General features: G+C 43.8%; 214 protein-coding genes, 2 tRNA genes and 2 riboswitches (1 of these 218 cut by a window edge). Of the genes, 177 read left to right on the forward strand and 39 right to left on the reverse strand.

All coding sequences use genetic code 11. The features are described from left to right. From D6855_RS00005 to D6855_RS00185, 36 genes are all read left to right on the forward strand, one after another. A partial coding sequence (locus D6855_RS00005) for a GNAT family N-acetyltransferase (RefSeq protein ID WP_147368105.1) occupies positions 1–404 on the forward strand: 404 nt, incomplete at its 5' end. A 551-nt stretch (positions 405–955) separates the two neighbouring features. Further along, on the forward strand, positions 956–1,417 hold the full coding sequence (locus D6855_RS00010; RefSeq protein WP_120736751.1) for a MarR family winged helix-turn-helix transcriptional regulator: 462 nt from the start codon (positions 956–958) through the stop codon (positions 1,415–1,417). Positions 1,418–1,502: 85 nt separating this feature from the next. After that, a complete protein-coding gene (locus D6855_RS00015) occupies positions 1,503–2,438 on the forward strand; it encodes an SDR family NAD(P)-dependent oxidoreductase (RefSeq protein WP_120736752.1) in 936 nt (311 codons plus the stop codon). Between the two features lie 34 nt (positions 2,439–2,472). Beyond that, a complete protein-coding gene (locus D6855_RS00020) occupies positions 2,473–3,108 on the forward strand; it encodes a nitroreductase family protein (protein ID WP_243111746.1) in 636 nt (211 codons plus the stop codon). A gap of 5 nt (positions 3,109–3,113) precedes the next feature. Next, positions 3,114–3,815, forward strand: coding sequence for an SIR2 family NAD-dependent protein deacylase (locus D6855_RS00025; protein WP_120736754.1), 702 nt, complete (start codon positions 3,114–3,116; stop codon positions 3,813–3,815). A 12-nt stretch (positions 3,816–3,827) separates the two neighbouring features. Beyond that, positions 3,828–4,331: an O-acetyl-ADP-ribose deacetylase gene (locus D6855_RS00030; protein ID WP_120736755.1), complete on the forward strand. Its 504-nt coding sequence runs from the start codon at positions 3,828–3,830 to the stop codon at positions 4,329–4,331. A 573-nt stretch (positions 4,332–4,904) separates the two neighbouring features. Continuing rightward, positions 4,905–6,389 carry a hypothetical protein gene (locus D6855_RS00035; RefSeq protein WP_120736756.1) on the forward strand — a complete coding sequence of 495 codons (1,485 nt, stop codon included), beginning with the start codon at positions 4,905–4,907 and terminating at the stop codon, positions 6,387–6,389. Between the two features lie 99 nt (positions 6,390–6,488). Next, entirely contained in the window at positions 6,489–6,836 is a 348-nt protein-coding gene (locus D6855_RS00040) for a hypothetical protein (protein WP_147368106.1), read from the forward strand. Positions 6,837–6,859: 23 nt separating this feature from the next. After that, positions 6,860–7,591, forward strand: a complete 732-nt coding sequence (locus D6855_RS00045) for a CPBP family intramembrane glutamic endopeptidase (RefSeq protein WP_120736760.1) — start codon at positions 6,860–6,862, stop codon at positions 7,589–7,591. After that, on the forward strand, positions 7,575–8,111 hold the full coding sequence (locus tag D6855_RS00050) for a hypothetical protein (protein WP_120736762.1): 537 nt from the start codon (positions 7,575–7,577) through the stop codon (positions 8,109–8,111). Before D6855_RS00045 ends, D6855_RS00050 begins: the two co-directional genes overlap by 17 nt. 12 nt (positions 8,112–8,123) lie before the next feature. After that, on the forward strand, positions 8,124–8,984 hold the full coding sequence (locus D6855_RS00055) for a GNAT family N-acetyltransferase (protein ID WP_120736764.1): 861 nt from the start codon (positions 8,124–8,126) through the stop codon (positions 8,982–8,984). 94 nt (positions 8,985–9,078) lie between these two features. Continuing rightward, positions 9,079–9,534, forward strand: coding sequence for a SufBD protein (locus D6855_RS00060; RefSeq protein WP_120736766.1), 456 nt, complete (start codon positions 9,079–9,081; stop codon positions 9,532–9,534). A gap of 12 nt (positions 9,535–9,546) precedes the next feature. Beyond that, on the forward strand, positions 9,547–10,308 hold the full coding sequence (locus tag D6855_RS00065) for a DUF5131 family protein (protein ID WP_120736768.1): 762 nt from the start codon (positions 9,547–9,549) through the stop codon (positions 10,306–10,308). A 53-nt stretch (positions 10,309–10,361) separates the two neighbouring features. After that, entirely contained in the window at positions 10,362–10,697 is a 336-nt protein-coding gene (locus tag D6855_RS00070) for a DUF3784 domain-containing protein (RefSeq protein WP_120736770.1), read from the forward strand. A gap of 67 nt (positions 10,698–10,764) precedes the next feature. Then, a complete protein-coding gene (locus D6855_RS00075) occupies positions 10,765–11,679 on the forward strand; it encodes a GNAT family N-acetyltransferase (RefSeq protein ID WP_158589424.1) in 915 nt (304 codons plus the stop codon). 133 nt (positions 11,680–11,812) lie between these two features. Next, positions 11,813–12,313 carry a phosphotransferase-like protein gene (locus D6855_RS00080; protein ID WP_120736774.1) on the forward strand — a complete coding sequence of 167 codons (501 nt, stop codon included), beginning with the start codon at positions 11,813–11,815 and terminating at the stop codon, positions 12,311–12,313. Positions 12,314–12,813: 500 nt separating this feature from the next. Then, on the forward strand, positions 12,814–13,236 hold the full coding sequence (locus D6855_RS00085) for a YjdF family protein (protein WP_120738103.1): 423 nt from the start codon (positions 12,814–12,816) through the stop codon (positions 13,234–13,236). Positions 13,237–13,268: 32 nt separating this feature from the next. Next, positions 13,269–14,177, forward strand: coding sequence for an alpha/beta fold hydrolase (locus tag D6855_RS00090; RefSeq protein WP_158589425.1), 909 nt, complete (start codon positions 13,269–13,271; stop codon positions 14,175–14,177). A 151-nt stretch (positions 14,178–14,328) separates the two neighbouring features. Continuing rightward, positions 14,329–14,526 carry a hypothetical protein gene (locus D6855_RS00095; RefSeq protein WP_120736778.1) on the forward strand — a complete coding sequence of 66 codons (198 nt, stop codon included), beginning with the start codon at positions 14,329–14,331 and terminating at the stop codon, positions 14,524–14,526. Beyond that, positions 14,507–14,911 (forward strand): hypothetical protein, encoded by a 405-nt coding sequence (locus D6855_RS00100; protein ID WP_120736780.1) that lies wholly within the window; start codon positions 14,507–14,509, stop codon positions 14,909–14,911. The genes D6855_RS00095 and D6855_RS00100 overlap by 20 nt, the downstream gene beginning before the upstream one ends. Positions 14,912–15,018: 107 nt before the next feature. Then, positions 15,019–15,675, forward strand: coding sequence for a GyrI-like domain-containing protein (locus D6855_RS00105; protein WP_120736782.1), 657 nt, complete (start codon positions 15,019–15,021; stop codon positions 15,673–15,675). Between the two features lie 25 nt (positions 15,676–15,700). Beyond that, positions 15,701–16,321: a CatA-like O-acetyltransferase, family 2 gene (locus D6855_RS00110; RefSeq protein ID WP_120736784.1), complete on the forward strand. Its 621-nt coding sequence runs from the start codon at positions 15,701–15,703 to the stop codon at positions 16,319–16,321. A 95-nt stretch (positions 16,322–16,416) separates the two neighbouring features. After that, positions 16,417–17,001 (forward strand): TetR/AcrR family transcriptional regulator, encoded by a 585-nt coding sequence (locus D6855_RS00115; RefSeq protein ID WP_035796506.1) that lies wholly within the window; start codon positions 16,417–16,419, stop codon positions 16,999–17,001. After that, positions 16,998–17,453, forward strand: coding sequence for a GNAT family N-acetyltransferase (locus D6855_RS00120; protein WP_120736788.1), 456 nt, complete (start codon positions 16,998–17,000; stop codon positions 17,451–17,453). The genes D6855_RS00115 and D6855_RS00120 overlap by 4 nt, the downstream gene beginning before the upstream one ends. Then, a complete protein-coding gene (locus tag D6855_RS00125; protein WP_120736790.1) occupies positions 17,450–18,463 on the forward strand; it encodes a GNAT family N-acetyltransferase in 1,014 nt (337 codons plus the stop codon). Before D6855_RS00120 ends, D6855_RS00125 begins: the two co-directional genes overlap by 4 nt. Before the next feature lie 4 nt (positions 18,464–18,467). Next, on the forward strand, positions 18,468–18,917 hold the full coding sequence (locus D6855_RS00130) for a GNAT family N-acetyltransferase (protein WP_026664413.1): 450 nt from the start codon (positions 18,468–18,470) through the stop codon (positions 18,915–18,917). A gap of 16 nt (positions 18,918–18,933) precedes the next feature. Continuing rightward, complete coding sequence (locus D6855_RS00135; protein WP_120736792.1) at positions 18,934–19,353, forward strand: ASCH domain-containing protein; 420 nt, start codon at positions 18,934–18,936, stop codon at positions 19,351–19,353. A gap of 54 nt (positions 19,354–19,407) precedes the next feature. Further along, positions 19,408–19,758: a hypothetical protein gene (locus D6855_RS00140; RefSeq protein ID WP_120736794.1), complete on the forward strand. Its 351-nt coding sequence runs from the start codon at positions 19,408–19,410 to the stop codon at positions 19,756–19,758. 148 nt (positions 19,759–19,906) lie between these two features. Next, positions 19,907–20,419, forward strand: coding sequence for a GNAT family N-acetyltransferase (locus tag D6855_RS00145; RefSeq protein WP_120736796.1), 513 nt, complete (start codon positions 19,907–19,909; stop codon positions 20,417–20,419). 330 nt (positions 20,420–20,749) lie between these two features. Further along, on the forward strand, positions 20,750–21,181 hold the full coding sequence (locus D6855_RS00155) for a GNAT family N-acetyltransferase (protein ID WP_120736800.1): 432 nt from the start codon (positions 20,750–20,752) through the stop codon (positions 21,179–21,181). Between the two features lie 32 nt (positions 21,182–21,213). Further along, entirely contained in the window at positions 21,214–22,161 is a 948-nt protein-coding gene (locus D6855_RS00160; protein WP_120736802.1) for a GNAT family N-acetyltransferase, read from the forward strand. A gap of 105 nt (positions 22,162–22,266) precedes the next feature. Then, positions 22,267–24,516: an ATP-binding cassette domain-containing protein gene (locus tag D6855_RS00165; protein ID WP_120736804.1), complete on the forward strand. Its 2,250-nt coding sequence runs from the start codon at positions 22,267–22,269 to the stop codon at positions 24,514–24,516. 97 nt (positions 24,517–24,613) lie between these two features. Then, positions 24,614–25,333 carry an ABC transporter ATP-binding protein gene (locus D6855_RS00170; protein ID WP_120736806.1) on the forward strand — a complete coding sequence of 240 codons (720 nt, stop codon included), beginning with the start codon at positions 24,614–24,616 and terminating at the stop codon, positions 25,331–25,333. Continuing rightward, a complete protein-coding gene (locus D6855_RS00175; protein ID WP_120736808.1) occupies positions 25,333–26,067 on the forward strand; it encodes an ABC transporter permease in 735 nt (244 codons plus the stop codon). Before D6855_RS00170 ends, D6855_RS00175 begins: the two co-directional genes overlap by 1 nt. A gap of 5 nt (positions 26,068–26,072) precedes the next feature. Then, complete coding sequence (locus D6855_RS00180) at positions 26,073–26,921, forward strand: MerR family transcriptional regulator (RefSeq protein WP_120736810.1); 849 nt, start codon at positions 26,073–26,075, stop codon at positions 26,919–26,921. A 101-nt stretch (positions 26,922–27,022) separates the two neighbouring features. Continuing rightward, positions 27,023–27,568, forward strand: coding sequence for a GNAT family N-acetyltransferase (locus D6855_RS00185; protein WP_120736812.1), 546 nt, complete (start codon positions 27,023–27,025; stop codon positions 27,566–27,568). Between the two features lie 88 nt (positions 27,569–27,656). Here the strand turns inward: D6855_RS00185 and D6855_RS00190 are convergent, their stop codons facing one another. After that, the gene (locus D6855_RS00190; protein ID WP_120736814.1) at positions 27,657–28,559 is read right to left on the reverse strand and encodes an AraC family transcriptional regulator; all 903 of its coding nucleotides are present in this window, start codon (positions 28,557–28,559) and stop codon (positions 27,657–27,659) included. Between the two features lie 121 nt (positions 28,560–28,680). On the opposite strand from D6855_RS00190, the gene D6855_RS00195 reads away from it, so the two are divergent. The 10 genes from D6855_RS00195 (at position 28,681) to D6855_RS00240 (ending at position 37,790) form a co-directional block, all read left to right on the forward strand. Beyond that, a complete protein-coding gene (locus D6855_RS00195) occupies positions 28,681–29,844 on the forward strand; it encodes an MFS transporter (protein ID WP_120736816.1) in 1,164 nt (387 codons plus the stop codon). A gap of 9 nt (positions 29,845–29,853) precedes the next feature. Beyond that, positions 29,854–30,384 carry a GNAT family N-acetyltransferase gene (locus tag D6855_RS00200; protein WP_256372297.1) on the forward strand — a complete coding sequence of 177 codons (531 nt, stop codon included), beginning with the start codon at positions 29,854–29,856 and terminating at the stop codon, positions 30,382–30,384. A gap of 91 nt (positions 30,385–30,475) precedes the next feature. Further along, complete coding sequence (locus D6855_RS16640) at positions 30,476–30,649, forward strand: hypothetical protein (protein ID WP_158589426.1); 174 nt, start codon at positions 30,476–30,478, stop codon at positions 30,647–30,649. A 120-nt stretch (positions 30,650–30,769) separates the two neighbouring features. After that, positions 30,770–31,654, forward strand: a complete 885-nt coding sequence (locus D6855_RS00210; protein WP_158589427.1) for an NAD-dependent epimerase/dehydratase family protein — start codon at positions 30,770–30,772, stop codon at positions 31,652–31,654. A gap of 701 nt (positions 31,655–32,355) precedes the next feature. Continuing rightward, entirely contained in the window at positions 32,356–34,284 is a 1,929-nt protein-coding gene (locus D6855_RS00215) for an endonuclease MutS2 (protein WP_120736823.1), read from the forward strand. A gap of 180 nt (positions 34,285–34,464) precedes the next feature. After that, complete coding sequence (locus tag D6855_RS00220) at positions 34,465–34,959, forward strand: AAA family ATPase (protein WP_120736825.1); 495 nt, start codon at positions 34,465–34,467, stop codon at positions 34,957–34,959. A gap of 34 nt (positions 34,960–34,993) precedes the next feature. Further along, a complete protein-coding gene (locus D6855_RS00225) occupies positions 34,994–35,584 on the forward strand; it encodes a GNAT family N-acetyltransferase (RefSeq protein WP_120736827.1) in 591 nt (196 codons plus the stop codon). Between the two features lie 48 nt (positions 35,585–35,632). Beyond that, on the forward strand, positions 35,633–36,304 hold the full coding sequence (locus D6855_RS00230; protein ID WP_120736829.1) for a DUF5680 domain-containing protein: 672 nt from the start codon (positions 35,633–35,635) through the stop codon (positions 36,302–36,304). A 162-nt stretch (positions 36,305–36,466) separates the two neighbouring features. Next, positions 36,467–36,940 (forward strand): DUF2798 domain-containing protein, encoded by a 474-nt coding sequence (locus D6855_RS00235; protein ID WP_120736833.1) that lies wholly within the window; start codon positions 36,467–36,469, stop codon positions 36,938–36,940. An 88-nt stretch (positions 36,941–37,028) separates the two neighbouring features. Continuing rightward, positions 37,029–37,790 (forward strand): GNAT family N-acetyltransferase, encoded by a 762-nt coding sequence (locus tag D6855_RS00240; protein ID WP_158589428.1) that lies wholly within the window; start codon positions 37,029–37,031, stop codon positions 37,788–37,790. Between the two features lie 92 nt (positions 37,791–37,882). Here D6855_RS00240 and D6855_RS00245 read toward each other — a convergent pair whose 3' ends face one another. After that, positions 37,883–38,404 (reverse strand): DinB family protein, encoded by a 522-nt coding sequence (locus tag D6855_RS00245; protein ID WP_120736840.1) that lies wholly within the window; start codon positions 38,402–38,404, stop codon positions 37,883–37,885. A 117-nt stretch (positions 38,405–38,521) separates the two neighbouring features. Between D6855_RS00245 and D6855_RS00250 the strand changes: the two genes are divergently transcribed. From D6855_RS00250 to D6855_RS00295, 10 genes are all read left to right on the forward strand, one after another. Beyond that, the gene (locus D6855_RS00250; RefSeq protein WP_120736842.1) at positions 38,522–39,394 is read left to right on the forward strand and encodes a LysR family transcriptional regulator; all 873 of its coding nucleotides are present in this window, start codon (positions 38,522–38,524) and stop codon (positions 39,392–39,394) included. 17 nt (positions 39,395–39,411) lie between these two features. Then, the gene (locus D6855_RS00255) at positions 39,412–40,038 is read left to right on the forward strand and encodes a methylated-DNA--[protein]-cysteine S-methyltransferase (RefSeq protein WP_120736844.1); all 627 of its coding nucleotides are present in this window, start codon (positions 39,412–39,414) and stop codon (positions 40,036–40,038) included. A gap of 135 nt (positions 40,039–40,173) precedes the next feature. After that, positions 40,174–41,133, forward strand: coding sequence for a helix-turn-helix transcriptional regulator (locus D6855_RS00260; RefSeq protein ID WP_120736846.1), 960 nt, complete (start codon positions 40,174–40,176; stop codon positions 41,131–41,133). Continuing rightward, complete coding sequence (locus tag D6855_RS00265) at positions 41,093–41,587, forward strand: cysteine hydrolase family protein (protein WP_120736848.1); 495 nt, start codon at positions 41,093–41,095, stop codon at positions 41,585–41,587. Before D6855_RS00260 ends, D6855_RS00265 begins: the two co-directional genes overlap by 41 nt. Positions 41,588–41,605: 18 nt before the next feature. Further along, the gene (locus D6855_RS00270; protein WP_120736850.1) at positions 41,606–42,025 is read left to right on the forward strand and encodes a VOC family protein; all 420 of its coding nucleotides are present in this window, start codon (positions 41,606–41,608) and stop codon (positions 42,023–42,025) included. Positions 42,026–42,129: 104 nt separating this feature from the next. Next, positions 42,130–42,813 (forward strand): flavodoxin family protein, encoded by a 684-nt coding sequence (locus D6855_RS00275; RefSeq protein ID WP_120736852.1) that lies wholly within the window; start codon positions 42,130–42,132, stop codon positions 42,811–42,813. A 17-nt stretch (positions 42,814–42,830) separates the two neighbouring features. Continuing rightward, complete coding sequence (locus D6855_RS00280; RefSeq protein WP_120736854.1) at positions 42,831–43,580, forward strand: N-acetyltransferase; 750 nt, start codon at positions 42,831–42,833, stop codon at positions 43,578–43,580. Positions 43,581–43,727: 147 nt separating this feature from the next. After that, on the forward strand, positions 43,728–44,210 hold the full coding sequence (locus tag D6855_RS00285; RefSeq protein ID WP_120736856.1) for a DUF6323 family protein: 483 nt from the start codon (positions 43,728–43,730) through the stop codon (positions 44,208–44,210). Beyond that, a complete protein-coding gene (locus D6855_RS00290; protein WP_120736858.1) occupies positions 44,200–44,763 on the forward strand; it encodes a DUF6179 domain-containing protein in 564 nt (187 codons plus the stop codon). Before D6855_RS00285 ends, D6855_RS00290 begins: the two co-directional genes overlap by 11 nt. A gap of 76 nt (positions 44,764–44,839) precedes the next feature. Then, positions 44,840–46,195, forward strand: coding sequence for a GGDEF domain-containing protein (locus D6855_RS00295; protein ID WP_120736861.1), 1,356 nt, complete (start codon positions 44,840–44,842; stop codon positions 46,193–46,195). Positions 46,196–46,231: 36 nt separating this feature from the next. Here the strand turns inward: D6855_RS00295 and D6855_RS00300 are convergent, their stop codons facing one another. Further along, complete coding sequence (locus D6855_RS00300; protein ID WP_120736862.1) at positions 46,232–46,738, reverse strand: QueT transporter family protein; 507 nt, start codon at positions 46,736–46,738, stop codon at positions 46,232–46,234. Between the two features lie 117 nt (positions 46,739–46,855). Here D6855_RS00300 and D6855_RS00305 point away from each other — a divergent pair, with 117 nt between their 5' ends. The 8 genes from D6855_RS00305 to D6855_RS00340 all read left to right on the forward strand — a co-directional run bounded on the left by D6855_RS00305 (position 46,856) and on the right by D6855_RS00340 (position 57,227). Continuing rightward, positions 46,856–48,679 (forward strand): cache domain-containing sensor histidine kinase, encoded by a 1,824-nt coding sequence (locus tag D6855_RS00305; protein WP_120736865.1) that lies wholly within the window; start codon positions 46,856–46,858, stop codon positions 48,677–48,679. Next, positions 48,648–50,237, forward strand: a complete 1,590-nt coding sequence (locus D6855_RS00310) for a response regulator transcription factor (RefSeq protein ID WP_120736867.1) — start codon at positions 48,648–48,650, stop codon at positions 50,235–50,237. Before D6855_RS00305 ends, D6855_RS00310 begins: the two co-directional genes overlap by 32 nt. Positions 50,238–50,387: 150 nt before the next feature. Further along, positions 50,388–50,855 carry a hypothetical protein gene (locus tag D6855_RS00315; RefSeq protein WP_120736869.1) on the forward strand — a complete coding sequence of 156 codons (468 nt, stop codon included), beginning with the start codon at positions 50,388–50,390 and terminating at the stop codon, positions 50,853–50,855. An 83-nt stretch (positions 50,856–50,938) separates the two neighbouring features. Next, positions 50,939–52,105 carry a sugar ABC transporter substrate-binding protein gene (locus D6855_RS00320; protein WP_199712385.1) on the forward strand — a complete coding sequence of 389 codons (1,167 nt, stop codon included), beginning with the start codon at positions 50,939–50,941 and terminating at the stop codon, positions 52,103–52,105. Between the two features lie 90 nt (positions 52,106–52,195). Further along, complete coding sequence (locus D6855_RS00325; RefSeq protein ID WP_120736871.1) at positions 52,196–53,143, forward strand: ABC transporter permease; 948 nt, start codon at positions 52,196–52,198, stop codon at positions 53,141–53,143. Positions 53,144–53,155: 12 nt separating this feature from the next. Continuing rightward, entirely contained in the window at positions 53,156–54,652 is a 1,497-nt protein-coding gene (locus D6855_RS00330; RefSeq protein WP_120736873.1) for a sugar ABC transporter ATP-binding protein, read from the forward strand. A 16-nt stretch (positions 54,653–54,668) separates the two neighbouring features. Beyond that, a complete protein-coding gene (locus tag D6855_RS00335; RefSeq protein WP_120736875.1) occupies positions 54,669–55,592 on the forward strand; it encodes an ABC transporter permease in 924 nt (307 codons plus the stop codon). 144 nt (positions 55,593–55,736) lie between these two features. Further along, positions 55,737–57,227, forward strand: coding sequence for a sodium/proline symporter (locus D6855_RS00340; protein ID WP_120736877.1), 1,491 nt, complete (start codon positions 55,737–55,739; stop codon positions 57,225–57,227). 44 nt (positions 57,228–57,271) lie between these two features. Here D6855_RS00340 and D6855_RS00345 read toward each other — a convergent pair whose 3' ends face one another. Then, complete coding sequence (locus D6855_RS00345; protein ID WP_120736879.1) at positions 57,272–58,903, reverse strand: GGDEF domain-containing protein; 1,632 nt, start codon at positions 58,901–58,903, stop codon at positions 57,272–57,274. Between the two features lie 116 nt (positions 58,904–59,019). On the opposite strand from D6855_RS00345, the gene D6855_RS00350 reads away from it, so the two are divergent. From D6855_RS00350 to D6855_RS00360, 3 genes are read left to right on the forward strand one after another with little or no spacing between them, the layout of a single operon-like run. Continuing rightward, a complete protein-coding gene (locus tag D6855_RS00350; RefSeq protein WP_120736881.1) occupies positions 59,020–59,898 on the forward strand; it encodes an SMP-30/gluconolactonase/LRE family protein in 879 nt (292 codons plus the stop codon). A 48-nt stretch (positions 59,899–59,946) separates the two neighbouring features. Continuing rightward, positions 59,947–60,312, forward strand: a complete 366-nt coding sequence (locus D6855_RS00355; protein WP_120736883.1) for a DUF1622 domain-containing protein — start codon at positions 59,947–59,949, stop codon at positions 60,310–60,312. Beyond that, the gene (locus D6855_RS00360) at positions 60,309–61,109 is read left to right on the forward strand and encodes an alpha/beta fold hydrolase (RefSeq protein ID WP_120736885.1); all 801 of its coding nucleotides are present in this window, start codon (positions 60,309–60,311) and stop codon (positions 61,107–61,109) included. Before D6855_RS00355 ends, D6855_RS00360 begins: the two co-directional genes overlap by 4 nt. Positions 61,110–61,160: 51 nt before the next feature. On the opposite strand, the gene nudC is transcribed toward D6855_RS00360, so the two are convergent. Both nudC and D6855_RS00370 read right to left on the reverse strand, forming a co-directional pair. Next, on the reverse strand, positions 61,161–62,048 hold the full coding sequence (gene nudC / locus D6855_RS00365) for an NAD(+) diphosphatase (protein WP_120736887.1): 888 nt from the start codon (positions 62,046–62,048) through the stop codon (positions 61,161–61,163). Next, positions 62,045–62,917: a helix-turn-helix transcriptional regulator gene (locus D6855_RS00370; protein ID WP_120736889.1), complete on the reverse strand. Its 873-nt coding sequence runs from the start codon at positions 62,915–62,917 to the stop codon at positions 62,045–62,047. The genes nudC and D6855_RS00370 overlap by 4 nt, the downstream gene beginning before the upstream one ends. A 157-nt stretch (positions 62,918–63,074) precedes the next feature. Here D6855_RS00370 and D6855_RS00375 point away from each other — a divergent pair, with 157 nt between their 5' ends. Further along, on the forward strand, positions 63,075–64,487 hold the full coding sequence (locus D6855_RS00375; protein ID WP_120736892.1) for an MATE family efflux transporter: 1,413 nt from the start codon (positions 63,075–63,077) through the stop codon (positions 64,485–64,487). Here the strand turns inward: D6855_RS00375 and D6855_RS00380 are convergent. Then, the gene (locus D6855_RS00380) at positions 64,420–65,313 is read right to left on the reverse strand and encodes an AraC family transcriptional regulator (RefSeq protein ID WP_120736893.1); all 894 of its coding nucleotides are present in this window, start codon (positions 65,311–65,313) and stop codon (positions 64,420–64,422) included. The genes D6855_RS00375 and D6855_RS00380 overlap by 68 nt on opposite strands. 120 nt (positions 65,314–65,433) lie before the next feature. Between D6855_RS00380 and uxuA the strand changes: the two genes are divergently transcribed. The 23 genes from uxuA to D6855_RS00495 all read left to right on the forward strand — a co-directional run bounded on the left by uxuA (position 65,434) and on the right by D6855_RS00495 (position 89,200). After that, positions 65,434–66,510, forward strand: a complete 1,077-nt coding sequence (gene uxuA / locus D6855_RS00385; protein ID WP_120736895.1) for a mannonate dehydratase — start codon at positions 65,434–65,436, stop codon at positions 66,508–66,510. Between the two features lie 3 nt (positions 66,511–66,513). Continuing rightward, positions 66,514–68,130 carry a mannitol dehydrogenase family protein gene (locus D6855_RS00390; protein WP_120736897.1) on the forward strand — a complete coding sequence of 539 codons (1,617 nt, stop codon included), beginning with the start codon at positions 66,514–66,516 and terminating at the stop codon, positions 68,128–68,130. A gap of 119 nt (positions 68,131–68,249) precedes the next feature. Next, positions 68,250–68,954: a zinc-ribbon domain-containing protein gene (locus D6855_RS00395; RefSeq protein WP_120736899.1), complete on the forward strand. Its 705-nt coding sequence runs from the start codon at positions 68,250–68,252 to the stop codon at positions 68,952–68,954. Positions 68,955–70,024: 1,070 nt separating this feature from the next. Next, on the forward strand, positions 70,025–70,819 hold the full coding sequence (locus D6855_RS00400; protein WP_120736902.1) for a hypothetical protein: 795 nt from the start codon (positions 70,025–70,027) through the stop codon (positions 70,817–70,819). Between the two features lie 35 nt (positions 70,820–70,854). Continuing rightward, a complete protein-coding gene (locus D6855_RS00405; RefSeq protein ID WP_243111747.1) occupies positions 70,855–71,616 on the forward strand; it encodes a hypothetical protein in 762 nt (253 codons plus the stop codon). A gap of 91 nt (positions 71,617–71,707) precedes the next feature. Next, a complete protein-coding gene (locus tag D6855_RS00410) occupies positions 71,708–72,895 on the forward strand; it encodes a hypothetical protein (protein WP_120736903.1) in 1,188 nt (395 codons plus the stop codon). A gap of 20 nt (positions 72,896–72,915) precedes the next feature. Next, entirely contained in the window at positions 72,916–73,248 is a 333-nt protein-coding gene (locus D6855_RS00415; protein ID WP_147368108.1) for a hypothetical protein, read from the forward strand. A 126-nt stretch (positions 73,249–73,374) separates the two neighbouring features. Continuing rightward, positions 73,375–74,838 (forward strand): methyl-accepting chemotaxis protein, encoded by a 1,464-nt coding sequence (locus tag D6855_RS00420; protein ID WP_120736907.1) that lies wholly within the window; start codon positions 73,375–73,377, stop codon positions 74,836–74,838. Between the two features lie 249 nt (positions 74,839–75,087). Further along, positions 75,088–75,798: a sugar transferase gene (locus D6855_RS00425; protein WP_120736909.1), complete on the forward strand. Its 711-nt coding sequence runs from the start codon at positions 75,088–75,090 to the stop codon at positions 75,796–75,798. A gap of 169 nt (positions 75,799–75,967) precedes the next feature. Next, a complete protein-coding gene (locus D6855_RS00430) occupies positions 75,968–77,089 on the forward strand; it encodes a glycosyltransferase family 4 protein (RefSeq protein ID WP_120736911.1) in 1,122 nt (373 codons plus the stop codon). 9 nt (positions 77,090–77,098) lie between these two features. Further along, entirely contained in the window at positions 77,099–78,196 is a 1,098-nt protein-coding gene (locus D6855_RS00435) for a glycosyltransferase (RefSeq protein WP_120736913.1), read from the forward strand. Between the two features lie 16 nt (positions 78,197–78,212). After that, positions 78,213–79,205: a glycosyltransferase family 2 protein gene (locus D6855_RS00440; protein ID WP_158589429.1), complete on the forward strand. Its 993-nt coding sequence runs from the start codon at positions 78,213–78,215 to the stop codon at positions 79,203–79,205. Then, positions 79,202–80,464: an O-antigen ligase family protein gene (locus tag D6855_RS00445; protein WP_120736917.1), complete on the forward strand. Its 1,263-nt coding sequence runs from the start codon at positions 79,202–79,204 to the stop codon at positions 80,462–80,464. Before D6855_RS00440 ends, D6855_RS00445 begins: the two co-directional genes overlap by 4 nt. A gap of 5 nt (positions 80,465–80,469) precedes the next feature. After that, positions 80,470–81,429 carry a glycosyltransferase gene (locus D6855_RS00450; protein WP_158589430.1) on the forward strand — a complete coding sequence of 320 codons (960 nt, stop codon included), beginning with the start codon at positions 80,470–80,472 and terminating at the stop codon, positions 81,427–81,429. After that, positions 81,416–82,849 (forward strand): flippase, encoded by a 1,434-nt coding sequence (locus tag D6855_RS00455; RefSeq protein WP_120736921.1) that lies wholly within the window; start codon positions 81,416–81,418, stop codon positions 82,847–82,849. Before D6855_RS00450 ends, D6855_RS00455 begins: the two co-directional genes overlap by 14 nt. Positions 82,850–82,862: 13 nt before the next feature. Further along, positions 82,863–83,789, forward strand: coding sequence for a hypothetical protein (locus D6855_RS00460; protein WP_120736923.1), 927 nt, complete (start codon positions 82,863–82,865; stop codon positions 83,787–83,789). Positions 83,790–83,867: 78 nt separating this feature from the next. Beyond that, the gene (locus D6855_RS00465) at positions 83,868–84,293 is read left to right on the forward strand and encodes an HIT family protein (protein WP_120736925.1); all 426 of its coding nucleotides are present in this window, start codon (positions 83,868–83,870) and stop codon (positions 84,291–84,293) included. Between the two features lie 5 nt (positions 84,294–84,298). Beyond that, positions 84,299–84,784: an NUDIX hydrolase gene (locus D6855_RS00470; protein ID WP_120736927.1), complete on the forward strand. Its 486-nt coding sequence runs from the start codon at positions 84,299–84,301 to the stop codon at positions 84,782–84,784. Beyond that, positions 84,781–85,590 (forward strand): hypothetical protein, encoded by an 810-nt coding sequence (locus tag D6855_RS00475; protein ID WP_120736929.1) that lies wholly within the window; start codon positions 84,781–84,783, stop codon positions 85,588–85,590. Before D6855_RS00470 ends, D6855_RS00475 begins: the two co-directional genes overlap by 4 nt. 14 nt (positions 85,591–85,604) lie before the next feature. After that, positions 85,605–86,114 carry a type 1 glutamine amidotransferase domain-containing protein gene (locus D6855_RS00480; RefSeq protein WP_120736931.1) on the forward strand — a complete coding sequence of 170 codons (510 nt, stop codon included), beginning with the start codon at positions 85,605–85,607 and terminating at the stop codon, positions 86,112–86,114. Next, on the forward strand, positions 86,111–86,767 hold the full coding sequence (gene sfsA, locus D6855_RS00485; RefSeq protein ID WP_120736933.1) for a DNA/RNA nuclease SfsA: 657 nt from the start codon (positions 86,111–86,113) through the stop codon (positions 86,765–86,767). Before D6855_RS00480 ends, sfsA begins: the two co-directional genes overlap by 4 nt. Positions 86,768–86,796: 29 nt before the next feature. Continuing rightward, a complete protein-coding gene (locus D6855_RS00490; protein ID WP_243111748.1) occupies positions 86,797–87,747 on the forward strand; it encodes a DMT family transporter in 951 nt (316 codons plus the stop codon). Between the two features lie 13 nt (positions 87,748–87,760). Next, positions 87,761–89,200 carry an MATE family efflux transporter gene (locus D6855_RS00495; RefSeq protein ID WP_120736935.1) on the forward strand — a complete coding sequence of 480 codons (1,440 nt, stop codon included), beginning with the start codon at positions 87,761–87,763 and terminating at the stop codon, positions 89,198–89,200. Between the two features lie 78 nt (positions 89,201–89,278). Here the strand turns inward: D6855_RS00495 and D6855_RS00500 are convergent, their stop codons facing one another. Next, a complete protein-coding gene (locus D6855_RS00500; protein ID WP_120736937.1) occupies positions 89,279–89,710 on the reverse strand; it encodes a hypothetical protein in 432 nt (143 codons plus the stop codon). A 124-nt stretch (positions 89,711–89,834) separates the two neighbouring features. On the opposite strand from D6855_RS00500, the gene D6855_RS00505 reads away from it, so the two are divergent. The 11 genes from D6855_RS00505 (at position 89,835) to glmS (ending at position 101,632) form a co-directional block, all read left to right on the forward strand. After that, complete coding sequence (locus tag D6855_RS00505) at positions 89,835–90,704, forward strand: ComEC/Rec2 family competence protein (RefSeq protein WP_158589431.1); 870 nt, start codon at positions 89,835–89,837, stop codon at positions 90,702–90,704. Between the two features lie 21 nt (positions 90,705–90,725). Further along, complete coding sequence (locus tag D6855_RS00510) at positions 90,726–92,057, forward strand: replication-associated recombination protein A (RefSeq protein ID WP_120736941.1); 1,332 nt, start codon at positions 90,726–90,728, stop codon at positions 92,055–92,057. Beyond that, positions 92,050–93,867, forward strand: a complete 1,818-nt coding sequence (locus D6855_RS00515; RefSeq protein ID WP_120736943.1) for a DUF5722 domain-containing protein — start codon at positions 92,050–92,052, stop codon at positions 93,865–93,867. Before D6855_RS00510 ends, D6855_RS00515 begins: the two co-directional genes overlap by 8 nt. Positions 93,868–93,884: 17 nt before the next feature. Then, the gene (locus D6855_RS00520; protein ID WP_120736949.1) at positions 93,885–95,039 is read left to right on the forward strand and encodes an NAD(P)-dependent malic enzyme; all 1,155 of its coding nucleotides are present in this window, start codon (positions 93,885–93,887) and stop codon (positions 95,037–95,039) included. A 43-nt stretch (positions 95,040–95,082) separates the two neighbouring features. Next, entirely contained in the window at positions 95,083–95,574 is a 492-nt protein-coding gene (locus D6855_RS00525; RefSeq protein ID WP_256372298.1) for a DUF4364 family protein, read from the forward strand. A 113-nt stretch (positions 95,575–95,687) separates the two neighbouring features. Next, entirely contained in the window at positions 95,688–96,599 is a 912-nt protein-coding gene (locus tag D6855_RS00530) for an SGNH/GDSL hydrolase family protein (RefSeq protein WP_158589432.1), read from the forward strand. 102 nt (positions 96,600–96,701) lie between these two features. Then, a tRNA-Thr gene (locus D6855_RS00535) sits at positions 96,702–96,774 on the forward strand. Positions 96,775–96,938: 164 nt separating this feature from the next. Beyond that, entirely contained in the window at positions 96,939–97,742 is an 804-nt protein-coding gene (gene nagB, locus D6855_RS00540) for a glucosamine-6-phosphate deaminase (protein WP_120736955.1), read from the forward strand. A 1-nt stretch (position 97,743) separates the two neighbouring features. Continuing rightward, positions 97,744–98,406 carry an acyltransferase gene (locus D6855_RS00545; RefSeq protein WP_120736957.1) on the forward strand — a complete coding sequence of 221 codons (663 nt, stop codon included), beginning with the start codon at positions 97,744–97,746 and terminating at the stop codon, positions 98,404–98,406. Between the two features lies 1 nt (position 98,407). Beyond that, positions 98,408–99,757 carry a phosphoglucosamine mutase gene (gene glmM / locus D6855_RS00550; RefSeq protein ID WP_120736959.1) on the forward strand — a complete coding sequence of 450 codons (1,350 nt, stop codon included), beginning with the start codon at positions 98,408–98,410 and terminating at the stop codon, positions 99,755–99,757. 3 nt (positions 99,758–99,760) lie between these two features. Then, positions 99,761–101,632, forward strand: coding sequence for a glutamine--fructose-6-phosphate transaminase (isomerizing) (gene glmS / locus D6855_RS00555; protein ID WP_120736961.1), 1,872 nt, complete (start codon positions 99,761–99,763; stop codon positions 101,630–101,632). Positions 101,633–101,878: 246 nt separating this feature from the next. On the opposite strand, the gene D6855_RS00560 is transcribed toward glmS, so the two are convergent. Next, positions 101,879–103,414 carry an alpha-amylase family glycosyl hydrolase gene (locus D6855_RS00560; RefSeq protein ID WP_120736963.1) on the reverse strand — a complete coding sequence of 512 codons (1,536 nt, stop codon included), beginning with the start codon at positions 103,412–103,414 and terminating at the stop codon, positions 101,879–101,881. A 143-nt stretch (positions 103,415–103,557) separates the two neighbouring features. Continuing rightward, a riboswitch (ZMP/ZTP riboswitch) is annotated at positions 103,558–103,642 on the forward strand. Positions 103,643–103,693: 51 nt separating this feature from the next. Between D6855_RS00560 and D6855_RS00565 the strand changes: the two genes are divergently transcribed. Continuing rightward, positions 103,694–104,401, forward strand: coding sequence for an IMP cyclohydrolase (locus D6855_RS00565; RefSeq protein ID WP_120736965.1), 708 nt, complete (start codon positions 103,694–103,696; stop codon positions 104,399–104,401). A gap of 15 nt (positions 104,402–104,416) precedes the next feature. Continuing rightward, entirely contained in the window at positions 104,417–105,595 is a 1,179-nt protein-coding gene (locus tag D6855_RS00570) for a phosphoribosylaminoimidazolecarboxamide formyltransferase (RefSeq protein ID WP_120736967.1), read from the forward strand. A 182-nt stretch (positions 105,596–105,777) separates the two neighbouring features. On the opposite strand, the gene D6855_RS00575 is transcribed toward D6855_RS00570, so the two are convergent. Then, positions 105,778–106,341 carry a TIGR01440 family protein gene (locus D6855_RS00575; RefSeq protein WP_120736969.1) on the reverse strand — a complete coding sequence of 188 codons (564 nt, stop codon included), beginning with the start codon at positions 106,339–106,341 and terminating at the stop codon, positions 105,778–105,780. A 19-nt stretch (positions 106,342–106,360) separates the two neighbouring features. Then, positions 106,361–106,912: an ECF transporter S component gene (locus D6855_RS00580; RefSeq protein ID WP_120736971.1), complete on the reverse strand. Its 552-nt coding sequence runs from the start codon at positions 106,910–106,912 to the stop codon at positions 106,361–106,363. A 112-nt stretch (positions 106,913–107,024) separates the two neighbouring features. On the opposite strand from D6855_RS00580, the gene pdxR reads away from it, so the two are divergent. The 4 genes from pdxR to addA all read left to right on the forward strand — a co-directional run bounded on the left by pdxR (position 107,025) and on the right by addA (position 117,733). Further along, positions 107,025–108,110, forward strand: a complete 1,086-nt coding sequence (gene pdxR, locus D6855_RS00585) for a MocR-like pyridoxine biosynthesis transcription factor PdxR (protein WP_120736973.1) — start codon at positions 107,025–107,027, stop codon at positions 108,108–108,110. A gap of 122 nt (positions 108,111–108,232) precedes the next feature. Continuing rightward, positions 108,233–110,359, forward strand: a complete 2,127-nt coding sequence (locus D6855_RS00590; protein ID WP_120736975.1) for a GGDEF domain-containing phosphodiesterase — start codon at positions 108,233–108,235, stop codon at positions 110,357–110,359. A gap of 10 nt (positions 110,360–110,369) precedes the next feature. Beyond that, entirely contained in the window at positions 110,370–113,915 is a 3,546-nt protein-coding gene (locus tag D6855_RS00595; protein WP_120736977.1) for a PD-(D/E)XK nuclease family protein, read from the forward strand. A 26-nt stretch (positions 113,916–113,941) separates the two neighbouring features. Next, a complete protein-coding gene (addA, locus tag D6855_RS00600) occupies positions 113,942–117,733 on the forward strand; it encodes a helicase-exonuclease AddAB subunit AddA (RefSeq protein WP_120736979.1) in 3,792 nt (1,263 codons plus the stop codon). On the opposite strand, the gene D6855_RS00605 is transcribed toward addA, so the two are convergent. Then, entirely contained in the window at positions 117,728–118,207 is a 480-nt protein-coding gene (locus D6855_RS00605; protein ID WP_120736981.1) for a CPBP family intramembrane glutamic endopeptidase, read from the reverse strand. The genes addA and D6855_RS00605 overlap by 6 nt on opposite strands. 65 nt (positions 118,208–118,272) lie before the next feature. Further along, positions 118,273–118,375: riboswitch (TPP riboswitch) on the forward strand. A 100-nt stretch (positions 118,376–118,475) separates the two neighbouring features. On the opposite strand from D6855_RS00605, the gene thiT reads away from it, so the two are divergent. Then, complete coding sequence (gene thiT / locus D6855_RS00610) at positions 118,476–119,177, forward strand: energy-coupled thiamine transporter ThiT (RefSeq protein WP_120736983.1); 702 nt, start codon at positions 118,476–118,478, stop codon at positions 119,175–119,177. Positions 119,178–119,259: 82 nt separating this feature from the next. On the opposite strand, the gene asnA is transcribed toward thiT, so the two are convergent. After that, a complete protein-coding gene (gene asnA, locus D6855_RS00615; RefSeq protein WP_120736985.1) occupies positions 119,260–120,270 on the reverse strand; it encodes an aspartate--ammonia ligase in 1,011 nt (336 codons plus the stop codon). 217 nt (positions 120,271–120,487) lie between these two features. Here asnA and D6855_RS00620 point away from each other — a divergent pair, with 217 nt between their 5' ends. The 13 genes from D6855_RS00620 to D6855_RS00675 all read left to right on the forward strand — a co-directional run bounded on the left by D6855_RS00620 (position 120,488) and on the right by D6855_RS00675 (position 136,097). Further along, the gene (locus D6855_RS00620) at positions 120,488–120,721 is read left to right on the forward strand and encodes an HPr family phosphocarrier protein (protein WP_120736987.1); all 234 of its coding nucleotides are present in this window, start codon (positions 120,488–120,490) and stop codon (positions 120,719–120,721) included. 244 nt (positions 120,722–120,965) lie between these two features. Next, on the forward strand, positions 120,966–123,410 hold the full coding sequence (locus D6855_RS00625) for an ATP-dependent DNA helicase (RefSeq protein WP_330546779.1): 2,445 nt from the start codon (positions 120,966–120,968) through the stop codon (positions 123,408–123,410). Between the two features lie 516 nt (positions 123,411–123,926). After that, positions 123,927–125,564 (forward strand): GGDEF domain-containing protein, encoded by a 1,638-nt coding sequence (locus D6855_RS00630; protein WP_147368109.1) that lies wholly within the window; start codon positions 123,927–123,929, stop codon positions 125,562–125,564. A gap of 45 nt (positions 125,565–125,609) precedes the next feature. Next, complete coding sequence (locus tag D6855_RS00635; RefSeq protein WP_120736993.1) at positions 125,610–128,282, forward strand: valine--tRNA ligase; 2,673 nt, start codon at positions 125,610–125,612, stop codon at positions 128,280–128,282. 2 nt (positions 128,283–128,284) lie between these two features. Beyond that, positions 128,285–129,664, forward strand: coding sequence for a bifunctional folylpolyglutamate synthase/dihydrofolate synthase (locus D6855_RS00640; RefSeq protein WP_120736995.1), 1,380 nt, complete (start codon positions 128,285–128,287; stop codon positions 129,662–129,664). A gap of 26 nt (positions 129,665–129,690) precedes the next feature. Beyond that, complete coding sequence (locus tag D6855_RS16760; RefSeq protein ID WP_199712387.1) at positions 129,691–129,855, forward strand: hypothetical protein; 165 nt, start codon at positions 129,691–129,693, stop codon at positions 129,853–129,855. 2 nt (positions 129,856–129,857) lie between these two features. Further along, positions 129,858–131,213: a tetratricopeptide repeat protein gene (locus tag D6855_RS00645; RefSeq protein WP_120736997.1), complete on the forward strand. Its 1,356-nt coding sequence runs from the start codon at positions 129,858–129,860 to the stop codon at positions 131,211–131,213. A gap of 133 nt (positions 131,214–131,346) precedes the next feature. Further along, positions 131,347–132,570, forward strand: a complete 1,224-nt coding sequence (locus tag D6855_RS00650; protein WP_243111751.1) for an MBOAT family O-acyltransferase — start codon at positions 131,347–131,349, stop codon at positions 132,568–132,570. A 42-nt stretch (positions 132,571–132,612) separates the two neighbouring features. Beyond that, positions 132,613–133,626 (forward strand): GDSL-type esterase/lipase family protein, encoded by a 1,014-nt coding sequence (locus D6855_RS00655; RefSeq protein ID WP_120737001.1) that lies wholly within the window; start codon positions 132,613–132,615, stop codon positions 133,624–133,626. A 4-nt stretch (positions 133,627–133,630) separates the two neighbouring features. Then, positions 133,631–133,870, forward strand: coding sequence for a hypothetical protein (locus D6855_RS00660; protein WP_120737003.1), 240 nt, complete (start codon positions 133,631–133,633; stop codon positions 133,868–133,870). A 3-nt stretch (positions 133,871–133,873) separates the two neighbouring features. Beyond that, entirely contained in the window at positions 133,874–134,248 is a 375-nt protein-coding gene (locus tag D6855_RS00665) for a RidA family protein (RefSeq protein ID WP_120737005.1), read from the forward strand. 11 nt (positions 134,249–134,259) lie between these two features. Further along, entirely contained in the window at positions 134,260–135,312 is a 1,053-nt protein-coding gene (locus D6855_RS00670) for a tetratricopeptide repeat protein (protein ID WP_120737007.1), read from the forward strand. Between the two features lie 29 nt (positions 135,313–135,341). Next, entirely contained in the window at positions 135,342–136,097 is a 756-nt protein-coding gene (locus tag D6855_RS00675) for an SDR family NAD(P)-dependent oxidoreductase (protein WP_120737009.1), read from the forward strand. Between the two features lie 70 nt (positions 136,098–136,167). On the opposite strand, the gene D6855_RS00680 is transcribed toward D6855_RS00675, so the two are convergent. Further along, a complete protein-coding gene (locus D6855_RS00680) occupies positions 136,168–136,767 on the reverse strand; it encodes a TetR/AcrR family transcriptional regulator (protein WP_120738111.1) in 600 nt (199 codons plus the stop codon). Positions 136,768–137,005: 238 nt separating this feature from the next. On the opposite strand from D6855_RS00680, the gene D6855_RS00685 reads away from it, so the two are divergent. From D6855_RS00685 to D6855_RS00745, 13 genes are all read left to right on the forward strand, one after another. Next, positions 137,006–139,120 carry an efflux RND transporter permease subunit gene (locus D6855_RS00685; RefSeq protein ID WP_120737011.1) on the forward strand — a complete coding sequence of 705 codons (2,115 nt, stop codon included), beginning with the start codon at positions 137,006–137,008 and terminating at the stop codon, positions 139,118–139,120. 18 nt (positions 139,121–139,138) lie between these two features. After that, positions 139,139–141,877: a hypothetical protein gene (locus D6855_RS00690; protein WP_120737013.1), complete on the forward strand. Its 2,739-nt coding sequence runs from the start codon at positions 139,139–139,141 to the stop codon at positions 141,875–141,877. A gap of 158 nt (positions 141,878–142,035) precedes the next feature. Next, a complete protein-coding gene (locus D6855_RS00695; protein WP_158589433.1) occupies positions 142,036–144,480 on the forward strand; it encodes a methyl-accepting chemotaxis protein in 2,445 nt (814 codons plus the stop codon). Positions 144,481–144,630: 150 nt separating this feature from the next. Further along, complete coding sequence (locus D6855_RS00700) at positions 144,631–146,361, forward strand: alpha-amylase family glycosyl hydrolase (RefSeq protein ID WP_243111752.1); 1,731 nt, start codon at positions 144,631–144,633, stop codon at positions 146,359–146,361. Positions 146,362–146,371: 10 nt separating this feature from the next. Beyond that, positions 146,372–147,208: an HAD family hydrolase gene (locus D6855_RS00705; RefSeq protein WP_120737017.1), complete on the forward strand. Its 837-nt coding sequence runs from the start codon at positions 146,372–146,374 to the stop codon at positions 147,206–147,208. A 105-nt stretch (positions 147,209–147,313) separates the two neighbouring features. Next, positions 147,314–147,781: a VanZ family protein gene (locus tag D6855_RS00710; protein WP_334295388.1), complete on the forward strand. Its 468-nt coding sequence runs from the start codon at positions 147,314–147,316 to the stop codon at positions 147,779–147,781. Positions 147,782–147,903: 122 nt separating this feature from the next. Beyond that, on the forward strand, positions 147,904–148,899 hold the full coding sequence (locus D6855_RS00715; protein WP_120737021.1) for a helix-turn-helix domain-containing protein: 996 nt from the start codon (positions 147,904–147,906) through the stop codon (positions 148,897–148,899). Between the two features lie 207 nt (positions 148,900–149,106). Next, positions 149,107–149,616 carry a translation initiation factor IF-3 gene (gene infC / locus D6855_RS00720; protein WP_243111792.1) on the forward strand — a complete coding sequence of 170 codons (510 nt, stop codon included), beginning with the start codon at positions 149,107–149,109 and terminating at the stop codon, positions 149,614–149,616. 38 nt (positions 149,617–149,654) lie between these two features. Then, positions 149,655–149,855 carry a 50S ribosomal protein L35 gene (gene rpmI, locus D6855_RS00725; protein ID WP_120737023.1) on the forward strand — a complete coding sequence of 67 codons (201 nt, stop codon included), beginning with the start codon at positions 149,655–149,657 and terminating at the stop codon, positions 149,853–149,855. A 56-nt stretch (positions 149,856–149,911) separates the two neighbouring features. Next, the gene (gene rplT, locus D6855_RS00730; protein ID WP_120737025.1) at positions 149,912–150,268 is read left to right on the forward strand and encodes a 50S ribosomal protein L20; all 357 of its coding nucleotides are present in this window, start codon (positions 149,912–149,914) and stop codon (positions 150,266–150,268) included. A gap of 131 nt (positions 150,269–150,399) precedes the next feature. Continuing rightward, entirely contained in the window at positions 150,400–151,836 is a 1,437-nt protein-coding gene (locus D6855_RS00735) for an aminoacyl-histidine dipeptidase (protein ID WP_120737027.1), read from the forward strand. A 20-nt stretch (positions 151,837–151,856) separates the two neighbouring features. Beyond that, entirely contained in the window at positions 151,857–152,417 is a 561-nt protein-coding gene (locus D6855_RS00740; RefSeq protein WP_120737029.1) for a TetR/AcrR family transcriptional regulator, read from the forward strand. Between the two features lie 20 nt (positions 152,418–152,437). Then, positions 152,438–154,831 (forward strand): alpha-galactosidase, encoded by a 2,394-nt coding sequence (locus D6855_RS00745; protein ID WP_120737031.1) that lies wholly within the window; start codon positions 152,438–152,440, stop codon positions 154,829–154,831. 59 nt (positions 154,832–154,890) lie between these two features. On the opposite strand, the gene D6855_RS00750 is transcribed toward D6855_RS00745, so the two are convergent. Continuing rightward, complete coding sequence (locus tag D6855_RS00750) at positions 154,891–156,012, reverse strand: cation diffusion facilitator family transporter (protein ID WP_120737033.1); 1,122 nt, start codon at positions 156,010–156,012, stop codon at positions 154,891–154,893. Between the two features lie 143 nt (positions 156,013–156,155). On the opposite strand from D6855_RS00750, the gene D6855_RS00755 reads away from it, so the two are divergent. The 5 genes from D6855_RS00755 to D6855_RS00775 all read left to right on the forward strand — a co-directional run bounded on the left by D6855_RS00755 (position 156,156) and on the right by D6855_RS00775 (position 162,802). Further along, entirely contained in the window at positions 156,156–157,520 is a 1,365-nt protein-coding gene (locus D6855_RS00755; RefSeq protein WP_120737035.1) for a diguanylate cyclase domain-containing protein, read from the forward strand. A gap of 24 nt (positions 157,521–157,544) precedes the next feature. Then, on the forward strand, positions 157,545–159,200 hold the full coding sequence (locus D6855_RS00760; protein WP_120737037.1) for a sensor domain-containing phosphodiesterase: 1,656 nt from the start codon (positions 157,545–157,547) through the stop codon (positions 159,198–159,200). Between the two features lie 19 nt (positions 159,201–159,219). Beyond that, positions 159,220–159,963, forward strand: a complete 744-nt coding sequence (locus D6855_RS00765; protein WP_120737039.1) for a hypothetical protein — start codon at positions 159,220–159,222, stop codon at positions 159,961–159,963. Between the two features lie 198 nt (positions 159,964–160,161). Further along, positions 160,162–160,410, forward strand: coding sequence for a hypothetical protein (locus D6855_RS00770; RefSeq protein ID WP_120737041.1), 249 nt, complete (start codon positions 160,162–160,164; stop codon positions 160,408–160,410). Between the two features lie 118 nt (positions 160,411–160,528). Continuing rightward, positions 160,529–162,802, forward strand: a complete 2,274-nt coding sequence (locus tag D6855_RS00775; RefSeq protein ID WP_120737043.1) for a glycoside hydrolase family 3 C-terminal domain-containing protein — start codon at positions 160,529–160,531, stop codon at positions 162,800–162,802. Between the two features lie 57 nt (positions 162,803–162,859). Here D6855_RS00775 and D6855_RS00780 read toward each other — a convergent pair whose 3' ends face one another. After that, positions 162,860–164,155, reverse strand: a complete 1,296-nt coding sequence (locus D6855_RS00780) for an adenylosuccinate synthase (protein ID WP_120737045.1) — start codon at positions 164,153–164,155, stop codon at positions 162,860–162,862. Between the two features lie 230 nt (positions 164,156–164,385). Here D6855_RS00780 and D6855_RS00785 point away from each other — a divergent pair, with 230 nt between their 5' ends. The 3 genes from D6855_RS00785 to D6855_RS00795 all read left to right on the forward strand — a co-directional run bounded on the left by D6855_RS00785 (position 164,386) and on the right by D6855_RS00795 (position 167,607). Next, positions 164,386–166,098 (forward strand): methyl-accepting chemotaxis protein, encoded by a 1,713-nt coding sequence (locus D6855_RS00785; protein ID WP_158589434.1) that lies wholly within the window; start codon positions 164,386–164,388, stop codon positions 166,096–166,098. Positions 166,099–166,282: 184 nt separating this feature from the next. After that, positions 166,283–167,179: an HAD family hydrolase gene (locus D6855_RS00790; RefSeq protein WP_120737048.1), complete on the forward strand. Its 897-nt coding sequence runs from the start codon at positions 166,283–166,285 to the stop codon at positions 167,177–167,179. Then, positions 167,179–167,607, forward strand: coding sequence for a zinc-ribbon domain-containing protein (locus tag D6855_RS00795; RefSeq protein WP_120737051.1), 429 nt, complete (start codon positions 167,179–167,181; stop codon positions 167,605–167,607). The genes D6855_RS00790 and D6855_RS00795 overlap by 1 nt, the downstream gene beginning before the upstream one ends. Here D6855_RS00795 and D6855_RS00800 read toward each other — a convergent pair. Next, a complete protein-coding gene (locus tag D6855_RS00800; RefSeq protein ID WP_120737052.1) occupies positions 167,566–168,462 on the reverse strand; it encodes a LysR family transcriptional regulator in 897 nt (298 codons plus the stop codon). The two genes, D6855_RS00795 and D6855_RS00800, sit on opposite strands and share 42 nt — an antisense overlap. A gap of 176 nt (positions 168,463–168,638) precedes the next feature. Between D6855_RS00800 and D6855_RS00805 the strand changes: the two genes are divergently transcribed. The 9 genes from D6855_RS00805 to D6855_RS00845 all read left to right on the forward strand — a co-directional run bounded on the left by D6855_RS00805 (position 168,639) and on the right by D6855_RS00845 (position 180,881). Then, positions 168,639–169,124: a hypothetical protein gene (locus D6855_RS00805; RefSeq protein ID WP_120737054.1), complete on the forward strand. Its 486-nt coding sequence runs from the start codon at positions 168,639–168,641 to the stop codon at positions 169,122–169,124. A gap of 19 nt (positions 169,125–169,143) precedes the next feature. Then, a complete protein-coding gene (locus tag D6855_RS00810) occupies positions 169,144–169,740 on the forward strand; it encodes a TetR/AcrR family transcriptional regulator (protein ID WP_120737056.1) in 597 nt (198 codons plus the stop codon). A gap of 64 nt (positions 169,741–169,804) precedes the next feature. Next, positions 169,805–173,611: a phosphoribosylformylglycinamidine synthase gene (locus tag D6855_RS00815; RefSeq protein ID WP_120737058.1), complete on the forward strand. Its 3,807-nt coding sequence runs from the start codon at positions 169,805–169,807 to the stop codon at positions 173,609–173,611. 25 nt (positions 173,612–173,636) lie between these two features. Continuing rightward, a complete protein-coding gene (locus tag D6855_RS00820; protein WP_120737060.1) occupies positions 173,637–174,785 on the forward strand; it encodes a carbamoyl phosphate synthase small subunit in 1,149 nt (382 codons plus the stop codon). Next, positions 174,785–178,051 carry a carbamoyl-phosphate synthase large subunit gene (gene carB, locus D6855_RS00825; protein ID WP_120737062.1) on the forward strand — a complete coding sequence of 1,089 codons (3,267 nt, stop codon included), beginning with the start codon at positions 174,785–174,787 and terminating at the stop codon, positions 178,049–178,051. The genes D6855_RS00820 and carB overlap by 1 nt, the downstream gene beginning before the upstream one ends. A 19-nt stretch (positions 178,052–178,070) precedes the next feature. Then, positions 178,071–178,733, forward strand: a complete 663-nt coding sequence (locus tag D6855_RS00830) for a DUF1961 family protein (RefSeq protein WP_120737064.1) — start codon at positions 178,071–178,073, stop codon at positions 178,731–178,733. Positions 178,734–178,746: 13 nt separating this feature from the next. Beyond that, positions 178,747–179,181, forward strand: coding sequence for a type II 3-dehydroquinate dehydratase (aroQ, locus tag D6855_RS00835; RefSeq protein ID WP_120737066.1), 435 nt, complete (start codon positions 178,747–178,749; stop codon positions 179,179–179,181). 67 nt (positions 179,182–179,248) lie between these two features. After that, complete coding sequence (efp, locus tag D6855_RS00840; protein WP_120737068.1) at positions 179,249–179,806, forward strand: elongation factor P; 558 nt, start codon at positions 179,249–179,251, stop codon at positions 179,804–179,806. Between the two features lie 166 nt (positions 179,807–179,972). Further along, the gene (locus tag D6855_RS00845) at positions 179,973–180,881 is read left to right on the forward strand and encodes a DUF5688 family protein (RefSeq protein ID WP_120737070.1); all 909 of its coding nucleotides are present in this window, start codon (positions 179,973–179,975) and stop codon (positions 180,879–180,881) included. Positions 180,882–180,911: 30 nt separating this feature from the next. On the opposite strand, the gene D6855_RS00850 is transcribed toward D6855_RS00845, so the two are convergent. Further along, complete coding sequence (locus D6855_RS00850) at positions 180,912–181,217, reverse strand: hypothetical protein (RefSeq protein WP_120737072.1); 306 nt, start codon at positions 181,215–181,217, stop codon at positions 180,912–180,914. A 125-nt stretch (positions 181,218–181,342) separates the two neighbouring features. On the opposite strand from D6855_RS00850, the gene D6855_RS16990 reads away from it, so the two are divergent. Continuing rightward, entirely contained in the window at positions 181,343–181,468 is a 126-nt protein-coding gene (locus D6855_RS16990) for a hypothetical protein (protein WP_256372295.1), read from the forward strand. A 5-nt stretch (positions 181,469–181,473) separates the two neighbouring features. Here D6855_RS16990 and D6855_RS00855 read toward each other — a convergent pair. Continuing rightward, positions 181,474–181,545: transfer RNA gene (locus D6855_RS00855), tRNA-Arg, on the reverse strand. A gap of 164 nt (positions 181,546–181,709) precedes the next feature. Between D6855_RS00855 and D6855_RS00860 the strand changes: the two genes are divergently transcribed. The 9 genes from D6855_RS00860 (at position 181,710) to D6855_RS00900 (ending at position 193,382) form a co-directional block, all read left to right on the forward strand. Then, entirely contained in the window at positions 181,710–183,083 is a 1,374-nt protein-coding gene (locus tag D6855_RS00860) for an SH3 domain-containing protein (protein ID WP_120737074.1), read from the forward strand. Positions 183,084–183,109: 26 nt separating this feature from the next. Further along, positions 183,110–184,177, forward strand: coding sequence for a Gfo/Idh/MocA family protein (locus tag D6855_RS00865; RefSeq protein WP_120737076.1), 1,068 nt, complete (start codon positions 183,110–183,112; stop codon positions 184,175–184,177). A 23-nt stretch (positions 184,178–184,200) separates the two neighbouring features. Beyond that, the gene (locus D6855_RS00870; protein ID WP_120737078.1) at positions 184,201–185,640 is read left to right on the forward strand and encodes a cell wall hydrolase; all 1,440 of its coding nucleotides are present in this window, start codon (positions 184,201–184,203) and stop codon (positions 185,638–185,640) included. Between the two features lie 127 nt (positions 185,641–185,767). Continuing rightward, entirely contained in the window at positions 185,768–187,225 is a 1,458-nt protein-coding gene (locus D6855_RS00875; RefSeq protein WP_120737080.1) for a family 43 glycosylhydrolase, read from the forward strand. A gap of 17 nt (positions 187,226–187,242) precedes the next feature. After that, complete coding sequence (locus D6855_RS00880) at positions 187,243–188,172, forward strand: ArsR/SmtB family transcription factor (protein WP_120737082.1); 930 nt, start codon at positions 187,243–187,245, stop codon at positions 188,170–188,172. 309 nt (positions 188,173–188,481) lie between these two features. After that, a complete protein-coding gene (locus D6855_RS00885) occupies positions 188,482–189,774 on the forward strand; it encodes an extracellular solute-binding protein (RefSeq protein WP_120737084.1) in 1,293 nt (430 codons plus the stop codon). A 73-nt stretch (positions 189,775–189,847) separates the two neighbouring features. After that, the gene (locus tag D6855_RS00890; protein WP_120737086.1) at positions 189,848–190,744 is read left to right on the forward strand and encodes a carbohydrate ABC transporter permease; all 897 of its coding nucleotides are present in this window, start codon (positions 189,848–189,850) and stop codon (positions 190,742–190,744) included. Positions 190,745–190,748: 4 nt separating this feature from the next. Next, positions 190,749–191,591 (forward strand): carbohydrate ABC transporter permease, encoded by an 843-nt coding sequence (locus D6855_RS00895; RefSeq protein ID WP_120737088.1) that lies wholly within the window; start codon positions 190,749–190,751, stop codon positions 191,589–191,591. Between the two features lie 27 nt (positions 191,592–191,618). Continuing rightward, on the forward strand, positions 191,619–193,382 hold the full coding sequence (locus tag D6855_RS00900) for a glycoside hydrolase family 2 protein (RefSeq protein ID WP_120737090.1): 1,764 nt from the start codon (positions 191,619–191,621) through the stop codon (positions 193,380–193,382). Positions 193,383–193,472: 90 nt separating this feature from the next. Here the strand turns inward: D6855_RS00900 and gdhA are convergent, their stop codons facing one another. The 10 genes from gdhA to D6855_RS00945 form a co-directional block, all read right to left on the reverse strand. Continuing rightward, positions 193,473–194,807: an NADP-specific glutamate dehydrogenase gene (gdhA, locus tag D6855_RS00905; protein WP_120737092.1), complete on the reverse strand. Its 1,335-nt coding sequence runs from the start codon at positions 194,805–194,807 to the stop codon at positions 193,473–193,475. A 573-nt stretch (positions 194,808–195,380) separates the two neighbouring features. Beyond that, positions 195,381–195,539, reverse strand: coding sequence for a hypothetical protein (locus D6855_RS16645; protein ID WP_158589435.1), 159 nt, complete (start codon positions 195,537–195,539; stop codon positions 195,381–195,383). Between the two features lie 155 nt (positions 195,540–195,694). Beyond that, the gene (locus D6855_RS00910; RefSeq protein ID WP_120737093.1) at positions 195,695–197,800 is read right to left on the reverse strand and encodes a CotH kinase family protein; all 2,106 of its coding nucleotides are present in this window, start codon (positions 197,798–197,800) and stop codon (positions 195,695–195,697) included. A gap of 6 nt (positions 197,801–197,806) precedes the next feature. Further along, positions 197,807–198,478, reverse strand: coding sequence for a DUF4956 domain-containing protein (locus tag D6855_RS00915; RefSeq protein WP_120737095.1), 672 nt, complete (start codon positions 198,476–198,478; stop codon positions 197,807–197,809). 19 nt (positions 198,479–198,497) lie between these two features. Beyond that, complete coding sequence (locus tag D6855_RS00920; protein WP_120737097.1) at positions 198,498–199,172, reverse strand: polyphosphate polymerase domain-containing protein; 675 nt, start codon at positions 199,170–199,172, stop codon at positions 198,498–198,500. A gap of 154 nt (positions 199,173–199,326) precedes the next feature. Then, positions 199,327–201,033, reverse strand: a complete 1,707-nt coding sequence (ptsP, locus tag D6855_RS00925) for a phosphoenolpyruvate--protein phosphotransferase (protein ID WP_120737099.1) — start codon at positions 201,031–201,033, stop codon at positions 199,327–199,329. Between the two features lie 40 nt (positions 201,034–201,073). Then, on the reverse strand, positions 201,074–201,337 hold the full coding sequence (locus D6855_RS00930) for an HPr family phosphocarrier protein (protein WP_120737101.1): 264 nt from the start codon (positions 201,335–201,337) through the stop codon (positions 201,074–201,076). Positions 201,338–201,363: 26 nt separating this feature from the next. After that, positions 201,364–203,301 carry a PTS fructose transporter subunit IIABC gene (locus tag D6855_RS00935; RefSeq protein ID WP_120737103.1) on the reverse strand — a complete coding sequence of 646 codons (1,938 nt, stop codon included), beginning with the start codon at positions 203,299–203,301 and terminating at the stop codon, positions 201,364–201,366. 63 nt (positions 203,302–203,364) lie between these two features. Then, on the reverse strand, positions 203,365–204,270 hold the full coding sequence (gene pfkB, locus D6855_RS00940) for a 1-phosphofructokinase (RefSeq protein ID WP_120737105.1): 906 nt from the start codon (positions 204,268–204,270) through the stop codon (positions 203,365–203,367). Between the two features lie 13 nt (positions 204,271–204,283). Then, positions 204,284–205,030 carry a DeoR/GlpR family DNA-binding transcription regulator gene (locus D6855_RS00945; RefSeq protein WP_120737107.1) on the reverse strand — a complete coding sequence of 249 codons (747 nt, stop codon included), beginning with the start codon at positions 205,028–205,030 and terminating at the stop codon, positions 204,284–204,286. A 275-nt stretch (positions 205,031–205,305) separates the two neighbouring features. On the opposite strand from D6855_RS00945, the gene fliY reads away from it, so the two are divergent. The 5 genes from fliY to D6855_RS00970 all read left to right on the forward strand — a co-directional run bounded on the left by fliY (position 205,306) and on the right by D6855_RS00970 (position 212,503). Next, the gene (fliY, locus tag D6855_RS00950; RefSeq protein ID WP_120737109.1) at positions 205,306–205,911 is read left to right on the forward strand and encodes a flagellar motor switch phosphatase FliY; all 606 of its coding nucleotides are present in this window, start codon (positions 205,306–205,308) and stop codon (positions 205,909–205,911) included. An 8-nt stretch (positions 205,912–205,919) separates the two neighbouring features. Continuing rightward, positions 205,920–207,056, forward strand: a complete 1,137-nt coding sequence (locus D6855_RS00955) for a DUF4317 domain-containing protein (RefSeq protein ID WP_120737111.1) — start codon at positions 205,920–205,922, stop codon at positions 207,054–207,056. Positions 207,057–207,183: 127 nt separating this feature from the next. Then, entirely contained in the window at positions 207,184–208,935 is a 1,752-nt protein-coding gene (locus D6855_RS00960; RefSeq protein WP_120737113.1) for an ABC transporter ATP-binding protein, read from the forward strand. 14 nt (positions 208,936–208,949) lie between these two features. Beyond that, positions 208,950–210,884 (forward strand): ABC transporter ATP-binding protein, encoded by a 1,935-nt coding sequence (locus D6855_RS00965; protein WP_120737115.1) that lies wholly within the window; start codon positions 208,950–208,952, stop codon positions 210,882–210,884. Between the two features lie 14 nt (positions 210,885–210,898). Beyond that, positions 210,899–212,503 carry an Mbeg1-like protein gene (locus tag D6855_RS00970; RefSeq protein WP_120737117.1) on the forward strand — a complete coding sequence of 535 codons (1,605 nt, stop codon included), beginning with the start codon at positions 210,899–210,901 and terminating at the stop codon, positions 212,501–212,503. A 117-nt stretch (positions 212,504–212,620) separates the two neighbouring features. On the opposite strand, the gene D6855_RS00975 is transcribed toward D6855_RS00970, so the two are convergent. The 9 genes from D6855_RS00975 to D6855_RS01015 form a co-directional block, all read right to left on the reverse strand. Continuing rightward, positions 212,621–212,983 (reverse strand): response regulator, encoded by a 363-nt coding sequence (locus D6855_RS00975; RefSeq protein ID WP_022764589.1) that lies wholly within the window; start codon positions 212,981–212,983, stop codon positions 212,621–212,623. A 176-nt stretch (positions 212,984–213,159) separates the two neighbouring features. Then, positions 213,160–213,564 (reverse strand): hypothetical protein, encoded by a 405-nt coding sequence (locus tag D6855_RS00980; RefSeq protein WP_120737119.1) that lies wholly within the window; start codon positions 213,562–213,564, stop codon positions 213,160–213,162. A 3-nt stretch (positions 213,565–213,567) separates the two neighbouring features. Beyond that, the gene (locus D6855_RS00985) at positions 213,568–214,113 is read right to left on the reverse strand and encodes a hypothetical protein (protein ID WP_120737121.1); all 546 of its coding nucleotides are present in this window, start codon (positions 214,111–214,113) and stop codon (positions 213,568–213,570) included. Between the two features lies 1 nt (position 214,114). Continuing rightward, complete coding sequence (locus D6855_RS00990) at positions 214,115–214,609, reverse strand: DUF4860 domain-containing protein (RefSeq protein ID WP_120737123.1); 495 nt, start codon at positions 214,607–214,609, stop codon at positions 214,115–214,117. 5 nt (positions 214,610–214,614) lie between these two features. Next, positions 214,615–214,950: a hypothetical protein gene (locus tag D6855_RS00995; RefSeq protein WP_120737124.1), complete on the reverse strand. Its 336-nt coding sequence runs from the start codon at positions 214,948–214,950 to the stop codon at positions 214,615–214,617. 12 nt (positions 214,951–214,962) lie between these two features. Next, the gene (locus D6855_RS01000) at positions 214,963–216,018 is read right to left on the reverse strand and encodes a type II secretion system F family protein (RefSeq protein WP_120737127.1); all 1,056 of its coding nucleotides are present in this window, start codon (positions 216,016–216,018) and stop codon (positions 214,963–214,965) included. 23 nt (positions 216,019–216,041) lie between these two features. Continuing rightward, positions 216,042–217,043: a transglutaminase domain-containing protein gene (locus tag D6855_RS01005; protein ID WP_120737129.1), complete on the reverse strand. Its 1,002-nt coding sequence runs from the start codon at positions 217,041–217,043 to the stop codon at positions 216,042–216,044. A 3-nt stretch (positions 217,044–217,046) separates the two neighbouring features. After that, a complete protein-coding gene (locus tag D6855_RS01010; RefSeq protein ID WP_120737131.1) occupies positions 217,047–217,787 on the reverse strand; it encodes a GGDEF domain-containing protein in 741 nt (246 codons plus the stop codon). A gap of 72 nt (positions 217,788–217,859) precedes the next feature. After that, entirely contained in the window at positions 217,860–218,684 is an 825-nt protein-coding gene (locus tag D6855_RS01015; protein ID WP_158589436.1) for a histidinol-phosphatase HisJ family protein, read from the reverse strand. A 177-nt stretch (positions 218,685–218,861) separates the two neighbouring features. On the opposite strand from D6855_RS01015, the gene gap reads away from it, so the two are divergent. From gap to D6855_RS01065, 10 genes are all read left to right on the forward strand, one after another. Continuing rightward, a complete protein-coding gene (gap, locus tag D6855_RS01020) occupies positions 218,862–219,893 on the forward strand; it encodes a type I glyceraldehyde-3-phosphate dehydrogenase (protein ID WP_034446477.1) in 1,032 nt (343 codons plus the stop codon). Between the two features lie 95 nt (positions 219,894–219,988). After that, the gene (locus tag D6855_RS01025; protein ID WP_120737135.1) at positions 219,989–221,230 is read left to right on the forward strand and encodes a phosphoglycerate kinase; all 1,242 of its coding nucleotides are present in this window, start codon (positions 219,989–219,991) and stop codon (positions 221,228–221,230) included. Positions 221,231–221,266: 36 nt separating this feature from the next. After that, complete coding sequence (gene tpiA / locus D6855_RS01030; protein WP_120737137.1) at positions 221,267–222,013, forward strand: triose-phosphate isomerase; 747 nt, start codon at positions 221,267–221,269, stop codon at positions 222,011–222,013. Between the two features lie 126 nt (positions 222,014–222,139). Further along, positions 222,140–223,153 (forward strand): histidine kinase N-terminal 7TM domain-containing protein, encoded by a 1,014-nt coding sequence (locus tag D6855_RS01035; protein WP_120737138.1) that lies wholly within the window; start codon positions 222,140–222,142, stop codon positions 223,151–223,153. A 23-nt stretch (positions 223,154–223,176) separates the two neighbouring features. Continuing rightward, entirely contained in the window at positions 223,177–224,604 is a 1,428-nt protein-coding gene (locus tag D6855_RS01040) for a glycosyltransferase (protein WP_120737140.1), read from the forward strand. Continuing rightward, positions 224,588–226,231, forward strand: coding sequence for a glycoside hydrolase family 13 protein (locus tag D6855_RS01045; RefSeq protein ID WP_120737143.1), 1,644 nt, complete (start codon positions 224,588–224,590; stop codon positions 226,229–226,231). Before D6855_RS01040 ends, D6855_RS01045 begins: the two co-directional genes overlap by 17 nt. Before the next feature lie 274 nt (positions 226,232–226,505). Next, positions 226,506–226,784 carry a helix-turn-helix transcriptional regulator gene (locus tag D6855_RS01050; RefSeq protein WP_120737145.1) on the forward strand — a complete coding sequence of 93 codons (279 nt, stop codon included), beginning with the start codon at positions 226,506–226,508 and terminating at the stop codon, positions 226,782–226,784. A gap of 118 nt (positions 226,785–226,902) precedes the next feature. Continuing rightward, positions 226,903–228,252 (forward strand): VirD4-like conjugal transfer protein, CD1115 family, encoded by a 1,350-nt coding sequence (locus tag D6855_RS01055; protein WP_120737147.1) that lies wholly within the window; start codon positions 226,903–226,905, stop codon positions 228,250–228,252. Next, positions 228,224–228,817, forward strand: coding sequence for a ClpP family protease (locus tag D6855_RS01060; protein ID WP_120737149.1), 594 nt, complete (start codon positions 228,224–228,226; stop codon positions 228,815–228,817). The genes D6855_RS01055 and D6855_RS01060 overlap by 29 nt, the downstream gene beginning before the upstream one ends. An 83-nt stretch (positions 228,818–228,900) precedes the next feature. After that, a complete protein-coding gene (locus D6855_RS01065) occupies positions 228,901–230,070 on the forward strand; it encodes a Card1-like endonuclease domain-containing protein (protein WP_120737151.1) in 1,170 nt (389 codons plus the stop codon). 81 nt (positions 230,071–230,151) lie between these two features. Here D6855_RS01065 and D6855_RS01070 read toward each other — a convergent pair whose 3' ends face one another. Beyond that, positions 230,152–230,686 carry the 3' portion of a hypothetical protein gene (locus D6855_RS01070; protein ID WP_120737153.1) on the reverse strand. Its footprint extends 2 nt past the window's final position, so the window shows 535 of its 537 coding nt (coding positions 3–537); the start codon is cut by the window's right edge — 1 of its three bases falls inside, at position 230,686; its stop codon occupies positions 230,152–230,154.

Genomic DNA, 230,686 nt, shown 5'->3' on the forward strand with positions numbered 1-230,686 from the left:
TGCAACAGTGTGGAGTGATATATGCTAAGGCGTTTCCTATAGAATATTGGGGGATTGATTGGAACCCTGATAATGCAAAAGAATATTTATTGGATTATTACGAGCAGAAAAGATTTGTGGGATATGTGTATGAAGAAGATGACGTGGTAATTGGATGTATATTTGCATTAAGTAAGATATCAGGAAGTAAAAAAGAAATATATATTTACGAAATGGCAGTTTTACCTGAAAGACAGGGCCAAGGTATTGGCAGGCAATTACTGAAGACGCTATTAGATTATAGTAAGGAATCAGGATATGCTGGAGTTGTCCTTTATACCAGTGAATATGCACCGGCTTCCAAATTCTATGAAAATAATGGTTTTAAACTGTCACAAGGAACTATCTGTATGTATTATGCGTAAGTACCAGTTTGTCTAGGGGGAGTTTTTGTGATTCAAGTTGCCACCAGTTGTGTACAGTAGTCCTGAGCTTTCTACCGTACACAACAGGTAAACAGCAACTAGATGAAGAAATGCCTCAAATACGGCATTTTCACTTTATTAATCGTTCTCAAAGAGATGATCAATCTGCTATTGCAGATTTCAGAAGACTCGGTACATTGTACCGAGTCTTTTTGTGTGCTAAAAGTGGACTAGGGACAGGGGTTCTAGCTCATTTTGGAATGTACAAAGGCTTGAATATTGGAGAGTATAGAGGAAATACTTATACTATAAATTATTGATTATAGCGTAAGGCTTATATATGCAAATCGGAGTTTATGGAGATGTGAGTCGGCTTTCAGGCCAAAGGTATCGGTTTTCAGGAACCGGCGCGTTTTTAGGAAAAGAAGGTTCATTCGAGTGTCTTCGTGTGAAGTCGGGTATGAAGCTGATTTTTTGCAAAAAGGTATTGACAGTAAACATTTTACACTATATACTATTAGCCATAGCAGCAATGGATAGGAGAAAGGCAAATGGCAATAATAAAAATACCGATAGACGAATCTCTTCCGGCCTATGTCAATGAGTCCATAGTGACGCTTGAGGAACTTGTGCGAAGCGACCATTTCAGTGCGTTTGAGAAACTGGCAAGGCTTTCCAAGGGCGAAATACTGGTGCTTAAGATCCTCCTCCTTCAAGGGGGCATGGCAACACCGACCGAGATCAGTGAGGCTATGAACAGTACCAAAGGCCGTGTATCCGCCGTCCTGAATGCGTTGGAAAAAAAAGGTGAGGTTACACGAGAGATCGATAAGGACAATCGCAGAAATATTATCGTGACACTCACAGATTCCGGAAGAGAGCATGTCATGAATGAGCTTCAGTCAGGTTACAGAACCATGACACATATCTTTGAAGAACTGGGGGAACAGGATTCCGGGGAGTTCATCAGGATGCTGACGAGAGTATTTAAGCTGATGAATGAAGCAGACTAAACCATTGCAGGCAGTGACTTGCCTGCAAAAAAATGAAATAAAGTATACACTGTAAAAAATTAACAATGAAAAAGGAGAAAACAAGATGGAAAAGAGAACAGTGATCGTAACAGGCGGCAACTCAGGACTTGGTTACCAGTGTGCAAAAAATATAGCAATGAAGGACAAGGATTATACGCTGGTGCTTGCCTGCAGGAACCCGGAGAAAGCGGCTAAGGCGATACAGGATATGAAGACTGAAACAGGAAACGAAAATATCTATTCCGTGGCACTTGACCTTGCGTCGCTGGATTCGGTACGCACTTTTAAGGAGCTTTACAAAAAGGAAAACTTTCCGCCGCTTTATTCCATCGTGTGCAATGCTGGACTCAATCGCACTCCGCTGGAATATACAAAAGATGGATTTGAGATGACCTTTGGGGTATGCCATTTAGGACATTTCCTTCTTGTGAATGAGATGCTTGATATGGTGGCTGAAGACGGCAGGATTGTTTTTGTGGCCAGCGATATGCACAGGCCTCCGATCATGATGTCGCTTACGGCACCAGCATTTACTGATGCATACAAGCTGGCATATCTTGGGAAAAATGAGAAGCCGTCCGGCAAGGATATGAATCTCAGATATTCCATGGCAAAGCTGTCCAATATCCTTTGTGTCTATGAAATGGCTGACAGACTGAATGCTGCCGGAAAGAAGATCACGGTCAACGCCTTCAATCCGGGGCTTATGGCGGATACGAATTTCATGCCGACGGGCAGCAAGGTAAAGAAAGCCCTGATTAGTGCGGGATCAACAATGGTGGCCAAGCTTACGAACCGCTACGGGAGTGGACTGACTTCCGGGAAGGAGCTTGCGAAAATGATAACAGAAGAGAGTTTTGCAGGTGTAACCGGGAAGTATAATGACCGGGGTACGATCACGAAAACTTCGGAACCAAGTTATGATAAGAAGGCTGCGAAAAAACTGTGGGAACAGAGCGCGGAGCTACTGAAGATGAATCAGGACGAAATGATCCTGTAGACGGGAGGCACTTATTATGGATATGAAAGAGGCAATGAAAGCCAGACATATGGTTCGAAAATATACAGGCAGAACGATTCCTGCAGATATTGTAGATAGGCTGAACAAACGTGTCAGAATCAATAATGAGCAGCATGGCTTGTCCATCAGGCTTATGATAAACGATAAAACTGCGGTTCCGGGCGTAATCAGGTTGATCCTTGCAAAAGGAGTGAATAACTTTTTTATCATGGCGGGTCCTGATGGCGCGGATGAACTGTGCGGTTACTGCGGTGCTGATCTGATGCTTTATGCACAGACGCTTGGTTTGAATACATGGTGGGTAGGCGGTACCTATAACCGGAAAGGAGCACAGGAGAAATCCGAAGGTGCAAAGCCCGTAGGAATCATCGCTGTCGGCTACGGTCAGACGCAGGGTGTTCCTCATAAGACAAAGACGGCAGAACAGGTCAGTTCATACGATGGAGAAGCACCACAGTGGTTTAAGGACGGCATTGAAGCAGCACTCTTAGCGCCTACCGCACTGGCAAAGCAGGCATTCACCATCAGAGGTAAAGGAAATAAGGTTTCAATTTCCTGTGATAACGGCATCTTTACCGGTGTGGATACAGGTCTTGTGAAATATCACTTTGAACTGGGAGCCGGAAAAGATAACTTCGAGTGGGAGTAGCAAATATGGATCAGCAGGTACAAACACTTCAAAGATTGATTGATGAAAGTAATTTCACACTGGTAATTACGGGCGCAGGGATATCTGTTGCCGCCGGCATTCCGAGCATGCATGGACTCAATCTGGCAGAGACTCTGCAATTTGCTTCCAATACCGTGCTGAAGGCAACGCCGGAGCATTATTACAGAGTCGCCAGGCATTCTTTTCTCGACGCCATGTTTCAAAATGGTCCGAGTCTCTCGCATAAGAAACTGGCTGAATTGGAACAGAAGGGAAAGATCCAGGGGATCATAACGACCAATCTCGATCATCTTCACAGTCTTGCCGGCTCGAAAAATGTGGCTGAGATTCAGGGAAGCTTTGCCGTGAATACCTGTCTTAAATGTGGAAAGCGAAACTACGATGTGAATATCTGGAATAAAGGGAAAGCACCAAGATGTGAGTGCGGAGGATTATATTCCTGCTGGCCTGTTTATGCGCATGTGGGGCTCTATAATGAGGATGTGCTAAAAGCTCAGGAATGGGCGCGAAAGGCTGAACTCGTCATTATTGTAGGCGCTATCGGGAACTATGGAAGCGTATATTGGAATCACATAAAACCGTCTGCAAAGATCGTACAGATCAATCCGAAACAGACAGGGTTTGATTCTTCGGCCTTTCTGAATATCCACAGTACCTGCGATGAGGTTTTTGCCGGGTTGTCATAGGAGGATGCATTGATGATACGGTGTATTAAGGGTGATATAACAAAAGTTCATGGTGTGGATGCCATTGTCAATGCCGCGAATCGCACCCTGCTCGGAGGAGGCGGAGTGGATGGTGCGATCCACAGTGCTGCAGGACCGGGACTTCGGGCTGAATGCTTTAAATTGCATGGCTGTAAAACGGGAGAGGCAAAGATCACAAAGGCATATAATCTCCCGTGCAGGTATGTGATTCACACAGTCGGTCCGGTATGGCATGGCGGAAAAAAGAATGAGGATAAGCTGTTGGAATTGTGTTATCGAAACTCGCTGCAGGTTGCCAAAGAACAGGGGATACGCAGCATAGCATTCCCCTCCATTTCTACAGGTGTGTTTCATTATCCGGTTGAGCAGGCTGCGAAGATTGCAGTTAAGACCGTTCAGAAATATATGGATGAGAATCCGGATGCATTTGATTTGGTGATGTGGGTGCTGTTTGATGACGACACATATGGAATATATTCTGAAATGATTCAATGAGAGATTGCCTGCAGGTTTATTTTTTATCTCTTTTGTTGCCCAAAGGGCAGGCGGTAAGAAGCTGTATGTAAAAGTGGTCACAAGAGAGGAATTTGAAACAGCGTCGCTGAAGATGAGATTTCACTGCTAGGCAGGATGCCGGGCACAAACTATCAGGATTATGCGCTTGCAGGGAACAACGGAGAAGAGGCTCTGTCTCCGGAAGAGCTGGAAAAGGTTCTTGGACGTGAAATCACGCCGCTGGCGGATGCGTTGAAGGAATTGATATAGGAGCATCTGCATTGATGGGGATATAGACGACGAGCTTACGAAAATATAATTAAAGAATGAATGAAGGATATACCGGAAGTTAATCGCACAAATTCAAATTTGTCTGTATGAAGGCATAGCCTTTTATCTCGGAATATATATCGGAAGATAGAGGATGCAATGAGACAGTTTCTAAACAATTTATAAACATTGAAAAATTTAGAAAATCTTTTAACTATAATTTAGGTTTCTTATTCATAATCCATTCCAACAACAAACACATTTTCCCTGATAAATGTTCAGGAATTACAAAGGAGTCTAATTATGAAAAGAAACGAGTTAAAAAAGATCTTATCTTTAGCAATAGTAACAATCATGTGCGTAGCTGTCACAGCATGCGGACAGACAGCCACATCAACCGAAGGAACTGACACTGTAGTTACACAGGAAAGTACAGTTGAAGAAAGCAGCAACCCTTCTGATGCACCTGAAAAGCCAGACGGCGAGGCGCCTGATGGAGCGCCTGGTGATAAACCAGATGGAGAAGCACCTGGAAATCCTCCCGAAGGTGGCGGCGGTTTTGGAGGTGGAAGCAGCAGTGCTGATATCGATTATCAGGGAGCGATAGAAGTAACTGGCTCAGATACTCAGGATGGGAAGACCTATGCCAGCACAACAGCAGATGAGAGCGCACTTCTGATCAGCACAAGCGACGACGTAACCATCACCAATGCAACTGTTACCAAGACCGGCGATTCAGATGGTGGAGACAACTGTAACTTCTATGGCCTTAATGCAGCTGTCCTTGTAAAAGACGGATCTACAACCACTATTACCGGAGCAAACATCACTTCTGATGCTGACGGAGCCAATGGCGTATTCTCATATGGTGGAAATGGCGGAAAGAATGGCGCTGAGGGTGATGGTACAACAGTCATAATTTCAGACAGTACTATCACAACAACAGGTGATGGCTCAGGTGGCATCATGACAACCGGTGGCGGTGTGACAAAGGCATCAAACCTTACAGTTGAGACTAGCGGAAGATCTTCAGCAGCCATCAGAACTGACAGGGGTGGCGGCACAGTTACTGTAGATGGTGGAACATATACAACAAACGGTCTTGGCTCTCCTGCTATCTATTCAACTGCAGACATCACAGTTTCTAATGCAACTCTTGTTTCCAACCTTTCAGAGGGAGTCTGCATTGAGGGTGTTAATTCAATTACCCTTAATGACTGCGATATGACCGCAAATAATACTGATACCAACGGAAATGCAACATTCTATGACACAATCATGATCTACCAGTCCATGTCAGGAGATGCAGACAGTGGTACATCGGTATTTACAATGAATGGTGGAACACTTACCAGCAAGAATGGCCATGTTTTTCACGTAACAAATACAACTGCTGTTATTAACCTGGATAATGTAAAGATTGTTAATAAGGATTCAGAGAATATCCTGCTTTCAGTATGTGCTGATGGCTGGAATGGTGACACAAACACAGCTACACTTAATGCAACTAACCAGACCCTTGAGGGAACGATCCTTGTTGGAAGTGATTCACAGCTTACACTTAACCTTACTGATGGATCCAGCTTCACAGGCACAATAGGCGGAAACATCACTAATGCCAAGGGCGAAACAGTTTCAACAGAAGTAGGAACAGTAGCTGTTTCTATAGATAAGAGCAGCACCTGGACACTTACAGCAGATACCTATATCTCATCATTTGATGGAGATACTTCCAGTGTAGATACTAATGGATATACACTTTACGTTAATGGAGTTGCCCTGAACTAATACAACAACAGGTAAACAGCAAATGATATAATTAAGTGAAATTCGGGTCGTTATCTGTGTAGATGACGACCTTTTTTGTATTGTGTGATAGGCTTGTTTATGCGGATTATAGATGTGCTTGCGATGATAATGATTATCCTGCCCATATATCCCAATAGGATTGACGGTGCCTATTATGCGGTGAGTCTTCCTGATTATGTTCAGGCGGGAAGCCTAAAGTGCACACTTTATTGGGCTGTGTTCATTTTGCTGGTGATCATCGGAGCGGTGAAGATTCTTTTGACCAGATTGAAGCAGGAAAAAGCAGGGAAAATCGTAACGGTCATATCGATGATCGTAGGAATTATTGCAGTGCTTCTTCTTGCAATGGGAAGGGAAACTTACGGAGTATCAATAATGTTTATGATGATTGTGGCAAAGGGAATTTTGATCTACAAAATGAGATAAATCATGTGTTTCAGGAGGGGATTATGTCAAAGCATTTAGTAAGGAATACGGTTTTTGCAACAGTTACGGTCCTTTTGTTCTACTTTGCCCAGGGAGCTGCGGTGGTCATGGGACAGCTTGAGGGACTTAAGGCTATTGCAGCACAGGCAACTATTATATGGAGCTGTGCATTAGTTGCAATTGTATTTTTTCTTATCAAGGATCACAGCCTTAAAGGACTGGGGTTCCGGAAGCCTGTAAGCGGTATGGCTGTAAAATTTCTATATTACATTCCGCTTATAGTTGTAGCTCTGGCTGCTTTTGCCGGTGGGATCATGTTTGATAACAGCGGACTGTTCATTCCGAACCTTATATTTACACTTGGAATAGGACTGACAGAGGAACTATACTTCAGAGGCATTATTTGCAATATGTGGAAGGATAATGAGACGAAGGCCATTATTATTTCATCAGTTCTTTTTGGTCTGAGTCATCTATTGAATGTAATGGGTGGAGCTGGACTTGCAGAAACACTTTTGCAGATGGCGTTTGCATTTACCTACGGAGTTGTAATGGCTTTTGTGATTCTCAGGACACAGAGTATCTGGCCATGTATTTTGCTACATGCATTTCATGATTTCTGTGGTTTTATCACGATTGAAGGTGATATGAAAATGAGTATAATTGTTGGAACCATACAGTTTGTAGTGCTTCTGGGGTACTGCATATATCTGATAGTTAAGTTAAGGAGAGAAAACAATGACAGGTCATTGTGAAGAATGTAGCGTTAATGGAGTCAGCTATGAGATTAAGAAACTCCTTGGCAAAGGTAAGGGAGGATATTCATACCTGGCAGTAAAGGATGGCCAGGAGTATGTCTTAAAACAGATCCACCACGAGCCATGCGCATATTATCAGTTTGGTGACAAGATCCAGTCTGAAATAAATGATTACAAAAGACTGACTTCGATTGGAATCCGAATGCCTAAAATGATTGATGTTGATATTGATAAAGAACGCATTGTGAAGGAATACATAGACGGTGAGACCATTTATGAGCTTGTCGCCAGAGATCAGATGGATCCTGATTATATAAGACAGGTAAAAGCAATGTGTGAACTACTATATCCTGCGAAAACCAATATTGATTATTTCCCGACGAATTTTGTTGTTCATGATGGAGAGCTTTACTATATTGATTATGAGTGCAATGAATATATGGAAGAGTGGGATTTCGAGAACTGGGGAATAAAATACTGGTCTAAAACCCCAGAGTTCATGGAATACTGTTTATAGGGAGCAGAAATAATGTATTTCAAGAAATATACAGATCATGATTATGAGGCAGTATGTAATTTCCTTATTGAACTAAATGATTGGGATACGAGCCATATTAATTGGAACTGGGCAAGATTTGAGTGGATGTATGAACATCCGGAATTTAATAAGGATTTAATAGAGTCCATTGGACTTTGGCTGGATGACGGTAAAGTGGTTGGTGCAGCAATCTATGATATGTATTTCGGTGAAGGCTTTTGTGGAGTCTTACCGGAGTATAAGAAGTTGTATTCTGAAATACTGGATTATGCCTGCACTAATCTTAAGGATGATTCGGGATTTTCCCTTGCTGTCTGCGATGAAAACACAGATGAAATAGACATGGTCCGAAACAAGGGATTTATCAAGAATGAGCAGACAGAAAATATCATGGAACTGGACCTGGAAAGGGATTTTGTTGTTGCATTGCCGGAAGGGTATAAGTTTGTAAATCCTGATCCGGTGAAGGACATTTATGAGCTTTCATGGCTCTTCTGGCAAGGGTTTGATCACGGCGAAGATAAGACAGAGTTTGAAAAAGAAGGAATCGATACTCCAAGGGCGCGTAAGCACTTTAACAGGGATCTCTGTGTGGCTGCATGCAATGATGAGGGCGAACTGGTTTCCATATGTGGACTTTGGTATAACCCCAAAACGGACTATGTGTATGTAGAGCCTGTCTGCACCATCCCAAGTCATAGGGGAAGAGGTGTAGCCAAGGCTGTAATTTATGAAGCTTTGGGAAGAGCAAAAAGGTTAGGGGCTAAGAAAGCGTTTGTAATATCAGACATGGATTTCTATACCGGACTTGGATTCAGAAACAAATACCACTACAGTTTTTACCAAAAATGAGAAATAAAGCTTTTATCGATGCCGAAATCTATAGTATGTTAAATTTTAATATAACTGACTAAGACTATAATCGGGATTTGGGAGGAGCATTGGGATGAAAGAAAACATCGTACAGAAGCTTACATCAAAAGATGATAAATATGCCTGTGCCTTTACTGATAGAATTGTTGCAGAAAGCCATGATACAGATGAATGGTATAAATACTTTGAGGATGTTGCTTCGTTGCTCGACCATCCAAAGTCATTGGTAAGAAATCGAGCTTTGTATATTCTTGCGGCAAACGCACAGTGGGATGAAGAAAACCGGTTTGATCTCATCCTTCCGGATTATCTGAAACACATCACCGATGAAAAGCCCATTACCGCCCGACAATGCGTGAAGGCACTTGCTCAAGTGGGACTGGCAAGGCCGCAGTATATCCCGCAAATTCTGTCTGCTCTGCGTAGCGCTGATTTGTCCAAATACAAAGACAGTATGCGTCCGCTGATTGAAAGGGACATGGAAGAAACGGAAAAGATACTGATGAATTCCGGTTTGACGATTAGATGAGAAGAGGGAAAAATGAGTGAACAGAAATATGCAAGTTGGAATCCTTGGCACGGCTGTACGAAATACTCGGAAGGATGCCGTTTCTGTTATGTTTATCGGCAGGATGAAGCGTACGGCAGTTCGTTTTCGTCGGAACAATGCCGCAAAACACAAAACTTTAATCTGCCGATAAAAAAGAAGCGGGACGGAACGTCGAAGATCGAGCCTGGTTCTATCATTATGACTTGCTTTACGTCGGATTTTTTACTGAAAGATGCAGATGAATGGCGTGCTGAATGCTGGGAAATGATAAAGCGTCGCAACGATTGTATGTTTTACTTTTTCACGAAACGCATTGAACGCTTTTCGGAATGTGTGCCGTTTGACTGGGGAGACGGCTATGATAATGTCATAGTAGGTTGCACTTGTGAAAATCAGGATCGGGCGGATTATAGGCTGCCAATATTTGCGGATTTGCCTATCAAGCACAAAACGGTTATCCTCGGTCCCATGCTTGGTCCTGTCAATCTTGAAAAGTATCTTGACGGCAGTATCTGCGAGGTGGCCTGCTCAGGCGAGTCGGGCATAAACGTGCGGCCGCTCGACTATGAATGGGTGCTGGATGTTCGTCGCCAGTGTATGAATAAAGGCGTCCCATTTCAGTTTCATCAAACGGGAGCCTATTTTATCAAAAACGGCAGAATGTACCATATACCCCGTCGTTTTCAAATATCGCAGGCTCGAAAAGCGGGGATTGATTATAAAATTGTGGATGGATTTATACCGGATTATTAGACTCGAAATGTTCTTTAATAACACTACGAATCGGTATTTGGAGGTAAAGCATTATGACCACAGCAGAATGGATCACAACTTCATTGGTATTTATAATTGCGGCTATTCTTGCAGTTGTCAGTATCAGGAGCTTTCAAAATAAAGGATTCTTATTCAATAATGCATATATTTATGCCTCAAAGGAAGAAAGGGGAAAGATGGATAAGAAGCCTTATTATAGGCAGTCAGCGATTGTCTTCTGTATTTTGTGTGCAGTTTTTCTTGTCATTGGCCTATCTCTTTTGCTTCATAAAGACAAGTTGTTTCTGCTTGAGATACCCCTGATAGTTGGCGTTATCATTTATGCAATTGTATCGACGGTGCAGGTCAACAAGAAGACAAAGAGATAGACAGATTCCAGTTTGACGAAAAGATTTAAAACTATATTGTTGATTGATGAATGGGGTAAAAATCGTCATGATTGAAAAATTGTATGAAAAATATCTGATAGAATGTTCAAATAACTCAATACTAGAAGCTGTAGCATTTGAATTATTTAAAGAAAAGATATGTGATAAATTATCTTATATGAACAGCATTGCTATTGATAATGGAGTAGATGAACAAGGTGTTCTATACTATTCTTTATGGAGTAATGATGGAATTCAAACTTGCAATGTGCCCGTGTATGGGTATTATGCTTCATCAGAAAAGACCCTGTCAAAATTATTCTGTAAACTATCAGACACAGTAATAAGTAATGGTGATACAAAATTTCAAATAAATCTGTATGCTCATGATTATGAAGCATTAGCATTGTTTTCAATGATGCAATTTGGCTATATTTACGAACAAGGCAGACTTGAAATTACAGATTATCCTTACCAATTTAACGATACATATACAATTAAGACTTTGGAGAAAGATGAAATTGAAAAACGCTGGGATGAAATATGGACACTGACAGATGCAATAATAAAACATTTAAAACAGGCACCTGTTTTTTATCCAGGTCATGAATTTACAGAGCAGGTATACAAAGAATTTTTTATGGATTCAGAGACGAATCTTCATATTGCTCTTTCAAAGGATGATGAAATAATTGGAATGATAGAAAGTAATAGTGAATCAGATGTGTTTGCTTTTCATAGCACCAAATCGGTAAATGTAGGGGAAATATATGTGATGCCGAAATATAGAGGAAGTTCTCTTTCTAAAGATTTGCTTCAATTTGTCATTGAACATGAAAAACAAAAGGATGCCAGATATCTATGGGTTGGACACGGAACGGCTAATCCGAATGCACGAGGATTCTGGAATAAATATTTTAAGACATATCAATATGAACTTGTAAGAACAATCAAAAATATTAAGTTTACAAATTCAGTTTGACAAATTCCAGTAAAACGCTCCACCTTCTAGGGCGTTAGAGCAGAAAATTTGAAAATATTTTTCAGGATAAAAGGATAGGTAAACCTGATGAAAGGTATATTTATGGATTGGATGAAGTGGAGATTAACGGAGTATGAAAGAGCAGGTTATTTTACTTAACGGCCCGTCCAGCAGTGGAAAATCTACTTTGGCAAAAGCACTGCAAAATCTGATAAATACTGAGGCTCACAAAAGATGTATAGTGGTTTCCATAGACGATTTTATGAAGCTTTCTCAGACAGAAACCATCTATGAGGATGATGTTTTTGAGATATCAGGCGATATGTGCGCAAAAGCATTAGAATTGCTTGAGGCAGGCTTCGACATAATCATTGACCACGTGATAACAAGTGAACGGATTTTTAACCAATTGGTCGGGAGCCTATCTTCTTTTTCCTTGAGGAAGGTGCGGATTACCTGCCCGTTGGATATTTTAAAACGCAGAGAATTGAAGCGCGGGGACAGGTGCGTCGGATCTGCGGAAGCCTCTGCAGAGTACTTGTTTCCGAAGGAGGGATATGACCTGGTCGTTGATACTGGGGGACAATCTCCGGAAGAGAATGCACGGCTGATTTTTACAAGCTTTTTTGATTAACAAATCGGCAGTTTGTCGAGCTGTTAATGGAATCGTGAGGTGCTTATGGGGCTTCGGGTTGTGAATTGTCTGCTCTATATGGATAAAATGTTAAAGAGGGCAGACAGAAAATGCCCATAATGTCTGCTGTAAACAAGCAAACTACGGGAATAGGCAGACAGAAATCGCTGGTATAGTCTGCTGCAATTGAGAAAAATGCAGTTATAGGCAGACATAAAACGCTGGAATAGTCTGTCGAAATTGAGAAAAGGTGGATTTAGGCAGTCCATAGGTCCCAAAAAGATCTGCCTAAATTGAAGAAAATGTGGATTTAGGCAGATCGACAACACTAAAACGACCTGCCCAAATTGCTATTATTCGGATTTGGGCAGATTTTTAGTGCAGAAGATTATCTCATCAAATTCAAGTTGCCATAAGGAATCATAACACAAAGAAGTGAAAAACAGACTTATTTCCGTGTAAGGAGAGGTCTGTTTTTTTATTGTGGTATTTTTATTATGATGGGTACTGAACAAATGATTGTTGCTTTAACTGTATATTTTGATGATCCTTTTTGGATAGGAGTTTTTGAACGCATAGAAAATGGAAAATTGTCTGTGTCAAAAGTAACTTTTGGTGCAGAACCAAAGGATTATGAAATTCAGGACTATATTTTCAGGAACTATTATAAACTGAAATTTAGTCCTGCGGTAGATGTTGTGGTCAAGGAAGGGAAAATGAATCCAAAGAGATTACAACGTGATGCGAAGAAAACGGTTCTGGAAAAAGGTGTCGGTACAAAGTCTCAGCAGGCGCTAAAACTGCAGCAGGAGCAGAACAAGCTTGAACACAAGATTAAAAGCCGGGAACAGAAAGAAGCAGAGGCATTAAGACTTTTTGAACTAAAGCAGCTGAAAAAGAAAGAAAAACACAAGGGACATTAGGACTACAAATAAAAATTATGGAAATCAGTAAAATGAAAAAGTTTTTAACATTAGATAGCAAAGCGATAGAAGGTCAAAATATATCCTATAGCATATTTGGCGAGGGAGATATTGATTTAGTGATTGAAATGGGACTTGGTGCAGTTGCTGGCGAATGGTGGCATATTGCAGCGCAACTGTCAAAACAATTTACTGTTCTTTTGTATGAGCGCGGAAGAAATATTTCCAAGGCGCGCTCGCCCCGAAATATAGCCGAAGAATTGCATGCTTTGTTAATGAAATTACCGTGTAAAAGTAAGGTTACATTTTTGGCTCATTCGCAGGGAGGCCTGTATGCCCAGCAATTTGCTAGAATGTATCCGAATATGGTTCGAGGAATTGTGTTTGTAGATCCCTTATCTGCAAATGATAATACATACAAATCAGTGTTTTTGACAGCGCAGGAGCAGAAAAAGAGCGGATTTAATAAATCAGAAAATCTTGTAATAATGAGAAAATTGGCTTCTTGCCATTTGGGATTTGTAATAAAACTGATTATGAGAAAAGCACCGCCGTTCTATTACTATAATCAATTTTCACCAGAAGCAAAGAAATATATTTTAGATGAATTAACAAAGGTAGAGCTTCACGATGCGGCATTAGAGGAATACCGTATTGCACATGAGGAGAAAGAAATCTGTCAATTAAAAGAAAAAGGGAATTTTCCACAGATTCCTATCGTGCTTATAACACATGGAAGTGAATTTGAAATAAAAGAAATCATGGAATTTTGCCAAACTACAAAAGAGTTTGCAGAAAAGGTTGAAGAGCTGTGGCAGTCGTTGATGCAGGGATATCTTACATTTTCTGAACAGTCAGTTTTGTTAAGAGCAAGTAATAGCGGACACTATATCCACTTGACGGATTTTGAAGTAATTAAGCTGGCATTGCTGCGCATATGAGTATAGATTATTGAATTTCCTCAGAAATTCAATGATTGTATTGGACTAGGCCCTCGCAGAGCGAGGGGCGTATCCTGCGGAATGCGGATTCTTGAACGCATTTTTCTTTTTGCGTTCAAGAAGTCATAATGAGTTAGATTGTGATTGAAAAATGAAAGAGATAAATACACAGCGTCTTATTCTAAGGGCATTCAGAGAAACTGACTATGATGATCTGTTTGAAAATCTGTCACAGCTTGAAGATGATGAATTTGAATTCAGGAAAATAGATCTTTGGACAAAAGAAATAGAGAAGAACTTCAGGGTTATAAGAGCGGAGAAATATGAGGATGTTATCAAACGGATTTAGAGCTGATGATGATATTCGGGCGGCATTAAATAAAAAATCATTCGAACTGAATTATAATGGCGGGACTATATGGTGTGAGCATCTCGATGGAATGGGAAACCATGAGCAGGAAGTGATTGAAAAGCTTAAAGGAGATTTGCCCAAGTTGATGAGACCTTCGGTTTCATCCTGTATGATTATTAACTTGGATGAAACGAAGATAACAGAAGATATAGCGAATGCGATTGTGGATGGTTTGGTTGGTGGTAACAAGAAGCTTAGAAAGATTGCCTTTGTAGGTGTGGGTAAAAGATACTATGCAGTATTCAATGAAATTCATAATCGAAGTGGAACAATTGTAAGATTCATAGCTGATTATGAAAAAGCAAAAGAGTGGGTATTGTAACAAAGAACTATATGACAACTGAGTTCTATTTTATAGGAAAACGGATGAAGAAATATATATAGTGTGCACAACAGAGGGATTTACAAATTCCAATTTGTGGAGGGATTATGGCTTTTGATTTTAAGAAAGAATACAAAGAGTTTTATATGCCAAAAAATAAACCTGAGATTGTAAATGTTCCAAAAGCAAATTACATCGCAGTCAGGGGGAAAGGTAATCCAAATGAAGAAGACGGGGCATATCAGCAGGCAATAAGCGTGCTATATGCTGTTGCCTACACTTTGAAGATGAGTTATAAGACGGATTACAAAATAAAAGGTTTTTTCGAATACGTTGTTCCGCCACTTGAAGGATTCTGGTGGCAGGAAAATGTAGAGGGTGTTGATTATACAAATAAATCCGAGTTCAACTGGATTGCAGTTATTCGCTTACCTGACTTCATTACACAAAAAGATTTTGATTGGGCGGTGGAAACAGCGACAATGAAGAAGAAGTTGGATTGTTCAACAGCAGAGTTCTTAACGATTGATGAGGGACTGTGTGTTCAAATCATGCATCTCGGTTCTTTTGATGATGAACCGGCCACAGTTGCTTTAATGGACGATTATCTGGAGCAAAACGGATATGTAAATGATCTGACGGAGATGCGATTGCATCATGAAATCTATATGTCCGATGCAAGGAAGGTTCCTCCTGAAAAGTGGAAGACGGTTATCAGGCATCCAATAAAAAAGAAATACGCAAATTCCGGTTTGTTGAGATAATTAGGTGTAAAGGACTATAAGAGAGATGGTAAAAGAAATAAAACCTGAGGAAACCAGCAGAGAGTCGGCATTTTATCTGTGGATGAAAGCGCCGAATCCAATGGTGACGCTGTTTAAGAAAATCAATGTTACGAATCTTGTGAAAGTCAGTAAAAAAAGACGTCTGAAGTTTAATATGCTGATGGATTATTGCATTGGTAAAGCTGCTTCAGAAATTAAAGAATTTTACATACTTCCGGTTGGCGATAAGTTGATTCAATATGATGACATTGCTGTGAACACTATCGTAAAGAACAAGAATGGTGAAGTTAATTCTTGTGATCTATTGTTTTCAGAAGATATCGAAGAGTTCAATAAAGAATACCTGAAAAATACTACGGAAACAGCAGGAAAATGCATGGATAGGGATTTATCAGCAGATCATATGATAATAGGAACTTCAACAATTGTAGAGACTGAAATCGAAGGGGCTGTGAATATCTACAGTGGATTCAACAATCCGTTCATTGTATGGGGACGTTATTCCAAAACGCTATTTAGCTATCATATGATGTTGTCCTTCCAATTTCATCATACGCAGATGGATGGAGCACATGCAGGAAGATTCCTGCAGAATCTGCAGAATGAGATTGATTCTTTGAAGTGAAAAGATAATTTATATTGCACTTTATACTTGAAATAACTAACATTGTTAGTATAATATTAACTAACAATGTTAGTTATTTTTGATTGGGAGATGTTATGCCAAGAACAGGATTATCAAAAGAAGAAATAGTAGAAAAAGCTGCAGAACTGGCCAACGAAAAGGGGCTGTCTTACTTGTCGGTTACTACACTGTCAGAATATTTAGGAATCAGGAAGCCTTCATTGTACAACCATATGAAGACCATAGAAGATATGCACAGAAGTCTTATGATATATGGTTGGCAAACTGTATCGGAAGACGTTGTCAGAGGAATTGATTCTTCAGATGAAAAAGCAAATCTATTTGATTACGGAAAAAAATTCTATAAGTTTGCAATAGAGAATCCTGGCGTATTTGAAGCTATGCTCTGGTATAACAAATACTCAGATGATGCGCTGCTTTCTGCCACAGAAGGATTATATTCTTTTTTCTTCAAGCAGACAGATGGCTTAGGGATAGATCGTGAGATCGCTAATCACTTGCTTCGAACATACAGATCTTTCCTGGAAGGTTTTATTATGCTTCAGATTCATAATTCCTTTGGAAATCCAATATCATTGGAAGAGAGCTTTGAGATATCACTTAATGTGATGATATCCGGGATGGATGGGTATAGAAATAAGAGGGGTAATAAAAAATGATTGAGTTCAGGAATGCTGAGGTGGCTGATGCAGAGTTGGTTGTAGATATATATAACGCTGCGTTTTTTGATGATTATGTAAAGTATGGTGAATGTCCGGCGTATGGTAGAACAAAAAAAGAGATGGAGCAGTCAATAATTGATTATCCTAAATTCATAATTCTTAATGAAAGTAAACCGGTTGGCGTCATTTCATGCAGGGAGCTGGAAGCTGGTAATTATGAAGTCGGATGTTTATGTGTAATTCCTGAGTTTCAGGGAAGAGGAATAGGAACGACTGCAATGCGATTTGCAAAAACACATTATTCTGATTGGAATACATTTACATTGGTAACACCTGTGGACAAAAGTCAAAATGTAAAATTCTATACAGAAAGATGCGGCTTTGATATCCAGTCTGAAGAAATGGATGGAAGTGTTAAAGTATACAGATTTATATTGAGGCGGATATGATGATAAAAGAAATATTTGGAAAAGTAAAAATATATAGGCTCCATTCGCGTGTTGATAACCGTGGATCTCTGGAATATGTTTTTGATGAAAATACTGCCTGTTTCAATGCTCGGGAGACAAGAATCTATAGCATGCCCAAAGAAGGAACTTTTTTTGGAATTCACTACAGAGAAGAGAGTAGCCCAATGACGAAGTTTGTGACAGTCATAAAAGGCAGAGGTATGGATTACGTTATTGATTTGAGAAAAGACTCCTCAACCTATCTTCAATGGGAGTCATTTGAACTGTCAGAAGAAAATGCACTGGCAGTACTGATTCCTGCAGGTTTTGGGCATGCTTTTATTTCATTGAAAAATGATACGATACAGCTTTATGCTGTGGACAGAAGTGGCAACAATGCTTATTCAAAACATATTAATTACATGGATTCCAAAATCGGTCTTAAACTGCCCGTACCCATTTCCGAAATCTCGGATTATGATTTAAGCGCTCCTTTTGTTTCAGAAAACAGCGAAGAAATTAGTGAAGAGGGTAAGAGGAAAAAGGATATACATATTCAACTTGCAGATATGAAATATCTTGATAGCTGCATAGACATTTTGCAAAATTCTGATTTAGGAAGAGCGTATTTCAGCGATCATGAAAAGGCAACTAATATGCTTACATATGCAGTGGGACAAAAAAACGTATATGTAGCACTGGATGAAAATGAGAAATGTTTAGGATTTATTTACTACATGACAAATGGTGTTTTTGGAAGCTATCCATATCTTCATATTGTTGCAGTAAAGGAGGGATACAGGAGTTATGGTATCGGTAAACAGCTGATGAAGTATTTTGAAGATAATGCTTCTGATGCTCCTACAGCAAAATATTTTTTAACTGTAGATGATTTTAACCCGAGAGCGAAGAAATTATATGAAAATCTGGGATATAAGTGTGTTGGAGAACTAACTGATTTTTATAAAAATGGGATTAACTGCTATCTGATGATGAAAAGAAGAGGGTAAAGATATGAGCCTACAATTTGTAAAAGCAAGCACTTCTGATGCTTTGACACTTAATGGAATATCTAAAAGAGCCTTTGATAGCGATGTTCAGGTTGGAGCACCTTCAGCTGGTGGGCCACCTGGATATATGTCTGTTTCTTATCACACAAAGATGGCCAGAACAAATCACTTGTATAAGCTCACGGACAATGGACTAATTGTTGGCGGTGCGATTCTATTTTTGGAAAAAGACAAGTTGAACATCGGAAGGATCTTTGTAAGCCCAGAGCATTATCGCAAAGGCTATGGAGTCTACATGATGCAGGAAATTGAGACAATGTTTTCAGATGTAAAGGAATTTGTTTTAGATACGCCCATTTGGAATGTCAGAACAAACGCCTTTTATACCAAGCTGGGATATGTGGAAGTGAGTCGGGATAATGAATTCATTTATTATATTAAGAAATGTGAGTGATGAAGGAGGAATTATCATGACAGCTGAAAAGATGTGGCGGATGTCGGGACTTGAGGGCGAATATAAAGCATGGGCATTTGGAGGCGATGCAGACGAGCTTGCTCAATTAGTTAAAGATGGCAAAAAAACAGCGACTTGTTCTGCTCTTGTTTTTTATAAGCTTGAAAACGAAGAATTGCCGCAAGTGGGTGAATTTAATATCATATTGGATTCCGAGGAAAACGCTGTCTGTATTACCAGAACTACTAAAGTATATGTGACAACATTTGATGCTGTCTCGGAGGAGCATGCTTTTAAGGAGGGTGAAGGCGACCGTTCCTTGGAATATTGGAGAAAGGTACACGAAAAATTCTTTGTTGATGAATTAAAGACAATAAACCAGCATTTTAATGAAAGAATAGAGCTGGTATGCGAGGAATTCGAGGTTGTCGGCTAAACAAATTCATGATTGGATCAGGAATGCTGATGATGAAAACGGAGGTAAATAACGATGATGTTTAAGGGAATCGGCAGGACTTTTTCCACGGAAAACGATCAACAGTACGAAACGATCGGAGCTTTCTGGGACGAGTTGGCAGCAAAGTATGGACGAGCGAATCTACAGGGGCTCGGTTATGGCTGGACGAATCGATCCATTGAGTATGTCATTGGATTGATCGACGGAGAGATCGACGGAGCGGACCGGACTGTGGAATTGCCAGATACGGGTTGGGTTACGGTTCGGGGAAAAACAGCGGACCTTGGGAAAATCTATGAAAAGATTTATCAGGAAGGCAGATTGAGCAATGAGATCGAGCGTTTCACCGACAGTGGTGACTGCGAGATCATGTATCGCCGATAAACCATCCTGGGCAAGTCTCCAATGATTCCAGAAGAGCAGTATGCAAGGATTGTCAATCAATGAGTTCAGATGGAAAGCTTTTGCAATTCTGTATGCAGTTGGCATACTTAACGAAATAAGGTAGGCATAATGGAAGGAATAATATTATATGGAAATTTTGCTTGTTGACAAACATAACTTCACGCGCGATTCACTGAAAGACTTTCAGCGATATCAGGAAGTGAAGAATGTGTATCGTCTGCATGATGGGAAAATGATATTGGTTTACAACCCTTTCACCGAGGATTGGGATGCTACACGCCGCCTGCAAAAAGCTGAGGATATTCTCAGTGGGAAATATGTGACATACTGTGCGTTTGAGGGAAACTGTGTGGTTGGCGAGATTATGCTGATCCCCCAGCTAAATAAAGGGCGACTCATCATAGATAGCTTTCATGTGTCCACGGATTACCGCCGTCGTGGAATTGGCAGATTCCTGCTTGAAGCTGCCAGACAGGAAGCCCTGAAGAGAGGAGCGCATGCCTTGTATGCATCCTGTTGTTCATCTGAGGAAACGATAAACTTCTACTCCGCTATGGGTTTCCGTCTCAGTTCTGACCCAATTTCATCTTATGTGGAAGATGAGCCATATGATCTTCAGATGGAATGTATTATTAAGTAAGAGCATAAAGTCATGAGAATAGTGGGTGATTTAATTGAAATATATGTATATCATAATACCTTTAATACTGATCACTATCATATGTGTCTTAATTCCTCCAAGTACCGGGCAACTGCCTAAGGGCCATGCGATAAGTGAGAAGACAAAATCAGACATAAATGGCACCAATATAGGGACGATCATCTTATCTGATAATGTTGACAACCCTGCTGTAGTAAATGAAACAATAAAGATTTTTATTGAGAACCTGAAATAAACAAATTCCCATTTTTCGGGATGAGGCGATAGTGAGTTAACTCGCAATTTTGTGAAGCACACGAGGTGATTTTTATGATAAGAAAAATGAAAGAAGAAGATATGCAACAGTGTGGAGTGATATATGCTAAGGCGTTTCCTATAGAATATTGGGGGATTGATTGGAACCCTGATAATGCAAAAGAATATTTATTGGATTATTACGAGCAGAAAAAATTTGTAGGATATGTGTATGAAGAAGATGACGTGGTAATTGGATGTATATTTGCATTAAGTAAGATATCAGGAAGTAAAAAAGAAATATATATTAACGAAATGGCAGTTTTACCTGAAAGACAGGGCCAAGGTATTGGCAGGCTATTATTGAAGACACTATTAGATTATAGTAAGGAATCAGGATCTGCCGGGGTTGTCCTTTATACCAGTGAATATGCACCTGCTTCCAAATTCTATGAAAATAATGGTTTTAAACTGTCACAAGGAACCATTTGTATGTATTGCGAGTAAATTCCAATTTCGGGATTTGCAGAAAGGGAAAAATGATCATTCGAGACTTTGAACCGAGACATATGGAGGAAGCAGCGGAAATTGCCCTTGGCGCATATAATTATGAGAGAGCATATACACAGGAACTTCCGGAAATATCAAGCATTCCAATACTGAAACATTTATCCGGAAATGGCTTCGGTGTTGCAGCATTTGAAGGCGGAAAAATGGTCGGATTTCTTTGCAGTGTGGAACCATTTGAGAATGCTTTTCGTTCCACTGATGTGAGAGGCGTTTTTTCGCCCATGGGTGCGAATGGCGCGGTTATGGAGAATCACGGCTGGATTTATGCGGCATTGTATCAGGCGGCTGCAAAAAAGTGGGTAAAAGCCGGAGCGGTGTCACATGCAATTTGTTTATATGAACATGATGAGGAAGCAAAACGGCAGCTCTTTCGGTATGGATTTGGCATGAGGTGCGTAGATGCCATTCGTCAGATGGAAACAATCGATTGCGTTGTATGCAGCGGATATGAGTTTTTGGAATTGCCCAAGGAAGATTATGCAGATGTTTATCCGCTTCATTTGGCACTGAATGAGCATTACTGCTCCAGCCCTTTTTTTATGAACAGAAAACCAGATACACTAGAAGAGTTTTTGGATTTTTCGGAAAGGAATAAGGAACGTTACTTTGCAGCGAAGATAGGCGGAGAATTATGCGCTTATTTGGAAGTGTCAGAGCAGGGTGAAACCTTCATTGCATCAGGGAATCTTTATCGCCATATCATGGGGGCATATTGTATGCCGGAACACAGGGGCAGGGGAGTATATCAGAACCTGTTGAATTTTGTGGTAAATACTTTGAAAACGGAAGGATATACCAGACTTGGCGTAGATTTTGAAAGCATCAATCCGTCAGGCAGCGGGTTTTGGCTTAAGTTTTTTCATGCCTATACCAACGGCGTTGTGCGCAGGATAGATGAGCGGATCATGCAGGTTTAATCTGTGCAAAACCGTTTGAAATCAGTGTAATTTATACGGCCTTTTTTATGTGTGATACTGTAGGGATGAAAAAAAGAACAGAGCGTAAAGAAGGAGAGTAAAGCGATGGAACCTATAAGGATACGAGGACTGAAACAGAATAATCTTAAGAACATTTCGCTTGATATACCAAAGAATAAGATCGTGGTTTTTACGGGTGTATCAGGTTCAGGTAAGTCAAGCATTGTCTTTGATACCGTAGCCGCTGAGAGCCAGCGGCAGATGAATGAAACATATACAGCATGGGTAAGGGGAAGGCTTCCCAAGTATGAAAAGCCCCACGTAGAATCAATAGATAATCTTAACCCTTCGGTTGTTGTCGATCAGAGCAGGCTGGGAGGTAACGCGAGATCGACAGTCGGAACCATAAGTGATATGTATTCGGTGCTAAGACTTCTCTTTTCAAGGATAGGAACTCCGTCTATAGGTCCCGCTTCTTATTTTTCATTTAATAATCCAAACGGAATGTGCAGGACCTGCGCCGGTATCGGTAAGATCATGGATCTGGATATGTATAACCTCATAGATGAGGATAAGAGCTATGACGAGGGATGCTTTAAGCTTCCGGCCTTCGGGGCAGGGAAGTATTATTGGAAGGTTTACAGGCATCCGGAATATTTCAGGACTGATGTGCCATGGAAGGATCTGAGTGAAAAAGAGCATAATATCCTGCTGTACGGATCATACACCAAAGGCGGCAAAAGGATCGATAAGAAGATCGAGGGTGTATACAATCAATTCAAGAGACTGGTACTGATGAAGGGTGTAGAAGAGCAGACGGATTACACTCTTAAGAAGATCAGTCAGTTCATATATGAGTGTGAGTGCCCTGACTGTAAGGGAAAGAGGCTTAACGAGCAGACCCTCTCGTGCAGGATCGGCAGATATAACATAGCGGATATGTGCGATATGGAATTCAGCACTTTGCGGGGTGAACTAAAAAAGATCGATGATGAGAGGGCAGTAACCCTTGTTAAGCAGCTTACGGATTCTCTTGACAGAATGATAGATATAGGTCTTCCATATCTTTCGATGAACAGGGAAAGTTCCAGCCTTTCGGGAGGAGAGGCCCAGAGGCTTAAGCTGGTAAGATATATGGGAAGCTCTCTGTGCGGAATGATATATATTTTTGATGAGCCAAGTACCGGCATGCATCCGAGGGATGTCCACAGAATGACCAGGCTTCTTAAAAGCTTACGGGATAAAGGTAATACGGTATTGGTGGTCGAACATGATAAAGATATAATCAGCATAGCGGATGAAGTTATAGATATAGGGCCGCTTGCAGGTAAGAACGGCGGACAGGTGCTTTTCCAGGGAACATATGAAGATCTGCTTATAAGTAATACCAGGACGGGCAATGCCTTAAAATCGGAGGTTAAGGTTAAGGAAAAAGTCAGACAGCCGAAAGGATTTCTGCAGGTAAGGGGAGCTAACATCCACAACTTAAAGAATGTGGATATTGATATCCCTACAGGTATACTTACCGTGGTAACGGGAGTTGCGGGAAGCGGAAAATCATCTCTTATAAGGGATGTCTTTGCAAAACAGTATTCCGATATGGCCGTGCTTATCGATCAGAGTGCAATAACGGCTACCGGTAGATCTACGGTATGCACTTTTCTTGGCTTCTTTGATGAGATCAGGAAGGTGTTTGCCAAAGAGAATGAAGTAGACGCCGGATTGTTCACATTCAATGGCAAGGGTGCATGTCCGCACTGCAAGGGCCGTGGATTTATAACCACGGAACTTGTGTTTATGGATCCTGTCACAACTGTATGTGAGTATTGTAACGGTTCAAGATACAGTGAAGAAGCGCTCGGTTACAAATATAAGGGTTTGACGATAGAAGAAGTTCTTTCGTTGAGCGTAGAAGATGCTCTTGACTTTTTCAAAGACAACAGGAAGATAACAAAGAATCTGAAGGCTCTTATGGAGGTGGGACTTCCTTACATCTCATTGGGTCAACCCTTATCAAGCTTTTCGGGAGGAGAACGCCAGAGGGTCAAGCTTGCGCAGAACATCGGCAGGAGGGGAAACATATATATACTTGATGAGCCCACAACAGGACTTCATGCAGCAGATATAGAAAAAATAGTCGGTATACTTGAAACAATAGTCGATAAGGGTAATACTGTAATAGTAATAGAGCATAATACAGATGTCATGAAACTTGCAGACTATATAATTGATGTCGGACCTGACGGAGGCACAAACGGAGGCAGGATAGTGTTTACCGGGACACCCGAAGAAATGATCAGGAACGGGGAAACGATAACTGCAAAATATCTTCGGAAAAGAAAGGAGCAAGATTAAGGACATATATAGATGAAAAAGTAAAACTTACTATTGACTCTCCCCTATAGGGGAGGGGTTAGAATCCTCCTTGGAAAACAGAAAGGAGGATTTTTTTATGTATGAAAACGCTATAGTTGTAGAGAATCTGGAAAAAGCTTTCGGAAAAAGGAAGGTGGTTGATAACCTGTCTTTCAAAGTCAGGAAAGGCGAAGTATTTGGTCTGCTCGGCCATAATGGCGCCGGAAAAAGTACCACTATCGATCTGATTCTGGGACTTAAGAAAGCGGATGAGGGAAGATCGGTCATTCTGGGGATGAATGCGGCTGTAAACAGAAAGGCTGTATTTGAAAGAGTCGGGGTACAGCTTCAGCAGACTAAATATCAGAGCAGCATCACTGTGGAAGAGGCTTGTATCGAATACGGGTCTTTATACGAGAAAGCTGCGGATCATGAAGAACTTCTTCGTCAGTTTGGACTGACAGAATTGCAAAAGAGCATGGTCTCAAAACTGTCGGGTGGGGAGAGACAGAAGCTTTCCATAGTCCTGGCGCTTATCGGTAATCCTGAGATAGTATTTTTAGACGAGCTGACAACCGGTCTTGATGTTGAGGCCAGAAGAGAGGTGTGGCGAACACTTAAACAACTTAAGGACAAAGGACTGACTATTTTCCTGACCACGCATTACATGGAAGAGGCAGAAGCTTTATGCGACCATGTCTGCATAATAAAGTCCGGCAAAAAAGTTGTTGAGGGAACAGTCGCTGATATTGTAAATAATTCGAAGCAAAAAAATCTGGAAGATGCATATCTGTTTTATATGGAGGAGGAACTGTAATGAGATTCTTTAAGATGTATAAAGTTGAACAGAAACTTTTTATGAGATCACCTGATGTGATTCTCTTTAATCTGGGAATGCCGCTTATTGTTCTGATCCTGATCTCGCTAATAGCAGGGAATAAGGAAGCCGGAAACTCAGGGCTTACATTTCTTTCAGGATCATACGTTGCCCTTTCAACAGTCGGTATATGCTGTAGTGCATTTATGAGCATACCAATCTCTCTGGTCGAATACCGTTCACAGGGAGTACTCAGAAGGATGTATTGCAGCCCGTGCTCTCCTGTAAGGCTGCTTGCCTGTGATACAATAGCCAGTGGAGTGATGGCGGTTATTTCTACAATGATTCTCTCAGTAACGGCAGTATTCTTTTTTGGATACAGAATGGAAGGAAATGTGCTGCTCTATATCTTTGCCTGGTTACTTACCATGATCTCCATGTTTTCGATAGGACTGATGATCGCAAGCCTTTGCAGAACGGTAAAATCAATGAATGTAGTTACGAGCCTTGTGTATTTTCCGATGCTTTTCTTCTCGGGGGCTACGGTTCCCGCAGAGATCTTTCCTGAAAAGCTTCGGGTCTTCTCAGACATTCTTCCTCTGGGGGTAGGCATAAACCTGTTAAAGGATATATCATTGGGTATATATGACCGGATGCTCATACCGGTTGTTATCCTGATGATAATAACCGTGATATGTTCTTTTGTTTCAGTTAAAACTTTTAGATGGGAGTAGAGTATATGGAATTAAAAGAAAAGCATGAAGCCTGTGTGCCGGCAGAAGATGAAATATTATATAAAATTGGAATGTTTGCCGCGATGAACCATGTTACCGTAAAGACTCTGAGGTTTTATGAGGAGCAGGGATTATTGATCCCTGCCCGAATAAATGATGAGAACGGATACAGATATTATACAATGAACCAGATGGCGGTCATTCATCAGATCACCGCCCTTAAGGAAGCGGGATTTACCCTGGATGATATAAGAAGAATCAATGCGGGCTCCGATGAGGAAGCTGTGATACATAAGAAAAAATCAGAATTGTTGTCGAAGATTGCGGAACTGACAAGACAGGTTAGTATCCTTGACGGGTATCTTGCAAGGAACAAGGGAATGCTTTCGGCACCTGTGCTGGTGAAAACAATACCGGAATCAACAGTGGCTTATTTAACAGAGAGAATAGAATCGTATGACTGTCTTTTTGAGATGATGCCGAGACTGGGTGAATTGATGGAAGAAGCCGGGTGTGAATGTGCCTTACCGGAATACTGCTTTACCTCATATCCGGAGCCGGGATATAAGGAAGATGAGATAGCGGTGGAAATATGTCAGACAGTCACCCGGAAAAAGGAAGATACGAAAGAATTACATTTTAAATGTCTTCCCGAGATTAATGCAGCATGCATATTTCACAAAGGCTCATATGCTGATTTTCCGGAAAGTTATGAGATCATTCTTAAGTTTATTGAAGAGAACGGATTTAAGATCGCAGGACCGATACGTGAAAAATATATCGATGGTGTATGGAATAGGGAGGACGAAAGCGAATGGCTTTCTGAAATTCAGATCCCGATCAGGCAGGTTTAATCTGTGCAGAACCGGTTAAAATCAGTGTGATTTTGGCCGGCTCTGTATTTTTTACTATATATTAAAGTCAGAAAAAAAGAGCTGCAATGGAGAAAAGGAACATGAAAAATCAGACGAATCTCAAAAAAAATTTTGTAAAAGCATCTGCCTCGGATTTTGAAAAAATAAAGTCGGCATACATCGACATAATCAACCGCACGCCGAGTATGAAGGAATACGCCCGCTGGGAATACGGAAAGCATCCAACCGACGAAATGATTCAAATGTACATCGACGGTGGAAACATGTACCAGTTTATGGAGGATGGGAATCTTGCGGGAGTGATCGCAATCACGTTCTCTCAGGGAGAAGATTATCATCCTGTAAAATGGCAGGTTGAGGCAAATGATGACGAGGTGATGGTACTTCATATTCTTGGAATCATGCCGGATTTTCAGGGAAAAGGAATCGGAAAGAAAATGATTCAGTCTGCGCTGGAACTTGGACGGACTAAAAAAATGAAAGCCTGCCGCTTTGACGCACTTTCTTCAAATCTTCCTGCTCAGAAACTGTACGAAAGTCTTGGTTTTGTATTTTGCGGGAAGCAGCATTGGTTTGCCAACAACACCGGCTGGACTGATTTCTATCTTTATGAGAGGAAAATGTAAAATAAGGAAAAGATAGAGAAAATATCGTAGGCAATATCCTGATCCCGCAATTTGCTTATTTCGATTTTAATCATTTTTTATATTTTCATTATTTGCTATCACAATGCTCACTCCTAAATGTTGATGGAGTGCAGCCGTATTTCTTCAGAAAGCATCGGTTAAAATAACTGATATCATTAAACCCGCATGAATAAGCTATTTCAGATATTGATGAGTCAGGGTATAACAATAGTTCTTCCCGAATCTGTTCCAGACGATACTGAAGAACATACTGAATCGGCGTGGTATGAAGAATGTCGTGATATAGCCTTAACAAAGTACTTACACTTATGCCTGCAGATGCAGCAATAATATCAATCGTGATCTGCTCTCGATAATGTGTTTCAATATAATAAAGAGTTTTCTTAATCCGAAGTTCATCCCTTTGCGTTTTAGACGTGAAGGGATGTTCTGTTTCTGTATCGATATTATGGATGATAAGAGAAGAAATCTGACTTAATGCGAAACGGACTGTAAGAGCATAATCCGTTTTCTCGTTGGCCCCGGCAAGCCAGGCTTTCTCCGACAGGAAAAGGACCTCCTTTTGCCAGGGGATTTCCGGTGACAATTTGATAAAGGGAAGATTATCTTTGGAAAGGATCGGTAACACATAGTTATTCCATATGATATCATCCGGTGTTGCTATCACGCGGGGATTAAAGACCATGCAATGCTGCCATCCGGTTTTTGAATGAAGCTCAGATGAATGAAGAATCCCGCTGTTAGCAAAGTAGCCTTCTCCGGCTTTAAGATTAAACTCACATCCGGCGATAAATACACTCACTTCACCTGAAAGGATCACTAATAGCTCCAGTTCATTATGCCAGTGCCAGGGGACCTTGACTTTAGTGAGATCATCGTCAAAAAAAGCAATTGGGAAATCAGGTGTTCCATACGTGAGCAATTCTTTTCCGGTTTCATCGGTTTTGTCAGTAGAGTATGAAAGTCCCATGAAAACTCCTTTGAAGATTTTGTCCTATAATTTGCCTTATTATATGCGATTTTATTCTATATGTAAACATAGATTGAGTGATATACTCTCATAAAAGACGTGATCAGCGGAGGTTAACGCTATGTATTCTCTATTACTGGCTGTAATATATCTGATATTTATGAGTCTGGGATTGCCGGACTCACTTCTCGGCTCCGGGTGGCCAACGATGCAAGTGGCTTTCGGAGTACCTTCTTCATATGCAGGGTATGTTTCGATGGCAATATCGTTTATGACGATAATATCGGCGCTGATAAGTCCGCGAATGATAAGGAGGTTTCATACAAAGTGGATCGTGATCGTTTCCATCCTGCTGACTGTGTTTGGCCTTTTTGGTTTTTCGTTCTCGACATCTTATGCGATGCTGTTTCTGTTCGTGATACCTTATGGCCTCGGTGCCGGTGCAATTGATGCATCCGTAAACCACTACGTGGCTAACAATTACTCAGGTTCTGTTATGAATTTCCTTCATTGCTTTTATGGAGTAGGTGCTGTTATCAGCCCGAACATCATGGCTTTGGCATTAAGTAAAGCAAGGTGGAATGAGGGATACAGATGGACGGCGTATCTTCAAATGGGGATACTGCTTATATGCATCCTGTCTCTACCGCTTTGGAAAAGGAATGAGAGTAATGCGGAGGCTGAGGATGAAGCGGGAGCCGGCATCAGAGAAGCACTGAAGGTTCCCGGAGTGATACTGACACTGATCGCATTCTATGCATACTGTGCGGGAGAATGTACCTGTTTCCTATGGACATCGAGTTATTTTGCAGGAACTAAGGAAGGACTTTCCGACGGACTGATAGCTTCGTTCGGATCACTGATATTCGGCGGACTGATGCTTGGCAGGCTAATCTCGGGATTTATATCAAATAAGCTTGGGGACAGGCTGCTCATCAGGATAGGAATCACTGTGGAGCTGATCGGTATTATTATGGTTATGCTTCCAATCAGTCATTATCTGCCTGCGGCGATCGGTTTTGTGATCATAGGAACCGGTATGGGCCCCGTATATCCTGCCATACAGCATATGGCTCCGACCAACTTCGGAAAAAAGTACAGTGCGGCTGTAATCGGACTGCAGATGGCTTCTGCCTATGTTGGAAGTACCTTTATGCCGATGTTTTTTGGGATTCTGCAGCAGAATATCGGGATCGGAATCATGCCGTTGTATCTTTTGATCTTTGCGGTTCTCAATATCGGATTGTTGGAGAGAACTTATGTTGTTCTGAGGAAAGAGTTATAGGTGAGCGACGTGGTAATAGAGACTGATAGATTGATAATTAGAGATGTAACAATGCCGGACGGAGAGGCGTTCATTCATATGGCTTCCGATGGGAGCTTGAATGATGTAGGCTTTGACAAAGATTGTAGCTCGTGGATGCATGACTGGATTATAGAAGCACAAAATCTGGTGCGAGAGGACAATCCTCGAAAAAATTATCTTGCTTATGTGATTGAAGATAAGAGAACAGGTTCGCCTGTCGGCGCTGTCGGATGTTCATATTATGAGGATTTTGGGAAAGTGGGTATTACTTATTTTATCGGAGCAGATTTTCGAAATAATGGATACGCTTCAGAAGCAGTAAAGGCGTATGTTTGTTATTTCTTTGAGCATTATGATGAAAACGAGATGATTGCCACTATCCGTGAGGATAATCTCCCATCATGGAAAGTGATAGAAAGAGTAGGTTTTTTATTTAAAGAGAAAAAAATGTACAGAGATGTCAATGATGCAAACGAAGAACTATATCGATTTTATTTGGCGCAAAGATGCGATGGTTGAGATCCCTGAAAAAAGAAAGCGTAAGATTCAAAACCTGGCGAATAAGGGCTGTGAGGTCAAAGAACTTAAGGATTATACAGGAGGGAAAAAGATGAAGAATTTTTTTGATAAAACGAATAGGAAGAGAATAATTAACTGTTACAGCAAGGCAGAAATGGAAAGGCTTCACGATAGTTATATTGAAAGGGGCGTTATGGCTGAGGAACTAATATGTGTTATACCTTGCAGCACGGTAAATTTATATAAGCTTATTGTTGAAGAATGATAAATAGAGGGAGAGAGTTTGCCATGATTGAAAATGAGCGTATCAGAATATATCCTGCAGAGAAGGATTATATTCCAGTATTATGCACAATTGTAAATTGGGATTGAATGGGGGATGATTATGAAAATACTTGTTGTTGGTGGAACGAGATATTTTGGGATACCTATGGTTAATACCTTGCTCAAAAAAGGGCATGAAATCACAATCGCAACAAGAGGCAAATCAAAGCCGGTATTTGATGGCACTGTAGAATATGTTGTCATGGATAGGATGGATTCTGCAAGTGTTAAAGAGGCTTTGAGCGGAAAGCATTTTGACTTGATAATTGATAAGATTGCCTACAGTTCCAATGATGTTAAGGCACTTTTGGAAAACGTAAGCTGTGACAGATATATACAGATGTCTACATGTTCTGTTTATCCTAAAGAACATGCTGATATTACGGAAGATGAATTTAAACCTGAAGAATATGAGCTTCACTGGATAGACAGAATCAAGAACTACGAAGAAACTAAGAGGCAGGCGGAAAGAGCAGTATTTGAGTTCATGGATCCTGCCAATATTTCTTTTGTCAGATATCCAATAGTCATGGGTGAAAATGATTATACAGGCAGACTGGATTTCTATATTGAGCATATAAGAGATCAGAAACCTATGAATATCGATGATATGGATACGAAGATGGCATTCATATACGAGAAAGATGCTGGTGATTTTATTGCATATCTTGCTGAACACTTTGTTCCGGGACCGATAAATGGATGTTCAAAAGAAGCGGTTAAGATATCAGATATAATTGAGCACATAGAAAAACGTCTTGGGAAGAAAGCTGTGATTAGTCAGACGGGTGATAATGCCCCATATAATGGAATTGAAGATACACTCAGTTTTAGCACTGAAAAGGCTGAATCAATTGGTTACAGATTCCGTGAACTTAAAGAATGGCTGTACCCGTTGATTGACTTCAAGACGGCAACATCAAATTTGTTTTATATTGCAGTTTAATGGAGCCTTCGTAAATGACCAGGTATAGTATATTGAAGAAACGGAACTTTATGGTGATTCCATAGTACTATACTATAAAGACGATATAAATCTTGCAAAACCGCGTGTAGGTGTGGGAACCTGGATCAGGTCTTATGTATTATTTGGCATTGCTTTTGTACTTATATCTACAAGATTGATATTCATCTATAGGTCTTATCACAGCGTTCATTACGTTGAACGTGTTGCTGTAGGCGAGTAGGTTCAAAATCTTGACGTCATACAATACAGGTGCTAGTATCAAGACAGACAAACAATTAACAACAGAGGATAATTTATGTTAAGCGTGGTGGGTAAATAACCCATATCATTAGTTGAATAAGATGATATGTAAAGCTGCAAGTTCGTGCAGTGCAGCTTTAGTGGTACGAATTCAGTTAACTAGAGTGATCGTGTTAGCTTTATTTCATTACGCTTAATACATAGATTGGTTGAGACCTCGTTGAATATCCAGAGAATATGGTACTTTGGACGGTATGTTCAATAACATATAACCTAGAACTACAGCGTGGGTTTGAAATAGTTCTTTTTGCATATAACCATGATATCTTAAGCGTAAGGTATCATGGTTTTTTTGATGCACTTTTGATGAACAATGTTTTATGGAACCTTGAAGGATAGGTTCAAGAATGTAAATGTAGTCGAAAGGGCGCTTAACAGAGATGATAGAGAATCAAATTGAATTTAATAGAGTAAAAGAAATATGGTCAGGCCTTGCAATAACTAGTAAGGCGAAACAGCAGATAGAACTGAAGTGGATTATTCTGGATGAGACCACGCTTAGAAGAGAGATAAAAGATACTACGGATGCAAAAGAGCTGATTAAAAAGCTGGGGAATCCGCCGCTGCAGGATGTGTCGGAGATATTGGAAATACTGGAAATAGCCCAGAAGGGAGATTGCCTTTCACCTTATCAGTTAGAGCGAGTAGAAGGAATTCTTACTGTTTTAGACAGATTGTCATCTTATCTTAAGAGAGGACATCAATATCAGAATGACCTTAGCTTTTATGATGAATCTCTTTATACACAGGAGGAACTTAGGGAAGAGATTGCAACACAGATCAGAGGGGAAAGAGTTGACGACCACGCTTCAAAACTGCTTTTGGAGATCAGAATCAAGATTCAGCAGCTTGAAGATGAGATGAAGAAAAAAGCAGAATCAGTTATTTATAACAATCGCGACTACATGGCGGATAATTTCTATACCACCAGAAATGGCAGGATTTGTGTGCCTGTAAAGAAGGAATACAAATACAGAATTCCAGGGAGTCTTGTGGACAAATCCAGTACAGGAAGCACGCTATTTGTGGAGCCTGAGGGCGTAATAAAGATTGGCGAAGAAGTGCAGAGCCTTCGCATAGATGAGGAAAATGAGGTCTATCGCATTCTGTATACTTTGACAGCAATGGTGGCAGACTGCGCAGAAGCCCTGACAGAGAGCATACGCATTATCGAGAAGCTGGATTACGTTTTCTCAAAAGGAAAGCTCAGTATAGAACTTGACGCTAATGAGCCTCAGATAAACCTTGATAGAAGGATCGTTCTGGATGAGGCAAGACATCCTTTAATGGATCCACAGATCTGTGTTCCCCTGAACTTTGAGCTTGGTACAAATAACAGAGGTGTCGTGATAACTGGCCCCAACACAGGCGGCAAGACAGTTTCAATCAAGACCGTAATGCTCAATGCCGTCATGGCTCAGTGCGGCCTTCATGTTTGCTGCAAGAGTGCAGATCTCTGCATGAATTCAGGATATTTTTGCGATATAGGAGATGGTCAGGACCTTACTGATAACCTTTCCACCTTCTCCTCCCACATAAAAAATGTCTTGAATATCCTCGCGGAAATCGACAAAGACGGCTTTGTTATCATGGATGAGCTGGGCTCCGGAACAGATCCACAGGAGGGCATGGGAATTGCAATCGCCATACTGGAAAAGCTTCGTGAAACCGGAGCTAACTTCCTGGTTACCACTCATTATCCTGAGGTAAAAGAGTATGCGGCTAAGAGCGATGGTATTGTAAATGCCAGAATGGCCTTTGACAGGCAGACACTAAAGCCTACCTACCAAATGATCATAGGCGAAGCTGGGGAAAGCTGCGCATTTTATATTGCCGACAGGCTTGGTATGTCGAAAGAGATGCTGAAAATCGCGGTGGCAGCAGCTTATGGAGAGGACGCCGTTAGCTCTTTTGACTTCCAAAATGAGGAGCGGAAAAAAGCTACTTCAGGCCCCAAGATAAGCAGAAAAAAGGCTAAACCTAAGACCACTAATGTGACTGACAAGTTCCAGATTGGGGACAGTGTTATGGTGCTTCCGGATAAAAAGATTGGCATTGTTTGCGAGGAAGTAAATGAAAAAGGCGTTCTCAGAGTTCAAGTGGCAAAGCGCAAAATTTGGATCAACCACAAGCGGGTTAAATTGCATGTAAAGGCCCAGGAACTGTATCCAGAGGATTATGATATGTCCATAGTCTTTGATACCGTGGAAAACCGCAAGAAACGCCACGATATGGGACGAAAGTACACCACAGAAGTAATTGAGTACAAGGAGAATGATCTGTCGGGTACGGAGGATTATTTGGGATGAGTAACCTTGAGGATAAGATACTTTCCTATGTGAAACGGAATGGATATATAATGTAAGCGGTTGATACCTGTCGATTTTGACTTACGAGGAGAATAAGGGGGATTTATGCCTGAATATAACAGTAGTAAGTTATCTTGGAATATAAATGGTTAAGCAAATCGAGATTTGTGAGGAACAGATATGAAGACAATATATCTGATCGGCGGTACAATGGGCGTCGGTAAAACGACGGTAAGTCAGCAGCTGAAAAAGGAGTTGCCGAACAGTGTTTTTCTTGACGGCGATTGGTGTTGGGATGCCGATCCGTTTCAGGTAACAGAAGAAACAAAAGCCATGGTCATGCGCAACATCTGCTTCTTGCTGAATAGTTTTCTCCACTGTACGGCCTATAAAAATATTATTTTCTGCTGGGTAATGCATGAACAATCCATTATTGACGAAATAATCAATAGTCTGAACACAGGAGATGCGAGAGTCATAAAGATTTCGCTTATGATCGATGAAACCAATTTGCGTAAAAGACTCTCTGCTGACATCGCCAGGGGGATCCGCAGTAACGATGTAATCGACAGAAGTGTTGCAAGAATCAACATGTATCAAATACTTGACACCATAAAAGTGGATACAGTCAATAAGAACATTTGTGAAATCGTGAGTGAAATACTGACGCTTTGATATCAACAAATTCCGGTTTATAGAGGTGAAAAAGATGGTAACACATATAGGAACACAGAAAATTGAAACTGAACGTTTGATTCTTCGCCGGTTTGATTACGCAGATATTGATTCTATGCTTCGAAATTGGATTGCGGATGAGAAGACCCAATGGGATTATGGTGAACCATATTATTCAACTCCTGAAGCTGTAAGAGAATTATTTGATACCAAGTATATCGCTTCTTATTCAAGGGATGATTATTATCGATGGGCGGTGATTGAAAAGGAATCACAAGAATGTATCGGGCAGATCGCGTATTTTAAAGTGGATACCGATAACCAGCATGGTGAGATTGAGTATGTTATCGGACCGTCATTCCAAGGCAAGGGATATGCCACAGAGATGACAAGAGCTGTCATTGCATATGGATTTGAAAAAATAAATTTCAATAGAGTAGAGATTGACTGTCGTACTGAAAATGAAGCATCACGAAGAGTCATTGAGAAGTGCGGGCTTACTTGTGAAGGGGTATTTCGTGATTTTTTCTGGCGAAAAGACCACTTTGAGGGGAGAAGAGTATTCTCTATTTTAAAACAGGAGTTCATGTATAACAAAAGTAGCAAAATAGCAACCAATGACTGATGTATCTTTGCGGCGATGAATCGTACACTAGTCTTGGAGGTGATGAATATGATCTTTTCAGAAAAACTACAGTTAATCCGCAAAAATAAAGGATTAACCCAGGAGGAACTTGCTGAGAAGCTTGATGTATCAAGACAGGCAGTTGCGAAATGGGAATCAGGCCAGGCTTATCCGGATATCAGCAATCTTATACAGATCAGTAATCTATTCAATGTTACAGTTGATTATTTGGTTCGCGATCAGGAATGTATGGTCAATTGTGCAGTGGATGTAGAAAATGATATTAGCAAGCTGATTGACTTTAGATTAGAAGCAAATGTAAATACATATGCTGCATATATGAATGAAACCACTGCAACAAGGCTGGATTCCCATGATTTCACATACAGCAGCGGACCGTATACCTATCATGACACATATGTGGGCGGCGAGAAGTTTGCCGGAGAAGAGGCAATATGGCTTGATGGTAAGATTCAGTACGCCATGAATTATCTGGGACGAGTACTGGATCAGCAGTTCAGCGGAGATTTCTTAAAAGAAGCTCTTAGAAAAGCTGATAAGAATATGCCTTACAGAGGACCTGAGTATTTTCAGTCCGGTGAATATACTTATAAGTGCAGTGTTACTGGGGATTTCACCTGGTTTCAGGGATGCGAGGAGATTTATTGCAATAATACCAGAGTTTATGAATGCTATTTCCATGGGGGAATAATGAAGTAGTCAGAAGGAAAAAAAGACTTACACGAAAACAAAATATCTGCTATAATCTGCAATTGCTGATAAAAAATGAAGATTTCGAGGTATTATTGGAAACGCACATCCTGGCCGGGTGATAACGAACAACACGGAGGTCTTCCCTATTTAAGAAAGAGAGGAACCCCTATGTTACCACAGAGCAAATTACAGGATGTGTTTTTTACTGCCTTTATGGCATTTGTCATGGTTTATGCCATGATATGCTACAACATTTCACTGAATGTTGGCGGAATGCAGAACTTTATCTTCCTTGCAGCATTCAAGGAAATGCTTATCATGTGGCCGATAGCCATGGCGCTTGAACTTTTATTTGTAGGAAAACTGGCTCAGAAGCTGGCTTTCAGATTCGTCACTCCGGGAAAAGACCCTATGATAATGATCATACTTGCCATCTCATCAATGTCTGTGTGCCTCATGTGCCCGCTTATGAGCATGGCAGCGACAATCCTTTTTAAGGATGCAGGCAGTGAATTCGTGGCTGTATGGATTCAGACGACAGCGTTGAACTTTCCTATGGCTCTTTTCTGGCAGATCTTCTTCGCAGGACCGCTGGTAAGAAATGTCTTCGGATTTGCTATGAAAAGAATAAAGCAGAAATAAGAATTGGCGAAAAACAGACCAAAATCCGTATACGGAGCTGGTCTGTTTTTTATTTTACGTTAATATATAATTACAGGAGAGGATGACCATGAAAAAACTTACAGACTACAAGAAGATCAGGCATTTGACCGATCAGTTCAGCGTTGAAAAAGTATACCCGCTCTCAATATTAGAGGGGATTCAAAGTGGCGAGATATATGTTGATGATACTGATTTTCCGAATGCCGCACTAATCTGGCACTACTGCGGATTTGCCAATATCCTGGGGAATTATAATGAGAAATTCATTGAAGAAACCATGACAATGATGCTAAATCCGCCGGAGGGTCACTCTGGACGCATGGCGCTGCAAGCAGAAAACGATCCCCGGTTGCAGGAAATGATACTGAAGACTCCGGGAGTTTCTAAATATGATAGGTATATCTTCGATTTCGCTGGGAAAAGAGATATCATCTCACCCACCATGGAATCAAAGCTGGAAGAAATAATCCCCGATAACTACGATCTGATGAGCGGAAAGATAATACCTACATTTTCCTGGGAGGATAAGTGCACTTTTTTAGAAAAGGGATTCGGATACTGCCTGATCGAAGACGGACATATGGCAGCCTGCGCGTTTTCCTCGGGAGTCTCCAAGGATTATGTGGATATCGGAGTAGAAACAGCAGAAGAGTGCCGCGGAAAAGGATATGGCAAGATCGTTGCTTACGCAATGGTAAAAGAAATTCTTCGAAGGGGAAAACTCCCCGTGTGGGACTGTGATACAAGAAATGAAGCATCCATGCGACTTGCCTGTTCCGTTGGATTTGAAATAACCGGAACGCATCCGTGGTACAAATATGAAGGGTAGATAGTGAGCTTATGAGCAAGAAATATATACCACAGCAAATGATATCGCAAAGCCGGTTCATAGACCTGTATAACGATTGGAGATCTTAAATATCATACAATATGCTTTTTCCTGTATCTTCCAAATAGTATTCCGTCGTCGACCACCTGACTTTCTTCGGAAACCCATACTGGGAACTTACCTGTGGCAAGGGCTGTCTGGGCGTTTAGCATTCCGGTGTGGAAGGATAGATGTCTGTACTGACGAAGAACAAGTTCCATCCTTGTATATGGGCAATCCTTAGGCTTTTCATAGAGCATTTCGTCAGTAAGGCTGTCCAGATAGTCCAGTGTCTTCTTTTCTACTTTATCCAGATATTCCAGCAGCATCTTGTCGCACAGTACCACATTTGTTGGATTATCAGGATTATCCATACCATCTTCATGGAAATCCGGTTCATCATAATCGTAAGGGTTGATAAACCACTTGTCGGCTGAGTGCAGTGCGTGATATGCCCATCGCCAGCAGGGAGCTCCGCAGCAGATGGCGTTTCTGTCATAGGTCAGAAGTGAAGTTCTGATGTTGATGAAGTTAGGTTTTACTGTTTCTTTGATGATCTTAACTAATTCGTTCATTTTTCATATCCTCCTGTTTTCCGGGTTGTTTTTGCTTTTCTTATCTCGTATAATATCAGCAAAAGAGCTATCGGAAAAATTGAAATAAATAATGTTAATGATAGAGGAAATTGATAAATGACAATTACGCAGCTTGAAACATTCCAAAAGATAGCAGAGACCAGGAATTTTACAATGGCCGCCAATTCCCTTGGTTATGCCCAGTCTACAGTAACTACCCAGATCAAGCAGCTTGAGGAGGAACTGGGGTGTTTGCTCTTTGAGCGCCTTGGCAAGACAATAGTGATGACTCCGGAGGGGAATCGTCTTCTTCTTTATTCCGGCAAAATGCTCCAGCTGGAGAGGGAAGTGTTCATGGAAGTTCCGGGGAATTCAGACCCATCAGGTGTTATTAAGCTTGGTGTTTCCGAGTCGCTTTGCTATGACAGGCTGCCGGCTCTTTTGATAAAATACAAAGAGAAATATCCCAAGGTGGACTTAAGGATCCAGTTCGTGATGCACGATACATTTCCCGACCAGCTAAGGAAGGGAGAACTGGACTTTGTCTACACGTTAAATCCCCTGATAGAGGATGACAGCCTGAATCTATTGTATAAAAAAGAAGAGACATTGGGATTCTATGTATCGCCTTCACATCCACTAGTCAAAAAGAAAAAGGTGGATGAACAGGCGCTGCAGGATGAAGTTCTTTTGCTGACGGGGCATAATTGCAGCTTCAAGCATATGCTCCTTAAGGATCTTGAGCAGAAGGGGGTTACATCCAAGATTGCCATTGAGACCAGCGCCAAGGAGGTTTTAAAACAGTTTGCGGCAAACGGTTTGGGAGTGGCATTCATGCCAGATATGGCAGCGAAAAGAGAGATTGAGGAAAAGAGTCTTGTGAAGCTCAACTGGACTGGCGAGAAATTTCCAATCTATTCACAGCTCTTTATACACAAAGATAAAAGAGTAAACAGTGCGATCAAGGGCTTTATGGACCTGATCATGTAAAAAAGGATTGTCAAAATATGAAAACACGGCAAGAAGCCCTAAGCTACGGGCTGTCATTTCCAGACACATACCAGGAGGCGCCATTTCATGACCCCAACTGGCAGCTTGTCAGGGTAAAAAAGTCTAAGAAGGCTTTTTTGTGGACCTATGAAAAAGATGGCTATATCAACCTTAATGTAAAGGTTGATACAGAGTGGCGTGACCTTTGGAGAAAGACATATGACGCAGTACTTCCTGCATATCATCAGAACAAGGAGCACTGGAATACCATAGTGCTGGACGGTTCAATTCCTGATGATGTGGTAAAGAGGATGATCGCTGAGAGCTATGACCTTGTTACTGACTCTCCAACAAGAAGGATCTATGAGGCAGTTAAAAAGATCCCCAAAGGTCAGGTTGCTACATACGCAGATGTTGCAGAAATGGCTGGCGACAGGAAGATGGCAAGGGCTGTTGGCAATGCACTTCACAAGAACCCTGACCCAACTACGATTCCCTGCCACCGGGTTGTGAATTCCAAGGGAGAGCTTGCCGGCGAATATGCCTTTGGCGGAGCCTGGAAGCAGGCAGAAATACTGAAGAGCGAAGGCGTTGAGATCGTTGAAGGCAAGGTGAAGCTGGAGAAATACAGAATAAAATTCTAGAGGCAAGACTTAATTCCAGGGGCGGGAATTTCCCGCCTCTTTTTAAATGCCTTTCAACAAAAAATAATGTATAATCTAAACATGACATACTGATGACATGTTTACCGTCGTAAGATACATACAGAAGGTGATCAAATGAAGATTGACAGACTGATCGGAATACTTTCAATTCTTTTGCAAAAAGAGATAACCACAGCTCCAGAGCTGGCTGAGCACTTTGAGGTGTCAAGGCGAACCATCAACAGGGATATCGAAACTCTGTGCCAGGCGGGAATACCTATCCAGACAACCCAGGGTGTTGGAGGCGGTATCAGCATCATGGATGGCTACCGGATGGATAAGACTCTTTTGACCTCCAGAGACATGCAGATGATACTGGCAGGCCTTCGAAGCCTTGATAGTGTCAGCGGAAGCGGATACTACGGACAGCTCATGGAAAAGATCCAGGCAGGGTCCTCGGAGTTCATTAGCGGAAGAGATTCGATCCTCATCGATTTATCCTCCTGGTATCGGGACACGCTGGCACCAAAGATTGCCCTTATCCAGGATGCCATTGAGCTCCAGAAGCGGATCAGATTCGACTACTATTCTCCAGGCGGAGACAGCAAAAGAGAGATCGAGCCCTACTACCTTATCTTTAAGTGGTCCAGCTGGTACATCTACGGATACTGCCTGCTGCGTAAGGATTTTAGGCTCTTTAAGCTAAACAGGATGGATGGAATAAGGCATGGAAAGGGCTTTGAGAGAAAGAGCGAGATCCCTATGCCAGACCTTTCCAATGACAAGGTTTTTCCACCAAGTGGAAGAGTCAAGGCGGTCTTTGACCCCTCCATGAAGTGGCAGCTTGTTGAGGAGTACGGCGTTAGCTCTTTTACCGAGCAGAAGGATGGAACCCTGCTCTTCGAAATTGATTATCCGGATGACGAGGGACTGATAGCGTGGATCCTGTCCTGCAGGGATAAAGTGACGGTTCTTGAGCCGGAGTCTGTCAGGGAAAAGATACTTAAGATCACCAGTGACATTGAGGCTAAATATAGAAAGACGGAGAAAAAACATGGAAAACAAAGCACTGGTAGTAATCGACATTCAAAATGACATAACAAAAAACTACAGAACGATCATTGATAAGCTCAATCAGGCAGTGGACTGGGCAGTGAGTAAGGACATGCACGTGGTCTACATCAGGCACTACAACCTGTCCCCAGGAACCAGAACCTTTAAGCCCGGGACAAAGGGGGCAGAACTTGCCCCTGAGCTTAAGAAGGTTTCAGATAATGTCTTTGAAAAATCCAAGTCCAATTCCCTCACAAGCGAGGGCTTTGCGAAATTCATAGAAGACAACGGCATCAGAGAGTTCTACATCACAGGGGCGGATGCCACTGGCTGTGTAAAATCTACCTGCTTTAACATGACCAAGGCAGGCTACACAGTCCACGTAATATCTGACTGTGTAACAAGCTATGATCTTAAAAAGCTTGATGAGATGTACGCCTACTACGCAGCTAAGGGCTGTGAAGTAAAAGAGCTTAATGATTATATAAATGCATAACATATGGAGGACAGGATTATGAGATTAGATGGTTTTGGATTACTTGTTGAAGACATGGGGAAGATGGTCCGCTTTTACAGGGACGTGCTTGGCTTTGAGATCAAGGAAGCAGAAGATACTACAAACGTGTACCTGGTGAAGGATGGGACTCTTTTCCTTCTGTATGGAAGACAAGATTTTGAGAAGATGACAAGCCGCAAGTACGAGTATTTAAAAGGCCTTAATGGACACTTTGAGATCGCTCTTTATGTGGATACCTTCGATGAAGTTGACGCGGCATTTAAGAAGGCCGTAGCCGGCGGCGCGACACCAGTTCTTGAGCCTGAGCTTGAGCCCTGGGGCCAGAGGACCTGCTATATCGCAGATCCTGAAGGCAACCTTGTCGAGATCGGTTCCTGGAACAAGCCCTACGAGGCAAAAGACATCTCAGAGGAATGAAGATCTCTGAACTCTACTTTCCGTAGGTGGAAGCTCTTTTCCCGAAGGCATACAATTTGGATTCAGGGAAAAGAAATATCGAATACGGAAGGAGATTTGACACCATGAAAATATTAGTGCTTAACGGAAGCCCCAAGGAAAAGAGCGATACGATCCGCATGACAAAAGCGTTTCTCGAAGGACTTAATAGGAGCGGTAACCATGAAGTAAACATTGTAAATGTCATCGACAAGAAGATTGTTCCCTGTAGAGGCTGTTTTGGTTGCTGGCAAAAGGGTGATGGACACTGCATTATAGAGGATGACCAGAATGAAATTCTTGATATGTACGTAGGCGCAGACATAGTCATTTGGAGCTTTCCGTTATATTGCTATTCAATGCCTTCGCACCTTAAGGCGGTCCTGGACAGGACTATTCCGCTGGTGCAGATGAGAATGGTGGAGGAAGCAGATGGCAGTGTTCACCACATGCCACTGGTGGACTTTTCAAAGATACACACCATTGTCATCAGTGGATGCGGGTTCCCAAACTGGGAGGGTAACTTCGACGCATTGAGAATCATGTGCGATCAGTGCTTTCATGGACCGGATATGGTGTGCGTTCCGGAGGCACCTCTTTTGAACATCCCTGAAGCGGCCCCTGTTGCCGATACCCTTCTTGATGAATTTAGAAAGGCCGGAGAGGAGTATGGAAAAGAGCTAAAGCTTTCCCCCGAGACAATCGCAAGACTAGAAACACCAATGATCCCCAAGGAGGACTACATCAAAGGGGTAAATGGTGAAGCATAAAAAAGAAAGGACTTATCATGGAATATATAAAGCTAACAAAAGACAACCTGGAAAAGGAGCACATCTGCTGCGCCATATCAAACAACAAGGATGTGCAGGTGGCGTCCAAGAAGGCGTGGCTATCTGACAGACTGGAGGAAGGGCTGGTGTTCTTAAAGAGTGCAGAGAGAGGTAAGTGCTTCATCGAGTACATTCCTGCGGAGTATGCATGGAATCCCATAGACGCGGAAGGGTACATGTACATCGACTGCCTGTGGGTGTCAGGATCCATGAAGGGTCATGGATACTCCAGCGAGCTCCTCTCCGAATGCATTAGAGACAGCAAGGAGAAGGGGAAGAAGGGACTGTGCGTTCTGGCAGCTGCTAAGAAGAAGCCATTCCTGTCGGACCCTAAGTTCCTTGCCTTCAAGGGATTTGAAGTTGCTGATGAAGCTGACAACGGAATCCAGTTGTGGTACCTGCCTTTTGACAAAAACGCTAAGGCGCCGGCGTTTAAGGAGTGTGCGAAGCACCCGCATATAGATGAAATGGGATTTGTTTTGTACTACACCAACCAGTGCCCTTTCAACGCCAAGTATGTTCCTGTCCTTGAAGAGACTGCCAAAGCCAACAAAATACCATTTAAGGCAGTTAAGATCGACACCAGGGAGGCGGCTCAGAGCGCTCCCACACCAATAACAACCTATGCATTATTCCATGACGGAGAGTACATAACCAATGAGCAGATGAACGACAAGAAGTTCCTTAAGCTCAGCGAATCCATATAATACGAAAATCAGTGCAAAGCGGTCTCAAATGAGTGTATCTGGAGCCGCTTTGTTTTGTTTTGTGGTAAATAATATAGTGGGCAGTAATAGATTTTACGCTGAAAACTAAGAGCTCGTTAAATTCGAAATTACAAGGGGAAAAGAGCTATGGACAACAATTACCTTCAGAAATTAACCGACCAGTATCAGATAAACCAGATCCTAAAGACCAACGACGACAGCAGGGAGCATGGCCTTACTCTCACAGAAGCGGACGCTGCAGCTCTTGCCGTAGCCCGCAGGGATACATTGCAGAGCGAGCGCCGTGTGGAGTTTGGTGAGGGCATAATGCCAAAGCTTATCCGCACTTTCTGCGACTCCACATTTATCGATCAGGATGATTATCAGGAGACACTTTCAAGGCTCCAGGATATCTTTTACCTGTACAAGAACGAGTCAATGGATATGGTCACGGACGACGAGCTTCTTGCCATGATGAAAAGAGCTTTCGAAGAGGAGTCAGGGGGAGACCTTGAATACCTTGAAGGAACGGCCCTTGAGGATTTTGCAAGAAGGGTAAGAGCTGGAGAAAACTGGGCTGACAGATATAAAAGAGATAAACTTAACCTGGAGGATAGCGATGAATTTTGAGCCGGAAGAGCTGATACCAATAGTTGCAGAACTTACAGATATGTATACAAAGGGCGAGAGCACCTCAGTTACCTACGAGGCGGCCCAGCACCTGATGGAGGCGGTACTTTACTGCGTTCATGAGGCCGAGACCCTTGGAGGACTGGTCACAGAAAAACCAGATGCCAGAACCCTCTACGAAGCTGGCTATCAGGAAGTGCTAAGCAAGCTTGAGCGCACAAAAGAGAAATACAAAGCCCTGATATCTAACTTTTCTTCCTACGGAAATCGCAACTTAAATGACACAGTTCTTAAGGCTATTCCGGGGTTTTTTAAGCTCTACAATCCCCGGTTTTCGCCTCAGGACACAATAATAACCATGGATTATCCCACAGTGGTGCCGATCCAGGATAAAACAGGAATCGACGCCATCGAAGAATACGTTGATAAGATTGCTGCCGAGCAGCATTTTCTATCTTCCTTTGCGCCGGGATATGTGGAAGAAGTGCTTAAATCCTACACTCCCGACTATAAGGATCAGTTTTTTAACCTGTCAGATATTATACTTTCTTAAGAATTTGCCGGTCTAAGTTATGATAAAATTTGAATATATAAACGTTAATTCGATTATAAGTATTTGGGTTTTGTGAATGAAGAAACTTGACCAGGCAACTAAATATACCGTAATCATCTGCATAGGAATCGCATTATTTAACCTGATCTTTGGCTACAGCCTGACCCGGATCTCAGCTAATGCCATGAGAACGCTGATCGATGGGCGTATGCTTGATGTTTCCAACACTGCTGCGGCAATGTTAAATGGAGATGACCTTGAAGCGCTCAACAAGGATGATTATGATTCCCCTGAGTATAAGAGAGTTATGCAGACTCTGACGTACTTTCAGGACAACATCGAACTGGAATACATATACTGTATTAAGCAGGTTGGAGAAAGAGAGTTTGTATTCAGTGTGGATCCAACGGTTGAGGATCCCGGTGAATTTGGCACTCCTATCGTATATACAGATGCGCTGTATAACGCCAGTAAGGGACAGGCTGATGTTGACGACGACCCGTATCATGACAGTTGGGGCTCTTTTTACAGTTCCTATTCCCCTGTGTTTGACTCAAAGGGCGAAGTGGCTGGAATTGTGGCTGCGGATTTCAGTGTGGACTGGTACCAGAATAAGATAAGACTTATGTCACTTATTGTTGGTGCATTTGTGGCAACTGCCTTTGCTTTTAGTATTCTGATCGCCATCCTCATCGCGACCCAGTATAAAAAATACTTCCTGAAGCTTACAGATAAGATGAATGAGCTGTCAAATGGTATAGACACTCTGATCAATGAGGCGCTTCCGGGAGTTGATACCAGAGAAGACTCCCAGATAACAAAAACGGATAAAAACGTCAACATGAGTGATGCCATGGAGGTCCTTGGAGAAAAGATCGGTGTCATGCAGATGCGTCTTTCAAGGCAGATAGAGAACATCCGATCCAACGCTTATGTTGATGCTCTTACAGGGCTAAACAACAGAAATTCCTATATAGAATATCTGCAGATTCTGGAAAAGAAGATCGCTGAGGATGCTAACTACATCTTTTCAGTTGTAGTATTTGATATCAATCAGCTAAAGGTCATTAACGATGACTATGGCCATGATACTGGAGACAGACTGATAGAATCCATAGCGGGAGATATCAAGGTGGCTTTTGCTGGAGGCAGGATATACCGCGTTGGCGGTGATGAGTTTGTGGCCATCTTAGAAGAAGCGGATCTTTCAGACAGGATAGCAACTCTTCGGGAAATAGTAGCAAGAAAGAACAAAGAAGCCCCGATAACGCACAACCCTGACCTGGATATAGGCGTATCCCTTGGCTGTGCAACCTATGACCCCAAGATGGACAGAACCTATTCAGAGGTATTTAACAGGGCTGACGATGCCATGTATGCTGATAAGCGGGAATTCTACAAGACCCATGAGGACAGAAGAAAAAAGAGATAAAAAAACCAGGTGCCTAAAAGCTCCTGGTTTTTTTGATTACATTTTAAACAGAGAACTGCTGATGGGTTCAAGGGCGATCAAAAGAAGGATTCCAAGGATATAGCAGGAAATGATCTCTCCAAGTCCCACGGTTGCAGTAAAGAACAGTAGTGATCCAGGTATCTGATAAACCCTCATAAGAAGCTGAGGTACGATGATCATGTTTGCCACGATGGGTGGAATCGGGCACAGCCACTTAGCAAGAGGCTTTTTAACCTTTCCGCCGATGATGTAGGTGCCAACTGCTCCGATAAGAGTGGCCAAAGACCCAAAGATAACATCAAGGGTCATACATCCTGTCAGAAGATTACTTAAGATACATCCCACAAAGAGTCCGGGGATGGCAGCAGGTGTGAAGTATGGAAGTATTGTCAGCGCCTCGGAAAATCTTACCTGTACTGCGTAGTTTGCAAGGCCCATGGCATTTGCCACAAGGGTCAGGACTACGTAAAGAGCTGCTATGGCAGCAGCGTGTGTTATAAATACTACGTTTTTGTTTCTCATAAAAATCTCCAGTCTAATTTGTGCTACTGAATTGAGCAAAAATATGCTATTACCATTCTGTCCCATTATGATATCATTTTTCCGAAGGTAAGAGTATATCTGATTGGGGAATTGGGTATGAATAAAGGAAAGTGGACTATGCGCCAGGCCGTTCTCGGGCTGGTTATCGGTTGTACGCTATTTGCCATCGTCACGCAGACGGTGGTTTTTGAAGTGATCTCAAGGCAGCAGATAAGGCGGGAGTCGCTGCTAAATAACGACGAGACCCTGGAGAGGATTGAGTCTGAGATCAATTCCTATATTCACAGCAACATTGTCAAAATGCAGGCCATCTACAACGAAGAGGACCTGGTTTATGCCATGCGTCATTCTGACAAGAATAGAGAAAGACTCCTTGATTACTACTTTACAGCATGGCACATGTCGGAGCGCCGCTTTGATTCATCGGATCAGCTCCTTGCCATGTACATCTACGACAAGAATGATCATCTTGTAAGTTCTCACAGAAAACAACCCTATAATTATCCCCATGACCTGTACGAAACAGACCAGTACGTGAATGCATCTCACCTTCAGAGTTACCTCGAATCAGATGACTACGCAGTACTTCTGTCTGGCTACCATAATGAGGTGGCAGACCAGGATGTAATGAGACTTGTCCTTAAGCTCCACACCTACGGAGATGACAGGTCCCAGTTTGGCTACATGGTCTGTGATTTCTCTACCTTCAATATTTCAGAGATCATGAGTAAGTACATCTCATCAAGAGACGTGTATGTATGGCTTCAGCCCCAGGGGGATGCCCCAATCGCCCAGGTTGGCAATACAACCAAGGAGGAGAGTAAGCTCTTTTCCCAGCTTACAAAGCTCGTTGCCACATCTTCAGAGGAGTTCCCACAGCTGCGGGACGAATCAGGCTCTTTTTACTTAAACAGCAGACCCTTTTCAGATTACAACCTTCACATCATCATGCTCACTCCCCAATCGCTGATGATGCACACTCAGAGCGCCCTGGCCAGAACTCTTGCCGTTATCGCAGTATTTATCATCCTGGTGACGCTCCTTGTGGGAATAATCTTTTCAGGATTCATCTACAGGCCTGTGGAAGAGCTCAGCAACACCATCATCAAGATCAAGAACGGAGACACGGAGCTTCGTGCCAAGACCGATGGCTGGAGTCAGGAGCTGAAGGTCATGGGCGATGAGTTCAACGAGATGCTGGATCAGATCGGGCAGATGGTTCAGGAGGAGTACGAGGCCAAGGTACTGATGGAGAGGACTCAGTACAAGGTTCTGCAGGCCCAGATCAATCCGCATTTCCTGTTCAACACACTGGACACCATGAGCGGAATCGCAGCATCCCAGAACTGCAACCTGGTAAGCGGCCTTTGCCAGTCCCTGTCTGCAATCTTCAGGTACAGCCTGGATATTTCAGACACCCAGTCAACGCTCCAGCAGGAGATGGCCCACGTCCGCAACTTCCTCTATGTTATGGACGTTCGAAATGGCAACACAGTTAAGTACAACTATCAGATCGATTCAGACACTTTGGATGACAACATTCCACGTATCACCCTCCAACCAATCGTTGAGAATGCGCTGCAGCATGGCCTTCGCAACACCAGGAGGAAGGATAAAGAGCTGACAATAACCGCAAAACATGAAGGCGGGGAGCTTGTCATCACCATAGAAGACAACGGCGCAGGAATGGACGCCGCAGCAATGAACGAGCAGCTTGAAAAAGCTGACATTGGAAGAATAGAGATGGGCCGCAGCATCGGGGTTATGAACGTAAACGCCAGAGTAAAGAGCGTTTACGGAAGCGGCTATGGAATACATTACGAAAGTAGTATTGACGAGGGGACCAAGGCAGTCATAAGGCTGCCCATAGTAAAACAGGAGGTAAAAGATGGGGGCGAAGTACAAGGTTTTGTCAGCTGACGACGAGTTGTGGAGCCGTGAAAACATAAAGAGAATGCTGTCCTGGGAAGACTATTCCATTGATTTTCTTGAGCCTGCCTGTGACGGAGAAGAGGTCCTTGAGAGGATCCCCAAGGAACAGCCAGACATCGTCATAACAGATATCAACATGCCGTTTTTAAGCGGCCTTGAGCTCATAGACAAGATCCATGAGGACTACCCTGACATCATCACCATGGCAGTCAGCGGCTACGATGATTTCCAAAAGGTAAAGGGCGTGTTCATGGCAGGAGGTATCGACTATCTGCTTAAGCCCGTTGGCCGCGAGCAGCTGGTGGATTCACTTAGTAAGGCCTTAAAGACCTTAGAGGAGAGGGAAAAAGAAAAGGCTGCCATGCTGGACAGTAAGCTCAGGGAGAACTATGTCTCCTCCTTTTTAGAGGACGATGAATTCTCATCGCTCTTAAATGGCAAGCTCTTCAGACCCGGGCAGGAATCCCATGTCCCAAGCACGAAGGTCTTTTCCGAGATGTCCACAATCCTTGTTAAGTTCCACGATGTGGAGGTCTTAAAGCAGAGCTACAACAAGGATGTCCTTCGAATGTCCTACAGCATGAAGGAGCGCCTAAGGGAACTTATCGACGTTGAGAAGTCCATTGTCTTTAACTATACGGACAAGGTCAACGAATTCATCATAGAGCTTAACGCCACACCAGGAAGGCTGCGTCTTATCGCAGACAGGATCCTCACCGCATTTCCTCTGGAAAAGCAGGGCCCGGTAACAATCGTTATCCACGATCAGGCAAGCTCTCTTGACGACATCGCAACAGTTTACAGGGAGATGATCGCAGACCTTGTGACAAGACCTTTTGACTGCAAACACAGCGTCATCACCTGCTCCAATGATAAGGGATACTCTAAGGTTACTGTGCGCTTTAATGACAGGATCGAGACCCAGGTCATTGACAGCTTTACTGCTGGGGACATCAAGCGTGCCCGCAGTATCATCATGGATAAGGCAGGACTTTCAAAGTGCGACACTGCAGGCTGGAGCCTCTTTGAAGTGACCCAGTTTACTTCAAAGGTCATCAACAACCTGGCAGCCATAGGTGATGGGAACGATGCAAGGACCTACGAGGAAGTCCAGGATGCCCTAAACTACGGCCTCCGCTCCCTCGATAAGCAGACCATAATAGACAACATCGACCTTGCCCTTGAGATCGCAACAGGCGGGGACACCAAGGAGAACGCCTCCATTAACAGTCAGGTTGAGAACATCCAGCAGTACATCGGCGAGCACTACATGGAGCACCTATCCCTTGCTGGCCTTGCGGAGCAGTTCTTCGTTGAGCCAAGTTATCTTTCAAGAAAGTTCTCCCAGAAGTTTGGTGAGACCATTACTTCCTACATAACAAGGTGCAGGATGGACAAGGCAAAAGAGCTGATGGCTGATGAAGAGAATAAGCTTGAGGTCATCTCTTTTGAAGTGGGCTACGATGACTATAACTATTTTAGCCGCGTATTCAGGCGCTTTGAGGGCACGAGCCCCAGCGAGTACCGAAAAAATATCCTTGCATGATTTTTACAAACTAGTCAAAAAAGTGATAATCAGTTTTTAAAATTCGTGCTAATAGTTCCATAAACCAAATTGATAGAATAAGCTTCGAAGACAGGAAAAGATTTAGGGGGCCTGCTTCGGAGCTTATTTCTTTTTGCGGAGGAGTGATCGGTGTTGATTCCACATAGAAACATTTATGCATCATTTTTTACTGCCCTGGCTTTTGTGGCGGTGATCGCCCTGATACTTTTTACCACAGGGTGCGGAGCTACTAAGCAGCAACAGATAGACACAGAGGATGGCATAACCAATATCCTCGATTATGTAACCGTCGATTTTAGCGGCAATGACGGAGAGGGTACAGCTTATGTTAATGTCGACTACAACGGTCTTGAGACTGAGATGGTTGGCGGCAAGGAAAAGATCAAGGAGCTTGACGAGATAAGTGATCTCTCAGTCCTTTCCAAATACATTAACGTGGTGTCCTCAATCTCTTTTGACATCGACAAGAATGCAGGACTTAAAAACGGGGACCAGGTCATCGTGTCAGTGTCCTATGACAGCAGCGCAGCGGGGGCTGCAGGCGTCAACTTTGGAGAGCAGAAGAGCAGGACCTACGTGGTAAAGGGACTTAAGTAAGTGAGGTTACAAATTCGCGTCGGGGATGGCCCTGCGCGATCATCATAATTTTTCTTTTAACTAAGAAGGAGGGTTACAAATCTATGAAAAAGAGTATTAAGAGAATTGGTGCGCTGCTACTAGCTGGGGTTATGTCAGCAGCACTGATCACAGGCTGCGGACAGGCAGCAGGATCAGCTTCATCAGGTTCAAAGGGGACACCTGATAAGATCAAGATTGGCGTATCAATCTGGAGTTCCACAGACGTTCTTGGAAGCCAGTGTAAGAAGATCGTTGACAAGGCAGCTAAGGCCAACGGCGTAGAAGTTCAGTACGTTGACCAGGCTCACGTTTCAGAGCAGGTTACAGCATCAGTTGAGCAGCTTTGCGCAGCTGGATGCCAGGGTATCATCATCTGTAATTCAGCTGATTCCGAGATGACATCAGCGATCAATACATGTACAGAGCACGGCGTTTATATCGCTCAGTTCTTCCGTATCATTTCACAGGAGAACAGTCCTGAGGTTTACAAGACAGCTTGCAACTCCAAGTACTATATTGGTGCGGTTCACGAAGATGAGGTAACAAACGGATATACACTTGTTAATCTTCTTCTTGAGAACGGCGACAGAACAATCGGCCTTGAGGCTTGGACAGTTGGTGATGCTACATTCCAGCTCAGATGGAAGGGCTACCTTCAGGCAATCGACGAGTGGAACGCTGCACATCCAGACGATCCAGCAACTATCACAGAGCCTGTTTATGCTAACACATCTTCAGAAGAAGGCGCTGCAGCAGCTATGTCACTGTACAACTCAAATCCTGGAATGGACGCTCTCATTGTAGCAGGCGGCGGTGGAGATCCACTTGTTGGTTCAATCGGTGCTTATGCAAATGAAGGCCTCACAGGCAAGATCGACGTTGTATCTACAGACTTCCTTGATGACCTTGCGGATCAGCTTAAGTCAGGCGGAATGTTTGCTGAGTCAGGCGGACACTTCTGTGATCCTCTCTTTGCTTTCTACCTTGTTCTCAACGCAGTTAAGGGCAACTATGCAAAAGAGGAAGGTTCCTTCGGTTACGAGATTCTCTTCCCATATCTGTACGTATCATCTCCTGATGACTACGCTAACTACGAGAAGTATTTCGTAAACGACGATCCTTACACAGACGAAGAGCTTGCAACAATGGCTGGCTACAGCTTCGACGAGCTCAACAAGGCAGCATCAAATCTTTCAATCGACGACGTTATCTCTCGTCACAGCAAGTGATAACAAACAGCTTATAAGGGAAAAGAGTTTTTGCCGTATTCCCTGCCATCCAGGGAGTACGGCATATAATCTTGTTTTTGGGAGGAGTTTATGAGTAAACTTCAAAAATTCAGGCAGAGCCACTGGTACGGATTAGTGCTCCTTGCGCTGATAGCTTTTTTATTCTGGGCCATATTCAAAGCACTGGCTCCACAGACCTTCGGGGATTTCGACAAATTACAGACTTATCTTAAGACAGCTCTCTATTATGCAGTGGGCGGCTGCGGCCTCTACTTCATCTGCGTAATGGGACCATTTGATATGAGTGTAGGCGCAAACATCGTGCTCTCATCGGTGCTTGCTGTAAATATGAGCGAACGTTTCGGATATGCAGGGCTCCTCATAGCGCCCATGATCAGTGGCGTTTTGGTGGGACTGCTTAACGGACTTGTATATATTAAACTTAGGATCTCATCCCTCATCGTAACCGCGGGACTTTCCCTGGTTTATGAGGCTCTTTCAATCTTTGCCACCAATGGAAAAGAGGCTATCCTGGCTCCAGAGTACCGCGCCTTTGGCGACTATCCCGGAAACCTGGTGCTGGCTCTTTTGGCATTCTTACTGTGTGCATTCATCCTTAAATACACCAAGATCGGAACATACACCTATGCCATTGGCTCAAACGAAGTGGTGGCCAAGAACATGGGCGTTAATGTAGATAAATACAAGGTTGTAGCATTTGTGCTGTGCGGCTTCTTTGTAGGTGTTGAGGCAATCCTTACAATTTCCTACGGAACATCCATGACAAGTGCATCAAACCTTGCTTCCATGGCAAGAAACTTCCCGCCTCTTATGGGAACTTTCTTTGGCCTTGCGTTTAAGAAGTACGGACATCCGGTCATCGCCATAGTTGTTGGAGAGTTCATCATCCAGCTCCTGTTCCAGGGATTCGTTGCCCTTGGCGCACCAACTACAGTGCAGAACATCGTAACCGGTATCGTTCTTCTTGCAATCGTCACACTTACCATCAAGCCAGTTAAGGGCGCAGTTGTTAAATAAGGAGGAGAAGACATGAGCGAAGTATTACTTCATGCCGAAGAGATCGACAAGAACTTCGGTGTCACACATGCCATAGATCGTGTCACTCTCGACTTCTTTAAGGGCGAAGTGCATGCGCTTATTGGCGAAAACGGATCAGGCAAATCCACATTTACATCATGCCTTACAGGAATCTACCACAAGGACTCCGGAACCTTTACGCTTTTGGGAAAAGAGATAAATGCCCACGATCAGGTTGATGGCAACTATCAGGGCGTAGCCATCATCGTTCAGGAGATTGGAACTCTGTCAGGCCTTACAGTCGCTGAGAATATCTTTCTTGGAAAAGAGGATGAGTTCACCAAGTTCCATGTTAAGAACACCAAGGCAATGAACAAAAAAGCCCAGGAGCTTCTTGATTCCTACGGCTTTAACTACATCAAGGCAACAGACATCATTGATAAATATAACTTCGAGGACAGAAAGCTCATTGAGATCGTAAAGGCAACACACTTTAAGCCCCAGGTCCTGGTGGTTGACGAGACCACCACAGCCCTTGGTGAGAAGGGCAGAAAAGAGCTGTTCAAGGTAATGAAGGATACCAAAGAGGATGGAAGATGTGTCATTTTCATATCCCATGACCTTGATGAAGTTCTTGAGCAGTCAGACAACATCAGCGTCCTTCGAGACGGCGTTTTGGTTGACACAGTAAAGAGCAGCGAGGTTACAACAGACGATCTTAAAAAGCTTATGGTTGGCCGAGAGATCACAAGAAGCTACTACAGATCAGACTACGGCGAGCAGGTGTCAGATGAGGTTGTTCTTAGGGGCGAGAACTTAACTGTCCCGGGAGAGATCGAGGACTTTTCAATTGAGCTTCACAAGGGAGAGATCATCGGTATCGGCGGACTTTCGGAGTGCGGTATGCACGAGGTGGGAAAAGCTCTTTTCGGCGCTTCCTATGACAGAAAGGGCAGCGTAACCCTTGCGGATGGCACAAAGATAAACGACATCAAGACAGCCATTGACCACAGCATTGCTTATGCATCCAAGGACAGAGACAATGAGTCCCTTGTCATCAACGATACAATTCAGGACAACATCTGCCTTCCGTCTCTGGAAGATATAAAGAGAAATCATGTCCTCCATGCCAGGGACGAGAAGGCCTTCGCCGAAAAGTACGCTATGCAGATGTCCACCAAGATGCAGGGAGTGCACCAGTTTATGTCGGCGCTGTCTGGTGGTAACAAGCAAAAGGTTGTACTGGCAAGGTGGGTCGGCAAGAATTCAGACATCATCATCCTTGATTCACCTACCCGTGGTATCGACGTCAAGGTTAAGGCTGACATCTATCATATGATGGACGAGATGAGAAAAAGCGGTAAGTCCATAATAATGATCTCAGAAGAGATCTCTGAGCTTCTTGGTATGGCTGACAGGATCCTCATCATGAAGGATGGTAAGCTAAGCGGCGAGTTTGCAAGATCAGAAGGTCTGAAGGACACAGACCTCATTGCGAAGATGGTATAAGGGGGCTTAGGGAGAAATGAAAAAAACGATAATAGCTAGAAACATTATGCCCTTCGCGGGATTCATCTTTATTGTAGTTTTGTTTGCAGTGCTGACCGGGGGACAGCTCTTTACCGCAGGAAACTTAAAGCTTCTGTTGTCACAGTCCTACGTTTTGCTGATAGCCTGTGTTGGCGTGTTCATGGTAATGACCATGGGAGGCCTGGACTTTTCACAGGGATCCATGCTTGGTGTGTGCTCTGTAGTTATCTGCTTTTTATCTAACTACAACATGCTTCTTGCCATCATCTGCGGAGTGCTGACAGGCGGTCTTATTGGAATAGTAAACGGATTCTTTAATGTTAAGCGCAAGATCACATCCTTTATCGTTACTATCTGTAACATGTATCTGCTTCGTGGAATGGTTGCCTACGCTACCACAAAAAGCCCTGTTTACGGCGTTTCCAATATCACCAACTACAACACCATGGGCTTTAACCTGACATTCACACTGATAATCCTGGTGGTTGCCTTTGTGGTATTTCAGTACACCGGCCTTGGAAACAGACTTAAAGCGATAGGCGCCGGCGAGACTGCAGCAAGGTTTGCGGGAGTAAGAGTTGAGAAGACCAAGATGCTGGTCTATATGGCAGCAGGCATGATAACTGGTCTTGCAGCCTTCATCAACAGTATCAAGGTTGGATCAGTTACTTCAACAGCTGGCAATCAGCTCGAGACACAGATCATGATCGCACTGGTTCTTGGCGGAATGCCTGTAAATGGCGGAGCCAAGGTTAAGTTCTTTAATATCGTACTTGGAGCACTTACTTATAAGATCCTCACAGCAGGACTTGTAATGCTGGGAATAGAGCCAAAGACCCAGCAGCTCATCATGGGTATCGTATTCCTTGTGATGGTTGCTGTGTTTGCGGACAGGGAGACAGGTATGATCGTAAAATAAACCCGCTTTGGGGCCCTCTGGGTGGAAGCAGAGGGCCAGGTGAAAAAGAGGTCCTCCCGGCCTCTTTTTTTCTTGATTTTATTGCTTTACTGTGATAACGTATTAAAAACACACATTATAATATATAAATGAGCGGAGGAAAGTATGGGAACACAGATTATTTTGGGCATAGTTATTGTTTTGTACCTTGCCATGATGATCCTCATCGGAGTTATCTTTTCCAAAGGCAACGACGATGCAGGTGATTTCTATCTTGGCGGAAGAAAGCTGGGACCACTTGTTGCAGCCATGAGTGCTGAGGCATCTGATATGAGTAGCTGGCTGCTCCTTGGTATTCCAGGTGTCGCTTACCTTTCAGGTCTTGCTGATGCTACATGGACTATCATTGGTCTTGCCATCGGAACATATCTCAACTGGCTGTTTGTTGCAGCCAAGCTTCGTAAGAGCACAGAGAAGCTTGGAGCTATCACAATTCCAGAGTATTTCGCAAAAAGATATGGGGATGATAAAAAGGTAATTACCCTTATTTCTGCGATCATCATAGTTATCTTCTTTATTCCATATGTTGCATCAGGTTTTGCTGCCTGCGGTAAACTCTTTAACACACTGTTTGGTGTTGATTACCTCTTTGCAATGATCGTAAGTGCCATCATCATAGCTTTATACTGCTCCCTTGGCGGATTTAAGGCTGTGTGTATGACAGACCTTGTTCAGAGTATTGCAATGACTATATCTCTTGTTGTAGTTATCTTCTTTGGAATCTCTCAGGCAGGCGGATGGGACGCTGTAGTAGCAAATGCCAAGTCACTTCCAGGATACTTCAGTATCACACAGATCCATGACCCTGTAGCTAAGGCAGCTAATCCTTACGGACTTCTTACAATCTGTTCTACTATGGCATGGGGACTTGGCTATTTTGGAATGCCTCACATCCTGGTTCGTTTCATGGCCATCGAGGATGAGAATAAGATCAAGATATCAAGAAGAGTAGCAAGCGTATGGGTTGTTATCGCCATGTTTGTAGCTCTTGCCATCGGTGTTATCGGACTTGCAATGACAGCAGTTGGCAAGGTTCCTGTTCTTGAGGGATCAGGTAATGCAGAGAGAGTTATCATCTACATCACAAACCTTATGAGCACCTACGGAATCATTCCTGCCATCATCGCCGGCGTTATCCTGTCTGGTATCCTTGCAGCAACAATGTCCACAGCAGATTCACAGCTTCTTGCATCAGCATCAGCTATTTCATCAGACCTGATCCAGGCTGTAGGTAAAAAGAAACTTGACGATGAGACACAGGTTAAGGTAGCCAAGATCACTGTTATTCTCATTTCAATACTTGCTATCTTTATCGCAAGAGATCCTGATTCATCTGTATTCCAGATCGTATCCTTTGCATGGGCTGGATTTGGTGCAGCTTTCGGACCTGTAGTTCTTCTTTCACTGTTCTGGAAGAAGTCAAACCTCTACGGCGCACTTACAGGAATGATCTTTGGCGGAGCATTCGTATTCATCTGGAAGTATGGAATTGCCAAGCTTGGTGGCGCATTTGCAATTTACGAGCTTCTTCCTGCATTCCTTATCGCACTGGTAGTGAATGTAGTAGTAAGCCTTGTAACAGCTAAAAAGAACTAAAAACTACACAAATCTCTTCATAAAAAGAAAGCCCACAGCCTTTATCAGGTTGTGGGTTTTTCTTTGAGCTTTTTCTTGTTATCGTACATCTCTTTATCCGCCCGCTTAAATACGGAGCAGGCAGGTTCATTTCCGTCATATTTTGCCATTCCGCAGGCTATTACGATTCCGTGCTCTTTCTGGGCCTGGCTGTTATGTTCATGCATCTTTTCCATGAGCTCATCCAGTGCGAAATAATCTTCACCCTGAACTATTACTGCAAACTCATCGCCGCCTATGCGGAAAACAGGACTTCGTTTAAAGGTGTCGCAGATGATCTTGCAGGCATCGCAGATGTATTTATCACCAGCCTGATGACCTTTAGTGTCGTTGATGATCTTAAGGTCATTGACATCCAGGATCACAATTCCGTAGGAGTTGATATGTCCCGCCTCTATCATCTCATCTATTCGCTGCTCGTGATCAAGATAGGAGTACTTGTTCTTTACGCCGGTAAGGCCGTCTACACTGGCCATGGTCTGGGCCTTTGCAAGGAGCTTAGCGTAAGCCTCCTCCTGCTTTACAAAGGAGTGAATGTCGTGGACGCCCACAATGAGTTTGTCTCCATCTTCCTCCTCTACCATTGCGGCTTTGATCTGAACAAAGTGCGGTTCGTCATCTATTATGAGGCGGTAGGTCATGGCAAAGAGACCTTCGTTTCTGATCTCTTCCAGGATATTATCTTTGGTGAATACTGCTAGGAAGCGGTCCAGGTCATCTCTGCTGATTATGTTCCTTATAAGCTCCCTTGAAACCTCAAAGAATTCCATTCCCTCAGGGGGAATATTAAACCTTTTAAAGACTTCAGTGGAACTGATCTCACGGTACATTCCGGTTTCAGGAACAACAACGTATACACAAAAGAAATTTCCCACCAGGGAGTTTATTCGCTTATAGGCTATGTGTTCCTGCTCTACACGCTGAGAGGCCTGCTGTTTTTCGTATTCGATGACTCTTTTGCGGTATTCTTCCTTTTCATTACCGATTACCAGGGAATGTAAAAGACATGTTCCCAGCATATATGCGATTGAGTAAAGTGGAAGATATGGGAGCCAGAGCTGTGATATGAGGAAAATCGCCATTATGAGACCAAACAGGGCTACTGCCAGGTATTTGCCGTTTGTTTCCTTCTCTTTTCCAATGTGACGTATGGCTCTGAAGGCATAGACAGAGATAATAAGAAGGACCAGGATCTGGATTACCAGAACAACATATCTGACTGGAAGAGCCTGATATATGCCATTTGCGTCAATTACGAAAAGGACAGGAAGAAAGATATTGATGATTGAGATCAGGATGATGGTTGTGGCGATGGTGTGTCCTATGGAGATGAGAACCTGACCAAAGGAGTTCCTGTCGTCCATGTATACGATTACATAGTGGGACCAGAAAATGATTCCCACAGCCATGGCAATGAAATAGATAGTGGTTACGGCAAACAGAAGGGGCGGATTATCAAGCTGATTGACGATTCCCCAGAGGGCGTCGATACAGTAATACCCCATTACAGACAATAGGAATTGCCTGTAGATCATCCAGGGACGGGTCTTGAAGGCGCCAGCCTTGTCGTATAGAATATCCTGATTTTCAATTAAAAGTACTAACAGTGCAAGTATACCGATTACAGAGTAGAACATATATTATTCTCCAATTAATAGAGATTTTTAGTCGTGATTACAATAATTATAACATGGGTTCGCTGGTGTGTTATTATTAAAAAAAGATGAATTAACGTCTTTTTTAGGAGAATTACATGATCACATATAAAGCTGAAGTGTTTGATAACGCAAAATACGCCCTGGGAGAGGGACCATACTACGATCCGCGCTATGGGAGATTGTCCTGGGTAGATATACTGGACAACTGTCTCTGGACCTTGTCTGCAGACGGGGAGAAAAGAAATTTCGACCTGGGCCAGCCTATTGGCGCAGCGATCCCAAGAAAGCACAGCGAAGGATTTTTGCTGGCTGCTGCTGATGGCCTGTATTCCTATGAAAACGGAAAGGCAAGACTTGCCAAGGACCTTCGAAAAGTCTACAAGCCTTACTGGAGATCAAACGATGCCAAGGCAGACCCCAGGGGCAGGATCTTTTTTGGAGCCTCAGTAAGGGATGACAAATATGAGGCAGAGGGTGCTTTATACAGCTACGACGCATCTCTTCGTATCGGAGATGTGGACAGCCTTGTGACCTGCATGCAGCCTGATACCAAGATAGCCAACGGAATGGCCTGGAGCGCAGATCAGAAGAAGTTCTATTTTTCAGATTCTTTGGAGCACGCAGTATTTGTCTACGACTACGACGTGGAGACTGGTAATATCTCTGACAGGAAGGTGCTTTTTACTGTGGAGAATGGTGTTCCTGACGGAATGTGCATAGACAGTGAGGATAATCTTTATCTGGCAGTATGGGGCGGAAGCCGTGTGGAAAAGAGAAGTGGACAGACGGGAGAGCTTCTGGCTGTGATCGAGACTATGGCTGAGCACACAACCTCCTGCTGTTTTGGCGGAGAGCAGATGAAGACTCTTTTCATAACATCCTCAGGAGATGGCCTAAATGGAGAGTTTGATGGCTGCATATTTAAATGTGAGCTGGACGTAAAAGGAGTTGCACCAGACTACGCAAAAATATAGTAAAATATAATGGTAAAGCGATAACTTTTTCGGAGAGGAGACTAGCCTATGGAAGCTGCTTATCAGAGCGCCGAGTATATTTTGAGATATTTTGTTGAGTTTTCAACACTGGTACTTGAGATGTTTGGCATTTGCATCCTGGTTTTTACTGCCGTTAAGAGCTTTATCTTTTGGATCAAGAAGGACGATTCCATCAGGCTTGAGCTTGCGCAGGGAATTGCTCTGGCTCTGGAATTTAAGCTGGGCGGAGAGGTTCTTAGGACCGTTGTGGTAAGAGACTGGGCTGAGCTAGGAATTCTTGGAGCTATCATAGCCCTCAGGGCAACTCTTACATTCCTTATCCACTGGGAGATCAAGAACGAGCAGAAGGCTCTCGAACCAAAACTCAAGGAATCCGAGGAGAATAAGTTATGAGCATAAATATTGAGACCATTAAGACCGGAAACGTGGAGATGGACTACTTCAGATTTGGAAAAGAGGGCGGAGCGCCTCTGTGTATCATTCCAGGTCTTAGCGTAAAGAGTGTTATGGAGTCTGCGGCAGCAGTGGCAGGGCTCTATAAGTCTTTTGTCGATGTGTTTGACATATATGTCTTTGATAAGAGAAAGAATCTTCCTGACGAGTATCCACTGGAAGAACTGGCTGATGATACAGCAGAAGTGATGAAGGCTCTTGGGCTTTCAAAGGTCAATCTCTTTGGAACATCCCAGGGAGGTATTGCAGTTCAGCTTATTGCCATAAGGCATCCTGAGCTTGTTAACAGCATTGTTCTTGCATCTACAACTCCAAGGGCTACAAAGGAGTCTGAAGCTGTTGTAAGGAAGTGGATAGACCTTGCAAAGATGGATACATGCAAGGAGCTGATGCTTGAGTTTGCAGACAGGGTGTACACCGCTGAATTTGTGAATAAGTACAGAGATGCATTTATCACATTGGCGGGTCTTGTGACAGAAGAGGAACTTAGAAGATTTAAGATACTGGCATCAAACCTCTTTGGATTTGACAATACAGATAAGATAGGTCAGATCAAGTGTCCCGCACTTGTCATCGGCGCAAGAGAGGACCAGGTGTTTAACTATACCCTCTCAGAAGAGCTTGCCAGGGGCATAGGGTGCGATGTATTTATCTACGATGGATACAACCACGCAGTATACGACGAAGCCCCGGATTACGTTGATAAGCTCCACGATTTCTATTTCGCACAGATTTGAATATGAAAAAAATAAACCCTCTGGATTATGTTCCAGAGGGTATTTTCATCTTTATAGGGTTCCGTCGTAGCCCTTTTCTTTGAACAACGTCATCATCTCGTTGGTGAGGCTGTAATTTATTGGCTGCAAAGCGATATCTTCGGGAGCCACCCACTCTGCGTACTTGAGCTCAGATTCGTCCATCTGTATCTCTTTTTCCCCATCAACATCACAAAAGAATCCTGCAAGGATGTCGCTTGCAATGCCCCAGGGCTGAGACTTGTAGTAGCGGACGTTCTTGACCTTAAGGCCAACTTCCTCCATAACTTCACGCTCGACGGTCTCTTCCAGGGTTTCACCTATCTCGGTAAAGCCTGCAACCAGAGCGTTGTGACCAAAACCTGTGCGGTACTTGGTCAGGATCAGGCGATTAGTATCCTTATCTGTAACGCCGATAATAACAGCCGGGTTGATCCTTGGGTATATGATGTTCCCGCACTTTGGGCAGATACGGGCCCGCTCTGTTTTATGGTATTCGTTTTTGCTTCCGCACTTTCCGCAGAAGTATGTGGCTGCGTACCATTCAGACAGCTGATATGCAGTGTAGGCAGCAAAGGCGTATCTCTTTGGCTCGTAGTAGTCGCTCCTGAATTCGAAGATGCCGTGGAAGGTGAAGTTCTCTGGAAGGCCCTGTTCTGCAGTGGGTTCGGGCTCTTCGCTGTCTGCTTTTGCCGGCAGTAAAAAGAACTTGTCGTCGCCGATACTGAACAGGTAGATGAGATCTGTTTTGGCGATGCCTTTAAAATCTGAAAGCTTTGGAAGTGTCAGAGTTTTGGCATCACGGTCGAGATTTATCAGAAGCTCTTTTCCCTTAAACACAAATAGCAGGCTCTCCGAGGTGGCTGTGGCCTCTGGTTCATAGTGATTGTTTAGTTTATATGGTGCGATATCCTGGATCATTTCTTTTTCCTTCCGGCGTTCTGTTTTCTAAACTGAAGTGGCGTCATGGCGAACTCTTTTTTGAAGCAGGCTGTCATGTTACCAGGGTATGAAAAGCCGCATTCCAGGGAGATGTCTGTAACTGACATATCCGTGGTAAGTAGCAGGTTCTGCACGTGCTTGAGCCTTGTGATGCACAGATATTCTGAGAACGGGCGGCCAAGCTGGGAAGTGAAGAGCCTTGAAAAATAGGACACGGAGTAACCGGATACTGATGCCACGTCCTCGATCTTGATGGGCTTTCTGTAGTTCTTTTCCATGTAGTAGACAGCTTCCATGATGGGCTCAGAAAGGGCCGCGGTGTGGACCACGGACTTCTCGGTATCGTCTATTCCCCTGTCGGAGATGAAGCTCAAAATGGTGTACAGAAGGTTCTTGTATTTGAAAAGAACTGCCGGATCCTCCGGAAGGCCTGTTGCTTCATGGGCGTCGTACATCTCAAGAAGGATCGCAGCAAGGTCAAATATCTTTTTCTCGTCCTCTTCTGAAAAGTGCTTGGGCGGGTGCTTGAAGATAGCTTCAAGGACCTTGGAGCCATAGGCATTTGTAAAGTCAGCAGCCATTTCCGGAGAGAACTTGATGAGGTAGCTCTCGTAGTAGTCGGTTGATGCAGGAATCGTCCTGTGGTAGAGAAATGGTGCCACAGTGTTGACGTAGCCCTTGTGGAGCACGTAGCTTATGGTGGGAGTTATGACCTTTCTGTCCCCGTGGATGATAAAGCCGATGGAGTAGTGGTCAGAGGCCACTTCCATGGAAGGCATCTCAAAATCTCCGGACAGCTTCCTGTGGGTGATTATGAAGTTTTTTCCCTGGGGCAGTGGAAGCGCCATGGGGTGCTCCTTTCAGATGATATGACAAAATAAAACTCTTCGATTAGTTTCCTATAATGACATCATATCATAATTTTGAAACAAAAATGTCTATATTAACATGAGATAATTATGAAATTTGGTACGAAAATAGTAATGGATTACGAAGGGAACATGAATGGCACAGGTTAAAGAAAAACGCAAAAAGATAGATATGACCAAGGGCAGCATCATCAGAAACGTGCTGCTGTTTGCGATACCCATCGTAATAGGTAATATCCTGCAGCAGATGTACACCACAGTTGATACGCTGGTGGTGAGCTACTACTGCGGAGATAAGGCTCTTGCAGCTGTTGGAACCAGTTCACAGCCTGTAGAGGTGCTTCTTTGTGTGTTTCTTGGAATAGGTACCGGAGTATCCATTCTGGTGTCCCAGAAGATCGGGGCCGGAGATGAGAAAAAGGTCGCAGAGCTGTCCGCTACTGCAACCTCATTTGTTTATCTTAGCGGCATACCAATTGCCATCATTGGTTTTATTGCTACGCCTTACATTTTGAAATTCATGGGCGTTCCAGCAGACGTCTGGAACAATGCCCTTATCTATACAAGAGTAGTCTTTATAGGAGCTCTTGGAAACATCGGCTATAATATGAACGCCGGAATTCTAAGGGGACTTGGCGACAGTGTTGCCTCCCTTTGGTTTTTAGTGGTCTCTTGCGTGACCAATATAATTCTGGACCTTTTGTTTGTTGCGGGACTTGGTATGGATGTGAGAGGGGCTGCAATAGCTACCAGCACATCCATGTTCCTGTCCTGGATCGTAAGTATCTTTTACATTCAAAAGAAATTTCCAGAGCTTAAGTTTACGATATTACCCAAAACACTTGATATGGGAGACATGAAGAGCATCCTTGCGCTGGGTCTTCCCATTGGTCTAAATAACTCACTGTTCTCATTTGGGCACATGGCAATGCAGACTCTTGTCAACGCCCAGGGTTATCAGTTCATGGCTGGAGCTTCAGTGGCAGGCAGGATCACAGGAATAACAAATGTTGCGATAACAGCTGTTTCTGCTGCAGCGTCCACATTCTCCGGTCAAAACTATGGTGCACGTAATTACGACAGATTAAGACAGGGCTATATCATGATCCCGGCTATCAACGGAATTGCGACCCTTGCTCTTGGCATGATATTTATCAGTTTCAGAATGCCCATCCTGAAGTTCTTTTCACAGGATGAAATGGTTCTCGTCTATGCCAGCAGATACGTGGTGGCTGTGCTGATATCCCAGTGGTGTTTTGCAGTGTTTAACTCTATTTCTAACATGGTCAATGGTGTTGGATTCGTCAGGTACACAACTGTCATCAATCTGATGATGCTGTGGGCCGTGAGGATCCCTTGCGCTTACCTTATAGACAGGTTCTTTGACGGAACCTATATTATGTTCTGCTTCCCGGTTTCCTTCGTTTTTGGAATGACCTGCATGATCGGGTACTATATCTTTTCCCCTGACTGGAAGAAGATCATTTCGAAGGGCCGTGGCCGTAGAGGCTCTGGTATTCCTTTGGGGACATTCCGTATTCCTTCCTAAAAGCTTTGAAAAAACTTGAATAATCCCTGAAGCCAAACCTCTCGTAGGCACCGGTGATGCTTTCGCCATTGGTAATAGCGTTTCGACACTCGTCGAGGCGCTTTTTTATTATATACTGGTGAAGGGAGATTCCAAGGGTGTCCTTGAAAAGGTGAGCAACGTAGTACTTGCTCACAAAGAACTGTCCTGCGATATCATCAAGAGACAGAACGTCCTCAAGGTTGTTCTCAACGTAGGAGAGGATGTTCTGGAAAAGAGACAGCTCATCCGTTCCGATCTCCTTGTGCTCCTCATCGTAGATGACGCGGTTGATGGTAAGGATTAGGTCGCAGAGGCACAGATGCCTTGCAGCTCCAGAACCGTAGCGCTCGCTGGAGATCTCCTCTAAGAGGCGCAAAAACCTTGACTCTACCTGGTGGAACTGGGCAGGAGGAAGGTGATAGATATACTTGTGGAACGCCTCGGCCTTCTGGATAAGGTACATGTAGTCTATGGATTCCTGGGTTAAGCTGTTACAGCAGTCCTTACTGATCCAGAACACGAACCGGCGGTAGCTCTTGCTGGGATCATCCATGATGGCGTGGTGCATGATACCTGGAGGTACCAGCATCAGGTCTCCCGGAGCCATCTTGTGCTTTTCGCGTTTTTCGCCACCAGAGAATATCTCCATGGTGATATCGCCCTCGATAAACAGGTAACACTCATAGTAATCGTGGGCGTGGGGGCTCAGGGTCTTGAAGTTCTTGTCTGAGTAATAGAAAACCTCAAAGTCCGATGAGACCATGTACTGTCTGGAATTGAAGGATGATCGTAGTTTATTTTTCATAAGTTGAATTCTACAACAATTTTTGCAATGTCTGCAACAATAAATTCTATTCAAATCTCTTTTCCCAAAACGTAAAGTGAATATAACAATAAACAGCACTAATTTCGGAGGTATTTATTTATGGAGATGACACTTCGCTGGTACGGAAAAGAGTTTGACACTGTTAAGCTTTGGCAGATCAGACAGATTCCAGGCGTTCACGGGGTTATTACAACACTTTACAACAAGCAGGCTGGCGAGCTCTGGGAGCAGAGCGAGATTCAGGCTCTTAAAAAGGACGTTGAGTCTGAAGGCCTTAAGATAGCAGGTATTGAGTCAGTTAACGTATCTGATGCCATCAAGGCTGCAACAGCAGAGCGCGATGAGCACATCGACAACTACATCAAGACTCTTGAGAATCTTGGTAAGGAAGACATCCACATGGTCTGCTACAACTTCATGCCTGTCTTCGACTGGACAAGATCAGAGCTTGCAAGAAAGAGAGAGGACGGCTCAACTGTCCTTGCTTACACACAGGAAGCCATCGATGCAATCGATCCTGAGAAGATGTTTGAGTCAATCTCCGGCGAGATGAACGGCACTGTAATGCCAGGCTGGGAGCCAGAGAGAATGGCCAAGGTAAAAGAGCTCTTCCAGATCTACAAGGATGTTGACGAAGACAAGCTCTTTGAGAACATCGTATATTTCCTGAAGGCTATCATGCCAGTATGTAACAAGTACGACATCAAGATGGCTATCCATCCAGACGATCCAGCATGGTCAGTATTCGGACTTCCAAGGATCATCAACAACGAAAAGAACATCCTAAAGCTCATGAAGGCAGTAGACGACGTACACAACGGCGTTACATTCTGCTCAGGTTCTTACGGAACAAGCCTTGAGAACGACCTTCCACACATGATCAGAGCTCTTGAGGGCAGGATCCACTTCGCTCACGTAAGAAACCTTAAGTTCATTTCTCCTACAAACTTCGAGGAGGCTGCTCATCTTTCAGCAGACGGCACCTTCGATATGTACGAGATTGTTAAGGCTCTTTATGAGACAGGCTTTGAGGGACCTATCCGTCCTGACCACGGCCGCATGATCTGGGGCGAGGTTGCTATGCCAGGCTACGGTCTCTACGACAGAGCCCTTGGCGCAACATACATCAACGGTCTTTGGGAAGCAATCGAGAAATCACATCAGAGAGGTGTTTAAATCATGAAACTTAATGCACAGAGTGTTTATAGCGATAATTCCTGGAAGGACAAGGGTTTCTATGTTCCTTCCTTTGACAGAGAAGCGATGATAAAAGAGACTGTGGCTAATCCTGAGTGGGTTCACTTCGGAGCAGGCAACATCTTCAGGGCTTTCCAGGCTAATCTGTCCCAGAAGATGATCGAGCAGGGACTTGATTCTAAGGGCCTTACAGTTGTTGAGGGATTTGACTACGAGATCATCGAAAAGATGTATCGTCCTCACGACAACCTTTCAATCCTGGTTACACTTAAGGCTGACGGATCAGTTGAGAAGTCAGTTATCTCAAGCATCGCTGAGTCCTGCATCCTTGATTCTGCAAGGCCAGATGAGTTTGGCAGGTTAAAAGAGATTTTTGAGGCCGACAGTCTTCAGCTTGCAACCTTCACTATCACAGAGAAGGGATACAGCCTTGTAAATGCAGCAGGAGAGACACTTCCAGCTGTTAAGGAAGATTTTGAGAATGGACCTGAGGCTCCAAAGAGCTACATTGGTAAGGTAGCAGCTCTTTTGTACGCAAGATACCTTGTTGGCGAAAAGAAGATCGCCATGGTAAGCACAGACAACTGCTCACACAACGGAGACAAGCTTTATGCAGCTGTTAGCTCTTTTGCCAAGGCATGGACAGAAAACGGCAAGGCAGAAAAAGGATTCCTCGCATATATTGAGGATGAGAACAAGGTAAGCTTCCCATGGTCAATGATCGACAAGATCACACCAAGACCAGACGATTCCGTTAATGAGATCCTTAAAAAGGACGGAGTTGAGGAGCTTGAGCCAGTTGTTACATCAATGAAGACATGGGTTGCTCCTTTCGTAAACGCAGAGGAGAGCGAGTACCTTGTTATCGAGGACAAGTTCCCTAACGGCAGACCAGCTCTTGAGAAGGTTGGCGTTATCTTCACAGAAAAGGAGACTGTTGATAAGGTTGAGCGCATGAAGGTCTGCACCTGCCTTAACCCTCTCCACACAGCCCTTGCAGTATATGGCTGCATCCTTGGATTTACCAAGATCTCAGACGAGATGAAGGATGAGAACCTTGTAAATCTCGTTAAGAAGATCGGTTATGATGAAGGACTTAAGGTTGTTACAGATCCTGGCGTAATTAAGCCCCAGGAGTTTATCGATACAGTTGTAAACGTTCGTATTCCTAACGTATTCATGCCAGATACACCACAGCGTATTGCAACTGACACTTCACAGAAGCTTGCAATCAGATTTGGCGAGACCATCAAAGCATACGAGGCCGCTTCCTCCCTGGATGTCAAAAACCTCAAGTATATCCCACTTGTTCATGCTGGATGGCTGCGCTATCTGATGGGCATAGATGACAAGGGCCAGAGCTTCGAGCCTAGCCCGGATCCACTTCTTGACAAGGCTAAGAGCTTTGTTTCTGGTATTAGTCTCGGTGAGACTGACAGCGCCAAGGTTAAGGAGGCAGTGCTTCCACTACTCAAAGACGCGTCCATCTTTGGGGTAGACCTTGAAGCTGTAGGCTTGTCTGAGCTTGTGATCTCCTACTTTATGGAGCTTATAGCCGGAGAAGGTGCGATCAGGAAAACACTCCAGAAATACTGCTGATTTCTGGTCAGGGATGTGAGCCTTTAGTAGGGTTCACATCCCTTTTTCTTGAAAATAAAACTCAGTGAATGTACAATTAGTAAATGTATTGAAAAAATGTATTTTAGGAGGAAACGGATATGAAAATTTGCGCTAATTGTGGAACTTCAGTTCCTGATGATGCTGCTTTTTGCAATAATTGCGGAAGCGCTATGACAGAAACTCCTGCAGCAGAGACTACTACAACTGCTTCAGCTGCTCCAAGTGGGGATACAAACGCAGCTAATGCAGGTGCACAGGGCCAGGCAGCAGGTCAGCCAGCAGGCCAGCCAGTTAATCAGGGCCAGCCAGCAGGTCAGCCAGTTAATCAGGGCCAGCCAGTAGGTCAGCAGCCAGGTGCTCAGCAGGCTCCAGTTGTTGCTCCAGTACCAGCAGCTAATTATCAGCAGCCTTATGGCCAGGCTCCTTATCAGCAGCCTCAGTACCAGCAGCCATACGTTGCTTTTGATCCTAAGGACCACACCAGTGAGTTCGATCCACAGGACATCGCTGACAACAAGCTCTTTGCAATCCTTCCTTACTTATTCTCCTGCATCGCAGGTATAATCGTAGGAATCTATGTTAAGGATTCTGAGTTTGTTAAGTTCCACATCAAGAACGCCATCAGACTCGACATCGCAGCAATCCTTCTTCTTGTTGTTGCTATCGTTCCTTTCATCGGATGGGTAGTAGCTATCGTTGGAGCAATGATCATTGTGGTGCTTGATATCATGGCCATTGTCTGGGTACTCCAGGGCAAGGCTAAGGAGATTCCTATTATCAGTTCTATTGGATTCTTGAAGTGATTCTTTTCGTTACTTGGTGATCCGGTGACTGATATGTGAATAGTGTATCTATTTGGGCTCGGCCATAAGGCCGGGCCTTTTTTACGTTTTTACGAAGCGAGGCTTGGGATTTTTTAGTCAAATTCTTATGACTTTCTTAAGATTTGCGGCAGAAATTATTAATATTGGGGCAGACTTATTTACACGTATATTTTGGTATGCTAATCTCTTTTGCGTTGGGAACAGTTATTACTAAATAATGATTTTATTATAGTAATTCAAACATCAGGCTCCTGTCGGAGCGATCGCCACAGCCCCCACACTGTCTAAAGGTGGGTGATGGTTTGCTTGGGCGATTTAATTTCAAACACTAAACATACAGGATTTGTCTTTTATATGGCGAACTGCGCTCTTTCTGCGCGATTCTTTTCCTTGCCCTGGTCGCAGCGCATTCTTTCACGCGTTCTGCGTGCCGCGCTTAATTCACTTACTGCTTTACAAGTCCTTGCAACGCAACTCTGCGTTCATACGCATTCTGCGCATTCTGCGCTGCGTAGTTTATATCCCAGGCCTGCCCTGCAGGCAACCCGCGACCTGGCAACGCGTCTTTGGTCCTGTATGTTTGGTGGATTGTCTTTATTCAAGGTCTTATCTAACTTCACACTTTTTTTTCGACTATCAATAATCACGTTGCCTTTTTGGACAAATTAGTACCAGATGACTCGGAAATGCTTTGTGATACTAACAAAATCAAGGGGTAACGCTTGATATTTTAAATGGGTTAGTATCAGCCACTCCAGTAAGGTCATTTGATATTAACTTAAAGATAGAAGCTTCTTTAAGAAATGGCTTTTGTTGATTTTGAGTTAGTACCAATTCCAAAGAGAACTCATTTTGATACTAAATAGGCCCTAAAATTTTATTTTGAAGCTGAAAATGTTAGTACCAGACGAAAAGTGATTACCTTCTGATACTAACGCTGGAAAATAGACTGTGAAAAATGAACTGTATGGATTGGTAAGCGCAAAATACGAATCTGAAATATTAGAAATAATAAGAATTTATGACAACAAGCTCAGAAAAGAGGATACATGAACAATTACGTTAGTGAAATGATCAGAAGAAAACAGGAATTGGAGACGGCTATTTCCCGTGCAGAACAATTTATGAAGAAAGCGCCTGCTGGCAAAATAAGAACGATCACGTTAAAAGGACAGGCTTACTTCTACCGTGTGACAAAAGAGACCGACCACCAGGGCAAGTATATCCCCAAGACCCACAATGACATGATAACCAGGCTTATTCAGAAAGAATACACTAAAATCTTCCTTAAAGAGGCAACAAGAGAGCTAAGCCAGATCGCTACATTCCTTAACCGTCACGCCTCCATTCCGCCTGAATACGCCAGGAATAAGCTTCACAAAAACAAGGCCGACTTCGTTAAACCCTACCTTTTAACAGATGAGGAAGTTGGTAAACTCTGGGAAAAAGAGCCTTATAAGATAAGCGACTACAAGGTAGAAGAGAGGGTATATCCAACATTAAAGGGTGATAAAGTAAGATCAAAATCTGAGGCTCTTATTGCTGACATGTACTATGAAATGGGAATTCCTTACAGGTATGAATGTGCGCTGCTCCTCTCAAACGGTAAGACCAAGTATCCGGATTTCACAGTTCTTGATACAAAAAGAAGAAAGATCATTTATCACGAGCACATGGGCCGCCTTGACGAAGATCGCTATAGAAAAGAGAACCTGATTAAACTTAGTGATTACCGCAAAAGTGGCATCTATACAGGCAAGAACCTGATATTGACCTTTGAGGGAGCGGGGAGCCCCTTCAACATAAATGACATTAAAAAGAGTACAACCGAGATGTTTCTCTAGATAATATGTTGATACAATAGCCCAAAGCAGGGATAATGGAATGCGGAGGACTATACATCATGGGATACAACAAGTCTTTGGACTTTCTAAATATGATACGAAACGGCGCAGAGCCAACTAAAAATAACGAAGCGCATAAAACTCAGGCGCAGAGCACTACCACTAAGTCGGAACCAGAAAAACCACAACCACGCCCCACCGCACCCGGCAATACTGCTCACCACGACGCCGCAACAACCAACCTCTTCGCCGTTATCGACACTGAAACAAACTGGAATGATCAGGTCATGTCCCTGGGAGTTGCAATAGCAGACCAGAACACCCTCAAGTGCCTGGACACAAGATACTACATCTTTGAGCAGGAAGCCCGTGTCGGTGGCATGTACTCAAACGTCATGCATAGCTGCGACGTTAAACCAATCATGGCAACCCGACAGCAGGCCATGCAGGACCTGGCCAGCTACCTGGCAGACCAGAGCATTACTGACATCTACGCCTATAACGCCAAGTTCGACTATTCGCACCTGCCAGAACTAAAAGCCTACAATTGGTTTGATATCATGCGCATCGCCGCTTACCGCCAGTTCAACAAGGCAATTCCTGACTCCGCAGCCTGCTGCAAGACGGGACGCCTTAAATCCAACTATGGCGTTGAACCCATAACCCGCATGCTGACTGGCTCTTCCAGATACTTTGAAGTCCATAACGCAGTGGCGGATGCTGTTGATGAGCTAAGGATCATTGAACTCCTTGACCTCCCGCTGGACACCTACGAAATCGCAAAAATAAATAACTAAACCCTCTGAATTGTGCACAGAGCTGTTTACACCACAGCTGTCAGATTGTATATTATATCCGTACAGTTATTAGGAAGGTTTTTGAAGTAATATGTGGAATTTTTTAAAAGGCTTCTGGAAAACAGAACGCCCAATATTTAGTCTCTTTAAACTTGGCTGGAAGGTCTGGATCATCATCATGATCGTTGGAGTGCTTTTCTCCATGGGGCTGGTTGGCTACATTGCCTTGTTTTTCCTGGCAAGTCATCTTTTCAACAAGTATGAAGACAAGCTCAAGAATGGAAAAGAGATGGGTACCGTCCCTTACTGGGGAAGGATATTCGGACTTAAACAGACCATCAGGCTTCTTTCAGCTGACAAGTTTAAACCATATGTAATGAAGGATGGCACTACCTGCCAAAAAGTACAGGTCTCAGAGAGTGGCAGATGGTTCTATGTTAACGGCAGATATTATCCAACCAATCTGGTCCATAGATTTGAACATGCCAACAGCAAACTTATCATGATAAACGGTGATTCCATCAAGAACCAGATGTGGCTTGATGATCCGGTAGTACGTAAGGCGCTGGACGAGATCCTTTATTCTAAAAAGGCATTTTACAACTACGAGCGAAGAAACTCTGCTATAGCAGACATTCAGGAAGCATTTAAGAATGTCTACAAGGGCAAGCTTCCAGAAATGTCAAAGGCTGACTGGGACGAGCTCAGATATCGCTGGGAGCAGGAACTTGCTGATATCGAGGCTGGCAAGACTGAGCGCAGTAACTTCAATCAGCGCATGAGAGAACTTGAGACCGACAAGGGAGCTAAGAAGGAACTGTTTGGCAGAGTCCTTCTGGACCAGGAGATCAACATTATCAGCAAGGCCATTAAAGATGGTAGGATAAAAGAGATAGATGGCTGGTTTGACATATCTCTTTTCCGAAACGATATCTGCGTAATAAATGGTGTCAAGCTGGCGAAGTGCCTTGGGTATCCAGAAAATGCCAGTGCGCTGGAGTTTCTTTTCCAGTGTATAAAGGATATACAGAAGCCATACTTTGAAGAGGCAATCAACACACTGGAGCAGTTTCCTGAGGAGGACGTCATTCCGCTTATCGAGAAGTATGTGACTATCGCCCATGAAGAAGGCGATGTGCTCTTTGGCGCAGGGCTTTTGTATCTTAGTAAGCGCATAGGTTATGAGATCAGTTTGAAAAGAGATTCATCCGGAGATATCAAGTTAGAGGAGTCCGAGAGCGAGTTTGAGAAAATGGTGCTTGCACAGGGGAAGATGTGACAGGCAAGGCAGGAGGCAGAATGGAAGCTATTTTAACTTTATTGTTCTACGGCGCAGTTGTTTTTTCCATCGTCAGGGCTATCAGGAAGAAAAAGGGATTGCCCACCAAGGATTTTAAGACCATGATTCCCATGGGAAAAGAGTCTGGCGCGATGCCCCATGCTCACCAAAAGCCCGGGAAATATGATACTTACAATAAAAAGACCAAGTTCCACAGCAAGGAATCTGGCTCCATGCCTCATGAGCACAAAAATGAGAAGTACAGATCTATGGCGGACGCATCAAACCTGCCAAAGGGATATATTCTGTTAAATGGAGAGCCAGTCAGGGTTGCTGATCTTGAGGGCAAATAATTTTGGACAAGAATTAAGTTCCTTCATAATAATTTAATATTCGAAATAACGTAATTTAATCCCTTTTATGGTACAATTTTAGTGTATCGGCTTTAACACGAAATTGTATGTGAAAGGGATTATTTTATGAATTCAGAACAGTACAAAAGAGCCAATAATAACAGTTTCTATGTAACTATCGTAATTATGATAAGCGGAATAATGATGACTGTATTTTCCATCTTCCAGTATGGACCGAATCTTGGAAGAAATCTTATAGTTGTCAGTTCCTTCCTCTGCGCAGGAATATGTGCATTTGGAAACTTCAAGCATGCCTATGAAAAGAAGGGCTCCATCATGATAATGGGCGGCGCCACGATTTTCTATTTCGTAATTCTTATCGCCGAGGATAGCCTCATCTACTTTGCTTTCGGCCTTCCAATCCTTATCTGCAGTATCATTTTCTTAAATGCCAGGCTCTGTAAATTCGGTATCGGGGCGATCATTATCTCTTTTGTCATCACTGTTATCAAGAAAACCATGACAACAGGTGAATTTGATCTGGAGCTCGTTCCAGCAGCCATCACTCTGGCGCTGGCATTTGTAGCCTGCCTTTGCACAGTTACACTCCTTACCAAATTCAACGAGGAGAACAACGCCAAGATTACCAAGAATGCAGAGGAGACTCTTGAAACAGGTAATGCCATGGCAGAAATTGCCAACACCATTACAGACCTCTTCAACAAGTCTCAGGATGACATGGTAGCCCTTCAGGAGATCATGGAGACCCAGCACTCCGGAATGCAGGATATCGCCAGCAGCATGGAGAGCACGGCTCAGGCCATCACCAATCAGGCTCAGAAGGTTCAGCAGATCCAGGAAGAGACTGAGACAACAGAGGCCAATAGAAAAGAGATGACGAAGGCCTCAGAGAGCGCTCAGAGCACCGTTCGCGAGGGCGTTCAGGTTATCACAGAGTTAAAAGAAAAATCGGCTAATGTTGAGCAGCAGAGCCAGGTTACTGTTGAAGCTACTCAGGCCGTTATCAGAAAAGTTGAAGAAGTACAGAAGATCGTCAGCACAATCATGTCCATAGCAAAGCAGACAAACCTCCTTGCTCTCAACGCCAGCATTGAGGCTGCAAGAGCAGGTGATGCAGGAAAGGGCTTTGCAGTTGTTGCTAATGATGTCCGCGAACTTGCAGCAGGCACCAATACAGCGTCCACTGAGATCACAGGTATTATCAACGAGCTTGTTGAGGATGTTCAGAAGGCAATGGCAAGTATCGACGATACAGTAACCAGCGTGACTGAGCAGAACCAGATGATCCAGACCGTTGGTGAAAACTTCGACAGCATCAACGACAACGTAAGCGAGATGCTTTCACGTTTCGAAGAGATCGGAGAAGGTATGAAGTCCATCGCAACTTCTACCACCGAGATCAACGATTCCATCTCAAACCTTTCTGCAACCAGCGAGGAAGTTGCATCCCTTTCAAACCAGGGCGTACAGTCCTCCGACGACGCAGTGGAGAAGTTCGACGAGTTCAAGACTATCCTTGGCGAGATCTTCATGCAGGCTAACAAGCTCAAGGATATGCAGGCTGAGTAAGCACCAGGAAAATTAAAAAACTTAAATTTTTATTAAAAAAGCATGGATGACCACAAAATCTATGCTTTTTTTCATGACAAATAACAAGATATGGAGTAAAATAAATAATGGTAGTTATTTTTTTCGGAATGATTATGGCTATAACGCTAGAAACTATAAGTATTTTCCTCAAAATTGCCGATATATCAGATAGGCATGGATGCCAATAAAGTCATTCAGGATGATCACAACCTACGAGGGGGTTATGATATGGCAAAAACATCAGCGCTTCGTTATGAGGCACTGCATAATACCACCAGTACTCCGGGTAAAAAAATCATCGAACTGAATTATCAGGAAATATATGATCATAAGCCCAATATCTATAAATGGGTTAAAAGAGCTTTTGATGCTGTAGTTGCATCTATAGCTCTTGTTTTGCTGTCTCCTATTTTTCTTATAACCGCGCTTGCAATTGTTCTTGAGGATGGCGGTCCTGTATTTTTCACCCAGCAAAGAGCTGGACAGAATATGCAGAGCTTCAAGATCTATAAGTTCAGGAGCATGTATAGAAACGCGGAAGCTCAGTTTGAGCGCATGCAGTCTCAGAACGAGCAGACAGGACACGCATTTAAGATCAAGAACGATCCAAGAGTAACACATGTTGGACGATTCATTAGAAGATATTCCATCGATGAGCTTCCACAGCTCCTTAACATCATCAAAGGTGATATGAGTATCGTTGGTCCAAGACCAATCCTTTATCACCAGATGGAGGAGTGCAATGCTTACGAGAAACAGCGTCTTATCGTTAAGCCAGGACTTACCTGCTATTGGCAGGTTTGCGGTAGAGCTAAGATCAAGTGGGATCGTTGGGTTGAACTGGATCTTCAGTATATTGAGGATATGGGAATCTTCAAGGATATTGAGCTTATCTTTAGAACAATCCCTGCAGTGTTTGGTAAAGACGGAGCGTACTAAATTGGGTTATTAGATTGAACCATTTGATACTTAATGCAATTATTGAAGAGCGTAGATTACCACAAAATCTACGCTTTTTTCTATGACAAAATACTAGATATAGAATATAATAATGTATAGAGTTTAAGTAAGATGGAGTAAGTATTGATTATTAAGTGGGGGATATGTTTTGTGCAAAGAATCAACCAGGATCCTTTTGATAGGTAATTGTTATTATTCTGTATTTAGGTTTAGAAAAGAGTTGATACAACGGTTGATAAAAGAGGGATATGAGGTATGGACTGCATTTCCTAATGGTGAGCATGATGAACAGGAACGAGGTGAAGAAACAGCAAAGGAATATGGCTGCCATTTTATTGAGCTATCAATGTCTCGAAGATCGATGAATGTAATAAACGAGATTAAATATATTGTTCAAGTAAACAAATTGATAAAAGCTATATGTCCCCAAATGGTGCTTTTATATACAATTAAGCCTAATCTATATGGCGGGTTGCTGTCCCATTTACATAGAACACCCTACATAATTAATGTGACAGGGCTTGGATCTGCCTTCAACAGGAATCGTATTATTGCCTGGGTTTTGAAGAAAATGTATTTGGTAGTTATGAATTCTTCTTTTTATACATTTTTTCAGAATGAACACGATCATGAATATTTCAATGAGAACATAAATCATAGAAATGTTAAAGTCTTGCCTGGATCAGGAGTAAATACAGAGGAGTATTACCTTCAACCATATCATGATGGGGACGTTGTTCGATTTCTTTACATGTCGAGAGTGATGAAAGAAAAAGGGATTGAAGAATTCCTACAAGCAGCAAGTTATTTCAAAGATTATCCAAATATTGAATTTGTGATATGTGGCGACTGTGAAGAATGTTATGAGGAAAGATTGCAGCAGTTGGAAAAAGAGGGAAATGTTCACTACTTGGGACAGATTTCCGATGTGAGATGTGTAATAAAAGATTCTGACTGTATTGTACATCCTTCATATTACAATGAAGGAATTTCTAATGTTCTATTAGAGGCGTCGTCTTGCGGAAGAGCTATTATAACAACCGAAAAATCAGGCTGTAAAGAAGTTGTTGATGCTGGTAAAAATGGATTTGTTATACCCACAAGAGATTCCCATGAATTGATAAAGGCAATAAAACGATTTATAGATATTGATAGGGAACAGAAGATTGCCATGGGCAGAGAAGGAAGGAAGCTTGTTGAGAAATCATTTGATCGCAATAAGGTTATCAATGAATATCTCAAAGTCATAGGTATGGCTGTTCAACAGTAGGAGAATAAAGTGATCAGAGTTCTTCAAGTTTTACAGAATCTGAATATGGGTGGTGCAGAATCATATGTGATGAATATATACAGGGAGATAGACAGAAGCCTTGTTCAGTTTGATTTTGCAGTTCAACATAAAGGCGGTTTTTTTGAAGAAGAAATAAAAAGACTGGGAGGAAATATTTATTATCTTCCTCATTTTAAAATCTATAACGGAATGATATTCGAAAAAAGACTTATCAGCTTGTTAAAAGATCATCCGGAAATATCGATAGTACATAGCCATAATAATAATATTGGTGCTTTTGCTGTTCGCGCAGCTGTTAAGGCAAATGTACAAAAAACAGTTGCTCATTCGCATACGAACAAAAAAAGTATAAGTAATTGGAAAGACGTAATATATTGCATGATAAATCCATATTCCAGATATCTTTTTGAAAAGTATTCGAAGATACGTTTGGCGTGCTCTTATGCAGCCGGGAAATGGCAGTATGGAAATAAAACGAACTTTAGTGTGATAAATAACGCAATTGACATTAGTAAATTTGCATACAATGAAAAAATAAGAGATGAATTAAAGCAAAGATATATACTTCAAAATAGAATTGTCATAGGGCATGTGGGAAGATTGGAGAAAGTAAAGAACCAGGCTTTCTTGATTGAGGTGTTCGCTGAAGTTCATAAAAAGTATCATAATACAGTTTTATTGATTATTGGAGAAGGAAAGGAAAAAGAGAATCTTATCAGGCATATTAGCAAATATGGGTTAGATGACAGTGTTATTATTCTGAATAATCAAGAAGAAATTGAAAAGTATTATCAGCTTATGGATGTTTTTGTCTTGACTTCTTTGTATGAAGGGTTCCCAATGACCCTATTAGAAGCGCAAGCATCCGGCATGTGGTGCGTGGTATCAGATAGAATCGATAAGGAAACTAACTTAACGGGCAAAGTGGTGTATCTGGATCTGAAAAGCGATATTAAGCTATGGAGTGAGGCTGTTTATGAGAAGGCAATGATGGCTAGGGATAATTGTGATATAAGATTACAGCAATATGATATACGTGTTATTGCAAGAGAACTACAGAATCTGTATTTGAACGAGCTTGGGTAAGCTGTTGGGGGCGGTGTTGGAAAAAGTAAGTATTATTATTCCTGTATATAACAGGAAAAAGTATATTGATTTGACTATTGAAAGCTGTTTATCACAAGACTATCCATCTTTGGAAGTTATTGTAGTTGATGACGGTTCAACAGATGGACTAGATCAGTATATCAAAAAGTATGATGGAAAAATAATATATGCGTTTCAATGTAATCAAGGTGCCCCATCTGCGAGAAACACAGGACTGAGAATGTGTTCTGGCGAGTATGTGCTATTTTTGGATGCGGGAGATTATCTGCTGGAAGGTAGTATAAAAACATTGATGTCTTATGTAAAAGATAAGACTGATATAGTGCTTGGAAATATGTATATTGAGTATGAAGGTGGTAGCCGCAAAATACAAAGGAATGTATTGACTAAACATAAGTATTATGGCGATGATTGCTGTGAGTTTTGCTGCTTGGCAGCGACTCCACCTACAAAAGTATATAGGAAGAAACTGTTGGATAAAAATGATATTGAGTATTCTGATCTATCTATAGGTCAGGATTTAAGCTTTCATTTAAAATGTGTTTTGGCATGTGAAAGTATATTTACTATTCCAGACTGTGTCAGTTCTGGTATTCAAATGGAAGGAGGCATTTCTAGAACTTATACAGGAAAAATAGCCGGGATAATTGATGCTTTTAGGGATGTCGAAAACTATGCAAGCAAGAATCAGGATCATATGCAGCGATATGAAAGGCTAAAATATGTTGAATATTATCATCTGTTTTGGCAATTGATTAAAGTGCCGCTGATTATTGAAAAAAAAGAGCGGAAAGAAACTGCTCATTTACTTGTGAGTGAATTCAGTAGATTGAAACTAGAGGTGAATGGTTGGAAATATCGTGATGTAAAGAAGTTCTATTGTTTTTTGATGATAATCAAAATGATGATTGAATTATGGACTTCTAATTGTTTCTGTTATTTTTACAGAAAGCTTTTTTCTTTTAAACAAAGAAGGAATTATAGATGAGATTATCTTTCGATAAGTCTTTGGGACAGTTGTGTATATTTATATTATTTTGCTTTTGGATAATTCTTTGCAGATATCAAAGAACAGGAGATGTTGGGGATTATATTTTTTCTGCTGAAATTATCTTTTTTTGTGTAGCACTTATTATAAGGGGGCGTGCTCATTGGGAAATTGGGCCGGCATTCATTTTATACATAACGTTTATTTTGGTTAGAGAAATTGAGTCTTTTTACCTGACAGGAGCTATCGAAGGCGAGTCGAAAATAATTATATATTCTGAATTTGGAGTTGCTGTTTTACTTTTGGTTTTGCTTACAGATACTTCTAAAGAAAAGATCTACCGATTGCTTAGAAATTTTGGGGTAGCAAATGCACTAATTGGTTGTTTTGAATACACATATAAGACTAGTTGGATAGCTAAGTATATTATGGTTCCTACCCACAGGTACTTTCTGCAAAATATGGGGACAGATCAATGGCGAGTCCGAACTGTATTTTTGCATCCTGTAATATGTGCAGTGTTTATGATTATTACATGGATACTATTGCTATATATCCCCATAAATAATAGATGGCTGCAGCGTTTTGCACAAGGTGTGACTGTGGTGTGCCTGATTGAAACAAAATCAAGGAGTAGTTGGATATCTTTTGCTGTAGTTACTTTCTTATATTTTCTAGTACGACAAGCAAAAGGTAAAAAAGAAATAGATAGAAGTTTTATCTTTAGATGGATGGTAGCAGTAGTTTTCCTTATTCTCTTGGCATTATTGTGTAGTGACTGGTTCGAGATGCTATTTAATACTGTTTCGTCGCGTTTGATTGCAGGATTGAATAAGAATAATGAAGGTAACTACAACAGAATGATGATGATACGCATAGGAACAAGCATATTTGGGAAAGCTAAGCCGCTTAACAGAATGTTTGGAAATGGCGCAAACTATGCTATAAATTACCTTCGAGCTCATCCAATAAGAGGTTGGAATAGAGCTGTTGATAATACATATGTTACAGTTCTGTTAAACTATGGAATTGTGGGCTTATTTTTACAGCTATCAATTCTACTTTTATCCGTTCAAAATATGATAAAAACCAAGTCGAAAATGACTGAAATGTGTGCATTGGCTGTGATTTCTTTATTTGTTTCTGGATTTTTTTATGAAATGTATTCTTGGTTTACTACGACTGTGTGTTTAAGCGTTTTTTTGCTTGGGCAGGGTGAAATGGTAAAGCATACTGCAAAAGTGAGATTTGTGAGATGATGCATATGGATACCAAAGGCGAAATGGGTTATTCTTTCGGAGTTGTTATATTAAATTATTGTACTTATGAAATTACTTGTAATTGTGTAGAGAGCTATATTAACAATGCAGAAAAGAATATAAATGTTGTGATTGTGGACAACGGATCTCCTGATTTGTCTGGAAGGAAATTAGCGCAAAAGTATTCAGATAATAAAAATGCACATGTTATAGAAAACCACGAGAATGTTGGCTTTTCTAAGGGGATGAATATTGGGCTGGCTTACGCTAAAAATGAATTAAAATGTGATTTTATCATTATCTCCAATAGTGATATTGAATTAAAAACTAAGAATTACCTTTCAAAAATTGAATGGGCATATGAGCATTACAAATTTGCTGTATTAGGTCCGTATATTGATAATTTAAATGATGAAAGCAATGAAAAAAATCCTTATTTAGTCGAAACTTTGACATTAGATGAAAAGTACAAAAAAACAAAACGGAAATTGCTAATTCGAAAAATACGTCTTTTACTTGCATATATATATTTGGATTCTTTGTGGGATCTTTTTTTAGAAATGATACGATTGATTTATGAATCAATTAGCGTTGAATACAAGGAAAAAAGGAAAATATCAGAACGGAGAAAAGAAGCAGAGAAGAATATATGCCAGAATACAGCTTTACACGGAAGCGTTTTTGTTTTGTCTCCAATATACCACAATACGTTCAATGGATTATTGGAAGTAACATTTTTATACGAGGAGGAATGGCTTCTTTATAATCAGTGCGCGCAAGAAAACTTGAAAATGCTATATTACCCTGAAATAAAGGTTTTACATAATGGGGGTGGGGGTAATTCGTTAAAAAAACTATATTCCCAGGAACATAATAGACATATTTGTAAACTTAAACAGCAAAATAATAGTGACAAGCAGATACTTCAGTATATAGCAAATTATCGGAAAAATGGAATTGATTAGACGAAAATCATTAAAAATTAATGCGGTTCTTAATGTTATCAGACAGGCATGTGCCGTACTGTTTCCTCTTATTGTATATCCCTATATTACTAGAACTATCGGGGTGGATTTTTTTGGTAGATACAGCTTTGCTGATTCAGTTGTGAGTTTTTTTACAGTTTTGGCAATGCTGGGTGTATCTACATATGCCATTAGGGAAGCGTCTGGAATGAGAGACGACAAGATAGCGATTGATAGATTTGCATCAGAGATGTTAATTATTAATGGCTTGGCTTTTTTAGTTTCAATAATTTTTCTTTTTTGTATCACAATTCTGGTTCCAAGGATTAAAGACGATTGGATTATTATTTGCATTTTGGCAATTGGTATATTTGCTAATGTGATTGGTCGAGATTGGATCAATGTAGTTTATGAGGATTATTTCTACATTACGCTTAGATATATCATAATTCATATTATTTCATTGGGATTGATGCTGGTTCTTGTGAAAAATCCTACGGATTACTACATTTTTGCTGTTTTAATGGTTTTGACAAATTCGGGTGGATATTTAATTAATGTGTTGTATATCAGGAAGTATACCAGGATTGTTAAGGTGCCTCTAAAGGGAATTAGAAAGCACCTAAAACCAATATTCATTCTTTTTTCTATTTCAATAGCGTCAAAGATATATATAAATTCAGATATAACTATTTTAGGTTTTATGGTAAGTGATGAAGCATTAGGCATTTATTCTATATCATCCAAAGTATATCTGTTGGTTAAGGCATTGGTAAATGCCGCAATGCAAGTTGCTATTCCGAGGATATCAAAGAACGTTCAGGAAAATAAATTTGATGAAGTTAAGGCTATTTTAAAGAGAATTAAAAATGGTCTTTTTGTTGTAATAATTCCTTTGGCAGTTGGAGTCGTTTTAAAAGCGGATGCGATTATAAGGATTTTATGTGGAGAAGAATATGGCTCTAGCGGACAATCACTACAGGTGCTTGCAGGAGCACTTGTTTTTGCGGTATTTGCTTGTTACTATGCGCATTTGGTTTTGGTTCCTTCCAAGAAAGAACGTAGTTTTGCTAACGCAACGTTTTTATCTGTAATTGCTAACGTTGGTCTGAATCTTGTTCTTATACCCCATTTAGGGATATTAGGAGCTGCTATATCTACCGTAGTTTCAGAAATTGTTGTTTTACTGATTTGTCTGATTAATTCTGATGAGCTTTATGTAAAGATTGATAAAACGATCATGGTGTTAGCTGCTGTTTGTGGTGGGATAACATATGTTGTTTGTGGTTATTTCGAAAGAATGAGACTGCCTGCAATTTATGATATTATGTTTAGCTTTTTTGCATCAGTAGTATTATGTGGAATTGTTTTGTACTGTTATGAGAAGGTTATTTCAAAACAAAAAACATTGGATAAATGAAAGAGTTTAATATATGGACCAGGCATGCCTGATAGTGATTTTTAATCACAGATTTGATTCTAATTTATCAAAGATAAGAGAATTATATTCTACTAGATTTTCTGATATCTTTGTGCTTATTCCATTTTATGATGGCCCTGATATTGATGGATTACATATTATCCCGATATATGAGTCATCGTATTGTTTTGGCGGATATATAGCACAAGGAGCAAAATACATTAAAGATTTCAAATATAAGTATTATTGCGTGATAGCTGATGATCTTATGCTGAATCCTGATATTACAGGGCAAAATTTGGCGAAGTATTTGGGACTAGGTGCAAATAGTTCATATATTAAAAAAATATGTCCATTAAATCAATCCAAAGGACTGAAACCTAAACGCCTTAGAAAATATGTTTTAGAGCCTTTTACATTATATAGTGGAACTGAATTCGAAAGAGAAATCCCTAAGCGAGAAGAGGCTTATAAAATATGTCGTGAAAAATATGGGTATTCTGATGAATATATGTCTGGAAGGTTGATTTTGAGAAGTATTTTTGAAGGTAATCCTTTGGGAAGTATCCTAAGAATAAAGGATATGTGTTCTTGTATTATTGCTAACAAAGGTACAAGACTTCCTTACCCACTATTTAAAATATATAGTGATTTTATTGTAATAAATGGCAAGGACTTCGCCATGGTGGCAAGAATGCTTGGCGTCTTTTCTGCGATGGGACTTTTTGCTGAAGTAGCGATACCAACTGCGATGGCACTTTGCTGTGCTGACTTAGTAACAGAAGCAAATTCTGGGAAAAAAGGCATAGAAATGTGGAAAACATCTGAAATAGACAGCCTGCAAGAGAAGTATTCTTTTAGTGTAAAGAAAATGACTGATGATTGGGATAAGAATGTAATCTATTATCATCCAGTAAAACTATCAAAATGGAATGAATAATAGGAAAAAGCCAATGAAAACGCTATAATTGATAGGCAAGGAAAAATAGAACGTTTCGAAAAATTGGAGGAAAGAGTAATGGCAATCGACAACAACTGTGGATACTGCGTAGGAGGAGAGCCTCTTGCAAAGTTCGGCATCAAGATCTGTGACCTGGAGGTGAGTCAGCTGATCCTTTTCAAGGAGCAGAGCCACAAGGGCAGATGTATTGTAGCTTACAAGGATCACATCAGTGAGATCGTTGATATATCTGATGCGGAGAGGAATGCGTTCTTTGCAGATGTTAACAGGGCTGCAAAGGCTATCCACAAGGCATTTAATCCTGACAAGGTAAACTATGGAGCATACGGAGACACTGGTTGTCACCTTCACATGCACCTGGTTCCCAAGTACAAGGACGGCTTTGAGTGGGGCGGAGTCTTCGAGATGAATCCTCAAAAGGTCTTCCTTTCAGATGCTGAGTACGATGAGCTGATCCAGAAGATCAAGGACAACCTGGAGTAATTTACATGCCAAGACCTGAAAATCTGACAACCCTGTGTTACCTGGAGAGAGGCGACTCTTACCTTATGATGCACAGGGTTTCCAAGAAAAATGACATAAACAAGGACAAGTGGATTGGCGTTGGCGGTCACTTTGAAGAGGGTGAGAGTCCTGAGGAGTGCATAAAAAGAGAGATCCTCGAGGAGACCGGATATGATATCCCTATGGAAGAGATCCGCTACAGGGCTGTTATCACCTTTATTTCTGACAGAGGCGACTATGAGCTCATGAGTCTCTTTACAGCCAAGGCCCCGGAAGGGGAGCCGATTCCCTGCAGTGAAGGCGTCTATGAATGGGTGGCAAAAGAGAAGGTTCCATCCCTCAATATCTGGGAAGGGGACAAGTTATTCTTCAAGGAACTTGATCGGAGCCAGGATTTCTTTTTCATGAAACTTCACTATGACATGGAGGATAACCTGACAGAGGCGGTATTAAACGGAAAAAAGTTATGAAAAAGAGAGTAGTTATCGCAGCTTTGGCTATGGCGTTTGTCATGTCAGGCTGCAGTTTAAATGATTATAATGAAGGCCTTGATGAGGCTAATGAGCTGGTTAGCGGCGTTGTTGACGCTGTTGGCGAACTTGCCAATGAAAGCGGAGCTCTAAGCGAGATCAAGGACAATGTAAAGGACAGCATTAACGAAGAAGTTACTGAAAGCGTCAAGGAGACGGTAAGAGAAGCTGGCAAACAGGCAGCAGGAGCTGTAACAGACTCTGTGAAGGACGCTGCGTCCAAGGCTCTTTCAGATGCAACATCCAAGGCAGTTACTGATGCGGCTTCTCAGGCTGTTTCAGATGTGGCATCGCAGGCGCTATCTGCTGCGGAAGATAGTGAGGGAGGAATCCTCTCATCAGCCGAAGACATAGAGCTTACAAACACTGATGGCAAGGGCAAGAATTACAGCTTTAAGTATGACGGCCAGGAATATACTGCCATTTACACTACAGATAACTGGAAGATCAAGAATTCATACAAGATATTAAGCGAAACTGACCAGATCATTATCTGTCAGGCTCTCATTGATGAACACCCTGTCCACGGAAAAGATATGGTAAGCTTCCGCACGGCAGAAGACATGGCCTACGAATGGCAGATCCACAACATGGCATATGTTTTTATAAGGGATGACGATGATCTGAAAAACCATGCCAAGGATGTGGATTTTGATCCCGAGGATCAGGGCATGACCATGGAGGAGTTCTACAAGTCAAGAACTGGTAAGGACCTGGATATTGGCGATATCCTGGGTGACAATTAAGATAGGAGGTGTCCATGAAGGTTATACAGCTGGTAAGTGGCGATTTTGAGGACCTGGAGCTTTGGTGTCCTGTGATGCGCCTTAGAGAAGAAGGTATTACTGTGGACATGGTAGCTGAAAAGAAGGGTGAATACACCGGAAAATATGGCGTTCACTGCGAAGCTACCCTGACCTTTGATGAAGTGGATCCAAAGGACTATGATGGCGTTTTGGTACCTGGAGGATGGGCACCTGATAAGCTCCGTCGTTTCCCTAAGGTACTGGAGATAGTAAAGAGCATGAACGATGAAGGAAAGCTCATCGGCGAGATCTGTCATGCAGGGTGGGTTCTCATCTCAGCTGACGTTCTTAAAGGCAGGAAAGTCACCAGTACTCCCGGAATTAAAGATGATATGAAAAACGCAGGTGCTACCTGGCTTGACGAGGCAGTAGTTGTTGATAGAAACATCATTTCAGCCAGAAGACCACCGGATATCCCACAGTACAACAAGGCGCTTGTAGATTTCCTAAAGGGCAGAGGATGAAGTATCAGAATATAGTAGAAGCTAAGTTTATAGCAAGACCAAACAGGTTCATTGCCAGAGTTTTACTAGATGGCAATGAACTTGTTGTTCATGTGAAAAACACAGGAAGATGCAGGGAACTTTTGATTCCCGGATGCACAGTTTTCCTTGATAAGGCCCAGAACCCTGAGAGGAAGACGCCATACGACCTGGTGGCAGTAGAAAATGAGGGAAGGATCATCAACATCGACTCCCAGGCGCCAAACGTAGTTGTTAAGGAGTGGCTTTTGGCTCAAAACCACTATGACCTGGTAAAACCTGAGCATAAATATGGCGATTCCAGAATAGATTTTTACATGGAAAAAGGCGATGAAAAGTTCCTTATGGAAGTTAAAGGGTGCACTCTTTTTAGGGACGGAATAGGGTATTTTCCTGACGCTCCAACTGAGCGTGGCGCTAAGCATTTAAGAGAACTTGCTGCGGCTGTTAAATCTGGATTTAACACATCGATAGCATTTGTTATTCAAGGAGAGGGTATATCGGAAGTAAGACCCAATGAAGAAACCGATCCTGAATTTACCCGGGCATTTAATAAGGCAAAAAAAGCTGGTGTTAAAATTGTCTTCTTGAAATGTAAGGTGACAAAGGATAGCCTTAATATCGTTGCGGACTAAATTTTTGAATAGATTGTAGAGGATAAGTTTTGTTTAAGAGAGAAAAAGATTCATCTATCTGGGCTTTTTTGCCTGTTACAATACTGACTGCAGTGTTCTGCTGCGTTTTATGGGGTTCAGCATCTCCAGCCATCAAAATTGCCTATGAGCTCTTTAAGATTCCGGCCGATGACACGGCTTCAAGGCTGATGCTTGCTGGGGCGAGATTTACAATAGCGGGTGTTATGACAATTCTTTTTGGCTCCTTACTGGTAAGAAAAGTCCTGATCCCCAAGGCTTCTTCATTAAAGAGCATCGCTATTCTGGCGCTGGTTCAGACTATCGGACAGTACTATTTCTTTTTCATGTCACTGGCAAATACCAGCGGCGTCAGGGGATCCCTTATAAATGCGTCAGGTAACTTCCTGGCAGTTTTGTTTGCTGTATACATCTTCAGACTTGAGAAGATGACACTTAAAAAGATACTTGGATGTATCATAGGATTCCTGGGTATTATAATTGTATTTGGAGGTGGTTCATCTCTTCTTGCGGGAGAACCCATTACCTTTGCAGGAGAGGGAGCTATGCTGGTTGCTGCCACATTTTATGCAGCATCCGGATGCCTTATAAAGATATTTTCCAGGGATGAGAACCCTGTTATCCTCAGTGGATATCAGTTCTTTGTTGGCGGAATAGCTCTTTTCATCGTGGGAAAGCTTATGGGCGGAAGCCTTGTGTTCTATAGCACAGGTTGCGCTTTGAATCTTCTTTATATGGGATTTATCTCTGCTGGTGCATATACCATGTGGGGCGTGCTTCTTAAGTACAATCCGGTCAGCAGAGTATCAATACTTGGATTTATCAATCCGATAATGGGCGTGGTGCTGTCAGCTCTTTTCCTTGGAGAGTATTCACAGGCATTTTCCCCAAGCAGTTTCCTGGCACTGCTCCTTGTAAGTGCAGGAATAGTAATCGTTAACATCAATTTGAAAAAGACATAATGAGAATAGAAATATGCAAACATATGAAACTGGAAACAGAGAGGAAGCGATAAAGTACAAACTGACGCTAAGGGAGTGTTTATTTGGTGATGCGAAGTTCTACCGCCGCGTCGCCACTGTTGTTGTGCCAATGATCGTGCAGAATACCCTTAGTAACATCGTTGGTCTTTTGGACAATATCATGGTTGGACAGGTGGGAACGCTGCCCATGTCGGCGGTTGCCATCGTCAATCAGATCCTGTTCATCTTTTATCTGTGTATCTGGGGATCCCTGGCTGGAGCCGGAATATACAGCACCCAGTTCTTTGGGAAAGGAGATATGGACGGAGTAAGGTACTCCATAAGGTTCAAGCTCCTTACAGCCATTACCATATTTACGGTGGCTGCCTTTATTCTCCATTACCTGGGACCTGACATTATCTCTTTATACATATCTGCAGACACACCAAGTGCCGACAGAGTAGAGACTCTTGGGTATGCAGTTGGATATCTGGGTATCATGATCGTAGGCCTTGCGCCCTTTAGCCTTACCCAGGTCTATGCCAGTGCCATGAGAGAGTCTGGCAAGACAACTCTTCCAATGATAGCCAGTATGACAGCTATGGTGATCAACTTCATATTGAATGCGCTTCTCATCTTTGGACTTTTTGGACTTCCCAAGATGGGAGTTTTAGGAGCGGCCCTTGCTACAGTTATTTCAAGGTTCACTGAGCTGATTATCGTAGTTTATGGTGCTCACAGGCCTGGTACACAGTATGGATTCTTTAAGGGGCTGTACAGTCACTTTATGATACCTGGAAACCTGGTAGTACCGATACTTACTAAGTCACTACCTCTTCTTGTCAACGAGTTTTTGTGGAGCCTTGCTCAGGCAAGCCTTTTACAGGCCTACTCTGTAAGGGGAATTGCCATCATTGCAGCCATGAATATCTGCGGAACAGTGTCGCAGATATTCAACGAAGTCTTCTTATCAATAGGTAATTCCACGGGAATTATTGTTGGACAGGAGCTTGGAGCTGACAGACTTATAAATGCCAGAAGAAGCGCCTGGAGAATGGCGGCTCTTAGCATAATGAGTACATTTGTAATGGGATCACTTCTGGCACTTGCAGCGCCTATCATCCCTCAGATCTACAATACAAGTGATGAGATCAAGCATCTGGCAACACAGTGCATCTGGGTACTTGCTGCTTGCATGCCAATTCACGCTTATGCCAATGTTTCTTATTTCACCATGCGTTCCGGTGGTAAGACAGCAGTTACATTCCTGTTTGACAGCTGCTTTGCCTGGGTGGTTTCAGTGCCAACAGCGTTCATACTTTCAAGATTTACCGCGCTTCCAGCGCTGTACGTATTTATGACAGTGTCACTTATTGAGCTGCTGAAGAGCATTATCGGATTCTGCCTGGTAAAGAGCGGAGTCTGGGTTAGGAATATAGTAAAGGCTGCCTGATAAAGGCAGCCTTTTTACGTGTTCGATATTACATTGCGGGAGCTTTGCATTAGCAAAATATACGCTTTAGAACTACTATCATGGAGTCAGTGCATACTTTAGCATGATCTCTGCAAGCTCAGCCTGCTCCTCTGAGGAGAGGTTATCCTGAGCGTATTCCATAAGTCCTGCTGTGTCGCCGCTTGAAATGTAAGACTGAACTTCTGGAATATCCTCAAGCTCCACGTTGTTGGCGATGATCTCTGAAACTGTATCCTTGTCTTCTTCTGACATTGATTCTGCGATCTCTTTTACCTTGCCGTCAGATTTTTCGATGTACTGATCCATGGCCTCGCTGACGATGGCCTTTTTAATTGGATTGGCAGTAGACGTTTTTTCTTCGTTGTTGGCCTCGATTGTCTCTGCTGAGGACTCAACATCTTTCTTTATGGATTTCTGCGCAAACAGGAAGATTCCGCCTATTACGAGAATTATAACAAGTGTTATCGTAAATGATCTGAAAGCTTTCACGGTGATGATCCTTTCGTAAATCTTCTATTTTTTAGTTTGGTTTAAAGTATTGGATATACAATAACCTTATGAATTATAATGCTGTAAAAGAATCATGTCAAAAAGGCTAAAGAGGAGACTTAGCATGAAAAGAGTCTTATCCGGAAAATATAAAATACAGGCGCTGATACTTATGGCTGTGCTGCTGCTTACAGCCTGCGGAAGCGCAAGCACTGCGCCCAAGCAGGAATCCAGCACTTCAGCCACCGATGCATCCCTTACTGTGACATGCCTTAAGGCTGGCGCTGCGGATGCCTTTGTCCTTATCTCAGACAACCACGTCACCATCATTGACACCGGCCTTGATAAGAAGGGCGAGAAGCTTGTAAAGTTTCTTGATGAGCAGGGCATAACCAGGATAGATGAGATGATCCTGACCCACTTTGATAAGGATCATGTGGGCGGAGCTGACCATGTTTTAGAGAACTATGAAGTTGGCACAGTTTATACAACCTATCATTCCAAGGAATCCGACGATATCACAGAATACCTGAATGCCCTAAAAGCTGCAGGTATGGAGGAAACAGAGGTAACTGAGACGATAAGCTACGAGGCAGATGGGATCTCTTTTACCATATATCCACCGAAGGCCAGGACCTATCTTGAAAAGGAGAGCAACAACTCATCTCTTGCAATCAAGGTGACTTTTGGCGAAAATTCCATGCTCTTTGCCGGGGATGCAGAGTACGAGCGACTGTCAGAGCTCATGAGCATCGATGAAATAAGAGGCTGCACGATTTTAAAGGTCCCACACCACGGCCGCTTTAACGACAACTCCAGGGCCTTTATAGAGTACGTGAACCCTGAGTATGCGGTCATAACCTCCAGCAAAGCTGACCCGGGAGACCAGGAAGTGCTTGACGCCCTTGATTCTATCGGAGCTGCAACATACTTTACCAAAGACGGAGCTATCACAATTTCGATCACCGCAAATAAAGTGGACTTTCAGCAGTGAATCTAGTAATATTGATGTGTTATGGACTTATTTCAGTATATGCGCGAGAACAATATGGAAAAAGAATCTCCGCTTGCCGCCAGGATGCGCCCAAGGACCCTCGATGAGGTAGTTGGACAACAGCACATCATTGGTAAGGACAAGCTTCTTTATCGTGCAATTTCCGCAGACAAATTAAACTCCATAATTCTCTATGGCCCTCCAGGAACTGGTAAGACTACCCTTGCCAAGGTTATCGCTAATACCACCAAGGCTGAGTTTACCCAGATCAACGCCACAATCGCTGGCAAAAAGGACATGGAAGAGGTGGTAGGAAAGGCCAAGGACAATCTTGGCATGTATGGCAAGAAGACCATCCTCTTTATAGACGAGATCCACAGGTTCAACAAGGGCCAGCAGGACTACCTTCTGCCCTTTGTAGAGGATGGAACAGTGGTGCTTATTGGCGCGACCACTGAGAACCCTTATTTTGAGGTCAACGGGGCTCTTATTTCCAGGTCCATCATCTTCGAACTCAAACCACTTTCAAGTGACAATATAAAAGAGCTGTTGCACCGTGCAGTTACAGACACAGAGCGGGGCATGGGCTCCTACAAGGCTGTGCTTGAGGACGATGCTGCAGATTTCCTCGCTGACATAGCAGACGGCGATGCAAGGCACGCCCTAAACGCCATAGAGCTTGGCATTATGACAACAGACAGGTCAGAGGATGGCCTGATCCACATAACAAGAGATGTGGCTGAGGAGTGTATCCAGAGGAAGGTTGCCAGATATGACAAGGACGGCGACAACCACTACGACACCATTTCAGCTTTCATAAAGAGCATGCGCGGTTCTGACCCGGATGCAGCAGTTTATTACCTTGCAAGAATGCTTGATGCAGGCGAGGACCCCAAGTTCATCGTAAGGCGTATGATGGTCTGCGCCTCTGAGGATGTGGGCAATGCTGATCCACAGGCCCTTCAGGTGGCAGTAGCGGCGTCTCTTGCAGTTGAGAGACTAGGTATGCCTGAAGCCCGTATCACACTGGCACAGGCAGTTACATATATAGCCACAGCGCCTAAGAGCAATGCTGCATATCTTGCAGTTGATGAGGCGATCCAGACTGTCAGGGAGACAGGAAACCTTCCGATTCCTGCCCATCTTCAGGATGCCCACTATAAGAGCGCTGGCAAGCTCGGCCACGGCATAGGCTACAAGTATGCCCATGATTACAAGGACCACTATGTGAAACAGCAGTATCTTCCTTACGAGCTCAATGGAAAAGAGTTCTACAACCCCACAGGTAATGGCTATGAGCTTAAGATAAGGGATCATATGAAGTGGTTAAAAGAAAGAGCAGAAGATGAGTAATACCAGGAGAAGAAGAACCGGGCGCAAGGCCCGCAGAAATAGAAGAGCAGTCATACTGTCCATCGCTGCAAGCGGCATTTTGCTTGCACTGGTAATTGGCCTTTGTCTGTGGCTCTTTTTATCAGGAAGACAGGACGAGGCTGAACTTGCTGAGAAAGAGAGATTGCAGGAACAGGCCCTTTTTGAGGCTTCGCTTCAGGAAGAAGAGGAGAGGAACGCTGAATTTATAAACGCTGCCACCATCGATCATATCGTTGGCGCCGGAAGACAGGTATCCAAGGCCCTTTCCTTAAGACCAGCAACAGTTGAGATGACTGATGAGAACAGGGCTGAGTTTGTTAATATCCTCAGCTGCAACATTGTAGAATCCAGCAAGGTTGAGGTTTCTGTAGCTTCAGAGGGAATCCCTAAGAGCGACGATAAGTACTACTACCTTTTTGAACAGGCTACCTACGAAGAGTCTTTAGATGAGACAAAAGAGCCTATCGCCAAGATCTACAAGGATGATGAGACATCTTTTTCTGTGGACCTCAACAAAGGCGCGGAGAATACAAGGCTCTTTTCCAAGTTCCAGGTGGCAGTCAAGATGGACGATAAGTTCGTTCCAATAAGCCACGCCAAGTACATCACTAATCCCGGTGCCTGTGCGGGCTACAGCTATGGAGGCATGAGCCACAAGTCTATCAAGGGTATTCTTCCGGATCCACTTCGTATCGGAGAACTTCAGGACCTTGGCTGCGAATACGCCACATATAATATTCCGCTTAATCACATCCTGGTCACATCAGGAGGTATTTCATACAGCTACGGCGGAGTGACCTATCACTTCAATGAGCGCATTATCAACGACTACGACATGCTCTTTAAGCGCCTTAACAACATGGGCATTGACGTTGCGGCTATTATCTTAAATAACGCCAGCACATCAGCATATCCTGAGATAACACATCCAAGCGCAAGAAGCGGATCAACAGCGCCCTACTACATGTTCAATGCGGCAGATGAGCGCGGAGTTAAGGCACTTGCTGCAATCGGAAGCTTTCTGGCTAACAGATACTCAGGCTCAGGCCACGGCAATGTCAGCATGTGGATCATCGCCAATGAGGTCAATGCCAGAAGAGAGTACAACTACATGTCCAACACGGACGTTAATACCTACACCGTTGCATTTACCAGGGCTTTCAGGGTGTTCTACAACGCCATCAAGAGCCAGAATTCAGCTGCCCAGGTCTATATTCCAATCGACCAGCGCTGGACATATAATACGGAAAAGACAGGTGACTACGACGCCAAGGATGTCCTCGATATCTTTGCTGCTTCCCTGTCAGAGTATGGCAACATCGACTGGGGCCTTGCTGCCCACCCATACTCTTTCCCTAATGGAAATACAGCTTTCTGGAAGTCGTCCAAGTATGTCAATCACACTGATACAACACCATGTATCACAATGGACAACATCGAGGTTTTGACCAACTACATGAAGCGGGATGCCATGCTTGATACGTCGGGCAACGTAAGGTCAATTATCCTCAGCGAGATAGGCTATTCATCAACATCCGGACAGGCTCTTCAGGCAGCAGCTTTCGCCTACGCCTACACCATTATGGAGAAAAATGGCTATATTGACGCACTGATGCTCTCAAGGCAGACAGATGCTTCTGATGAGATAGCGGCCCTGGGCCTTGCCCTTGGACTTCAGACCACAGGTGGCGGAAAAAAGCAGATCTACAACGTATTTAAATATATAGATACTGACAAGCGAGACGAAGTGGTATCTTTTGCTTATGATATAGTAGGTAAAACCTTTTAAACCATAGGAGGAGCGGTATGACAAACGCAGAGAAAGCACTTAAACTTCACGAAGAATGGCAGGGCAAGCTGGAGATCAGATCAAAGGCTGAGGTTAAATCAAGAGAGGACCTGGCACTTGCCTATACACCTGGTGTTGCAGAGCCTTGTAAGCTCATAGCACAGGACAAGGACCTTGCCTATAAATACACCATCAAATCCAACACTATCGCCGTTGTTTCAGACGGAAGTGCTGTTCTCGGTCTTGGCAATATCGGACCTCACGCAGCTATGCCTGTTATGGAGGGTAAGGCTGTTCTATTTAAGGAGTTTGGCGGAGTTAACGCCATTCCGATCTGCCTGGACACCCAGGATACAGAGGAGATCATCAAGGCTGTTAAGTACCTGGCTCCCGGCTTTGGCGGCATCAACCTCGAGGATATCTCAGCTCCAAGATGCTTTGAGATCGAGGAGAGGTTAAAAGAGATGCTGGATATCCCTGTATTTCACGACGACCAGCACGGTACAGCCATCGTTGTACTTGCAGGAATAATAAACGGCCTTAAGGTTGTCGGTAAAAAGAAAGAGGAGTGCAAGGTTATCGTAAACGGCGCAGGAAGCGCAGGAATCGCCATTACAAGACTTCTTTTAAGCTACGGCTTTAAGAACGTAACTCTCTGCGATAAGGTGGGTATTCTTAATAAGAACACAGAGGGACTTAACTGGATGCAGGAGAAGATGATGGAAGTCACCAATCCTGAACAGCTTTCAGGAACTCTTGCAGATGCCCTCAAGGGAGCAGACATCTTTGTTGGTGTTTCAGCGCCTGGTATCGTGACAAAAGAGATGGCGGCAGCAATGAACAAGGATGCCATCATGTTTGCTATGGCAAACCCTGTTCCAGAGATCATGCCAGACCTTGCAAAGGAAGCAGGCGTAAGAGTTATCGGAACCGGCAGAAGCGACTTCCCAAATCAGGTCAACAATGTACTTGTTTTCCCTGGAATATTCAGAGGTGCTCTTGAAGTAAGGGCAAAACAGATAACAGAGGAGATGAAGCTGGCAGCAGCAGAGGCTCTTGCAGGTCTTGTACCTGACGAGGAGCTCAGCGATGTTAACATCCTTCCTGCAGCTTTTGATCCACGAGTAGCAGATGTAATAAGCAGTGCTGTTAAGGCACATGTGAAGGAATAATGGAGCATAAGTTTTGAGTTCGCAATATCTTACCTTATATAAAATGCTGGTCTTGTACATGCTTAAGCGCTGCGAGGTACCTCTTTCCAAGTCTCAGATCTATGATTTCATTTTGGAAAAAGAGTATACGAACTACATGACCTTGCAGGAAGCCTTTAGTGAACTGGCTTCCACAGACCTTATAAGTGAAAAGACCATGGCCAACAGGACCTACCTTGAAATTACAAAGGAAGGAGCCCAGACCTTAGAGTTTTTTGGAAACAGAATAAACCCTTCAATCAGGCAGGAAATCGACGAGTATCTTAAGGACAACAGCATGAAACTTCGAAATGAGTCCGCTGTACTTGGCGATTACAAGAAGACTGCAGAGAATGAGTACACAGTGCAGCTCATGGTAAAGGAAAATGGCAGCAGCATAGTGGACATTAATCTCCCGGTACCGACAGAGGAGATGGCACAGGCGATGATAGACAACTGGCAGAAGAACAGCCAGGATATTTATCAGTATGTTTTTAGCCGTTTGATGGAAAATTAACGTGATTTGACATATACTTTCGGCTAATGTAAAATCTTCAAACGATGAAACGAAAACACATAAATAAAAGCAACTTAATACTACTTACAGCTTTCGCAGCAGTCTTTTCTTTTGTGGTATTTTCAGCAGCTGGAAGAGACAGAAACGCTTATGAGAACATGGAGGCAGGAACTCTTTCCAGCAAAGAGGTAGTTGATTCCATGGCCAGCACCATTGACAGTGCAGCAGTAGCATGTGTTTCTGCTCTTGAAGGCGAGACACCAGAGACAGTAACAGTATCTAATGAAGAGAACACTACATTTCTTGAGAGGACTCTTTTTACTGTAACCAGATATGAGACACCAGTAACAATGTACACCAGCGATACAGTCAATGTCCGTTCCGGAGCAGGTACAGACTATGACAAGATTGGTAAGCTTAAGTGGGGTACCGAGACTACAGTAATGGGTGAGACTGATAATGGATGGTACGAGGTGGCATATAACGACGCCACAGCCTTTATTATCGGAGACTTCATGGTCACAGAACTTCCAAGTATCCCGATGTTATTTGTAGGAGACTCCAGAACCGTACAGATGAAGATGGCTGTGGGTTCTACAGATAAGGAATATATTGCCAAGATTGGCGAGGGATACAACTGGTTCAAGAACACAGCTCTTTCTGAGATTCCTCACTATGCAGGCAGTGGCACATCACTTATCATCAACTTTGGAGTTAATGATCTTGGCAATGCCAGCAAGTATATCAAGCTTGTAAACAGCAATGTAGATGCATGGACTGAGGCTGGTATAACCGTTTACTATGCAGCAGTTACTCCTGTTGGCGAGGGCGCATCAGTAACCAATGCCCAGATTGAGCAGTTTAATTCCCGTCTTCAGTCAGAGCTTGATCCAAGGGTTATCTGGATCGACGGTTATTCATACCTGTCACAGACAGGATTTAGCGCACCAGATGGTTTGCATTACAGTGCAGACACCTATAGAAACCTGTATTCATACTATATTTCAGTTCTGAGTCAGGCATAACAAGTATAGTAACGCTTGTTATCTTATAGCACATTATCTTATCATTGACATAGCAAAAGCACGTTGCTATAATAATCAACGTGACTGCCAAGGGCAGTTCAAGCTGTTGTAGCACAGTCGGTAGTGCGTCGCATTGGTAGTGCGGAGGTCACGAGTTCGATTCTCGTCAGCAGCTCTTATATAACACTTATTCAAAAGCCTCAAAGACAGAGACTATCTGGCTTTGAGGTGATTTTATGTCTACCCTCATTTATTTGACTAAAGACGCCCTAAACCATATAATTATTCCATGTGCACGTCACAAATAAAGCGGTTTATCCGCACGAAAGAGAGAATGGTATGAGGGTAGTTATTCAGGACAACTATGAAAAGTTGTGTCTCTGGGCTGCTGGTTACATCAAGGCGCGCATCAATGAGCACAACAATGGGGCAGAAAAGGATCGTCCTTTTGTTTTAGGACTTCCTACAGGATCAAGTCCGATCGGGGTTTACAAAGAGCTTGTTAGAATGAACAAGGCAGGAGAGATTTCTTTTGCCAATGTTGTTACATTCAACATGGATGAGTACCTTGGACTTCCAAGGGAACATGACCAGTCTTACTGGTACTTTATGCACGACAATTTCTTTGATCATCTGGTAGATATGAAACCAGAGAACATCAATATATTAAACGGAATGACAGATGATCCGGTTGCTGAGTGTGAGAACTATGAAAAGAAAATTAAGTCCTATGGGGGGATTGATCTTTTCATGGGAGGCATCGGTGTTGACGGACATATCGCATTTAACGAGCCATTCACAAGTCTTGCTTCAAGAACTGGAGTAAGAGACCTTACAACTGATACAAGGATCGTTAACTCAAGATTTTTCGGAGGAGACCCAGAGAAGGTTCCAGCTCAGGCACTTTCAGTAGGTGTTGGAACTGTAACTGATTCAAAAGAGGTCCTTGTCCTCATAAATGGCCACAATAAGGCCAGAGCTCTTGCAGCTACAGTAGAGGGACCTGTTTCCTCAAAGTGGACCTGCAGCGCACTTCAGATGCATAACGGCGCAATCATCGTCTGCGATGAGCCAGCCTGCGGAGAGCTTACAGTTAATACTTACAAGTACTTCCTTGATATAGAAAAGAAAGAGAGGCTTTAACATGTATACTATTTCTGATCTTTATGATCTGGACCACACTCTGGCCGCAGATTATCTTAAGGGATTCACATATCCCTGGGAAGCTCTTAAGGGCATCAAGGACATGATCCTTGAGATCGGTGCTGGTCTTGGAGATGACTACACTGAGGTCAAGGAGCACGTATGGGTTCACAAGACAGCGACTGTTTTCGAGAGCGCATATCTTGGAGCACCATGTATCATCGGACCAAACACTGAGGTTCGTCACGGAGCATTTATCCGTGGCAGCGCTTTAGTTGGCGCTGACTGCGTAGTTGGTAACAGCGTAGAGCTCAAGAACGTAATCCTTTTTGATCACGTTCAGACTCCTCACTACAACTATGTTGGTGACAGTATCCTTGGTTATTACTCACATATGGGAGCCGGCTCAATCACATCTAACGTTAAGAGCGACAAGAAGCTTGTTGTTGTTCATAACGGAACAGAGCATATTGAGACTGGAGTTAAGAAGTTTGGCGCTATGCTGGGCGACTATGTAGAGGTTGGCTGCAACGCAGTATGCAATCCTGGCACAGTGATCGGACGCCATTCCAATGTTTATCCTACTTCCTGCGTAAGAGGAGTTGTTCCTGAGAACTCTATCTACAAGAACAGCGGCGAAGTAATCCATAAAGAGGAGAGATAAAATGGGCAAGTATTTTGGAACAGACGGCTTCAGAGGTGAAGCTAACAAGAATCTTACTTTCGAGCATGCAGTTCAGATCGGAAGATATCTTGGCTGGTACTATGGTGCTAACCATGGCAAAAAAGCTAAGATCGTAATCGGTAAGGATACAAGACGCAGCAGCTATATGTTTGAGTACGCTCTTTGCACAGGCCTTATGGCCAGCGGAGCTGATGCTTACATCATGCACGTTACAACAACTCCTTCCGTAGCTTATATCACAAGAGTTGACGATTTTGACTGCGGAATCATGATCTCCGCTTCTCACAATCCATACTATGACAACGGCATCAAGCTCTTTAACGGCAATGGTGAGAAGATGGATGAGGAGACAATCTTAAGGGTTGAGGATTACATCGACGGCAAGATTGAGATTCCAGTAGCTGAGAGAGAAGAGATCGGAAGAACAGTTGACTATGTTGCTGGTAGAAACCGTTATGTAGGATACCTTATTTCCAATTCCAAATACAGCTTCAAAGATAAGAAGATCGGTCTTGACTGCGCTAACGGTGCTTCATGGCAGATCGCCAAGGGAGTATTTGATGCCCTTGGAGCTAAGACCTATGTTATGAACGACGAGCCAGACGGCTACAACATCAACACAGACTGCGGATCAACTCATATTGAGCATCTCCAGAAGTTTGTAGTTGATAAGGGACTGGATGTCGGATTTGCTTTTGATGGCGACGCAGACAGATGCCTTGCTGTAGATGAGAAGGGCAACGTAATTACAGGTGATCACATCATCTATATCTATGGCCTTTACCTCAAGGAGAGAGGCGCCCTTGCAAACAACAAGGTTGTTACAACAGTAATGAGTAATTTCGGCCTTTACAAGGCTCTTGATAAGGTTGGTATCGAGTACGAGAAGACCAAGGTTGGTGACAAGTATGTATACGAGAACATGGTTACATACGGACACCGTGTTGGTGGTGAGCAGTCAGGACACATCATCTTTACCAAGTATGCAACTACTGGTGATGGAATTCTTACAAGCCTTAAGCTCATGGAGGTTATGCTTGCAAAAGAGAAGCCTATGAGCGCACTTGCTGCTCCTGTTGTTTTCTATCCTCAGGTTCTTAAGAACGTAAGGGTAAAGAGTAAGCCCGATGCCCAAAATGATCCTGATGTTCAGAGTGCTGTTCAGGCAGTAGCTGATGCACTTGGAGATACAGGTCGTATCCTCGTAAGAGAGTCAGGAACAGAGCCTGTTATCAGAGTAATGGTTGAGGCTGAAACAGACGAAATCTGCGAGAAGTACGTAGATGACGTTATCAAAGTAATAGAGCAAAAAGGACATTTGGAGAAATAATATATGTGTGGAATAGTAGGATATATTGGACATAAGCAGGCAGCACCAATTCTGCTTGATGGACTTGCAAAACTTGAGTACAGAGGATACGATTCTGCAGGTATCGCTGTAAGAGACGGCGATGGAGCATCTGTTGTTGTTAAGACAGTGGGCAAACTTGCTAATCTTTCCAACAAGACTAATGGTGGAGCTGCTATCTCAGGATGCTGCGGTATCGGACATACCAGATGGGCTACTCATGGTGCGCCAAGCGTGACCAATGCTCACCCTCACGTAAGTGGAAGCTTTGAGCATTCAGGTTCAGGCAAAGATGATTCAGACGTTATCGGTGTTCACAATGGAATCATCGAGAACTATCAGGAGCTTAAGGCTAAGCTTATCAGACACGATTATGAGTTCTACTCAGAGACTGATACAGAGGTTCTTATCAAGCTAGTAGATTACTACTACAAGAAGTACAAGATGGGACCTATCGATGCTATTGCCAAGACTCTCGTTCGTGTACGTGGTTCATACGCCCTTGAGGTTATCTTCAAGGATTACCCAGGCGAGATCTATGTTGCAAGACAGCAGTCTCCTATGATAATCGGTGTTAAGGATGATGAGACATACATCGCATCTGATGTTCCTGCTATCCTTAAGTACACAAGAGACGTTTACTATATCGACAACCTTGAAATGGCAAGGATCAAGGCCGGTGAGGTTACATTCTTTAACCTCGATGGCGATGAAGTGGAAAAAGAGCTTCAGACTGTAACTTTCTCTGCTGAGGCAGCAGAAAAAGGCGGTTTCGAGCACTTCATGATGAAAGAGATCCATGAGCAGCCTAAGGTTGTTGAGGATACAATCAGTAAATACATTAAGGGCGATACAATCGACCTTTCAGAAGTTGGAATAACAGCAGAAGATATCAAGGATATCAATCAGGTATACATCGTAGCCTGCGGTTCAGCATGGCATGTTGGTATGGAGATCCAGTACATCGTAGAGGATCTTACAGATATCAATGTAAGATGTGAGCTGGCTTCAGAGTTCAGATATCGTAAGATGTCACTTAATCCAAACGCTCTGGTTGTTGTTATCTCACAGTCAGGAGAGACAGCAGATTCCCTTGCAGCACTTAGAATGGCCAAGGAGAGCGGTCTTAAGACACTTGCTATCGTCAATGTAATCGGATCTTCTATCGCAAGAGATGCAGATCATGTTATGTATACTCTTGCTGGACCAGAGATCTCAGTTGCTACAACCAAGGCTTACAGCTGTCAGCTTATCTGTGGTTACCTCCTTTCCCTCAAGCTTGCTGAGGCTAGAGGAACCCTCACAGATCCTGACAAGATGAAATACTACATCGATGAGATCAAGAGCATCCCATCCAAGATCGAGAAGATCCTTGATGAGAAGGAGCGCATCCAGTGGTTTGCAGCCAAGTACTCAAACGCTCAGGACGTATTCTTCATTGGAAGAGGTCTCGACTATGCTATCTGCCTTGAGGGAAGCCTTAAGATGAAAGAGATCAGCTACATCCACTCAGAGGCATACGCAGCAGGCGAGCTCAAGCACGGAACTATCTCTCTTATCGAGAAGAACACTCTTGTAATCGGAGTTCTCACACAGCCAAGTCTCTATGAGAAGACCATATCCAACATGCTTGAGTGTAAGAGCCGTGGTGCTTACCTCATGGGACTTACATCCTATGGCAAGTACGAAGTAGAAGATCAGTGCGACTTCACAGTATATGTTCCAAAGGTTGACGAGCACTTCGCAGGAAGCCTTGCGATCATTCCTCTTCAGCTTCTTGGTTACTTCACATCAGTTGCAAAGGGTCTCGATGTAGACAAGCCAAGGAACCTCGCAAAGTCCGTAACAGTAGAGTAAAAATAAGGGCGTGAATTAGTAAAAAACTAATTCACGCCTTTTTGTTTTTATAGTAAGTACAAGAACACATTTCATACCAGAGACAGCTTTTAGTGCTCCTGGTATGTAGTTTTTTGCATGATAACATCTGATATTTTATAAAAACACATATCAGAAGGACTGTTTGGCCAATCTGGTATGAAGCCCCGACGTAAGTCATGAGACTTGCGTCGGGGCGTTACAATTCAAGCAGTGGGGTATGAAGTTTTACTTCAGGATTACAAAGCTCTGGGGATCCATGATCAATGAGTTCTCTTTGATCTCCGTAGTACCGATCTCATAAATTTTCTCGCGTTTCTTGGAGACGCTTACGCCGGCCTTCTTTTCTGAAGGGTTGATGGCGACGTACAATTCACCTCTCTTAAATACAAATGGGAATTCCTCAGCTTCGGCGTAGACAACTTCGAATTCGCTGTCTGCATGGAGGTCTGTGTATTCGTGGCGGATCTTGGTGAGGGCCTTAACAGTGCTAAGAAGGGAGTCTGGATCGTTTTCCTGGGATGTTACTGTAGGTGCGTCAGCAGAAGGATCTACGGGAAGGTAGATGTCTTTTGAATCAGCATCAGAAAATCCCAGGTTCTTGCCGTGGTTCCACTGCATTGGTGTGCGGGAACCGGTTCTTGTGTAGCCGCCTTCCTTGGTAGGAATATCAAGGTAGCGCATTCCGATCTCATCGCCGTAGTAGATAAATGGAACACCAGGGAGAGTCAGGAAAAGAGCTGTGGCAAGCTTAAGTTCCTGGAACTCCAGGGTTCTTCTTGGTCTTGGAGTATCATGGTTACAGGTGATAAAGCTGATGTAACCATCGTCCTTGGTTGAATCATATTTAGGAAGGAAGTCGTTGAGGAATCTCATGATATCCCCGTTTCCATCCTTTTTAAGGAAGCTGTGGTCACCGCCTGCTGTCTCATAGTCACGAAGAAGAGTATTGTAGCCATTTCCGTGGTGATCAAGATAAAAGTCTGCGTGGAATCCGCTCTTAAGGGACTGCATAGGGTTGCTCCACTCAGAGATGATAGCTGCCTCAGGATAGTCAGCATCAAGCATTGCTCTGATATCCTTCCAGATAGCACCGGTAGCTGACTTGTTCTCGTCGTCTTCCTTAACAAGGGAATCAGCCATATCTACTCTAAAGCCATCGCAGCCTCTGTCGAGCCAGAAGCGCATAACGTCCTTAAGAGCCTCTCTGGTAGCAAGGCATGCTGGATCATCAGGAGCCTTCTGCCAGTCCTCAGTTCTATTAAGGAAGCCGTAGTTAAGAGCTGGCTGACACTTAAAGAAGTTCAGCATATAGCAGCCGTCTCTGTCAGCTTCTCCTCCTATATAAGGATGTCCCGGTACTCCCTGGAGCCAACCATTGGTCCATACATATCTGTCGGAGTATTCGTTTCTCGTAGCTTTTTTACTTTCTAAAAACCATTCGTGCTCTTCAGAAGTGTGACCTGGTACAAGGTCTAGAAGCACATGGATATCTCTTTTATGGGCCTCTTCAAAGAGTTTATAGAGGTCTTCGTTAGTTCCGTATCTTGGAGCAACCTTCTTATAATCTCTTACGTCGTAACCTGCATCCTTAAAAGGAGAGTCGTAACATGGGTTGATCCAAAGGGCGTTACATCCAAGACTCTTAACATAGTCAAGCTTCTCGATAATTCCGTTTATATCGCCTATTCCATCTCCATTTGTATCCTTAAATGACTGTGGATAGATCTCGTAAAATATTGCGTCTTTTAACCAGGCTGGCATCACTTTACCTCCATACAATCAATAAATTTTGTTTTCTTTGTCTTTTAACAATAGCACATAATAATGGTACTTTCCACAGTTTTCGGAAACGTTTCCGAAATACTTTTCCCTCTTGAATTTTTCGTCAAAAAAGTGTATGTTATACGTGTCTGTACAACTGGCGGATAAGTGGGTAACCACATGGGAGTATAGATTAATAATGAACAGTCGACCGCCTGGGCAACCGCTTTTAGTGGAATGCTCAGGCGGTTTTTTTGTAGCTTTTGAAAGGAGCCACGCATGGTAGAGTTAACAAAAGAGATCAGCAGCACAACCTATCCTGGAAGAGGAATCGTGATAGGTACTTCAGAGGACGGCAAGTACGCAGTTTGCGCTTACTTCATCATGGGAAGATCAGAGAATTCAAGAAACAGAGTATTTGTAGAGGATGGTGAGGGCATTCGCACCCAGGCCTTTGACCCTTCCAAGATGGAGGACCCAAGTCTTATCATCTACGCTCCAGTAAGAGTTCGCGGCAATTCAACAATCGTTACAAATGGCGATCAGACAGATACTATCTATGAGCTTATGCAGGCTGGACAGAGCTTTGAGGAGTCCCTCAGAACAAGAGAGTTTGAGCCTGATGCTCCTAACTACACACCTAGAATTTCAGGTATCATGAACGTTGATGACGGCGAGTATAACTTCGCTCTTTCAATCCTTAAGAGCAACCACGGCGATCCATCATCATGCCAGAGATTTACATTCACCTATGACAAGCCTAAGGCTGGTGAGGGATACTTCATTCACACATACATGGGAGATGGCAATCCACTTCCAAGCTTTGAGGGAGAACCTACTTGTGTAAACATAACAGGTGATATTGATACATTCACAAAGAGTGTATGGGAGGCCCTTAACGCTGATAATAAGGTATCTCTTTTCACAAGATATATCGAGATCGCAACTGGCAAGGCAGAGTCAAGAATCGTTAACAAGAACGCTTAATTAAGGAGAAAAACTATGAGAGAAATCGAACTTAAATATGGATGCAACCCTAATCAGAAGCCTTCAAAGGTATATATGGAGAACGGTAATGACCTCCCTATCGAGGTTTTAAACGGCCGTCCTGGCTACATCAATCTCCTTGATGCATTAAACGGCTGGCAGCTGGTTTCTGAGCTTAAAAAAGCCACAGGACTTCCTGCAGCTACATCATTCAAGCATGTTTCACCAGCTGGTGCTGCTGTTGGCACCAAGCTTACAGATATCGAAAAGAAGATCTACTGGGTAGAGGACCTTGGCGAGCTCAGCCCTCTTGCAAACGCATACGCAAGAGCCCGCGGCGCTGACAGAATGTCTTCATTTGGTGATTTCATCTCTCTTTCAGATGTCTGTGACGTTGATACAGCCAAGCTTGTAAAAAGAGAAGTTTCAGACGGTATCATTGCTCCTGGCTACACAGATGAGGCTCTTGAGATCCTCAAGGCTAAGAAGGGCGGCAACTACGCAGTAATCAAGGTTGACCCTAACTACGTTCCAGATGAGATCGAAAAGAAGCAGGTATTTGGCGTGACCTTTGAGCAGGGCCACAACTTCATCGAGATCGGCGATGACATGTTCAAGAACATCGTTACAGATAACAAGGACCTTCCTGAGTCAGCACTTATCGACCTCAAGATCGCTCTTATCACACTTAAGTACACACAGTCCAACTCAGTTTGCTACGTAAAGGGCGGAGCTGCCATCGGTATTGGTGCTGGACAGCAGTCCAGAATCCACTGCACAAGACTTGCAGGATCCAAGGCTGACAACTGGTTCCTTCGTCAGTCACCTCAGGTTCTTAACCTTCCTTTCCTTGATAGCATCAAGCGTCCAGACAGAGACAATGCTATCGACCTCTACATCGGAGAGGATTACATGGACGTTCTTGCTGATGGCAAGTGGCAGAACATCTTCAAGGAGAAGCCTGCTGTATTTACTGCAGAGGAAAAGAGAGCATGGCTCGACAAGAACACTGATGTTGCCCTTGGCTCTGACGCTTTCTTCCCATTTGGTGACAACATCGAGAGAGCATTTAGAAGCGGCGTTAAGTATGTAGCACAGCCTGGCGGATCAGTTCGTGACGACAACGTAATCGAGGCTGCAAACAACCATGATATGGTTATGGCCTTCACAGGGTTACGTTTATTCCACCACTAATTTGCCCACCCGATAATATATAATCAAGCATCAAAAATCCCTTTCTCCTCGAGGCTGTCGCTTAACCTCGTCGAAAGGGATTTTTTGATTGCTTGGAAAAGATATAAAAAGGGAGCGTGAAATATGAGAAATTCACGCTCCGGAAGTTCAAATGCTATTGTGAAAATATCACGTTTAAAAGATTACATCAATTTCTCGTCGTAGATAGCTCTTTGGCCGCCTACGTATTTAGGACGGTGTCGTGCGCAGATGATAGGCGCTTCGCCGATCTTTCTTAAAGAGATTCTCATGGGAACTACAACGCTGTGCATATGCATTCCTATCATGGTTCCGCCTATATCGATTCCTGCGTCGGCTTTTCCGCCGATGTCTTCTACAAGAACAGGGTCATCAAATCTCTGGAAACACACAGTTCCAAAGGCTCCTCCAGCGTGGTTTGGCTGAGGGATAGCGTTGACCTGCTCAAATCCGTATTTTTCCATAGTGGATCTTTCAACTACAAGAGCTCTGTTTAAGTGCTCGCAGCACTGGGCTGCGGCCAGAATGCCGTGTCCCTTAAGGACAGGGATGATACCGTCAAATACTGCATTTGCAGCATCCATGTTGGTGGCTGTGCCTATCTGATCACCTAAAATTTCGCTTGAAGAGCATCCTATCACAAATATGGAACCTTCCCTGACATTAGCTCCCTCAAGGATCTCCATAACTGCCTGTTTGCTCTGCTTAGTAACTTCTGAAAAATCCATTATGCTCACTTCCTCGTTATTATGAATTGTATTCCATTCTCTGGAAAATCTTCCCAAGACCTGCCTTGTAATACAGGAGGAGGGATGCGACTACGCCAAGAAGCGCCTGTGCTATCTCATAAGGGAGCTTGATCATGGCATATTCGAAGGTGCTGTACACAAAGGTCTTGCCCAGTGTGTAGCCCACTACCATTATAACAGCTCCTACCAAAGTTCCAATAAGTGAAGAAGAAAAATGTTTGAGCTGATCCTGGCCTCTGCCCCTGCTTGCAATAAGTGAGATTGCAACGGCCTGAAGACCATGTGTTACAAGTGATACGAACATTGGTGCAGGGTAAAAGAGCATGTCCCCCAGAAATGATCCAACCCCGCCAACGATAAATGCTGCAACCGGATCAAGCAGCAGTGCAGCTGTGCAGATGATCGCATCGCACAGATACAGATGTCCTCCTGGAACCGGAATGCCAAAGCTTGACATGATGATGTTGAAGGCCATAAATAAGCCTGTCAGCGCGATCCATTTAGCTCTGTTTGTTGTTTTTAGTGGTGCTTTTGCCTGTACGTTTTCCATACTTTAGTCTCCTCCTGGTGTCTTGGTTTTTCTTGACTTATAAACTTTGAATAATATATCATTTATCTGGTAACATTAAAAATATCAGTTTTGGAATATTTTATATAACCAGATGAAAAACACAAAACGATATCTTACGATTTATGAGCAGGTCCGTGAGGACATTATTGAAAAGAGATACCACAAGGGGGCAAAGCTTCCCTCCAAGCGTGTCATGGCTGAGCGCATGGGAGTCAGCGTCATTACTGTGGAACACGCCTACGAGCTTCTTGCTGAGGAAGGCTATATCATGGCCAGGGAAAAGAGCGGATACTTCGTTATCTTTGATGATAACGACATCTACACTTCTGCTCCAAGCCCCGTGCAGAAAATGCTTCCAGACTATAGTTCTGACCACACTGGTAAAAGAGCTATCGACAGACTGGAGTTTTCATACTCTATCTACGCTAAAACCGTAAGGAGAGTTCTAAGTGAATATGGACCCTACGTCATGGAAAAATCGCCTTTTAAGGGGCTTTTAAGCTTTAGAAAGGCCATATGTGAGTACCTTGGAAGGAGTAGACATATCCAGGTTGTACCAGAGCAGATAATCGTGGGAGCGGGAGCTGAGTACCTGTATGGACTTATAGTTCAGACCTTTGGAAGAGACATAAGCTATGGTCTTGAAAGCCCCTCCTATCAGAAGATTGCCAAGGTGTATGAGTCAGGAGGAGCAAGGCTTGAAATGCTGCCTCTTATCAGTGATGGAATAGACTCAAAAGCTCTCTGGGCTGGAAACATGAAGGTTTTGCATATAACCCCGTACAGGAGCTTCCCAAGCGGAGTTACGGCATCTGCATCCAAAAAGAGAGAGTATCTTAAGTGGAGTCAGCAAAAGGATGCCTACATTGTGGAGGATGATTTTGAGTCGGAGTTTACACTCAGTAGAAAGGCGGAGGAGACTCTTTTCTCCATAGATAAGAGTGACAGGGTGATATATGTAAATACCTTTACAAGGACCATCGGAAGTTTCGTCAGGTGTGCATATATGGTTTTGCCTAAAGCTCTTTTGCCCAAATTCGATGAAAGAGCAGGGTTCCATGAATGTCCCGTCCCAACACTGGATCAGCTGGTGCTTACAGCCCTTATCGAGAGTGGAGATTTCGAGAGGCATATCAACAGGGTCAGAAGGCACAACCGCCAGAAACAGGCACAGTAGAGCTGCCCATAACTAAAGTTTCGCATATATTAGGCTTTTTTTATATATTCTTAATTTTTGCTGAGGGGTAATGTGTTAAAATATGATTGAAAGTTTATGAAATTTTGTATCATGAGGTACCAATGGGCGGATTGGACAACATCGCAAAAATCGAATCTGATCATATAGATGAACTTACAGGTTTTTTCAACATCAATGGCATGATAAGCCAGATACAGGGACATGACGCCCATGCTGATGAAAATTCTGTGATAATCTATCTTAATGTCATGAATTTCAAGACCTTCAACCAGCGCTACGGCTTTGCCGGTGGCAACGATTTCCTAAAGGGAATGGCAAAAGAGATTCAGGACATTTTTCCTGATGAGCTGGCAGCCAGAACAGGTGGCGACCAGTTTATTATTCTTGGAAAATCCCTAACCGAAGAAGCGATACTGGATAGACTAAAAAGACTGAGAGAGGCAGTTACCAGGCACCAAAAGGGCCTTCCTATGCGAATCAAGGCGGGTATTTATCAGGCTATGGGTAACGAAGCTTATCCTGTTGTAATGATCGACAGGGCCAAGATAGCCTGTGATGAAATCATTAAGGTCTATGACAAGGACGACAATTTCTTTAGCGACGAGCTTAACAAAAAAAATGAGCTCAAGCAGTACGTCATAGATAATTTTGAGGATGCATTTAAAAAGAACTACTTCAAAGTTTATTACCAGAAGGAGGTCAGGAGCCTTACTGGAAAGGTATGCGGCTATGAGGCCCTTGCAAGGTGGCAGGACCCTGAGATGGGGCTTATATCCCCTGCTATATTCGTAGAAGTGCTTGAGAGTGTAAGGCTTGTCCACAGGCTGGATATATGTATTATTGATATGGTGTGCGCTGATTTAAGGGATGACATTGACAGTGGTTTTGCAGTTGAACCGATATCAGTTAACCTTTCACAGCTCGATTTTGAGCTATGCGATATCATGGCTGAAATTGACAAGTGCAGGGAAAAATATGATATTCCTGTTGATCTTCTTCATATAGAGGTCACTGAGAGTGCAATTTCCTCAGGCTCTGATTTTCTTGGAGAGCAGATAAAGAAATTCAGGGATGCAGGCTATGAAGTCTGGATGGACGACTTTGGCTCTGGCTACAGTTCTTTAAACAATCTAAAGAACTACGACTTTGATTATCTTAAGATCGACATGGCTTTTCTTAGGACCTTTGACAGCAACAAAAAATCCAAGGTCATTCTTGCAGCTATAGTTAATATGGCAAAAGAGCTTGGAATCCACACCCTTGCAGAGGGTGTGGAAACCCAGGAACAGTACGATTTCCTTCGCAGGATAGGATGTGAAAAATTGCAGGGATATCTTTTTGGTAAACCTAAGCCTGTAAGTGATTTTGTCAGGGAAGTGGATTGCAGCATGGATGTATGTGAAGATCTGCGATTCAGCAAGTATTACGACAAGATCGGTGAAGTCAACTTCCTCGGATCCACGCCTCTAAGACCCAAGACCATGGAAGTTGTCAATAACACTCCTATATCCATAAGCGAATTGAAAGAGGGCATCCCAAGGTATATCTATGCCAACAACGCATATCTTGAATTCCTTAGCTCCCTTGGCTTGTCCAGCATGGAGCAGGCCAATGACGCCTACGCTGAATCGGATATTCCGGAGGTTCGGGAGTATGCAGCTGCAATGGAGAGAGCATCTAAAAATGAGTCTCACAGAGCAGAAGTAGACAACATCACCAATGGCAACATTTGCAGAAATAAGATAAGGTTCCTTGCTGAGGCTGAGGGCAAAAAAGCTTTCGCCGTTGTTTCAAGAAATCTCACCACCAAGGCTGATACGGATCTTGCGGAGTCCATGCAGGTTGCCATGGCCCACGTATTCTTCCAGTATTTCAGGGTTGATCTCTTTGATGAAAATGGCACGGTGGAAAATATTTTCCTAAATGGAGATCAGGTGGCTGTGGCTGATAAAGAGCCTGATTCTGTAAAAGCCTGCAAAGCATATGCCAATATGTATCTGCACCCTGAGGACAGGGATAGATTTGTTGAGTTTTATGATATGACAACCGTAAAGCAGAGGTGCGATGCCTGCGACGCAAACTATATTGTAGATTATTATCATTCTGCTATTCCCGGTGATAAAGGCAGAATGCAGATGTACATGCTGCTTCCTTTTAGGTACAATGGTAAGTGGAAATATATCTCATGCTGCAGATACGCAGATGAAATTGAAGACACTTGGAAGTAGCAGGTAGAGCATGCTTAGGTTTTGTTTTGGGGCTTCTGGTGCGGGGAAGAGCACCAGGATTTACGACGAAATAATTAGGAGAAGTATGACAGATCCCGGCACTGATTATCTGATAATCGTGCCGGATCAGTTTACTATGCAGACACAGAAGGATGTAGTTAAAATGCACCCTTCTCATGCCATAATGAACATTGATGTATTGAGCTTTGGCAGACTCTCTCACAGGGTATTTGAGGAGACCGGCCACGGCTCTTTTTGCGTTCTTGACGACGTGGGCAAGACCCTGGTCCTTAGGCACGTGGCGGATATGCTAGGGGATAGACTCCCTGTCCTTGGCGGCAATATGCACAGGCCAGGATATATCGATGAGGTCAAGTCCACAATCTCCGAGTTTATGATGTACGGTATCGGAGATCAGGAGCTGTCTGTCCTTGAGGAAAAGAGCTCTAAGAAGGGTGCACTTTGCAGCAAGATCAAGGACCTTCGCCTTCTCTACAGCGAGTTTCTTAAGTACATCGAGGGAAAATACATAACAACAGAGGAGACTCTGGACGTTCTTGTAAAGGCCCTTCCTGAGTCTGCTCTTATAAGGGACAGCGTCATAGTATTTGACGGCTTTACCGGCTTTACTCCTATTCAGTACAGAGTTTTAAAAGAGCTTCTGGCCCTTTCAAAAGAAGTGATGGTATCTCTGACAATAAGTCCCATTGAGGACCCATACGCCGCTGAATTTGGAGAGCAGGAGCTGTTTATGCTAACCAAAAAGACTGTTCGTGACCTTGAGCGCCTTGAATATGAGCTCCAGAGAGAAAAGGGCTCTACAATTCCTGACTTTTCTGCCTTTAGGGAGCTGCGTCATCGTGACATGGCAGCGGTTGGTGACAGAGGTGACATATTTATAAAAGATGAGGTTGTGGCAAGACATAAGGACAATGAAGCTCTTGCATATCTTGAGAGATCTCTTTTCCGGTATAAAAATGACAGATTTGCCGGCAGGAACGACTCCATATTTATCTATGAAGCCACCAATCAGGCCCAGGAGATAAGGCAGACCATGATCAAGATAGCTGACCTTATAAGGACCGGTAAGTACGCCTACAGGGATATTGCCCTTGTCTGCGGAAGCCTCGAGGCCTATGGAGAGCAGATCGCAAGGGCTGCGGAGAGGTTTGATATTCCGGTCTACGTGGACCAGAACACCAGCATTTTACTTAATCCATTTATCGAATATATCTCAAGCGCCCTGAATATCGTAATTTCAGGCTACAAGTACGAGGATGTGTTCCACTACATGAGAAGCGGCCTTACATCCTTTGATATGAACGACACTGACCTTCTGGAGAACTACGTAAGAGCCCTTGGAATAAAGGGGGAGAAGTCCTGGGAAGATAAATTCCTTCGCCGCATGCCAAAGAGATTTAGGAAGTTTGCTGACCCTGATAAGAGGAGCCAGAAGGACCTTGAAGTCCTTACTAAGCTTGAGGGCATGAGAGAAGCCATAAACTCTGAGCTTTCACCCCTCTTTAAGGCCAAGAACGGCACGGCAAAAGAGATAATAGACGCCCTTATAGAGGTGATAGAGGGCAATGGCTCAAGAGATAAGCTTGAGAACTACAAACAGCGCTTTGAAGCCATGGGAGACCTTAAAAAGGCAAGAGAGTACGACCAGATATACGACAAGGTAATGGCGCTTCTTGATCAGATAAGAGGCCTTATTGGCGACGAGAAGCTTGGAATAACTGAATTCAGAGATATTGTGACTGCAGGAATAGGCGAGATCTCAGTTGGAACCATTCCTCAGGACGTAGACAGGATAATTGTGGGCGATATTGAGAGAACAAGGCTCAAGGAAGTAAAGGTCCTGTTCTTTGTTGGAGTTAATGACGGTAATATCCCTTCAAATGTTGGCGGTGGCGGCATTTTGTCGGACATCGACAGGCAGTACCTTATAGACCTTGGAACAGATGTGGAATTTGCCCCAACACCAAGGCAGCAGATGTATATACAGAGGCTCTATCTGTACATGAACCTGACTAAGCCAACGGATAAGCTATTTCTGTCCTATGCTGAGCTCTCAGGGGATGGTAAGAGCTTAAGCCCTGCTTACCTGATCCCAAAACTCACACAGATGTATGAAGGATTAACGGCTGAGCGACCTGAAGATAACAGCTTAGAGGATCAGCTTGTTTCCAAAAAGGATGGAATGTATACCCTTTCAGCCCTTATGTGCGACTATGCTCATGGAGGGCTCAAGGAGAGCGACCAGAAGTATATAGCAGCTCTTGGAAAGGCTGTTTACGATGACAATACTAAGGGGCTTATTGGCAGACTCACAGAGGAGGCCTTTAAACACTATGAATCAGAGCCTCTTTCCAAGGCCATTGCTCTTGCCCTGTACGGAGCAACCCTTGAAAACAGTGTCAGCAGACTTGAGCAATATGCAAGCTGTGCATATGCCCACTTTGTAAAATACGGCTTAAAGCTTGATGAAAGAGAAGAATACGAATTTGCAGCTTCTGACCTTGGCAATGTATTCCATAAAGTCCTGGAGAAATATACAGGTGAGATAATTGAAAAACATCTGGACTGGAGAACTTTGTCAAAAGAGGAATCTGACAGGATGTTAAATGAAGCTTTATCCGAGTGCGTGGATGCTTATGGTGACACTATTTTGCGAAGCAGCGCCCGCAATCAGTTCATGATCGGAAGGATAAAGAGAATCCTTTCAAGGACTGTGGACACCCTTCAATACCAGATGACAAAAGGATTCTTCGAACCTGCTTCTGTGGAAATGAGTTTTGAAGAAGCTGGAAGTATAGACGAGATAAACATAGTTCTTTCAGAGGATGAAAAGCAGGGCATCACAGAGAGAATGAAACTAAACGGAAAGATTGACCGGGTTGATCTATATGTGGATCCGGAACACGTTTATGTGAAGGTCATGGATTTCAAATCAGGAGCCCATCAGTTCAATATTGCTTCACTATACTATGGTTTGCAGCTTCAGCTTGTGATGTATATGAACGTTGCAGCTGCATCCCAGAAAAAGAAATCCCCGGAAAAAGAGATCGTTCCTGCTGCCATTTTGTACTATCACGTCACAGACCCCGTGGTTGAGGGAAAAGAAGGAATAATAACAGATGATATCAATAAAGCTGTTCTTTCAAAGCTCAAAATGACCGGATTGGTCAGCCGAAATACAGATATCGTCAGACTACTTGATAAGGACATTTCAGGCTCTTCAGATATCATTCCTGTAATGATCAAAAAGGACGGAGATTTCGGAGCCAAATCCCAGACAGTAAGTCCGGAAGACTACGAGGCTATATCTGGTTTTGTTAACAGGAAGATAAGAGACTTTGGAAGGAATATCCTAAATGGAGATATAAACGTCAATCCATATGTGATGGATAAGAGAGAGTCCTGCACCTATTGCAGCTACAGGGCTATCTGTGGATACGATGAACGAATAAAAGGCTTCAAAAAGAGAAATCTTGATCTTGATCCTCAGGATGCAATGGCTCTGATTCGTGAAGAAGCAGATAAAATTAATTAATAAATTAACTAATCGGGAAACAGATTATGGGAGTACAATTCACACCAGAACAACAGTCGGTAATCGATGAAAGAAATAGTAATCTCCTGGTATCTGCTGCGGCCGGATCCGGCAAGACAGCTGTACTTGTTGAGCGCATCATTCAGATGATAAGTAATGACCTTGATGTTGATCATCTTCTTGTGGTTACTTTCACCAAGGCTGCAGCTGCTCAGATGAGGGAGAAGATCACCCTTGCAATACAGAATAATCTTCTTGAGGACCCTGACAATGTTCACCTTCAGAGACAGGAAACTCTGATCCACAATGCCCAGATCACGACTATTGACTCGTTCTGTCAATACGTTATAAGGAACAATTTTGGATCTATAGGAATTGATCCAGCATTACGAGTTGCAGATGAGGGAGAGCTTAAACTTATATCTGAGGATGTCATGCAGCAGATGCTGGAGGAAGAGTATGAGAAGGCCAAGTCAGATGATGACAGCGACTTTCTCTTTTGCATGGATTATTTCGCTACAGGCAGCCGTGATGATAAGGTTGAGGAATATATTAATCAGTTATTTGATTTTTCCATGAGTATGCCATGGCCAGAGGATTGGATCAGGGAAAGGGCCTATGATTATGATATTGACGAGGATGAGTTTGAAGAGCTTCCCTGGGTCAAAGAGTGCCTGTACCGTACAGGAGTGAAACTAAGGGAATTCATAGATAAGCTGGACAGTGCCATGGATATTGCAAATGAACCAGATGGTCCATATATGTATGGCGATACCCTTGAAGATGACAAAGCCAGTATTGGTGCGGTTTTACAATATGATACCTACAACGCCCTGTTTGACGGTATCAGAGGGATTACCTTCGGTAATTTGTCAGGAAAAAAGGACCCTGGCGTGAATCCTGAAAAGAGGGAAGCTGCCAAGGCCATCAGGGACGGAGTAAAGAAAGAGATTGAAAAACTAAGGGAGCGTTATTTTGCCCTTACAAGAGATACCATCGTCTCCCAAATGAAGCTGTGCGACAGAGCTGTTAAGGAGCTTTGCAGGCTGACCCTTGAATATAAAGAGAGATTTGAAGAAAAGAAGAGGGAGAAGCAGGTCATCGATTTTCCTGACATGGAGCATTTGGCTCTTCAGATACTGGTTCAGCACCCGGATCAGGACAAGTGCCAGGGCAAGTCCGTTCAGGAGATCATTGACATGTGTACTCCCAGTAACGTGGCTCTCGAATACAGGGAATATTACAGAGAGGTACTTATTGACGAGTATCAGGACAGCAATAACGTTCAGGAGCTGATCCTTAAGTCTATTTCCGGTGAAGTCGCAGATACCTCTGAGAGGTTCATGGTTGGTGACGTCAAGCAGAGCATCTATAAGTTCAGGCTTGCAAGGCCTGAGATCTTTATGGACAAGTTTAAGACCTATGACAGGGAGGCTGGCTCAGGCAACAGGCGAATCGACCTTCACATGAACTTCAGAAGCCGCAGTGAGGTTCTTGATCTGTCTAACTATATCTTCAAAAAGATCATGGGATCTGACCTTGGAGGAGTAGATTACGACGAGGATGCAAGGCTCGTATTTGGAAAAACTGACTTCCCGGAACCTGCATTTGATGTAAACAGTGAATTTCTCATGGTTGACGGCTCTGACCTCTTTGGAGGTGGCGATGGAACTCCTATTGAAGACTATAATCCAAGAGAAAAAGAGGCGCTGGCCATTGCAGAGAGGATCCACGAGCTTAAAAAAGAGAATCCTGATATAAAATACAAGGATATCGTCATTCTGCTGAGGTCCCTGTCCGGTTGGGACTCAGTATTTAAGGAAGTCCTTGAGAGTCAGGGCATTCCAACATATATAGAGTCCAAGAAGGGATACTTTGATGCCCCAGAGGTGGCCATTCTCCTTGATATGCTGTCCATTGTGGATAATCCAAGGCAGGATATTCCTCTCATAGCTGTAATGCACTCACCTCTTGGCTCCTTTACGGATGAGGAACTGGCCCAGATCAGGATCGCTATAGACAAGGATAAGGAGCTTGCCCTTTCTGATTCCTTCTATGACGCCCTTACTGCAGACCTGAACCTTACAGACGTATTAAAGAACAAGGTTAAGACCTTTGTGTCCATGATCGAGGAGTATAGGATCAGATCCACCTATACCCCTGTCCATGAGCTTTTGCAGGATATCATAGACAGGACTGACTATGAGCTTCTCATTTCAGCTCAGCCTTACGGAGTTCAGAGAAGAGCCAATGTTGAGCTCCTTATAACTAATGCCCTAAACTTTGAAAAGACAAGCTTTAAAGGGCTTTTCCACTTCGTCCGCTACATCGAGCACATCAAAGTCGTGCAGGTGGACTACGGCGAAGCTGGAACAATAGATGAAAATGCAGATGTGGTGCGTATCATGAGTATCCACAAGAGCAAAGGTCTTGAATTCCCTGTTGTTTTCGTGTCGGGCATTCAGAAACAGTTTAACATGAGAGAGACAACAGGAGACCTTATCCTGGATATGGACTTTGGCCTTGGTGTTAAGTGCATTGACGCGGGACTTCGTGTTAAGTATGACACCCTTAAGAGGCGGATAGTATCTGACAGTATGAAACTTGACAGCATTGGGGAGGAGATAAGAGTCCTCTACGTTGCCCTTACAAGAGCCAAGGAGAAGGTTATCCTTACCATGTTCTCCAAGGATCTTGCAGATACAGTATCCAAAGCCCTTGGAAAGATAAAGGTCCTTGGCGGGCCAGAAGATCTTTTACCCTATTCAATGAGAGCGGGAGCAGATAGCTTTTTTGACATGATAATGCCTGCAGTGGTATTAAATCCGGGCTTTAAGGATATCCTTGACAGGTATCAGATTTCCTCAGATGAGTACAGTGACCGGGCAGAGAGAGCTGGGAAGGTTCCAACCATCAGGTTTAGGGCTGTTACTGGCAATGACCTGACTTCTTCCATGATCTCTTCCCAGGTGGAAGCAGCCCTGAGAAAGGAGAACCTTAAGTCCATGCTCATGGGCGATGGGGCAGATAAAGAGCTCCTTTCAAGGATTCAGGACAAGTTCAGTGCTGTATACAGTTTCGATGCGCTGAAAGGTCTTTTCACCAAGACCACAGTATCAGAGCTTAAGCATGCAAGGATGATAGAGGAAGGCGAGGTGTTTACTGAGCCTGCAGCCTTTGCAGCTGATTCTGAAAAAGAGCTGTCGAAGTCCCAGGCGGATAGCCGCGCAGCAGGTGCAACCACCCTTACTGGAGCTGAGCGAGGAACAGCCTACCACAGCATTATGGAGCTTCTTGATGATACCGTTTATGGAGATGAGGCGCTGATGGCCATGGCCCGTGAAACCGGTAAGACATCAGACAGATCCAAGGCTTCCGATAAGGTCTATGGCTTTATCATGGGTAAGATTGAAAAGGGCGTTATTCCTGAAACCTACAGGGAATGCGTATGGAGCCCGGATATCGTGACTTTCCTTGCAACAGACCTTGGTCAGAGGATGGGAGAAGCCTATCGGAGAGGAGAGCTTTTCAGGGAGAAGCCATTTATGATGGGAGTTTCTGCCAGCGAATTAAAACCTCAGTTCCCGGATGAAGAGATGGTGCTGGTTCAGGGTATTATCGACGCATGGTTTATTGAAGATGATGAGATAATTCTCCTTGACTACAAGACCGACAGGGTTGACGACGAGGATACTCTTATAAGGCGCTACAAACTTCAGCTTGAGCTATATAAGAGAGCTCTGGAAGCTGCAACAAAAAAGAAGGTCAAAGAAGTATATATATACTCCTTCGACCTTGGAAGCGTCATAAAGCTATAACGTGAATGTAAATACCAGTGCCACGGCGTTGGCAGCTGCGTGCACAAGAAAAGGGATTGTCAGAACTCTGTTTTTATAATAGCTGTAAGTGATGACAAGTCCCATAATAAATCCGTACACCATCTGGACCGGATTTAGATGATACAGACCAAACAGGGCTGCGCATATCACCACTGATAGCGCGGCTCTTTTTGTGTATTTAAGGAGCAGGTTAAAGATAAAATATCTAAACAGAAGCTCCTCGATAAGAGGCGTTGCAAAGCAGTACAAAATGATCAGAACCGGCAAAGAATTGCTGACATAGAAAAGCCCCGTGGCTGCTTTGTTGAAGGAGGGTTCAGTGACCAGACCCGTGATGTTTGCTGCGAAATTCAACACACCTGCCAAAGCCGCTCCTATAGCGGCCCACAGGACATATATATACCATTTCGGCCGAACGAACGGCAGATCAAAATCGAAAACTCCGTCAAACATCTCTTTTCCTCCAAAAAACTATTGACAATCCCTTAGCAGAAGTGTTTAATGATTACTGAACTTCATAGAAACGCTAGGGGAGCAATGCTGAGAGTGTACGCCATGTGCGTCTAACCCTTATTACCTGACCCGGATAATACCGGCGTAGGGAAGCTTTTTTATTCAATATCAGGTCGTAGATTTACATTATACCTTTCTTTTAACCTGATAGGAATACTTAGAGATGACATCCTCCCCAAGTGTAAACACACCACGGGAGGATTTTTGTATGAATCTATTTCTTGCACCAGTTGTAGAGGATGGATACACCACCTACAGCATCACCAATGGGGGCTACGCCCTTTCAGTAGTTCTGGCTATCGCCATTCTGCTCCTTGTAAGCTACTTTATCAACAAGGACGGACAGTTCAAGATCAGTATCAAGCAGATGACAGTTTCAGCTCTGTGCCTTGCTCTTGCTTTTGTCCTTTCTAACATCAAGCTCTTTAAGCTTCCAATGGGCGGATCGGTTACTGTATTTTCTATGTTCTTTGTAACCTTTATCGGATACCTCTATGGCCCAAGAGTAAGCCTTTCAGCGGGTTTTGCCTACGGACTTTTGCAGCTCATAGTAGATCCATATATTATCAGCGTTCCACAGCTGCTTTGCGACTATTTCCTGGCATTTACAGCTCTTGGTATTTCAGGATTCTTTTATAGCAAAAAGAATGGCCTTATCATTGGCTACATCGCAGGTATCCTGGGAAGATTCTTCTTCTCAACGCTGTCCGGAGTGATATTCTTTGCTGACTACGCTCCAGAGGGAATGAATCCTCTTGCTTACTCAGCAGCTTACAACGGATCCTACATTGCAGCAGAGGGAGCAATCACCATCATACTTCTTGCAGTTCCTGCAGTTCATGACGCTCTTTCACGTATTAAGAGAGAGGTCAATGAAAAGAGCCTCAGGAAACAGGTACAGCTCGGCTGATCTGGTGAAAAGAGCTATTTGCGATATTTCAATATAAGACAAAAATTAAGGGAGTCTGGATAATTCCAGGCTCCCATTTTTATTACAGTATCTGTATTCCGTTCTTGGTAGCTTCCGCAACCATCTCTTCAGGCCAGATAGAACACTGAACCTCTCCGATATGGGCTTTTCTAAGGAAGAACATGCATATTCTTGACTGTCCGATTCCACCGCCGATTGTGTAAGGAAGTTCCTTGTTAAGGATTGCCTTCTGGAATGGAAGCTCGGCTCTCTCTGTGCAGCCTGCCTTCTCGAGCTGGCTCTTAAGTGAATCCTCATCAACTCTGATTCCCATGCTGGAAAGCTCAAGAGCGATGTCAAGAACAGGGTAGTAAACAATGATATCTGCGTTGAGCTGCCAATCATCGTAGTCTGGGGCTCTTCCGTCGTGTCTTTCGCCTGAAGCAAGCTCGTCGCCGATCTGCATGATGCATACAGCGCCCTTTGCCTTGGCAATGAAGTATTCCCTCTCTCTTGGAGTGTTATCTGGGAACATATCCTCAAGTTCCTGAGTTGTTATAAAGAAGATATCATCAGGAAGAATCTCTTCGATGTAGTCGTACTGAATGGACATGAATTTCTCGGTCTTACGAAGGACCTTGTAGACATTTCTTACTGTCTCCTTGAGGTAATCAAGGTTTCTGTCCTCTTTCTTAATAACCTTCTCCCAGTCCCACTGGTCTACGAAGATTGAATGTATATTGTCTGGAACCTCATCCCTGCGGACTGCGTTCATATCAGTATAAAGACCTTCGTACTCATTGAAGCCGTACTTCTTAAGAGCGTATCTCTTCCACTTGGCAAGAGAGTGAACGATCTCTGCAGGACGCTTATCCTCATTTAAGATGTCGAAAGAAACAGGGCGCTCTACGCCGTTAAGGTTGTCGTTAAGGCCGGATTCAGGGGTTACAAACAGTGGAGCTGTTACACGCTGAAGATTGAGCCTTGTTGACAGCATTCCCTGAAAAAAGTCCTTAACTGTCTTGATTCCGACCTGTGTGTCGTGGAGATCAAGAGCTGATTGGTAGTTCTTTGGGATTCTTAGGTTTTCCATGGTTTTATCCTTCCAATTGCCTTTTTATCATCATTTTACATTTAATAACTATTTGCAAAATTATGCAAGAAAAAAATGTAGGAAGACTTCAATAAATAGTACAAAAAAATTCACAAAAAGGTCACAAAAATCCCTTTACAAACCAAATCCAAAAAAGTATCATTCTAATTCGAAAACGTTATAGTAGTTTTTGTTTTATGTTTTAAGGAGTTATGAAATGTTAGGAGAGAATATTAAAAAGAACATTAAGCTCAGCCTTTCAGAGGTTGCAGATTTCGTCAGTGCAGCTACCAAGTGCGACTTTGACGTTGATATTTATTACAACAGATATGTAGTTGATGCTAAGTCAATTCTTGGAGTTATTGGACTTGATCTCACCAAGCCTCTCACAGTAGAGTACAGAGGCTACGATAAGGGCTTCGAGCAGTTTTTAAGTGCCCACGCTGCATAATAACAGCCAGGCCATGACAATTTGAGAATACGACAGAACACAGAGCTTCAAAGTGTGCAACAAAAGCGCACTTTGGAGCTTTTTTAGTGCATGGAAAAGGCTCCATCCCCGCCGCCGCTCCGGTTTTGGCTGCGCCCCTTGGGGGCAGGGCGGGCCCAAAGGGGCGCAGCCAAAACCAGAGCAGCGGCGCGGGCCATGTGCTATAATTTCCTGTATGGATATTAAACTTTCAGTCAGGGGCCTGGTGGAGTTTATACTGCGCTCCGGAGACATAGACAATAGAATACATCAGACTTCGGCAGATGCCATGCTTGAGGGTGGCAGGATCCATAGGATGATCCAGAAGAGTATGGGACCTGATTATCATGCAGAGGTTCCGCTTACTTTTGATAAGGATTTTGGGGAGTATCATCTGTTTATTGAGGGCAGGGCTGACGGAATCCTTGATAAATACATGGATGAGCAGAAGACTTCTGTGGAGCTTGGGCAGGAATCCTTTCTGGAAAAGAGCTCCAGGAAGCCCATGATAGATGAGATCAAGGGTACTTACAGGGATCTTGCGAGGATGAAGGAGGCAGTTCCTGTTCATCTGGCTCAGGCAAAGTGCTATGGCGCCATGTACCTTCTTGAGCGCCATTATACGGATGTGGACATAAGGCTTACATACTGCAACATAGATACTGAGGAAAAGAAATACTTCGATTCCTCCTATACCTATGATGAGATAGTGGGATGGTTCTATGACCTTATAGAAAAGTACAGGAAATGGGCTGATTTTGAGTGTGAGTGGGCCAAAAAGCGCACAGCATCCATCAAGGCTACAAACTTTCCTTTTGAGTACAGAGATGGCCAGAAGGACCTGGCTGCTGCGGTCTACAGGACAATTGTCCACAAGAAAAAGCTCTTTTTACAGGCACCTACTGGTACCGGTAAGACCATATCCACGGTATTTCCTACAGTCAAGGCCATGGGAGAGGGCAAGGTTTCAAGGATCTTCTACTTAACAGCCAAGACCATAACAGGATCTGTTGCAATTGAGGCCTTTGACACCATGAGAAAGACCCAGGGGCTTAAGCTAAAGAGCGCTGTCATAACTGCCAGGGACAAGATCTGCTTTATAGATGAGGAAAAGAGAAACTGTAACCCGGAGGCCTGTCCCTATGCAAAGGGCCACTTTGACAGGATAAATGACGCCATATATGACCTTCTGACCAGCGAAGATGCCTTTGACAGGGATAAGATCATAGAATACGCCCAAAAGTATGAAGTATGCCCATTTGAGATGTCTCTGGACATGAGTCTTTTTGCTGATGCCATAATATGTGACTACAACTATGTATTTGACCCATTTGTGTACCTGAGGCGCTTTTTTGCCGATGGCAAGGAGCATGACTACTGCTTCCTTGTGGATGAAACCCACAACCTCCTGGACAGGGGCAGGGATATGTACAGCGCGGTTCTTAAAAAAGAGAGCTTCCTGTCCTTAAAGAGTACCATTAAGGAGTTCCATCCAAGGATCGCAGGACACCTTGATAAGTGTAACAAGGCTCTTTTGGAGCTCAAAAGGCAGTGCGACGGCGACTATAAGATATACACTTCCATAGAGCCCTTTATTAATGCTCTTAACCGTTTATCCACCATTATGTCAGAATACCTTGAGGACCACGATGAAGGCCCCTGCAGAGATGATATCCTGCAGTTTTATTTTGATGTCTCAAGATTCCTTACCATATATGACCTGGTGGATGACCACTACGTTGTATATGGGGAGTTTGCTGAGGACGGAGGATTCCTCCTTAGGCTCTCCTGCATAGATCCTTCAAGTAATCTTTCTCTTTGCATGGACAGAGGCGTATCCACCATTCTCTTTTCAGCAACCCTTCTTCCCATACAGTATTACAAGGCGCTTCTTGGAGGCACAAAAGAGGATTTTGAGATATACGCAAAGACCATATTTGACCCCAAAAAGCTTGGAGTTTTCATAGGAAATGATGTGAGCAGCCGCTATTCATCAAGAAGCTACGACATGTACCACAAAGTGGCGGAATATATTGATTCTGTGATAAGGGCCAGACAGGGCAATTACCTGGTATTCTTCCCTTCTCACCAGTTCCTCTATGAGGTTTATAGTATCTTCGAGGAGGAGTTCTATAACCCGGAGGATACAGAGCTACTTGCCCAGACTTCCTTTATGACAGAAAAAGCAAGGGAGGACTTCCTTGAGAGGTTCTCATCTGGCAATGACCTTGATTTATCAAGCATTATCCACATGGATCTTGAAGTTGTGGAGGATAAAAATGTCCTTGGATTTTGCGTTATGGGCGGAATCTTCAGCGAGGGTATTGATCTTAAGAATGACAGCCTTATTGGAGTTATCATTGTTGGAACAGGAATACCTCTTGTCTGCAACGAAAGGGAGATAATAAAGGATTTCTTTGAGAAAAAAGGTCTCGACGGCTTTGACTATGCATACAGATATCCGGGTATGAATAAGGTCCTTCAGGCAGCGGGACGAGTTATCAGAACAGTAGATGATACGGGGGTTGCAGCACTTTTGGATGACCGTTTTCTTCAGGGCAGTTACAGAGCTCTTTTCCCAAGAGAATGGAGTGGATACAGAACAGTTTCGACCACTTCGGTCAAAAACGAGATTAGCCGCTTCTGGACTGAGATGGAAGAGAAAAAATAACCCGAATTCAGGGTAAAATAGCAAAAATGGATAAATTGAGTTGACATAAATTAGAATCGAAATAATTTATGTAAACCATCGATACAGTTAAGTTGTACGCAATTGTTGCTAAAATTAGTTAAATTGTCAGAAAACGATACAAAAAACAGTGTTAAAACGACTCTGGTGTCATGTGGATAACTCTGTGGAAATTGGGGATTATTACGAAGGTCGGATTTCAAATGCCGCATGAATAGGCATGAGGGATAAGTTGGTAAAACGTTCGCAAATCGATGTAAAAAAATACAACATGACCGAATTAGTCAAAGCATATATGTAAACCAAAATATTTACTGACGCCCCTGTCATAAAAAACGCCAGAATACTGATATTTTCTAACGATCTACAGGATTTAAGGCAATCTACGTCTTTCTTGATAGAGCACTAAGGATGTTGTAAAATATGTTTTAATATGTTGTTGGTTGGGGATCACTTGTGGAGAAAAATTCTTTTTCCACAATTCCAGAATGGAGCGCTATGCATATAGAAGATTTTGGCAGAGATGTTGTTCTTCTTAATGAAGAGATGCTGAAAAAAAGAGCCAAATTATCACAGGAATTTATGACCTGCTGCAACAAGATGGTGAAAAAAGCCAAAGAGATTGGCGATGATAACCTTCTTGGCTACAGCTATTATTTCCTTGCAGACGCTTACTATCTTCTTACCACCGAATATCGCAAGTTTAATATGAACCTGCTTAAGGCCATCGAATATCTTCAGATCTGTGGAGATATGGAGTACCTTGCCAGGTGCTATAACCTTCTTGGTATTGATGCTGTTAATCATGGCAACATTGAGCTTGCTCTTGATTTTTATTTAACTGCCCTTAAGTATGGTGAGACCCTGGGAAGCAGCAGTAACATTCCAGGTATCATCAGTTTTAATATAGGTAATCTCTATTTCAAGAACGGAGATGTGAAGCAGGCACTTCAGTATTCAAGGGCCGCCTACAAGGACATCCGCAAGAATAAAAAGGACTCTCTTTATTATAGAAACCTTCTTTATTGCTATTGCTTCCAGATCGACTGCTATATCGAGCTTAATAAGCCCGATTCTGTAGAGAAGTGCATGCAGAGCATCGAGCAGATGGAGCAGGATGAGCTCATAAGCCCAGAGGTATTCCAGGATCTTCCTGTTCTTGATATCAAGATGAGGGGATATCACTTCCTTGGGGAGACATCTTTTTATGAGAAGTATGCAGATCTTTTATCCTACCAGCTTCAGAATGGCAAGTTCCCATTAGACAGCATGGATGATCTTTACAATTCATGTCGCTTCTTTATGAAAGTGGGACGAGTCGGAGAGGTGGACAGGATACTGAACAATGCCAAGAGATCAGTAGATGACCTCAATATATATAACTTAAGGAAGGGATATGCCAAGGTCTGTGTGGAGTTCTATGACAAGATGGACAGAGCAGAGGACAAGACCAGGGCACTTACCGAGTATTTCCAGGCTTCCATTGCCCAGGAAAAAGAGAGTATCGCCAACTATCAGTTCTTTATGCACATCAGAAGCAGGCTCTCATCCATGGAGCAGGAGAATGTGCAGCTTCACAAGCAGGCTGAGACAGATCCCCTTACAGGTCTTGGAAACAGATACAGCCTCAACAAATACGCAGACATTGCCTTCGAGGAGGCATTTGCCAGCCAGAAGTCTCTGGCAGTAGAGATTCTGGATGTGGACAACTTCAAGCATTACAATGATACCTATGGCCATCAGATGGGTGATATGTGCCTTAAGAACGTTTCAGAAACGATACTTGAGATCAGCAAAGCCAATCCTAATGTTAAGGCCTTCAGATACGGCGGCGATGAGTTTGTTATCATTTATGAAGATATGACAGACGATCAGATCATGGAGATCGCTACAGGCCTTAGGGATCAGATAGCAGCCATCAAGATGGATGACAAAAAGAGCGGCAAACCAGTCAGTGTAACCGTCTCCCAGGGAATCAGAAACTCGGTCCCAAGTGAGACCAATAAGCTTTGGGATTACATGTACGCAGCTGACAACGCTCTGTATGATGTCAAGAAGACCAAGAAGGGAGAAGTGGTACTTCTGCACAAGGCCATCATTTCCCAGAAGTCCCTTGACGAAGCACAGCATAGCTAGTTAAAATAGTTACTCGTATAATTATGATATTTTTAGGAGATCATCATGAAAAAAGAACTCGAAAAGACCTATAATCCAAAAGACATAGAGGACAGGTTATATTCTAAGTGGGAGGAAAAGAAGTATTTCCACGCTGAGGTAGATGAGACCAAAAAACCATTTACCATCGTTATTCCACCCCCAAATATCACTGGTAAACTCCACATGGGTCACGCTTTTGACCAGACTCTTCAGGATATCCTTATCAGATGGAAGAGAATGCAGGGCTACAATGCACTCTGGCAGCCAGGTACAGACCATGCAAGTATCGCTACTGAGGTTCGTATCACAAACGAGCTCAAGAAGCAGGGTATAGATAAAAGAGAACTTGGCAGAGAGAAGTTCCTTGAGAAGGCCTGGGAGTGGAAAAAGGAATACGGCGGAACCATCGTATCCCAGCTTAAAAAGCTCGGTTCTTCATGTGACTGGGACAGAGAGCGCTTTACCATGGATGAGGGCTGTAACGAGGCTGTTACAGAAGTCTTCATCAAGATGCATGAGAAAGGCTACATATATAAAGGAAGCAGGATCGTAAACTGGTGTCCTGTCTGCAAGACATCCATCTCAGATGCTGAGGTTGAGTACGAGGAGCAGGCTGGTCATCTTTGGCATATCAAGTATCCTCTTATCGAGGACGACGGATCTGTTTCCAAGGATAAGTTCATCGAGTTCGCTACAACACGTCCAGAGACAATGCTGGGCGATACTGCTGTTGCCATCAATCCTGATGATGAGAGATATGCTTCATACAGAGGCAAGAAGGTACTCCTTCCTATAGTTAACAGAGAGCTTCCTATCGTTGAGGACAGCTATGTAGATATGGAGTTTGGTACTGGTGTAGTAAAGATCACACCTGCACACGACCCTAACGACTTCGAGGTTGGTAAGAGACATAACCTTGAGGAAGTAAACATCTTAAATGATGATGCGACAATAAACGCTAACGGCGGCAAGTTCGAGGGTATGGACAGATATGCAGCAAGAGATGCCATTGTAAAAGAGCTTGAGGAGATGGGACTTTTAGTTGAGATAGAGGACTACTCTCACAACGTAGGAACCCATGACCGCTGCCATACAACAGTTGAGCCTATGATCAAGGCACAATGGTTCGTTAAGATGGACGAGCTTATTAAGCCTGCAGTCAAGGCTGTAAAAGAGGGCGAGGTTAAGCTTATCCCACCTAGAATGGACAAGCTTTACTTCAACTGGACAGACAATATCAGAGACTGGTGTATTTCAAGACAGCTCTGGTGGGGACACAGAATCCCAGCTTACTATTGCGATAAGTGTGGCGAGGTAGTAGTTTCCAAGGAAGCTCCTACTGTTTGCCCTAAGTGCGGACATGAGCACCTTACACAGGATCCTGATACCCTTGATACATGGTTCTCATCAGCACTCTGGCCATTTGAGACCCTTGGATGGCCTCATGAGACACCTGATCTTAAGTACTTCTTCCCTACAGATGTGCTTGTAACTGGCTATGACATCATCTTCTTCTGGGTAATCAGAATGATCTTCTCAAGCTACGAGCATATGGGAACATTCCCATTTAAGACAGTTCTTTTCCACGGTCTTATCAGGGATTCTCAGGGCAGAAAGATGAGTAAGTCTCTTGGTAATGGTATCGATCCTCTTGATGTTATTGATAACTATGGAGCTGACGCTCTTCGTCTTACAATCGTTACAGGTAACGCTCCTGGTAACGATATGAGATTCTACAACGAGAGAGTTGAGAACTGCCGTAACTTTGCTAACAAGGTTTGGAACGCTTCCAGATTTATTATGATGAACATGAAGGATGATGCTCCTTCTGCTATTCATCAGCCACAGCCAGAAGGTCTTCTTGCTGAGGATCACTGGATCCTTTCAAGACTTAACTCAACCATCAGGGAAGTTACCGAGAACATGGACAAGTTCGAGCTTGGTATCGCTGTTCAGAAGGTATACGACTTCATCTGGGATGAGTTCTGTGACTGGTACATCGAGATGGTTAAGTCTCGTCTCTACAACTCTGACGATGCAGCATCTCACGAGGCAGCACTTTGGACACTTCAGACAGTCCTTATCAATGCCCTTAAGCTCCTTCACCCATACATGCCATTCATCACAGAGGAGATCTTCTGCACTCTTCAGGATGAAGAGGAGTCAATCATGATCTCTGACTGGCCAGTATACAAGGAGGAGTGGAACTACGCAGATGACGAGAGAGCAGTTGAGCTTATGAAAGAAGCTGTTCGCGGCATCAGAAACGTTCGTACACAGATGAACGTAGCTCCTTCAAGAAAGGCCAAGGTATTCGTTGTAAGTGAAAACAGCGAGATCCTTGATACCTTCAAGGCTGGTAAGCTCTTCTTTGAGTCACTTGCCTATGCTTCAGAGTCTGTATGCCAGAGCGACAAGAGCGGAATTGCAGATGATGCGGTATCTGTAGCTCTTGCTAACGCTACAATATATATTCCTTTCTCAGATCTTGTTGATATTCAGGCTGAGATCCAGCGTCTGACCAAGGAGAAGGAAAAGCTTGAAGGCGAGCTTGCTCGTTCCAAGAACATGCTCAGCAACGAGAAATTCCTCTCAAAGGCTCCAGAGAGCAAGATTGCAGAGGAGAAGGCTAAACAGGAGAAGTACCAGCAGACCTACGATCAGATTACAGAAAGACTGGCGCAGCTTAACAAATAAGTATGGACGACACTTTGTATTCATCAGTCTCTGAGCTTTTAGAGAGAGCTGATAATAACGCTAAGATTACAATTGCGGAGTGTGAGGAACTGCTAAACACAGTTCCTAAGTTCACTTCTAAGCATTCATTGGAGGAAACCAGAGCCTTTTTGGACTATCTGGGTTCCCCTGATGAAAATATCAAGATCATCCACGTGGCAGGCACCAATGGTAAGGGGTCTGTCTGCAGCTATATTTCTACAGTCCTTACAAAGGCTGATTACTCTGTGGGCCTTTTTACATCTCCTCATCTGGTTTCACTAAATGAGAGATTTGCCATAGACAATAAGCCTGTTGCAGAGGGCGTTTTTGTAGAGGTATTTGTGGAAGTGCTTCGCCGTGTTATGGAGTATGATGACCAGGAGTATTTCCCAACATATTTTGAGCTGCTTTTCTTTGTGGCTATGCTGCTTTACGATGTTTATCCAGTGGACTATCTCATTTTAGAGACCGGTCTTGGAGGAAGGCTTGATGCTACCAATTCTGTTACAAAGCCTGTTCTTTCAATCATCACTGAGATTGGCTACGATCACATGGAGTATCTTGGAACATCCCTTGAGGACATTGCGGCTGAGAAGGCCGGCATTATCAAGAAGGGTGTGCCAGTAGTCTTTTTTGACAAGAGAAAAGAGACTTCGGATGTGATCAAAAAAGCTGCTCTGGAGCAGGAAGTTCGAGCCATAGCAGTGGAAGATAAAAACATCGAAGATGTAGAGTTTGTAAGGGATGAAGGGGGCAACAAATACATTGCTTTTTCATATAAATCCCTTTATGATAAATATGCTGAGCTAAAATTAGCGACGCAGGCACTTTACCAGACCCAGAACGCTGCTGTGGCAGTGACAGCCCTTGAGATTTTAAGAGAAACAGGCGCTGAGATCTCTGAATTTGATATCAGAGAGGGTCTTCTTTCTGCGAAATGGAGCGGAAGGATGGAGGAGATGCGCCCAGGTATCTACGTTGATGGTGCTCACAACCTTGACGGCGTAGAGGCCTTTTTGGAGAGTGCCTCCAGAATAGAGTGCGAAGGCAGAAAACATCTTGTGTTTGGTATTATGTCTGACAAGCTCTACAAGGATATCATCAGTATGATCCTTAAGAGTGGGCAGTTTGATTCCATATATGTAACAATCCTTGAATCCAAGAGATCAGTATCCATGTCGGATCTTAAGATCGCCTTTGAGGACAGCAAGGATGAGCTTGGAATAATAGGACTTCCTATCAAGTATTACAGCAATGTAAGAGATGCAATAACAGATGTTATTACAATGAGAAAGTCCGGAGACTGCGTATTTGCTGCAGGTTCCTTATACCTGGTAGGGCAGATCAAGTCAGCTATCTAAACATATTTGATTAAGTGAGGTTACCAATGCTTAATTTTGAAGAGGAACTTAAGAAGTTCAAACCAAGTCTTGAAATAGAAGACGCTGAAGAAATTATATACAATCAGGATCTGGATGATATGTCAGATGTCCTTGTTAAGCTCCTTAAGGATGCCAAGGATGAAGCTGATTCTGCAAAGAGGACTAGGTAAAAATGGCAAAGACCAAGGACAGGCTGGCTAGCCTTTCTAATAGATTTTATAATGAGGGCCTTGAGAAGGCTAATGTGCGCGACATGACTGGCGCCATCAACTCTCTCAGGGACAGTCTTAAATTCAATAAGAACAATATTGATGCCAGAAATCTTCTGGGACTTATCTACTACGAGACAGGAGAGGTAGTTCCTGCTCTTTCCGAGTGGGTAATCAGTAAGAATCTTCAGGCCGAGGACAACGTTGCTGACAATTACATGGATATGGTCAGAAACAATCCTTCAGAGCTTGAGACCATCAATCAGACCATCAAGAAGTTTAATATCGCGCTGAACTATTGCCATCAGGACAGCCTTGACCTGGCAGTTATTCAGCTTAAGAAGGTGCTTTCTTTAAACTCCAAGTTTATCAAAGCCCATCTTTTGCTTGCGCTTTTATATCTTAACAACGGAAACTGGGACAGAGCCAAGATCGAGGCACAGAAGGCTCTTAAGCTGGATTCAGGCTCAGTTCTTGCAAAGCGCTATCTCAAGGAAGCGGACAGCATGCTTCTTCCTGGAGAGAGTGGCAAACTGGTATCAGATGTTGCTGCATCTGAGAGCGATGATGTTATCAGATACAACAGTGGCAATGAGATGATCATTCAGCCCATCAAGAAATCTGCCATCTCAAGATCCAATTCCATCTGGGGAATACTCCTTGGAATAGTTCTTGGTGTTGCAGTAGCATGTTTCCTTATACTGCCACAGCGCGTTCAGAGCATCAATTCCAGCAATCAGGAAAAGATCGCCAAGATCAGTGAAGAGTCAGATTCCAAGTCTGCTCAGATTGCCATGAACGAGCAGCAGATCTCAAGACTCAACGAGCAGATCGAGGAGCTTACTGCCCAGGTTACAGACTATGAGGGCGTTGACTCAACTTCAGCAGCCATGAACAGTCTTATGAAGGCTGTTGACATATACATGGAAGATTCATCAAATATTGAGGGAATGGCAGATGCCATGGCAGGTCTTGACCTTGATGCCATCAGCGGAGACGTATCACCAGAGTTTACCGCTCTTTATGATATGCTTATGACCAAGGTTGGTCCGGATCTTGCCAAGTCATACTACAATACAGGCTATGATGCCTACAAGGCTGAGAACTACGAGGTTGCAATCACAAACCTGGCTAAGGCTTACCAGTATGACAATACCAACGTCAATAACCTCTATTACCTTGGTAACGCTTATTATGCAAGTGGCGATACAGACAAGGCCAAGGAAGTGTTCGACGCAGTGATCACTAATTTCCCAAATACTCAGTCCGCGCAGGCTGCTGAGACGAAACTTGCGGAGATCAATAATTCAAATGGTTAATTTTTCAGACCTTAACTTTATATTTAGGTTTTTGCCTATATTTCTGATAGCATTCTATATCACACCAATCAGGTTTAGAACATGGACTCTTTTTTTAGGGAGTCTTTTGTTTTATGCAGTTGGAGATCTCAGGATGTTACCAGCTCTTTTGGCTGCAATTATTGTGAACTTCCTGTTTGGAAAGGCTCAGTTTGCGGAAAAGAGTAAGTCCATGCTCTTTTTTATCCTGGCTATCGATGCAGGTATGCTTATTGAGTTTAAGATCCTGGGACAGTTTGTAAACAGCTCTTTAATGCCAATCGGCATCAGCTTCTATATTTTCAAGATGATTTCCTATCAGATGGACGTCTATAGTGGGAAAATTGACAAGGAAGTGGCATTTATCGATGTTGCCACTTATTTTTCCATGTTCCCGCAGATAGTCTCTGGTCCAATCATGAGATATGACAGATATCTGGAAAACCCAATGTTAAAAGAATACGCAGCAGGAGAAAAGAGTATCCTTGCTCACATCGAGGATGGTCTTAGGTACTTTGTTCTTGGACTTGCCATGAAGGTTCTCATTGCAGACCACCTTTCAATGCTCTGGCACGATATAGGAACCATTGGCTATGAGAGTATCTCGACTCCTCTGGCCTGGCTTGGAGCCTACGCATACACTATGGAGCTGTACTTTGATTTCTGGGGATATTCCCTTATGGCTGCTGGAATAGGTGTGATGATCGGATTTCCTTTTATCATCAACTTCGATCAGCCCTATGGTTCAGGAAGTGTGTCTGAATTCTACAGAAGATGGCACGCAACCCTTGGAGCATGGTTCAGGGACTACGTGTATTTCCCACTTGGAGGCAGCAGGAAGGGGAATGGTCGCACCATCTTTAACCTCCTTGTTGTATGGCTTATTACCGGATTCTGGCATGGTATCACTCCAAACTTTATTCTTTGGGGAGTGATCCTGTTTGTGATAATAGTAATTGAGAAATATCTTGTATTTCCTAAGCTCCCGGAGGGGCTTGCCAGGGTTGTGGGTAAGTTCAACGTATTGGTTTTGATACCGCTGACCTGGGTAGTATTTGCTATCACAGACTTTGACATGCTGGCCATGTACTTTATGAGACTCTTCCCGTTCTTCGGACAGGGAATTGCTGTCAACGACAATGACTTTTTCAAGAACATCGGTGTTTACTGGATGATTCTTTTACCAGGCATCATTCTTGTTATCCCAAAGGTATTTGAATTCTGGGAGAACAGGCGAAACCACGTTGTGTTTAACATATTATGGATACTGCTATTCTGGTTCTGTATCTACAGCATTTCAGGTTCAGCAGGCAATCCATTCCTGTATTTTAGATTTTGATGGTGGCGGATTCTATAGTTTAGACCGCCAGGGTAGTGTGTTATGAAGTTTTTAAAGGAGTGTCCAATTTTAATAGGTATTGTGACGATAGCTGTGATTCTCACCGTTATCTCTTTTGCCTGCCAAAAACAGGTTTATTCGGACTACGCAGAAGAGACGGATCCGGTCAAGACTCCTGCGCTTGCACTGGTACTTAAGGGTGCAAGAGATGGAGTGTTCCCATGGAGCAGTGTATCTGACCAGGGGGAAGTGGTAAGTTCTGAAGGCGAATTGGTCGTTGCTACAGGCGAGGATGCAGGAACTGAGGGGGATACCACAGGTCAGGATGTCGAAACTGCCCAGGGACAGCAAGCTGGTCAGGATACAACTGATGATGGTCCTTCATGGCTTTATGGGGACGCCAACGAAGCGGTTTCTGACAATGACGTATCTGGTAACGACAGTGAGGAAGAAGTTTACGAGTTTACGGAAGTAGATGACGACTATTTTAGCGATGCACTCTTTATCGGAGATTCAAGAACTGTGGGCCTTTCAGAGTACTGTGAGCCTCTGGACGAAAGAGCTACCTTCTATTCCAAGGTATCCCTTACCATCTTTACTGCCATGAACAAGGATTTTGTTAAGACTGATGACGGTAAGATAACAGTAGATGAGGCCCTTCAGAAGAATAAGTTTGCTAAGATCTACATCATGCTTGGACTTAATGAGATCGGAACCGGAGATACCGAGTATTTCACCACAGCCTATAAGGAGGTTTTAGACAGGATCGTGGAACTTCAGCCTGACGCCATTATCTATATTCAGGGCATCATGCATGTCACAGCGGAGAAGGCAAACGGCGACAAGAACTTCAACAACGAGAAGATAAATGCCAGAAATGAGGCACTTGCCCAGCTGGCAGATCAGAAGACAATATTCTATATCGACATGAATGAAGCGGTGGACGATGAGGACGGAAACCTTGACAGTTCTCTTTCTTTTGACGGAGTTCATCTTAAGGCTTCCTCTTATGAGAGGTGGCATGAATTTTTGCTTCATAATGCCATAGTGAGGTGATAAAATGGCTAGAGAGATGACTTTTAAGATGGAAAGGCCGGGACTCCTTCATGAGGGAGACAAGGTCACAGTTACAGAGGGTGTTCTTCCCAGTAACTACTATTACACCATCGATCCATCCCTTGCTATGTCTGGTAATTTCCCATTCAGAGAGAGGATGCTTGAAAGAGAAGGCATCGTTACTAAGGTAGAAGAGAATGCAAGGGGCTACTACGTGACAGCAATATTTGGTAAGGAGGACTAAATTATGGAATACATCAAGACAGACAAGGCACCACAGGCAATCGGACCTTATTCACAGGCTATCAAGGTTGGAGATTTTCTCTATGCTTCAGGACAGATTCCTATCAATCCTGAAAATGGAGAGATTGAGGCTACAACCATTGCTGATCAGACAGATCAGGTCTGCAGAAACATCGGAGAGATCCTCCATGCAGCAGGAACAGACTTTGACCACGTAGTAAAGACAACATGTTTCCTGGATGAGATGAGCGATTTTGCTGCATTTAATGCAGTTTATGAGAAATACTTCACAGGTAAGCCAGCAAGAAGCTGTGTTGCAGTTCAGCAGCTTCCAAGAAACGTGCTTTGCGAAGTAGAGGTTATTGCATACCTTAAGTAAGGGGATTTTGCATGAAAAAAGTATTTGTTGCTGCAATTGCGGCCGGGGTTTGCCTGTCTATGACAGGATGCGGCTCTTTTGCAGGAAGACACAACATAGATTCTGGCTTTAGCTATATCGACAGCCACGAATATCAGAATGCCCTTGAGAGTTTTGCCGCTGCAACTGAGAATGGTGAAGATGAGTGCCTGATCCACAGAGGTCAGGGTATTGCCTATCTTCGCTCCGGGGAATATCAGCAGGCAGTGGACGAGCTTTTACTATCTCTTGCAAGTGATGAGGGAATAGTGGACGACATGGACTTCGACACCAACTATTACCTTGCAGAGGCGTACCTTGGACTTGAGGAATTTGGCAAGGCCAAAGAGGTTTACGACGCGATCCTGGCTCTTCGCAGCAAGGACAGCAACGCCTACTACTTAAGAGGCATAGCGGAGCTTGCTTCTGGCAATCACGACGGCGGTTATTCTGATTTCACCAAGGCTATAGCCCTTAACTCCAGAGATTATGAGATGATCATTATGATCTACAAGGCTCTCCATGAGTATGGCTATGAAGATGAGGCTACTGGTATCCTGCAGACAGCCATGAATAATGGCAGCGATTTCATGACCAACTTTGAGAAGGGTCAGATCTCTTTTTACCTTGGCAATAACGCCGAGGCCCAGAACTACTTGGAGGCCGCTAGGAATGAGAGAGATCAGGAAAAAGAGCCTGTCGTTATCATGCTGGGTCAGACCGGGGAAAAGCAGGGCGATTACAACTATGCCATAAGCGTTTACAGAAACTACCTGTCTGAGAATCCAGAGAGCGCAGTGGTGTACAACCAGCTTGGCATGTGCCAGATCAAGCAGGGAGACTATCAGTCTGCAGTTTCATCCTTTGAGACAGGAATTGCCCTTGATAACAAGGAGATGAATCAGGCTCTGTCCCTTAATCAGATCACTGCTTATGAGTATATGGGAGAGTTTCAGGTTGCAGCTTCCATGATGGAGGAGTACCTTAAAACTTACCCGGAGGATCAGGAAGCTCAGAGAGAAAATATATTTCTTTCTACGAGATAAAAAACTATTAATCTAAGGAGGATATGTAAATGGCAAAAACAGCAATCATCACTGGCGGATCCAGAGGTATTGGGGAAGCTATGGCGCTCAAGTTGGGAGAACTTGGTTACAATGTAGTTATCAACTACAGAAGTGAGTCTTCTAAGTCTCTTTCAGATGATCTTGCAGCTAAGATCAAGGATCAGTATGGGGTTGAGACCTTGGTAGTACGTGCTGATGTCAGCAAGTATGAAGACTGTGAGACGCTGGTCAAGGAAGCAGTTGCTAAGTTTGGTGACAAGATCGATGTTCTTGTTAACAACGCTGGTATCACCAACAACTGTAACTTCGTTGATATCACAAAAGAGAGCTACACCAATCTTATCAACACAAACCTTTTGAGTGCACTTCACATGACTCATCTTGTTCTTCCTTACATGGTTAACCACTCAACCAAGGATGAGCAGTGCTGCATCGTTAACACATCATCCATCGGAGGACTTATCGGCGTTATCAATCAGGCAGATTACTGCGCTTCTAAGGCTGGTCTTATCGGCTTTACAAGAGCTATCGCTCTTGAGTTTGCAGGAAAGGGAATCCGCTGCAACGCTATCGCACCTGGCATGATCATGACGGATATGCTTCGCGGAGTTAACCAGGATGAGCTTAAGGCTCTTGCAGCTACAATTCCACAGGGCTTTATTGGAGATGTTTCTGCAATTGCAGGCGCACTTGAATATATCCTTACTGCATCTTATCTGACAGGACAGGTTATCTCTCCTAACGGCGGTATCGTACAGCAGTAAGCTGATCTTAGAAAAAATGAAGGCTGTTGCCACTAAAAAAGTGGCAGCAGCCTTTTTATGTGTATCGCTATTATTCTGTGTAGTTTTTTATGATCATGCGGACGGTACGCTCCAGGTGGGGCTTTAATTCATCCAGAGAAACCGGGTCGTCGTACATAATGGAGCTGTAGCCTGTAGCGCCGATAAGCTCTATTATCTGAAAGAGCATTATCTCTGGATCCTTTATCTTTCCTCCCGCGTCCTCGATCATCTGATTGTAAACAGCATTAAAGTCTACATCTGAATCCGCGATGGGGTTGGTGAGAGCTCTTTTAAACACTGCCCAGGAAAGGTCCTTGTAGATGAAAGCAAGAAGGCCTTTGTTGGTAGCCAGCGCATCGAGGACATAATCCATGATGAAGATGATCCTGTCGTCAAACTTCTCAATGCCAGCCTTGACCATGGCTTCATAGGCCTGCATGAAGAGCTGGCTGGATTTGTGGGCAATGAGCCTGTTCCTGATGTCGTACTTGTCTTTAAAGTACAGGTAGAAAGTGCCCTTGGCAACGCCTGCTCTCTCAACAATATCTGAGATGGAAGTCTTATTGATACCCTTTGAGGTAAACAGCTCAAAGGAGGTATTAAGGAGATTCTCCATCTTTATTCTTTTGTTCTGATCAGCTTTTCCCATTTTGTGTTCCTTAACCTTCAATTTAATTGTATCATACCTTTTTCCAAGGCAGTAAACAAGGGTGAAAACTCTTTTTCTGAAAATGTTTTCCTTAAATATTGACCAATGGTCATTTGTGTGATATACCATAATAAGAAAATGACCAACAGTCAATAATAAATTTTGAATTAGCAGAGCCTAATTGAAATAAATTATCAGAATTGCGCACAAAACGCTTGGATTCTGAAGGAGGAATGGTATGAAGAAACTTTCACATCTGATTGTTAGCCTGAGATATGTGATCCTGATCGCTGCGATCGCATTACTTATTCCATCTGCAATTGGCTACTTCAACACGAGAGTTAACTACGATATCCTTACATATCTGCCTAAGGACATCGAGACAATGCAGGGACAGGATATTTTGCTGGACCAGTTTGGAACAGGAGCATTTGTCCTTTATGTGGCAGAGGGCATGGAGGAAAAAGATGTTTCAGATTTAAAGGCCCAGATTGAAAAAGTGGATCACGTAGCTGACGTGCTGTGGTACGACTCGGTAATGGACATCAGTATCCCAATGGAGATGATGCCAGATGAGGTTTATGAGGCCTTTAACAGCGACGACTCCACAATGATGTTTGTCATATTTGACGATGGGACTTCAGCTGATGGAACCATGGATGCCATTGAGGAGATCAGAAAGATCTCCAACAAGCAGTGTTTCATGAGTGGAATGAGCGCCATTGTTACAGATACCAAGAATCTGGCTATGAAAGAAACACCTATCTACGTAGGTATCGCAGTACTTCTTGCGGTAATTGTTCTTTCGCTGACAATGGATTCTTACCTTATCCCATTGTTCTTCCTTCTTAGTATAGGAATGACCATCGTCTACAACATGGGAACCAACGTGTTTAAGGGAGAAATCTCTTTTATCACCCAGTCACTTAGTGCGGTACTTCAGCTGGGAGTTACGCTGGACTACTCCATTTTCCTGTGGCACAGCTATCAGGAGGAGCTTGATAAGAACAGCGACAAGAAGGATGCCATGGCAAATGCCATATCCGCAACCTTCCAGTCAGTAATTGGAAGCTCAATCACAACAATTGCCGGTTTCGTGGCTCTTTGCTTTATGAGCTTTACTCTGGGCCTTGACCTTGGAGTTGTTATGGCAAAGGGAGTTATCTTCGGTGTTATCGGATGTGTAACGATCCTTCCAAGCATGATCCTTGTATTTGACGGGATGATCGAGAAGACCAAGCACAAACCACTTATGCCAGAGTTTGTAAAGCTTCCTAAGTTTATTTCAAAGTATTACATAGCCTTCTTTGCAGTGTTCCTTGCTCTTTTAGGCCCTGCGATCTACGGCAACAACCACACAACTGTGTACTATGACCTGACCCAGACACTTCCGGATTTCCTTGAGAGCGTTCAGGGCGCCAACAAGGTTGATGAGGAGTTCGACATGAACTCAGCCTACATGCTTCTTGTGGACAAGAATCTGGACACAGCATCAATGACACAGATGATAGAGCAGTTAAAAGAGACTGATGGAATAATCTCAGTTCTTGGCACAGACTCGATCCTTGGACCTGCTTTCCCAAGAGAGTTCATTCCGGAAGATCTTATGTCTGACCTTGAAAGTGATGAATGGAAGATGGTTCTTTTGACCACTGATTACAAGATAGCTTCAGACGAGATCAACAACCAGATCGCAGCTGTAGACAGTATCGTAAAGAGCTATGATCCAAAGGCTATGGTAGTTGGTGAGGCGCCATGTACCAAGGATCTGATAAATATTACAGATCACGACTTCAAGGTTGTAAACTTTGTTTCTATCGGCCTTGTTTTCCTGATCATCGCCTTTGTACTTAAGTCGATCTCCCTTCCATTTATCCTGGTTGCGGTCATCGAGTTTGCAATCTTCGTAAACATGGGACTTCCTTACTACACAGGAACGGTTATTCCATTCATTTCTTCAGTAGTAATCGGAACCATCCAGCTTGGAGCAACAGTTGACTATGCGATCCTTATGACAACAAGGTACTTGAATGAGAGAAGAGAGGGCCACAGCAAGAAGGAAGCTACGCTGATAGCTCTTTCTACCAGCATGAAGTCAGTAATTGTCAGTGCGCTCAGCTTCTTTGCAGCAACCTTCGGTGTTGGACTTATCTCCAGCATCGACATGATCGGATCTTTGTGCATGCTTATGGCAAGGGGAGCAATCATCAGCATGTTCACAGTTCTTTTGATCCTGCCAGCAATGTATATGCTCTTTGATGGCCTGATCATGAGGACCACATTTGGAATGAAGACAGTTAAAACGGAAGATGGTCACCACGTTGGCCTGATCCACAGACATAAAGTAGCTTGAAACGAGGAGGGATGAAAAATGATCAGAAAGAATCTTATTAAATCACTTTCAGTAATTATGGCCGCAATGCTGGCAATGATGACAGTTGCCTGCGGACAGAACACGGTAGATACAAATGAGACAGCAATTACAATGGCCGCTGAAGAAGAGGCAGGCACAGATACTCTTGCAAATACCATGGTCAGCGCTTCAAACATAGCTTCAGCAGAGTCATCTGCAGACAAGGTTGAGACAGTTTATGTTACAGCTGATGCCAACGGCGCAGTAAACGATGTCATCGTAAGTGAGTGGCTCAAAAACGCCGCATCATCCGCAGCTCTTGATGATTCTACTGAGCTTAAGAATATCGTAAACGTCAAGGGCGGTGAGACCTTCAAGGACAACGGCGACGGAACCCTTACATGGGACGCTGAGGGCTCAGACATCTACTATCAGGGAACTACAGACAAGCAGCTTCCTGTAACCATGAAGATCACATATACTCTCGATGGAAAAGAGATCTCTCCTGAGGAACTTGCTGGCAAGAGCGGAAAGGTAACCATTAAGTTTGAGTATGAGAACAACGACAAGCAGACCGTTGAAGTTAATGGTAAAGAGGTTGAGGTTTACACACCATTTGCCATGGTTTCAGGCATGATGCTTGATGCAGATAAGTTTTCAAATGTAGAGATCTCCAATGGTAAGGTAATTTCAGATGGTGGAAAGACCATCGTTATGGGTGTTGCACTTCCTGGACTTAAGGAGAGCCTTGATATCTCTGAGGATAAGTGGGATAAGCTCGATGACGCAGATGAGATCAAGGACAGACTTTCAAACTCCTTCGAGATCACAGCAGACACAACAGACTTTGAGCTTGGAATGACCATCACAATGGCAAGCTCAGATATCCTCTCAGATTTTGGCATGACTGATCTGTCCGGTTCTGATAAGCTTGATGATCTTAAGGACGACATGGAAGAGCTTAACGACGGAGCAAACAAGCTTGTTGACGGCGCTGGAAAGCTCAAGGATGGCACTACAGATCTTACAGATGGAACCAAAAAGCTCTACGACGGTGCAACAGAGCTTAAGGATGGAACTCAGAAGCTCTATGATGGAACAGGCTCTCTCGTTGATGGAACAGGCAAGCTTGCCAGCGGTGCAGGAACTCTTTCTGATGGAATCAACAAGTATACAGACGGTGTTTCCAAGGTTAAGGACGGAGCTGTTAAGCTCTCTGATGGTACCAAGCAGGTTAAGGCTGGAACAGCAGCACTTAAGAAGGGAATGGAAGATGGCAATCTTCAGGGCGGTACACAGGCTCTTGCCAATGGAGCACAGGGACTTAGCGAAGGCGCTGGTCAATTTGTGCAGGCTCTTACTGCCAAGAAAGCAGAAGCTCAGTATCAGGCAGATTGCTATACAAACATCAAGAACTGGCTTGGATCAAAGGGAGCATATCCTTTATCAGTTCCCGCTGCTCCACAGGACATAGACATAGATGGTAATACAACATTTTTAACATGCCTTGGAACAGTAACAGGCGGAAATTATACAAGCATTGAAGCAGCTAATGCTTTTATGAATCAGGTTAAACAGTCAAGCCAGGTGCTTGCTGCTATCAGCACTGATCCTGCAACAACAACCACTACTCAGACTGTTGTAACTACAATGTCTGCAGAGGATCTTTTCTCAGGACTTACAACTGATGAGGATGAGGAAGCATATTCTGAAACAACAGAGACACCAATTCCTTCAGGAGATGACAATGTTCTTTCTGTTACAACAGAAACAATTCCTAATCCTGACAAGGACGAGGAAGGTGAAAAAGAGGTTACTGAGCCAGAAGTAACAGTTCCAGTAACTGAAAACAATAACGGCAAGACAGACGAAACTGTTGTTGAGCCGGAAAAGAAGGATACAACTGAGGAAAAGAAGGCTGAAGAGGGACAGGGAACACCTGAAAATACCGATGAGGTTAAGAGGCAGGTTACACTAACTCTTGAGGACGACGATGAGGATGAAGATGATGACGTTACTCTGAATTCTACAAAGAATATGATCGTAACCAAGAAGATCCTTAATTCAACACCTGCATTCACCCCTACTCAGATCAAAGGCGCAGTAACATGCATCGAGGGATATAACCAGATGCTTGGCACTGCTGCAGCTCTTGAAGGCGCAGCAACATCTTCAGTGACAATGATCGACAGCATGCTGCTTCCAAATGTTACTTCCATCAAAAATGGAGCAGATAAGCTTGCTGCAGGAGCTGGCCAATTCAAGTCTGGTGTCCTTAAGGTCTACGAGGGAGCACTTGCTCTTGATAAAGGTGTAAGTGATCTTAGCGATGGCGCATCACAGCTGGCAGATGGCACAAGAGAACTTACTGAAAACAGTGGCAAACTCAGGGACGGAGCTTCAGAGCTTGCAGATGGTGCGGTTCAGCTCAACGACGGAGCTATTGAACTTAGAGATGGCGCTGGTAAGCTCAATGATGGTACTGGTGAGCTTAAAGATGGAACCAAGGAGCTCTATGACGGTTCTGTTGAGCTTGACGATGGCGTAAAACAGCTCTTTGATGGAATCACCAAGTTTGACGATGAGGGCATCAAGAAGATCTACGAGGCGTTTGACGGAGACCTTTCAGACTTCACTGACAGACTTCAGGCTATTCAGGAAGCAGGCAGCAGCTATAAGACTTTCAGTGGTTCAAGCGATGATGTGGACAGCAGTGTTAAGTTCATTATCAAGACAGACAGTATCAAGAACCTCTAAATTAATAATTATTCGAAAATGAGCTAATTTTAGTACTGCCAATTTAGAAAAACTTAAGAATTTTCGGGCTCTTGCCTCGTTGTTTTATGTTTTTGAAAACGCTACAATGAGTATAAATATACACGTTGTAGCGTTTTTTTATGTGCGAGGTGCTGAAAATGAAGGGAAAATTCTATCAGTCGGTCAAAGGTAAGATCCTGATGATGGGTGCACTTGGAATCATAGCTGCGCTTATTATTGGAATAGTTGGAGTTACATCAATTAACAGAAATGGACAGATCAGTGAGGTTGTTTCACTGGTCAATGAGATAAACGTGCTCCAGGCCCAGAATCTGGCCAATGATGCGCTTTATCAGTACTATGTTGACGAGACATATCTCAATGCCTCTCTTAATAACCTGGATGCTATGCTTGAGAAGGCTAATCAGCTTAAAAAGAAGACTGGTCCTGCTTATCAGTCTTCCGTTGATTCCATCATAACTAACGTTGAACAGAATATCTCCAATTTCAACGAGATCAAGAGCATCAACTCCAACAGAGGATATGATTCTTCGATTGGAAAGTACCAGCAGTTCCTTGATGCCAGCGCAGAGCTTTCTGAGAGCTTCAAGGTTCTTGTAAATAACAACGACTGGATCGAGATTCACTGGATAGACGCTGTGTTTGGCGAAGGTGGAACTCAGGTCACTGTTGACGGAAAAGACTACACCATGATGGTTTATGATTATGCGCTTCCTGAAGCAGGAAAACGTAATAACCAGATCTTCCGTGTGGGTGGTACCTTTACTTACAAGGGCGATTACTATATCAAGAATATCAAGCTCAAGAACGGATCAGATGTACTTCCATTTGATCTTTCTGTTATAGAGCTTTCAGAAATGTCCGGAGATGGCCTTGCGGGTGCTGAGATAGCAGACTTTGGCGGAGATAAGGCCATTAAGGTTACGGGTAAATACGACGCTTCTCACAATTCCTGGGAAGAAGTATCAACAACCCTTAACGTTGTAGATCTGGATATGGATAAATATCCTGTCCTTGAATATGAGCTGTATCTTGATAATTCTGTTATCACACCCGGTGATCAGTACAAGTACGGCGGCGCTATCTCTGGCGTATACGGCTTTGCTTCACACCTTGATGACCTGGATGCCATGATGGCTACATACAGTAAACTTGTAGTAGAGGGAAAAGATGTTTCAGCAAACCTTGCGGAGATTGAAGCCCTTTTTACAGAGATAGAAGAAAACATACCAAAATATACAACAGATCCATCTCTGGCAGAAAACTCACTGGCACTCCTTGCAGCCAAGAGAGCCATATTTGATGAGATCAAGACAATAGATGGCAATACCCTTGCTCTAAAAGCTAATAATCAGGAGATAAACACAGCTCTTAGTGATCTGTGCGCAAGTGTTCAGAACCAGGCTGTGGATGAAATGAGTGCTGTAAGAAACAGCGTTACAGTCATTATCATCATCGTTCTTATTGCCAGCATTGTAGTTCTTTTACTTATCCTTGCCAGAATCAGTATTGGAATCAACAAGAGTGTTAAGTCCTTCCAGTCTGCGATTGAAGAGATTGCTTCAGGTAAGATCTCGACCAGAGCGGATGAATCAGGAAAGGACGAGTTTGCTTCCTTTGCAAGTTCTCTTAACGGATTCCTTGATACCCTGGAGGGCACAATGGACAAGGTTAAGAACATGAGTAATGTTCTTGCAGATACCGGTGTGAACCTTGAGGAGAGCGCAATAAAGACCAAGCAGGTAGCGGGAGAGATCAGCGAGACAATTGAGGAGATCTCCAAGGGCGCAGGCGAGCAGGCCAAGGATATCGAGACCTCTTCACAGAAGATTGTTGATATCAGAAGCAACATCCAGCAGATCCTGGATAGTGTTGCAGACCTTTCAGACAGATCTGAGAATATGAGTTCCGACGGAAAAGAAGCTAACGTCAATATGAACAATCTGACAAGATCCAGCGATTCCACTACGGAAGCCTTTGGCAAGATCGTCGATCAGGTTCGCAAGACTGATGAATCCGTAGGAAAGATCCAGGATGCTGTTACACTTATCGCTTCTGTTGCTGACCAGATCAACCTCCTTTCACTCAATGCTTCTATTGAGGCAGCAAGAGCCGGAGAAGCTGGTAAGGGCTTTGCGGTAGTTGCCAGTGAGATCTCAACTCTGGCGGATCAGACCAACGAATCTACCAAGATAATCGAGGGCATCATCCACAATCTGTCAGAGGAGTCCAACAAGACTGTAGAGACCATCAATGAAGTGACAGAGCTTATTCAAAACCAGAAGAGTGATATTGATGCAACAAGCAATATCTTTGAAAGTGTCAGCACAGGAATTGACTTCACCAAGAGCTCAGTTGTTGAGGTTCTTGACCAGGCTCAGTCCTGTGACAGCTATGGAGAAGCTGTGGTAGACCTTATGACTAACCTTTCAGCTATCTCTCAGGAGAACGCAGCTTCTGCTGAGACAACATCTACATCCATGAGTGAGCTCAACAAAGAGACTTCAAGACTTGCAGATACTTCTGCAGAACTTAAGAACTTTGCAGACGAGCTCAAGGAGGATCTGGAGTTCTTCAGATAAACAGGCTTATATCTTACAAGGAGGTACCAGAAAATGGTGCCTCCTGTTTTTTTACCAGATGTTAACCAAAGAAAACGTTTTCTTTAACTGCCTGATATGTTATGATGAAGCAGGAAAGAGAAATACACGCGTTTTTGGGAGGACAGGATAGTGGATATTTTTGGGAAAAGAGCTATAGCAGGCCTTTTGTTAGCGGCTATGCTGACGGGCTGTGGAAAAAGCGCAGTAAGCGAAGAACAGGCAGAGCCTGAAAGCAGCGAAGCGGCTGAAACGCAGCAGACAGACCTTCCTGTTAATGTCCTTGACGACAACTACAGGACAACCTACGAGATCTTCGTCTATTCCTTCTATGACAGCGATGGGGATGGAATCGGAGACCTTAACGGTGTTACTAAGAAGCTGGACTACATCAATGACGGCGATGATTCCACTGATACAGACCTTGGCTGCAACGAGATATGGCTAATGCCCATAAGTCCTTCAACGACCTACCACAAGTACGACGTGACAGACTACAAGGACATTGACCCTGAGTATGGAACCCTGGAGGACTTTGATAATCTGGTAAAAGAGTGCCATGACAGGGGCGTTAATGTGATCATAGATACAGTGTTCAATCACTCTTCAAGCCAGCATCCATGGTTTAAAGAGGCGACAGATTACCTGAAAGAGCACCCTGGACTTGAGTTTGGCGGCTCCGAGGATACAGGAGACACTGAGGCAGCAGGCGGAGCAGTCCCAGAGCAGGCGCTATCAGAATGTCCTTATCTTGACTACTATCATTTTTCAAACACCAAAGAGGCTGGCTATGAGCCAGTTTCAGATACAGACTACTTTTACGAAGCCCGCTTCTGGTCAGAGATGCCAGACCTTAATCTGGATAGCGATGCGCTGAGACAGGAGCTTTCAGATATCACGCATTTCTGGACTGGCAGAGGCGTAGACGGATTCAGGCTTGATGCAACAACCTACTATTACACCGGGGATGACCAGAAGAACATTGAGTTTTTAAAGTGGCTTAAAGAGGATAACCCAGACGCCTACTTTGTTGGCGAAGCCTGGGCCAACGCTGCGACCTATCAGAAGTACTATGAGAGCGGCATAGACAGCTTTTTTGACTTTGAATATGCAGGAAGTGAGGGCATCATCGCATCCATCGTAAGAGGAAACAGCCCTGCTTCAAGATTTGCAGAGGCACTGGAAAACACCGAGAAGACCCTTCAGGGAAGATCCGAAAGCGCTGTAAATGCGCCATTTTACACCAACCACGACATGGCAAGGTCTGCGGGCTACTACACTGGAAGTGGCGGACAGGACAAGATCAAGCTATCCTACGGCCTTAGTCTTATCATGGGCGGTAACTCTTTTATCTACTACGGCGAAGAGCTTGGAATGAAGGGCTCTGGCAAGGATGAAAATAAGAGAGCTCCCATGTACTGGAGTACTACTGACCTTCAGGGCATGTGCAAGGGCCCTAAGAACATGGACAGCTTCAAGATGAAGTATCCTGCCCTTGATGAGCAGACAAAAGACCCCTATTCAATATATAATTATTTCAAAGCTGTTATCAGGCTAAGGAACGCTTATCCTGTGGTAGCAAGAGGAACTACTACAGCGGTAAAAGAGCTGTCAAACAAGGAAATCTGTGCCTTCACAAGGTCAGTATCTCCTGAGCAGGCAGGTGATTATTTTGGACCATCATCACTTCTGTTTATCATAAACGCATCACCAGATGAGCAGACAGTGGACCTTGGTCTTAGCGAAACTGCCAAAGAGTACACGGCTCTTTCATACCAGATAAACACTACTGAAGCTGTCAGCACCTTAACCGATAACACACTGACCATGGCACCATATGGCATAGCAGTCCTCACCAGATAGGAGGATACTTATGACATTTGATAATTACATTTTTGATCTATATGGCACCCTTATCGATATCCACACAGACGAGGAACTCCCTGGTCTGTGGCAGGATATGGCTGCCTATCTCGAATATCAGTTTAAAGCCAGCTATAGCGCCAAAGAGCTTAGGAAGCGCTATCTTGAGATCTGCGCCGAAGAGGAGCAGATGCTAAAAGAGTGGCTTTCAAAGAATGCCCATATCAAAACCAAATATCCTGAGATCAGGATCTCCTGGGTCTGGACCAGGCTCATCGCTGAGAAGATCGGCCAGTACAGCGGAGGGAAGGAAAAAAGCCCATCCTCTTACCTGCCTCACAAATACGATGAGGAAGAATACATAACTCCTCAGATGCAGGCAATCTGTACATACTTTAGAAACACTTCAAGGGACAAGCTTATTAAGTATTCGGGAGTGGATCACACCTTAAGGGAGCTTCAAAGGCACGGGAAGAAGATATTTCTTTTGTCCAATGCCCAGAAGGCCTTTACGGTAAAAGAGCTGATGGCCTGCGATCTGTTTGAATTCTTTAATGGCATATTTATCTCATCTGACAGGATGGTGAAAAAACCAGAGCCTGCATTTATGGATGGTCTTGTGTCCAAATTTGGCCTTGATAAGTCAAAATGTGTTATGATAGGTAACGACATTACAAGTGATGTTGGGGTGGCAGCAGCAAGTGGAATAAGGAGTATTTTCCTTAATACCTATGACGTCACTGACAGTCAGATAAATGACAGCATCAAAAAGCTCAATATCAAAAATAAAGATCTGTATCCGGTGATAATCCAGGATGGAAGTATTGAAAAGATATTGAGTCTGTAGATGTGGAAACGGGTAAGCTGATCAGTCATGAAATATTTTTTGGAATATATCAGGCAGACACTGAGGTTTGTGCTAAAACCCTTGTCTTTTGCGCCTGCAATAGTGATGATGTGTCTGATATTTATGTTTTCATCCCAGGATGCTGATGAGAGCAGCGCCCTCAGCTATGAGGTGGGAGTAAAGGTCCTGACATACGCCAATGAAACATTGGATAAGGGCTGGAGTATGCAATATATTGAGCATCTCTCTGAGGTGGGCCAGCATTATATCAGGAAGACAGCGCATTTTACAGAATACTTTCTTCTTGCAGTTTCTGTGGCATTTCCCCTTTATGTATACGGTGTAAGAGGCCTGTGGCTTGTGTTTTCTGCAGGTATCTTTTGTGTGGGCTTTGCCTGTCTTGATGAATACCACCAGTCTTTTGTGGCGGGGAGGACTCCTCAGAAAAAAGATGTTATTATAGATGCCATAGGAATCTTTTTTGGAATAATCATCACAAGAATCGTTGGATGGACCGGGCGTATGACCATTTTCAGACCGCTGTCCAATCACAACAAGAAAAGGCGTGGTTGACGCATTTGCAACCATCAGTTGACAAATTTCCAAGACGACTTTATAGATTGCAACTGTTATTTTTCGTAATCTGAGTTCACAGAAAACAAAAACTGAAAACGAAAATAACGGAGGAAAACAAAATGATACTTGCAGACAAAATTATTAACGAGAGAAAAAAGCTTGGATGGTCACAGGAAGAGCTTGCAGATAAACTTGATGTTTCAAGACAGTCTGTTTCTAAATGGGAAAGTGCTCAGTCAACACCGGATCTTGGCCGCATACTTAAGATGGCAGAACTCTTTGGAGTGACCACAGACTACTTATTAAAGGATGAGATTGAAGAAGTTTCTACATCTGTTATTGTACAGGACAGCGGAGAGTCTGCTGGAGGAAGCCGCAGATTTGTAAGCATGGAAGAGTCATCAACCTACCTTAATGTAGTAGAAAAGACTACTCCAAACATTGCTAACGCAGTTTCAATGTGCATCCTTTCACCAGCACTTCTTATTGCACTTGCAGGTCTTTCATCAACCAGATTTGTTTCTGAAATGGTTGCAGTAGGAGTGGGAATCACAGTACTTCTTCTCATGGTGGCTGTGGCTGTATTTATGTTCATCTTAAACGGCAGATACCTTGAGCCCTACGAGTTTCTTGAGAGCGTAGACATCGACACAGCCTATGGTGTAGATGGAATGGTCAAGGAAAAGAAGGCCAGATTTGAAAAGAAACACACGTTATTTATCGCCATTGGAGTAGTTTTATGCATTCTTTCAGCTCTTCCACTTATTGTCACAAGCCTCTTTGTTTCTACTACACGTAATGGCGCCATCATCACAGCGATGGTTGCAGTTCTTCTTATAATGGTAGCAGTTGGAGTAAACATGATCATCAGAGTCAGCAGCATTATGGGCTCTTACAACAAGCTCCTTCAGGAGGGCGATTACAATACAGAGGGCAAAAGAGCTAACAAGACCGTAAGCAGAGTTGCAGGAATCTACTGGCCAGTAGTACTTGCAGGATACCTTGCATGGAGCTTTATCACAAATGGATGGGCTGTGACATGGATCGTTTGGCCTATCGCAGCAGTGCTCTTTGGAGCAGTTGCAGCAATTGCCAGGTCTTTCTCCAGAGAATAATGCAAAAATATTGTTGACATACATTTTTAGATGTGTTATTGTACTTGAGTATTTGAAAACCAAGCAGAGTATCCACTCTCACCCTGCGGCACAGCCAGTAGCGGTTAATATCTTTTCAAATCCAGCACAATAAGTGCGGATTCTGACTATGATTTTTTAGTGGATACATTTGCGGATGTATCCACTTTTTTTCAGGAGGATAAAACCATTAGCGAGTTATTTATTAACGATCAGATTAGAGCTAAAGAGGTTCGTGTAATCGGCATTGATGGCGAGCAGCTGGGTGTTATGGCCCTTGCAGATGCCAGAAAGATTGCTGATGATGAGGGCGTTGATCTTGTAATGATCGCCCCAACTGCCAAGCCACCTGTTTGCAGGGTTGTTGACTATGGCAAGTTCAAGTATGAGCAGCTCCGCAAGGAGAAAGAGGCTCGTAAGAAACAGAAGACTGTTGAGATCAAGGAGATCAGACTTTCACCTAACATTGACACCAACGACCTTAACACTAAGGTTAATGCTGCCAAGAAGTTCCTTGAGAAAGGCAACAGAGTTAAGATCACACTTCGTTTCCGCGGCCGTGAGATGGCTCATATGGGAGCAAGCGTTCACATCCTTACAGATTTTGCCCAGGCTCTTTCAGACGTTGCAGTTATTGAGAAACAGCCTAAGGTTGAGGGACGTAGTATGACAATGTTCCTTACTGAGAAAAAGAATTAAGTAAAAAATTTTTTGCAAAGATATAGGAGGATTTAGTTATGCAGCAAAAGATGAAAACAAAGAGATCCGCTGCCAAGAGATTTAAGGTAACTGGCACAGGCAAGCTCATGAGAAACAAAGCGTACAAGCGCCACATCTTAACAAAGAAGTCCACAAAGAGAAAGAGAAATCTTCGTCATGCAGGACTTGTTGACGCTACAAATGTAAAGACAATGAAGCAGATCCTTCCTTACGCTTAATGTTAGATACTGGTAGCGAAGAGAAGATTTTTGATTAGTAATAGGAGGAATTTAAGATGGCAAGAGTTAAAGGCGCATTAAATGCCAAGAAGAAGCACAATAGAGTATTAAAGCTCGCTAAGGGCTATAGAGGAGCTAGATCCAAGCAGTACAGAGTTGCTAAGCAGTCAGTTATGAGAGCACTCACATCTGCATTCGCTGGACGTAAGCAGAAGAAGAGAGATATGAGATCTCTTTGGATCACACGTATCAACGCAGCAGCTCGTATCAATGGTCTTTCATACAGCAACATGATGCATGGTCTTAAGCTTGCAGGCGTAGACATCAACAGAAAGATGCTTGCAGAGATGGCTGTAAATGATCCTGATGGATTCAAGACACTTGCAGAGCTCGCAAAAGAGAAGATCGCATAAATTAAAAATTGGAAACTATAGTTGTAAAAATAGTTTTTTGATAGTAAAATGTAGGAGTCTTAAGTAATTAAGACTCCTTATTTTTATGTAATTTTGGGGAGAGACCCATTTAATAAATTGGAGGTGCCAAAATGGCTTTTGAAAATCTTCAGCCCAAAGAGGTATTTCATTTTTTCGAGGAGATATGCAATATTCCACACGGTTCAGGGAATCTGCAAAAGATCAGTGACTACTTAGTCTCTTTTGCCAAAGAAAGAGGCATTGAGGTAAGGCAGGACGAAGAGCTCAACGTTATCATGAAAGCTCCTGCAAGCGCTGGTTACGAGGATAGAGAGCCTGTTATCCTCCAGGGACACATGGATATGGTTGCTGTTAAGGAAGACAGCTCAGACATAGATATGGTCACAGATGGTCTTAGAGTTAAGACTGATGGAGAGTTTGTATGGGCTGACGGAACAAGCCTTGGTGGTGATGATGGTATCGCAGTTGCATACTGCCTGGCACTTCTTGATTCCAAGGATATTCCACATCCTCCACTTGAAGTTGTTATCACAACCAATGAAGAGACTGGAATGTTTGGAGCTACAGCTATCGATCTTTCAGATCTTAAGGGCAAGAAGCTCATCAACATAGACAACGAGGAAGAGGGAGCATTTATCGTAAGCTGCGCTGGTGGCGCCAGGGTTTGCTCAAAGCTTCCTGTAAAGAGACAGGCTGGTAGCGGCAAACGCTACAAGGTTGAGGTTTCAGGCCTTAAGGGTGGCCATTCTGGAGAGATGATAAAGTGCGGCAGAGGAAATGCCAATATCATCCTTGCAAGGACACTTATGGAGGCATTGGACAGTGCAAAGTTTAACCTTGAGACCATGGAGGGCGGCGTTGCAGATAACGCCATTCCTAATGTTTCCTTTGCAGTAGTTACAATGGACGGCTCTGAGGCAGACAAGTTCAAAGCTTCTGTAGCAGCAACTCTTTCTGATATCAGAGGTGAGCTTGAGGTCAAGGATCCTGGACTTAATATCGAAGTAAAAGAGCTGGGAGATAGTACAGCACCTGTTATCACAGCTGAGGATACATTCAAGGCTCTTTCCATGATCTGCATGATGCCAGACGGCGTTCAGGCTATGAGTTCCAGCGTTGAAGGCCTTGTAGAGACATCACTTAACCTGGGTGTTCTTAAAACAACAGATGATATGGTTGAAACTGACCAGTCAGTCAGAAGCTCAGTTGAGTCCTCCAAGGACTACCTTATCAGGAAGGTAAAAATGGTTTCAACAGGACTTGGCGCAGAGGTTTCAGTTAGTGGTTCATACCCTGGATGGAAGTACAGACAGCAGTCAGAGCTTCGTGACCACATGGTGGCTGTCTACAAGAAGATGTACGGCGTAGAGCCAAGAGTTGAGGCTATCCACGCAGGACTTGAGTGCGGAATCCTCAGCAAGAAGATAGATGATCTTGACTGCATCTCAATCGGACCAGACATGCAGGACATTCATTCAACAAAAGAAAAGTTATCAGTAAAATCGGTATCAAACGTTTGGGATTATCTCAAAGAAGTGCTTAAGTAATAGACTATAAGGGGGATACAATGGAAAATTTAAGACAGAGCATAATGGAGTCTGTGATCAATCAGTTTAATCAGAAGGGAATGAAGTTCACCATGGACGACATTTCCAAGGAACTCCACATCAGTAAAAAGACAATCTACAAGGAATTTGACGACAAGGACGAGCTCTTTTTCGCAACTGTTGATTACGGCTTCACAGCCATTAAGCAGAAGGAAGCAGAAGTTCTTAAGGACGACTCTCTGGATATCGTAGAGAAGCTCACAAGACTTATCGTCTGTCTTCCAGACAACTATCGCAACATCGATTTCAGAATGGCTTATCAGCTCAAGGACAAATATCCTTTGGTTTACAGTAAGCTCGCATCAAGGATTGAGAGCGACTGGGAAGAGACAGAGAAGCTTTTAAAGCAGGCCATGGATGAGGGCAAACTCAAAAAGATGCCAATTCCTGTAGTTAAGCTCACTATCGAGGGTGCCATTGAGAAGTTCCTTGGATCAGAGGAGCTTTCCAAGACCAACGTAAGCTATGAAGAGGCTTTAAATGGCATGATCGACATTATCATCAATGGACTTAGGGTTTGACCTGATCTGGAGGGTAAACAATGATCTACGCTGATGGGAAGATATTTCTTTTACAGACAAAAAATACATCCTATATGTTCAGAGTAATGGAGACAGGACACCTTGAGCACCTGCACTACGGAGGATCTCTGATCTCTGAGAAAAAGTACGAGAAGCTTCGCTCTGAGATCGACCTTCCTCAGGCAGACAAGGAAATGCTTGAGAAGGTTGCGACGGCTATTGCGCCAAAGCACTACTTTGTGGGCGGCAATATGGTCAGCTACAGCGAAGAGTTTAATAATGTGGCCTTTGAGATGTATGGCCTCGAGGCACCAAGCTTTGGTAAGGGCGACATCAGGGAGCCTCTCCTTGAAGTGACTTATGGAAATGGCTCTACAACCGCCAATTTCCTTTACTACGACTATGAAGTCAGGAAGGGCAAAAGAGCTCTTAAGACCCTGCCATCTTCCTATGATGACGCAGGTGAGTGCGAGCAGCTCATTTTAAAGCTCACAGATAAAGAGTACGCCGCAAGACTTGATCTTATTTACTCCGTATTTCCTGACTGCGATGTTATAACAAGAAGCGCAGTTCTTTATAACGACAATGATGATGCGCTTACAGTAGACAGGCTCCTTAGCACCTGTGTTGATCTCTATGACACTGGCAATAAGTTCACTTCCTTCCACGGAAGATGGGCCTATGAAATGGGCAGAAGCGACTCTGTAGTTAACGGCGGAAAGGCTGTTTCAGAGGAACTCTCTGCTGGTGAGTCAGGCTCAAGATCCAATCCTTTTGTGATGGTATCAAGACCTGAGACAACAGACGATAATGGTGAGGCCTATGGCTTCAACCTGATATACAGTGGCAATCACTACGAGGCACTTTCTTCAAATGCTGCAAGTATAAGCCGCTTTGTTTCCGGAATTCAGCCAACAGGCTTTAGCTGGAAGCTTTCAAAGGGCGAGAGCTTTGAAGCACCTGAAGCTGTCATGACATTCTCTTCTGAAGGATACAATGGCCTTTCAAAGAACATGCACAGATTTGTAAGAAAGCATGTTGTAAGGGGCTCATGGCGCGATAAAGAGCGTCCTATCCTCATTAACAGCTGGGAAGCCAACTACTTTAACTTTACACAAGGGTCTCTTCTTAGCCTTGCAAAAGAAGCCAAGAAGTGTGGCATAGAGCTCTTTGTAATGGATGATGGCTGGTTTGGATCAAGGAATGACGACAAGAGTTCCCTTGGAGACTGGACTGAGAACAAGAAAAAGCTCCCTGGCGGAATAAAAGAGCTGTCAGAAAAGATCACAGATCTTGGCATGCTCTTTGGTATCTGGGTAGAGCCTGAGATGGTAAACAGAGACAGTGACCTTTACAGAGCACATCCTGACTGGGCTGTACAGGTTCCCGGACAGAGCCACTCTGAGGGCAGAAACCAGATGAATCTTGACCTTACAAGGACTGAAGTTCAGGACTATGTAATAGAGGCTATGAAAAAGGTCTTTTCCGCAGGTAAGGTATCTTACGTTAAGTGGGATATGAACAGGATCTTCTCTGACAGGTTCAGCACATCTCTTTCAGCTGACAGACAGGGAGAGTTCCAGCACAGATATTACCTTGGACTCTACCGCATTATGAAGGAGCTCACAGACGAGTTCCCTGACATTCTCTTTGAGGGTTGTTCAGCAGGTGGTAACAGATTTGATCTTGGAATTTTATGCTACTTCCCACAGATTTGGGGAAGTGATGATACAGATTTCTTCTGCAGACTTGATATCCAGAGAGGTTATAGCTACGGATATCCTGCAAGCACTGTAGGAGCCCATGTTTCAGCAACACCTAACCACCAGACCCTTATGAACAGTCCTCTGGAGTCAAGGTTTGAGCTGGCTGCAGCAGGATGCTTTGGATATGAGCTTAACCTGTGTGATATGAATGACACTGACAAGAAGCTCATTAAGGACCAGGTAGAGTTCTACAAGAAATACAGGGCGCTGTTCCAGTTTGGGGACTATTACAGACTCCCTGACTACGGATTCCTTATCGTATCAGAGGATAAGCACAAGGCAGTTGCCTTTGCTGTTGAGAGAAATGCTACTCCAAGTAATGACTACAGATGTATAAGGGCTGCAGGACTTAATGACGACACCCTGTATATAGTCAAGAACAGAAAGGTTCCATACAGCATCAAGGACCTTGGTACTCTCATTAACGCTGTGGCTCCTGTCCATATCAAGCAGGACGGCCTTGTTCATAACCTTATCGACAAGTTCAAGGACATCAGCAGCGAGGAGCAGGTAGATACTCTTACAGGCGCAGCATTTAAGAACAGAGGACTGTCTCTTAACGCATCCTTTGCTGGTACAGGATATAACGACAAGACCCGCATAATGAGAACCGGCGATACAAGACTTTATATCTTCGAAAGTATCTAAATATGTAAAACAAAAAGGGAACGCTATAAAAGCGTTCCCCTTTATTTATTCGTAAAACATCAGTCACTGTAGCTGACATCCATATTGGCGACTATCTGGTATTCAGGGTACATTCCCTGAATTTCTTTTATTGTCTCAAGGTAGATATCGTGGTTATTTGGAACAAAATCCAAAACCAGGTCAAAGCGGATAACCTTCCTGATAAAGTCTACGAAGAATCCATGCATCTGCAGGACTTCCTTGTGAGAAGTAGCAGCCTTTGAAATGGCATTTCTCATGGCAATGGTTGCCTCGTCCTTGGTGTTGACTGAGTAGATGCCTATGGATATCAGAGAAATGTTGTGCTCTTTATAAACCTTCTCCTGGATCTCTCTTGTGATCTCATCGATCTGACCGGCATTAAAGGTGTCCGGGATCTCGATATGAACAGAAGCCATTACCCTGTCAGGGCCATAATCTGAAAAGATAAGGTCATATGCTCCCTGGACTCCCTCAACAGATTTGATGGTGGCCTTTACCTCTTTTGACAAAGAAGCATCAATACGCTCACCAAGGATCTCACTGATGGTGTCGCGAAGCATCTCCAGAGCGGATTTAATCATAACGATTGCTATGATTGCCGCAAGGTAGGCTTCTACAGAAAGACCTGTTGTAAGGAATATGATGGCAGCTACAAGTGTTGCAGCTGAGATTATAGAATCAAATTTTGCATCGGTTCCTGAAGCAACAAGGGACTCGGATGAGACTTTTTTGCCAGTGTTTATAAAGAACTGTCCAAGAAGGATCTTAACTACAACAGCCACAGCCACGATAACCAGAGTAACTGCATTATAGTTTGCTGCTTCCGGATGGAAAATTGACTTAACTGACTCAATAAGAGAAGTTACGCCGGCGTACAGTACGATGATAGAGATCACCATGGCGCTCAGGTACTCGATCCTGCCGTATCCATAAGGATGCTTTTTATCGGGTGCCTTGCCAGCAAGGGCAGTTCCTAAAATGGTGATAACAGATGACAGCGCATCACTTAAGTTGTTGACTGCATCAAGCACGATGGCGATTGAACCTGAAATAAGGCCCACAACCATCTTGAATCCAGCCAGAAGTACGTTGGTAATGATTCCTATAATGCTGGTACGGATGATTACTTTTCCGCGACTTTCTCTATCTGCTCGTGACATACCAAAAACCTCTCATTCTTTAGCAATATGTTTAATTATAAGCTACCCGCCCCAACATGCAATAGATGAATGCTAGGTTTTAGAAAATGTGATAGAATTAATTTGAATAATTATGACTACTTATATGTCGTAGAGGGGCAAAGATGAAAAAGCGAAGTATAACAGCAGGTTTGATTACTTTTGTAATTGCATTAGCGGTCACATCCAGTGTTGCAGTTTTTTATCTGGTCACAGCCTCCAATGCAAGAAGAGAGAGGGCTCAGTTTATTGCGGACTCCATAGTTCACAATATCCAGTCTGAGATCCAGAGGCGTGAGTATGTCACCCGTATGATGGAGATTCAGGTCCAGAGCAGCAAGGGCAATATTACGGCTGAGAACTTCCAGGTTATTGCTGACGAAGTTTTCAACGACTACCTCGATATTATCGATATAACCCTGGCTCCTGGTGGAATCGTGAGATATAAATATCCGCTGGACAATGGCCTTGCAGCCAGAGAAAACCTGTTTGAAGACAGTGCAAGAGGTGTTTATGCCGACTACAGCAAGATGTCTGGCACCTCTGTTCTCATTGCGCCCACTATTTTAGAGGATGACAGCTATGGTATCATCATTCTCAGGCCGATATATACATCAGAAGAGGTATCAGATAGCAGCTTCTGGGGTTTTGCTTCTGTTACACTTAGCCTTTCCAGGTTCCTTTCTGAAGTTGATCTTAAGGGACTTGCAGAGAGCAACTACGAGTACAAGATCATTGGTTACAACGCGATAACTGGTGAAGACAGGATCATCATTGAGTATTCAGAAAAAGAGCTACCATCTCCTGTAGAGTCTATGGTCAGCACTGTAGGTGGCGGCTACTGGATTTTGGCAATTGCCCCAGCCAACCACTGGATGAATCTTACAGAGATTCTGTCAGCTCTTTTGATAGCAGTTGTTATTAGCGTGCTGGCAGCAGCCTTTGTTACAGCGTTTATCTCTCTTCAGGAAGCAGCAAAAGAGCTGGAGATCCTTTCCTACAGAGATGCCCTTACGAATCTTAATAACCCACGAAGCTACCACGAGCACATGGATGAGCTCTCCAAAAAGAAGCTTCCTTACGGACTTATCTTTATGGATCTCAATGACTTCAAGCAGGTCAATGATACCTACGGACATGACGCTGGTGATGAGCTTCTTAATATCGTAGCCAAGAGGCTTCAGAACAGTATAAGAGAAAAGGATAAGGCATTCCGTATCGGCGGTGATGAGTTCGTAGTAGTAATCCACGGAACCCATGATGCTAAGTTCTATGAGAGCGTTATCGCCAGAATGAGGGAGAATGTCGCAAGGGACGTAGTTTTATCAGACGTTACCCTGAAAGTGTCCATAAGTGCCGGATATGCCAGATATCCTGAAGATGGAGCCAAGTTCGAAGACGTTGTCAAGAAAGCCGATGAGCTTATGTACGAGAACAAGAGAAAGCACAAAGCTGCCAAGGCAGCCAGAGGAGAGGCATCTTCCAGATAAAATAATAGCGGACGGAGCATAATAATGGCGGGAGGAAGTTTAGACACAATCAATCGAATCTTTGACACCTTTGCGGTTACATCACGAAGCCGCTATGTCTATGTCTATGACATGGACAAGAACATAGCAAGGTGGTCTCCAAATGCAGTGGATTACTTTGGCCTTACGGGGGAATATATCTACAACGCTGCATCTGTGTGGGAGACAAGGATTCACCCTGACGACAGAGACAAGTATGTCGAGTATTTAAGCGTAGTTTATTCGGGAAAAAAGACTGATCCCAATTTCGAATACAGAGCAAAGAATAAAAATGGTGAGTACGTTATCTGCGCCGCACGTGGCGTTGTCATCAAGGACTATGCGGGAAGACCTGCATACTATGCGTGCTCCATAATCAATAAAGGTATCGTAGATAACAACGATCCGATAACTCTTTTGCCAAACCAGTACGAGATGCTCAATTTCATGAGACAGCTCAAGGCAGCCAAAAAGGACTATTCCATCCTGATGATCAACTTCATCGACTTTGGTGATGTGAACAGACGCTATGGCTACATGACTGGTAACAATATCCTTAAGGCCACTGCCTCTAAGCTCCTTGAGGAGGGCAAGGGACAGGGAAGAGCCTTCAGGGGCGAGGGTACAAGGCTTGCGTTTATCACAGATACCATGGCCATAGACGATGTTAAAAAGTTCTATGGCAGGATGAGGGCTTTTACCAGAGAGTCACTTATCATCTCGGGCAACAAGGTTACAGCTGAGATCGCCGGAGGTATGATCGTCTGCACGGATCTTAACGTGGATGAGCATTCTCTTTATACCAGCGCCAAGTATGCCCTTGATTATTCCAAGAATCAGAAACACGGCAATCTCATTATCTTCCACAATGATGAGCTTGATAACAACAAGAGCAGCATTGAGCTTGTTGATGAAGTAAGAAACAGCGTAATAAACGGATTTGAAGGCTTCTATCTGGAGTATCAGCCTATTGTGGCTGCGGCAGATGGTCGCCTTGTTGGCATGGAAGTGTTCCTTAGATGGCACAAGGAGCCCTACGGAGATGTATCTCCTGCGGAGTTTGTGCCATGGCTTGAGCAGGACCCTGTATTCTACCTTCTTGGTAACTGGATACTTGAAAATGCCCTTAAGGATGCACTGGAGATAAGGCTTAAAAACAAGGACTTCTACTTAAGTGTAAACCTTGCATTCATGCAGCTTGAGAGATCAGAGTTCAGAACAACGCTTCTAGAGATCCTAAGAAAGACCGGATATCCCGCAACAGGACTTTGCCTTGATATGGCAGCGTCCAGCAGGCAATTGTCAATTGAGCACTTAAAGAGCCAGGTTGAGTTCCTTAAGTCCTGTGGAATCAGGATCGGTCTTGACTGCACAGATTTTGCATCCCTTGACCTTGTAAAGAGTCTGCCAATAGACCTTATCAATCTGGTGCCATCACTTACAGGCCCTATAACAGAGAATCTTACAGTCAGATACATGGTCGAAGCCGTTACCTCTTTTGCCCACAGACTTGGCATCAGAACTGCGTTCCATGGTGTGGAGGATGAAGAAAAAGCAAAGGTAGCCAAGCAGTATCCCGTTTCTGACCTTATGGGATATTACTACGGAAGACCTTGCAGGATAGAAGAATTTAAAAAGCTGGGCTTTTTCCAGAATACTTAAGGCCTGGCTGGAGGAATAAATGAGCAGATTGTTCAGGTACATTCAAAATGATGACGTTCTTAAGTCTTTTTTGGAGTTTAGGGATACTATTCTCCAGGAAAGACCTGTTGTCATTGCCAAACACGGGGATTACTCGTTGTACCTAAAGGTTATATCAGATGACGTTTTGGGACTGACCATCGAGAACACCGAGAAGCACAAGGTGATCCAGGACAGGACCTACAACGTTTCGGAGACCACGGATGCCCTGGTTTCAAGGGGCGTAAGGCATGCGTGTCAGAAGATGGCAGAGCTTTCCGATGAGGACGTAAACAGAAGACGCCTTCAGATCTGGAAGTGGTATCTGCTTGACTGGCAGCAGGCCAATGTCCAGGACCAGAAAGAGTTCATGGAAAAAGAGATAAGCTGGGACGAAGACGGTATTAAGACTGAGGAGGAGATCATGGACATGGAGTCCTTCCTCCACGGGGATTACCTTAATCTTGGAAATACAATTTCACTTATTGAGCGGTATCTTTCAGGCGACGAGGATAACAAGGAGCAGTTCAAACGCTTTGCCATAGCTGACATCATGGAGATGACCAGCGAAGATACCAAGGAAAAGTCCCTTATCGAGGCCGAAAAGAAGAGGATCGAGGAAGAGGGAATGAAGAAGCACACCTACAGGTTTACAGTGAGTGTGGAAGCAACTGACAAGGAACACGCCAGAGCCGCGCTACTGAGCTATCTTGCCGGTGATGAGCGAATTAAAATTCAGAAATAAATAAAAAAAGCGTAAAAATATTTCATAGAAATTTAATGATTTAACGGGGCAAAGTGCCTTCTATTCTCCTGCGTTTTCATATATAATGTACCCATTAAATGAAATTTTGTTGTGGAACTACAATAGGTTGAGGGGCCTAAATTTCACAAGTCACTTCATTTAAAATATCATTTCTTATGAGCATGGAGGAAACAGAATATGAGACGTTCCGCGAAGAGTAGACAGACAGTCAGCCAGAGCACAATTGCTATCATGGCAGACGCAATCAAGGCAAAGGAGCAGAACCTTTCATACGGAAAGTTTAAGGCACTTGACCTTCTTGGAGCTGGAAGTATGTTAGACGAGGATGTAGAGTCAGAATACGCAGTATACGATTCAGGCCTCGTTCGCAAGACAGAACACATCGAGGAGAAAAAAGCTGTAGCCTTCGTAAAGATTAGAGCTTAACAAGTGACATCACAACTTCATATAGTTTATAATTAAGACATGTGGCGGTTTGTCACATGTCTTTTTTCTTAGTTTCTAATTGCGCGGATTTAGCGTGTTTCTAAATAGGAGGCTATCTATGAATGTTAAGGATCTGGTATCTAAAATGACACTTCAGGAGAAAGCATCTCTTTTGTCTGGGTGCGACTTCTGGCACACCACGGCCGTTGAGAGACTTGGCCTTTCTGAATTTATGATGTGCGACGGACCAAACGGCCTTCGCAAACAGGAGGGTGAGACCGACCATCTTGGCCTTAATTCCAGTATCAGCACAGTGTGCTATCCAACAGCCAGCGCAGTGGCATCAAGCTTTGATGTGGATCTTGCATGGAAGCTTGGACAGACCCTTGGCAGAGAGTGCCAGAGAGAGAACGTTGCGATGCTCCTTGGCCCTGGACTTAACATGAAGAGAAGCCCTGTCTGCGGAAGAAATTTCGAGTATTATTCTGAAGATCCATATCTTGCAGGCAAGATTGCAGCAGCCTACGTAAATGGCATTCAGTCAGAGGGCGTTGCAGCCTGCCCCAAGCACTTTGCAGCCAACAACCAGGAATACAGGCGTATGTCCGGCAATTCAACAGTTGATGAGAGAACTCTTCACGAGATCTACCTCACTGCTTTTGAGATCATGGTAAAAGAGTCTCATCCAAAGTCCATCATGTGTGCATACAACCAGCTAAATGGCACCTATCTTTCAGAGAACAAGTACATGCTTACTGATGTTCTTCGCGATAAGTGGGGATTTGATGGCTTTGTTGTAACTGACTGGGGCGCAGGAAAGGGACCTAAGGAAGGCGTTGAAGCGGGGCTTGACCTTGTGATGCCAGGACCAAGAGATGACCACGAAAAGGCCATTATAAAGGCTGTTGAGAGCGGAGAGCTTGCAGAAGAGAAGGTGGACAGGGCAGTTACCAATATCCTGAATACCCTTAACTGGACCCTTGAGAACAAGAAGGACTATGGCCCATCAACAGATGAAACCAGAGCTTTGGACTACGCCTTTGCAAAAGAGCTGGCCCAGGAGAGTGCAGTTCTTCTTAAGAACGAGAACAAAGCTCTGCCACTTAAGGATGGCAATAAGATTCTTTTCGTTGGCGAGTTTGCCAAGGCACCAAGATATCAGGGCTCAGGATCCTCACATATAAACAGCGCGTACGTATCAAACGCTGTAGACAGCGCAAGAGCAGCGGGAAAAGAAATCTCTTTTGCCCTTGGATATGACAGCAGAAATAAAGATCTGAAAAACAGTTACATTCTCCTTGAGGAGGCAGTGGAAGCTGCAAGAGAGGCGGATATTATCGTAATCTTTGCAGGACTTCCAGGATCCTATGAGTCTGAGGGCTTTGACAGAAAAGACATAAACCTTCCTCCGGAGCAGGACAAGCTCATCGACGAGCTGTCCCATCAGGGCAAGAAGACAGTAGTTGTTATGCATAACGGAGCCCCTGTTGCAATGCCATGGATAGAGAGCGTTGATGCGGTGCTTGATATGCAGCTTGCAGGAGATGCGGTGGGAGATGCCACAGTTTCCCTTTTGTGGGGAGATGTTGTTCCTTCAGGTAAGCTGGCTGAGTCTTATCCATTTAAGCTTACAGATAATCCAAGTTTTCTTAACTTCCCTGGAGATGGCGGTAATCCTGTCTATGCAGAAGGCATCTACATCGGATACAGATATTATGAGAAAAAGAGACGTCCTGGCCTGTTCCCGTTTGGCCACGGCCTTAGCTACACAGAGTTTGAGTACTCTGATATAAAGGTCAGCAAGGATAGTATTACAGATAAGGACAACGTTGATGTTTCTGTAGAGATCTGGAACATAGGCCGCTACCTTGCAAAAGAGGTAGTTCAGCTCTATGTAAGTCCTGGCAGTAGCAAGGTTTCAAGGCCATACAAGGAGCTCAAGGGCTTTACCAAGGTGGAACTATCGCCTGGTGAAAAGAAGGTTGTTACCTTTACTCTGGACAGCAGAGCTTTTGCCTACTATGAAACTAAGATCCATGATTTCTACGTACCAAGTGGCGATTACAGCATCATGATAGGCTCCTCTGTAAACGATATCAGACAGACAGCGGAAGTACACGTTGAGAGCACATCTGAGCTTCCAATAACCTTTGATCAGTTCACTGCCATAGAGGACATCCTGGATACCAAGAAGGGTCAGGCGATCCTTGGACCAGTACTGCAGCAGATGAATGATGGAATGGGAGAGTCAGAAGATGACGACGCCTTGGGAGAGGGCGGCGCAGAGATGTTTGAAAAGATGATCCTTGAGATGCCAATCATCAACCTGGCATCCTTCGGAATCCTGTCAACGGATGAGGTGAATGGAATATTGGAGAAGTTAAACGGCTAAACAAAAAAGGCTGAGACAATCAATTTGTCTCAGCCTCTTATTTTTCAAGATCTCGTATTATTTGCTGAACTTGCTCTTTCTGTAGATGATGTCGTCACGGGCAGGGCCGTTACTTACCATTGTGATAGGATAGCCGATCTGCTCCTCGATAAACTCGATGTACTTTCTGCAGTTCTCTGGAAGATCCTCGTAGTTCTTGATGCCTCTTATCTCGCACTTCCAGCCTGGAAGAGTCTTGAATACTGGCTTAGCTTTGTCAAGAAGGTGAGTTACAGGGAATTCTGTTGTAACTTCGCCGTAGATATCGTATCCAACACATACAGGAATCTCATCAAGATATCCAAGTACGTCAAGAACTGTGAATGCAACATCTGTTGTGCCCTGAAGTCTGCAGCCGTACTTACTTGCTACGCAGTCATACCAGCCAACTCTTCTTGGTCTTCCGGTTGTTGCGCCGTACTCACCGCCGTCGCCGCCTCTTCTTCTAAGTTCCTCAGCCTCGTCTCCAAAGAGCTCTGATACGAATGCACCAGCTCCAACTGCTGAAGAATAAGCCTTAGATACAGTAACGATCTGCTTGATCTCATATGGAGGGATTCCAGCACCGATTGCACCGTAAGCTGCAAGAGGTGAAGAACTTGTAACCATAGGATAGATTCCGTGATCTGGATCCTTCATGGTTCCGAGCTGACCCTCGAGAAGGATTGTCTTGTTCTCTTTGATTGCCTGGTCAAGATAAAGAGATACGTTTCCAACATACTCTTTTACCTGCTCTCTCCACTCTACAATCTGGTTGAAAAGAGCTTCCTGATCGATAGGATCTGAATGGTAGAGATTAACTAAAAGCACGTCCTTGATCTCAGCGATTCTTGCGATCTTCTCCTTGATGACATCGTCATCCTGGAAGAACTCGTTGATCTGCCATCCGATCTTGGCGAACTTATCTGAATAGAAAGGAGCGATACCTGACTTGGTTGAACCAAAGCTCTTACCAGCAAGTCTTGCCTCTTCTAATGTGTCAAATAACACATGATATGGCATCATGACCTGAACTCTGTCAGAGATCATGATCTGTGGCATTGGAACACCCTTTGATGTAATCTCATCAAGCTCCTTCATGAACTTGGTAATATCAAAAGCAACACCATTGCCAATGATGTTCATAATGTTCTGATGGAAAACACCTGATGGCATTGTGTGAAGTGCAAACTTACCATAATTATTTACAATTGTGTGTCCTGCATTGGCACCGCCCTGAAAACGGATAACAACGTCGGCCTGATCTGCAAGAGTATCAGTGATCTTACCCTTTCCTTCGTCACCCCAGTTGGCACCTACAACAGCTTTTACCATAAATAGCCTCCTCATAGTAACTATCATTCTGATAGCAGTTTTCTTTCCACAAAAGAATATACAGTAAATCGTCTTATAAGTAAAATCAATATTTATTATATTAGATATAAGTTATACTTATTTTTCGAAATTTTATATAAATTTACGCATTATTTAGACACAATACACGGAATTTCGCATAAAATATAAGGTGCAGGTGCTATTTATTATTCCAATTTATGGAGGTTGTTATGGCTAAAGCTGAAAAGCAGAACGAGTTTGCTAAGGATAGTTTCAAGAATTTATCTGTTTCTGATAAGTTTAAGAAGGTTTTCGGCAGATTCAGAACTAATCTGATCGCAATTTTCGTAGTTATTGTGCTCATTGATCTGGCAGCTCTTTTCAACCTGGGCAATATCTACAATAAGTATTATGAGCAGAACACTCAGCAGGGCGAAATCAGAATCACTATTCAGGCTCTTGCAAAGTATTATCTGTGGGCTATGAATGCAGAGGATGCGGCGGACAGACAGGAACAGCTGGATGGAGCCTATGAAAAGATCCAGGAGATGAAGGATGGTCTTGATACTTTAAGCAAAGTATACAGTGGCGATCTGACAACAGTTTATCAGCATTTGGATGACATTGATAAATCTGATGATACTCTTGTAAGCATGTTTGAATCAGGAGCATCTCATGAAGAGATATATAAATACTACGTTGACAATACCAACGAAGCTATAAAGGTAGTTGTTAAGGACTTTAAGCAGATCGGTATCAACGCAAAAGAGGGAGCTGCAAGGGCTTATGTTCTTGCACTTGTAATGGTTATCATAATGACCATCATTTCTCTTGTTGTTGTTATCTATGCGCTTTTGTATTCAGCAAAAGCTAGAAAGGCTCTTACAGACAGTATTCTTGGACCTATCGAAGCAATCTCACAGGCTGCTGATGATATGGCTAAGGGTAAGCTTGAGATCCACGTTGAGACTGATGCCAACGATGAGCTTGGTAAGCTCGCAGACGACATTACAGAATCAACTAATATTATTGAGAATATCGTAAAAGACATTGATGAGACCCTCCACAGAATGTCTGCTGGAGACTTCTCCGCAGGTTCAAAGAACGAAGATCTCTATGTTGGTGACTACAAGGCCATCAGCAGTGCTCTTTCAGATATTTCAGATAACCTTTCAAGTACACTTCTTGAAGTTAAGAATTCTTCTTCACAGGTTTCTCAGGGCGCCAGCAACATGTCTCAGGGAGCAACAGACCTGGCAGAAGGTGCTACAGACCAGGCAGCTGCAGTTCAGGAGCTCACAGCTTCAGTCAACTCCATTACAGAGCAGACCAAGCAGCTTGCTGATGTTGCTGAGAGAAGTAAGAACATGGCTACATCCGTTAGAGATAACGCAGAACTCAGTGCAAGAAAGATGCATCTTGTTACAGATGCCATGACAAGGATCACAGAGGCTTCTGCTGAGATTGAGCAGGTTACAAACACTATCGAAGCTATCGCCAAGCAGACCTCACTCCTTGCCCTCAACGCTTCAATCGAGGCTGCAAGAGCTGGAGAAACTGGAAAAGGATTTGCAGTTGTTGCTGAGCAGATCGGAGAACTTGCAGATCAGAGTACAGAAGCTGCCAAGAATACACATCAGCTCATTGCTGATACTATGGAAGAGATCAACAATGGTAATGCCGTTGTTGCTGAGACTACAGAAGCTCTCGATGCTATGCAGCACAGCGTAGAGGAGATCACAGAGATGATCATCGAGACTGGAGACCTGGCAGGTCAGCAGGCTCAGAGCATGGACGAGATCGACAGAGGAATCGAGCAGATCTCCAGCGTTGTTCAGAACAACTCCGCTACAGCCGAGGAGTCCAGCGCAGTATCAGTTGAGCTCTCCGAGCAGTCTGAGAGTCTTAACAGACTTATTGGTCAGTTCACAATTAACGGCTGATGATAATGCAGTTTACATGACCATTAGTAGCTGAATTTTTCTAAAAAATGCCCTTTGCACAGGTTTATGCCTGCGCAGAGGGCTATTTATTTGCCTATTTAGCTCATTTAGTGTATGATATGCAGTGTTTTTGGGAAACTTTTTTAACATAACGAATCATACATTTTAGAAGAACAGGTGAAAAATGGAAACAAATAATAAGAAGACTCCTACATATAAAAGAGTGTTAGCCTGGATAGGCATAATCCTTTTGGTTGGCATGTATCTGGTGCTTTTATACGAAGCGCTTACAGGCTCACCAGAAACTTACAATGTATTCATCACATGCGTTGCTGCAACAATTGCAGTGCCGATTGTATTGTGGCTCCTTATCTGGTCAATCGGTGCAATTACAGGAAGACACACTGTTGCATCACTTGATCCCATGACCAGCAACAAGATGCATGACAAGTATGGAAACGTGATCCCTGAGGGAAACATCAGAACTATCGTTTTTGATATCGGAAATGTGCTTGTTGACTTTGCCTGGAGACCACTTATTGCAAGAAATGGTTTTGATGATGCCATGGTTGACAGGATTGCCAAGGCTTCTGTATTTAGCGAGGACTGGGTTGAGTTTGACAAGGGAAATCTCACAATCGAGGAGATCAAAGACCTCTTTGTGGAGAACGACCTTGAGATAGAAGCTGAGATCAGACAAGCTTTTTCAGACATGACTGATGTTGTTACCAAGAGAGAAAGAACCATTCCATGGATCAATGCCATAAAGGCAGCAGGCTACCAGGTTCTTGTTCTTTCAAACTTCAGCAAGATGGCTGTAGATAACTGTCAGGAAGCAATGGGATTCCTTGATTATGTTGACGGCGGAATCCTTAGCTACAAAGACCATGTAGTTAAGCCTGGGGAAGAGATATATAAACTCCTTATGGAGCGCTATGATCTTGTTCCAGACAAGACAGTTTTCATTGATGACACACCGGAAAATATAGAGACAGCTGTTAAGCTTGGATGGAACGGAATCATCTTTAAGTCCTATGACCAGGTAGAAGAAGATCTAAGGAAGCTGGGGGTAAAGTACTGATGAATGAATGTCAATTTTGCGGAGCACCTCTTGCTGATGGAGAGAAGTTCTGTTCTTACTGCGGTTCTCCCGTACCTGGAATGGAGGCGCCTCAAACTCCTGCAGTAGTAGAAAAAGCGCAGGTGCCAGGTTTTGATCCAAATACTTACGTGGAGAGCACCCCATCCTATGTGTACAAACAGTCAGGAGAAAAGAATGGCATAGTTACAGCCATCAAGATATTCATGGTCCTTGCCTGCTTTTGGGGAGCAAGTCTTTATTTCATCCCGCTTTTTTGGTGCGTACCAATGACAGTCAGCTGCTTTAAGAAGCTGGAAAAGGGAGAGCCACTTGGCATGGCTTTTAAGATCTGCACCCTTCTCTTTGTCAGCAGGATCGCAGGAATCTTAATGCTCATCCTGGACGACAATAAGCCTCAGCAGCTCTGATGCTGCAAGGGAAAGAGGCCTTGACTTGTCACTTACAACACATATATTTCTTTTAGGAAGAATCTTATTGAAGCGGAGTTCGAACAGGACTCCGCTTTCTAAATACTCTTTTGCAAAGCTCTTAACAACGCAGCCAACTCCAAGGTTTCTTAAGGTGAACTGAACGATCATGTCGCTGGTAGCAAGCTCAAATTCTGGCTGGATGTTGACATTGTTGTCCCTTAGGAATGAATCCACATAGTCTCTTGTGGAGGACTTGCCATCAAGCATGATAAGAGGGAGCTGCTCCAAGTCCTTGTAATCCATCATCTTATTTTTATACTGAGTAAAGCGTCTGGCAGCCACAAAGGTATCCTCTATTTCAGCAACCTCGTGGTACTCGTAATTTTCTTTTTCCGAAAAGGGAGATGAGATAACGCCAAAATCTATAAGGTCCCTGTCAAGGTAGCTTAAAGTCTCAGGAGTAGGACCGTTGGTTACTGTTACCTTGATGCCAGGGTGAAGCTCATGGAACTTCTCAAGATATGGCAAAAGAAAGAATCGTAAGGTCATGTCACTGGCTCCGATCCTGACTTCTCCTGCGTCAAGATGAAGGAGCTGCTTAAGTCTCTTTTCCCCGAGGTCAAATTCCTGATAGCCCCTCTCTACATATCTATATAGAAGGGCGCCCTCGCTGGTGAGCTTCATGCCTCTTGCAGTCCTCTGAAACAGAGTGCAGGAGAGGGCGGTTTCAAGCTGGTGTATGGACTGGCTGACAGCTGGCTGGGATATGGACAGCTCTTTTGCCGCTGCAGTGATACTATTTAGTCTTCCAACATGGTAAAAGACCTTGTAATATTCGAAGTTTTCCAGCATGAAAATGCGCTCCTTTCGCGGTGTTTCTCGTATTAATAATGATAACGCGAACAAACGAAAACTGTCTAGACATCACGGCACGTACTTGCTATAATGTTTTGGAGCTCGAACTAGGAGCTTTTCTTTAAAAATGATATCAGTAAGATGGCTAGGAGCCAGGAAAGGCGCGGGTTTCCATGAATTTTGAAAATGACAAAAGTGTCAATGAAAACAGTGTTGAGGATATCGTTCAAAGGTATCGTCCTGAGCTTGAAAAGATAACGCCATACCTTCGCTGGCTTAAGGATAATGCCAGTCACGAGGTGGCACAGAGCTATTCAAACAGCGATCTTAAATCTATGCCATTCCCAATTTATGATTCTAACCTTCTTGCCTTTGTTAAGGCAGCACAGACCACCAATCTGATCGACAGAAACTATGTTTACACATATTCAAGGAACAGATTAAGTTCCCCCAAGGATGAGCTTATGTTCATTCAGGATGCACAGATCACTGACATCGACGATCTTGCAGGGATCCTTTCATGCTATATCCTTCAGGGCATGACCAAGGGCAGCAAGTGGGCTGAGGGTGTGAGGACAGGAGTCCTTTATAACGTTGTCAAGAAGATGGACGATCTGGTAAGATTCTGGGGACAAGAAACCACAAGCCCCTTAGCATAACAGTTTTTCCGGAGGAGAGATGGGAGAGAAATCAGTTCAGAAGAGAAAGTACATTATTGATAAGGCCAGAACAGTTTTTTCTGAAAAAGGCTTCAAGAATGTAACTATGAAGGATATCGTAGATGCCTGCGAGATCAGTCGCGGAGGCTTGTATCTTTATTTCTCCAGTACTGAGGAGCTTTTCCTTTCAGTTTTATCCGATGATATCGGCGGCGATGACGAAGAGGCAGTTCTTGCAGCTGTTTCCGGCAACGCAACAGCGGGCGATATGTTAGCTCTTTTCCTCAAGGAACAGAAAAAAGAAATCTTAAGAAAAAAGAACAATCTCACAGTTGCTACATATGAGTATTTCACACTTCATAAGGCAGCTGTTTCCGATAATCCCCTTAAACGTCAGTTTGACACAGCAGTTCGAATAGTTGAGAAGCTCATTGAAACAGGCGCCCAGTCTGGTGAGTTCTATTGTGAGAATCCTCTTGGATGTGCTCGCAATCTTATGTACGTGGTTGAAGGACTTAAGATCACGGCTGGAACTATTGGCGTTACAGAAGAAGCTATTGATAAAGAGCTTATGTACGTGTTAGAGGGATTAGTGCCCGATGAATTAAATAATTAATTTGATTTGAAAAGTGCTTTGGTTTTCCTGAAGCACTTTTTTCAAAAGTAAGGAAGGAGATATTATGAGCGCAGTAAGAAGAGTTTATGTTGAGAAGAAGGAACCTTTTGCAGTTAAGGCAAAAGAGCTTAAGGCTGAGATAAAGGGGTATCTCGGAATTAAGAGTGTTGAGAACGTGAGGATGTTCATCAGATACGACGTTGAGAACGTATCAGACGAGGTCTTTGAGAAGGCATGCAAGACAGTTTTCTCAGAGCCACCAGTAGATGATTTATATAGAGAAGAGATCAAGATCCCAGAGGGTGCCAAGGTATTCAGCATCGAGGCACTTCCTGGACAGTTCGACCAGAGAGCAGATTCTGCAGAGCAGTGTGTACGCTTTATCAAGGGCGACGAGCACCCTGTTATCAGAACTGCTGTAACATACATGCTTATCGGTAATGTATCAGATGATGAGGTTCTTAAGATTCAGAACTACACCATGAACCCTGTGGATTCAAGGATCGCATCTGACGCTAAGCCAGAGACACTGGTTGAGCACTACGACGAGCCCGATGATGTTGCAGTATTTGACGGCTTTAAGGATATGCCTGAAAAAGAGCTGTCAGACCTCTATGAGTCTCTTGGCCTTGCCATGACCTTCAACGACTTTAAGTGGATCCAGCAGTACTTTGCAGGGGAAGAGCACAGAGACCCTACAATGACTGAGATAAGGGTTCTTGATACATACTGGTCAGATCACTGCCGTCACACAACCTTCGGAACTGAGCTCACAAGCGTAACCTTCGAAGACGGCGACTACAAGGCTCCTATCGAGGGCGCATACAACGACTACCTTGCAGCAAGAGATGCCCTCTATAAGACAGATGAGAAAAAGAAAGAGAAGTTCATTTCTCTTATGGATATCGCCCTTATGGGTATGAAGAAGCTCAAGGCAGACGGCAAGCTCACAGACATGGAAGAGTCTGAGGAGAACAACGCCTGCACAGTTGTTGTACCTATCGAGGTTGACTACGGTCAGGGACCTAAGACTGAGAACTGGCTTGTATTCTTCAAGAACGAGACTCACAACCATCCTACAGAGATCGAGCCATTTGGTGGCGCTGCTACATGTCTTGGCGGTGCTATAAGAGATCCACTTTCAGGAAGAGGCTATGTATACCAGGCTATGCGTGTTACCGGCGCTGCAGATCCTACAGTTCCAGTAGCAGATACCATGAAGGGCAAGCTCTCACAGAAAAAGCTCGTTCGCGGCGCAGCAAGCGGATACTCATCCTATGGTAACCAGATCGGTCTTGCAACAGGCTATGTAAAAGAAATCTACCATCCCGGATATGTTGCCAAGCGTATGGAGATCGGTGCCGTTATGGGCGCAGCTCCACAGGAGCACGTAATAAGAGAGAGCGCTGATCCAGGAGACATCATCATTCTCCTTGGCGGCAGAACAGGAAGAGACGGCTGCGGCGGAGCAACAGGTTCCTCCAAGGCGCATGATTCCAAGTCACTTACAAGCTGCGGCGCAGAGGTTCAGAAGGGTAATGCACCTACAGAGCGTAAGCTCCAGAGGCTCTTTAGAAGACCGGAAGTAAGTGAACTCATCAAGAAATGTAACGACTTTGGAGCAGGCGGTGTTTCCGTAGCAATCGGAGAGCTTGCACCAGGTCTTGATATCAACCTGGACCTTGTACCTAAAAAGTATGCAGGCCTTGACGGAACAGAGCTTGCCATCTCAGAGTCCCAGGAGAGAATGGCAGTTGTAGTTGCACCTAAGGATGTAGATAAGTTCCTTGACTACGCTTCAGAGGAGAACCTTGAGGCTGTTAAGGTTGCAGTAGTAACTGAGGAGCCAAGACTTGTCCTTAACTGGAGAGGCAAGAAGATCGTAGATATCAAGAGAGCTTTCCTTGATACCAACGGAGCTCACCAGGAGACAACAGTCAAGGTAGAGATTCCAAACAAGGGCGATAACTACCTCAACACAATAGCATCTGAGGGAGCAGCCAAGGCCCTTGAGAGCGGCGATGTTAAGGCTGCCTGGATGGCAGAGATGAACGACCTTAACGTATGCTCACAGAAAGGCCTTGTTGAGATGTTCGACTCATCCATCGGCGCAGGCTCAGTACTTATGCCATACGGCGGTAAGTACCAGCTCACTGAGACCCAGACCATGATCGCAAAACTTCCTGTTCTTGCAGGTAAGACAGATACAGTCACAATGATGAGCTACGGCTTTGATCCATTCCTTTCAAGTTGGAGCCCATACCACGGCGCTGCATACGCTGTAACAGAGTCAGTTGCAAGGATCGTAGCAAGTGGCGGTAAGCTCGATAACCTCCACTTCACATTCCAGGAGTACTTCAAGAGAATGACTTCTGATCCTGAGAGATGGAGCCAGCCATTTACTGCACTTCTTGGTGCTTTCGAGGCTCAGCTCAAGTTCGGTAAGGCTTCAATCGGCGGTAAGGATTCAATGTCCGGATCCTTCAACGAGATCAACGTACCACCTACACTGGTTTCCTTCGCAGTAGATGTAGCTAGTGGCAAGGACGTGGTTACACCTGAGCTCAAGAAGGCAGGCAACGCCCTTGTACAGTTCAAGATCGCAAGAGATGAGTATGACCTTCCAGATTACGACAAGGTTATAGCTCTTTATACCGGGGTAAAAGAGCTTATGGCAGCAGGCAAGATCGTTTCTGCATACGCAGAGGATTCCTACGGTATTGCGGCAGCAGTCAGCAAGATGGCCTTCGGTAACAAGCTTGGTGTCAAGATTGACGATTCAATTCAGGGAAAAGAGCTGTTCACCAACGATATGGCGGATCTCATCGCTGAGGTTCCAGCTGAGTTCATAGCTGACGCTCTTAAGCTTCCTGGATCAAGAAAGATCGGTGAAGTTACAGATAATGGCAAGTTCGAGTTTGCAGGAACTTCCCTCACAGTTGAGGAGGCTCTTGGAAGCTGGAAGTTGAAGCTCGAGAAGGTATTCCCTTCAACAGTTTCAGACAATGCAGACAAGGTAGATACAGGCCTGTTTAAGACAGACAAGATCTACGTTTGCAAGAACAAGGTGGCTAAGCCAACAGTATTTATCCCTGTATTCCCAGGCAGCAACTGTGAGTACGACAGCGCAGAGGCCTTCAGAAGAGCAGGCGCTGATGTAAATATCAGAGTATTCAGAAACAGAGATGAAAAAGATATCCGCGAGTCAGTAGAGGAGTTCAGGAAGGCTATAGAAAGCGCCCAGATCATCATGTTCCCAGGCGGCTTCTCAGCTGGTGATGAGCCAGACGGAAGTGCTAAGTTCTTCGCTACAGCATTCCAGAATGAGGAGATCAAGGCAGCAACAGACAAGCTCCTTGGAGAAAGAGATGGTCTTGCTCTTGGTATCTGTAACGGATTCCAGGCCATGATCAAGCTTGGCCTTGTTCCTTACGGTAAGATCACAGGACAGACAGAGAACTCACCTACACTTACATACAACACCATCGGCAGACACATTTCCAAGATGGCTACTATCAAGGTTGTTTCAAACAATTCACCTTGGCTTACAGGAGCTACCCTTGGCGGAGTATACACAAACCCTGCATCTCACGGTGAAGGAAGATTTGTTGCACCTGAGGCAGTTCTTGATGAGCTCTTTAAGAATGGTCAGATCGCAACCCAGTACTGTGACCTTGATGGCAACATCACAATGGATGATGAGTGGAACATCAACGGCTCCTACAGGGCAGTTGAGGGTATCCTTTCACCAGATGGAAGATGTCTTGGTAAGATGGCTCACTCTGAGCGTCGCGGCGACGGTGTAGCTGTAAACATCTTTGGAGAGCAGGATCTTCGCATCTTCGAGAGCGGTGTAGAGTACTTCAAGTAATTTGCTGTAATAGAGGAGATTTATTATGAAAGCGTTTCTAATTCTAGAGGACGGAACGAAATTTGAGGGGAAGCACATAGGAGCTGACAAGGATGTGGTCAGCGAGATCGTATTTAATACCTCCATGGCGGGATATACAGAGGTGTTTACGGATCCTTCCTATGCAGGACAGGCAGTATGCATGACATATCCGCTTATCGGAAACTACGGCGTTTGCGTAGAGGATATGGAGTCAGAGAGGATATGGCTTGATGCCATCATCGTAAGAGAGTTGTCCAGGATCCCATCAAACTTCAGATGTGATATGTCGATCCAGGATTTCCTTGATAAGTACGAGATCCCTGGAATCGAGGGAATAGATACAAGAGCTCTTGTAAGACTCCTTAGAGAAAAGGGCACCATGAACGGCCTTATCACTACAAACGAGAATATCTCTTTTGACAGCGTTAAGGACAAGATCGCCGCATACACCACAGGAGATGTGGTATCCAAGGTATCCTGCAAGGAAAAGAGATTGTTCAAAGCCTCTGAGTACGAAGACAGGATCGAGGGTAAGCCATCCCTGGTAAAAGAGAGAAATGGTACAGGTCTTAAGGTAGCTCTTTTAGATGTAGGCGCCAAGCAGAATATCACAGATTCCCTTTTAGAGAGAGGATGCGATGTTACAGTTTATCCTTATAACACCACAGCAGAGGAGATCCTGGGAGATAAGCCAGACGGAATCATGCTTTCAAACGGCCCTGGAGATCCAAAGGACTGCGCTGGAGTTATAGAGGAAGTTAAAAAGCTCTATGAAAGCGACGTTCCGATCTTTGCGATTTGCCTTGGACATCAGCTCATGGGCCTTGCAACAGGCGCTGACACCCACAAGATGAAGTACGGCCACAGAGGTGGCAATCACCCGGTAAAAGACCTTGAGACCGGCAAAGTTTATATCTCATCCCAGAACCACGGCTATGTGGTAGATGTGGACAAACTGGACAAAACAAAAGCAGTTCCAGCCTTTATGAATGTCAATGACGGCACAAATGAAGGTCTTAAATATGTGGGCAAAAATATCTTCACAGTGCAGTTCCATCCAGAGGCATGCCCAGGCCCACAGGACACTAGCTTTTTGTTTGACCGCTTCATAAATATGATGCTACAGGAAAAAGAAAACGGAGGTAAGAACTGATGCCAAAAAGTAAAGACGTCAAAAAGGTTCTGGTCATCGGTTCAGGACCAATAGTAATAGGACAGGCTGCGGAGTTCGACTACGCTGGAACCCAGGCCTGCAGATCCCTTAAGGAAGAGGGCGTTGAGGTTGTACTTGTAAACTCAAACCCCGCTACCATCATGACAGACAAGGATATCGCTGATGAGGTCTACATTGAGCCCCTCACAGTCAAGGTCCTTGAGCAGATCATTGAAAAAGAAAAACCAGACTCCATCCTTCCAACCCTTGGTGGCCAGGCCGGCCTTAACCTTGGAATGGAGCTCGATGAGTCAGGATTCCTTAAAAGCCACGGGGTTAAGCTCCTTGGTACAACAGCTGAGACCATCAGAAAGGCTGAGGACAGACAGGAATTTAAGGACACCATGGAAAAGATTGGTGAGCCCTGCGCAGCATCCACTGTTGTTCACAACGTAGAGGACGGCGTTGCCTTTGCAAAAGAGATCGGTTATCCGGTAGTCCTGCGACCTGCATTTACCCTTGGCGGATCCGGCGGTGGTATCGCCCACAACCAGGTGGAGTGCGAAGAGATCCTCAAAAACGGACTTCGTCTTTCAAGAGCCAATGAGGTTCTTGTTGAGAGATGTATCTCAGGCTGGAAGGAGATCGAGTACGAGGTAATCCGTGACAGCGCAGGAAACTGCATCACAGTCTGCAACATGGAGAACATCGACCCTGTAGGTGTACACACTGGTGACTCTATAGTTGTGGCTCCATCCCAGACCCTTGGCGATAAAGAGTACCAGATGCTTCGAAGCGCAGCTCTTAATATCATCGATGAGCTCAAGATAACTGGTGGCTGTAATGTTCAGTTCGCCCTTCATCCTACAAGCTTTGAGTACTGCGTAATCGAGGTTAACCCAAGAGTATCAAGATCTTCAGCCCTTGCAAGTAAGGCGACAGGATACCCTATTGCCAAGGTTGCAGCCAAGATCGCCCTTGGATACACTCTTGATGAGATCAAGAATGCCATTACAGGCAAGACCTTTGCTAGCTTTGAGCCTACTCTTGACTACTGCGTAGTTAAGTTCCCAAGGCTTCCATTTGATAAGTTCATTACTGCCAAGAGAACCCTCACCACACAGATGAAGGCTACCGGAGAAGTAATGAGTATCTGCACCAACTTTGAAGGTGCAATGATGAAGGCGATCCGCTCTCTCGAGCAGCACGTTGACTGCCTTACAAGTTATGACTTCTCAGAGCTTGACGACGACGAGCTCCTTGCAAGACTTAAGATAGTAGATGACCAGAGAATATGGGTAATCGCCGAGGCCCTTCGTCGCGGTATCAGCCACGAGGAGATCCACGACATCACTATGATCGACCTGTGGTTTATCGATAAGCTCCACACCCTGGTCAAGATGGAACTTAAGCTCCTTAGGGCTGGTGAAAAGAACAGAGAAGGTAAGTACGGAACCTTAGAGGATGCCAAGAAGATCATCAGTTTCGATACAATGCTTGAAGCAAAGCGCCTCGAGTTCCCTGATACTGTTATCAGCAGGTTCACAAGATTTACAGTGCCTGTGTTAAAAGAGCTTCGTGACTTCTACAATATCCACGCAACCTTCAAGATCGTTGATACCTGCGCCGCTGAGTTCGAGGCCCAGACCCCTTACTACTACTCAGTTTACAACGGCCCTGATTCAGAAGATGAGGCTGCGCTTTCAGCTAATTCCGGCAAGAAAAAGATCCTTGTCCTTGGCTCAGGTCCTATCAGGATCGGTCAGGGTATCGAGTTCGACTACTGTAGCGTTCACGCCACATGGGCATTTAAGAAGGCTGGATTTGAGACAATTATCATCAATAACAACCCGGAGACAGTCAGCACGGACTTTGACATCGCTGACAAGCTCTACTTTGAGCCTCTTACTCCTGAGGATGTTGAGAACATCGTAAGACTTGAAAAGCCAGACGGAGCTGTAGTTCAGTTCGGTGGACAGACAGCCATCAAGCTCACTCAGGACCTTATGGAGATGGGAGTTAAGATCTACGGAACAGACGCCAAGGACGTTGACGCTGCTGAGGACCGTGAGATCTTTGACCAGATCCTTGAAGAGACAGGAGTTAAAAGAGCTGCCGGCGCAACAGTCTATACTGCAGAGGAGGCCAAGGAAGTTGCAAACCGCCTTGGATATCCTGTTCTGGTTCGTCCATCATACGTTCTTGGCGGTCAGGGCATGCAGATAGCTCTTTCCGACGACGAGATCGAAGAGTTCATGAACATCATCAACAGATATGCTCAGGATCATCCTATCCTTGTTGATAAATACCTTCAGGGAATTGAGACTGAAGTTGATGCAGTTTGTGATGGCGAAGACATAGTGATTCCGGGTATAATGGAACATATAGAGCGTTCAGGAATCCATTCCGGAGATTCAATTTCCGTATATCCTGCACAGTCTCTTTCTGACAAGGTAAAAGAGACTATCGCTGAATATACAAGAAGACTTGCAAAGGCCCTTCATGTAATAGGACTTATCAACATCCAGTTCATTGCAGTTGGAGATGAGGTTTACATCATTGAGGCCAACCCAAGATCTTCAAGAACAGTTCCTTACATCAGTAAGGTTACAGGTATTCCGATCGTTGACCTTGCTGCCAAGGTAATGCTTGGAGAAAAGCTTAAAGACCTTGGCTATGCACCAGGACTTCAGCCAGAGGCAGGATATGTGGCTATCAAGATGCCAGTATTCTCCTTTGAGAAGATAAGAGGCGCTGAGATCAGCCTTGGACCTGAGATGAAGAGTACAGGTGAGTGCCTTGGTATCAGTAAGAACTTCAACGAGGCTCTCTATAAGGCATTCCTTGGAGCTGGTGTAAATCTTCCTAAGCACAAGCAGATGATCATCACTGTTAAGGACGCTGACAAGGGCGAGATCATTGAGATTGCAAGGCGCTATGAGAAGCTTGGCTACATCATCTACGCTACAAGATCAACAGCCAACACCTTAAATGAAAACGGTGTAAAGGCACGTAAGATCAACAGGATCAGCCAGGAATCACCTACCGTCATCGACCTTATCCTTGGACACAAGATCGACCTTGTAATCGATACACCTACCCAGGGCCGTGATAAGACAAGAGACGGATTCATCATCAGAAGAACTGCAATTGAGACCGGAGTTAACGTAATAACAGCTCTCGACACAGCAAGGGCACTTGTTACAAGCCTTGAGTGCGCTGAGACAGAAGAGAGTCTTGAACCAATCGATATAGCAAAACTATAAGTGTATAGGAGAAGTCTATATGTCAAAGGTTGTTTACGAGAACCCATTAGCTTACGAAAGTGACATCAGGGATTTTATTCTTGAGGGTAAGGCCAATATCTCTTTTGACGAAGGGGCCATGAGGATTGATTCCAAAAACCTTTCCCCGGAGGACCAGAAGGACGGCTGCGTTTTGTGGTGCCCTGTGTCCTTCCCTTCTGATGTTAAGATCGAGTGGGTTTTCAGACCTTTGGAGGAGCCGGGCCTTGCGATGCTGTTTTTTGCAGCCAAGCCAATAGAGTCTGGCAAGGACTTCTTTGGAAGTGATATGGCTGAGCGTACTGGCAAGTACAGACAGTACTACAACGGAGACATCAATGCCTACCACATCTCCTATTTCAGGAGAAAAGAGGAGACGGAGAGAGCCTTCCATCTGTGCAACTTAAGGAAGAGCTGCGGATGCAATCTGGTGGCTCAGGGTGCAGACCCTATACCAGATGCAAATCCTGATTCAGGCTGGTATGAGATGCGCATCATCAAGAATAAAGACGTGATTACTTTTTTGATCAATGATATTGTGATCCTTGAGTATGAGGACGATGGCAGAACCTATGGAGACTACCTGACCGGCGGATATGTTGGATTCAGGCAGCTCTCACCTATGATCGCCGAGTACAGGGATTTCAGAGTGACATGGTTATGACGGGGGATAAGATTTGAAGATACTAGTTATTAACGGACCAAATTTAAACTTCCTTGGAATCAGGGAAAAGAGTGTATATGGCAGCCAGGACTACGAGGCCCTTTGCCAGATGATCGAGGACAAGGCTCAGTTTCATGGCGATGAGGTTGAGATTTTCCAGTCAAATCACGAGGGAGATATCATAGACAGGATCCAGGAAGCCTACAGCGATGGAACAGAGGGTATCGTAATTAATCCCGGAGCTTATACCCACTACAGCTATGCTATTCACGACGCTCTCAAGATCCTTGAAAATGTGGTCAAGGTTGAGGTGCATATATCAGATATTACAAACAGAGAGGATTTCCGCAAGGTTTCTGTGACAGCACCTGCCTGTGACAAGCAGATTTATGGATTGGGCCTTGAGGGCTATCTTGAAGCCATGAACTTCATTACAAAAAGAGGTTGAAAAACCATTAAGTTTAGTTTATACTATCCTAGGTTGTTTGATGTAATGTAATTTAGGAGGAATATATATGATTTCTGCAAGTGATTTCAGAAATGGTGTTACCATCGAGATCGATGGCAACGTATGTCAGATTATCGAATTTCAGCATGTTAAGCCTGGTAAGGGCGCTGCTTTCGTAAGAACCAAGCTCAAGGACATCATCAATGGCGGTGTTAAGGAGACAACATTCCGTCCAACTGAGAAGTTCCCAGCAGCTAGAATCGACAAGAAGGATATGCAGTATCTCTATCAGGATGGCGATATCTTCAACTTTATGGATTCAGAGACTTATGAGCAGATCGGTCTTACATCAGATCAGATCGGCGACTCCCTTAAGTTCGTTAAGGAGAATGAGACATGTAAGGTTATGTCTTACAATGGCAACGTATTCGCAGTTGAGCCACCTATGTTCGTAGAGCTCACAATCTCAGAGACAGAGCCTGGATTCAAGGGTGATACAGCTACAGGTGCTACTAAGCCTGCAACTGTTGAGACAGGTGCTACTGTATCAGTTCCTCTCTTCGTTAACGAAGGTGATGTTATCAAGATCGATACAAGAACTGGTGAGTACCTTTCAAGAGTATAATCTTATACGTAACCATATCTGACGAGAAGTCATAGTTTATATAAGAAACTAAGCAAGACAATAGATTTTCAGTTCGAGAATCTATTGTCTTTTTTTGCGCTTTTTCGGGGGAGATGAGGCAACTACGCATCTATACATAAATAACATGATTTAAGGAGATTCAGATATGGAAAATAGTATTAGAGAATTTACACAGACCCTGGCGGAGCTGGTTCAGGGCAGAATTGGAAAGGGACACACTGTTAAAGACCATGAGGTGGTCAAGAATAATGGGGTTAAGTATAATGCACTGCTTATAGGTAAAGAGGGGAGATGCATCTCTCCAACAATTTATATTGACCCGTTCTATAAGGCATACAGAGAGGGCATGACCATGAAGGAAATAGTTGAAGAGATAGTTAAGGTCTATAACAGCAGCATGCCAGAATCTGACATTGATGTGGATTTCTTCTTCGACTTTGCCAAGGTCAGCGACAAGCTCTTTTTCAAGGTGGTGAACTATGAGAAAAATAGGACAAAACTCGAGGGTGTTCCATACAGAAAACTGATGGATCTTGCCATGGTGCCTCTTTGCAGGATGAACAGCGCTGCAATAGGAGAGGGTGTCATCACCATCACCAATGAGCACCTTAAGAGCTGGGAAATTACAGAGGAGGAGCTCTGGGAGAATATTGGTGAAAGTGCAGGCAGGGTAGCACCTTTAAAGATCTCAAGCCTGCTGGATGTTCTTGAAAGGCTCTCAGGGAGCTGCATTGATGTCCCACCACTTTGCGGCATAAGCGTTGTGACTAATACGTCGGACAATTACGGCGCCAGCGCAGTATTTTACCCGGGGGTATTGCCAGAGCTTGCGAAGGACAGAGAGTGCGACCTTTATATCGTTCCAGCCTCTGTCCACGAGACCCTGGTTATCCCTGATCCTCAGATGGAGATGGATGTAGATCACCTCATTGGAATAATTGCTGAAGTCAACCGCACTTCCGTTGCTGAAGAGGAGATCCTTAGTGACAGCCTCTACAGATATGACCGCGAGAGTGGAAAGCTCTTTGTGGTCAAAGAAAAGGCTGAGGCCTAAATAAAAAAAGGAATAAGCCGGATGTCCAGCTTATTCCCTGGCAATGTAAGATAGGAAATCAACTATGTCTGAATCACTCATGGAATGTGACCTAAGCCAATTTATCATGTTTTTAATTAGCCTTGGTTCTATGTTGCTGCCATCCTGATCAAGTGATATCTGATTTTCGACAGCGTCGAGAATATACGAATTCACACTCATGCCCTTATTTTTGGCCTCCTGGGTGATGCGTGTCTTTTGAATGGGCTCCATGCGTAGTCTGATTTCCGCTTTGGTTGCCAGATACTTTTTGATGGCCTGCGCCTGAGATTCAGTGTAGAATTTCTTTTCGCTCATAAGCATATCCTCCTGGAAATATTATAAAGGTTTTTGCTATATGAGTATATAGAGAATTATGTAAAAGAATATAAAATAGTGAGAATTTATAGAATATGGGAACATATAGAAGGAGGATTTAGAATATGCCTAAAACAGAAATAGTAAAACTTATAGAGTGGCTTAGAGCTCATGGACACACAGATAGCGAGATAATTGATTGCATTGAGTTTGTGGAATCGAATGAGAGAATGCCGGAAAATGGGCAATAAAAGAGTGCACCCAACTGGACTCGAACCAGCAACAAAGGCGTCGGAGGCCTCCGTTTTATCCATTAGACTATGGGTGCACATACAACATTCACATTTTAGCACAAAAGGTGTACGGACGCCAATAATATACGCATTTTCACGCATATTGTAAGGCTCTGCGAAGGCCTTAACAAACTTGACTTGACTAGCGTTCTTATATAAAATCAGAGTGTTGTATTATGATTTCCAGAGGTTACTTTTTATGAAAAAGAAGAAAAACGATATTACAAACTGGCGTAATGAAAAGAAGGATATTTTCGCTATCCTTGGAGACAACAAGAAGTATCTTATGCCAGCAATACTGCTTGTAGCAGTTATCATTACTATAATCATTGCGGTTAATGCCAATAAGAGAGCCACGGAGCTGGCTCAGTCCACAGTAGCAACATCAGAGGTTTCTACATTTGAGATCCCGGATGTAACCATGGAGGAGAATGCATATCCTGAGGTCAACGCACTTATAGACAGGTACTACACAGCATCAGCTGAGGGAGATGCGGACACTCTTTCAGAGATCTACAAGGGACTTGATGAGACAGAGATCCTTAAGTCTGTAGCAGCTTCTGAGTATATTGAGAAGTTTGACAACATTGTGGTTTATACCAAGCCAGGCCCTATAGAGGGAAGCTACGCTGCATATGTTTACAACGAAGTTAAGCTCTACGACTATGATGGCTATTTACCAGGTCTTGAGACACTTTATATCTGTACTGATGACAGTGGTAAGCTCTTTATCAACGGCGATATAGCAGATGCCAATGAGATCGAATACCTCAAACAGATCAATGTTCAGGCTGATGTTATCGACCTTAATAACAAGGTTGCTTCCACTTACAACGAGATGGTAAGTGCAGATGAGAAGCTTGCAGAGATCCTTACCAAGATGCGTGCAGGCCTTCAGGTTTCTGTCGGAGAAGCCCTTGCTACATCTGAGGGTGCATCCAATGAGGAGAGCGACAGCTCCAACGAGGCATCTGAGGAAGAGAGCACAGAGCCAGAGGTTAAGACAGTTACTACCAGAACCATCAAGGCTACTGACGTAATCAATATCAGAAGCTCAGATTCAGAGACAGCGGATGTCCTTGATAAGACAGAAAAGGGTCAGGAGTTTAAAGAGCTTGAGGCTCTTGCTAATGGCTGGAGTAAGATCGAGTACAAGGGTAAGACAGCTTACGTTAAGACTGAGTTCTTTGACATAGTATCAACCGAGACAACAGAGGTTGAGAACACAGAGGATGACAATGCACAGGCCGAGGCTTCCACAGAGGCTTCAAGTGCAGCTTCCAGCAGCGCTTCATCTGCTTCAAGCACTACAGCCAGCAGCTCTGCTTCGGCAGCAAGCTCAACAGCTTCTTCATCAACTTCAGCGTCCAAGGTTTCTTCTGCTAAGACTGGCAAGATGACTGTTACAGAGTCTATCAAGTTCAGAAAAGAGGCCAGCACAGATTCTGAAGCTATGGCTACAATCTATGGCGGAGAAACTGTAAATGTAATCGAGCAGTATGCCAACGGATGGGCTAAAATAGAGTATAATAAGAAGACAGGATATATTAAGTCAGAATTCCTTAGAGAATAATACAGATCCAGGTAGGAGGGCTTTAAATGTTCGGACGTTTAAAAGTTGCTATTATGGGTACCGGTAAGATTGCGGGCATCATGGCAGACACACTTAAGGGTATGAAGGGTGTTACCTGCTATGCTGTAGGCTCAAGAACAATTGAGAATGCAGAGAAGTTTGCTAAGGCCTATGGTGTCAAGAAGGCCTATGGTTCATACGAGGAACTTGTAAACGACTCCAAGATCGATCTGGTTTACGTGGCAACACCACACTCAGAGCACTTTGAGAACGTTAAGCTTGCCCTTTCAGCTGGCAGAAATGTTATCTGCGAGAAGGCCTTTACCCTCAATGAGAGTCAGGCCAAGCAGCTTTTTGATTTTGCCGAGGAAAAGAATCTTCTCCTTACAGAAGCTATCTGGACAAGATATATGCCTATGAGGACCAAGCTCCTTGAGGTCCTTGGCAGCAATATTATTGGTGAGCCAACAATGCTCACAGCTAATCTTGGTTACAACATTTCTTATAAAGACAGGATCAATAAACCCGAGCTTGGAGGCGGAGCCCTCCTTGATCTTGGTGTTTATGTCCTTAACTTTGCGTCTATGGTCTTTGGCAATGACGTTTCAGACATTGCATCAATCTGTACTTTCAACAACCTTGGAATGGATATGCAGGATTCCATCACTCTTCGCTATGCAAATGGCAAGATGGCTGTTCTTAACGCCACCGCTCTTGCAAATAGCGACAGGAGTGGAATCATCTATGGTACCAAGGGATATGTTGTAGTGGACAATATCAATAATCCTGAAGGCATCACAGTATACGACAGCGAGTATAAGAAGCTTGCATATTACAAGAGGCCCAAGCAGATATCAGGCTATGAATATGAAATTGAGGCCTGCGTAAAGGCTATTAACGAGGGCTGGAAAGAGTGCCCTGAGATGCCTCATTCCGAGTCACTTAAGATCATGAATATGATGGACTTCATCAGAAAGGCCAACAATATCAAGTTCCCTTCTGAGGAAGAGATTTCAGCAACTCCTGAAAACGGGGAAACAGAGGTTGCTACAATAGAAACACCAGAAACAGAAACGGGCGAATCACAGGAGTAATCCTGATCGCCAGTGGGGAGTGTATGAGAAAAAAGTTAGTTCCCATAATTCTGCTCCTTGCACTTTTGGTCAATCAGTTTTCATTTGTCAGCTACGCAGATGAGTACAGCAGTCTTTCCGATCTCTATGAGAGGGAAGCAGAGACTCAGGCTGCAATCTCCAATCTTGAGAAGCAGACAAAAGAAACTAAGGATGCCATAAGTGCCCTCCAGGGACAGAAGGAGCAAACACAGGCCAGTGTTAATAATCTGGAAAACCAGAAGGGAAACCTTCAGAGCACCATCAACGGTTATTCCAGTAAATTGACGACCCTTGATGAGGAAATCTCTGAGGCGGAAGAAGCCATGGCAGAGGTTTCTGCTGAAATAGTACAGCTTAATAACGAACTCTTTGAGGCACAGCAGCAGGAAAAGGACAGATACGAAGCTTTAAAAAAGCGCCTTAAGAACACCTACGAAAGTGGTGGAACAGGCGGGCTTGTACGTGTTCTTTTAGAGTCTAAATCTCTTGGAGAGCTGCTTACCAAATCTGAATACCTAAATGCAATAGTCAGGTACGATCGCCAGAAAATCGCTGAATTTAAGGAACTTCAGGCCGAGATAGAGGCCAAGAAAAAGGTTGTTGAAGAAAGAGAAGCGGAGCTTGATGCTTACCAGGAACAGCTTGATGAGAAACACGATGAGCTCCAGGGCCTTACCGATCAGGTAAAGGGCCAGCTCTCAGCCACCAACAGCTCTCTTAAGAATGAAAAGAATAAGCTGGCAGACTATGACAGTCAGCTGGCATCTCTTGATGAGAAGATGAAGGCTCTTGAATCCCAGGTAGCAGCAGCTCAGGCAAAGCTTGCTCAGCAGATTGCAGAGAGACTTGCTCTTACCAAGGAGAATCTGGGCGGTGCATATAATGCCAGCGACACAGAGCTTGTGTGGCTTGCAGCAACCATCCAGGCTGAGGCGGACGGAGAATCCTATACAGGTAAGCTGGGTGTAGGCTCGGTTATCATGAACAGGGTTAAGAGTTCGGCATTTCCTAATACTGTAATTGGTGTTATCACCCAGAACATGCAGTTTGCTTCCTACAGATCAGGTAAGGTAGAGCTCTTTGTTGAAAGAGGTCCTAACTCAACCTGTGTGAGAGCAGCCCAGGAGGTTCTTGGGGGCGCCCGTATCGGTGATTATCTCTTTTTCATGACCAAGTACTGGGCAGACTACTACCGCATTTCTTCCTACACAATGATCGGTAACCACGCGTTCTTTTACAGGTGGGAAACATATGCTGCGCCAGAGCCGGAGGCACAGCCTTCAGAGGATTCACAGCCAGAAGAGAGCAGTGATGACTCAGGATCTTCTGAGGAGTATCATGAGGAATCATCCGACGATGACGATGATGATGACAACGGTGATGATGGCGGCGATGACGACGGCGACGACGGTGGTGATGATGGCGATGACGGCGGAGAATAGAAATATAACATAACTGATGAACTGAGGGCTTGACGGAATCCGCCAAGCCCTTCATAATAAGCCTAGCCAAAAAGTTTGATATTACATTTTTCATGCAACTGATGCTATTAGTATCGGAGGATGAAAAATGAAGAAAGTTCATATAATCACAGCTATGACAGCTTGTTCACTAATGATCTCTGCCTGCCAGGGTCCGGAGATCAGTCTTAAGGATGCTTCTGAGATCATTTCCCAAGGGTATATCAACAAGGAGAGAATCTCGAACATCGGAGATCCATATCTTGTAACTGAAAATGGAAAATACTATGTCACCGCCACCGGTGATGGCAAAGGTTATGATATCTATTCTTCAACTGACCTTACAGACTGGAATAAGGAGGGAAGGATTTTCTCTTCCAGTGCAAAGGAAGGATGGGTCAGGAGCAGTTTGTGGCAGCCCCAGATCGTCATTGGAAATGACGGGAAGTATTACCTGTATTACTGCGGAAACAACGACGACAAGTCTTTAAGGATCGGTGTTGCAGTAGCTGACACCATAACTGGTCCATACACAGATGCACTTGATCATCCTCTTCTGGATGTAGATTACGCCACCATTGATCCCAACCTTTTTGTGGATGAAGATGGCAGTATGTACCTTTATTTTTCTAAGGACTGTTCAGAAAATATAGTTGATGGTTATCACACCAGCCAGCTCCATGTAATTGAGATGGATAGCTACACAAGTGTTAAAGCGGGCTCAGAGCCTGTACTTGTAGCTACACCTGACCAGGAGTGGGAGCTTCAAAACGGTGAATGGCGCTGGAATGAAGGCCCCGACATCTTAAAGCATGAGGGCAGGTATTATCTCTTTTACTCAGGAGGATGCTATGCTGATGCCACTTATTCCATAGGCTATGCGGTTTCAGACTCGCCCATGGGGCCTTTTAAGAAGTATGAGAATAATCCGCTTATTGCATCTACTGACAAGGTTTCAGGTCCTGGTAACAACAGCTATTTCCATTCTCTTGATGGAAAAGAGCTATACACCTGCTACCATACTCATACCATCAAGCTCATTGCTGGTGGAAACAGGAAGGTGACCATAGACAGGTGTGGATTCAGGGAGGACGGCTCTTTTTACATAAATGGTCCTACCATCACCAGGCAGACACCTGTTTCGGGACACAGCAGACTGTCCAGGGTTGAAGCTATATCTGTAAGTTCATCGGCTATCGAAGAGGGCAGGAGTGCCATGGCCCTTATTGATGGAGAGACGCTAAACAGCAGAAACGAAGGTCTCTACGAATGGAGGGTGCAAAAGGCTGACGATGTATATGCAGAGTTTGACTTTGGCCAGAAGGTAGGGATAGACTGTATATATATCTATGGCTCAGCTGACAGCAACTACGAGGTAGCGTCCTTTGATATAATGTTTGATGACGGGGCTATTAAAAATGTCTGCGCCAAGGCGGAGAATGATGAGCCACTTGTACTGTATTTTGACAGGGTTACAACTTCGAAGGTTAGGATTGTACCAACAGATTTTGGTGGGGCAAAAGGTTTTGGACTTTCAGAAGTTCTTTTCTATAATTCAATGGAATAACATGTTGGGGGCAAAAAATGAAACAGGAAGTACGGCTAAATTTAAATAATATAGACAGGGTTACCAGTATATCCAAAGCGCTTTCTTCCAAGCTCAGAGTTGATATTCTGCGTCTTCTTGATAACCAGGCGCTAAATATCAGCAGCATTGCCGAAGAGCTGGATATTCCAGTTTCAACTGCAGCACTTCAGATCAAGGTTCTTGAGGAGGCTGGGCTTGTAGTGTCAGAGCCGTTGCCAGGAATCAGGGGATCTCAGAAGGTCAGCGGCATCAAGGTTGGAACGGTTCATATCGACATTAAGTCGGGAGATGATGATGCGTCCTCCAGCAGGACTGTGAGGATCTCAATGCCTATCGGCAATTACTCGGATTGCCAGATAGAGGCGCCCTGCGGAATATCATCTGAGAGGCAGGCGATTTCTCCTGATGATGACAAGGATGCATTCTACCTGCCAGACAGGACAACTGCTCAGATCATCTGGTTTTACAAGGGATTTTTGGAATACAGATTTCCCAAGAGACATGTGGATGAACACGGTAAGATCAAGGGCGTAGAGTTTACTTTCGAAGCCTGCTCTGAGGCTCCTGGCTACAACAACACATGGCCTTCAGATATAACCATCTGGATAAACGGAGTGGAGATAGGCGGCTTTAGAAGTGAAGGAGATTACGGCGGAAGAAGGGGTAAGCTCAATCCCGAGTGGTGGCCAGATATCCTTACTCAGTATGGCAAGCTGTACTCTGTAATGATAGATGCAGAGGGGTGCTACGTTGATAACAAGCTGACTTCTAAAGAGAACGTTAAGACTCTTGGAATAGATGAGGGAGACTTCATCAGCTTCAAGATCGGAGTCAAAGAAAGCTCCGAATTCGTTGGCGGTATCAATCTGTTTGGAAACCGATTTGGTGATTTTGACCAAAACATTGAGATGGTACTTCACTACTAGGGTGAAGTAAGCAAGTAAAAACGTTTTTATTACGAAGCGTCGCAAAGCCAGTTGCGGCGCTTTTTCTTTTGCATTAATTACATTGTTACATAAAATATGTAAGTTAATGCTACAAGAATTATGTAACTAATTCCTTGTGCAAACTGTAAAAATGTACACAATACGGTTGACATAGCCTATTTTTATAGTTAAAATCAACAACATAAAGAGGCCTCAGTTACATAAAAAATGTAATTAAACAAACTTTATGGCGAACGAACGATAAAATGTTACATAAATAATGTAATAAAGTAAATCAGGAGGACATGTATGAAAATCAAAAAACTTGTAAGTGTACTTATGGCTTCAACCATGGTATTGTCACTGGCTGCTTGTGGAAGTGCCAGCACAGCAGGTGTAGAGAACGCTTCTTCAGGCGCAGCAGAGACAGCAACTCAGACACAGAGCTCATCAGACAATGGGGACAAGGTGATCGATTTCTGGTCAGTATTTACCGGTGGTGATGGAGAGGCAATGCAGGAGATCGTTGATGCCTACAATGCTACTAACCCAGAGTACAAGGTAGTACACAGAATGATGGCCCAGGAAGATCTTTATCAGAACCTTCCACTTGCAGTTCAGTCAGGTACTGATGTTCCAGATCTTGCTATCAACCACGTAGACAGACTTCAGCTTAACAAAGAGAACAACGTATATCTTCCTATGGATGAGTACATCGCAGCTAACGGCAAGATCACAGCTGACAAGTACAACGCAGCAGCATGGAATCCAGGAGAGATCGATGGCAGCAGATATGCAGTACCTCTTGATGTTCACGGATACCTTACATACTACAACAAGGATCTTGTTGATAAGTATTATCCAGGAGCACTTGATGACAACGTGATCACATTTGATGAGATTGCTAAGTACGCTCCAGCAGCTGCAGCAGACGGCGTTTATTCATACGCTTACACTTGGGGCAGAAATGAGTTCCAGGAGTGGTACGCACAGCTTGGTGGTAAGGCATCAGAGGATGGCACAGAGCCTGCTCTTAACAATGACAAGGCTAAGAAAGTCCTCCTTGACTGGAAGAGCGCTGTTGACAACGGATGGTGCACACAGGACGGCGATGACCCAACTAACCTCTTCGGACAGGGACAGCTTGTATTCCTTCCTGAAGGAACATGGATGATCGGAACCCTCAACTCAATGGATATCAACTATGGCGCTACATACGCTATTTCCTACGACGCTGCTAAGCCTATTTCATGGGCATCTTCACACCAGTTCGTAATGCCAAGAAAAGAGCAGACAGCTGAAAAGGGTGCAGCTATCATGGACTTCCTTGCATTCTTCCAGGATAACTCACTTCCATGGGCTCAGGTTGGTCAGTGCCCTGCAACTGTAGCAATCACTAATGATCCTGCATTCAAGGAAATGCCTCAGGCATTCTTCCTTAATGATCCTGCACTTTCATTTATCTCTGACTACAAGTACTACGGCTACATGGTAGATGCTCTCGATGCATTCGTTGGCGAAGTAGTATTTGGCAAGATGGATGTGGATGAAGCTCTTTCAACCTACAACCAGCAGATCAGCGATAATATCAAGAATCAGTGATATAAGTCATAGTAACTATAATGCTTTGGGCGGGCCAGTACTGGTCCACCCAAAGTTTTTAGGGGAGTTTTTGATGAAACAAAGACCTATAAAGAAAAATGATCTTACAGCATATATGTTCATAGCACCTCAGCTCATATTGTTTGTGGTATTCTTTCTTGTTCCTGCTGCTATGGGTGTTTACGCTGCTTTTACCAAGTGGGATATCTTCAGCCCCCAGATGCCTCAGTTTGTGGGCTTTGATAACTTCAGGGAGATCCTCTTTAACAGCGAATCTACCTATTACAGGTTCTTCAGGACTGGCTTTACCAACACTGTGATCTTCGTGCTTATTTCTGTGCCTATAGGAATCGTACTGCCACTTCTTATGGCCATTGCTATCAACAATAAGCCCTTTGGACATAAGTTTTTCCAGTCACTTTTTTACATGCCGACAGTATTATCAATTTCTACAGTAATCCTGATCTGGTACTACATGTTCAATAAGAACCTGGGACTTATCAATAACTTTTTCCACACCAAGATAAACTGGATTGGAATTCAGCCCTACGCCTGGATTGCCATTGTCCTGGTAACTGTATGGTGGACCATTGGTACAAACATGGTAATCTACCTGGCGGCTTTAAACGGAGTATCCAAGGATGTTTTAGAAGCTGCGGATGTAGATGGAGCCGGCCCTGTGAAAAAGTTCTTTTCCATAGTGATCCCATCAATAAGGAATCAGCTGGCATACACGGTGGTGCTGACAACAGTAGCGCAGTTCAACATCTATGGACAGCCTCTTATGCTCACAAGCGGAGGACCTAACAATTCCACAAACGTTCTTCTTATGGTCATAAGAGATCTGGCATTCCCGTCCTTTGGCGGTAAATCCATATCCGGACTTGCTTCTGCCATGGCGCTGATGCTGGGCATAGTAATGATCATAATAGCCCTTTTGCAGTACAAATTTGTTGGGGATGAGGAGTAATGATATGAAAAGAAAAATCGGATTAGGTAAAACACTGGCATTTGTATTTTGCCTGATATTTGCTGTCATATGGATTGCCCCGCTGTCGCAGTCCCTGATGACATCACTTAAATCTGAAAAAGAAATCAAGATGTCGGGATATTCTTTTTTGCCGCAGAACCCCACTATAGAGAGCTACACTGACCTGTTTTCAACAAGGTCAGATTCCACGCCTATCCTTAAGTGGTTTGGAAATTCTCTTTTGACATCAACAGCATTTACAATCCTGGTTCTTGTCATTTCATCAACTTCAGCATTTGCATACGCAAGGCTGGATTTTAAAGGTAAGAACGCGCTGTTTGGAATATTGATGGCGACCATGGTGTTTCCTTCGGTCATAAACCTTATCCCGCTTTATAAGATATGTGCGGCCTTTAACATGATCAACACCAAGTGGGCGCTGATCCTGCCTGGAGCAAGCGGAGCATTCAACATTTTCCTCATCAGGCAGTTCATGCTGGGTATACCAAAAGAGCTTGATGAAGCCGCAAGAATTGATGGCGCAAGCTGGTTTCAGATCTACTGGAGGATCATGCTTCCTCTGTGCGCACCGGTTCTCACTGTTGTTGGAATGTTTGCATTTACCGGAAGCTGGAACGACTTCCTGTGGCCAACCCTTGTTATCAGCAACGTAGACAAGATGACCATCACACCCGGAATGCAGATCCTTAAGGGAACCTATGATGTTTACCCGTCACACGCTATGGCGGGCGGTATTATTTCCGTTATCCCTACCTTCGTGCTGTTCCTTTTTGCACAGAAGTATTTCATCAAGGGAATGCAGCTGCAGTCAGCTGTTAAAGGTTAATTATTAGATATAAGAGGAAAAAGAGAAATGACAACATTGCCAAGAACAGAATATCCAAGGCCTGACTTTGTGAGGGACAGTTTTGTTAGTCTAAACGGCGAGTGGTCCTTTGTCTACGACGATGACAACAGAGGATTTTCCGAAAAATGGTACGAAGGGACCAGGGATGTTTTTGATAAAAAGATAATAGTGCCATACACATATCTGTGTGAATTATCAGGGATCAATGACCAGGATTTTCACGATATTGTCTGGTATCAGAGAAAGGTGAGCTTTAAGAGTAGCAGGGAAGGCAGCAGGTTCCTTTTGCACTTTGGAGCAATAGACCATGTGGCAGATATCTGGATAGACTCTGATCACGTATGCCACCACGAGGGAGGAAACACTCCCATAGATATCGATGTGACAGATGCTGTAGCAGGAACTGAGGAGCATCTTATCACAGTAAGAGCCTTTGACGACTCTGGTGATTTTGAGATGACAAGAGGCAAGCAGTTCTGGAAGAGACAGTCAGAAGGAATCTTCTACACAAGGACTGTGGGCATCTGGCAGAGCGTATGGTTTGAGGAAGTGCCTGAAGTGTATCTTTCAAGAGTCAGGATCACTCCCGATCTTGATGAGCGCATGATAGAGATCGAGATGTTCATTGAAGGAGCAAAAGAGGCTACGGCTTCTATAGATATTTCCCTTAAGGGACAAGCTCTTCTATCTGATGACATCGAGATCAAAAACGGAAAGGCTAAGCTTAAATACTGGCTTGATTCTTCCATTACTCTGGACTGGCATCACCAGGAGAGCTGGACCTGGAGCCCTGAAAATCCTGTGCTCTTTGATATTGTATATAGGGTTTGTGGAGTGGCAGAAAGTAGCGCTGCAGACACTGTTACGGGCTATTTTGCCTTCAGAAAGATAAACGTTGTAAATGGCAGGATCCTTCTTAATAACAGGCCATATTATATGAAGATGCTTTTAGATCAGGGGTATTTCAGAAAGGGACTTCTTACAGCACCTACCGATGATGACCTTAGAAAAGACATCGAATACGCCAAGGAAATGGGCTTTAACGGCGTAAGAAAACACCAGAAGGTTGAAGATCCAAGATACCTGTACTGGGCTGACAAGCTGGGATTTTTAGTATGGGGAGAGGGACCAAGCTCCTACGAATACTCAGAACTTGCTGTGGACAGACATACGAGAGAGTGGCTTGAGATCTTAAAAAGAGATTACAACCACCCATGCATTATCGCCTGGGTTCCACTTAATGAGTCCTGGGGAGTGCACGAGATCCTTGACAGGAAAGATGAGCAGGCTCATTCACTGGGACTTTACTATCTTGTTAAGTCCATTGACCAGACCAGGCTTGTAATAAGTAATGACGGCTGGACTCACACCAAGTCAGACATTATATCAATTCACGACTACAGTGGTGACAGAGATGAACTCACAGAGCACTTTGGAGATCTTAAGACTATAGTTAGCTCTTTTCCGGGAGGACATGCACTGTTTGCCAATGGCTATCAGTATCACGGAGAGCCGATCATGGTCACTGAGTTTGGCGGAATATCCTTCTGCAAAGACGGAACAGAGGGCTGGGGATATACAGCGGCTTCAGACCAGGAAGATTTCCTTACAAGATACAGAAATGTGGTTGAACCTCTTCTTGATTCTCCTTATGTTCAGGGCTTTGTTTATACACAGCTCACAGATGTAGAGCAGGAGATCAACGGTCTTATGACCTACGACAGAGAGTTCAAGGTTCCACCAGAGAAGATACGTAAGATAAACCGCTAAAGTTTTCATAACACTCTTTTCATTTTTAAAAAGGCGCCAGGAGAATTTCTTCTCCTAGCGCCTTCCTCCATTTAGGGAATGGACTTTTTATTAAACGATACCCTGAGCCTTCATAGCATCAGCAACCTTAAGGAAGCCTGCGATGTTAGCACCAGCAACGTAGTTGCCTTCCATACCGTACTTCTTAGCTGCATCATCAATGCTGTGGTAGATGTTAACCATGATCTGCTTAAGCTTAGCATCAACCTCTTCGAAGGTCCATGAAAGTCTCTCAGAGTTCTGGCTCATCTCAAGAGCTGATGTTGCAACACCACCTGCGTTTGAAGCCTTACCACAAACGAAGAGAACCTTGTTAGCCTGGAGGTACTCAGTAGCCTCGATAGATGTAGGCATGTTAGCACCCTCACATACAGCCTGAACGCCGTTAGCAACAAGCTGCTTAGCATCGTCAAGAAGGAGCTCGTTCTGTGTAGCGCAAGGAAGAGCTACATCACACTTAACTGACCAAACGCCCTTGCCCTCGTGGTACTCAGCTGAAGGTCTAGCTGCAGCGTACTCAGTAAGACGTGCTCTCTTAACTTCCTTAACTTCCTTAAGAAGTTCAACATCGATTCCTTCTGGATCATAGATCCATCCTGTAGAATCTGAACATGTAACAGGCTTAGCACCGAGCTGCTGAGCCTTCTCGATAGCGTAGATAGCAACGTTACCAGCGCCAGATACAGCAACTGTCTTGCCCTTGATGTCAGAGCCGTTGCACTTAAGAAGCTCCTCTGTAAGGTAGAGAAGACCATAACCTGTAGCCTGTGTACGAGCAAGAGATCCGCCATATGTAAGGCCTTTACCTGTAAGAACGCCTTCGTATGTATCTCTGATTCTCTTGTACTGACCATATAAGAATCCGATCTCACGTCCGCCAACACCGATATCACCAGCAGGTACGTCTGTGTCAGCACCGATGTGTCTGAAGAGCTCTGTCATGAAGCTCTGGCAGAATGCCATAACTTCTCTGTCTGACTTGCCCTTAGGATCGAAGTCTGAACCACCCTTACCACCGCCGATTGGAAGGCTTGTAAGAGAGTTCTTGAAGATCTGCTCAAAACCAAGGAACTTAATGATTCCAAGATTTACTGAAGGATGGAAACGAAGTCCTCCCTTGTAAGGTCCGATTGCTGAATTGAACTGAATTCTGAAACCGTTGTTTACCTGAACCTGTCCCTTATCATCAACCCAAGGTACTCTGAAGAGGATCTGTCTCTCTGGAGTTACAAGTCTCTCTAAAAGAGCGTCCTTGCGGTATTCTTCTTCATTAGCCTCAATAACTACACGAAGTGACTCAAGCACTTCCTTAACTGCCTGATGGAATTCAGGCTGAGCTGGGTTCTTGTCTACCACATACTGGTAGATCTCATCAACATATGACATTTCTGGTTTCTCCTTCCCGTGCCTTAGCACAATAAAAAATCTTGTATAATTCCTTAATTTTGGGTATAAAAATAGGGCGTAAGGAATTAAAGGTCTCTACGCCCCATTGCGCAGACATCACTGTCTGTATACAATTATACACATGACCACTTTAAAGCGCAAGAGTTTTTTGTGAAAGCCGCTATGTTTATGCAGGATGCGCGTTTTGAACGCTGTTCATACGCCGGTCAATAATGAAAATTCATATCAGGAGCCACTTTCATTGCGTCTGATATGTACTTTTCGAGCCGATAACAAGTGGTATTTATAAAAAATACATATCAGAAGCATGATTCCGTTCATCTGATATGAATTTCATGCTTGTTCAAAGCTCTTTTCCCAATTTGTTTCGTAGAAAAATACATATCAAACACATAGAAAGTGCTGTTTGATATGAAAATGCCCTCAAAATGAGTTTGCGAGTGCTGAAAAAATACATACCAAATGCGCTTTAGTATCCGTTTGGTATGAATCCATGTTTATGATGACAAAAAAATCCCCTTGGGAACTGATTCCCAAGGGGATTTGACTTACTTAAGCCTGCATGCTTCTAAGCATTTCTATGGCTGTCTGAGGTTTCCTCTCATCCTTGCCAATATAATCATACTTATTAAGAAGTCTAGCTCTCATCTCTTCTGGATGATTGTAGAGCTGATCCATTATTCTATCAAAGGCCTGTTTCCATTCGCCCATCTCGTTACCTCCTTATACAAAGGTTAAACAACAAGTCAATCACGTAGCGAAACATATCATAACGGAAATGGGCAAAGAGTTCAATGCAAAAATCGCTAAAATTATATGAAAAAAATGTGATTAATTAGTAATCTTTTTGAACGCCAGGTAATTAATCAATGTACGCCTCGTCGTCTCTTGAATAATGCAGCAAATACAAGGGCCAGGAGAAGGACACCAGCTGAAACACCGAGATAGATGTAGCCTTCTGTGCTTACTGTGCTGGAAGCGTCCGGGAAATCACCGCCTGGGAATCCGCCTCCAGAGAAGTCTCCACCAGGGAAATCACCGCCTGGGAATCCGCCTTCAAAGTCTCCACCAGGGAAATCACTGGGGAATCCCTCGCTGGACTCACTATTTGTGGTTTCGCTGTCACTGGTACTTTTGTCTGAACTTTCTGATCTGTTACCGTGACCGCCAGGTCCACCTCCGCGACCACTGTGGCGACTGCCACTTTCGGAGTCGCTGCTATTGTTATTGCCGCCAGGGAATCCACCTGGGCCGCCATTACCACCAGAGAAGTCTCCACCCGGGAATCCACCTGGGCCGCCACCGCCGCCCATGGAGCCCATATCGGAGAGGGTGATACCTGAAGCATCGATAAGGCTTGATGAATCTGCCTCCTGTCCAGCGTCAGTTGACGGAATAGTTCCATCAAGCTGTCCCTGGATGCTTTTGCATCTAAGACTAACAAACTGCTGCATGGTCTCTACTGCAGTATCAAATTCCTCTGTGGTGCAGAACTTGGTAGGATCTTTGTCTACGTAGTCCCTGATCATGTTGTAGGTGCTATCGATGAGATCAGTCAGATAGCCATTGGTATAAAACTGATCAAGGAACTCCTGGTAATATTCATGGTACATCTCAAGGTACTCATCACTTGATGTGATCCAGGAGAACATAGGTCTGTCTGTGCTGTCTTCTGTAACCTGAAGAGGAGTATCTATAGGGTCATTAATAGCTGAAGTTGAATCACTTGCCTGGAAGGTTCCGTAGGCCAGATTGTAATCCCAAGGGATCATGGACAGCTGGCCATCTTCTTCATATAAATAGTAGTTGTGGATCATGGATCCTGTATAGCTGTCACCATTTACAAGGAAGTTGTGGACTACCATGTATCTCATAGCTTCTTCAACATTTACAGCGCTGGTAATCTCTTCAGTATCACCATTTTCAATGCCCTCATTAAGTGACTTAAGAGCGCTTATCAGCCTGTTTTTGTCAGAAGTGGAGATAGGAGTCTTGGCGCTGTTAAATATGGTAGAATAGCTGTCGTAATCGTCGTCTGAGTAGATCAGCTTGGCATCATTGTTGCCAAATCCAAAAGGCATTCCACCGCCAGGAAATCCGCCATCCTTACTGTCAAAATCTGGACCGCCTCCAGGGAATCCGCCTTCCTCGCTGTTAAAATCTGGTCCGCCGCCGCTAAAGTCAGGACCCTTTGCAAAAGAGCCTGGTCCCTTTTTTTCAGACTCAGAATCCTTTGACTCGGAATCCTTTGACTCAGTATCCTCAGACTCAGTCTCGGTATCTTTCTTACCAAAATCAAAGTCGAAGTCATCCATATCAAAGTCTCTACCATTGCCTCTGCCACCGCCCATGGACATGGTATCGGGCTTATAGAGATCTCCGAAATTGGAACCATAGTTTCTTTCAAGGAAAGAGTCTTCAACAGCCTCAACAGCCAGGAACAGTCCCCAGTCCTCACCATTTACTGTCACGTAGACAAAGCTCACAAGGGGAGCAGAAGCTCCAAACTCGCCCATTAGCTTGTAGGCCAGGTAATCCTTCATCATGGTGTAGTCCTGGATCAGGTTGTTGAGACATAGCTTATCAAGGCCATAGTAGTTATTTGAATCCTCGTAGGCGTCGAATTCTATCTTTAAGCTGTACCTTTCGCTGTCAAGCTGGGACACGGTGCTAAGGGATGTATTTCCCTTTCCACGGATGCCAACGTTATAGATTGTCTCACCATCGATAGTCACGTTTGCTGTGCTGTATTCCTCACTGGTGGCAGTTTCAATAAAGCTGTCCCAGTCGTCCATCTCGATATTCAGAGTGTGAACATAGCTGTCATCAAAGAGCTTATCTTCATATGAAAAAGAGATTGCTCCAGCCTCTGTAAGTCCCAGAGCACTTCCGTTCATAAACAGCACAGTAACAAGAACAGCGATAAGTAGAACAAATACGCATATTTTGTTAATGTTTTTACTGCTTATCATGGCTTATTACCCCATGTATTCGCCGTTGTAGCTTACAAGTACAGCGCTGTCCACGCCTTCAATCTCAGAAAGCTCGTTGATAAAATCTGTGTTGTCGTCTTTAAGTCTTACTTCTACATTGAGCTCTAAGCTTCCCTTCTGGGCGCTCTTACTCTTTACAACGTATCTGTTAACCTTGGATTTAAGGAATGTTGTAGCTTTTTCCTCAGCCTCGTTGCCGTTGCAGCTGATAACAACGATGTAAGGTGTAACGTAAGATTTTTTATTTACAAAAACAAGAAGGATCACTCCAATTATGATGCTTCCAAATACTGCAAGAGGGATCATTCCAGCTGCAAGCACAATACCTACTGCAATTGACCAGAACAGAAAAGCGATATCAAGTGGCTCTTTTATGGCTGCCCTGAAACGAACTATGGAGAGAGCACCCACCATACCAAGGGAGAGTACTACGTTACTGGTAACTGCCAGAATTACAAGAGTTGTGATCATTGAAAGAGCTATCAGGGTAACTCCAAAGCTGGATGAATACATAACTCCCTGATAGGTCTTTTTGTAAACCAAAAAGATAAAAAGTCCGATGGCGAAAGCAAGGACCATGGCGATCGCCATATCTACCATGCTTACGCTGGTTACGTTTTCAATAAAGCTTGATTTGAATATGTTACTGAATGTCATTTTTTTATTCTCCTTGTAGTTAGATTATTGGTTGTCTGCAAACTTCATATTTGGAAAAAGCGCCTGTCCTTGCATGGGGGAGCTGCACAGCATCCCTTATTATGTCAGGCAGGAAGTTATCCCACTTAACTTCTAAAATGCAGGTACCTCCTGCAGCAGGAACAGTTACGCACTCGTTGTTTAAAAAATCCACGCATCCAAGTCCTGAGCGGATGTCGTAGTCTAAAGTGACTCTTACATTGCCAGGTCCGAAGATAAAAGGCTCTCTCGTGTAATCTACGATGGTCCGTGGCCTGAGTCTTTCTGAAACCATCTTTGAATACAGTTCTCTAACAAGGTCGTACTCAGAATCCTTCATCCATTCTATGTTGCCATCTACAATGCTCTGAGCCTGCTCTGCGGTCAGAGGTGCTGACACCTTGCATCCAAGATTTGCTGTTTTACACTTTTTTTCAAGGTGTATGACAGAGGTATCCCCGTTGTAGAAGCGGATCCTGAACTTGTTTCTTCTACTGACTCCCGACTGCTTTTCTAAAAGAGCCTTATCCTCAGGAGTGTCAAAATACAGACTCCTTATCAGGTATTTACCTGACACAGCATGAGGATCAGGAGTCGCCACGGCCCGTAGTCGCTGCCTTATAGCTATCATGTCACTTACCGTGATCTCATGCTTTAGTTCATGCCTAAATTGCATGGCTTGCTCCTTTCTCTTAATCTCGCTTTTTTATAATGATATAGTCCTAACCTAAAAAATACCTAAAAGGTATTTAAGTTTTTTGCACAAAAAAATACCGGATGAAGATCATCCGGTATTTCTGGCACTGTGCCTTGCGGCTCATGCAATATTCTTATTCTTTTGCTTCTGCTTTAAGAAGATCTACTATTTCTTTTTCGGTATCCAGATTCATTACCTTTTGGGCAAGAGCATCAGCCTCAGCTTTGCTCCACTTTGAAATAATGCATCTTGCGGTAAGTACAAGTACAGGGTTAACTGAGAACTCTGTAAGTCCAAAGGATATGAGAAGCGGTATCATAAGTGGATCTGCAGCTGCCTCTCCGCACATTCCAACTGGGATTCCTGCATTTCTGCCACATTCAATGATGTGCTTTATTGAACGCAGAACTGATGGCTGGAAAGTGGAATAGAGGTAAGCAACATCAGCGTTTCCTCTGTCTACACTCATGGTGTACTGAGTAAGGTCATTGGTTCCGATTGAGAAGAAATCTGATTCCTTGGCAAGAAGATCAGCGATGAGAGAAGCGGAAGCTGTCTCTATCATGCAGCCAACCTCAATATCCTTGTCGTAGGAGATACCCTCGGCATCAAGCTCTTTTTTGATCTCGGAAACAAGAGCCTTGACTTCTCTGATCTCTTCAACGCAGGTTACAAGAGGTACCATGATCTTAACCTTACCAAAGGCACTGGCCCTTACGATGGCACGTAGCTGAATCTTATAGCTGTCCCTGTTGCCAAGGCAGTACCTTACAGCCCTGTAGCCAAGGAAAGGATTTTCTTCCTTCTTCATATTAAGATATGGAATGTCCTTGTCGCCGCCAATATCAAGAGTCCTTATGATAACTGCTTTGCCGCCAAGAGTCTCAGCAGCTTCCTTGTAGGCTGCAAACTGTTCCTCCTCAGATGGCATGTGGTTGTTATCCATAAACAGGAACTCTGAACGGAAAAGACCTATTCCCTCGCCGTCACATTCAACAGCTTTTTTAGCATCCTTAGGAGTTCCGATATTACAGAACAGCTCAAGGTTTATACCATCGGCTGTGACAGTCTCTTTTCCCAGGAAGTTCTTAAGTTCAGCCTGCTTCTTGATGAATTCCTCGCGCTTTATAATGTACTGGGAGAGAACATCTCCATCAGGATTGATGTAGACATTTCCTTCAGTTCCATCCACAATGGCTGTGTCCTTGTCCTTAACAAGAGTTGTGATGTCAGGAACGGACAGTACAGCAGGGATCTCCAGAGCTCTTGCCAAAATAGCAGAGTGGGAGGTCTTGCCGCCAACCTCTGTGATGATGCCAGCTACATTCTCCTTGCGGATCTGGCTGGTCATGGATGGAGTGAGGTCCTTGGCTACAAGAACTGTACCAGGAGCTACACTGCTGATATCAACATCCTCAATTCCAAGAAGAATCTTTAAAAGGCTGACCTTAATGTCGGCGATATCTGAAGCTCTCTGGCGCATCATGTCGTCATCCATTTTGGAAAACATGCCATAGAACATGTCACAAACAGCCTCAACAGAAGCCTCTGCGCACTGACCTGTGGCGATCATCTTGCCCATCTCTCCAGACATGCTGGGATCTGATATCATAACGAGATGGCCCTCTAAGATCTCAGCCTCTTTGGGTCCGATCCTCTTTCTGATATCCTCAGCCATTTCTGATGTTTCCTGTTTGAACTTCTCTATAGCGTCCTGAAAACGCTTCTGTTCACTTTCAACATCTTGTACCTTAGCTGCGTCGTACTTAAGCTCGTGCTCAGCAATGACGCAGATACTGCCAATACCAATACCGCGGGATGCGGGAATTCCTTGATACATTTGCTCCTCCATTCATACCCTCTAAAAATTTAACGGGGAATTAGTCACCTAATCCTGCCTCAATGAGCTCGATAGCTTTCTTAAGTGCGTCCTGCTCGTCAGCGCCGTCGCACACAACTTCGATCTCTGCACCACACTTGATGCAAGCGCTCATGAGCATCATTACGCTCTTTGCGTCGTAAGTGTTTCCGTTAAATACGATCTTTACGTCGCATGCGAAAGGAGTCATTGCCTGACTGAAAACGCTTGCTGGACGCATGTGCATTCCCTGCTCGTTAGTTACTGTAATTGTCTGTGATACCATAGTTTTATTTTCCTTTCTGTGTTATATTAAGCCTCCTGCGCGTTCTTTTTGAGGACTCCAAGAAGGATACATCCTACAACAGAACCGGCAAGAAGAGCTACAAGGTACATAACCATGTTGCCCACAACAGGGAATACGAAGATTCCGCCGTGAGGGGCTCTTAAAGTACATCCAAAAGCCATTGAGAGAGCACCAGCAACGCCTGATCCAACAAGAAGTGAAGGAATTACGTGAAGAGGATCAGCTGCTGCGTAAGGGATAGCACCCTCTGTGATGAAGCAAAGACCCATGATGAAGTTTACAGGGCCTGACTTTCTCTCAGCTGCAGTGAATTTATTCTTAAAGATAATGGTAGCAAGTGCGATAGCGATTGGAGGAACCATACCACCAACCATAACAGCTGCCATGATCATAAAGCCTGTCTCGTTCTGGTTAGCAAGGGCAGCAGTAGCGAATACGTAAGCGGCCTTGTTGAGAGGACCACCCATATCTGTTGCCATCATTGCTCCAAGGAGAGCGCCGAGTGTGATGATAGATCCGCTGCTCATTCCTGTAAGTACGCCTGAGATCCAAACGTTGAGAGCACCAACGATAGGATTGAGGAGGCACATTACAATGGCGATGAGAAGTGAACCAAGAAGTGGAAAAATAAGTACTGGCTTGATTCCCTCAAGTGATGCAGGAAGGAACTCAAAGAGCTTCTTAAGTCCAACTACGATATAACCGCCGATGAAACCAGCTACCAGAGCTCCAAGGAAGGCTGATGGAACATCGCCGCCTGGAAGAGCGAAAGTAGCGCCAGTGGATGCAAGATATCCACCTACAAAACCTACAGCAAGACCTGGACGGTCAGCGATACTCTGAGCAATGAATCCAGCAAGGATTGGAAGCATGAATCCAAATGCTGCGCCGCCGATTGTTTTAAACCATGCTGCAACTGGTGTATTTGAACCAAAGTTACTTGGATCGATTGAATAGTCATCTAAAAGGAAAGCGATCGCTATGAGGATACCACCACCAATAACGAATGGAAGCATGTGGGAAACACCGTTCATAAGGTGCTTGTAAGCTTTTCTTCCAACGCTTTCATTAGCTCCTGTGTCTGCAGCCTTGTTAACAGCACCGGTGTGCTTGTAAACAGCTACGTTTCCAGCTGTTGCCTTCTCGATAAGAGCCTCAGGGGAGTGGATAGCTTCTTTTGTAGAAGTGATAATAACTGGCTTGCCATCAAATCTTCCCATCTCGATGTTCTTGTCGCAGGCTACGATAACAGCATCTGCCTCAGCAATCTCTGCTGCGGTAAGAACGTCTTTAGCTCCGCCGGAACCGTCTTTCTCAACCTTGATGTCGATGCCAAGTTCTTTTGCCTTGAGCTCAAGAGCCTCAGCAGCCATGAAGGTGTGAGCGATTCCTGTAGGACATGCTGTAACACCAACGAGCTTTTTAACTGTCTTAGCGGAAGGAGCAGGAGCGGCAGCAGCTTTTTTAGCAGCCTCTTCTTTATCCTTCTCAGCTTCCTTACTATCAATTATACTAAGGAATTCCTCTGGTGTCTTAGCTTCTACAAGTTTTTTTGCAAAACTTTGATCCATAAGAAGTGTCATCAGTTTTGAGAGCACTTCAAGGTGTGTATCAGCTGCAGTATCAGGTGCAGCGATCATGAAAAAGAGATTGCTTGGATTTCCATCCAGGGACTTATAGTCGATACCTGCTGGAATTGTCATGGCTGTTACACCAGCCTGCTTAACGGCTGCTGACTTGCCATGTGGAACTGCTATTCCCATTCCGATAGCTGTTGAACCCTTTTCTTCTCTTGCAAGGATTGCTTCCTTGAAAGCTGCAACATCAGATAAATTGCCAACTGCATCGTGAAGTGAGATGAGCTTGTCGATGGCTGCGTTCTGGTCAGCTGCATCAACGTTTAATGCGATACCTTCCTTTTTTAATAAATCTGTGATTTTCATAGACCCTCCTATTTTTCCTCTTGTTTACAGTATCCCCTGTACAAACCTTTACAAATCTTCCTCTTAAAGATTGTTATAAAGATCAAGTATTGCCTGCCCTGTGGCAAGATCGTCAGAAAAGGCGGTTGCTGATCCTGCTGCGGTTCCCATCTTAAGAGCCTTATCATAGTCTCCATACTTGTGGTAACCTGCGATGAAACCTGCGACCATGGAATCTCCGGCGCCAACGGAGTTCCTTACCTGTCCCTTGGGAACACCGATGCGGAATTTCTGTCCGTCTTCAGAGATGAGCATTGCGCCATCACCTGCCATGGAAATGAGAACGTTTCTCGCACCGAGTTCCTGAAGCTTTTTGGCATGAGCTTCAATCTCGTCATCAGTTTTAAGCACTGTGCCAAACATCTCACCAAGCTCGTGGTTATTTGGCTTTATAAGGAATGGATGATATTTAAGGACATTTTTCAAAAGATCCTTTGTCGCATCCACAACGACTTCTATTTTTCTGTCATTTACAAGGGCAATGATCTTCTCATATACATCGCTTGGAAGAGAGTTTGGAATACTTCCAGCAAGGATCAGAACATCCCCGTCCTTAAGTTCATTTATTTTGGAAAAGAGCTTCTGCTGGGCCTCTTCTGGAATCCTTGGGCCCTGAGCGTTTATCTCTGTTTCAGCTGCGCCCTTTATCTTGACGTTGATCCTGGAGATTCCTTCAGGAAGCTCAACGAAGTCAGCGTGGATTCCCTTGCCCTTTACGCTCTCTGCAATAGCCTTGCCGGTAAAGCCTGCCACAAAACCAAGAGCTGTGTTTTCTATTCCAAGGTTCTGCAGGATAGTGGAAACATTGATTCCTTTTCCACCAAAGTAGCATTCTTCTGAATCAGACCTGTTAGTCATTCCGGGTAAGAGCTCATCGCTCATTCTTACCACGTAGTCGATTGCTGGATTAAATGTAACTGTGTAGATCATTTTTACCTCCCTCTCAGACCACCTTGATGACGGTCTTGCTGGTGTAGTTTTTTGAAACTTCCATATCTGTAATGATGCAGCAACTGGAAATATCTGCGAATGTAACTGAGCTTATCTGACCAAACTTGCTGTGATCAGCAAGGATGTATGAGAGATAAGCGTGGGCCACAGCCTCGCCCTTTACCATGGCTTCGTCCACATCCGGTGTGGTGTAACCAGCGCTAATGGAGATTCCGTTGGTTCCCATAAATGCCTTGGTAAAGTGATACTTGCTGATGCCTTCAATGCACTCAGGACCGATGATGGCCTCTGTTGAAGCCTTGCACCTTCCGCCGATGATCATTGTATTAAGGCCCTTTTCAAGGAGTCTCTTGGCGTGAACGATACCATTTGTGATGTACTTGGCCCTGGTGTTCTCGATATATTTGATCAACTCTAAGGTGGTAGTTCCTGAGTCGATATAGACAAAGTCGTTATCTTCTATAAGAGAAGCTGCGTACTTACTGATCCTGTCCTTTTCCTCAACGTTTAAAGCTGCCTTGGCAGAAACAGTTGGTTCCTTAGTGCTGATACTGCTGGCATCTATTGCAGTGGCTCCGCCAAAGACCTTCACGATCTTCTTCTCATCGTGGAGTGCAGAAAGATCTCTTCGAATAGTAGCAGCAGAAGCATCAAACTCCTCCATGAGTTCCGCTACAGTAACAGCATTTTTATCATTGACGTATGAAACGATCAGATTGCGACGTTCTTCTGTAAGCATGGTTTCCCCTCACATTTCCGGATTATGTTAAGTTAAGGATAACACTGGACTCAATCAATAACAATCATAATTAATCACAAATAATCACTCGACTCTTTGTAAATTAATCACAAATGATAAACAAATAATCAAAATTAATCACGCGGTCACAAACTCAATATTCTAAAAAAAGAATAAAGCTTTTCTTACAACCGTAAATCTACCTTTACAAAGGCACTGAATTTAAACTAAAATATTAGTATGGTTACGTATTATGTCATATGGAGGTGACTGGCTTGGAAGATTTTGTACTCACCAATGATCAGATTGATATTTTGGGCGAAATAGCTAATATTAGCATGGGTAATTCAGCAACAACCTTAAGTATGATGGTAAATAAGAAGGTTGATATCACTACTCCTAATGTTAAGGTGATAAAGAGAAGTGAGGCTCTTGATGATTACGAGAAGACCTGTATCTTCGTACAGATCCACTACGTAAAGGGACTTGAGGGAAACAATGTCCTGGTCCTTAAAGAACATGATGTAAAGGTTATGACTGACCTTATGATGGGCGGTGATGGAACCAACACAGCTGGTGAGATCACAGACCTTCATCTTTCTGCGGCTTCAGAGGCCATGAACCAGATGATGGGAACCAGTGCAACATCCCTTTCATCAATGCTTGGCGTGCCTACAGACATCAGTACTCCTATCGTTAACCAGATTGACGTAGAGAGTATTAAAGTATTTGAAAAAATGTTTGATACTACTTATGATAAATTTGTTAAAATAGCATTCAGGATGACGATCGGTAATCTTATCGATTCCATCATGGTGCAGCTGTATCCTGTTCAGTTCGCTGAGGATATGTGCCACAAATTTATGAATAAGGGGAAGTAATGTATTAAATGAATAAGGCAGAAACACTAGAGATCAAAAAGCAGTTTACACCTGACAGGTGCACCATCGACAACATCTGCGGGTGCTACGTGGATCACGAAAAGAACAAGCGCCTAACTTTTAGGAAGGCTTTCGGATCCATTCCTGACGAAGAGATGTTTAAATATCTTGATATTTTCCAGCATACTCTGGCAGGAACTTTTGGTAAGAATCTGATAAGTCTTGAGTTTCCTATGGAACAGGAACAGCCGGGAGGAACTCAAGACTTTCTTTTGACACTAAGGAACTCAAGGCTTGCTGATGACGAGCTTCTTGATGAGTTCTACGATAAGATCATCGCCAACTATGTAAACGGCGAGAACTATTACATCATTGTGATCCATGCTGTATATGACATCCCGGGAGTTACAAGGGATGGAATAGAGATGGAGGATGCTTCAGATAACATCTATGACTACATGCTCTGCAGCATCTGCCCTGTTAAGCTCTCCAAGGCTGGACTTGGTTACAATGAAAAAGACAATGTAATAGAAGAAAGATACAGGGACTGGGTAGTAGATGCTCCGGTGAAGGGATTTCTTTTCCCGGCATTTATTGAGAGAAATACCGACATCCACAACATGCTCTACTTCACCAAGAAGCCTGACGACCTGCAGCCTGAGTTTGTTGAGGCGATGTTTGGCGGAAGGGCTCCAATATCTGCCCCTGAGCAGAAGGATATCTTTGATGCAGTAATTCAGAACACCATCGGTGAAGATGCTGACTACGACATCATGAGAAATATCCACGATAACTTAAACGACATGATTGAGGACCACGAGGGCGATCCAGAGCCATTAGAGCTCAACAAAAAGGACGTCAAGCAGCTTCTTTCTGACAGCGGAGTTTCACAGGAGCGCCTCAATTACTTCGACGAGAACTATAACAAGTGCACAGGCAACGAGGATTATCCTCTTCTTGCCAGCAACATAGCAAGTGTCAAGAAGTTTGAGGTTGAGACTCCTGATGTTGTTATCAAGGTTAAGCCCGACAGAACAGACCTTGTTGAGACAAGGATCGTGGATGGAAGGCAGTGCCTGGTCATCGAGGTAGATGATCATATTGAGGTAAATGGCATTAATGTACGAACATTTATGAACAAATAATATAGAGCGTGTCTGTGTTTACGGCATAGACACGCTTTGTCTTTGGGAAGGCAAAACTTGACATTAAATTGTGTGCAATATAATATATTAATTTGACATTATTATAAAAGAAACAGGGAGACAATCTATGCTAAAGACACTTTTATCCCAGGTAAAAGAATACAAACTCCCATCGATACTGACGCCTCTTTGTATGCTTGGAGAGGTTATCTGCGAGATGATAATTCCTGTCCTTATGGCCAGGATCGTAGATATCGGTATCTATGGACAGAATATGGACTACATCTTTAAGACCGGAGGTATGATGATCGTCATTGCGATCCTCGGACTTCTTGCGGGTCTTGGAGGTGCTTATTATGGTTCCAAGGCATCAACAGGTTTTGCCAAGAACTTAAGGAAGGCTATGTTTGATAACATTCAGACCTTCTCTTTTTCCAATATTGACAAGTTCTCAACATCAGGTCTTGTAACAAGACTTACAACTGATGTCACAAACATTCAGAACGCCTACATGATGACCCTGAGGATGGCCATGAGAGCGCCTTCTTCAATGATCGTTGCTCTTGTAATGAGCTTTATCATCAGCCCAAGGCTTGCAAGCATCTACTTTATCGCAGTGCTTTTCCTTTCAGTCATCATCGTGTTCGTTATGAACAGAGCATCCAAGTACTTCAAGGAAGTCTTTGAAAAATACGATGCCCTCAATGAGAGCGTTCAGGAAAACGTATCAGCAATCAGAGTGGTTAAGGCTTATGTCCGCGAGGACTACGAGAATGACAAGTTCAAAAAAGCTGCCCGCAACATCTACAACATGTTCGTAAAGGCAGAGATGAACGTGGTTTACATGAGCCCACTTATGACAGGTACAGTATATGCCTGCATTCTGCTTATCAGCTGGTTTGGTGCCCACATGATAGTTGGCGGCGAATTATCAACTGGTAACCTCATGAGCCTTCTTACATATTGTATGAATATCCTCATGAGCCTTATGTTCCTTGCTGTTATCTTTGTTATGCTCACCATGGCATCCGCAAGCGGCAAAAGAATTGCAGAAGTAATCGACGAGAAAGCTGACCTTACCAATCCTGAGAATCCTGTAGCACAGGTTAAGGATGGAAGCATCTCTTTTGAAAATGTTGACTTTGCTTATGACAGAACTTCTGACGAGCCGGTTCTTAAGAATATAAATCTTGAGATCAAATCCGGAGAGACCATAGGAATAATCGGAGGAACCGGTTCAGCCAAGTCTTCACTGGTTAACCTTATCAGCAGACTCTACGACGTAACAAAGGGTACTGTTAAGGTCGGAGACGTGGACGTTAGAGAGTATGACATGGAGACACTTAGAGATCAGGTTTCTGTGGTACTGCAAAAGAATGTCCTGTTCTCCGGAACTATCCTTGATAACCTCCGCTGGGGTAACAAGGACGCCACAGAAGAGGAGTGCAAAAGAGCCTGTCAGATGGCATGTGCTGATGAATTCATTGAGAGAATGCCAGATGGCTACAACACTGTGATAGAGCAGGGCGGAACCAACGTATCCGGTGGTCAGAGGCAGAGGCTGTGTATCGCAAGGGCTCTTCTTAAAAAGCCCAAGATCCTTATCCTTGATGATTCCACAAGTGCTGTAGATACAGCCACAGATGCCAGGATCAGAAAGGCATTTGCAGAGGAGATACCTGGAACAACCAAGCTTATCATTGCCCAGAGGATCAGTTCAGTTCAGAACTGTGACCGCATCATCGTAATGGACGATGGTCAGGTAAATGGCTTTGGAACTCACGAGGAGCTCCTTAAGACTAACGACATCTACAGAGAGGTTTATGAATCTCAGACAGGCGCATCAGGCGATGCAGACTTTGATCGCCCCAGCGCATAACGGAGGATATAGAAATGGCAGAAGCTAAAGAGATAAAGGGTGGACCAGGAGCAAGAGGCAGAGGAATGCCAAGACCTAAGGTCGAGAATCCTGGAAAGCTGTTTGCAAGGATCATGGGATATGTGTTTAAGTTTTATCCCATTCATATGTTTACGGTACTTATTTGTATTCTTCTTACTGTATTTTCAAGCGTGCAGGGAACTCTTTTCACAAAGACCCTGATCGACTCATATATTCAGCCAATGCTTGACAGTGGAAGTACAGACTACGGACCACTTCTTGGAGCCATTGGAAGAGTTGCGCTCTTTTATGGACTTGGCGTTGTGTCTGCATTTTTGCAGGCAAGGGTCATGGTTGAGATCAACCAGGGAACACTTAAAAGGCTCCGTGAGGATCTCTTTACCCACATGGAGAGCCTTCCGATCAAGTACTTTGACACCCACGCCCACGGCGACATAATGTCAATCTACACCAATGATATCGATACACTTCGCCAGATGATAAGCCAGAGTATTCCTCAGCTCTTATCAAGTGCGATAACTATCGTGTCAGTTATCGTCTCCATGGTGGTGCTTTCAATTCCGCTTACCCTGGTGACTATGGCAATGGTTGGTGTCATGCTGTTCTGTTCAGCCAAGGCAACCAAGTCATCTGGTAAGAACTTCGTGGCACAGCAAAAGAACCTTGGTGAGCTCAACGGTTTCATCGAGGAGATGATGACAGGTCAGAAGGTTGTTAAGGTATTCAACCATGAAAAAGAGTCTGTTGAGAGGTTTGACGCATTAAACGAAGAGCTGTGTCAGAGCGCTTTTAAGGCTAACGCTTATTCAGGAGCTTTGGGACCTATCAACGCTCAGCTTGGTAATACAAGTTATGTTTTATGCGCCATGATCGGTGCTGCTATCGCACTTTCAGACAGCGTTGCTGTTGGCTTTACAGTCGGCGGACTTGCAAGCTTCCTTGCCTTTAACAAGAGCTTTTCAATGCCAATCAACCAGGTCAGCATGCAGTTTAACTCAATCATCATGGCTCTTGCAGGAGCAGAGAGAATCTTTAAACTCCTTGATGAGCAGCCAGAAACTGATGACGGATACGTTATGCTGGTGAACTCAGAGGAGCGTGACGGTCAGATCGTTGAAGCTGATCACCACACTGGACACTGGGCTTGGAAGCATTATCACAAGGCAGATGACACCACAACCTATCAGCCAATGGAGGGCGATGTTACCTTTAACGGCGTAGACTTTGGATACACAGACGACAAGATGGTCCTTCACGACATCGTGCTCCACGCAGAGCCAGGTCAGAAGATAGCTTTTGTTGGATCAACAGGAGCAGGTAAGACCACCATCACAAACCTTATCAACCGCTTCTATGACATTCAGGACGGTAAGATTAGGTACGACAATATCAACATCAACAAGATCAAGAAGGCAGACCTTAGAAGGTCTCTTGGAATCGTTCTTCAGGATACACACCTGTTTACTGGAACAGTAAGGGACAATATCAGATACGGTAAGCTGGATGCCACAGACGAGGAAGTGATCGCAGCAGCTAGGCTTGCTAACGCCCACAGCTTTATCAAGAGGCTTCCTGAAGGATATGACACAATGCTCACAGGAGATGGAGCTAATCTCTCCCAGGGCCAGAGGCAGCTTCTTGCCATAGCAAGAGCCGCTATTGCAGATCCTCCAGTTCTTATCCTTGACGAGGCTACATCTTCAATCGATACCAGAACTGAGAAGATCGTTCAGGATGGTATGGACAGACTTATGAAGGGAAGGACAACCTTCGTTATTGCCCACAGACTTTCAACAGTAAGAAACAGCGACTGCATCATAGTCCTTGAACAGGGCAGGATCATTGAGCAGGGAACTCATGACGAGCTCATTGCCAAGAAACAGAAGTACTATCAGCTTTACACAGGTATGAAATCCGAGACTGCATAAAGAAGGTACTTGCCATGCCACATTTGACTGAATACGTTCTCTGGAGGGGCGATCTTGATTTTGGAGAGCGTGAGTTTAAAACAGAAGATAACCTGGTGCTCTCAGAGCTTGTGTATATAGACTACAAGCCTATTTTTGAGGGCCATGAATCCATGACCTTAAGGGATGCAATAACAGCCCTGGATAAGCTTGGCCTTATCAAGAATACAAGAGCAGGATCAGGTAAGGACGACATCGAATTTGCCAGATACTGTGCAAGGTCCAAGAGGTTTGGAAATGTGGTCCTGTCTGACTTCCAGGATATCTTCGATACTTCAGACAAGCAGTTTGCAGCAGTGACCTACACCCTGGATGATGGGACAACAGTCATCGCTTTTCGTGGAACGGACTCCACCATCATAGGGTGGAAGGAAGACTTCATGATAAGCTACACCAACGTGCCATCCCAGGACCTGGCCCTGGACTATGCCATAAGGCATGTAAATGAGGCAAAGGGAGATACCATAATCCTTGGCCATTCCAAGGGCGCGCACCTTGCCCTCTATGCAGCAGCTCATCTTGATCAGAAACAGCAGTCAAAACTTAAGCATGTATATATCAATGACGGACCAGGCTTTTGTGACGAGGTTTTGGACAAGAGCCTTATAAATAACATCCTTCCCAAGGTGACCAAGATCACCCCGGAGTATTCCATAATAGGAAGGATCTTTGAACCCCCGGCAGGGGAGAGCATCATTGTAAGAAGCTCTGCACATGCCCTTATCCAGCACAGCATGCAGACCTGGATGCTGGATTCAAGCGGACTTATATCCTGCGCCGATCATGCTCCTGAGAGTCACCTGATAACAGACCTTATTGACCGCTTTGTAGAAGGGATGGACCTTGGAGCAAGGGAGAACTTTATCGAGGCTCTCTTTGGTTCCATGGCTGACAGCGGAGCCAGCACCATCAAGGAGTTTGCCTTAAAGGGACCTGAAGTCTTTGAAGAACTTCTTATTAACATGGCAGGAAGCGATGCCCTTAATCTTAAGAACAAGGCTAAGAACATTAAGAGTAAAGATGACGACAGCAGGGGGATCTTTGTAAGGATCTGGGGACTTATCAACAGAAAAGAGTCCGTAAGAATTGCTCTTACACTGGTCCTTAGTATTCTGTGCTTTGCCTTTCCTGACTTCGCAATGGAGTCTATAGTCTTTGTGGTACTTCTTGCTACATGTATATATGAAGTGGTTCTGACCATAAGACACCTTAAGGAAAGCGAATGGGACTTTAAAGTAGAAAGACCCAGGGTTATGCTCTGCATCGTCCTTTGGGTTTTGACATCGGCGGTTGTGGTCAAAGATGGAGCTCTCTTTGTAATATCAAGTATGATCCTGGGAGTAATTCTCCTGGCCCTTGCGTATCAGAATATCATCAACTTCAAGATACATAACACCAAGTTTTTTGAGCGCTTCAGATACTCCTTTGAAGGAATAGTATGTTTCCTTCTTGGAGGCTATATTCTCATGGTTCCTGATATCGAGAACAGGTGGTACATGCTATCCTGCGGAACACTGCTTCTTATAGATTCAATCTTTGAAGTATTAAAGCTCCTTAGAGACAGGGCATATAACAGGTAGAATCCATAGACATTTACCTTCGTAAAGAGATGATCATCTGGAATAGCAGGTAACACGAAAAAAAGAGGTTCTGCAAAATGCAGAACCTCTATATATTTGCGCTAATACAGAATCGGATCAGCCGATAGCTTTCTTAACAGCCTCAAGAACACGGTCAGCCTGGAAAGGCTTAACGATGAAGTCCTTGGCACCAGCCTGAATGGATTCAATAACCATTGCCTGCTGACCCATAGCAGAACACATGATGCATACAGCATTAGGATCTGCAGCCTTAATTCCCTTAAGGGCACCGATACCATCAAGCTCAGGCATTGTGATATCAAGAGTTACAAGGTCGGGCTTCAACTCATTATATTTCTCGATTGCGACTTTTCCGTTCTCAGCTTCGCCAGCAATCTCATATCCATTCTTGGAAAGGATGTCCTTGAGCATCATGCGCATGAAAGCGGCGTCATCTGTAATGAGTATTCTTTTTCCCATGTTGAACCTCCAAAAAAGTATTTTTAGTTGCTAAAAAAATAGGAGCAATTTTCTTTAATTTTAATTTTGTACATAATCTATTGTACCACATGTTTTTGGTTGTGCACGTTAAATCGTTATGCCAAAAATTAAAATTTGATAAAGTCTCTGAGAAAATTGTTTTAAAACCATGTTCATTATTTCATGACCGGAAGATAAGTGTCATACTCATAATCTCCATGGTTCACCACCTGCCACTGGATAATGCCATCACTATTATCTGAATTGAGTGATTTTTTTGCACTATTCACAATTAACGCAATATCGAGACTCTGATTATCGCTAATTGGGATGGCTTCCTTTATTATACCATCTTCCGCGCCAGTTTCAAACCCCGAATTTACGGCTGCTACAAAAGCGTTTCCCTTGTGGCAGGCTTTGTAGTAACTTTGCTGGCGGGAAGCCAGGTTATTACTGAGGTTGTAATCGGCCTTGGAATTGACAAGGGTCAATGTGGCAAAAGAGATGATTGATAAAACGGTAAATATCAGAAGGATAGAAGCGGTTCCAACATGTGAGCCCTGATTTTCATTTCTGCTCATGGTTTACTCACCCTCCTTTCCGATATAGACGTCAACGCTGTTGCTGTAGAAGATCTTATCCTTATCTTCAGGGATTACAGAAAGGACTTCTTTTCCGCCGCGAAGGTCGATAACTGCGATTTCTCCTGTTACTGCTTTTCCCACAAGCTCTACATCATAGTCTGTGATGTCAGAGTAAACCTCGCTGGCATCTTTGGTGGCAGCTGAAAGGATAACTTCGTAGGAAGCATCTGCAAGGTCCTTGTCTGTTGGCTCCCAGTCTTTATCAAAGATGATGATAAGGCTTCCTGCATCATCAGAGTCAGAGGCGATGTAGGAATCAGGGTAGAGGGCTGCTATCTTTTCAAGATCACCTTTTTTTGCGGTGAAAGCTTCGGACAGATTCTGGGACCACATGATGGCGCTCTCAAGATTACCTGTCTTTTCAGCCAAAACGTGGGCAGCAGCAAAAAGCCTTATGCAGACAGCTGCAGAAAGGGAAAAGAACATGATCGCCACTATGAGTTCCATAAGGAACAAACTTAATTTGGAACTACGCTTGTTTTCCATGTCAGTTTGCGGTACTACTCCTTCTTGTTATGTAGAGGTAATCTTCAAAGCCGTCTTCAAGGACAACATCTGCCCTAAAGAATCCTGTGTCAATTTCTTCAATGTCAAAAGAGCCTATCTCTAAGATCTTCTGTCCTGACTGAGGATAGAAGTTTCCAAGATCAGCCCTTGCAAAGAGCTCCATAAGATTACCGTCGTAGTCGTAGATATAGGTGTTGTACTGAACTCCGTCAACGTCTTCAGAAAGGACAAGGGCGTTTTCCCCAAAGACCTGCTCGACGTGGATGTTGCCACCTTCATCAGCCTGTCTGACCTTCTCTGTGATATAGGCGCAGGCTATCCTATGGGCGGAGTTGTCTGCCATAGCGCTCACGTTCTTTTTGTAAATGCTGGCTCCGATTGCTATCACTGAAAGAGAGGACAGCACAAATAACAGCAGCAGGCAGATTACAAAAACGGTATCAATTGTGTGATTTTTCTTTTGTTCCTGTCTCATTTAAATTACCTTAGGATCACTGTGTAATCCGGATAAAGATTTGCCGCGATGGGCTGGTAGTCCACAAAGAAAACGTTGCTGTCATAGGTAAGGCCGTAGTGGTCCTCCATGTACTGAAGAGATGGAGGGTACATGCCTTCAATGGCATAGCACTGGACAATATCCCTTGCTATGGCGCTCTCTAAGGACTCCTGTTCCTTCTCAATAGAGCTTCTTCCGGAGTACTCAACAGCCTGGATAAAGAAGACTGCAATGAGTACAAAGATAACCACGGAGATCACTCTGTAGAAGTTATCAGAGGGCAATATGGAAATGCTGGTTTTATCAAATCTGTTTGCCATATATAAGCCTCATTAACCGATAGTTGACATGATTCCAAGAAGAGGAAGGATAACTGACAAAAGGATCATTCCTACTATGATGGAAAGTACTATAACGAGTGTTGGTTCAAGAACTGAAATAAGTGAATAGATTCTTTTCTGGGTGTCGTGCTCGATTCTCTCAGAAACTCTCTTCATGGCCTGATCCATGGATCCTGACTTAAATCCAACGGATACCATCTGTGAGTAGAAGGAACCGAAGATGCTGGATTTTTCAAGGGCTTCAGGGAAGCTGTCACCATCAAGCAGAAGGTTTCTGCAGTTTTCAATCTTGTCCTTTAGTTCATCGGAAGCCACAAGCTTTTTAACCAGGGACAATCCTTCATAGGTATCCATACCACTTGAAAGAGTAAGGACCATTCCACTGGCGAAGCGCTCAGTATCGATCTCCTGCATAAGTCTCTTGGTAGGGCCAAACTTCCTAAGAAGATTTCGAAGGTTACTCTTTCCGCTCTCAGTCATGGCAAAGTACATGAAGCAAAGTGCCAGGACAACCAGAATGGCTATCATTATGAAAGAGTAGGTGTTAAGGGCGTTGCCCAGGTTCAAAAGAGACTGTGAAAAGCCGCTCATGCTGGTTCCAAGCTGTGCAAATACCTGATCGAAGATTGGAAGAACCTTGGTGATCAGAACAAGTACAACCACAAGCATCATAAATACCATGATAAGAGGATAGCTTACAGCACTCTTGATGCTGGACTCAATGTTTTCCTCCCTGTCGTAGTAGTCTGCAAGGGATTCCATAACTGTGTCCATGCTTCCGGATTCCTCACCAATTGTTACCATGTGGATAACATAGTCAGGAAATACCTCGCTCATGGAAAGAGCTACGTGGAATTTTTCACCGCTGTGCAGAACCTGGCTTATAGAGTTGTAGATCTTCTTGGCAGAAGCATCTGTGGTGTCATCTGCAAGAATATCAATTCCATCTCCGGGAGCAATACCTGCCTGCAAAAGCAGTGCCATCTCCCTGCAGAAGCTTGAGATCTCATAGCTGTTTAGTTTTTTTGCTTTAGAAGTAGCGCCCATTGTGCCCTCCGATAGATAAACTATTAGTAGATGTATTTGACAGAGTAGTTTGCACCATCACCAATGAATTCCTTAAGGGATTTATCCTTGGTGTTTGATGCGAAGGTTGGATCCATAAGTGACCACTCAGTTCCGTCGAATTCGATCATTCCGTTGACCCAGCCAATGTCTTCAATGTAGGTACTAAGCCATGCGTGATAGGCTGTTCCTGCGTATCCGATCTCCATTCTGGTAGGAATTCTCTGACTCCTTAGCATTGAAGTCATGAGAGAGGAGTAGTCAAGGCAGATGCCCTTCTTGGTAGAAAGAACTTCATCCACATCGGGAAGATAACCGCTCTCTACGGACTCAGCCTCAGCGTGGTCATATTCGATATTGGCGATTATATAGTTGTAAACCTCAGATACCACCTCGATGTCTGAATTGCACACATAAGCCAGCTCTTCAGCTTTGGCAATAGCCTTGGTATTACTGTTGAATTTGCAGTACTGATTTGGATAAAGGAATGGGCCAAACTCATTTGTAATGGTGACGTCTAGGAGCTGTGAAAAGGCCTGTGAATACTGGGTTCCCTGAATGTTCTCAAAGACGTTTATCATGTATTCACCATTACCTGTCTGGAGAGGAAATACCTCTGGAGTTGGTGTTCCGGAAATGAGGTCGTAGGTGTAGGTTCTCTGTCCCGGACCTGTGATCTGGAGTTTAACCTTTGGGGACTGTCCGATGTAGGTTACGATAACGTATCCCTCATCAGCGTGGGAAGCATCAAGCCTTGCGTATTCATTCTCGTAAACAATCTCGCCGCTCTCTTCAGGCACAAGACAAACAGGAGTATTATCGCGGCTTCCCTTTTCTCTTGGAACGTCTGGGTCGTTCTTGAGCTGGGCAGGAGCGTTCTTACTTGTGGACACTCCAACCGGAGTTTTATCTTCTCCGCACCCGGACAGGAAAGTCATGGATATACCCATGAATACACAAAGAAGTGCATATGATCTTTTTCTTTTCCTGGTAAACAATGTTTTCATATTTTATGCAAGAGTAAGAGGCATTTCTCTGATCTTCTTGTAGCCAAGAGAAATGATCTCTGAAATCTTTTCCTTCTTTTCGTCGCAGTTTAGTACTCTGGAATAGTGAACCTCCAGCGGAGTTCCAACGTTCATCTCATTGTAGCCGTGGATCCTCTTTGTGAGCTCTAAAAGGAACATGTCTGCCTTGGTGGAGTCGCAGTCATCAAGGAGAACGATGTACTCATTGCCGCCGTTTCTACCTACATATCCGTAGTTTTCGCTTACATCCTCGATGATGGTTGCAAACTCGGAGATAAGATAGTTTCCGTTCTTGTGACCTTCGCTGGAATTGATGGCACCAAGGTTGGAGATCTGTATCAGGAAGAATCCTGTCTTTGGAAGTCTCTCCGGATTATTGAAGCTCTCTATAAGAAGGTCACAGCTGTATCTGTTTGGAAGACCTGTAAGGTGGTCGATATAGGCCAGCTTGTTAAGTCTCTTTCCGATGGATACAGTTCTTCGGATAATATAAAAATCAATGATGATGGATATTATAAAAAGGATGAGGCAGATTCCTGTACAGATGAAAAATACAGGTACCTGACCATTTAAGTTCTCTTTAAAGATTGCCCTGTCCCTGAAAAAGAGAATTGTCATTGCGATGGTAAGAACAACGGCAACAACCAGGGTTACTACCTTATAAATAAAGATGGAATTATAGACGTTAGCTCTTTTGCTCCAGTTATAAAAATCAGATTTCATGAAGCGCCCCCATGACGTAGTAATGATTTATCGAATTACTAATAAATATTTTACTATATTTAATGCAGCTAATCAAAGTTTATGGGCGATGGGATTTCTTTTTTCAAAGGTGTAATATTCAGTGAATCCGCACTCAAGGGCAATATCTCTCATTCTGTCAAAACCGCAGGCTATTTTTTCTGGCCTGTGGGCATCGGAACCTATGGTTATGATCTTTCCTCCAAGCTCCTTAAAGCGTTTTAGGGCAGCAGGGCATGGATTTGGCATACCGTTTGGATCTTTGGAGAGGATCTTGGCATTAAAATCAAGCCCCTTGTCGTGGGATACAAGGTACTTTAAGATCTCGTCGATCTGGTCTTTGAAACGCTCATAGGAATAGGTGGTATCACCCGCTGGTGCATAGCGGCATACGTAGTCCAGGTGTCCCAGAACGTCAAAATTGTCAAAGCACTTTATATTTTCCAGGGTGGTATCAAAGGTCTTTTTATAGATGTTTTCTATGGTGTCCTGTTCCCAAAAATCCGCATAGAATGGGTCTTTCCCATCTACGATATGGATTGATGCGATTACAAAATCAAATCCGTTTTCTTCTATAAAAGAGTTGTTCTGATCTGCGACCTGAGTCTGCATTCCTATCTCTACGCCAAAGCGCATGGATATCCTGTCTCCGTATACAGCCTTATATTTCTCGTACTCCTCCCTGTAGGGGCCGGGAAGGAGAGTAAAGGGCTCTGGGGGAAGGTCGTCATAGCAGGTTGGATAATCAAGGTCCAGGTGCTCTGTAAAACATATCTCCTCAAGGCCAAGCTCTATGGAACACTCTATCATATCCTCCATTGGAGCCTTGCTGTCTCCTGAGTGATGAGTGTGCATATGGTAGTCGGATCGTATTGACATAACTCTCTCCATTTTTTGTTATTTATTTACTTAGTAATTCTAGCACATTTTTTAATATTCTCACTTGATTTATGGCTAAAAGTCTAATAGAATAGAGGGTGCTGATAAATAATTATCAATTCTGATGATATAGGAACAGCAACCTATTTATTAAATTCATTTTAGGAGGAACTTAAAATGGCAGTAAAAGTAGCAATCAATGGTTTTGGCCGTATCGGTCGTCTTGCATTCAGACAGATGTTTGGTGCAGAAGGTTACGAAGTAGTAGCTATCAATGATCTGACAAGCCCTAAGATGCTTGCTCATCTTTTGAAGTACGATTCTTCACAGGGACGTTACGTAGAAGTAGGTCACGAAGATGACGTAACAGCTGATGACGAGGCTGGAACAATCACAGTAAAGGGTAAGACAATCAAGATCTACAAAGAGCCTGATGCAAACAATTGCCCATGGGGAGAGCTTGGAGTAGACGTAGTTCTTGAGTGCTCTGGATTCTATACATCTAAGGATAAGGCACAGGCACACATCAATGCTGGTGCTAAGAAGGTTGTTATTTCTGCTCCTGCAGGAAATGATCTTCCTACAATCGTATACAACGTTAACCACACAACACTTACTAAGGATGACAAGATCATTTCAGCTGCATCTTGCACAACAAACTGTCTTGCACCTATGGCTAAGGCTCTTAACGATTATGCACCTATCCAGTCAGGTATCATGTGCACAATCCACGCTTACACAGGTGACCAGATGATCCTTGATGGTCCTCAGAGAAAGGGCGACCTTAGAAGATCACGTGCAGGTGCTGTAAACATCGTTCCTAACTCAACAGGTGCTGCAAAGGCTATCGGCCTTGTTATCCCTGAGCTTAACGGCAAGCTTATCGGCGCTGCACAGCGTGTTCCTACACCTACAGGATCAACAACACTTCTTTTCGCAGTTGTTAAGAAGGCAGACGTTACTAAGGATGCTGTAAACGCAGCTATGAAGGCAGCAGCTACAGAGTCATTCGGATACAACACAGACGAGATCGTTTCATCTGATATCGTTGGTATGAGATTTGGTTCACTCTTCGATGCAACTCAGACACTTGTTAACAAGGTTGATGACGATACATACGAAGTACAGGTTGTTTCATGGTATGACAACGAGAACTCATACACATCACAGATGGTTAGAACAATCAAGTACTTTGCTGAGCTTGGCTGATCTACCTATCCTATCGGAATAGACTTTTAATGAGGTCCGGTCCATATGGACCGGGCCTCTTTTTTTAAGAATAATAAACCCAGGAGGTATATTAAATGGCGGCATTAAACAAAAAGTCCGTAGATGACATTAATGTAAAGGGCAGACGCGTTCTCGTTCGTTGCGACTTCAACGTTCCTCTTAAGAACGGTGAGATCACAGACGAGACCAGAATCGTAGCAGCTCTTCCTACAATCAAGAAGCTCGTTAAGGATGGCGGTAAGGTTATCCTTTGCTCACACCTTGGTAAGGTTAAGAATGGCCCTAACGAGGGTGAATCTCTTGCACCAGTAGCTAAGAGACTTTCAGAGAAGCTTGGCAAGGAAGTTAAGTTCATCAGCGATTACTCTGTTACAGGTGCAACTGCAACAGGCGCTGTTGAGGCTATGAACGAGGGAGATGTTATTCTTCTTCAGAATACACGTTTCAGAGGCAAGGAAGAGACCAAGCCTGAAGAGGCTGGAGATGCTTTTGCAAAAGAGCTTGCAGACCTTGCAGATGATTATGTATGTGATGCTTTCGGATCAGCTCACAGAGCACACGCTTCTGTAGCTGGTGTTACAAAGTTCATCAAGGAAAAGGGCGGCAACAACGCAGTTGGTTACCTTATGCAGAAGGAGATCGACTTCCTTGGTAACGCAGTTGAGAATCCAGTAAGACCTTTCGTAGCTATCCTCGGTGGTGCTAAGGTTGCTGACAAGCTCAACGTTATCAACACTCTTCTTGATAAGTGCGATACTCTTATCATCGGTGGTGGTATGGCTTACACATTCCTTAAGGCTAAGGGATACGAAGTTGGTAAGTCACTTCTTGATGAGACTAAGGTAGATTACTGCAAAGAAATGATGCAGAAGGCTGAGAAGGCTGGCAAGAAGCTTCTTCTTCCTGTTGATACAGTTTGCATCGATTCTTTCCCAGATCCTATCGACAATCCTAACATCGCAACAACAGTTGTTGATGCTGACAAGATCCCTTCAGACAAAGAGGGTGCTGATATCGGACCTAAGACAATCGAGCTTTACGCTGACGCTGTTAAGTCTGCTAAGACTGTAGTTTGGAACGGACCTATGGGCGTATTCGAGAACCCAGTTCTTGCAAACGGAACAGAGGAAGTTGCTAAGGCACTTTCAGAGACAACAGCTACAACAATCATCGGAGGTGGTGACAGTGCAGCAGCTGTTAACCAGCTTGGCTATGCTGACAAGATGAGCCACATCTCAACTGGTGGTGGAGCTTCTCTTGAGTTCCTTGAGGGCAAGAAGCTTCCTGGCGTTTACGCTGCAGATGATAAGGCTTGATCGCTAACATATAAATAATCTTTGGAGGATTACATAATGGCACGTAGAAGAATTATCGCCGGTAACTGGAAGATGAACAAGACTCCCAGCGAGGCAGTTGCACTTTGTGCAGAATTAAAGGACCTTGTTAAGAATGACGCTGTAGACGTAGTTTACTGCGTACCAGCAATTGATATTGTTCCTGTAGTAGAGGCTGTTAAGGGTACAAACGTACACGTTGGTGCTGAGAACTTCTACATCGAGGACAAGGGTGCTTTCACAGGTGAGATCTCAGCTCCTATGCTCAAGGATGCAGGCGTTGAGTACATCATCATCGGACATTCTGAGAGAAGAGATATCTTCGGTGAGAACGATATCCTCATCAACCAGAAGGTTAAGAAGGCATTCGCAGCAGGCCTTAAGCCAATTCTTTGCTGTGGTGAGTCTCTTGCACTTCGTAAGGCTGGCACATACAAAGAGTGGATCGCCAGACAGATCAAGTGGGATCTTGATGGTGTAACAGCTGATCAGGTTAAGGAGCTTGTTATCGCATACGAGCCTATCTGGGCTATCGGAACAGGCGAGACAGCGTCGTCAGATCAGGCTGAGGAAGTTTGCGCTCTTATCCGTGAGCTCATCGGACAGATGTACGATGCAGCTACAGCTGATGCTGTACGCATCCAGTACGGCGGATCAATGAACGCTGGCAACGCAGCTGAGCTTCTTTCAAAGCCAAACATCGACGGTGGTCTCATCGGCGGTGCAAGCCTTAAGCCAGACTTCGGCCAGATCGTTAACGCTTAATTAATCATCAAGCTAATTAGACGAGATTTAAGGGGCGGTTCCAAAATGGAACCGTCTCTTTTTAATTGACATAACATGATATATAATGTACTAGGAGACGTTTATTCGATTATGAGGGGTTGAATAATGATCTATATTATATGTTTCTCGATAGCTCTTTTGCTGCTGCTCTACATTATTTCCTATGCTGGAGTAGTGGATTATAACATTGTGCTCCTTTGCGTGGTGGTGGCCATAAGTAACGGGGGATATTATGCCCTGTCCGTATCCACTAATCTTGAGGAGGCAATCTTGGGAAATACCCTGTCCTATGTTCTGGGTATCTTTTCTCCCTTGCTGTTTTTCCTGATAATGTGCAGCATCTGCAGACTTCGTATCCCTAATATTGCGGTTTCAATAATGTGCGCCATTCAGATTTTTATCTATATGACGGTCTGCACCTGTGGAAAGCTGGATATCTTCTACAAGACCATACAGTTCCATCAGTCTGAGGCTGGTACTTACCTTACCAAGACCTATGGACCTATGCACACTGTATATTTGATATCTCTGGCTGTTTATACAGTGGCAGGAATTGTAGTAGCTATATATTCTATTTCCAGAAAGACTGTGGTAAGCCGCACAAACGTAGATATTATGCTGTTTGTTGATCTGTTTACCATAAGCGTTTATGCAAACGAGAGACTTGTTAAGAATACCGTTGAGCTGATGCCTATTGCAGCAACAATAACTCTCATCATAATACTTATGACGCTGATAAAAATATCAGTATATTCGCCCTATAACAATCCTGAAATTATAGATTCAGAGGTCAGTAGCAGTGGATATATTGTTTTTTCCAAGCGTGTAAAATACATGTCCAGTAGCGAATATGCAAAGGTAATTTTCCCTGAGATTGCGGAGTGGGAACTGGAAAAGCCTATTCCCGGAGATGGAGGGAAATTTAACACGTATCTTCGCCCGGCTCTGACAGAGTTTATAAATAACTCCAAAGAGCGCACTGTTTCTAACGTTTTCAGATACAAAGAGCAGATCTTTTGTTATGAGATCGGTAAGATAAGGGGAAGCGGAAGATCCATCAGAGGTTATTACATCCGCGTATTTGATGTAACAAATATTCCTATAATAGAAAATAAATAATTGAAAAAAGAGGTGACCTGAAGATGAATATATGCCTTTTGAATGACTCTTTTCCACCAGTGATTGACGGCGTTGCAAATGTGGTGATGAACTATGGAAGCGTACTTACCACAGAGCTTAAGTCAAATGTTGTGGTGGGAACTCCAAGATATCCGGATGTCAGCTATGAAGGCTATCCATACAAGGTCGTACCTTATCCGAGCTTTGATACCACAGATTTTGTCAAGGGATACAGGACAGGTAATCCACTGGCTATCAGGGAGATAGCCCAGATGGCGGAGATGGAACCTGACATTATCCACACCCATTGTCCTGCGGCATCAACCATTATGGCCAGGATCCTAAGAAGGGAGACTGGTGCGCCTATAGTTTTTACCTACCACACCAAGTTTGATGTGGACATTGAAAGAGCTGTGGGCGAGGGCCTTCTTAAGAAGGAGACCATAAAGGTGATGGTCAGCAACATTGAGGCCTGTGACGACGTCTGGGTGGTATCTGAAGGAGCTGGAGAGAATCTTCGAGCCCTTGGTTATGAGGGCGAGCTTCGAGTGATGCCAAACGGCGTTGATTTTCCAAAGGGCAGAGCGTCCAAGGACCTGGTAAAAGAACTGAACCAGTCCTACGACATACCTGAGGGAACGACGCTTTTTCTTTTTGTTGGAAGGCTTATGAATTACAAGGGTCTGCCAATTATCGTTGATGCGGTAAAAGAGCTGTCGGTTTCTGGCCTTGACTTTAGAATGGTCTTTGTTGGTGGAGGCGTTGATGCTGAGGGACTCCAGAACAAGGTCAGGGAATATGGCATCGCCATGGATGTATACGGAGAGAACGGCGCGCTTACTCATTTCGATGGAAAAGAGGGAATGGCTGGAAAGATAATCTTCACAGGTCCGGAGCACGACAGAGAAAAACTCAGGGCATGGAACACCAGGGCTGATCTGTTTCTTTTCCCATCTACCTATGATACTAACGGAATAGTAGTAAGAGAAGCTGCGGCCTGTGGACTTGCCAGCGTTCTCATAAAGGGTTCCTGCGCTGCAGAGGGCGTTACAGATGGAAGAAACAGCTACCTGATAGAGGAAAATGCTGCGTCTATGGCAGAGCTTTTAAAGAAAGTCCATGGAAAACTTCCTGAGCTTAATGAGACTGGCCAGAAGGCCATGGATGAGATTTACATATCCTGGGACAAAGCCGTAAGGCTTGCCTACGACAGATACAAGGAACTTCATGAGATGAAGGTTTCAGGAGAACTTGGAATCAGGAAACACCAGAGCTTTGAGTATCTGATGAACATGACAGCTGTAGCTCTTGATGGCACACAGAAGGCCTTCTTCGATACCCCGAAGATGATCTATGAGGGCATGAGAGAGAACTTTGAGGAACTTCGCAGTATCAGGGAAGATATCATTACAGAGATTAAGGACATGATTCACGATGGAACAGACAAGTAAACGTGACTGGTATAAAGAGATGAGCTTCTACCAGATCTGGGTAAGAAGCTTTGCAGATGGAAACGGAGACGGGATTGGAGACCTCTACGGCGTCTATGACAAGCTTGAGTACGTTAAGTCCCTTGGCGTAGATGGAATCTGGTTCTCGCCAATCTACCCATCCCCTAATGCTGATTTTGGCTATGATATTTCGGACTACAAGGACATCCATCCTGATTTTGGAGATCTGGACCAGTTTAAGAAGGTCCTTAAAAAGGCCCATGAGCTGGGACTTAAGGTCATAATGGACCTTGTTGTAAACCACACTTCAGACGAGCATCCATGGTTTATTGAGAGCAGAAAGGGGAAGGATAACCCCTACAGCGATTACTATATCTGGCGTGATAAGCCAAACAACTGGGACAGCCTCTTTGAGGGCAAAGCCTGGGAGTATGATGAACAAAGAGGTCAGTACTACCTCCATATCTTTGCCAAAAAGCAGCCGGACCTTAACATGGATAATCCAAAGGTCAGAGAAGAAGTAAAGGATATCATGCGCTTCTGGCTGGATATGGGAGTTGACGGCTTCAGGGAAGACGTTATCAACTTCATATCAAAGAGAGAAGGCCTTCCAAACGGACTTCCAATCCTTCCTGCAGCCAAGGGTATGTCCCATTACAAGGACGGCCCTCACATTCACGAGTACCTGTCTGAGTTTAGGAAGGTCTGCGAAGAGTATGACTGCTTCCAGCTTGGGGAAGGCCCAATGACTACGGTTAAGTCTGCCATGAACTATCTGACAGGGCCAACAAAGTCCCTGGATATGATGTTCTCTTTTGACCACATGATGGCTGACTGCTTTATGACAGAGTATATGCACAGGCCATTTTCACTGGTGAAGCTCAAAAAAGCTCTGACCAAGTGGCAGAAGGCTCTTGAGGGAAAGGGCTGGAATGCCCTCTATATGGAGAACCACGACCACCCAAGGATCATCAGCAGATATGGAAGCGAACATTTATGGAGAGAGTCAGGAACCATGCTGGCTGCCTGCTACATCTTCCTTCAGGGTACTCCTTTTGTGTACCAGGGGCAGGAGATTGGCATGACCAACATAAGGCTCATGTCAATTGACCAGTATGTTGATGTTTCCTCCATCACCAACTATCACACCTATCACCTAAAAGAGGACCCTGAGAGGCGTCTTCACAGGATACATTTATCCAGCAGGGATTCAGCCAGGACTCCTATGCAGTGGAATCCAGGCGCAAATGCGGGATTCTCAAATGTTAAGCCATGGTTCTACGTTAATCCAAACTACAAGAGGGTTAATGTGGAAAGCGAGGAAAAAGATCCCGCCAGCATCCTGAATTTTTACAGAAAGTGCCTGAGCCTTAGAAAGAGCTCTAAGACCCTTCTATATGGTACCTACAACGAGTTTTACCCAAAGAACCCCAATATATACATGTATGAAAGGTGTCTTGATGACGAGGCTTATCTTGTCATATGCTCTTTTTCAAGACTTCCTGTTAAACCCAAAAAGCCGGAGAAATTTAGGGGCAAGAGAGGCGAGCTTGTGCTTTGCAACTACGAGCAGACCCATAAGCTCTTCAGGCCTTTTGAGACGAGAGTATACAGATACAAACTCTGACAGTCACCTTGTTTCCGGACTTATAAAAATAAAGGAGTTATCCTAAAGAAAATAGTTCAATTAACCGATTTATTATAACAGCCGCAGGATTTACATTCTGCAGGTAAGTGTTATAATATCCTTTACCGAAAAACTTAATAACGAAAAACCAAATATAACACAGCCTTGCATCCTTTAGAGGCAGCGGTGCCAAATGCCCCACGGGCAGAGGATGATGTAACCGATGGTAGCTGGTAGCAACTGGTAATTATCACTTTACACAAGGAGGCAAATTATGTTTGATAGCTATTCAGTAAGAATCGACCTTCCTGCAACAGGGAACAAGATCAAGGAGCTTCGGTACTCCAACAACTATACTGTAGCCCAGCTGGCAGAAATACTACACAGCTCGGAAAACGCTATCTTCAGATGGCAGCGCGGAGACTGCCTGCCGTCACTGGACAACTTAATAATCCTAAGCACAATATTCCATACAACAATGGATGACATCATTCAAATAGAGGGGAGGGGCGATGAGCCCCTTCTTCCTTTTTGTCTAAAAGTACAGATCTAAGGCGTTTCGCCATACTAAACTTCAGCGTCATTTTCACTTTATTCCCATTTCGCTATCATAGCATTTGAAAAGAATTGAATATGAAAAGAACTAAACCAGGGAAGGAGGTTGCTAACCAATGCAAAAACAAAGCAACATGATTCTGGGGAAGGACAGGGTGTACAGTCTTGACACCTACTCCACCAAAAGAAACAACAACGTCCTTGTGGTCGGCGCATCTGGCGCAGGAAAGACCAGGGGAATAGTAAGTCCCAACCTGATGGAAGCCACTGGCAGCTACATTGTTTCAGACCCGAAGGGGAGCCTCTATGGCAAGTACAAAAAGTACCTTGAGGAGAGAGGCTACGAAGTTAAGAAGCTTGATTTCACGGACCCACTTAATTCAGTTCACTACAACTTCTTAAGCTACATTAAGGAGCCAAAAGACATAATCAAGGCCGCCCACATGCTGGCCTACGAAGAAAATACTACCCAGGATCCCTTTTGGGATCACAGCGCGGCCATGCTGCTGTCATCGCTCATAGCCTACTGCATCGAGAACCTCAACGAAGATGAGCAGAACTTCAGGAGTATTGAAAAGCTCCTGCAGCAGGCAAGAAGAAGCGGTTACGCTTCGGATGACGACAGTGTTTTAGACAGAATGATGTCAGCCCATGAAAGGAGGTATCCAGACAGCTGGGCCACCAGACAGTACAGAAATGTAGCTGTAGCCCCAGAGAGAACCTTCAACTCAATACTTATCACCCTTACCTCAAAGATAAGGAACTTCAACTCCCAGGAGCTTACAGAGATGATGAGCTGCGACGATGTGAACATCGCTTCCATCGGACAAAAAAAGACAGCCCTCTTTGTGGTAGTAAGTGACAACGACAGGTCCATGGACAACCTGGCAAATCTCTTTTTCACCCAGGCCATGAACGAGCTGTGCAGGTACGCAGACAAGGAGTGCAAGGACTTTAAACTCCCAGTTCCAGTAAGGTTCATCCTTGATGACTTTGCTACCAACTGCCGCATTGATGAGTTCCCAAGGATGATAGCTTCAATAAGGTCAAGGGGCATATCAGCAATGCTGATGATACAGGCAGAAGCGCAGCTCCTTGATTCCTACGGGGCAGACGGGCGCACCATCATAGGTAACTGCGACACCTACGTATACATGGGAGGAACGGATGTTGAAACCGCCAAGGCTGTGGCTGAGAGGTGCGATGTACCTGTAAAGAAGATACTGAACATGCCCGTTGGGACCAACGTAATATTCAGAAGGGGAGAGGAACCCATCTGGGGAAAAATCCTCGACCTTGATACCTACGAGGAATCCTCAAACTTTGAGAGCAAATCTTTCAAAGAAGTAAAAATAAGGGATGACAAACCTCTTCGCAGCAAGCTTCTTGGAAAGGAAAGATGCAGACCAGTTTCAAGCAGAGTAAAGGAGGACAAATATGAATATCACATGGACACCTTCTGTTGAGGTTGAAAGTGCACACGGAGTCAGGGAGGTGTCTCTTAGAACGAGACACCTCATGGACAGAAAACTCTTCCTTACGGGGGAGATAAACGAAGATATGGCCAACGACTTTTTTTCCCAGCTTATGTACCTTGAAAAAGAAAATAGCGACCCAGTAGCAATCTACATCAACAGCCCAGGGGGCGAAGTAAACGCGGGGCTCTTTATCTACGACGCCATACAGTGCAGCAGTTTGGAGATCAACCTGGTATGCACTGGTATCTCAGCAAGCATGGCGGCCATCATCCTTGCTGGAGGCAGGAAGGGCCACAGATATATCCTTAAGCACAGCAAGGTCATGATCCATGAACCTCTGATATCAGGCGGAGTTGGCGGCTCTGCCACTTCAATAAAGAATATCTCCGACAAGATCCTTGAGACCAGGTCCATTGTAAATGGAATCCTCTCAGAGCACACAGGAAAGACCCTGGAGGAGATAAATGATGCAACAAGTTACGACAACTACATGAACGCAGAGGAAGCTATAGACTTTGGAATCTGCGACGAGGTCGTTAGCTCTTTTGCCTGAAAAAAGCTTTGAAAGGGGTACTGCAAAGTGCCCCTTTTTGCGTATATAATGGTATTACCAAGATATTTGCAGGAGGGTTTTATATGGTTGTCAATTTCGAGTTCCTTTGCGATGAGAGTATTGAAAATGTAATTACCTGTTTGCATTATCAAGTTGATAAGGTCGTGTTTTTTGGCTATTACGAGACTATCGTAAAGCTGAAGGATCAGACCAAGAACTTCCTGAAAAAGTATTGCGGTGTAAAGGACGTTATCTTTTTGCCGCTGTCTGAAAAGGATCTGCCATCTATCCTTGAGGGGATGAGAAAAGAGATCATCCATGAAAGTAGCGGGAAATCAAAGCTCTTTTTCGATATCACAGGTGGTGAAGGGCTTTTGCTGGTAGCCTTTGGAATGCTGGCAAAAGAGCTGAATGTCCCAATTCACATGTTTGATGTGGAAAAGGACAAACTTATAGAGCTTGATGAGGGGGCTGAGAGAAGCATCAGTAAAGATGTAAGTCCTCAGACTGTGGAGCTTGATCTTGACAGCTACGTTGAGATGTATGGTGCTACCATCAATTATCGTATGCAGAAAGATATCAAAAAGGACCTGGGTCCGGAGTTTAAGGCGGATTTTGAAAAGGTCTTCAAAATAGCAAAAAAGTATGATCCGTACTGGAATGCATTCACCAATTTTATTACATCAAAAATGAAGGTCTCTGAGGATCTCTGGGTGGATGCAAGCGACGAGTTTGTTATAAATGAGCTTCAGCAGAGGGGAGGAAAGTTTAACAACACCAGTATCCTGGAGGAAATTCTTGATGTTCTTTATAAGGAAGGGCTGATCCTTGATCTTGAGCATGGCAGAAGATACAGGTTCAGATTTAAGAATCCGGAAGTAAAAGACTGCATCAAAGATACTGGAAGTCCCTTTGAACTTCATGTCTATCATGAGGAAAAGGCTTTGCATAAAGACTGCCGTGTAGGTGTCCATATTGACTGGGATGGAGTGCTCCATGAAACAAATGGAGATGATGTATTCAATGAGATAGATGTGCTGGCGATTGACGGAATAATCCCGATATTTATCTCCTGCAAAAGTGGTAATCTCAACAATCATGAAAAACTCAGCGCACTCTATGAAATTGATACAGTTGCCGGCAGGCTTGGGGGCAGACATGCCAAAAAGAAGCTTGTTGTCAGCCGCGAGTTCGGAGAAGTTTACGAAGAACGCGCTGCGGATATGGGCATAGAAGTAGAGATAGCAAAATAAATACACAGCAAAAAACAAGGTGCCTTCCTCCCCAGGAAGACACCTTGTTTTTCTTTTTTCCTCATAACAAATTCAATTTGCTCAGCCACCAAGAGTAGTGTTTACAAACGCTCTGGCTACACCTTCGTCAAGCTCTACTGCATCGTAAACAGTTCCCTCGCTGTCAACGATGATGCCTGTCTTAAGGTCTTCATTAAAGTAGTAGCCGTACTCTTTTTCTCCGCCAATAAGCTTGGCGTAAGTCTTGCCATCAGCAGTTGTGGTTTCCTCTGTTGTCCACATGCCATAGTCAAGATGGCCGTCTTCTACGTAGATGTAGATAAGATCGCCCTGGTCATTTCTGAACATTGCGACGTCGATGTCCTTAGCAGCGCCATCTGCTGTCTTAAGTCCGCCCATAAATGTAAGGGTGTCCTGAACAGCCTGAATCTGCTCCTCAAGGCTCATCATACCTTCGTCCTCGTCTGCAGCTTCCTGAGCCACATCAGCAGTTTCTAAAGCTGCTTCCTGTGTGTTAGCGGAAGCACTAGTAGCACTCTTTCCACAGGCAACCAGCACTGCGAAAATGGATGCCACAGTAAGGCCTGCAAGCACCTTGTTTATCACATCAGTTTTC

This window comes from Butyrivibrio sp. CB08 (genome assembly GCF_003625485.1).
In the GTDB taxonomy this organism is placed as follows: Bacteria; Bacillota; Clostridia; order Lachnospirales; family Lachnospiraceae; genus Butyrivibrio.

What these genes read in the sequence shown, in the direction of transcription:
- D6855_RS16645 (WP_158589435.1), bottom strand. Translation starts at nt 195,539, where the DNA reads ATGGGCGAATGGAAACAGGCCTTTGATAGAATAATGGATCAGCTCTAC.
- D6855_RS00130 (WP_026664413.1), top strand. Translation starts at nt 18,468, where the DNA reads ATGAGCCTACAATTTGTAAAAGCAAGCACTTCTGATGCTTTGACACTT.
- D6855_RS00580 (WP_120736971.1), bottom strand. Translation starts at nt 106,912, where the DNA reads ATGGAAAACGTACAGGCAAAAGCACCACTAAAAACAACAAACAGAGCT.
- gap (WP_034446477.1), top strand. Translation starts at nt 218,862, where the DNA reads ATGGCAGTAAAAGTAGCAATCAATGGTTTTGGCCGTATCGGTCGTCTT.
- D6855_RS00020 (WP_243111746.1), top strand. Translation starts at nt 2,473, where the DNA reads ATGAAAGCCAGACATATGGTTCGAAAATATACAGGCAGAACGATTCCT.
- D6855_RS00425 (WP_120736909.1), top strand. Translation starts at nt 75,088, where the DNA reads ATGGCAAAAACATCAGCGCTTCGTTATGAGGCACTGCATAATACCACC.
- addA (WP_120736979.1), top strand. Translation starts at nt 113,942, where the DNA reads ATGGGAGTACAATTCACACCAGAACAACAGTCGGTAATCGATGAAAGA.
- D6855_RS00670 (WP_120737007.1), top strand. Translation starts at nt 134,260, where the DNA reads ATGAAAAAAGTATTTGTTGCTGCAATTGCGGCCGGGGTTTGCCTGTCT.
- D6855_RS00560 (WP_120736963.1), bottom strand. Translation starts at nt 103,414, where the DNA reads ATGCCAGCCTGGTTAAAAGACGCAATATTTTACGAGATCTATCCACAG.
- D6855_RS00520 (WP_120736949.1), top strand. Translation starts at nt 93,885, where the DNA reads ATGACAAACGCAGAGAAAGCACTTAAACTTCACGAAGAATGGCAGGGC.
- nagB (WP_120736955.1), top strand. Translation starts at nt 96,939, where the DNA reads ATGAGGGTAGTTATTCAGGACAACTATGAAAAGTTGTGTCTCTGGGCT.
- efp (WP_120737068.1), top strand. Translation starts at nt 179,249, where the DNA reads ATGATTTCTGCAAGTGATTTCAGAAATGGTGTTACCATCGAGATCGAT.
- D6855_RS00410 (WP_120736903.1), top strand. Translation starts at nt 71,708, where the DNA reads ATGTGGAATTTTTTAAAAGGCTTCTGGAAAACAGAACGCCCAATATTT.
- D6855_RS00190 (WP_120736814.1), bottom strand. Translation starts at nt 28,559, where the DNA reads ATGGGACTTTCATACTCTACTGACAAAACCGATGAAACCGGAAAAGAA.
- D6855_RS00175 (WP_120736808.1), top strand. Translation starts at nt 25,333, where the DNA reads ATGAGATTCTTTAAGATGTATAAAGTTGAACAGAAACTTTTTATGAGA.
- D6855_RS00400 (WP_120736902.1), top strand. Translation starts at nt 70,025, where the DNA reads ATGAACAATTACGTTAGTGAAATGATCAGAAGAAAACAGGAATTGGAG.
- D6855_RS01005 (WP_120737129.1), bottom strand. Translation starts at nt 217,043, where the DNA reads ATGAAAACATTGTTTACCAGGAAAAGAAAAAGATCATATGCACTTCTT.
- D6855_RS00370 (WP_120736889.1), bottom strand. Translation starts at nt 62,917, where the DNA reads ATGGCGCTTCCACTGCCCCAGGGAAAAAACTTCATAATCACCCACAGG.
- D6855_RS00995 (WP_120737124.1), bottom strand. Translation starts at nt 214,950, where the DNA reads ATGGCAAACAGATTTGATAAAACCAGCATTTCCATATTGCCCTCTGAT.
- D6855_RS00210 (WP_158589427.1), top strand. Translation starts at nt 30,770, where the DNA reads ATGAAAATACTTGTTGTTGGTGGAACGAGATATTTTGGGATACCTATG.
- D6855_RS00225 (WP_120736827.1), top strand. Translation starts at nt 34,994, where the DNA reads ATGGTAACACATATAGGAACACAGAAAATTGAAACTGAACGTTTGATT.
- D6855_RS00240 (WP_158589428.1), top strand. Translation starts at nt 37,029, where the DNA reads ATGAAAAAACTTACAGACTACAAGAAGATCAGGCATTTGACCGATCAG.
- D6855_RS00630 (WP_147368109.1), top strand. Translation starts at nt 123,927, where the DNA reads ATGCATATAGAAGATTTTGGCAGAGATGTTGTTCTTCTTAATGAAGAG.
- D6855_RS00800 (WP_120737052.1), bottom strand. Translation starts at nt 168,462, where the DNA reads ATGCTGGAAAACTTCGAATATTACAAGGTCTTTTACCATGTTGGAAGA.
- D6855_RS00620 (WP_120736987.1), top strand. Translation starts at nt 120,488, where the DNA reads ATGTTAGGAGAGAATATTAAAAAGAACATTAAGCTCAGCCTTTCAGAG.
- D6855_RS00650 (WP_243111751.1), top strand. Translation starts at nt 131,347, where the DNA reads ATGTTACCAGCTCTTTTGGCTGCAATTATTGTGAACTTCCTGTTTGGA.
- D6855_RS00145 (WP_120736796.1), top strand. Translation starts at nt 19,907, where the DNA reads ATGGAAATTTTGCTTGTTGACAAACATAACTTCACGCGCGATTCACTG.
- D6855_RS00250 (WP_120736842.1), top strand. Translation starts at nt 38,522, where the DNA reads ATGACAATTACGCAGCTTGAAACATTCCAAAAGATAGCAGAGACCAGG.
- D6855_RS00155 (WP_120736800.1), top strand. Translation starts at nt 20,750, where the DNA reads ATGATAAGAAAAATGAAAGAAGAAGATATGCAACAGTGTGGAGTGATA.
- D6855_RS00790 (WP_120737048.1), top strand. Translation starts at nt 166,283, where the DNA reads ATGGAAACAAATAATAAGAAGACTCCTACATATAAAAGAGTGTTAGCC.
- D6855_RS00645 (WP_120736997.1), top strand. Translation starts at nt 129,858, where the DNA reads ATGGCAAAGACCAAGGACAGGCTGGCTAGCCTTTCTAATAGATTTTAT.
- D6855_RS00505 (WP_158589431.1), top strand. Translation starts at nt 89,835, where the DNA reads ATGAAAAGAGTCTTATCCGGAAAATATAAAATACAGGCGCTGATACTT.
- D6855_RS00390 (WP_120736897.1), top strand. Translation starts at nt 66,514, where the DNA reads ATGAAACTTAATGCACAGAGTGTTTATAGCGATAATTCCTGGAAGGAC.
- D6855_RS01025 (WP_120737135.1), top strand. Translation starts at nt 219,989, where the DNA reads ATGGCGGCATTAAACAAAAAGTCCGTAGATGACATTAATGTAAAGGGC.
- D6855_RS00865 (WP_120737076.1), top strand. Translation starts at nt 183,110, where the DNA reads ATGTTCGGACGTTTAAAAGTTGCTATTATGGGTACCGGTAAGATTGCG.
- D6855_RS00035 (WP_120736756.1), top strand. Translation starts at nt 4,905, where the DNA reads ATGAAAAGAAACGAGTTAAAAAAGATCTTATCTTTAGCAATAGTAACA.
- D6855_RS00850 (WP_120737072.1), bottom strand. Translation starts at nt 181,217, where the DNA reads ATGAGCGAAAAGAAATTCTACACTGAATCTCAGGCGCAGGCCATCAAA.
- D6855_RS00545 (WP_120736957.1), top strand. Translation starts at nt 97,744, where the DNA reads ATGTATACTATTTCTGATCTTTATGATCTGGACCACACTCTGGCCGCA.
- D6855_RS01050 (WP_120737145.1), top strand. Translation starts at nt 226,506, where the DNA reads ATGTTTGATAGCTATTCAGTAAGAATCGACCTTCCTGCAACAGGGAAC.
- D6855_RS16990 (WP_256372295.1), top strand. Translation starts at nt 181,343, where the DNA reads ATGCCTAAAACAGAAATAGTAAAACTTATAGAGTGGCTTAGAGCTCAT.
- D6855_RS00095 (WP_120736778.1), top strand. Translation starts at nt 14,329, where the DNA reads ATGAAAGAGATAAATACACAGCGTCTTATTCTAAGGGCATTCAGAGAA.
- D6855_RS00635 (WP_120736993.1), top strand. Translation starts at nt 125,610, where the DNA reads ATGAAAAAAGAACTCGAAAAGACCTATAATCCAAAAGACATAGAGGAC.
- D6855_RS00310 (WP_120736867.1), top strand. Translation starts at nt 48,648, where the DNA reads ATGGGGGCGAAGTACAAGGTTTTGTCAGCTGACGACGAGTTGTGGAGC.
- D6855_RS00665 (WP_120737005.1), top strand. Translation starts at nt 133,874, where the DNA reads ATGGAATACATCAAGACAGACAAGGCACCACAGGCAATCGGACCTTAT.
- D6855_RS00915 (WP_120737095.1), bottom strand. Translation starts at nt 198,478, where the DNA reads ATGACATTCAGTAACATATTCAAATCAAGCTTTATTGAAAACGTAACC.
- D6855_RS00450 (WP_158589430.1), top strand. Translation starts at nt 80,470, where the DNA reads ATGGATACCAAAGGCGAAATGGGTTATTCTTTCGGAGTTGTTATATTA.
- D6855_RS00885 (WP_120737084.1), top strand. Translation starts at nt 188,482, where the DNA reads ATGAAAATCAAAAAACTTGTAAGTGTACTTATGGCTTCAACCATGGTA.
- D6855_RS00170 (WP_120736806.1), top strand. Translation starts at nt 24,614, where the DNA reads ATGTATGAAAACGCTATAGTTGTAGAGAATCTGGAAAAAGCTTTCGGA.
- D6855_RS00460 (WP_120736923.1), top strand. Translation starts at nt 82,863, where the DNA reads ATGGACCAGGCATGCCTGATAGTGATTTTTAATCACAGATTTGATTCT.
- D6855_RS00330 (WP_120736873.1), top strand. Translation starts at nt 53,156, where the DNA reads ATGAGCGAAGTATTACTTCATGCCGAAGAGATCGACAAGAACTTCGGT.
- thiT (WP_120736983.1), top strand. Translation starts at nt 118,476, where the DNA reads ATGAATCTATTTCTTGCACCAGTTGTAGAGGATGGATACACCACCTAC.
- D6855_RS00480 (WP_120736931.1), top strand. Translation starts at nt 85,605, where the DNA reads ATGAAGGTTATACAGCTGGTAAGTGGCGATTTTGAGGACCTGGAGCTT.
- carB (WP_120737062.1), top strand. Translation starts at nt 174,785, where the DNA reads ATGCCAAAAAGTAAAGACGTCAAAAAGGTTCTGGTCATCGGTTCAGGA.
- D6855_RS00570 (WP_120736967.1), top strand. Translation starts at nt 104,417, where the DNA reads ATGAGAGAAATCGAACTTAAATATGGATGCAACCCTAATCAGAAGCCT.
- D6855_RS00080 (WP_120736774.1), top strand. Translation starts at nt 11,813, where the DNA reads ATGAAAGAGCAGGTTATTTTACTTAACGGCCCGTCCAGCAGTGGAAAA.
- D6855_RS00075 (WP_158589424.1), top strand. Translation starts at nt 10,765, where the DNA reads ATGATTGAAAAATTGTATGAAAAATATCTGATAGAATGTTCAAATAAC.
- D6855_RS00345 (WP_120736879.1), bottom strand. Translation starts at nt 58,903, where the DNA reads ATGTTCTACTCTGTAATCGGTATACTTGCACTGTTAGTACTTTTAATT.
- D6855_RS00270 (WP_120736850.1), top strand. Translation starts at nt 41,606, where the DNA reads ATGAGATTAGATGGTTTTGGATTACTTGTTGAAGACATGGGGAAGATG.
- D6855_RS00405 (WP_243111747.1), top strand. Translation starts at nt 70,855, where the DNA reads ATGGAATGCGGAGGACTATACATCATGGGATACAACAAGTCTTTGGAC.
- D6855_RS00970 (WP_120737117.1), top strand. Translation starts at nt 210,899, where the DNA reads ATGCCACATTTGACTGAATACGTTCTCTGGAGGGGCGATCTTGATTTT.
- D6855_RS00300 (WP_120736862.1), bottom strand. Translation starts at nt 46,738, where the DNA reads ATGAGAAACAAAAACGTAGTATTTATAACACACGCTGCTGCCATAGCA.
- D6855_RS00805 (WP_120737054.1), top strand. Translation starts at nt 168,639, where the DNA reads ATGAATTTTGAAAATGACAAAAGTGTCAATGAAAACAGTGTTGAGGAT.
- pfkB (WP_120737105.1), bottom strand. Translation starts at nt 204,270, where the DNA reads ATGATCTACACAGTTACATTTAATCCAGCAATCGACTACGTGGTAAGA.
- D6855_RS00515 (WP_120736943.1), top strand. Translation starts at nt 92,050, where the DNA reads ATGAGTAATACCAGGAGAAGAAGAACCGGGCGCAAGGCCCGCAGAAAT.
- D6855_RS00465 (WP_120736925.1), top strand. Translation starts at nt 83,868, where the DNA reads ATGGCAATCGACAACAACTGTGGATACTGCGTAGGAGGAGAGCCTCTT.
- D6855_RS00120 (WP_120736788.1), top strand. Translation starts at nt 16,998, where the DNA reads ATGATTGAGTTCAGGAATGCTGAGGTGGCTGATGCAGAGTTGGTTGTA.
- D6855_RS00770 (WP_120737041.1), top strand. Translation starts at nt 160,162, where the DNA reads ATGAGACGTTCCGCGAAGAGTAGACAGACAGTCAGCCAGAGCACAATT.
- glmS (WP_120736961.1), top strand. Translation starts at nt 99,761, where the DNA reads ATGTGTGGAATAGTAGGATATATTGGACATAAGCAGGCAGCACCAATT.
- D6855_RS01045 (WP_120737143.1), top strand. Translation starts at nt 224,588, where the DNA reads ATGGAACAGACAAGTAAACGTGACTGGTATAAAGAGATGAGCTTCTAC.
- D6855_RS00775 (WP_120737043.1), top strand. Translation starts at nt 160,529, where the DNA reads ATGAATGTTAAGGATCTGGTATCTAAAATGACACTTCAGGAGAAAGCA.
- D6855_RS00295 (WP_120736861.1), top strand. Translation starts at nt 44,840, where the DNA reads ATGAAGAAACTTGACCAGGCAACTAAATATACCGTAATCATCTGCATA.
- tpiA (WP_120737137.1), top strand. Translation starts at nt 221,267, where the DNA reads ATGGCACGTAGAAGAATTATCGCCGGTAACTGGAAGATGAACAAGACT.
- D6855_RS00380 (WP_120736893.1), bottom strand. Translation starts at nt 65,313, where the DNA reads ATGAAAAATAAACTACGATCATCCTTCAATTCCAGACAGTACATGGTC.
- D6855_RS16640 (WP_158589426.1), top strand. Translation starts at nt 30,476, where the DNA reads ATGAAGAATTTTTTTGATAAAACGAATAGGAAGAGAATAATTAACTGT.
- D6855_RS00880 (WP_120737082.1), top strand. Translation starts at nt 187,243, where the DNA reads ATGAAACAGGAAGTACGGCTAAATTTAAATAATATAGACAGGGTTACC.
- D6855_RS00320 (WP_199712385.1), top strand. Translation starts at nt 50,939, where the DNA reads ATGAAAAAGAGTATTAAGAGAATTGGTGCGCTGCTACTAGCTGGGGTT.
- D6855_RS00755 (WP_120737035.1), top strand. Translation starts at nt 156,156, where the DNA reads ATGAAAAAGCGAAGTATAACAGCAGGTTTGATTACTTTTGTAATTGCA.
- D6855_RS00960 (WP_120737113.1), top strand. Translation starts at nt 207,184, where the DNA reads ATGCTAAAGACACTTTTATCCCAGGTAAAAGAATACAAACTCCCATCG.
- D6855_RS00860 (WP_120737074.1), top strand. Translation starts at nt 181,710, where the DNA reads ATGAAAAAGAAGAAAAACGATATTACAAACTGGCGTAATGAAAAGAAG.
- D6855_RS00290 (WP_120736858.1), top strand. Translation starts at nt 44,200, where the DNA reads ATGAATTTTGAGCCGGAAGAGCTGATACCAATAGTTGCAGAACTTACA.
- D6855_RS00230 (WP_120736829.1), top strand. Translation starts at nt 35,633, where the DNA reads ATGATCTTTTCAGAAAAACTACAGTTAATCCGCAAAAATAAAGGATTA.
- D6855_RS00780 (WP_120737045.1), bottom strand. Translation starts at nt 164,155, where the DNA reads ATGGTAAAAGCTGTTGTAGGTGCCAACTGGGGTGACGAAGGAAAGGGT.
- D6855_RS00785 (WP_158589434.1), top strand. Translation starts at nt 164,386, where the DNA reads ATGGCTAAAGCTGAAAAGCAGAACGAGTTTGCTAAGGATAGTTTCAAG.
- D6855_RS01000 (WP_120737127.1), bottom strand. Translation starts at nt 216,018, where the DNA reads ATGGGCGCTACTTCTAAAGCAAAAAAACTAAACAGCTATGAGATCTCA.
- D6855_RS00100 (WP_120736780.1), top strand. Translation starts at nt 14,507, where the DNA reads ATGTTATCAAACGGATTTAGAGCTGATGATGATATTCGGGCGGCATTA.
- D6855_RS01040 (WP_120737140.1), top strand. Translation starts at nt 223,177, where the DNA reads ATGAATATATGCCTTTTGAATGACTCTTTTCCACCAGTGATTGACGGC.
- D6855_RS00280 (WP_120736854.1), top strand. Translation starts at nt 42,831, where the DNA reads ATGGAATATATAAAGCTAACAAAAGACAACCTGGAAAAGGAGCACATC.
- D6855_RS00235 (WP_120736833.1), top strand. Translation starts at nt 36,467, where the DNA reads ATGTTACCACAGAGCAAATTACAGGATGTGTTTTTTACTGCCTTTATG.
- D6855_RS00655 (WP_120737001.1), top strand. Translation starts at nt 132,613, where the DNA reads ATGAAGTTTTTAAAGGAGTGTCCAATTTTAATAGGTATTGTGACGATA.
- D6855_RS00255 (WP_120736844.1), top strand. Translation starts at nt 39,412, where the DNA reads ATGAAAACACGGCAAGAAGCCCTAAGCTACGGGCTGTCATTTCCAGAC.
- D6855_RS00195 (WP_120736816.1), top strand. Translation starts at nt 28,681, where the DNA reads ATGTATTCTCTATTACTGGCTGTAATATATCTGATATTTATGAGTCTG.
- D6855_RS00945 (WP_120737107.1), bottom strand. Translation starts at nt 205,030, where the DNA reads ATGCTTACAGAAGAACGTCGCAATCTGATCGTTTCATACGTCAATGAT.
- D6855_RS00470 (WP_120736927.1), top strand. Translation starts at nt 84,299, where the DNA reads ATGCCAAGACCTGAAAATCTGACAACCCTGTGTTACCTGGAGAGAGGC.
- D6855_RS00595 (WP_120736977.1), top strand. Translation starts at nt 110,370, where the DNA reads ATGCTTAGGTTTTGTTTTGGGGCTTCTGGTGCGGGGAAGAGCACCAGG.
- D6855_RS01015 (WP_158589436.1), bottom strand. Translation starts at nt 218,684, where the DNA reads ATGTCAATACGATCCGACTACCATATGCACACTCATCACTCAGGAGAC.
- D6855_RS00830 (WP_120737064.1), top strand. Translation starts at nt 178,071, where the DNA reads ATGTCAAAGGTTGTTTACGAGAACCCATTAGCTTACGAAAGTGACATC.
- D6855_RS00185 (WP_120736812.1), top strand. Translation starts at nt 27,023, where the DNA reads ATGAAAAATCAGACGAATCTCAAAAAAAATTTTGTAAAAGCATCTGCC.
- D6855_RS00930 (WP_120737101.1), bottom strand. Translation starts at nt 201,337, where the DNA reads ATGGTATCACAGACAATTACAGTAACTAACGAGCAGGGAATGCACATG.
- D6855_RS00090 (WP_158589425.1), top strand. Translation starts at nt 13,269, where the DNA reads ATGAAAAAGTTTTTAACATTAGATAGCAAAGCGATAGAAGGTCAAAAT.
- ptsP (WP_120737099.1), bottom strand. Translation starts at nt 201,033, where the DNA reads ATGTATCAAGGAATTCCCGCATCCCGCGGTATTGGTATTGGCAGTATC.
- D6855_RS00445 (WP_120736917.1), top strand. Translation starts at nt 79,202, where the DNA reads ATGAGATTATCTTTCGATAAGTCTTTGGGACAGTTGTGTATATTTATA.
- D6855_RS00105 (WP_120736782.1), top strand. Translation starts at nt 15,019, where the DNA reads ATGGCTTTTGATTTTAAGAAAGAATACAAAGAGTTTTATATGCCAAAA.
- D6855_RS00030 (WP_120736755.1), top strand. Translation starts at nt 3,828, where the DNA reads ATGATACGGTGTATTAAGGGTGATATAACAAAAGTTCATGGTGTGGAT.
- D6855_RS00820 (WP_120737060.1), top strand. Translation starts at nt 173,637, where the DNA reads ATGAAAGCGTTTCTAATTCTAGAGGACGGAACGAAATTTGAGGGGAAG.
- D6855_RS00510 (WP_120736941.1), top strand. Translation starts at nt 90,726, where the DNA reads ATGGACTTATTTCAGTATATGCGCGAGAACAATATGGAAAAAGAATCT.
- D6855_RS00160 (WP_120736802.1), top strand. Translation starts at nt 21,214, where the DNA reads ATGATCATTCGAGACTTTGAACCGAGACATATGGAGGAAGCAGCGGAA.
- D6855_RS00910 (WP_120737093.1), bottom strand. Translation starts at nt 197,800, where the DNA reads ATGATAAGCAGTAAAAACATTAACAAAATATGCGTATTTGTTCTACTT.
- D6855_RS00740 (WP_120737029.1), top strand. Translation starts at nt 151,857, where the DNA reads ATGGAAAATTTAAGACAGAGCATAATGGAGTCTGTGATCAATCAGTTT.
- D6855_RS00640 (WP_120736995.1), top strand. Translation starts at nt 128,285, where the DNA reads ATGGACGACACTTTGTATTCATCAGTCTCTGAGCTTTTAGAGAGAGCT.
- rplT (WP_120737025.1), top strand. Translation starts at nt 149,912, where the DNA reads ATGGCAAGAGTTAAAGGCGCATTAAATGCCAAGAAGAAGCACAATAGA.
- D6855_RS00750 (WP_120737033.1), bottom strand. Translation starts at nt 156,012, where the DNA reads ATGTCACGAGCAGATAGAGAAAGTCGCGGAAAAGTAATCATCCGTACC.
- D6855_RS00920 (WP_120737097.1), bottom strand. Translation starts at nt 199,172, where the DNA reads ATGCAATTTAGGCATGAACTAAAGCATGAGATCACGGTAAGTGACATG.
- D6855_RS01055 (WP_120737147.1), top strand. Translation starts at nt 226,903, where the DNA reads ATGCAAAAACAAAGCAACATGATTCTGGGGAAGGACAGGGTGTACAGT.
- D6855_RS00810 (WP_120737056.1), top strand. Translation starts at nt 169,144, where the DNA reads ATGGGAGAGAAATCAGTTCAGAAGAGAAAGTACATTATTGATAAGGCC.
- D6855_RS00060 (WP_120736766.1), top strand. Translation starts at nt 9,079, where the DNA reads ATGAAAGAAAACATCGTACAGAAGCTTACATCAAAAGATGATAAATAT.
- D6855_RS00590 (WP_120736975.1), top strand. Translation starts at nt 108,233, where the DNA reads ATGGGCGGATTGGACAACATCGCAAAAATCGAATCTGATCATATAGAT.
- D6855_RS00980 (WP_120737119.1), bottom strand. Translation starts at nt 213,564, where the DNA reads ATGAGCAGAAATGAAAATCAGGGCTCACATGTTGGAACCGCTTCTATC.
- D6855_RS00935 (WP_120737103.1), bottom strand. Translation starts at nt 203,301, where the DNA reads ATGAAAATCACAGATTTATTAAAAAAGGAAGGTATCGCATTAAACGTT.
- D6855_RS00040 (WP_147368106.1), top strand. Translation starts at nt 6,489, where the DNA reads ATGCGGATTATAGATGTGCTTGCGATGATAATGATTATCCTGCCCATA.
- D6855_RS00395 (WP_120736899.1), top strand. Translation starts at nt 68,250, where the DNA reads ATGAAAATTTGCGCTAATTGTGGAACTTCAGTTCCTGATGATGCTGCT.
- D6855_RS16760 (WP_199712387.1), top strand. Translation starts at nt 129,691, where the DNA reads ATGCTTAATTTTGAAGAGGAACTTAAGAAGTTCAAACCAAGTCTTGAA.
- nudC (WP_120736887.1), bottom strand. Translation starts at nt 62,048, where the DNA reads ATGATCCAGGATATCGCACCATATAAACTAAACAATCACTATGAACCA.
- D6855_RS00815 (WP_120737058.1), top strand. Translation starts at nt 169,805, where the DNA reads ATGAGCGCAGTAAGAAGAGTTTATGTTGAGAAGAAGGAACCTTTTGCA.
- glmM (WP_120736959.1), top strand. Translation starts at nt 98,408, where the DNA reads ATGGGCAAGTATTTTGGAACAGACGGCTTCAGAGGTGAAGCTAACAAG.
- D6855_RS00415 (WP_147368108.1), top strand. Translation starts at nt 72,916, where the DNA reads ATGGAAGCTATTTTAACTTTATTGTTCTACGGCGCAGTTGTTTTTTCC.
- D6855_RS00275 (WP_120736852.1), top strand. Translation starts at nt 42,130, where the DNA reads ATGAAAATATTAGTGCTTAACGGAAGCCCCAAGGAAAAGAGCGATACG.
- D6855_RS00955 (WP_120737111.1), top strand. Translation starts at nt 205,920, where the DNA reads ATGAATAAGGCAGAAACACTAGAGATCAAAAAGCAGTTTACACCTGAC.
- D6855_RS00125 (WP_120736790.1), top strand. Translation starts at nt 17,450, where the DNA reads ATGATGATAAAAGAAATATTTGGAAAAGTAAAAATATATAGGCTCCAT.
- D6855_RS00260 (WP_120736846.1), top strand. Translation starts at nt 40,174, where the DNA reads ATGAAGATTGACAGACTGATCGGAATACTTTCAATTCTTTTGCAAAAA.
- D6855_RS00715 (WP_120737021.1), top strand. Translation starts at nt 147,904, where the DNA reads ATGATACTTGCAGACAAAATTATTAACGAGAGAAAAAAGCTTGGATGG.
- D6855_RS00990 (WP_120737123.1), bottom strand. Translation starts at nt 214,609, where the DNA reads ATGAGACAGGAACAAAAGAAAAATCACACAATTGATACCGTTTTTGTA.
- D6855_RS00705 (WP_120737017.1), top strand. Translation starts at nt 146,372, where the DNA reads ATGACATTTGATAATTACATTTTTGATCTATATGGCACCCTTATCGAT.
- rpmI (WP_120737023.1), top strand. Translation starts at nt 149,655, where the DNA reads ATGCAGCAAAAGATGAAAACAAAGAGATCCGCTGCCAAGAGATTTAAG.
- D6855_RS00710 (WP_334295388.1), top strand. Translation starts at nt 147,314, where the DNA reads ATGATGTGTCTGATATTTATGTTTTCATCCCAGGATGCTGATGAGAGC.
- D6855_RS00455 (WP_120736921.1), top strand. Translation starts at nt 81,416, where the DNA reads ATGGAATTGATTAGACGAAAATCATTAAAAATTAATGCGGTTCTTAAT.
- D6855_RS00900 (WP_120737090.1), top strand. Translation starts at nt 191,619, where the DNA reads ATGACAACATTGCCAAGAACAGAATATCCAAGGCCTGACTTTGTGAGG.
- D6855_RS00660 (WP_120737003.1), top strand. Translation starts at nt 133,631, where the DNA reads ATGGCTAGAGAGATGACTTTTAAGATGGAAAGGCCGGGACTCCTTCAT.
- D6855_RS00735 (WP_120737027.1), top strand. Translation starts at nt 150,400, where the DNA reads ATGGCTTTTGAAAATCTTCAGCCCAAAGAGGTATTTCATTTTTTCGAG.
- D6855_RS00355 (WP_120736883.1), top strand. Translation starts at nt 59,947, where the DNA reads ATGGAAGCTGCTTATCAGAGCGCCGAGTATATTTTGAGATATTTTGTT.
- D6855_RS00495 (WP_120736935.1), top strand. Translation starts at nt 87,761, where the DNA reads ATGCAAACATATGAAACTGGAAACAGAGAGGAAGCGATAAAGTACAAA.
- D6855_RS01060 (WP_120737149.1), top strand. Translation starts at nt 228,224, where the DNA reads ATGAATATCACATGGACACCTTCTGTTGAGGTTGAAAGTGCACACGGA.
- D6855_RS00220 (WP_120736825.1), top strand. Translation starts at nt 34,465, where the DNA reads ATGAAGACAATATATCTGATCGGCGGTACAATGGGCGTCGGTAAAACG.
- D6855_RS00870 (WP_120737078.1), top strand. Translation starts at nt 184,201, where the DNA reads ATGAGAAAAAAGTTAGTTCCCATAATTCTGCTCCTTGCACTTTTGGTC.
- D6855_RS00795 (WP_120737051.1), top strand. Translation starts at nt 167,179, where the DNA reads ATGAATGAATGTCAATTTTGCGGAGCACCTCTTGCTGATGGAGAGAAG.
- D6855_RS00965 (WP_120737115.1), top strand. Translation starts at nt 208,950, where the DNA reads ATGGCAGAAGCTAAAGAGATAAAGGGTGGACCAGGAGCAAGAGGCAGA.
- asnA (WP_120736985.1), bottom strand. Translation starts at nt 120,270, where the DNA reads ATGGAAAACCTAAGAATCCCAAAGAACTACCAATCAGCTCTTGATCTC.
- D6855_RS00845 (WP_120737070.1), top strand. Translation starts at nt 179,973, where the DNA reads ATGGAAAATAGTATTAGAGAATTTACACAGACCCTGGCGGAGCTGGTT.
- D6855_RS00895 (WP_120737088.1), top strand. Translation starts at nt 190,749, where the DNA reads ATGAAAAGAAAAATCGGATTAGGTAAAACACTGGCATTTGTATTTTGC.
- D6855_RS00245 (WP_120736840.1), bottom strand. Translation starts at nt 38,404, where the DNA reads ATGAACGAATTAGTTAAGATCATCAAAGAAACAGTAAAACCTAACTTC.
- D6855_RS00285 (WP_120736856.1), top strand. Translation starts at nt 43,728, where the DNA reads ATGGACAACAATTACCTTCAGAAATTAACCGACCAGTATCAGATAAAC.
- D6855_RS00375 (WP_120736892.1), top strand. Translation starts at nt 63,075, where the DNA reads ATGGCACAGGTTAAAGAAAAACGCAAAAAGATAGATATGACCAAGGGC.
- D6855_RS00140 (WP_120736794.1), top strand. Translation starts at nt 19,408, where the DNA reads ATGATGTTTAAGGGAATCGGCAGGACTTTTTCCACGGAAAACGATCAA.
- D6855_RS00070 (WP_120736770.1), top strand. Translation starts at nt 10,362, where the DNA reads ATGACCACAGCAGAATGGATCACAACTTCATTGGTATTTATAATTGCG.
- pdxR (WP_120736973.1), top strand. Translation starts at nt 107,025, where the DNA reads ATGAAAAACACAAAACGATATCTTACGATTTATGAGCAGGTCCGTGAG.
- uxuA (WP_120736895.1), top strand. Translation starts at nt 65,434, where the DNA reads ATGGAGATGACACTTCGCTGGTACGGAAAAGAGTTTGACACTGTTAAG.
- D6855_RS00025 (WP_120736754.1), top strand. Translation starts at nt 3,114, where the DNA reads ATGGATCAGCAGGTACAAACACTTCAAAGATTGATTGATGAAAGTAAT.
- D6855_RS00680 (WP_120738111.1), bottom strand. Translation starts at nt 136,767, where the DNA reads ATGGGAAAAGCTGATCAGAACAAAAGAATAAAGATGGAGAATCTCCTT.
- D6855_RS00135 (WP_120736792.1), top strand. Translation starts at nt 18,934, where the DNA reads ATGACAGCTGAAAAGATGTGGCGGATGTCGGGACTTGAGGGCGAATAT.
- D6855_RS00575 (WP_120736969.1), bottom strand. Translation starts at nt 106,341, where the DNA reads ATGGATTTTTCAGAAGTTACTAAGCAGAGCAAACAGGCAGTTATGGAG.
- D6855_RS00890 (WP_120737086.1), top strand. Translation starts at nt 189,848, where the DNA reads ATGAAACAAAGACCTATAAAGAAAAATGATCTTACAGCATATATGTTC.
- D6855_RS00525 (WP_256372298.1), top strand. Translation starts at nt 95,083, where the DNA reads ATGCTGGTCTTGTACATGCTTAAGCGCTGCGAGGTACCTCTTTCCAAG.
- D6855_RS00605 (WP_120736981.1), bottom strand. Translation starts at nt 118,207, where the DNA reads ATGTTTGACGGAGTTTTCGATTTTGATCTGCCGTTCGTTCGGCCGAAA.
- D6855_RS00165 (WP_120736804.1), top strand. Translation starts at nt 22,267, where the DNA reads ATGGAACCTATAAGGATACGAGGACTGAAACAGAATAATCTTAAGAAC.
- D6855_RS00305 (WP_120736865.1), top strand. Translation starts at nt 46,856, where the DNA reads ATGAATAAAGGAAAGTGGACTATGCGCCAGGCCGTTCTCGGGCTGGTT.
- D6855_RS00340 (WP_120736877.1), top strand. Translation starts at nt 55,737, where the DNA reads ATGGGAACACAGATTATTTTGGGCATAGTTATTGTTTTGTACCTTGCC.
- D6855_RS00565 (WP_120736965.1), top strand. Translation starts at nt 103,694, where the DNA reads ATGGTAGAGTTAACAAAAGAGATCAGCAGCACAACCTATCCTGGAAGA.
- D6855_RS00110 (WP_120736784.1), top strand. Translation starts at nt 15,701, where the DNA reads ATGGTAAAAGAAATAAAACCTGAGGAAACCAGCAGAGAGTCGGCATTT.
- D6855_RS00045 (WP_120736760.1), top strand. Translation starts at nt 6,860, where the DNA reads ATGTCAAAGCATTTAGTAAGGAATACGGTTTTTGCAACAGTTACGGTC.
- D6855_RS00675 (WP_120737009.1), top strand. Translation starts at nt 135,342, where the DNA reads ATGGCAAAAACAGCAATCATCACTGGCGGATCCAGAGGTATTGGGGAA.
- D6855_RS00065 (WP_120736768.1), top strand. Translation starts at nt 9,547, where the DNA reads ATGAGTGAACAGAAATATGCAAGTTGGAATCCTTGGCACGGCTGTACG.
- D6855_RS00690 (WP_120737013.1), top strand. Translation starts at nt 139,139, where the DNA reads ATGATCAGAAAGAATCTTATTAAATCACTTTCAGTAATTATGGCCGCA.
- D6855_RS00975 (WP_022764589.1), bottom strand. Translation starts at nt 212,983, where the DNA reads ATGGGAAAAAGAATACTCATTACAGATGACGCCGCTTTCATGCGCATG.
- D6855_RS01035 (WP_120737138.1), top strand. Translation starts at nt 222,140, where the DNA reads ATGATCTATATTATATGTTTCTCGATAGCTCTTTTGCTGCTGCTCTAC.
- D6855_RS00875 (WP_120737080.1), top strand. Translation starts at nt 185,768, where the DNA reads ATGAAGAAAGTTCATATAATCACAGCTATGACAGCTTGTTCACTAATG.
- D6855_RS00180 (WP_120736810.1), top strand. Translation starts at nt 26,073, where the DNA reads ATGGAATTAAAAGAAAAGCATGAAGCCTGTGTGCCGGCAGAAGATGAA.
- D6855_RS00745 (WP_120737031.1), top strand. Translation starts at nt 152,438, where the DNA reads ATGATCTACGCTGATGGGAAGATATTTCTTTTACAGACAAAAAATACA.
- D6855_RS01010 (WP_120737131.1), bottom strand. Translation starts at nt 217,787, where the DNA reads ATGAAATCTGATTTTTATAACTGGAGCAAAAGAGCTAACGTCTATAAT.
- D6855_RS00475 (WP_120736929.1), top strand. Translation starts at nt 84,781, where the DNA reads ATGAAAAAGAGAGTAGTTATCGCAGCTTTGGCTATGGCGTTTGTCATG.
- D6855_RS00010 (WP_120736751.1), top strand. Translation starts at nt 956, where the DNA reads ATGGCAATAATAAAAATACCGATAGACGAATCTCTTCCGGCCTATGTC.
- sfsA (WP_120736933.1), top strand. Translation starts at nt 86,111, where the DNA reads ATGAAGTATCAGAATATAGTAGAAGCTAAGTTTATAGCAAGACCAAAC.
- D6855_RS00050 (WP_120736762.1), top strand. Translation starts at nt 7,575, where the DNA reads ATGACAGGTCATTGTGAAGAATGTAGCGTTAATGGAGTCAGCTATGAG.
- gdhA (WP_120737092.1), bottom strand. Translation starts at nt 194,807, where the DNA reads ATGTCATATGTTGATGAGATCTACCAGTATGTGGTAGACAAGAACCCA.
- D6855_RS00115 (WP_035796506.1), top strand. Translation starts at nt 16,417, where the DNA reads ATGCCAAGAACAGGATTATCAAAAGAAGAAATAGTAGAAAAAGCTGCA.
- D6855_RS00685 (WP_120737011.1), top strand. Translation starts at nt 137,006, where the DNA reads ATGAAGAAACTTTCACATCTGATTGTTAGCCTGAGATATGTGATCCTG.
- D6855_RS00215 (WP_120736823.1), top strand. Translation starts at nt 32,356, where the DNA reads ATGATAGAGAATCAAATTGAATTTAATAGAGTAAAAGAAATATGGTCA.
- D6855_RS00325 (WP_120736871.1), top strand. Translation starts at nt 52,196, where the DNA reads ATGAGTAAACTTCAAAAATTCAGGCAGAGCCACTGGTACGGATTAGTG.
- D6855_RS01065 (WP_120737151.1), top strand. Translation starts at nt 228,901, where the DNA reads ATGGTTGTCAATTTCGAGTTCCTTTGCGATGAGAGTATTGAAAATGTA.
- D6855_RS00360 (WP_120736885.1), top strand. Translation starts at nt 60,309, where the DNA reads ATGAGCATAAATATTGAGACCATTAAGACCGGAAACGTGGAGATGGAC.
- D6855_RS00765 (WP_120737039.1), top strand. Translation starts at nt 159,220, where the DNA reads ATGAGCAGATTGTTCAGGTACATTCAAAATGATGACGTTCTTAAGTCT.
- D6855_RS00760 (WP_120737037.1), top strand. Translation starts at nt 157,545, where the DNA reads ATGGCGGGAGGAAGTTTAGACACAATCAATCGAATCTTTGACACCTTT.
- D6855_RS00985 (WP_120737121.1), bottom strand. Translation starts at nt 214,113, where the DNA reads ATGGAAAACAAGCGTAGTTCCAAATTAAGTTTGTTCCTTATGGAACTC.
- D6855_RS00420 (WP_120736907.1), top strand. Translation starts at nt 73,375, where the DNA reads ATGAATTCAGAACAGTACAAAAGAGCCAATAATAACAGTTTCTATGTA.
- D6855_RS00015 (WP_120736752.1), top strand. Translation starts at nt 1,503, where the DNA reads ATGGAAAAGAGAACAGTGATCGTAACAGGCGGCAACTCAGGACTTGGT.
- D6855_RS00055 (WP_120736764.1), top strand. Translation starts at nt 8,124, where the DNA reads ATGTATTTCAAGAAATATACAGATCATGATTATGAGGCAGTATGTAAT.
- D6855_RS00335 (WP_120736875.1), top strand. Translation starts at nt 54,669, where the DNA reads ATGAAAAAAACGATAATAGCTAGAAACATTATGCCCTTCGCGGGATTC.
- D6855_RS00695 (WP_158589433.1), top strand. Translation starts at nt 142,036, where the DNA reads ATGAAGGGAAAATTCTATCAGTCGGTCAAAGGTAAGATCCTGATGATG.
- D6855_RS00350 (WP_120736881.1), top strand. Translation starts at nt 59,020, where the DNA reads ATGATCACATATAAAGCTGAAGTGTTTGATAACGCAAAATACGCCCTG.
- D6855_RS00085 (WP_120738103.1), top strand. Translation starts at nt 12,814, where the DNA reads ATGGGTACTGAACAAATGATTGTTGCTTTAACTGTATATTTTGATGAT.
- D6855_RS00265 (WP_120736848.1), top strand. Translation starts at nt 41,093, where the DNA reads ATGGAAAACAAAGCACTGGTAGTAATCGACATTCAAAATGACATAACA.